General features: G+C 62.4%; 206 protein-coding genes, 1 pseudogene and 1 riboswitch (1 of these 208 only partly in view). Of the genes and pseudogenes, 105 read left to right on the top strand and 102 right to left on the bottom strand.

All coding sequences use genetic code 11. The features are described from left to right. Positions 1 to 308: 308 nt before the first annotated feature. Complete coding sequence (locus tag P9250_RS06520) at positions 309 to 839, bottom strand: hypothetical protein (protein ID WP_250469272.1); 531 nt, start codon at positions 837 to 839, stop codon at positions 309 to 311. 455 nt (positions 840 to 1,294) lie between these two features. Here P9250_RS06520 and P9250_RS06515 point away from each other — a divergent pair, with 455 nt between their 5' ends. Further along, complete coding sequence (locus tag P9250_RS06515) at positions 1,295 to 3,151, top strand: tannase/feruloyl esterase family alpha/beta hydrolase (RefSeq protein ID WP_409014817.1); 1,857 nt, start codon at positions 1,295 to 1,297, stop codon at positions 3,149 to 3,151. Positions 3,152 to 3,196: 45 nt separating this feature from the next. Here P9250_RS06515 and P9250_RS06510 read toward each other — a convergent pair whose 3' ends face one another. From P9250_RS06510 to P9250_RS06495, 4 genes are read right to left on the bottom strand one after another with little or no spacing between them, the layout of a single operon-like run. Next, a complete protein-coding gene (locus P9250_RS06510; RefSeq protein WP_284503942.1) occupies positions 3,197 to 4,102 on the bottom strand; it encodes an ABC transporter permease in 906 nt (301 codons plus the stop codon). A 1-nt stretch (position 4,103) separates the two neighbouring features. Next, positions 4,104 to 5,018: an ABC transporter permease gene (locus P9250_RS06505; RefSeq protein WP_244830873.1), complete on the bottom strand. Its 915-nt coding sequence runs from the start codon at positions 5,016 to 5,018 to the stop codon at positions 4,104 to 4,106. Between the two features lie 44 nt (positions 5,019 to 5,062). Then, positions 5,063 to 6,376 carry a PotD/PotF family extracellular solute-binding protein gene (locus P9250_RS06500; RefSeq protein WP_244830874.1) on the bottom strand — a complete coding sequence of 438 codons (1,314 nt, stop codon included), beginning with the start codon at positions 6,374 to 6,376 and terminating at the stop codon, positions 5,063 to 5,065. A 48-nt stretch (positions 6,377 to 6,424) separates the two neighbouring features. Further along, the gene (locus P9250_RS06495) at positions 6,425 to 7,480 is read right to left on the bottom strand and encodes an ABC transporter ATP-binding protein (protein WP_244830875.1); all 1,056 of its coding nucleotides are present in this window, start codon (positions 7,478 to 7,480) and stop codon (positions 6,425 to 6,427) included. A 251-nt stretch (positions 7,481 to 7,731) separates the two neighbouring features. On the opposite strand from P9250_RS06495, the gene P9250_RS06490 reads away from it, so the two are divergent. The 6 genes from P9250_RS06490 to P9250_RS06465 all read left to right on the top strand — a co-directional run bounded on the left by P9250_RS06490 (position 7,732) and on the right by P9250_RS06465 (position 12,752). Further along, on the top strand, positions 7,732 to 8,670 hold the full coding sequence (locus tag P9250_RS06490; protein WP_310391856.1) for a polysaccharide deacetylase family protein: 939 nt from the start codon (positions 7,732 to 7,734) through the stop codon (positions 8,668 to 8,670). Positions 8,671 to 8,681: 11 nt separating this feature from the next. Continuing rightward, positions 8,682 to 9,371, top strand: coding sequence for a GntR family transcriptional regulator (locus tag P9250_RS06485; protein WP_310391854.1), 690 nt, complete (start codon positions 8,682 to 8,684; stop codon positions 9,369 to 9,371). A 1-nt stretch (position 9,372) separates the two neighbouring features. Beyond that, complete coding sequence (locus P9250_RS06480; protein ID WP_244830878.1) at positions 9,373 to 9,960, top strand: flavin reductase family protein; 588 nt, start codon at positions 9,373 to 9,375, stop codon at positions 9,958 to 9,960. Positions 9,961 to 9,992: 32 nt separating this feature from the next. Next, the gene (locus tag P9250_RS06475; RefSeq protein WP_309846963.1) at positions 9,993 to 10,385 is read left to right on the top strand and encodes a hypothetical protein; all 393 of its coding nucleotides are present in this window, start codon (positions 9,993 to 9,995) and stop codon (positions 10,383 to 10,385) included. Between the two features lie 105 nt (positions 10,386 to 10,490). After that, positions 10,491 to 12,200 (top strand): ATP-binding protein, encoded by a 1,710-nt coding sequence (locus P9250_RS06470; protein ID WP_310391852.1) that lies wholly within the window; start codon positions 10,491 to 10,493, stop codon positions 12,198 to 12,200. Positions 12,201 to 12,473: 273 nt separating this feature from the next. Next, a complete protein-coding gene (locus P9250_RS06465; RefSeq protein ID WP_244830880.1) occupies positions 12,474 to 12,752 on the top strand; it encodes a hypothetical protein in 279 nt (92 codons plus the stop codon). A gap of 61 nt (positions 12,753 to 12,813) precedes the next feature. On the opposite strand, the gene P9250_RS06460 is transcribed toward P9250_RS06465, so the two are convergent. Both P9250_RS06460 and P9250_RS06455 read right to left on the bottom strand, forming a co-directional pair. Next, positions 12,814 to 13,431: a hypothetical protein gene (locus P9250_RS06460; RefSeq protein WP_310391848.1), complete on the bottom strand. Its 618-nt coding sequence runs from the start codon at positions 13,429 to 13,431 to the stop codon at positions 12,814 to 12,816. A 136-nt stretch (positions 13,432 to 13,567) separates the two neighbouring features. Further along, positions 13,568 to 14,704 carry a porin gene (locus P9250_RS06455; RefSeq protein WP_310391847.1) on the bottom strand — a complete coding sequence of 379 codons (1,137 nt, stop codon included), beginning with the start codon at positions 14,702 to 14,704 and terminating at the stop codon, positions 13,568 to 13,570. A 372-nt stretch (positions 14,705 to 15,076) separates the two neighbouring features. On the opposite strand from P9250_RS06455, the gene P9250_RS06450 reads away from it, so the two are divergent. After that, the gene (locus P9250_RS06450) at positions 15,077 to 17,095 is read left to right on the top strand and encodes a TonB-dependent receptor domain-containing protein (RefSeq protein ID WP_310392746.1); all 2,019 of its coding nucleotides are present in this window, start codon (positions 15,077 to 15,079) and stop codon (positions 17,093 to 17,095) included. Positions 17,096 to 17,123: 28 nt separating this feature from the next. Here P9250_RS06450 and P9250_RS06445 read toward each other — a convergent pair whose 3' ends face one another. The 3 genes from P9250_RS06445 to P9250_RS06435 are packed head-to-tail and all read right to left on the bottom strand — an operon-like array spanning position 17,124 to position 19,299. Continuing rightward, positions 17,124 to 17,408: a DUF3325 domain-containing protein gene (locus P9250_RS06445; RefSeq protein ID WP_250469261.1), complete on the bottom strand. Its 285-nt coding sequence runs from the start codon at positions 17,406 to 17,408 to the stop codon at positions 17,124 to 17,126. Then, positions 17,405 to 19,021 carry a PepSY-associated TM helix domain-containing protein gene (locus P9250_RS06440; RefSeq protein ID WP_310391844.1) on the bottom strand — a complete coding sequence of 539 codons (1,617 nt, stop codon included), beginning with the start codon at positions 19,019 to 19,021 and terminating at the stop codon, positions 17,405 to 17,407. Before P9250_RS06440 ends, P9250_RS06445 begins: the two co-directional genes overlap by 4 nt. Then, on the bottom strand, positions 19,018 to 19,299 hold the full coding sequence (locus tag P9250_RS06435; RefSeq protein WP_310391841.1) for a DUF3649 domain-containing protein: 282 nt from the start codon (positions 19,297 to 19,299) through the stop codon (positions 19,018 to 19,020). Before P9250_RS06435 ends, P9250_RS06440 begins: the two co-directional genes overlap by 4 nt. 307 nt (positions 19,300 to 19,606) lie before the next feature. Between P9250_RS06435 and P9250_RS06430 the strand changes: the two genes are divergently transcribed. Beyond that, positions 19,607 to 21,091, top strand: coding sequence for an MmgE/PrpD family protein (locus P9250_RS06430; protein WP_310391839.1), 1,485 nt, complete (start codon positions 19,607 to 19,609; stop codon positions 21,089 to 21,091). A gap of 360 nt (positions 21,092 to 21,451) precedes the next feature. Here the strand turns inward: P9250_RS06430 and P9250_RS06425 are convergent, their stop codons facing one another. After that, complete coding sequence (locus tag P9250_RS06425) at positions 21,452 to 22,648, bottom strand: L-dopachrome tautomerase-related protein (RefSeq protein ID WP_310391837.1); 1,197 nt, start codon at positions 22,646 to 22,648, stop codon at positions 21,452 to 21,454. Between the two features lie 213 nt (positions 22,649 to 22,861). On the opposite strand from P9250_RS06425, the gene P9250_RS06420 reads away from it, so the two are divergent. After that, a complete protein-coding gene (locus P9250_RS06420; protein ID WP_244830887.1) occupies positions 22,862 to 23,335 on the top strand; it encodes a hypothetical protein in 474 nt (157 codons plus the stop codon). Positions 23,336 to 23,352: 17 nt separating this feature from the next. On the opposite strand, the gene P9250_RS06415 is transcribed toward P9250_RS06420, so the two are convergent. Both P9250_RS06415 and P9250_RS06410 read right to left on the bottom strand, forming a co-directional pair. Then, positions 23,353 to 23,997: a DsbA family oxidoreductase gene (locus P9250_RS06415; protein WP_310391836.1), complete on the bottom strand. Its 645-nt coding sequence runs from the start codon at positions 23,995 to 23,997 to the stop codon at positions 23,353 to 23,355. A gap of 85 nt (positions 23,998 to 24,082) precedes the next feature. Next, complete coding sequence (locus tag P9250_RS06410) at positions 24,083 to 24,745, bottom strand: TetR/AcrR family transcriptional regulator (protein ID WP_310391833.1); 663 nt, start codon at positions 24,743 to 24,745, stop codon at positions 24,083 to 24,085. A 90-nt stretch (positions 24,746 to 24,835) separates the two neighbouring features. Between P9250_RS06410 and P9250_RS06405 the strand changes: the two genes are divergently transcribed. The 3 genes from P9250_RS06405 (at position 24,836) to P9250_RS06395 (ending at position 29,077) form a co-directional block, all read left to right on the top strand. After that, positions 24,836 to 25,711 carry an aldo/keto reductase family oxidoreductase gene (locus tag P9250_RS06405; protein ID WP_310391832.1) on the top strand — a complete coding sequence of 292 codons (876 nt, stop codon included), beginning with the start codon at positions 24,836 to 24,838 and terminating at the stop codon, positions 25,709 to 25,711. A 173-nt stretch (positions 25,712 to 25,884) separates the two neighbouring features. Continuing rightward, positions 25,885 to 27,567 carry a phospholipase C gene (locus P9250_RS06400; RefSeq protein WP_250469251.1) on the top strand — a complete coding sequence of 561 codons (1,683 nt, stop codon included), beginning with the start codon at positions 25,885 to 25,887 and terminating at the stop codon, positions 27,565 to 27,567. Between the two features lie 97 nt (positions 27,568 to 27,664). Further along, complete coding sequence (locus P9250_RS06395) at positions 27,665 to 29,077, top strand: cytochrome-c peroxidase (protein WP_409014860.1); 1,413 nt, start codon at positions 27,665 to 27,667, stop codon at positions 29,075 to 29,077. A gap of 107 nt (positions 29,078 to 29,184) precedes the next feature. On the opposite strand, the gene P9250_RS06390 is transcribed toward P9250_RS06395, so the two are convergent. The 5 genes from P9250_RS06390 to P9250_RS06370 are packed head-to-tail and all read right to left on the bottom strand — an operon-like array spanning position 29,185 to position 35,704. Then, positions 29,185 to 30,384 carry an acyl-CoA dehydrogenase family protein gene (locus tag P9250_RS06390; protein ID WP_244830892.1) on the bottom strand — a complete coding sequence of 400 codons (1,200 nt, stop codon included), beginning with the start codon at positions 30,382 to 30,384 and terminating at the stop codon, positions 29,185 to 29,187. Between the two features lie 29 nt (positions 30,385 to 30,413). Then, positions 30,414 to 32,102: an ABC transporter ATP-binding protein gene (locus P9250_RS06385; protein WP_310391829.1), complete on the bottom strand. Its 1,689-nt coding sequence runs from the start codon at positions 32,100 to 32,102 to the stop codon at positions 30,414 to 30,416. Between the two features lie 11 nt (positions 32,103 to 32,113). Continuing rightward, the gene (locus P9250_RS06380) at positions 32,114 to 33,064 is read right to left on the bottom strand and encodes an ABC transporter permease (RefSeq protein ID WP_310391827.1); all 951 of its coding nucleotides are present in this window, start codon (positions 33,062 to 33,064) and stop codon (positions 32,114 to 32,116) included. Positions 33,065 to 33,108: 44 nt separating this feature from the next. Further along, complete coding sequence (locus P9250_RS06375; RefSeq protein ID WP_244830895.1) at positions 33,109 to 34,089, bottom strand: ABC transporter permease; 981 nt, start codon at positions 34,087 to 34,089, stop codon at positions 33,109 to 33,111. A 10-nt stretch (positions 34,090 to 34,099) separates the two neighbouring features. Next, positions 34,100 to 35,704 carry an ABC transporter substrate-binding protein gene (locus P9250_RS06370; RefSeq protein ID WP_310391824.1) on the bottom strand — a complete coding sequence of 535 codons (1,605 nt, stop codon included), beginning with the start codon at positions 35,702 to 35,704 and terminating at the stop codon, positions 34,100 to 34,102. A gap of 472 nt (positions 35,705 to 36,176) precedes the next feature. On the opposite strand from P9250_RS06370, the gene P9250_RS06365 reads away from it, so the two are divergent. The 4 genes from P9250_RS06365 (at position 36,177) to P9250_RS06350 (ending at position 42,600) form a co-directional block, all read left to right on the top strand. Continuing rightward, complete coding sequence (locus tag P9250_RS06365) at positions 36,177 to 38,438, top strand: multicopper oxidase domain-containing protein (RefSeq protein WP_309846930.1); 2,262 nt, start codon at positions 36,177 to 36,179, stop codon at positions 38,436 to 38,438. A gap of 36 nt (positions 38,439 to 38,474) precedes the next feature. Further along, positions 38,475 to 39,677: a 2-methylaconitate cis-trans isomerase PrpF gene (gene prpF, locus P9250_RS06360; RefSeq protein ID WP_409014816.1), complete on the top strand. Its 1,203-nt coding sequence runs from the start codon at positions 38,475 to 38,477 to the stop codon at positions 39,675 to 39,677. 62 nt (positions 39,678 to 39,739) lie between these two features. After that, a complete protein-coding gene (locus P9250_RS06355) occupies positions 39,740 to 40,930 on the top strand; it encodes an AAA family ATPase (RefSeq protein WP_310391820.1) in 1,191 nt (396 codons plus the stop codon). Further along, on the top strand, positions 40,927 to 42,600 hold the full coding sequence (locus P9250_RS06350; RefSeq protein ID WP_310391818.1) for a cobaltochelatase CobT-related protein: 1,674 nt from the start codon (positions 40,927 to 40,929) through the stop codon (positions 42,598 to 42,600). Before P9250_RS06355 ends, P9250_RS06350 begins: the two co-directional genes overlap by 4 nt. Here the strand turns inward: P9250_RS06350 and P9250_RS06345 are convergent. Next, positions 42,597 to 43,379 carry a helix-turn-helix transcriptional regulator gene (locus tag P9250_RS06345; RefSeq protein ID WP_310391816.1) on the bottom strand — a complete coding sequence of 261 codons (783 nt, stop codon included), beginning with the start codon at positions 43,377 to 43,379 and terminating at the stop codon, positions 42,597 to 42,599. The genes P9250_RS06350 and P9250_RS06345 overlap by 4 nt on opposite strands. 87 nt (positions 43,380 to 43,466) lie before the next feature. Here P9250_RS06345 and P9250_RS06340 point away from each other — a divergent pair, with 87 nt between their 5' ends. After that, positions 43,467 to 44,423 carry a zinc-binding dehydrogenase gene (locus tag P9250_RS06340; RefSeq protein WP_310391814.1) on the top strand — a complete coding sequence of 319 codons (957 nt, stop codon included), beginning with the start codon at positions 43,467 to 43,469 and terminating at the stop codon, positions 44,421 to 44,423. A gap of 25 nt (positions 44,424 to 44,448) precedes the next feature. Here P9250_RS06340 and P9250_RS06335 read toward each other — a convergent pair whose 3' ends face one another. Beyond that, positions 44,449 to 45,414 carry a helix-turn-helix domain-containing protein gene (locus P9250_RS06335; protein WP_310391812.1) on the bottom strand — a complete coding sequence of 322 codons (966 nt, stop codon included), beginning with the start codon at positions 45,412 to 45,414 and terminating at the stop codon, positions 44,449 to 44,451. Between the two features lie 109 nt (positions 45,415 to 45,523). Here P9250_RS06335 and P9250_RS06330 point away from each other — a divergent pair, with 109 nt between their 5' ends. Next, entirely contained in the window at positions 45,524 to 45,817 is a 294-nt protein-coding gene (locus P9250_RS06330) for a hypothetical protein (RefSeq protein ID WP_250469237.1), read from the top strand. 70 nt (positions 45,818 to 45,887) lie between these two features. Here P9250_RS06330 and P9250_RS06325 read toward each other — a convergent pair whose 3' ends face one another. From P9250_RS06325 to P9250_RS06285, 9 genes are all read right to left on the bottom strand, one after another. Next, positions 45,888 to 46,910, bottom strand: coding sequence for an ABC transporter substrate-binding protein (locus P9250_RS06325; protein ID WP_244830904.1), 1,023 nt, complete (start codon positions 46,908 to 46,910; stop codon positions 45,888 to 45,890). Positions 46,911 to 46,936: 26 nt separating this feature from the next. After that, on the bottom strand, positions 46,937 to 47,845 hold the full coding sequence (locus tag P9250_RS06320) for an SMP-30/gluconolactonase/LRE family protein (protein WP_310391809.1): 909 nt from the start codon (positions 47,843 to 47,845) through the stop codon (positions 46,937 to 46,939). A gap of 26 nt (positions 47,846 to 47,871) precedes the next feature. After that, complete coding sequence (locus P9250_RS06315) at positions 47,872 to 48,843, bottom strand: ABC transporter permease (RefSeq protein WP_250469234.1); 972 nt, start codon at positions 48,841 to 48,843, stop codon at positions 47,872 to 47,874. Continuing rightward, positions 48,840 to 49,802: an ABC transporter permease gene (locus P9250_RS06310; protein ID WP_250469233.1), complete on the bottom strand. Its 963-nt coding sequence runs from the start codon at positions 49,800 to 49,802 to the stop codon at positions 48,840 to 48,842. The genes P9250_RS06315 and P9250_RS06310 overlap by 4 nt, the downstream gene beginning before the upstream one ends. Further along, the gene (locus P9250_RS06305; protein WP_310391807.1) at positions 49,799 to 51,295 is read right to left on the bottom strand and encodes a sugar ABC transporter ATP-binding protein; all 1,497 of its coding nucleotides are present in this window, start codon (positions 51,293 to 51,295) and stop codon (positions 49,799 to 49,801) included. Before P9250_RS06305 ends, P9250_RS06310 begins: the two co-directional genes overlap by 4 nt. Before the next feature lie 61 nt (positions 51,296 to 51,356). After that, a complete protein-coding gene (locus tag P9250_RS06300) occupies positions 51,357 to 52,385 on the bottom strand; it encodes an ABC transporter substrate-binding protein (RefSeq protein ID WP_244830909.1) in 1,029 nt (342 codons plus the stop codon). A gap of 416 nt (positions 52,386 to 52,801) precedes the next feature. Next, positions 52,802 to 53,569, bottom strand: a complete 768-nt coding sequence (locus P9250_RS06295; protein ID WP_250469230.1) for an amino acid ABC transporter permease — start codon at positions 53,567 to 53,569, stop codon at positions 52,802 to 52,804. Continuing rightward, positions 53,556 to 54,302, bottom strand: coding sequence for an ABC transporter permease subunit (locus P9250_RS06290; protein WP_310392740.1), 747 nt, complete (start codon positions 54,300 to 54,302; stop codon positions 53,556 to 53,558). The genes P9250_RS06295 and P9250_RS06290 overlap by 14 nt, the downstream gene beginning before the upstream one ends. After that, the gene (locus P9250_RS06285) at positions 54,299 to 55,159 is read right to left on the bottom strand and encodes a transporter substrate-binding domain-containing protein (RefSeq protein ID WP_309846906.1); all 861 of its coding nucleotides are present in this window, start codon (positions 55,157 to 55,159) and stop codon (positions 54,299 to 54,301) included. The genes P9250_RS06290 and P9250_RS06285 overlap by 4 nt, the downstream gene beginning before the upstream one ends. A gap of 234 nt (positions 55,160 to 55,393) precedes the next feature. Here P9250_RS06285 and P9250_RS06280 point away from each other — a divergent pair, with 234 nt between their 5' ends. Genes P9250_RS06280 through P9250_RS06265 form a run of 4 tightly spaced genes read left to right on the top strand, consistent with a single transcriptional unit; the run spans position 55,394 to position 59,672 of the window. Beyond that, the gene (locus tag P9250_RS06280; protein WP_284509448.1) at positions 55,394 to 56,239 is read left to right on the top strand and encodes an amino acid ABC transporter ATP-binding protein; all 846 of its coding nucleotides are present in this window, start codon (positions 55,394 to 55,396) and stop codon (positions 56,237 to 56,239) included. 23 nt (positions 56,240 to 56,262) lie between these two features. Next, positions 56,263 to 56,844 (top strand): cysteine dioxygenase, encoded by a 582-nt coding sequence (locus P9250_RS06275; protein WP_409014859.1) that lies wholly within the window; start codon positions 56,263 to 56,265, stop codon positions 56,842 to 56,844. Continuing rightward, positions 56,844 to 58,034 carry a cystathionine beta-lyase gene (gene metC / locus P9250_RS06270; RefSeq protein ID WP_250469229.1) on the top strand — a complete coding sequence of 397 codons (1,191 nt, stop codon included), beginning with the start codon at positions 56,844 to 56,846 and terminating at the stop codon, positions 58,032 to 58,034. The genes P9250_RS06275 and metC overlap by 1 nt, the downstream gene beginning before the upstream one ends. Before the next feature lie 6 nt (positions 58,035 to 58,040). Further along, positions 58,041 to 59,672 (top strand): rhodanese-like domain-containing protein, encoded by a 1,632-nt coding sequence (locus P9250_RS06265; RefSeq protein ID WP_310391803.1) that lies wholly within the window; start codon positions 58,041 to 58,043, stop codon positions 59,670 to 59,672. Positions 59,673 to 59,710: 38 nt separating this feature from the next. On the opposite strand, the gene P9250_RS06260 is transcribed toward P9250_RS06265, so the two are convergent. Further along, positions 59,711 to 61,156 (bottom strand): NAD(P)/FAD-dependent oxidoreductase, encoded by a 1,446-nt coding sequence (locus tag P9250_RS06260; protein WP_310391800.1) that lies wholly within the window; start codon positions 61,154 to 61,156, stop codon positions 59,711 to 59,713. Between the two features lie 194 nt (positions 61,157 to 61,350). Between P9250_RS06260 and P9250_RS06255 the strand changes: the two genes are divergently transcribed. Continuing rightward, a complete protein-coding gene (locus P9250_RS06255; RefSeq protein ID WP_310391798.1) occupies positions 61,351 to 62,958 on the top strand; it encodes a rhodanese-like domain-containing protein in 1,608 nt (535 codons plus the stop codon). A 217-nt stretch (positions 62,959 to 63,175) separates the two neighbouring features. Here P9250_RS06255 and P9250_RS06250 read toward each other — a convergent pair whose 3' ends face one another. The 6 genes from P9250_RS06250 to P9250_RS06225 form a co-directional block, all read right to left on the bottom strand. Continuing rightward, complete coding sequence (locus P9250_RS06250; protein WP_310391796.1) at positions 63,176 to 63,973, bottom strand: ATP-binding cassette domain-containing protein; 798 nt, start codon at positions 63,971 to 63,973, stop codon at positions 63,176 to 63,178. Further along, entirely contained in the window at positions 63,970 to 64,773 is an 804-nt protein-coding gene (ssuC, locus tag P9250_RS06245; RefSeq protein ID WP_310391794.1) for an aliphatic sulfonate ABC transporter permease SsuC, read from the bottom strand. The genes P9250_RS06250 and ssuC overlap by 4 nt, the downstream gene beginning before the upstream one ends. An 8-nt stretch (positions 64,774 to 64,781) precedes the next feature. After that, positions 64,782 to 65,930 carry an FMNH2-dependent alkanesulfonate monooxygenase gene (gene ssuD / locus P9250_RS06240; protein WP_244830918.1) on the bottom strand — a complete coding sequence of 383 codons (1,149 nt, stop codon included), beginning with the start codon at positions 65,928 to 65,930 and terminating at the stop codon, positions 64,782 to 64,784. Between the two features lie 161 nt (positions 65,931 to 66,091). Continuing rightward, positions 66,092 to 67,060, bottom strand: coding sequence for a sulfonate ABC transporter substrate-binding protein (locus P9250_RS06235; RefSeq protein ID WP_250469222.1), 969 nt, complete (start codon positions 67,058 to 67,060; stop codon positions 66,092 to 66,094). A gap of 206 nt (positions 67,061 to 67,266) precedes the next feature. Further along, on the bottom strand, positions 67,267 to 68,604 hold the full coding sequence (locus tag P9250_RS06230) for an LLM class flavin-dependent oxidoreductase (protein WP_310391791.1): 1,338 nt from the start codon (positions 68,602 to 68,604) through the stop codon (positions 67,267 to 67,269). Positions 68,605 to 68,720: 116 nt separating this feature from the next. Then, the gene (locus tag P9250_RS06225) at positions 68,721 to 68,981 is read right to left on the bottom strand and encodes a hypothetical protein (RefSeq protein WP_244830921.1); all 261 of its coding nucleotides are present in this window, start codon (positions 68,979 to 68,981) and stop codon (positions 68,721 to 68,723) included. Positions 68,982 to 69,208: 227 nt separating this feature from the next. Here P9250_RS06225 and P9250_RS06220 point away from each other — a divergent pair, with 227 nt between their 5' ends. Then, entirely contained in the window at positions 69,209 to 70,036 is an 828-nt protein-coding gene (locus tag P9250_RS06220) for a MetQ/NlpA family lipoprotein (protein ID WP_250469220.1), read from the top strand. Between the two features lie 69 nt (positions 70,037 to 70,105). Here the strand turns inward: P9250_RS06220 and P9250_RS06215 are convergent, their stop codons facing one another. After that, the gene (locus P9250_RS06215; protein ID WP_310391788.1) at positions 70,106 to 71,446 is read right to left on the bottom strand and encodes an LLM class flavin-dependent oxidoreductase; all 1,341 of its coding nucleotides are present in this window, start codon (positions 71,444 to 71,446) and stop codon (positions 70,106 to 70,108) included. Between the two features lie 113 nt (positions 71,447 to 71,559). After that, positions 71,560 to 72,918, bottom strand: a complete 1,359-nt coding sequence (locus P9250_RS06210; protein ID WP_310391786.1) for an LLM class flavin-dependent oxidoreductase — start codon at positions 72,916 to 72,918, stop codon at positions 71,560 to 71,562. A 429-nt stretch (positions 72,919 to 73,347) separates the two neighbouring features. Between P9250_RS06210 and P9250_RS06205 the strand changes: the two genes are divergently transcribed. The 6 genes from P9250_RS06205 to P9250_RS06180 all read left to right on the top strand — a co-directional run bounded on the left by P9250_RS06205 (position 73,348) and on the right by P9250_RS06180 (position 78,451). Further along, positions 73,348 to 74,739: a cytochrome ubiquinol oxidase subunit I gene (locus tag P9250_RS06205; protein ID WP_244830925.1), complete on the top strand. Its 1,392-nt coding sequence runs from the start codon at positions 73,348 to 73,350 to the stop codon at positions 74,737 to 74,739. 34 nt (positions 74,740 to 74,773) lie between these two features. Next, a complete protein-coding gene (cydB, locus tag P9250_RS06200) occupies positions 74,774 to 75,772 on the top strand; it encodes a cytochrome d ubiquinol oxidase subunit II (RefSeq protein ID WP_250527591.1) in 999 nt (332 codons plus the stop codon). Positions 75,773 to 75,794: 22 nt separating this feature from the next. Then, positions 75,795 to 75,920: a hypothetical protein gene (locus P9250_RS06195; RefSeq protein WP_255784860.1), complete on the top strand. Its 126-nt coding sequence runs from the start codon at positions 75,795 to 75,797 to the stop codon at positions 75,918 to 75,920. A 152-nt stretch (positions 75,921 to 76,072) separates the two neighbouring features. Beyond that, entirely contained in the window at positions 76,073 to 77,608 is a 1,536-nt protein-coding gene (locus P9250_RS06190; RefSeq protein WP_250469216.1) for a cryptochrome/photolyase family protein, read from the top strand. A gap of 67 nt (positions 77,609 to 77,675) precedes the next feature. Next, the gene (locus P9250_RS06185) at positions 77,676 to 77,981 is read left to right on the top strand and encodes a DUF4148 domain-containing protein (RefSeq protein ID WP_250527589.1); all 306 of its coding nucleotides are present in this window, start codon (positions 77,676 to 77,678) and stop codon (positions 77,979 to 77,981) included. 71 nt (positions 77,982 to 78,052) lie between these two features. Further along, a complete protein-coding gene (locus P9250_RS06180; protein WP_250510961.1) occupies positions 78,053 to 78,451 on the top strand; it encodes an FKBP-type peptidyl-prolyl cis-trans isomerase in 399 nt (132 codons plus the stop codon). A gap of 89 nt (positions 78,452 to 78,540) precedes the next feature. Here the strand turns inward: P9250_RS06180 and P9250_RS06175 are convergent, their stop codons facing one another. Further along, on the bottom strand, positions 78,541 to 79,083 hold the full coding sequence (locus P9250_RS06175; protein ID WP_309846868.1) for a carbonic anhydrase: 543 nt from the start codon (positions 79,081 to 79,083) through the stop codon (positions 78,541 to 78,543). Positions 79,084 to 79,351: 268 nt separating this feature from the next. On the opposite strand from P9250_RS06175, the gene P9250_RS06170 reads away from it, so the two are divergent. From P9250_RS06170 to P9250_RS06145, 6 genes are all read left to right on the top strand, one after another. Beyond that, complete coding sequence (locus P9250_RS06170; protein WP_309958169.1) at positions 79,352 to 80,299, top strand: GlxA family transcriptional regulator; 948 nt, start codon at positions 79,352 to 79,354, stop codon at positions 80,297 to 80,299. A gap of 234 nt (positions 80,300 to 80,533) precedes the next feature. Continuing rightward, the gene (locus P9250_RS06165; RefSeq protein ID WP_250469213.1) at positions 80,534 to 81,025 is read left to right on the top strand and encodes a polyhydroxyalkanoate granule-associated phasin; all 492 of its coding nucleotides are present in this window, start codon (positions 80,534 to 80,536) and stop codon (positions 81,023 to 81,025) included. Further along, complete coding sequence (locus tag P9250_RS06160) at positions 81,022 to 81,903, top strand: class I SAM-dependent methyltransferase (protein ID WP_310391778.1); 882 nt, start codon at positions 81,022 to 81,024, stop codon at positions 81,901 to 81,903. Before P9250_RS06165 ends, P9250_RS06160 begins: the two co-directional genes overlap by 4 nt. Positions 81,904 to 82,383: 480 nt before the next feature. Then, complete coding sequence (locus P9250_RS06155; protein WP_250469211.1) at positions 82,384 to 82,575, top strand: hypothetical protein; 192 nt, start codon at positions 82,384 to 82,386, stop codon at positions 82,573 to 82,575. A gap of 282 nt (positions 82,576 to 82,857) precedes the next feature. Continuing rightward, positions 82,858 to 84,459 carry a histidine kinase famiy protein gene (locus P9250_RS06150; protein ID WP_310391775.1) on the top strand — a complete coding sequence of 534 codons (1,602 nt, stop codon included), beginning with the start codon at positions 82,858 to 82,860 and terminating at the stop codon, positions 84,457 to 84,459. 107 nt (positions 84,460 to 84,566) lie between these two features. Beyond that, on the top strand, positions 84,567 to 86,864 hold the full coding sequence (locus P9250_RS06145) for an FdhF/YdeP family oxidoreductase (RefSeq protein WP_310391773.1): 2,298 nt from the start codon (positions 84,567 to 84,569) through the stop codon (positions 86,862 to 86,864). Here P9250_RS06145 and recD read toward each other — a convergent pair. Genes recD through recC form a run of 3 tightly spaced genes read right to left on the bottom strand, consistent with a single transcriptional unit; the run spans position 86,861 to position 96,254 of the window. Beyond that, positions 86,861 to 88,978, bottom strand: a complete 2,118-nt coding sequence (recD, locus tag P9250_RS06140) for an exodeoxyribonuclease V subunit alpha (RefSeq protein WP_310391771.1) — start codon at positions 88,976 to 88,978, stop codon at positions 86,861 to 86,863. The two genes, P9250_RS06145 and recD, sit on opposite strands and share 4 nt — an antisense overlap. Next, a complete protein-coding gene (gene recB / locus P9250_RS06135) occupies positions 88,975 to 92,697 on the bottom strand; it encodes an exodeoxyribonuclease V subunit beta (protein WP_310391769.1) in 3,723 nt (1,240 codons plus the stop codon). The genes recD and recB overlap by 4 nt, the downstream gene beginning before the upstream one ends. Then, on the bottom strand, positions 92,694 to 96,254 hold the full coding sequence (gene recC / locus P9250_RS06130) for an exodeoxyribonuclease V subunit gamma (RefSeq protein ID WP_310391766.1): 3,561 nt from the start codon (positions 96,252 to 96,254) through the stop codon (positions 92,694 to 92,696). The genes recB and recC overlap by 4 nt, the downstream gene beginning before the upstream one ends. Before the next feature lie 183 nt (positions 96,255 to 96,437). Between recC and P9250_RS06125 the strand changes: the two genes are divergently transcribed. From P9250_RS06125 to P9250_RS06110, 4 genes are all read left to right on the top strand, one after another. After that, positions 96,438 to 97,064 (top strand): glutathione S-transferase family protein, encoded by a 627-nt coding sequence (locus P9250_RS06125; protein WP_309846850.1) that lies wholly within the window; start codon positions 96,438 to 96,440, stop codon positions 97,062 to 97,064. Between the two features lie 27 nt (positions 97,065 to 97,091). Continuing rightward, positions 97,092 to 97,724 carry a glutathione S-transferase family protein gene (locus P9250_RS06120; RefSeq protein ID WP_250469204.1) on the top strand — a complete coding sequence of 211 codons (633 nt, stop codon included), beginning with the start codon at positions 97,092 to 97,094 and terminating at the stop codon, positions 97,722 to 97,724. 64 nt (positions 97,725 to 97,788) lie between these two features. Next, entirely contained in the window at positions 97,789 to 99,432 is a 1,644-nt protein-coding gene (locus P9250_RS06115; protein WP_310391764.1) for an acyl-CoA synthetase, read from the top strand. 13 nt (positions 99,433 to 99,445) lie between these two features. Continuing rightward, complete coding sequence (locus P9250_RS06110; protein ID WP_310391761.1) at positions 99,446 to 100,234, top strand: enoyl-CoA hydratase; 789 nt, start codon at positions 99,446 to 99,448, stop codon at positions 100,232 to 100,234. 3 nt (positions 100,235 to 100,237) lie between these two features. On the opposite strand, the gene P9250_RS06105 is transcribed toward P9250_RS06110, so the two are convergent. Together P9250_RS06105 and adh are read right to left on the bottom strand one after the other, a co-directional pair. Then, entirely contained in the window at positions 100,238 to 100,627 is a 390-nt protein-coding gene (locus P9250_RS06105; protein WP_244830944.1) for a DUF779 domain-containing protein, read from the bottom strand. A 68-nt stretch (positions 100,628 to 100,695) separates the two neighbouring features. Further along, complete coding sequence (adh, locus tag P9250_RS06100; RefSeq protein WP_310391759.1) at positions 100,696 to 102,216, bottom strand: aldehyde dehydrogenase; 1,521 nt, start codon at positions 102,214 to 102,216, stop codon at positions 100,696 to 100,698. Positions 102,217 to 102,599: 383 nt separating this feature from the next. Here adh and P9250_RS06095 point away from each other — a divergent pair, with 383 nt between their 5' ends. The 3 genes from P9250_RS06095 to P9250_RS06085 all read left to right on the top strand — a co-directional run bounded on the left by P9250_RS06095 (position 102,600) and on the right by P9250_RS06085 (position 104,897). Further along, positions 102,600 to 103,988, top strand: a complete 1,389-nt coding sequence (locus tag P9250_RS06095; RefSeq protein ID WP_310391757.1) for an OFA family MFS transporter — start codon at positions 102,600 to 102,602, stop codon at positions 103,986 to 103,988. 13 nt (positions 103,989 to 104,001) lie between these two features. After that, complete coding sequence (locus P9250_RS06090; RefSeq protein WP_244830947.1) at positions 104,002 to 104,130, top strand: oxalate:formate antiporter; 129 nt, start codon at positions 104,002 to 104,004, stop codon at positions 104,128 to 104,130. Positions 104,131 to 104,591: 461 nt separating this feature from the next. Next, complete coding sequence (locus P9250_RS06085) at positions 104,592 to 104,897, top strand: high-potential iron-sulfur protein (RefSeq protein ID WP_310391755.1); 306 nt, start codon at positions 104,592 to 104,594, stop codon at positions 104,895 to 104,897. Between the two features lie 13 nt (positions 104,898 to 104,910). Here P9250_RS06085 and P9250_RS06080 read toward each other — a convergent pair whose 3' ends face one another. Then, positions 104,911 to 105,411 (bottom strand): DUF4019 domain-containing protein, encoded by a 501-nt coding sequence (locus tag P9250_RS06080; RefSeq protein WP_250469199.1) that lies wholly within the window; start codon positions 105,409 to 105,411, stop codon positions 104,911 to 104,913. Positions 105,412 to 105,565: 154 nt separating this feature from the next. Further along, positions 105,566 to 106,189, bottom strand: coding sequence for a hypothetical protein (locus tag P9250_RS06075; RefSeq protein ID WP_310391752.1), 624 nt, complete (start codon positions 106,187 to 106,189; stop codon positions 105,566 to 105,568). A 400-nt stretch (positions 106,190 to 106,589) separates the two neighbouring features. Here P9250_RS06075 and P9250_RS06070 point away from each other — a divergent pair, with 400 nt between their 5' ends. From P9250_RS06070 to P9250_RS06040, 7 genes are all read left to right on the top strand, one after another. Then, positions 106,590 to 107,906, top strand: coding sequence for an MFS transporter (locus tag P9250_RS06070; RefSeq protein WP_244830951.1), 1,317 nt, complete (start codon positions 106,590 to 106,592; stop codon positions 107,904 to 107,906). Positions 107,907 to 108,691: 785 nt separating this feature from the next. Beyond that, a complete protein-coding gene (locus tag P9250_RS06065) occupies positions 108,692 to 109,321 on the top strand; it encodes a (2Fe-2S)-binding protein (RefSeq protein WP_409014814.1) in 630 nt (209 codons plus the stop codon). Between the two features lie 10 nt (positions 109,322 to 109,331). Beyond that, a complete protein-coding gene (locus P9250_RS06060; RefSeq protein ID WP_310391750.1) occupies positions 109,332 to 110,336 on the top strand; it encodes a xanthine dehydrogenase family protein subunit M in 1,005 nt (334 codons plus the stop codon). 21 nt (positions 110,337 to 110,357) lie between these two features. After that, positions 110,358 to 112,592 (top strand): xanthine dehydrogenase family protein molybdopterin-binding subunit, encoded by a 2,235-nt coding sequence (locus P9250_RS06055; protein ID WP_250527576.1) that lies wholly within the window; start codon positions 110,358 to 110,360, stop codon positions 112,590 to 112,592. A 132-nt stretch (positions 112,593 to 112,724) separates the two neighbouring features. Further along, positions 112,725 to 113,435 carry a UPF0149 family protein gene (locus P9250_RS06050; RefSeq protein WP_250469195.1) on the top strand — a complete coding sequence of 237 codons (711 nt, stop codon included), beginning with the start codon at positions 112,725 to 112,727 and terminating at the stop codon, positions 113,433 to 113,435. A gap of 171 nt (positions 113,436 to 113,606) precedes the next feature. Next, complete coding sequence (locus P9250_RS06045; RefSeq protein WP_250510945.1) at positions 113,607 to 115,781, top strand: malate synthase G; 2,175 nt, start codon at positions 113,607 to 113,609, stop codon at positions 115,779 to 115,781. 183 nt (positions 115,782 to 115,964) lie between these two features. Beyond that, entirely contained in the window at positions 115,965 to 116,213 is a 249-nt protein-coding gene (locus tag P9250_RS06040; RefSeq protein WP_250527574.1) for a hypothetical protein, read from the top strand. Between the two features lie 96 nt (positions 116,214 to 116,309). Here the strand turns inward: P9250_RS06040 and P9250_RS06035 are convergent, their stop codons facing one another. The 5 genes from P9250_RS06035 to P9250_RS06015 all read right to left on the bottom strand — a co-directional run bounded on the left by P9250_RS06035 (position 116,310) and on the right by P9250_RS06015 (position 119,813). Continuing rightward, positions 116,310 to 116,495: a 4-oxalocrotonate tautomerase gene (locus tag P9250_RS06035; RefSeq protein ID WP_016347879.1), complete on the bottom strand. Its 186-nt coding sequence runs from the start codon at positions 116,493 to 116,495 to the stop codon at positions 116,310 to 116,312. Positions 116,496 to 116,522: 27 nt separating this feature from the next. Beyond that, positions 116,523 to 117,299, bottom strand: a complete 777-nt coding sequence (locus P9250_RS06030) for a class II aldolase/adducin family protein (protein ID WP_310391746.1) — start codon at positions 117,297 to 117,299, stop codon at positions 116,523 to 116,525. Then, positions 117,277 to 118,227, bottom strand: coding sequence for an urea transporter (locus P9250_RS06025; protein ID WP_310391745.1), 951 nt, complete (start codon positions 118,225 to 118,227; stop codon positions 117,277 to 117,279). Before P9250_RS06025 ends, P9250_RS06030 begins: the two co-directional genes overlap by 23 nt. Positions 118,228 to 118,354: 127 nt before the next feature. Continuing rightward, on the bottom strand, positions 118,355 to 118,558 hold the full coding sequence (locus tag P9250_RS06020) for a hypothetical protein (RefSeq protein ID WP_244830959.1): 204 nt from the start codon (positions 118,556 to 118,558) through the stop codon (positions 118,355 to 118,357). 115 nt (positions 118,559 to 118,673) lie between these two features. Beyond that, positions 118,674 to 119,813 carry an iron-containing alcohol dehydrogenase gene (locus P9250_RS06015; RefSeq protein WP_310391742.1) on the bottom strand — a complete coding sequence of 380 codons (1,140 nt, stop codon included), beginning with the start codon at positions 119,811 to 119,813 and terminating at the stop codon, positions 118,674 to 118,676. 126 nt (positions 119,814 to 119,939) lie between these two features. On the opposite strand from P9250_RS06015, the gene P9250_RS06010 reads away from it, so the two are divergent. Further along, entirely contained in the window at positions 119,940 to 120,869 is a 930-nt protein-coding gene (locus tag P9250_RS06010) for a LysR family transcriptional regulator (protein WP_310391740.1), read from the top strand. A gap of 7 nt (positions 120,870 to 120,876) precedes the next feature. Here the strand turns inward: P9250_RS06010 and P9250_RS06005 are convergent, their stop codons facing one another. The 6 genes from P9250_RS06005 to P9250_RS05980 are packed head-to-tail and all read right to left on the bottom strand — an operon-like array spanning position 120,877 to position 127,407. Then, positions 120,877 to 121,896 carry a GntR family transcriptional regulator gene (locus P9250_RS06005; protein ID WP_244830962.1) on the bottom strand — a complete coding sequence of 340 codons (1,020 nt, stop codon included), beginning with the start codon at positions 121,894 to 121,896 and terminating at the stop codon, positions 120,877 to 120,879. Between the two features lie 56 nt (positions 121,897 to 121,952). After that, positions 121,953 to 122,948, bottom strand: coding sequence for an alpha/beta fold hydrolase (locus P9250_RS06000; protein WP_310391738.1), 996 nt, complete (start codon positions 122,946 to 122,948; stop codon positions 121,953 to 121,955). A 9-nt stretch (positions 122,949 to 122,957) separates the two neighbouring features. Further along, entirely contained in the window at positions 122,958 to 124,067 is a 1,110-nt protein-coding gene (locus tag P9250_RS05995; RefSeq protein WP_310391736.1) for a Zn-dependent alcohol dehydrogenase, read from the bottom strand. Between the two features lie 4 nt (positions 124,068 to 124,071). Continuing rightward, the gene (locus P9250_RS05990; protein WP_244830965.1) at positions 124,072 to 124,908 is read right to left on the bottom strand and encodes a phytanoyl-CoA dioxygenase family protein; all 837 of its coding nucleotides are present in this window, start codon (positions 124,906 to 124,908) and stop codon (positions 124,072 to 124,074) included. 26 nt (positions 124,909 to 124,934) lie between these two features. Then, positions 124,935 to 126,128, bottom strand: a complete 1,194-nt coding sequence (locus P9250_RS05985; RefSeq protein WP_244830966.1) for an alpha-hydroxy acid oxidase — start codon at positions 126,126 to 126,128, stop codon at positions 124,935 to 124,937. A 13-nt stretch (positions 126,129 to 126,141) separates the two neighbouring features. Continuing rightward, a complete protein-coding gene (locus P9250_RS05980) occupies positions 126,142 to 127,407 on the bottom strand; it encodes an MFS transporter (RefSeq protein ID WP_250494458.1) in 1,266 nt (421 codons plus the stop codon). 263 nt (positions 127,408 to 127,670) lie between these two features. On the opposite strand from P9250_RS05980, the gene P9250_RS05975 reads away from it, so the two are divergent. The 4 genes and pseudogenes from P9250_RS05975 (at position 127,671) to P9250_RS05960 (ending at position 133,352) form a co-directional block, all read left to right on the top strand. Then, on the top strand, positions 127,671 to 128,861 hold the full coding sequence (locus tag P9250_RS05975; protein WP_244830968.1) for a GGDEF domain-containing protein: 1,191 nt from the start codon (positions 127,671 to 127,673) through the stop codon (positions 128,859 to 128,861). Positions 128,862 to 129,284: 423 nt separating this feature from the next. Beyond that, positions 129,285 to 129,734, top strand: a pseudogene (locus tag P9250_RS05970) (GAF domain-containing protein); the annotation flags it as partial. Between the two features lie 190 nt (positions 129,735 to 129,924). Further along, positions 129,925 to 131,778 carry a PAS domain S-box protein gene (locus P9250_RS05965; protein WP_310391734.1) on the top strand — a complete coding sequence of 618 codons (1,854 nt, stop codon included), beginning with the start codon at positions 129,925 to 129,927 and terminating at the stop codon, positions 131,776 to 131,778. A 197-nt stretch (positions 131,779 to 131,975) separates the two neighbouring features. Then, positions 131,976 to 133,352 carry a CoA transferase gene (locus tag P9250_RS05960; RefSeq protein WP_310391732.1) on the top strand — a complete coding sequence of 459 codons (1,377 nt, stop codon included), beginning with the start codon at positions 131,976 to 131,978 and terminating at the stop codon, positions 133,350 to 133,352. 48 nt (positions 133,353 to 133,400) lie between these two features. Here the strand turns inward: P9250_RS05960 and mntP are convergent, their stop codons facing one another. Further along, entirely contained in the window at positions 133,401 to 133,970 is a 570-nt protein-coding gene (gene mntP, locus P9250_RS05955) for a manganese efflux pump MntP (RefSeq protein WP_250469181.1), read from the bottom strand. 15 nt (positions 133,971 to 133,985) lie between these two features. Next, positions 133,986 to 134,152: riboswitch (yybP-ykoY riboswitch) on the bottom strand. Between the two features lie 85 nt (positions 134,153 to 134,237). On the opposite strand from mntP, the gene P9250_RS05950 reads away from it, so the two are divergent. Then, positions 134,238 to 134,684 carry an ester cyclase gene (locus P9250_RS05950; protein WP_250494454.1) on the top strand — a complete coding sequence of 149 codons (447 nt, stop codon included), beginning with the start codon at positions 134,238 to 134,240 and terminating at the stop codon, positions 134,682 to 134,684. Between the two features lie 665 nt (positions 134,685 to 135,349). After that, positions 135,350 to 136,249 carry a lipopolysaccharide biosynthesis protein gene (locus P9250_RS05945; RefSeq protein WP_250494453.1) on the top strand — a complete coding sequence of 300 codons (900 nt, stop codon included), beginning with the start codon at positions 135,350 to 135,352 and terminating at the stop codon, positions 136,247 to 136,249. A gap of 6 nt (positions 136,250 to 136,255) precedes the next feature. Here the strand turns inward: P9250_RS05945 and P9250_RS05940 are convergent, their stop codons facing one another. Then, positions 136,256 to 137,758, bottom strand: coding sequence for a PQQ-binding-like beta-propeller repeat protein (locus tag P9250_RS05940; protein ID WP_250510936.1), 1,503 nt, complete (start codon positions 137,756 to 137,758; stop codon positions 136,256 to 136,258). A 554-nt stretch (positions 137,759 to 138,312) separates the two neighbouring features. On the opposite strand from P9250_RS05940, the gene P9250_RS05935 reads away from it, so the two are divergent. Beyond that, entirely contained in the window at positions 138,313 to 138,450 is a 138-nt protein-coding gene (locus tag P9250_RS05935) for a hypothetical protein (RefSeq protein ID WP_244830975.1), read from the top strand. Positions 138,451 to 138,548: 98 nt separating this feature from the next. Here P9250_RS05935 and P9250_RS05930 read toward each other — a convergent pair whose 3' ends face one another. From P9250_RS05930 to P9250_RS05920, 3 genes are all read right to left on the bottom strand, one after another. Then, entirely contained in the window at positions 138,549 to 141,131 is a 2,583-nt protein-coding gene (locus tag P9250_RS05930; protein WP_310391728.1) for a glucose/quinate/shikimate family membrane-bound PQQ-dependent dehydrogenase, read from the bottom strand. 117 nt (positions 141,132 to 141,248) lie between these two features. After that, positions 141,249 to 141,575 carry a hypothetical protein gene (locus P9250_RS05925; protein WP_310391726.1) on the bottom strand — a complete coding sequence of 109 codons (327 nt, stop codon included), beginning with the start codon at positions 141,573 to 141,575 and terminating at the stop codon, positions 141,249 to 141,251. Positions 141,576 to 141,625: 50 nt separating this feature from the next. Further along, positions 141,626 to 141,874 carry a hypothetical protein gene (locus P9250_RS05920; protein ID WP_244830978.1) on the bottom strand — a complete coding sequence of 83 codons (249 nt, stop codon included), beginning with the start codon at positions 141,872 to 141,874 and terminating at the stop codon, positions 141,626 to 141,628. Between the two features lie 117 nt (positions 141,875 to 141,991). Here P9250_RS05920 and P9250_RS05915 point away from each other — a divergent pair, with 117 nt between their 5' ends. Further along, complete coding sequence (locus tag P9250_RS05915; RefSeq protein ID WP_310391723.1) at positions 141,992 to 142,360, top strand: hypothetical protein; 369 nt, start codon at positions 141,992 to 141,994, stop codon at positions 142,358 to 142,360. Here P9250_RS05915 and P9250_RS05910 read toward each other — a convergent pair whose 3' ends face one another. Both P9250_RS05910 and P9250_RS05905 read right to left on the bottom strand, forming a co-directional pair. Beyond that, complete coding sequence (locus tag P9250_RS05910) at positions 142,361 to 143,557, bottom strand: amino acid aminotransferase (RefSeq protein ID WP_310391721.1); 1,197 nt, start codon at positions 143,555 to 143,557, stop codon at positions 142,361 to 142,363. Positions 143,558 to 143,588: 31 nt separating this feature from the next. Then, positions 143,589 to 145,001 carry an amino acid permease gene (locus tag P9250_RS05905; protein WP_310391719.1) on the bottom strand — a complete coding sequence of 471 codons (1,413 nt, stop codon included), beginning with the start codon at positions 144,999 to 145,001 and terminating at the stop codon, positions 143,589 to 143,591. Positions 145,002 to 145,309: 308 nt separating this feature from the next. Between P9250_RS05905 and P9250_RS05900 the strand changes: the two genes are divergently transcribed. Then, positions 145,310 to 145,549, top strand: a complete 240-nt coding sequence (locus P9250_RS05900) for a hypothetical protein (RefSeq protein WP_310391718.1) — start codon at positions 145,310 to 145,312, stop codon at positions 145,547 to 145,549. A gap of 88 nt (positions 145,550 to 145,637) precedes the next feature. Then, positions 145,638 to 145,799 carry a hypothetical protein gene (locus P9250_RS05895; RefSeq protein WP_250469165.1) on the top strand — a complete coding sequence of 54 codons (162 nt, stop codon included), beginning with the start codon at positions 145,638 to 145,640 and terminating at the stop codon, positions 145,797 to 145,799. A gap of 75 nt (positions 145,800 to 145,874) precedes the next feature. Here the strand turns inward: P9250_RS05895 and aroQ are convergent, their stop codons facing one another. Further along, a complete protein-coding gene (aroQ, locus tag P9250_RS05890) occupies positions 145,875 to 146,312 on the bottom strand; it encodes a type II 3-dehydroquinate dehydratase (protein WP_244830984.1) in 438 nt (145 codons plus the stop codon). Positions 146,313 to 146,528: 216 nt separating this feature from the next. Here aroQ and P9250_RS05885 point away from each other — a divergent pair, with 216 nt between their 5' ends. Then, on the top strand, positions 146,529 to 148,088 hold the full coding sequence (locus P9250_RS05885; protein ID WP_310391716.1) for a diguanylate cyclase domain-containing protein: 1,560 nt from the start codon (positions 146,529 to 146,531) through the stop codon (positions 148,086 to 148,088). 93 nt (positions 148,089 to 148,181) lie between these two features. Then, positions 148,182 to 149,396 (top strand): MFS transporter, encoded by a 1,215-nt coding sequence (locus P9250_RS05880; protein ID WP_250494445.1) that lies wholly within the window; start codon positions 148,182 to 148,184, stop codon positions 149,394 to 149,396. A 14-nt stretch (positions 149,397 to 149,410) separates the two neighbouring features. Here the strand turns inward: P9250_RS05880 and pssA are convergent, their stop codons facing one another. Further along, positions 149,411 to 150,040 carry a CDP-diacylglycerol--serine O-phosphatidyltransferase gene (gene pssA / locus P9250_RS05875; protein ID WP_244830987.1) on the bottom strand — a complete coding sequence of 210 codons (630 nt, stop codon included), beginning with the start codon at positions 150,038 to 150,040 and terminating at the stop codon, positions 149,411 to 149,413. A gap of 278 nt (positions 150,041 to 150,318) precedes the next feature. On the opposite strand from pssA, the gene P9250_RS05870 reads away from it, so the two are divergent. Continuing rightward, positions 150,319 to 150,834 (top strand): MerR family transcriptional regulator, encoded by a 516-nt coding sequence (locus P9250_RS05870; RefSeq protein ID WP_250469153.1) that lies wholly within the window; start codon positions 150,319 to 150,321, stop codon positions 150,832 to 150,834. Then, the gene (locus P9250_RS05865; RefSeq protein WP_350029532.1) at positions 150,831 to 152,396 is read left to right on the top strand and encodes an MFS transporter; all 1,566 of its coding nucleotides are present in this window, start codon (positions 150,831 to 150,833) and stop codon (positions 152,394 to 152,396) included. The genes P9250_RS05870 and P9250_RS05865 overlap by 4 nt, the downstream gene beginning before the upstream one ends. A 40-nt stretch (positions 152,397 to 152,436) precedes the next feature. Here P9250_RS05865 and P9250_RS05860 read toward each other — a convergent pair whose 3' ends face one another. The 3 genes from P9250_RS05860 to P9250_RS05850 form a co-directional block, all read right to left on the bottom strand. Continuing rightward, a complete protein-coding gene (locus P9250_RS05860) occupies positions 152,437 to 153,534 on the bottom strand; it encodes a catalase family protein (protein WP_310391715.1) in 1,098 nt (365 codons plus the stop codon). Positions 153,535 to 153,597: 63 nt separating this feature from the next. Then, complete coding sequence (locus P9250_RS05855) at positions 153,598 to 154,041, bottom strand: type II 3-dehydroquinate dehydratase (RefSeq protein WP_244830991.1); 444 nt, start codon at positions 154,039 to 154,041, stop codon at positions 153,598 to 153,600. 12 nt (positions 154,042 to 154,053) lie between these two features. After that, on the bottom strand, positions 154,054 to 155,421 hold the full coding sequence (locus tag P9250_RS05850) for an MFS transporter (RefSeq protein WP_310391713.1): 1,368 nt from the start codon (positions 155,419 to 155,421) through the stop codon (positions 154,054 to 154,056). Positions 155,422 to 155,605: 184 nt separating this feature from the next. Between P9250_RS05850 and P9250_RS05845 the strand changes: the two genes are divergently transcribed. From P9250_RS05845 to P9250_RS05830, 4 genes are all read left to right on the top strand, one after another. After that, positions 155,606 to 156,388, top strand: a complete 783-nt coding sequence (locus tag P9250_RS05845) for an IclR family transcriptional regulator (protein WP_310391710.1) — start codon at positions 155,606 to 155,608, stop codon at positions 156,386 to 156,388. A gap of 113 nt (positions 156,389 to 156,501) precedes the next feature. Next, entirely contained in the window at positions 156,502 to 157,206 is a 705-nt protein-coding gene (locus P9250_RS05840) for a GntR family transcriptional regulator (RefSeq protein ID WP_310391708.1), read from the top strand. A 63-nt stretch (positions 157,207 to 157,269) separates the two neighbouring features. Beyond that, entirely contained in the window at positions 157,270 to 158,661 is a 1,392-nt protein-coding gene (locus tag P9250_RS05835; protein ID WP_310391706.1) for an MFS transporter, read from the top strand. Positions 158,662 to 158,695: 34 nt separating this feature from the next. Beyond that, positions 158,696 to 159,574, top strand: coding sequence for an isocitrate lyase/PEP mutase family protein (locus P9250_RS05830; RefSeq protein ID WP_310391704.1), 879 nt, complete (start codon positions 158,696 to 158,698; stop codon positions 159,572 to 159,574). 31 nt (positions 159,575 to 159,605) lie between these two features. On the opposite strand, the gene P9250_RS05825 is transcribed toward P9250_RS05830, so the two are convergent. Continuing rightward, positions 159,606 to 160,430 carry an isocitrate lyase/phosphoenolpyruvate mutase family protein gene (locus P9250_RS05825; RefSeq protein ID WP_310391702.1) on the bottom strand — a complete coding sequence of 275 codons (825 nt, stop codon included), beginning with the start codon at positions 160,428 to 160,430 and terminating at the stop codon, positions 159,606 to 159,608. Between the two features lie 95 nt (positions 160,431 to 160,525). Then, positions 160,526 to 161,593 (bottom strand): AraC family transcriptional regulator, encoded by a 1,068-nt coding sequence (locus tag P9250_RS05820; RefSeq protein ID WP_310392737.1) that lies wholly within the window; start codon positions 161,591 to 161,593, stop codon positions 160,526 to 160,528. A gap of 162 nt (positions 161,594 to 161,755) precedes the next feature. Here P9250_RS05820 and P9250_RS05815 point away from each other — a divergent pair, with 162 nt between their 5' ends. From P9250_RS05815 to P9250_RS05805, 3 genes are all read left to right on the top strand, one after another. After that, on the top strand, positions 161,756 to 162,190 hold the full coding sequence (locus P9250_RS05815; protein ID WP_250469130.1) for a GFA family protein: 435 nt from the start codon (positions 161,756 to 161,758) through the stop codon (positions 162,188 to 162,190). A 115-nt stretch (positions 162,191 to 162,305) separates the two neighbouring features. Beyond that, on the top strand, positions 162,306 to 163,139 hold the full coding sequence (locus P9250_RS05810) for a class I SAM-dependent methyltransferase (RefSeq protein ID WP_250510928.1): 834 nt from the start codon (positions 162,306 to 162,308) through the stop codon (positions 163,137 to 163,139). Between the two features lie 275 nt (positions 163,140 to 163,414). Then, on the top strand, positions 163,415 to 163,963 hold the full coding sequence (locus tag P9250_RS05805) for a DUF4142 domain-containing protein (protein WP_250510927.1): 549 nt from the start codon (positions 163,415 to 163,417) through the stop codon (positions 163,961 to 163,963). 59 nt (positions 163,964 to 164,022) lie between these two features. Here P9250_RS05805 and katG read toward each other — a convergent pair whose 3' ends face one another. Beyond that, entirely contained in the window at positions 164,023 to 166,284 is a 2,262-nt protein-coding gene (gene katG, locus P9250_RS05800; RefSeq protein ID WP_310391698.1) for a catalase/peroxidase HPI, read from the bottom strand. A 414-nt stretch (positions 166,285 to 166,698) separates the two neighbouring features. On the opposite strand from katG, the gene P9250_RS05795 reads away from it, so the two are divergent. Both P9250_RS05795 and P9250_RS05790 read left to right on the top strand, forming a co-directional pair. Beyond that, positions 166,699 to 167,001 carry a DUF6516 family protein gene (locus tag P9250_RS05795; protein ID WP_250528091.1) on the top strand — a complete coding sequence of 101 codons (303 nt, stop codon included), beginning with the start codon at positions 166,699 to 166,701 and terminating at the stop codon, positions 166,999 to 167,001. After that, positions 166,998 to 167,507 (top strand): transcriptional regulator, encoded by a 510-nt coding sequence (locus tag P9250_RS05790; protein WP_250528090.1) that lies wholly within the window; start codon positions 166,998 to 167,000, stop codon positions 167,505 to 167,507. Before P9250_RS05795 ends, P9250_RS05790 begins: the two co-directional genes overlap by 4 nt. A 4-nt stretch (positions 167,508 to 167,511) precedes the next feature. Here the strand turns inward: P9250_RS05790 and fae (P9250_RS05785) are convergent, their stop codons facing one another. The 3 genes from fae (P9250_RS05785) to P9250_RS05775 all read right to left on the bottom strand — a co-directional run bounded on the left by fae (P9250_RS05785) (position 167,512) and on the right by P9250_RS05775 (position 169,747). Then, positions 167,512 to 168,045 (bottom strand): formaldehyde-activating enzyme, encoded by a 534-nt coding sequence (fae, locus tag P9250_RS05785; RefSeq protein ID WP_244829773.1) that lies wholly within the window; start codon positions 168,043 to 168,045, stop codon positions 167,512 to 167,514. Positions 168,046 to 168,219: 174 nt separating this feature from the next. Then, positions 168,220 to 168,600 carry a BON domain-containing protein gene (locus P9250_RS05780; RefSeq protein WP_310391695.1) on the bottom strand — a complete coding sequence of 127 codons (381 nt, stop codon included), beginning with the start codon at positions 168,598 to 168,600 and terminating at the stop codon, positions 168,220 to 168,222. Between the two features lie 31 nt (positions 168,601 to 168,631). Then, positions 168,632 to 169,747: a porin gene (locus tag P9250_RS05775; protein ID WP_250469118.1), complete on the bottom strand. Its 1,116-nt coding sequence runs from the start codon at positions 169,745 to 169,747 to the stop codon at positions 168,632 to 168,634. Between the two features lie 251 nt (positions 169,748 to 169,998). Here P9250_RS05775 and P9250_RS05770 point away from each other — a divergent pair, with 251 nt between their 5' ends. Together P9250_RS05770 and P9250_RS05765 are read left to right on the top strand one after the other, a co-directional pair. Next, positions 169,999 to 171,252, top strand: coding sequence for an aconitase X catalytic domain-containing protein (locus P9250_RS05770; protein ID WP_310391693.1), 1,254 nt, complete (start codon positions 169,999 to 170,001; stop codon positions 171,250 to 171,252). Next, the gene (locus tag P9250_RS05765; RefSeq protein ID WP_310391691.1) at positions 171,239 to 171,691 is read left to right on the top strand and encodes an aconitase X swivel domain-containing protein; all 453 of its coding nucleotides are present in this window, start codon (positions 171,239 to 171,241) and stop codon (positions 171,689 to 171,691) included. Before P9250_RS05770 ends, P9250_RS05765 begins: the two co-directional genes overlap by 14 nt. Here the strand turns inward: P9250_RS05765 and P9250_RS05760 are convergent. From P9250_RS05760 to P9250_RS05730, 7 genes are read right to left on the bottom strand one after another with little or no spacing between them, the layout of a single operon-like run. Next, positions 171,678 to 172,376: a GntR family transcriptional regulator gene (locus P9250_RS05760; protein ID WP_244831019.1), complete on the bottom strand. Its 699-nt coding sequence runs from the start codon at positions 172,374 to 172,376 to the stop codon at positions 171,678 to 171,680. The two genes, P9250_RS05765 and P9250_RS05760, sit on opposite strands and share 14 nt — an antisense overlap. A gap of 59 nt (positions 172,377 to 172,435) precedes the next feature. Continuing rightward, positions 172,436 to 173,671: an amidohydrolase family protein gene (locus tag P9250_RS05755; RefSeq protein WP_250469113.1), complete on the bottom strand. Its 1,236-nt coding sequence runs from the start codon at positions 173,669 to 173,671 to the stop codon at positions 172,436 to 172,438. A 16-nt stretch (positions 173,672 to 173,687) separates the two neighbouring features. Continuing rightward, on the bottom strand, positions 173,688 to 174,686 hold the full coding sequence (locus P9250_RS05750) for a 4-hydroxyproline epimerase (RefSeq protein WP_250469111.1): 999 nt from the start codon (positions 174,684 to 174,686) through the stop codon (positions 173,688 to 173,690). A 13-nt stretch (positions 174,687 to 174,699) separates the two neighbouring features. Further along, positions 174,700 to 175,602, bottom strand: a complete 903-nt coding sequence (locus P9250_RS05745) for a dihydrodipicolinate synthase family protein (RefSeq protein WP_309846737.1) — start codon at positions 175,600 to 175,602, stop codon at positions 174,700 to 174,702. A 21-nt stretch (positions 175,603 to 175,623) separates the two neighbouring features. After that, entirely contained in the window at positions 175,624 to 176,877 is a 1,254-nt protein-coding gene (locus P9250_RS05740; RefSeq protein ID WP_310391688.1) for an FAD-dependent oxidoreductase, read from the bottom strand. Next, positions 176,874 to 177,941, bottom strand: coding sequence for a proline racemase family protein (locus tag P9250_RS05735; protein ID WP_310391686.1), 1,068 nt, complete (start codon positions 177,939 to 177,941; stop codon positions 176,874 to 176,876). Before P9250_RS05735 ends, P9250_RS05740 begins: the two co-directional genes overlap by 4 nt. Before the next feature lie 10 nt (positions 177,942 to 177,951). Next, positions 177,952 to 179,265: an MFS transporter gene (locus P9250_RS05730; RefSeq protein ID WP_244829790.1), complete on the bottom strand. Its 1,314-nt coding sequence runs from the start codon at positions 179,263 to 179,265 to the stop codon at positions 177,952 to 177,954. Between the two features lie 278 nt (positions 179,266 to 179,543). On the opposite strand from P9250_RS05730, the gene P9250_RS05725 reads away from it, so the two are divergent. The 7 genes from P9250_RS05725 (at position 179,544) to P9250_RS05695 (ending at position 185,248) form a co-directional block, all read left to right on the top strand. Then, entirely contained in the window at positions 179,544 to 180,635 is a 1,092-nt protein-coding gene (locus tag P9250_RS05725) for a toxic anion resistance protein (protein ID WP_310391684.1), read from the top strand. 13 nt (positions 180,636 to 180,648) lie between these two features. Beyond that, entirely contained in the window at positions 180,649 to 181,410 is a 762-nt protein-coding gene (locus P9250_RS05720; RefSeq protein ID WP_309846728.1) for a VWA domain-containing protein, read from the top strand. Positions 181,411 to 181,447: 37 nt separating this feature from the next. Then, positions 181,448 to 182,473, top strand: a complete 1,026-nt coding sequence (locus tag P9250_RS05715; protein ID WP_310391682.1) for a DUF475 domain-containing protein — start codon at positions 181,448 to 181,450, stop codon at positions 182,471 to 182,473. A gap of 68 nt (positions 182,474 to 182,541) precedes the next feature. Beyond that, positions 182,542 to 183,207, top strand: coding sequence for a TerD family protein (locus P9250_RS05710; protein WP_250511101.1), 666 nt, complete (start codon positions 182,542 to 182,544; stop codon positions 183,205 to 183,207). A 45-nt stretch (positions 183,208 to 183,252) separates the two neighbouring features. Then, positions 183,253 to 184,122, top strand: coding sequence for a hypothetical protein (locus P9250_RS05705; RefSeq protein WP_310391678.1), 870 nt, complete (start codon positions 183,253 to 183,255; stop codon positions 184,120 to 184,122). A gap of 28 nt (positions 184,123 to 184,150) precedes the next feature. Further along, complete coding sequence (locus P9250_RS05700) at positions 184,151 to 184,795, top strand: HAD-IB family hydrolase (RefSeq protein ID WP_310391677.1); 645 nt, start codon at positions 184,151 to 184,153, stop codon at positions 184,793 to 184,795. A 111-nt stretch (positions 184,796 to 184,906) separates the two neighbouring features. Continuing rightward, positions 184,907 to 185,248 (top strand): zinc ribbon domain-containing protein YjdM, encoded by a 342-nt coding sequence (locus P9250_RS05695; RefSeq protein WP_310391675.1) that lies wholly within the window; start codon positions 184,907 to 184,909, stop codon positions 185,246 to 185,248. 27 nt (positions 185,249 to 185,275) lie between these two features. Here the strand turns inward: P9250_RS05695 and P9250_RS05690 are convergent, their stop codons facing one another. Next, positions 185,276 to 186,058, bottom strand: coding sequence for a phosphatase PAP2 family protein (locus P9250_RS05690; RefSeq protein WP_310391673.1), 783 nt, complete (start codon positions 186,056 to 186,058; stop codon positions 185,276 to 185,278). A 221-nt stretch (positions 186,059 to 186,279) separates the two neighbouring features. Here P9250_RS05690 and fae (P9250_RS05685) point away from each other — a divergent pair, with 221 nt between their 5' ends. The 4 genes from fae (P9250_RS05685) to P9250_RS05670 all read left to right on the top strand — a co-directional run bounded on the left by fae (P9250_RS05685) (position 186,280) and on the right by P9250_RS05670 (position 190,735). Continuing rightward, entirely contained in the window at positions 186,280 to 186,792 is a 513-nt protein-coding gene (gene fae, locus P9250_RS05685) for a formaldehyde-activating enzyme (RefSeq protein ID WP_244829806.1), read from the top strand. A 10-nt stretch (positions 186,793 to 186,802) separates the two neighbouring features. Further along, on the top strand, positions 186,803 to 187,840 hold the full coding sequence (locus tag P9250_RS05680; protein ID WP_244829807.1) for an aldo/keto reductase: 1,038 nt from the start codon (positions 186,803 to 186,805) through the stop codon (positions 187,838 to 187,840). Then, positions 187,837 to 189,276 carry an NAD-dependent succinate-semialdehyde dehydrogenase gene (locus tag P9250_RS05675; protein WP_310391668.1) on the top strand — a complete coding sequence of 480 codons (1,440 nt, stop codon included), beginning with the start codon at positions 187,837 to 187,839 and terminating at the stop codon, positions 189,274 to 189,276. The genes P9250_RS05680 and P9250_RS05675 overlap by 4 nt, the downstream gene beginning before the upstream one ends. Before the next feature lie 100 nt (positions 189,277 to 189,376). After that, positions 189,377 to 190,735 carry an MFS transporter gene (locus tag P9250_RS05670; protein WP_409014858.1) on the top strand — a complete coding sequence of 453 codons (1,359 nt, stop codon included), beginning with the start codon at positions 189,377 to 189,379 and terminating at the stop codon, positions 190,733 to 190,735. A gap of 6 nt (positions 190,736 to 190,741) precedes the next feature. Here P9250_RS05670 and P9250_RS05665 read toward each other — a convergent pair whose 3' ends face one another. The 6 genes from P9250_RS05665 to aldA form a co-directional block, all read right to left on the bottom strand. Beyond that, the gene (locus P9250_RS05665) at positions 190,742 to 191,632 is read right to left on the bottom strand and encodes a LysR substrate-binding domain-containing protein (protein ID WP_310391666.1); all 891 of its coding nucleotides are present in this window, start codon (positions 191,630 to 191,632) and stop codon (positions 190,742 to 190,744) included. Positions 191,633 to 191,942: 310 nt separating this feature from the next. Continuing rightward, positions 191,943 to 192,860, bottom strand: coding sequence for a LysR substrate-binding domain-containing protein (locus P9250_RS05660; RefSeq protein ID WP_244829810.1), 918 nt, complete (start codon positions 192,858 to 192,860; stop codon positions 191,943 to 191,945). Positions 192,861 to 193,016: 156 nt separating this feature from the next. After that, positions 193,017 to 194,675, bottom strand: a complete 1,659-nt coding sequence (locus P9250_RS05655; protein ID WP_250469083.1) for a GMC family oxidoreductase — start codon at positions 194,673 to 194,675, stop codon at positions 193,017 to 193,019. Positions 194,676 to 194,696: 21 nt separating this feature from the next. Then, the gene (locus tag P9250_RS05650; RefSeq protein WP_310391663.1) at positions 194,697 to 195,914 is read right to left on the bottom strand and encodes a mandelate racemase/muconate lactonizing enzyme family protein; all 1,218 of its coding nucleotides are present in this window, start codon (positions 195,912 to 195,914) and stop codon (positions 194,697 to 194,699) included. Further along, positions 195,911 to 197,236, bottom strand: a complete 1,326-nt coding sequence (locus P9250_RS05645; RefSeq protein ID WP_350029325.1) for an MFS transporter — start codon at positions 197,234 to 197,236, stop codon at positions 195,911 to 195,913. Before P9250_RS05645 ends, P9250_RS05650 begins: the two co-directional genes overlap by 4 nt. A gap of 93 nt (positions 197,237 to 197,329) precedes the next feature. Next, a complete protein-coding gene (aldA, locus tag P9250_RS05640; protein ID WP_310391660.1) occupies positions 197,330 to 198,754 on the bottom strand; it encodes an aldehyde dehydrogenase in 1,425 nt (474 codons plus the stop codon). 23 nt (positions 198,755 to 198,777) lie between these two features. Between aldA and P9250_RS05635 the strand changes: the two genes are divergently transcribed. Together P9250_RS05635 and P9250_RS05630 are read left to right on the top strand one after the other, a co-directional pair. Then, positions 198,778 to 198,987, top strand: coding sequence for a hypothetical protein (locus tag P9250_RS05635; protein WP_310391659.1), 210 nt, complete (start codon positions 198,778 to 198,780; stop codon positions 198,985 to 198,987). Positions 198,988 to 199,055: 68 nt separating this feature from the next. Beyond that, on the top strand, positions 199,056 to 200,201 hold the full coding sequence (locus tag P9250_RS05630; RefSeq protein WP_310391657.1) for a porin: 1,146 nt from the start codon (positions 199,056 to 199,058) through the stop codon (positions 200,199 to 200,201). Positions 200,202 to 200,270: 69 nt separating this feature from the next. Here P9250_RS05630 and P9250_RS05625 read toward each other — a convergent pair whose 3' ends face one another. Further along, the gene (locus P9250_RS05625; RefSeq protein WP_309846702.1) at positions 200,271 to 202,064 is read right to left on the bottom strand and encodes a ShlB/FhaC/HecB family hemolysin secretion/activation protein; all 1,794 of its coding nucleotides are present in this window, start codon (positions 202,062 to 202,064) and stop codon (positions 200,271 to 200,273) included. Between the two features lie 279 nt (positions 202,065 to 202,343). On the opposite strand from P9250_RS05625, the gene P9250_RS05620 reads away from it, so the two are divergent. Then, a complete protein-coding gene (locus tag P9250_RS05620) occupies positions 202,344 to 203,702 on the top strand; it encodes an MFS transporter (protein ID WP_244829817.1) in 1,359 nt (452 codons plus the stop codon). Positions 203,703 to 203,711: 9 nt separating this feature from the next. Here P9250_RS05620 and P9250_RS05615 read toward each other — a convergent pair whose 3' ends face one another. Continuing rightward, positions 203,712 to 204,458 (bottom strand): DUF4105 domain-containing protein, encoded by a 747-nt coding sequence (locus P9250_RS05615; protein WP_310391653.1) that lies wholly within the window; start codon positions 204,456 to 204,458, stop codon positions 203,712 to 203,714. A 398-nt stretch (positions 204,459 to 204,856) separates the two neighbouring features. Here P9250_RS05615 and P9250_RS05610 point away from each other — a divergent pair, with 398 nt between their 5' ends. Next, on the top strand, positions 204,857 to 207,247 hold the full coding sequence (locus P9250_RS05610) for an ATP-binding protein (RefSeq protein ID WP_250528072.1): 2,391 nt from the start codon (positions 204,857 to 204,859) through the stop codon (positions 207,245 to 207,247). Between the two features lie 93 nt (positions 207,248 to 207,340). Here the strand turns inward: P9250_RS05610 and P9250_RS05605 are convergent, their stop codons facing one another. From P9250_RS05605 to P9250_RS05595, 3 genes are all read right to left on the bottom strand, one after another. Further along, positions 207,341 to 208,495, bottom strand: a complete 1,155-nt coding sequence (locus P9250_RS05605) for a porin (RefSeq protein ID WP_310391651.1) — start codon at positions 208,493 to 208,495, stop codon at positions 207,341 to 207,343. A gap of 515 nt (positions 208,496 to 209,010) precedes the next feature. After that, entirely contained in the window at positions 209,011 to 210,807 is a 1,797-nt protein-coding gene (locus P9250_RS05600) for an ATP-dependent DNA helicase RecQ (RefSeq protein ID WP_244829821.1), read from the bottom strand. Positions 210,808 to 210,827: 20 nt separating this feature from the next. After that, positions 210,828 to 211,115, bottom strand: a complete 288-nt coding sequence (locus P9250_RS05595; RefSeq protein ID WP_244829822.1) for a hypothetical protein — start codon at positions 211,113 to 211,115, stop codon at positions 210,828 to 210,830. 332 nt (positions 211,116 to 211,447) lie between these two features. Between P9250_RS05595 and P9250_RS05590 the strand changes: the two genes are divergently transcribed. Then, positions 211,448 to 211,762 (top strand): hypothetical protein, encoded by a 315-nt coding sequence (locus tag P9250_RS05590; RefSeq protein WP_244829823.1) that lies wholly within the window; start codon positions 211,448 to 211,450, stop codon positions 211,760 to 211,762. 25 nt (positions 211,763 to 211,787) lie between these two features. Here the strand turns inward: P9250_RS05590 and P9250_RS05585 are convergent, their stop codons facing one another. Beyond that, positions 211,788 to 212,177 carry a hypothetical protein gene (locus P9250_RS05585; RefSeq protein ID WP_310391646.1) on the bottom strand — a complete coding sequence of 130 codons (390 nt, stop codon included), beginning with the start codon at positions 212,175 to 212,177 and terminating at the stop codon, positions 211,788 to 211,790. Positions 212,178 to 212,469: 292 nt separating this feature from the next. Here P9250_RS05585 and P9250_RS05580 point away from each other — a divergent pair, with 292 nt between their 5' ends. Next, entirely contained in the window at positions 212,470 to 213,486 is a 1,017-nt protein-coding gene (locus tag P9250_RS05580; protein ID WP_310391644.1) for an alpha/beta fold hydrolase, read from the top strand. 12 nt (positions 213,487 to 213,498) lie between these two features. Here the strand turns inward: P9250_RS05580 and P9250_RS05575 are convergent, their stop codons facing one another. After that, positions 213,499 to 213,789, bottom strand: coding sequence for a hypothetical protein (locus P9250_RS05575; protein WP_250469068.1), 291 nt, complete (start codon positions 213,787 to 213,789; stop codon positions 213,499 to 213,501). Between the two features lie 397 nt (positions 213,790 to 214,186). Here P9250_RS05575 and P9250_RS05570 point away from each other — a divergent pair, with 397 nt between their 5' ends. Continuing rightward, positions 214,187 to 214,630 (top strand): SET domain-containing protein, encoded by a 444-nt coding sequence (locus P9250_RS05570; RefSeq protein ID WP_250469065.1) that lies wholly within the window; start codon positions 214,187 to 214,189, stop codon positions 214,628 to 214,630. 23 nt (positions 214,631 to 214,653) lie between these two features. Here P9250_RS05570 and P9250_RS05565 read toward each other — a convergent pair whose 3' ends face one another. Next, positions 214,654 to 215,415, bottom strand: coding sequence for an SDR family NAD(P)-dependent oxidoreductase (locus P9250_RS05565; protein ID WP_244829828.1), 762 nt, complete (start codon positions 215,413 to 215,415; stop codon positions 214,654 to 214,656). 125 nt (positions 215,416 to 215,540) lie between these two features. On the opposite strand from P9250_RS05565, the gene P9250_RS05560 reads away from it, so the two are divergent. The 10 genes from P9250_RS05560 (at position 215,541) to P9250_RS05515 (ending at position 225,312) form a co-directional block, all read left to right on the top strand. After that, the gene (locus tag P9250_RS05560; RefSeq protein ID WP_250469053.1) at positions 215,541 to 216,449 is read left to right on the top strand and encodes a LysR family transcriptional regulator; all 909 of its coding nucleotides are present in this window, start codon (positions 215,541 to 215,543) and stop codon (positions 216,447 to 216,449) included. 188 nt (positions 216,450 to 216,637) lie between these two features. Then, positions 216,638 to 217,252: a sigma-70 family RNA polymerase sigma factor gene (locus P9250_RS05555; RefSeq protein WP_244829830.1), complete on the top strand. Its 615-nt coding sequence runs from the start codon at positions 216,638 to 216,640 to the stop codon at positions 217,250 to 217,252. Next, entirely contained in the window at positions 217,249 to 217,977 is a 729-nt protein-coding gene (locus P9250_RS05550) for an anti-sigma factor domain-containing protein (protein ID WP_244829831.1), read from the top strand. The genes P9250_RS05555 and P9250_RS05550 overlap by 4 nt, the downstream gene beginning before the upstream one ends. Before the next feature lie 232 nt (positions 217,978 to 218,209). Further along, positions 218,210 to 218,998 carry a DUF1295 domain-containing protein gene (locus P9250_RS05545; protein ID WP_310391640.1) on the top strand — a complete coding sequence of 263 codons (789 nt, stop codon included), beginning with the start codon at positions 218,210 to 218,212 and terminating at the stop codon, positions 218,996 to 218,998. Positions 218,999 to 219,014: 16 nt separating this feature from the next. Then, entirely contained in the window at positions 219,015 to 220,157 is a 1,143-nt protein-coding gene (locus P9250_RS05540) for a class I SAM-dependent methyltransferase (RefSeq protein WP_310391638.1), read from the top strand. Then, positions 220,154 to 220,753 carry a lipocalin family protein gene (locus tag P9250_RS05535; RefSeq protein WP_244829834.1) on the top strand — a complete coding sequence of 200 codons (600 nt, stop codon included), beginning with the start codon at positions 220,154 to 220,156 and terminating at the stop codon, positions 220,751 to 220,753. Before P9250_RS05540 ends, P9250_RS05535 begins: the two co-directional genes overlap by 4 nt. A 112-nt stretch (positions 220,754 to 220,865) precedes the next feature. Beyond that, a complete protein-coding gene (locus tag P9250_RS05530; RefSeq protein WP_244829835.1) occupies positions 220,866 to 222,167 on the top strand; it encodes an NAD(P)/FAD-dependent oxidoreductase in 1,302 nt (433 codons plus the stop codon). Continuing rightward, a complete protein-coding gene (locus P9250_RS05525) occupies positions 222,152 to 222,961 on the top strand; it encodes a DUF1365 domain-containing protein (RefSeq protein WP_309846675.1) in 810 nt (269 codons plus the stop codon). The genes P9250_RS05530 and P9250_RS05525 overlap by 16 nt, the downstream gene beginning before the upstream one ends. A gap of 18 nt (positions 222,962 to 222,979) precedes the next feature. Next, positions 222,980 to 224,182: a cyclopropane-fatty-acyl-phospholipid synthase family protein gene (locus tag P9250_RS05520; protein WP_310391634.1), complete on the top strand. Its 1,203-nt coding sequence runs from the start codon at positions 222,980 to 222,982 to the stop codon at positions 224,180 to 224,182. Between the two features lie 86 nt (positions 224,183 to 224,268). Then, positions 224,269 to 225,312 (top strand): sensor domain-containing diguanylate cyclase, encoded by a 1,044-nt coding sequence (locus tag P9250_RS05515; RefSeq protein WP_244829838.1) that lies wholly within the window; start codon positions 224,269 to 224,271, stop codon positions 225,310 to 225,312. 64 nt (positions 225,313 to 225,376) lie between these two features. On the opposite strand, the gene P9250_RS05510 is transcribed toward P9250_RS05515, so the two are convergent. The 5 genes from P9250_RS05510 to P9250_RS05490 form a co-directional block, all read right to left on the bottom strand. Beyond that, positions 225,377 to 226,978 carry a tetratricopeptide repeat protein gene (locus P9250_RS05510; RefSeq protein ID WP_310391632.1) on the bottom strand — a complete coding sequence of 534 codons (1,602 nt, stop codon included), beginning with the start codon at positions 226,976 to 226,978 and terminating at the stop codon, positions 225,377 to 225,379. A 245-nt stretch (positions 226,979 to 227,223) separates the two neighbouring features. Further along, positions 227,224 to 227,922 (bottom strand): SDR family oxidoreductase, encoded by a 699-nt coding sequence (locus tag P9250_RS05505; protein ID WP_310391630.1) that lies wholly within the window; start codon positions 227,920 to 227,922, stop codon positions 227,224 to 227,226. 48 nt (positions 227,923 to 227,970) lie between these two features. Then, positions 227,971 to 228,765 carry an amidohydrolase gene (locus P9250_RS05500; protein WP_244829840.1) on the bottom strand — a complete coding sequence of 265 codons (795 nt, stop codon included), beginning with the start codon at positions 228,763 to 228,765 and terminating at the stop codon, positions 227,971 to 227,973. Beyond that, on the bottom strand, positions 228,762 to 229,787 hold the full coding sequence (locus P9250_RS05495) for a hydroxyacid dehydrogenase (protein WP_310391628.1): 1,026 nt from the start codon (positions 229,785 to 229,787) through the stop codon (positions 228,762 to 228,764). Before P9250_RS05495 ends, P9250_RS05500 begins: the two co-directional genes overlap by 4 nt. Before the next feature lie 20 nt (positions 229,788 to 229,807). Continuing rightward, positions 229,808 to 230,686, bottom strand: the 3' portion of a protein-coding gene (locus tag P9250_RS05490; RefSeq protein WP_244829842.1) for a LacI family DNA-binding transcriptional regulator. The gene runs 174 nt beyond the window's last position; only the last 879 of its 1,053 coding nucleotides appear in the window; its start codon lies beyond the right edge, outside the window — the gene reads right to left on this strand; it ends in the stop codon at positions 229,808 to 229,810.

Here is a 230,686-nt window from a genome sequence, read left to right as displayed (position 1 = left end):
GACTTGATAAGGGATTACCCGGCAAGACAAAGGCATGGTTTTGCACGGAGTCAGGGTTTCGGAAACAAAAAGGAAACCGTTTACTCATTTTTTCGGCTACAAACCAATGTGGGCTTTCACCGCGAAGTGACAAGAAAGTCGACTTCTGCGCGAGATGAAAGAAACGCGGCATGCGTCTTCTGCCATGCCGTCTGCTTTCGCGCTGCAATAAGGGAATTTGAATCGGATAACAGCGAGACTCAATCCGCGAACGGCTCATGCGCCTCGAACGAGGCAAGCCGTTGCGGACCGATCGATAGGCTAAACGCCTAACGCACTTCCATCTTGCGCTTTACGATAAGCGCGAGCGGCACAGTGAAAAAGATATGCGACATGAATCCGCCGATGACGACAGCTGGATCATAGTAATTCGGATGATTGTCCGAAGCGATCATGATGGCGACATGCATCACTATCCACGCGAGCACGGCATAGAACAATGCGATGAACGTCGCCTCGTAGCCGCGTCGGCGAAAGTACGGCCAGACGAGTGCGAAGAGAATGCCCCAAGCAATGGCGAACACGAAGTGAATACCCGTGCCAATCACATACGCCCAAATGCCGCTCGCTTCCTGAAACGCTTTTCCGAAGACCAGCCCGGTCGCGTTACGCGGAATGCCCGCGAGGGGCATCAGATGCTGTACGCCTACCCAAATCAATGCTTCGTAGATCCAGATGACGACGGCGCCCGCCAGACCACCGGCTACACCGGCGCGTATGGCCGACGACGCGCTCGTGGGCTTGGGCGTTGCAATGCCGTTCGGAAACTGACTGCCGCTCGGATGCAGGTTGCTACTCATGGACGCTTCTCCGGAATGGTTATCAGGCGATGACGCAAGCTAGTCCCTGTGTTTGATCACGCAAAGGATGGGTTAACCATGCCCATGGGCCGGAAAATGCACTTCAGCGTGATTTGGCGCGGTATTGCGCAGCAAGACCATGCGGTGCCCGATAAACAGATTCGATGCCTTCGAAGCGTTTTCGCATGAGTGAGGCGAAGCGTCTCGGTGAAGCCGCGTACGGCATGAACGACGCTTTCCTTGCGTATCATTTGCCTGGCTATCTGTTTTGTTTATCGACCTTCAGAAGCGAGGTGTGTCCGCTTCGCCTTGGTGCAGCATGCGGGCGCCGCAAACGTTGACGCTTTAGAGCGCCGACGAAGCAGGATTGCCGGGTATACGCCCTCTCCCTATCGCGAAACTCTTTCGTCATCCTCCGTACTCGCTGGAAAGTGACCCGACGACCTCAGGAGACGATGATGCGATTACTCTGCAGCAACCCCGCCCTACTCAGACGATGCATCCGCACGGTTTATGCGTGGCTTGCTCTTTTGACGACATGCGTAATCATGGCGCCTCAAGCAATGGCGGCCAATTCAAGCGGTCTAGCCGACCTTCCCTCGATCCTTCCCGCGATGAACTGCGCGGCAGTCGCCACGCTCGATCTAAGCGGCTTCACCGATGGCACCGTCACCATCACCTCGGCCACGGTCCTTGCAAAAGGAACGGTCATCAGCAACCCCGGCATGCCTCCAGGCGCGACGGCTGGACCCGGACTGCCTTCCGAAGTGTGCGATATCAAGGGAACCATAGGCCCTGGCGCATCGCTCTTTGAATTGCGCTTGCCGACGCAGGGCTGGACGCAGCGCTATCTGCAAACGGGATGCGGCGGTCTATGCGGCAATCTCTCGATCAGCGCGCCGATGGCATCGACCTGCGTGCCGGTCACGAACGGCCAGATCGCCATCTCCGCCACCGACATGGGCCACGAAGGCGGCAACGATGGCGCATGGGCGCTGGATCCGAAAGCCAAGATCGATTTTGCTTATCGCGCGGAGCACGCCACGGCGCAGGTATCCAAGGCGATCATCAACAAGTTCTATGCGCGCGCTCCGAAGTACTCGTATTTCGACGGCTGCTCAGACGGCGGACGTGAGGCGCTGATGGAAGCGCAACGCTATCCCGACGACTTCGACGGCATCGTCGCGGGCGCGCCGGCCAACGATCTGATCGTGCAGAACACGTTCCACCACGGCTGGGCGGCGGCGGTCAACATCGACCAGAAGACGGGCAAGTACATTCTGCTCGCCGACAAGTTGCCGATGATTCACGCCGCCGTGCTGAAGTCGTGCGACGGTCAGGACGGCGTGACGGACGGCATCATCGACAATCCGCAGGCTTGTCATTTCGATCCCGCGAGTCTCGTGTGTGCGAAGGGACAGCCCGACGCCACGTGTCTCACGCCCGCGCAAGCCGCGGTGGTGCGCAAGATTCACGATGGCGCCACGGATCAGTATGGCCGTCATCTCGAACAGCCGATCGCGCGTGAATGGGGTTCGGAATTGCAATGGTCGCTCTTCGTGCCCGCGACGGACGCCGGACCTAGCGGCAGCATCAACTTCGTGATGCCGTTCCTAACATACCTCGACTACTTCAACGACTCGCGCCCGAACGCCGCGTTCAGCGATCTGAAGTTCACTGTCGAATCGTTCTGGAAGACCGTGCAGACGTCGAACTATCTCGCTGCAACCGATCCCGATCTGAGTGACTTTCATCGACGCGGCGGCAAGCTGATTCTCTGGCACGGCCTGGAAGACCAGCACATCTCGCCGCAATCGACGCTGCAGTACTACGCGAAGATGAAGGAATATATGGGCGACGAGCGCGTCGAGAAGTTCGCGAAGCTGTATCTGTTCCCGGGCGTTGCGCACTGCGGCGGCGGCGACGGTCCCAGCACCTTCGACATGCTGACGCCCGCCATGGCGTGGGTGGAAACGGGCGCAAAGCCGGGCAAGATCGTGGCATCGCTCGTCGATACGACCGGGCAGACCACGCGCACGCGTCCGGTGTTTCCGTATCCGCTGGCAGCGCGCTACACGGGCTCGGGCAGCACGGACGACGCAGCGAACTTCGTCGCGTACAACCCCGGCAACACCAACGTGAATCCGCATTGGGTCGGCGAGTTTCTTTATTCGCCGGGCTATGAAGCGTCATGCAGCGCGAACGGATCGCAACTCGTGTGCAAGGGCGGCAACCACTGGCGCGCCGCTCATACCGGTCATGACGACGACAACGGCTGGAACGACGGCCGCTGGGAGCACGATCATAGGTGATCGCACTTGATTGCATTTGATCGCACGTGAGGAAAGCGCCGGCGCCTACTTCGAAGTCCGGCGCCTGGTCACCGCCCTCACGATCAACAAGCCGCCGACCATGACCGCCAGCGACATCAGCGTGGTCATGGTCCCGAGCGCATAGATGACCGGCGTGGTCACCGATGTCGTCAGGCCCTGCAATTCGAGCGGCAACGTATTCTGCTCGCCGATAGCCTGCGACGTCCGCGCGATTTCATCCCATGACAGCGTGAAGCCGAACATTCCCACGCCAATGACAGATGGCCCGATGATCGGCAACACTACATTCCTGAAGCTCTGCCACGGCGATGCGCCCAGATCGTGCGCCGCTTCCTCGTAAGCCGGATTGAAGCGGTTGAAGACAGCGAACATCACGAGCAAACCGAACGGCAGCGTCCACGTCAGATGGGCGCCGAGCGCGGAGGTGAAGAGGCCCATCGACGTGGTCCACGAATCCGCGAAAGAAGTAAAGCCCCACTCGTTCGCCAGATACTTGATCACGTTGTCGAGCAGACGAAACGTGAGGCCGATACCGAGCGACACGATGATCGACGGCATGATGAGACTCGCCACCGACACGTAGAACACGGCCGTATCGCCACGAAAACGCCTTCTGAAGGCGAGACCCGCCGTGACCGAGAACAGCACGGTCAGCACCGTGACCGCGAGCGCGAGCTTCACGGAGCGGCCGAACGAAGCCCAGATATCGATATCGCCCACACCCTGACGCAACTGCTCGAACCAGTGCAGCGAGACGCCGCGCATGGGAAACGTCAGACCGCCTTCGGGACCTTGAAACGAGAGAATGAAAATGGTGATGACCGGTCCATACAGGAATAGCACGAACAAGCCGAACAGCAACGCGAGCCAGTAAAAGCTGGCGGGCCGGTGCTCCCGATGTTTCTTCAATCCCGCAATGCCGCTGGCCATGTCAAAGCTCCTTCCTGATATCGACCACACGCGTGAGCGCCCACACGATCATCAGCACGACGGCCAGCAAAATGATCGCGTTGGCCGCCGCGGCGGGAAATTGCAGATAGCCCGTCTGCACCTGAATGATCTTGCCCACCGACGCAATCTGCTGTCCACCCATTACGCCCACTGTGAGAAAGTCGCCCATCACGATGGTGATGACGAAGATCGAGCCAATGACGATTCCGGTCTTCGAGAGCGGCAACACGACATCGCGGATCACCTGCCAGCCGCTCGCCCCGCCATCGCGCGCGGCTTCCAAGAGCGACTTGTCGATACGCATCATCGCGTTGAAGATCGGCACGATCATGAAGAACGTGAACAGATGCACGAACGCGAGCACCACCGAAAAGTTCGAGTACAGCAGCCATTCCAGCGGTTGATCGATGAGATGCGCGTTGATCAGCGCCTGATTCACGAGCCCGTTACGGCCGAGCAGCGGAATCCACGAGATCATGCGGATGACGTTGGACGTCCAGAACGGAATCGTGCAGAGCAAAAAGAGAATGGTCTGCATGGCCGTGGTGCGCACGTGAAACGCGAGGAAGTACGCAATGGAGAAACCGAGCACGAGCGTCACGGCCCATACCATTGCGCAGAACTTGAGCGTCGACCAATATGTCTTGAAGGTCACGCAGACATCGGTGAAGGAGCTGCAACCGTCGAAGATCGCCACATAGTTCTTGAGCGTGAACGCCGGGATGATCTGATATTCGTTGAAATCCCAGAAGCTTACGATCAACGTGATCACGAGCGGCACGATGAAGAACAGCACGAAGGTGAGTGTGAGCGGCGTGGCCTGCAACCATGCGCTCACGCGCCGATGACGCTTCGGCGCTTCCTTCGCTTGCGACAGATACTCGACGGATGCCATCAGCAAATGCTCCTTGTGTGCATCATGCGAACCTCACGTGAACATCAGGCGGCGATGAACTCGTTCCACTTCTGCACCATGTAGATGTTCTCGTCCATCACCGCGTTCCAGCATGCAATGGCGCCCATGCGCTGGGTATAAGAGCCGCCGTCGCGCACCGCGCCGGTCTTTTCGAGCAATTGGCCATCGGGTGCCTTGATGTCCTGTGTCGCGGGCTTGCCTTCCATCCAGTAGTCCCACTCGTAAGCCTGCATGTGCGTCTTGGCCGTCTCCGTCACGCCGGGGTAATAGCCCTGACGCATCAGATAGGCGCCCGCCCAGCCGTCCTGGAACCAGTTGACGAATTCATAGGCCGCATCGAGTTTCTTACCTTGCAGCGAACGCGGAAAGCCGAAGCCCGACGCCCACGAGCGATAACCTTCCTTCAGCGGCTGAAACGTGCAGGCGATACCCATGGTGCGCACCTTCGTGACCGCGGGCGACCACATCGACTGAATGACCACTTCGCCCGATGCCATCAGGTTCACGCTTTCGTTGAAGTCGCGCCAGAAGGCGCGGAACTGACCTGCGCGCTTCGCTTCGATCAGCACCTTGATGGTCTGATCTATCTCGGCCTTGGTCATGTTGCCTTTGTCGCCGTACTTGACCTGACCCATTGCTTCGATGGCCATTGCCGCATCCATGATGCCGATAGCCGGAATGTTGAGCAGCGCCGCCTTGCCCTTGAATTGCGGATTCAACAAGTCGGCCCAAGTGTTGACGGGACGCTTGATGAGGTCCGGGCGAATGCCGAGCGTATCCGCGTTATACGTCGTGGGAATGAGCGTCATCCATTCGGTAGGCGTCGCGGAGAACTCCGTCGAGCGCGCGCCCTTCAAGAACATCACTTTCTTCGGGGCCGTGCCCTGATCGCCAATCTTCTTGCCATTCACTTCGCCCTTCGTGAGCACCGGCGTGATCTTGTCCGCGAGCTTGATGCGCTTCGCATCCATGCCGGCCAGCGTGCCCGCCGGAATCAGCTTCTTGAGCGAAAAGTATTCGGTATCGACGATATCGAACGAGTTGGGCTGCGTAATGATGCGCTTGGTGACGTCATCGGTCGTCACCGGAATGTATTGAATCTCGATGCCCGTGTCCTCCTTGAACTTCTTCGCAATGTCCGCGCTCTGGTTGACCGCCGTGCCGAGATAGCGCAAGGTGATCTTCTCTTGTGCATGCACGTAAGGGAACCCGGCAATGCCCGCCGCCGCCACGGCGCCCTTGATGAAAGTGCGGCGCGTGCGGCCGCGGCTTTCCAGTTCCTCTTTGGTCTCTTTGATTTCCTGAGTCGCTTGCGGACGTGCATTGTCATTGCTCATAGCCTTCCTCCTCGTTTCGGGTTTTGATGTGTTTGGCACAAGCGCGCATCACGCCGCGAGCGGATGCGCGTTGCGTTGATCCCACCAGACGGTCACGCGCGCATCGGGGCCGAGGCGCTCGGCGTCGTAGTCGGCATCGCTGACGATAGAAACGAGTTCGGGGGAACCGTCGAGCGGCACGAGCGTCATGCGCACATGCGTGCCTTGATACTCGGCCTCGCGCACCGTGCACGCGAGTCCGCCGATACGGCTCAGTCCTCCCTCGCCCGCACTCGTGCCGGGGGTCGTGCCCTGCGGCGCGATCCGCAGATGATCCGCACGCACCGTGAAAAGCCCGCCCTTCGAACCGAGCACGTTATGGCCGCCGAGAAAGCGCGCGACGAATTCGGTGCGCGGCCGGTTGAAGACTTCGAACGGCGTGCCGCTTTGTTCGATATGACCGTGACTCATCACGACGACGAGATCGGCGAGCGCCATTGCTTCTTCCTGCGAGTGCGTGACGTGCACGAAAGTGATGCCCAGTTCTTTCTGCCAGCGCTTGAGTTCGGCGCGCATCTGCACGCGCAGGAAAGGATCGAGCGCGGAGAGCGGTTCGTCGAGCAAAAGACAGCGTGGTTCATTGAGCAAGGCGCGCGCGAGTGCCACACGCTGCTGCTGCCCGCCGGAAAGCTGCGCGGGCTTGCGGTTCGCGTAGGGCGACATGGCGACGAGTTCGAGCAGTTCGCCCGCGCGCTTTCTGCGTGCTTCCTTCGCGACGCCGCGCATCTTGAGGCTGAAGGCGACGTTATCGAGCGCGGACAGATGCGGAAAGAGCGCGTAGCTTTGAAAGACCATCGCGGTGCCGCGTGCGGCCGGCTGTTCGCGCGTGACGTTGCGCCCGCCGATCAGCACATCGCCTTCGGAAATCCACTCGTGCCCCGCGATCATGCGCAAAGTCGATGTCTTGCCGCAGCCCGAAGGACCGAGCAGGCAACAGTACGCGCCGCCGGGAATGCGCAGGTCGATCGCATCGACGGCGACGGAATCCGCATAGCGCTTCGTCACGTGAACGAGTTCGATATCGGCGGCTGTCGCGTGAACCACGGTTGATGCCGGCTGAACCATGAAGGCTTGTCCTTATGAACGCGCTGACGGGAAATGGCTTGCAGCGCGAAGCCATTGCAAGACATATGCCATTTGCTGTCGTGGTTCGGCTTCATCGCATGCAACGCGTAGCGCAGCATGCGTGTCGACACGTTGGCTCGCATATTGCACACGATCGCAAACCTCGATCGTCGGCACGTCGCGACGCGAGGCGTGTACGTTCGCGGTGCGCAACAGGTCCGCCTTGGGGCACGACGTAACCAAACCGGTTCATGCATTCATCGACAATGAGCGACTTCAATCCCGATGTACTCCGATCGCACGGCCGTTTCGACTATCAAGCGATTCATCATGGCGAGCCGTATTGCTGGCCGAACGGCGCGCGTCTCGCGGTTTATCTCGGCTTCAACCTCGAACACTTTGCGTTCGGCGAAGGACTGGGGGCCGCGCTCGGACCACTATCGCCGCAACCGGATGTTCTCAACCATAGTTGGCGCGAGTACGGGAATCGCGTGGGCGCGTGGCGTTGCATTGAATTGTTCGATGCGCTCGACATGCCCGCGGGCACGCTCATCAACACGTCGCTCTACGATCATTGCCCCGAGCTGATCGAAGCATGTGTGGCGCGGGGCGATGAACTCATCGCGCACGGTCACACGAACGCCGAGCGTCAGAGCGATTTCGACGAAGCCGGCGAGCGCGCACTACTCGCGCACTGTCGCGAACGCATCCTTGCGGAGTCGGGCGTGATGCCGCAAGGATGGCTATCGCCGTGGATCTCGGAGACGCATCACACGCCGGACCTTCTTGCTGAAACGGGTTACGGCTACACGCTCAACTGGTGTCACGACGACCGGCCCGTGCGCATGAAAACACGTCACGGCGCGCTGTGGTCCGTGCCTTATCCGCAAGAGCTGAACGATCTGCCGATGATCATGGCGCGGCATCTCGACATGTGCGCGTTCACCGACATGATCGTCGACCAGTTCGATGAAATGCTCGAACAGACGCAACGCGCGAGCACGCCGCAGGGCCTCGTCATGGGAATTGCGCTGCATCCGTATATCGTCGGGCAACCGTATCGCTTGCGTCATTTACGGCGCGCGCTCGCGCATATCGCGGCGGCGCGCAACGACATCTGGCTCACCACGCCCGGCGCAATCGCGCGGCAGATGGAACTGGCGGCGAGCACGGCCGCGCGCGCCGCATGAGCTCGCCGCGCATGCGTGATAAAGCCGATGCCGCCGATATGCGCATCTATCGAAGCATCTTCGACGGTGTGCTGAGCCGGCGTCTCGCGCCCGGCACCAAGCTGCCCGAGCCGGAACTGTGCGAGCTCTTCGGCGTGGGCCGCGCAGTGGTCCGGCGCGCGCTCGAAAAGCTCGCGTACGACGGCATCGTGGTGTTGCGGCCCAACAAGGGCGCGGTGATCGCACAACCGACGCGCGAGGAAACGCGCGAGGTGTTCGAAGCACGCCGCTCGGTGGAACGCGCGCTCGTCGAACTCGCGGTGGAGCGCGCGAGCAGCGCGGACATTGCCGCCTTGCGCGAGCAACTCAACCAGGAACACGAAGCGATGCACCGCTTCGATCAACCGTCATGGGCGCGCCTCGCGAGCGAGTTTCATCTGCGTATCGCGGCGCTCGCGGGCAATGCCATCCTGCTGCAGTATCTGAACGAACTCGTCTCGCGCTGCTCGCTTATCGTTGGCGTCTATGAACCGGCGGGCAACGCGCCTTGCGAGCACGACGAGCACACCGCCATTCTCGATTGCCTCGAACGACGCGACGCAAAAGGCGCGGCGGCGCATATGAACGCGCATCTGCAGGGACTCGAAGCGCGTATAGAAACCACACGGATGCCGGGCACCAAAAGCCTTGCGCATCTGCTCGGCATTGAAAAGGTGCAATGACATGGAAATCGACTTCGAGGCCATCACCGAATACCAGCGCTACAAGCTGATGGCAAGCCTCATCGTGCCACGGCCCATTGCGCTCGTGACCACGCTCGGTGCGGATGGCACCGTGAATGCCGCGCCTTTCTCGATGTTCAACATGCTCGGCGAAGAACCACCCATCGTGATGATCAGCATCAACCGGCTCGCGGATGGCACGCTGAAAGACACAGCCGCGAACGTCCCGCGCGAGAAGGAATTCGTCGTGCATCTCGCCGATGAAGCCATCGCCGAGCAGATGCATCGCTGCGGCGAACGCTTCGCCGCCGATGTCAGCGAACTCGACGCGGTTGGTTTCACCGCGCTGCCGTCGCTGCGCGTGAAGCCGCCGCGCATCGCCGAGGCGCCCGTCGCGTTCGAATGCGTGCTGTGGGAAACGCTGGAAACCGCGAGCCGGCACATCTTCATCGGCAAGGTATTGATGCTGCACGCACGCGACGAACTCATCGACCTCGACACCTGGCGCGTGCGCTTACAGCATTACTTTCCGGTCGGGCGCTTCGGCGCAAGCGATTACGTGACGACCCGCGACCGCTTCGAGTTGTAACATGGAGACCGTCAAGGCTCGCGACCGCCATCATGCCCTCCACCGTCCGCAATTCGCTGCTATGGGTTTTCGAGCCGCTCGAGAGCGATGACACGTTCATTCAAAAGCGCATGTTCGGTTCCGACGCCGCGTATATCGATGGACTGATGTGTCTCGTGGCCGCCGACCGCGACAAGCCCTGGAATGGCGTGCTCGTATGCACCTCGCAAGAGCATCATGCAGCGCTCATCGAAGACATTCCGGCTTTGCAGCCACATCCCGTGCTCGGAAAATGGCTTTACGTGCCGCAGGAAGATCCGGCGTTCGAAGACACGGCGCGTCGGCTCGCGGAACTCGTACTCGCTCGCGATCCGCGCATCGGCGTCGTGCCGGGTGCGCGCAAACGGCGCAAACCAGCGAAGCGCAGCGCGCTTGCACGGACTTGAGCCTGTCCGATAACGCACGGCGAACCAGCGTACACTGAGCGACTGCGCACGATCAGGTTCCATGATCGGTCAGCGCCTTTCGCTACCCGTTCTGCCCTCGTACTCATGCCCAAATCAACGCACAGTGGCGCGGCCGTGCCCGCCACCGAAGCGGAACGTCTCTATACGCTGCGAAGCTTCGACGTACTCGATTCGTTGCCCGAACCCGCTTTCGACGACATCGCCACGCTGGCCGCGACGATCTGCCAGTCGCCTATCGCGCTCGTTTCGCTGATCGACCGCGACCGGCAATGGTTCAAGGCGTGCATCGGTCTCGGCGCACGCGAGACCCCGCGCGATCAGGCGTTCTGCGCGCATGCCGTTCTGGAACCCACCTCGCTGCTGGTGATCGAGGACGCGACGCTCGATCCGCGTTTCAGGGACAACCCGCTCGTGCTCGGAGAGCCGCATATCCGCTTTTATGCGGGCGCGCCTATCGTCACGGACGACGGTCACGCGCTCGGCACCGTCTGCGTGATCGACCGCGAGCCGCGTGCCTTGAGTCAGGAACAATGCACGGCGCTCGAATCGCTCGCGCGTCAGGCTGCCATCATGCTGAAGCTGCGGCGCATGGGCATTCAGCGCGGCGAGGAAAAACGCGAGCTGCAGCGCAAGATCACCGACGCACTCGCCGATGACGACGCCGCGCACGAAACGTTCAAGCAGAATCAGCGCGTGGGTTCGGTCGGGCAGTTGACGGGCGGCATCGCGCACGACTTCAACAATCTCCTGCAGACCATCAGCACGTGTCTGCAACTCGTCGAGCGTCGCGCGCACGATGCGGATCAGGTGCGCCGTTGGAGCGCCAACGGTCTGCAGGCGGTCACGCATGGCGCGGCGCTCATCAGGCAATTGCTGACGTTTTCCCGGCAGGAATCGGTCGAACTGGAGTCGCTGTGCGTCACGCGTTCGGTGCACGGCATGAAGGAACTGCTGGCGCGCGTGCTCGGGCCCGAAACCCAGCTTGCGTTTCAGCTTCGCTCCGAAGGCGTTCGCGTGCTGACCAACGCGACGCAACTCGAAGCGGCGCTGCTCAATCTCGTCATCAACGCACGGGACGCAATGCAAGGACGCGGGCGAATAGAAGTCGCCACACGTGTTTTCGAAGCCGAGGGCGACCCCGATCTCGCGAATGGCAATTACGTGGAGCTGCGCGTGTCGGATACCGGCCCCGGCATGCCGCCCGAAGTCGCCCGGCGCGCGTTCGAGCCTTTCTTCTCGACCAAGCCCGAAGGCAAGGGCACGGGGCTCGGGCTTTCGCAGGTGTATGGCGTGGCGCTCAAGGCGGGCGGGATCGCGCGTATCGGCACGGAACCGGGCGCGGGCACGACCGTCTCGCTGTATCTGCGAACGGCCGTTCAGGAAGCGGGCGATGCTGACGGCGAATGCGAATCGGCGAGCCCGGTCGCGCTGCGAAAGCGCGTGCGCATCATTCTGGTCGATGACGAAGCCAACGTGCGCGAAGCGTTATCCGAACTGCTGCGCGACGCGAACTACGATGTCGAAGCGGTGAGCGGCGGCATTGCGGCGCTGCAAGCGATCGATCGTTCGCCGCCCGATGTCGTTGTGACCGATCAGGCCATGCAGGGATTGAACGGCGGCTTGCTCGCGCGCATTCTCGCGGAAACGCATCCGCGTCTGCCGGTGATGTTCATGACCGGCTACGACGATATCGATGCCGTCAAGGCGACGCTGCCCGAGGACGCCATCGTATTGCGCAAGCCCGTCTTACTCGATGAATTCGCGCAGGGCGTGCAGACGTTGCTGGGCGACTAGCGCTGTGGCTCGTTGCGCGGCCAGCTGCAAGAAAACGACTGAGCGTTTCCGCAGTGCAGGGAAACAAGGTAAGGACTGATGGAGGGATAGTTCGCCGGTTTCCCAGTCGCTCGTCTATGGATTTTCCTGACGGTATCGATTGCAATCCACAGGTGGCTGCGCGCGCGAGCTTTCATCCAGTTTAACGAAATACCGCTAAACGTGCGCCGGAAGCGTGCAAATTCCGTGGCAGTCCCGCAAAAAACAACGCCATTGTTGTTTTAACGAGCGCTGATGTTTTCCCCAAGTTACACTCCGCTTCGCAGTCTCTACAGTGCTCACCGCGCATGCGGCGAAGGCCTCGCCGCCGCGCATTTCCAAGCCTTTCTTCTCTGCGAGTTCCTGATGAAAATGTCTCTCAAGAAAGCTGTTGCCCTGTTGGCGGTCGCCGCTATCTTCGCACCGAGCGTGTCGTTCGCCGAAGCGCAATATCCGAACAACAAGCCGCGGCCTGCTTACAAGAAGCACAGCCACAAGCATCACGCAAAGAAGGCCGCCGCAGCATCGCAGTAAGCAGGATCATGAATGCCGGGCGCGGCATTCATGCGGGCTTCATGCTCGCCGATTGCCGCGCTCAACCTGCATCGCCTGAACTGATCACCGTCTGCATGCTCTTCAGAAGCGTGCGCAGATATCGCAGTAACCCCACCGTATCGCCAAATTCCATGAAGCCTGGCCTTTCTCCGTCGCTGAAAAGCCGTGCGCCGTCGAGCGCTTCGTCGATGATGATTCCGCCATACGCCGCGTGCGGACGATAAACGCCCGTCTCGACATGCAAGGTATTGGCATTGACGGCGGCATCGCGGATACGCATCAGAAACTGCACTTCGGGCGTGCGCGAACCGGACAGGCGATGCGCATCGAAAAAATCGGCGACGGCGAGAATCGCGTTCGTCGACGGCACGCGAAGCGCGAAAGCCATGCGATCGGCGGGATCGTCGAGAGACGGAAGCGACGGCGGCGGATCGTCCGGCGCGCGCTTGGCAGGCATGCCGTCTTCACTATGCGTGTGCGCTTCGGGATGCGCGTGGCGCATCGTCAGGAGCCGCTCCACGCCGCTGAAATCGGGCGCAGGACCGCCGTTCTCGATCCATCCGCTCAATAGCGCCGCGTGGATATAGAGCGATTGCAACTGGGCGTCGATAAACGCGACACCCATGCGGCAGACATCGGGGGATTGATTCTCGGGCATGTCGTCTCCTGTGAGGGCAGTCAGCGCAAGCGCGCTGACTGCGGTCCTTCTTCGAATAGCACGAAAGATCGCAATATTCGCACCCGCAAGAGGCGACATCGACGGCGCGGTGCGAACGCGCCGTCATCGATAGCACTTAGAAAATATTGCGCAGCCCGATGGAAACGCCCGTTTGATTCGAGCGTCCCGGCAGTTCCACGAAGCCCGCGCCCGTTACCTTGTTGAAGTCCACCGTGCCGTAGACTTCGGTGCGCTTGGACAACGCATATTCCGCGACCGCCACGCCCGTATAGCGATTGCCGCTGCCGACTTCTCCACCGCCGATCGCCGCATTCTTCATGTGGTCGTAGTAGAACGCGCCGGTGAGCAAGAGCGCGGGCGTCACTTGATAGGTGATGCCGGTGAAGGGCCCATCGTCGCGACGACCCGAGCCTTTGAGGATATCCACGCCCGACACGAGATCGCGTTGCGACAGCGTGCTATCGACGAAACCGGTGTCATCCGTCGAATGCAGATAGCCGACGTAGAGCTTTGCCTGACCGATGGTATAGACCGCGTTGGCGCTCCAGATCTTCTGCTTGTTGCTGGCGTTGTCGCTGTTTTGCTGGTAGCCGCCGCCGATGGCAAGCGGCCCCACGGCATACGAAGCCGTGAAGCCGTACATGTTGCCCGCGCCCATGTGACCCGGCACCTGGCCCGAGAAGCCGCCCGCGCCCGTCGACGTGTAGTTGGTGCCGAACGAGTACATCGCCGCGACCGTCAGACCCGCGAACGTGCCGTTGTACTTCACCGCGTTATCCGCATAGAGACCGGCGCCGAGCGCGACCGGCAACCACGCATTCTCGAAGTAGTTGCCGACCGTGAGCGGGTCGTAGGTATCGCCCAGCATGTCGAAAAGCGGCGTCTTCTGGCGGCCGAGCGTGAGCGTGCCGTACTGGTTCGACAGACCGACATACGCCGCGCGATTGAACTCGCGCTGGCTATCCGAGTACTGGCCGTTCTGCAATTCCACGCCGCTTTCCAAACGGAAAATCGCCTTGAGACCGCCGCCGAGATCTTCGGTGCCTTTCAAGCCGATCCGGCTATTGGTGATTGCGCCGTTGGTCATGAACACCTTGCCGTCGTTGCTGGCATTGGCGTTGGTGAGATAGCGCACGCCGACGTCGGCGACGCCGTACAGCGTGACCGAACTTTGCGCGAATGCGGTGTGACAGGCGAGTGCAATGGCCGTGATGCCAAGGGCGGATACGGCACGCGATGTGATCGTCTTCATGGATGTCGTGAGCTGGATGCTTTGATCGATGTTGTATGTCGCGCTTTGCCGATGGCTCTCGTGAAGCCGATCGAAAAAAGCACGCGGACTTTTATCACATCGAATATCGCAGCGGACACGATGGGGCAAGTCATCGCAAAAAGGTGTGGTGTTTTGCGCAACTGACGCGCGTTGTTTAGTCGATCACGTGACACTGGCGTTTTTGTAAAGATACGTTATATCATCTCACCGCCTGCGGTGGATGCCGTTCCTTACGCCTCCGTACGCTCATCGGATGCAACGTTATATCATTTCGACAGGAGCAATAAAATCTTGCACCACACGCCTTTCGCTCATCCAGCGCCGCGCAGACAGCGCCTCTTGCCACTCGGCATGCTGCTGGTCACCGCCGTGGCACGCGGCCAGACGGCCGCCGGCAACGTAACGGACACCGCGCTCACGCCGGTATTCGTCACGGCGAATCCGCTTGGATCGAACCAGTTGATGTCGCCATCCAGCGCGCTCGACGGCGACGCCCTCGCTCTGCGACGCGGCGATTCGCTCGGCGAGACGCTCAACGGTCTGCCCGGCGTCTCCACGACGACTTACGGTCCGATGGTCGGCCGGCCGATCATCCGTGGCATGGACGGCGACCGCATCCGCATATTGCAAAACGGCGTCGCGGCCTTCGATGCATCGTCGCTCTCGTACGATCACGCCGTCCCGCAAGATCCGCTTTCAGTGGAGCGCGTCGAGATCGTGCGCGGACCGGCGGCGCTGCTATACGGCGGCAACGCGATAGGCGGCGTGGTGAACACCATCGACAACCGCATTCCGCGCGAGCCGATCAAAGGCGTCTCCGGTCAGGCCGATGCCAGCTATGGCGGCGCCAACGATGCGCGCGCGGGCGCGGCGCTCGTGGAAGGCGGCAACGGACAGTTCGCGTTTCACGTCGATGCCTTCGACCGCGAAACCAGCAAGGAGCGTGTCCCCGGCTTTACGCACTCGGATCGCCAGCGCGAGCTCGACGGACCGGACGCGCAAGAGCCCTACGGCAGCATCCCGAATAGCGACGGGCGCTGGCACGGCGGCGCGGTCGGCACGTCCTACACCTGGGCCGACGGATATGCGGGTGTGAGCTACAACGGCTACGAAGCGAACTACGGATCGGTCGCCGAAGACGATGTGCGTCTGCGCATGCATCAGGATCACGTGACGGCGGCATCGGAGATACGCAATCTGCAAGGACCGTTCAGCCAGCTCAAGTTCAACTTCGGCTATACCGATTACGAACACAAGGAGATCGACGACGGCGAAACCGGCACGACCTTTCGTAACCACGGATACGAGGCGCGCATCGAGGCGCGTCACAAGAAGATCGGTCCGTTCGATGGCGCCATCGGCGTGCAGTTGAGTCAAAACACGTTTTCCGCGCTCGGCGACGAAGCGCTCGTGCCGACATCGCAGACGACGAGCGCCGCGCTCTTCGGACTCGAGGAATGGGCCGTCAACGACGCGCTCACGCTCAGCGTCGGGGCACGCTACGAGCATGTGAAGATCGACCCGACGGCGGGCGGCAACGAGAAATTCGCATCGGCGATGTCGCGTGATTTCAACGCGGGAAGCGTGTCTGCGGGCGCGTTGTTCAAGCTGAATCCGATCTGGTCGGTGGTCGGCAATCTCGCCTACACGGAGCGCGCGCCGACTTACTACGAACTCTTCGCCAACGGTCCGCACGATGCCACCGGTCAGTACCTGATCGGCAATCAGGACGCGCAGAAGGAAAAGGCCGTGTCCACCGACTTGTCCTTGCGCTTCGCGAGCGGCCCCAACAAAGGCAGCGCGGGCGTGTTCTACAGCCGCTTTCGCAACTATCTGACCGAGTTCAACACGGGCCGTCTCGTCAACGACGACGACACGCCCGTGGCGCCGGGCACCGACGACGCGCTCGACGAAGCGGTTTATCGCGGCGTGCGCGCGGAGTTTTACGGCATCGAACTGGATGGCAAATGGCGCGTGCTCGATCAAGGCGCGCATCGGCTCGATGTGGAAGTCGTCGCCGATTACACGCATGCCCGTAATGTCGATACCGGCGAAGCCTTGCCGCGCATCTCGCCGTTGCGCACGACACTCGCGCTCGACTACGGCTACGGTCCGTACGGCGCGCGCGCGGAAATGGTTCACGCGTGGGCGCAGCATCGCGTGCCGGAGAACGATCTGCCGACGGGAAGCTACACGACGCTCGGGCTCACGCTCACGTACAAGTTCCGCGTCGGACCAACGGACTGGCTCGCTTACGTGCGCGGACAGAACCTGACGAATCAGGAAGTGCGTTACGCGAGTTCGGTCGTAAGGGACATCGCGCCTGAAGGCGGTCGTAGCGTGATGATCGGATTACGCACGGCGTTTTGATGGATGCGAGGCGTGGGCGATGCTTCATTCATCCACGAACCTCGCGTCGGTCAAGCAAGATGAGCGCGCCATATACGATGCCTGCGGCAAGACTCGTGCATCCGCTAAAGCTCACGAGTCCGAGCGCCCAGCCTTCGCCACCGACGAGGTATCGAAGCGCGAGCACGAGGCCGCACCATCCGGCGGTGCGAAACGCGCGCGACTGACCGCGTGACAGCTCGCGTCCGAAGAGGGTCTCTTGATGCCGCTCCATTGCCAGCGCAAGAAACGCGAATGACACGACGCAGACCAGCAAGGCGATTCCATGCGTCACGTGCTTTCCTCCTCGGTTTCCTTCATCGTCACCTTGCGCTCGTCGACGGTTCTCGCGGGCTTCACGCGCGGCGTGTGACGTGCTGTGCGTATCGCCAATGCGGCATGCAACGCGGCGAACGCCCACATCATCAGATCGAATCCGGCGAACACCCAATCGCCTTCCGGGACACTTCGCCAGAACGGCCTTTGCGTCGTGAAGGCATTGAGCACCGGCAAGAGCGCGAGCAAGGCAGCCGCAAGCCAAAGCAGTTCCATCCACGCGCGCTTCGCGGGCCGCGCGAACACCCACGGCAACGTTGCCGCCCAGATGGCGAAGAACAGGTTGATCTCCGCTTCGGCGCGGTCGTGCATCGACACGGGCAATAGTCGATTCGCCCACAGATATCCGGTCATGGCGATGGAAAGTCCCGCAATGCTCACGATATTCAGCCGCTCGACGAGCCAGAAGCCGAAGTACGGCCGCGTCGGATCGAGCAGCTTTTGACGGCGTTTGACCGTCCACATGACGAGGCCGGTGCCGACCATCGCCGTGCCCGCGAGACTGACGATGAAATACAGCCAGCGCAGTTGCAGACCGCTGAAGCGCCCGAGATGCAACGCATAGAGCACACCGCGCGTTTCGGCGGCTGCGCCCACGCTGTCCTTCACGTCGATGAGTTTGCCCGTCACGCCATCGAAGAGAAGATACTGCGGACTCATCGATACACGCACCGCATCGCCACGCGATACGGCCACGCGTGCCGCGCCGTCGCCCGGATTCGTGATCGTCACTCGTCCCGCGTTTTCCCGGCCCCAGCGCGCTTCGGCTTCGCGCACCATCGGAGCTATGGGCGCGAGCGGAACCTTCGTTCCATCGGGCTTGCCTGGTTGAATGAATGCGCTCAGTTGCGCCGTCATCTGCTGGCGTTCCGCGGGCGTCTTGAATGCGGCCGATGCGCCGAACGGCATGTACATCGCCATCAACGTAACGAGACCGGTGTAGGTGATCATCAAGTGGAACGGCAGGCCGAACACCGACAGCGCATTGTGCGCGTCGAGCCATGAGCGTTGTCCCTTGCCCCATCGAAACGTAAAGAAGTCGATGAAAATCTTTTTGTGCGTGATGACGCCGCTTACGATTGCGACCAGCATGAACATCGCGCAGAAGCCTGCAATCCAGCGTCCCCACAGCGCGGGCATGTAGTAAAACTGGAAATGAAAGCGATAGAAGAAGTCACCGCCGAGCGTCTCGCGCGTAGTCACTTTCTGACCGGTTGCAGGATCGAAGCTCGCTTCCGAAAACGTGCGCCGGCCCTGCGCCGCGCCCGGCGTGCGCCAGAACGATCCCATCACGCTGCTGCGATCGTTCGGCAAGTCGAAGCTCCATTGCGAGCTTCCCGCAGCGATGGTGCCGAGCGTCGCGGCGACGCGTTCGGCAGCGGATGCCGCGTCGGGCAAGACCTTTTGATGCGCGACTTCCGGGCGCATCCACTGCGAGATCTCGTCCTTGAAGTAACTGACCGTGCCGGTGAGAAACATGGCATAGAGAATCCATCCGACGAGCAGACCGGCCCATGTATGCAGGTCCGACATGCTCTGGCGAATGCCGCGCGGTTTGACGTCTGCCTTCATACCGACCACGCCGCGATCAGGAGCGGTATCGATAAGATAAGGCATCCGAACCATGCGCGCGTTGCGCTCCGCACCGCGAAGACCCAGATCACCGCGCATACGTAGACGACGAAACTTGCCAGCATGCCGGTGAGCACCGCTTGTGGCTTGCTCATCGGCAGCGCGAGCGCGGCGACGCTCGTCAGGGCGGCAAGCGCGTAACCGCCGAACACCGCGCAGACGATGCGCGATACGAGCGGCCCCACGCGGGCAATTCGGTTCGTAATCAAACCAGTCATTGGCTGGCGAATCCTTGAGTTCATAAGTGCGCTGTGTCCCGTCGCGGACACGCGCCGTGTGACCGACGCCGAAGGCATCAAAAAGATGGCCGAGCAGAAGTTGCAAGCGCGATGGTCACGCAAGCCAGCGGCGTGATCGATTCAGGCTAAATGATAACCATTATTAATAACAGTTGCTGAACGAGGCTGTCAAGGAAAGGTCCTATCACGCTGGAGGACCGTGAGTCTGATCCCTTCGGGAGCGAAACCTGCTCGCCGCGATACCGAGCCATCTTTCACGGCATGAGTACTCAAGGAGACAAAGAAAATGTCCGCATTCGACCGTCGTAATTTCCTCAAGACCAGCGCAGCGAGTGCCTTGGCATCGGCTACCGTCAGTCCGGCTGCGTTCGCTCAATCTAACGCGGCTTCGGCTTCAACACCTGCGCCCGCAAGCGCACCCAACGCCCGCCCGCCGAAAGTCACACGCATACTTGCGGAGTTCATCTGCAAGACGAGCTATCGGGACTTGCCCGCGCCAGCGCGCAAGGAAGGCGTGCGCACGCTCATGAACTGGGTCGGCGTCGCAGTGGGCGGCTCGCACGATGAAACCGTCAGTCGCGCCGTCGCCGCGCTCACGCCATTCTCGGGTCCGCCACAAGCCAATCTGCTGGGCCGCACCGAGCGCTTCGACATCATGAACGCGGCGTTTATCAATGGCGTCAGCAGTCATATCTTCGATTACGACGACACGCATCTCAAGACGATCATTCACCCAGCGGGTCCCGTGGCATCCGCGATCCTCGCGTTCTCGCAATACCAGCCTGTGTCGGGCAAGGACTTCCTCAACGCACTCGTGCTGGGTGTCGAAACCGAATTGCGCATTGGCAATGCCGTGTATCCCAATCACTACGATGTCGGCTGGCACATCACCGGAACATGCGGCGTATTCGGTTCGGCCGTCGCGACCGGCAAGCTCATGGGACTGAGCGTTCAGCAAATGGTATGGGCGCTGGGACTTGCAGCGTCGCAACCGGTAGGACTGCGCGAGTCATTCGGCTCGATGAACAAGAGCTTCAATCCGGGGCGTGCCGCCGCGAACGGCATCTTCGCGGCCTTGCTGGCGGCAAGGGATTACACGAGTTCTGACGGCATGATCGAAGCCAAGCGCGGATGGGCGAACACCATCAGCACGAAGCAGGATTACCGCGAGATTACCGAAGGTCTGGGATCGCATTACGAATCGACCTTGAATACGTACAAGCCGTTTGCATGCGGCATCGTCATTCATCCGGCAATAGACGCTGCAATTCAGCTTCGCAACGAAAACAAGCTGCAAGCGGATCAAATAGAACGTATCGATCTTCGCGTGCATCCTCTCGTCATTGAGTTGACGGGGAAGAAGACGCCGCAGATCGGGCTCGAAGGCAAGTTCAGCATCTATCATGCGGTAGCGATTGCGATCATCGACGGCGCGGCCGGTGAGAAGCAGTTCAGCGATGCGAAGGTGCGCGACCCGAACACCATCGCGTTGCGCGACAAGGTGAATGCGATCATCGATCCCGCGATAAAACCGGAACAGGTCGACATGACGATCGTGCTGAAGGACGGCCGCAAGCTGCACAAGTATATTCAGCACGCTATCGGCAGTACCGAAGTGCCGATGACTGATCAGCAATTGGAGAAGAAGTTCTCCGATCTCGCCGATGGGATTCTCTCGCCCGAGCAAACTCGCGCGTTGATGGATAAATGCTGGCAGGTCGAGCAATTAGGGAACGCGGGCGATATTGCGTTGGCGGCGCTTCCACGTTGAATCGTGCATACAGACTCTGCCAAGCAAGTGCTCCAAACCGATACCTCATCAACCGATCCGACCGACTGCCCTTCAGTCCACGCAGTTTCGAACTCTGTGCGTCGCATTGTCCCCGGATGGTTGCTGGCAATAGCGGCACCGCTTAACGAAGGCAAGGTGGTGCCAGCACGGAGTCGTCATGTAGCGAAGGGTTGTCACTGGTGTGGTCGAACATCGCTCGTCGAGTTTTTCGGAGCATGCGCGGCAGATCGCGCAATGGCTCATCGACGAAATGCGAAGCGAACTGGCAAGCGCGTGGCCCTTGCTTGACTCGCTTGGGCAATCCGTCGATGAGCCGCAGCATCAACCGCCAGGCTAAACTCAACCCGCCAACCCATGCGCCGGCTGCTTCGGCAAGCGCACCCGAAAGATCGCGAACTTGCCTTCGCGCGGGTAAGGATTGGAGAAGTTGTTCAACTCATGCAAATGCGAATCCGCGATATACAAGTAGCCGTTTTGAATAGCAAAGCCATCTGCCCATGAAAGCTGCGGATGCTTGCCTACCAGCGTCTTCTGCACGAGCCCGGGCTTGCCATTCTTCTCGACGACATCGAAGCCCACCACGGTCCGGTTCTCCAGATCGCCACCGTATAGCACGCCAGCTGGACTCATGATGAGACCGCCGGTCAACGCGCCGTCGCCGAGAAACTGCACCTTTTTCGATAGGGCGTCAGCAGAAAGCGACGTATCGATAAGCGCCTTGGTCGGCACTCGCCAATAGTGGTGATCCGTGAGCGGCCGGTAATAAAGCCATTCGCGATCGGGCGAAAGCGCAATGCCATCGGTCTGTAAGACGAGGACGCTGCCATCGCCCTTGCGCGCAATCTGATCGCGGAACATGAGATGCTGCTGCGGGTCCGACACGCTCGACTTGTCGCCCGCGAGCACGAGACGCGACTCGCCAGTTGCAAGGTTCGTCACTGCCACGCCGCCCTGATTTGCAGCATTGCTCAAAAACACGTAGCCGTGTTTCAGATCGACGCGAATATCGTTGAGCGAGTCCTTCGGCGTCACCACACTGCCATAGTCGAACCGACGCACGATCTTCTTCGTAGCCAGATCGAACTCGATCAGCTTCGGTGGCTGACGTGTCTGATCGACCGATGTCAGCGACGAGTCGAGCGCCCACAGATGGTCCTGTTCATCGACCCATAGCGCCTGCACCGAGATCCACTGATGCGAACCATCTTCATCCGGTTTGAAAACATTCCAGCTTTCGTCGGGAAACGGCGTGAGCGCGCCGGTCTTCGTATCGACTTCGACCATGCTGTAACGCGATCGCTTCGCCGAAGCCGGCGCCGTGGCGAACACACGCCCCTCCTTCGATACGCCGATTCCCACGAGACGAAAATCATCGTCGAAAGTTGCCACGGTTTCCAGACGAGGCGCGTTTTTTGCACCTGCAGCAAATGCCGTCTGCGTCGCTGCACCCACACTCATCGTGCCGAGCAAACCCGCGCCGATGGAAGCAAGCACGCGTCGCCGCATGTTCGATTGTCGTGATTCATCGTTGTGCATCAAGTCTCCTTCGCATGGCTTGGACTGTTTCCGTGGCGCGTTGAAAGCGAGTAACCCGTGTTCAACACATAAACCGATGCCGCAAGTTTGGAACCAGCCCGCAGCAGCGGTGTCGCACCAGTATTCAAGCGGTTCGCGTCGTTCGGCAATCCTGCACCATTCGAGGGACGCGCGCCGTTTCATCAATCGATACGCTCATCGAAAGGAGCCCGCATGTCACGTTTGACGATCGCTTTCGCTTTTCTTTTCACGTTGCTGACAGGATGTAGCGCCATTCGAACGCATGAAGCCCGCAACACCGACGGCGCGCTCATCGGCTCCAATGTGCTCGATCTGGTGCAGTCCGTCGGCATTCCCGACAAGACCATGAAGCTCGTGGATCGCAATAGCCCAAGCGACCGTATGGAAGTGCAGTGGAATTTTTCCAACTCCGATGCGGCGCTCGACTTGAACGCGCTCGTGCTGGATTTGAAGGTGGGTGGGGCTGGCAAGTGCAGCATGACCGCGACCGTCAATCGTTGGGGCGGTCAGGTCACGGGCGTGAACTTCCCACAAGCGCATAGCGACAGTGTCGGTTCGGATTACGGCGCATGCGAACCGCTCGTGGCTGAAGCGCTCACGCACAATCCGCACACGCCTATCGATCCGACCTGGGACGCTTTCTCGCTCGTCGGCGCGGCCAAGTAAGCGCGCCCTTCGATTGCTTACTGCGCCTCGGCGACGATCTTGCGAATGGCCTCTTCGAACGCTTCCACGGGCTGGCCACCGCTCACGAGATATTGTCGATCGAAGATGATCGCGGGCACCGAACTGATGCCGAGTTGCTGGAACTCGCGTTCCTCGTCTCGGACTTCGTTCGCATACGCGCCGCTCGTCAACACTTCACGCGCGGCGTCGCCGTCGAGTCCGACGGCCTTGGCGGCTTCGATCAATACATCTCGATTGCTCGGGTTTTTACCATCGGAATGATACGCACGCAGGAGTTCGAGCTTGAGCGGCACTTGCTTGCCTTCGATACGCGCCCAATGCAGCAACCGATGCGCATCGAATGTGTTGTACACCCAATCGCGCTGACCAAAGGTAAAGCCGGCGTTCGCGCCACGCTCGCGGATCATCGCTTGCGCTTCCTTTATTTGCTCGGGCGTGCGGCCGTACTTTCTGCCCAGGTAATCGACAATACGCTCGCCTTCCGGACCCATGTCCGGGTTCAGTTCGAACGGATGCAGCGTGATGGTGGCATCGACGGTATCGCCTAGGCGTTCCAGCGCGCGTTGCAATGATGAAAGACCAACGGCGCACCACGGGCACGCGATGTCGGAAACGAAGTCGATTTGCAAGGGACGAGACATGATTTTGCAGCCATGAGTTGAGTCGAGACATCAAGCCTAGCTCAAAACTCAAAGGCTGGCTAACTCCGCCCCATGCACGCCGTACTCACGAAGCGCCGGTGCGCTTCAACCGCGCTCGCGGCCTTGCCTCTCGCTCCAGATAGCCCAGACATAGCGACTCGAGCTGACGCGGCAGGGCCCGCAACATGGCGCGCGGTGCTCCGCCTTCGACCATCAAGCGCGTGGGTCCAACCATCGCCGCTGCGAGCATGAAGGCAGTGGTATTGAGATCGTCGAAGATGGCGTCCGACGCTGTCGCAAGCATGGCAACGAGCGTAGCGCGGCTTCGGCGTTCCGCGCCTTGCGCAAGCTCCCGCACATCGAGTTCGGCCGCAACCGCATACAGCGCGCGCGCTTCATCTATACGTGCGGTCTTTGCTCGTACGAATGCCTCCACGACTGTAGACACCATGGTCGCCAGCGACTCGCCATGCACCGACTCCGCCGCCTGTTGGAGCACGTCGCCTATTCTGCCGAGATGCCGCTCCAGCACCGCGAACAACAACGCCTGCTTGTGCGGAAAGTATTGATACAAGGTGCCGATGGACACACCCGCCCTCTCGGCCACGCGAATGGTGGTGAGCCGCTGCAAACCATCGGCCAGCAAAACCTGAATAGTGGCGTCGAAGATTGCATCGACGGTGGCCTGCGAACGCGCCTGGCGCGGCAGCTTGCGGGGCTTCAACGCGGTCTTGTTGTCGCTCGACATATGCGAATGCACAATCTGAAGGATTATTCGTATTATAGACGAGCAGTTTCAAGAATCCATTTCGCATCGACCGATGCAAGGAGCATTGCAATGACCGACGCAAACCGCGCTGGCCTCTATCAACTCGGCGAATCGTCCGTGACGCGCATGGGTTACGGCGCCATGCAACTCGCAGGGCCGCATGTGTTCGGCCCGCCCAAGGACCACGACGAAGCCATCGCCGTGCTGCGTGAAGCGATCGACAGCGGCATCACGAATCTCGACACGAGCGACTTTTACGGCCCGCACGTGACCAATCGACTGATTCGTGAAGCGCTCTATCCGTATCGCGACGATCTCGTGATCGTCACCAAGGTGGGGGCCAAACGCGGCGACGACGCATCGTGGAATCTCGCGCGGTCTCCCGCCGAACTCGAATCTGCCGTGCACGACAATCTGCGCAATCTCGGCCTCGACGTGCTGGACGTCGTGAACATGCGCGTCATGTTCGACATAGCCGGTCCCGCTGAAGGCGATATCGAGGAACAGGTTACGACGCTTGCGGAATTGCAGCGCAAGGGCCTCATCCGGCATATCGGCCTGAGCAACGTCACGGCGAAGCAACTCGCGCAAGGACAGAGCATCACGCCCATTGTCTGCGTGCAGAATCAGTACAACCTCGCGCATCGCGGCGACGACGCCATGATCGATCATCTTGCGCAGCAAGGCATAGCGTATGTGCCGTTTTTTCCGCTCGGCGGCTTCTCGCCCTTGCAATCCGACATTTTGAATCGCGTCGCGCAACAAGTGAACGCCACCACCATGCAAGTAGCGCTTGCATGGCTTCTGCAACGCTCGCAAAACATCCTGCTCATTCCGGGTACGTCATCACGCGCGCATTTGCGGCAGAACATCGAAAGTGCGGGCCTCGAATTGTCGCCGGAAGTGATCGAGGAACTGAACGGCATCGGGGCTGCCGCGAAATAAGCCTTACGGAGTCGGATCGGAAACACGCCGGAATACGCCGAATCGTCAATGTGAAGTAAGAGGTGCGAAAGCGCTTCGACTTCGACGCGCAACACGCGAGTGTTGTAATCCGCGTCGAGGAGAAGCCTTTGCGCCTCATCAAACAAAATCACATCGACCCCCGGAGTTCCTTCATGTTTCGTCGAGCCATCATGGTCGCAACATCGGCCGCGATCGCCGCCTTCGGCCTCTACGCCTGCGGCAGCGATCACGACAACAACGCTCAACAGAGCGCGCAAAACAAGCTCGTCACCGCCACGCCCATCAAGCACGTAGTCGTGATCTTCAACGAGAACGTCTCGTTCGATCACTACTTCGCAACCTACCCGAACGCCGCCAACCCCGCAGGCGAGCCCGCCTTCACGGCGGCCGCCGGCACGCCGACGGTCAATGGCCTCACTGGCACGCTGCTCACGGCCAACCCGAACTTCGTCAACACGCTGAACGGCGCGGCTGCCGCCAACCCGTTCCGCCTCGATCGCACGCAAGCCGCGACCGCCGACCAGAACCACGCTTACACCGCGGAACAACAAGCCTATAACAACGGTGCAGCCGATCTCTTCCCGAAATACACGGGTAAGGGTTCGAGCGGCGGCGCGGGTGCATTCGGCACGGCAGGCCAAGTCATGGGCTATTACGACGGCAACACGGTCGCCGCGTTGTGGAACTACGCGCAAAACTTCGCGATGAGCGACAACGCGTACACCGACACCTACGGCCCGTCCACGCCCGGCGCGCTCGAAGTCGTCTCTGGCCAGAACAACGGCATGCAGATCGTGAAGACGAGCAAGCCCGTGTTCAACCTGACGACGGCATCGGGCTCGTACTATGTCGCCGACGGTCAAGGCGGCTTCTCGATGATCAACGACGTCGATCCCGCCAACGACGTCTGTTCGAGCACGACGGATCAGGCGTTGATGACCTCGAAGAACATCGGCGACTTGCTCAATGCTAAGAGCATCACGTGGGGCGGCTTCATGGGCGGTTTCAATCTCGCCACCGTGAACAGCGACGGCTCGACCGGTTGCAAGCGCGCGACCTTCTCGAACGTGGTCAATGCATCCACGGCCGACTACGTTGCACATCACAACTGGTTCCAGTACTACGCGTCGACGGCGAATCCGCAGCATTTGCGTCCGAGTTCGACGGCGGCCATCGGTTCGTCGCTGGAGGCGGATGGCAAGACCGCCGAGCCCGCGAATCACGAATACGATAGCGACGACTTCTTCGCTGCGGTGAAGGCCGGCAACTACCCTTCGGTGAGCTTCATCAAGGCGCCCGCGTTCCAGGACGGTCACGCGGGTTATTCCGATCCGCTCGACGAGCAGGCTTTCACGTCGAAGATCGTGAACTTCCTGCAGCAACAACCCGACTGGAACACGACGGCCGTGATCGTTGCATGGGATGACTCGGATGGCTGGTACGACCACGCTTATGCGGTACCGACTTCATCGTCGTTCGATCCGCAAGCCGACCAGTTGAACGGTGCGGGCAAATGCGGCGCGGGCGCGGCGCCCGTCGGCGTGAACGGCGGCGCGGTGAATGGCCGCTGCGGTCCGGGCACGCGCATTCCGTTTCTCGTGATCTCGCCTTGGGCGAAGGTGAATTACGTCGATCACACGGCGATCTCGCAGGCTTCGGTGGTGCGCTTCATCGAAGACAACTGGCTTGGTTCGACGCGTCTCGGCAGCGGTTCGTTCGACGCCACGGCCGGCAGCATCATGGGCATGTTCGACTTCTCGGGCAAGGGCAACAACCCGAAGGTCTTCGTCGATCAGTCGCTCGGTTCGCCGGTCGCATCGGTGCCCGCAATCTGAAGGTGACGCATGGCGCGCGCATTCAATGCGCGCCATCGCCACTCGTATCGTGTCGCCGCTCGCCGGCGACATCGCGTTTTTCCGAACTCATCCGCACATGTCCGCTACTGTCGAACCCGCCTTCGGTCGTTCCCCTCACAAGCCGCCGCTCAGGCGTCATGCGTTACGCGGCGTTGCTGCCCTCGTGATCGCCGCAGGCGCGTTCGGTGCGTTTGCGTTGATGTATCCATCGCATGTGCCTGCGGCCGTCGGCGAGATCGTGGAAAACCTGACCGGCGCGAATCCCGCGCCGGTTGTCTTGCAGCGTCCGCCGGCCGTGCAACTGAGTGCGGTCGCGCAACTCGGCAAGAACATCTTCTTCGACAAGACGCTTTCCGCATCCGGCAAGCAGTCGTGCGCGTCATGCCATGACCCGGCCCATTCGTTCGGGCCATCCAACGATTTGTCCGTGCAGGAAGGCGGACCGCATTTGAGCTTGCAGGGTTATCGGCCGCCGCCTTCGCTCATGTATCTGTATCGGCAACCGAACTTCAGCATTGGTCCCGATGCAGGCGATGCCGACGCCCCGCCCGATCTCGCGCAACTCGCCGATCAGGCCAAAAGCACGCAACGCGCCACGAAGACCGCAGGCGTGGCGCCCGCCGCACCCGCGCTGGTTCCACAAGGCGGCCTGTTCTGGGACGGCCGCGCGGATACCTTGCAGGCACAGGCATCCGTTCCCATGCTGAACCCGGTCGAGATGGCGAACACGAGTCTCGACGAAGTGTCCGGCAAGCTAGCGCATACGGCCTACAAAGGCGAATTCGAAAAGCTCTTCGGCCCGCGCATCTTCGATACGCGCGGCCTGGCCGTGTCGGAAGCCATGTTCGCGGTGGCGCGTTATCAGGTTGAGGAACAGGCGTTTCATCCTTATACGAGCAAGTACGACTACTGGCTCGAAGGCAAGACGCGCCTTACGCAAGCGGAGTTGCACGGCCTGCACCTCTTCAACGATCCCGCCAAGGCCAATTGCGCGGGATGCCATTTGTCGAAGCCTGGCGGCGATGGCCTGCCGCCCATGTTCACGGATTATCAATACGAGTCGCTTGGCGTGCCGCGCAACGACAAGCTCGCGATCAATCACGATCCGAAGTTCTTCGACATGGGCGTATGCGGACCTTTCCGTGACGATCTGCGCGACCAGACGCAGTATTGCGGCATGTTCCTCACGCCAACGCTGCGCAACGTCGCTACGCGCCACGCGTTCTTTCACAACGGCATCTATCATTCGCTCGACGACGTGATGGCCTTCTACAACGAGCGCAATACCGCGCCGCAAAAGTTCTATTCGAAAGACGCGAAGGGCGCGGTGCGTAAGTACGACGATCTGCCGCCGCAGTATCACGCGAACATCGATGACAAGGACGCGCCGTTCGACCGCAAGTTCGGCGACAAGCCAGCGATGACGGACGCGGATATTCGCGACATCGTCGCGTTCCTGCAGACGTTGAACGACGGCTACAAGCCCTGAGCTTTGCGATGGCTTCATCGCCTCGTGATGAAGGCGATTTGCGCTGAAACCCACGCGAGCGCTGGACACTTCGCCGTGCCTCGTCCGGTGAACGGCTTCAATGCAGCTTAAAAAACCTTCCCTTCGGTCAAATGCGTGGTCACGCCGTTCAATTCGTAGTCACCGATCACGCGTGCCTTGTGCAGCAGCGGATTGTGGCTGAAGATGGTCCGCAGATTGCGCCAGTGCCGGTCGAAGTTATGCGCCCGGGAAGTCGCCGATGCACCGCCCGCCTCGAACATCCGCTCGCCTGCAAACAGCGCGAGCTTGCTGACCACGATCTGCGTGCGCGCCGTCGCAAGCGCGCCTTCGAGCACGAGCGCCTCGGCATTCGCAACGCCATTGCGAATGGCTTGTGCGGAACGCTCCAGCTCGCGCGCGTTTTCGCGCACCAGTGCATCGATGCTGTGACTATGCGCACTCAGTTCGCCGATCACCTGCTGAATGAACGCATCCTCGCGCGCGGTGGGCGCGGTGCTGTGCATCACCGGCCGGCCATGCTTCAGCACATAACGCTTTGCATCCGCGACGATATTGCGCACGATGCCCGCCGCCACCGTCACGAGATGCAACTGACGCAACGCGCCGCCATGACGTCCCGTGAGCGTCGATTGCACGCGCGGCGTGACTTCATCGGCATGCACGAGCAGATTGTCGAACTCGAGACTGCCGCTTGCCGTCATGCGCTGGCCCATGCCGTCCCAGTCGTCGATCACGCGAAAACCCTCACGTTGCACGGGTACGATGGCAACGGCCGCATCGCCGTTTTCGTCCTGCACGTTGAGGCGCGCGTAGTCCGAGAACGCCGTGCCCGTCGAGTAATATTTGCGGCCGCTCAGGCGAAAGTGTTCCCCGTCGCGCTGCAAACGGGTCGTGATCTCGCCGGGACGCGACGTGCCCGCTTCGGTCGAAGCTCCGCCGAAGATCGCGCCATCCACCACGCGCCTGATCTGCAATTCGTTGAACGGCGTGCGGGGCGAGAGCAACAGCGCTTCGGTCTGATCGAAGTGAATACGCAGCGCATGCGCGACATTGCTTTCATGCGCGGCAAGCGTGGCGATCACATGAAACACGTCTTCGAGCGACCCGCCGAGACCGCCCCATTCCACGGGCAAGCGCAGCTTGCCAAGACCCGACTGACGAAACAATGCGAAGCCCTCGAAGGGCAACTCGCGGCGCACCTCGCGTGCGGCTGCATCTTCGCCGATCGCCTCGGCGAGCGTGGGCAGCGCATCGAGCGCGGCCTGGCGCGGGTCCTGTTGTGACATACCTTCTTCCTTGTTTGAATGGTTCTGTGTCATGCGGCTTCCGCATCGAATTGCTTCACCGGAATGGCTTCGAGCAGCGTGCGCGTATAAGCATGCCGCGGCGCTCGCCATATCTCGCGATGATGTCCACTCTCTACGATGCGTCCGCCCTGCATCACATGCACGCGGTCCGCGATATAGCGCACCACCGAAAGATCGTGCGAGATGAAGAGATACGCAAGCCCGAGATCGCGCTTGAGTTCGACCAGCAGATTGAGAATCTGCGCCTGTATGGATACGTCGAGCGCGGACACGGGTTCATCGCAGATGAGAAGCGCGGGTTCGAGAATCAGCGCACGCGCAATGCCTATGCGCTGACGCTGACCGCCCGAAAATTCATGCGGATAGCGCCCGAGCGCGGCACTGGGCAAACCGACGCGATCGAGAATGGCCGCAGCGCGTGCACGCCGTGTCTTCCCATCGCCGATGCCATTTACTTCGAGCACCGCTTCGAGTATTTCACCCACGCTACGGCGCGGATTGAGCGACGCATACGGGTCCTGGAACACCATCTGCACCTGACGGCGCAGCGGGCGCAAGGCACGTTCGGAAAGCGGTGCGAGGTCGGTGCCGCGCAGTTGGATCGCGCCGGCAGCGGACGGCACGAGCCGCATGATCGCCTTCGATAGCGTGGACTTTCCGCAACCCGATTCGCCAACGAGACCGACCGTCTCACCGCGTGCGATGTCGAACGACACGCCATCGACCGCACGCAGCAAGTCCTTGCCATGACGATGCGCGTAATGCACCGATAAATCCCGCACTGAAAGCAAGGGCACATCGTCCGCCTGTGCGGTCGGCACGATCCGATGCGGCGCAAGCGGCGTAACGTCGAAGACGGGCTTACCGTCTTCGGTGACGGTGTGCCTTATCTCCGGCAGCTTCCACTCGCGATAATGCAACTCGCCGGACAGATTCAACGAGGCCCCGAGCAATCCCCGTGTATAGGCATGGCTGGGCGCGGTAAAAAGCTGCTCCACGCTCGCTTCCTCGACCTTCTCGCCCGCAAGCATCACCGCCACCCGGTCCGCATGGTTCGCGACGACGCCGAGGTCGTGCGTGATGAGCAACAACGACATCGAGAGTTCGCGCCGCAGCTCCGCGAGCAATTCGAGGATGCGCGCCTGAATGGTTACATCGAGCGCGGTGGTGGGTTCATCGGCGATGAGAAGACGCGGTCTGCACGCCACCGCCATGGCGATCATCACGCGCTGACGTTGCCCGCCCGAAAGCTCATGCGGATAGTCGGACACGCGCCGCTGCGGCTCGGGAATATGCACGAGGTCGAGCAATTCGATGGCACGTTTATGCGCGGCTTCCTTCGAGAGCGCCTCATGCTGCCGCAAGGTCTCGACGATCTGCGCGCCGATCGACAGCATCGGATTGAGCGATGTCATCGGCTCCTGGAAGATCATCGATATCTGTCGGCCGCGCATCGCACGCATTTCACGTGGGGCCAGCGCAAGCAGATCGCGTTCGTCGAAACGCACGCTGCCCGTCACGCAGCCGGGCTCCGGCACGAGACGCATGAGCGAAAGCGCGGTCGCGGACTTGCCGCAGCCCGATTCGCCGACGAGTGCCAGCGTCTCGCCTTCCGCGATATCGAGGTCGATGCCGCGCACCGCGTGGTGCGCGCCGAAGCTCACGCGCAGGTCGCGCACTTCAAGTAGATTGGCCACGTCGCGCCTCGTCATGGTCGTTCGCGCATGCGCGGGTTGAGTGCGTCGTTGAGCCCGTCGCCGAGCAGGTTCAATGCGAGCACGGCGAGCACGATGGCCGCGCCCGGTATCGCCGTCAGATACCACGCGGTACGCAGCGAATCGCGTCCCGCGCCGATCATGCCGCCCCACGTGACGACGTTCGGGTCGCCCATGCCGAGAAACGAAAGCGACGATTCGATCAGGATGGCGCTCGCCACCATCACGGATGCAGTGACGATCACCGGCGGCAACGCGTTCGGCAGAATCTCGCCGAAGATGATGCGCGCGTTGCTGAAGCCCTGGCTGCGCGCCGCAAGCACGAAGTCCGACTGACGCAAGGTGCGGAACTCGGCACGCACGATTCGCGCGACCGTGGGCCACGAAGCAATGCCGATGGCAAGCGCAATGATCGTCACGCTGGGCCGTCCTATAGCGACTATCACGATCACAAGCAGGAACGACGGCACGGTCTGAAAGAGTTCGGTGATACGCACGAGCAGATCATCGACGAGACCGCCGAAGAAGCCGCCGATAGCGCCCACGAGCGTGCCGATCAACAAGCCGATCGCAGCCGCCGATGCGCCGATCAGTAGCGACACGCGCGTGCCGTGGGCTACGCCCGCGGCGACATCTCGGCCAAGCGAATCGGTGCCGAGGCGATACATCGGATCGGCGCCAGGCCATTCGAATGGAAGCGCAACCATGTCGAGCGGATCGCCCGGAAAGAAGTGCGGCGCGCTCAACGCAAGCACAATGAACGCCGCGAGCAACACGAGTCCCGCAAGCGCCGAAGGGTTGCGCAATAACGCGTGCCATGCGCCACGCCGCGCGCGGGCCGTGGGTGCGCCTCCACCACGGCGGGTGCCGAACAACGCGCCCGCGAGCTGACGTCGCCAGGGCGAGGCATGGGATGAAGCGAGTTCGGGGGAATCGGAAGCCATGCGTCCTCGAATGAATGTCAGGCGTGTCGGGCGTGCCGGGCGTATCAGGCTATACGCGGATCGAGCCATGCCTGCAACAGATCGACCACCACGTTCGCCACGATCACGAGCAGCGACGAAAGCAGCAGCACGCCGAGCAGAACGCTGAAGTCGCGCGCCATGACGGCATCGAGCGCGAGGCGGCCAAGCCCTGGCCAACTGAACACCGTCTCGGTCACGGCCGCGCCGCCGAGCAAGGTACCGAAGTGAATGCCGACCATCGTCGTGAGCGGCATCAGCGCATTGCGCAGCACATGCCGCACGGTGACGCGCAACGGATGCAATCCTTTTGCATGCGCCGTGCGCACGAAGTCCTGCCGCTGCACTTCGAGCATGGCGGCGCGCGTGAGACGCGCGTAGATCGCGACGAAGAACGTGGCGAGCGTGACCGCGGGCAACAGCACGTGCTTGCCGATATCGGCCAGATAAGCGAAGCCATGCAGGTTCGCGCCAACCGTCACGTCGCCGCCGCTCGGCAGCCAGCCGAGATGCACCGAGAACAGCACGATGGCGAGAAGCCCGATCCAGAAGCCCGGCGTCGAATAGAGCAACAACGCAAGCACGGACAGCACACGGTCCGGCCACTTGCCGGCCCAATGCGCCATGACCGCGCCGAGTACGATGCCCGCCACGATTGCAATGCCAAGTGCCGCGCCCATCAGAATGAGTGTATTGGGCAACCGCGAAAGGATCAGCTGCATGACGGGCGCGTCGTAACGCGGCGAGAAACCAAGACTGCCGTGCGCGAGATGCGAGAGATACGACCACAACTGATGGAGCACCGTCTGATCGAGACCGAACTTCGCGCGCAATGCTTGCAAGCTCTCCGTCGTGGCCGAGCCGGACTCTCCCGCGATGACATCGGCGGCATCGCCCGGCATGAGCTTCAGCAGGAAGAAGTTGAGGATCACGATGGCAAGCATCGTCGGCACGGCTTGCCAGGCCGTGCGGCGAACGATGGCGGCGAGGCGCGTGCGTCGGCTCATGTGGATGCCTTCACGCGCTCAGCCAGACATCGGCGAGATTGCCTTCCAGACCTTGCGCCGACACCGTGTGGTTATGCACGCGCTTGTTGGCGACCGTGATCATGCGCGGCGCGATGAGGTTCAGAACAGGCAAGTCGCGATTCACGATCTGCTGGAACTGCTGATAAAGCGCGACCCGTTTGCCTTCATCCGTTTCCACGGATGCCGATTCGAGCAGCGTATCGACTTCCGCATTGCTGTAGTGCGGCGCATTGGAAAACGGCACGCCCGGACGAATATTCTTCGACCAATAAAGACGCTGCACGCCCACGCTCGGATCGAACAGCGTATTCACGCCTATGCTGGTGAAGTCGAACTGGCGGTCCGCATACACGCGCTTCAGGAACGAAGGCAAGTCCTGCGAGCGCACTGTCACGTCGATCCCCACGCGCGAGAGCGCCGACTTCACATAGTCCGCCTGACGCCGATGCATATCGCCATAAGGCAGGAAGTCATGCGTGAGACTGAAACGCGGCCCGCCGTTCTTGCGCGGATAACCCGCCGCATCGAGCAGCTTCTCGGCGCTCGCCGTATCGAACGCATAGGGCGTGATCTTGGCGTCGTGATAGGGCGATGCAGGCGTGATCGGTGTCGGCGAAATATCGGCGTAACCGTATGCAATCGTGCGCTGCACTATCTGCGGATTGATGGCGTGCGCAATGGCCTGACGCACGCGCAGATCCTTCAGGATCGGATGATTGAGATTGAAGTCGATCTCCGATTGCGGCTGAAGAAAACGATACCCGCGCGTTTCCGTGGCAAGCTGCGGCAGTTGCCCAAGACGCGGCAAGTCCGTGAGCGGCACCGGATTCTCGCCGCCGAGATCGAGCGCGCCGGTTTCGAACGCAGCGGAACGCGCCGCCGCATCGGGAATGACCTTGAACACGAGCGAATCGATATACGGCTTGCCCGCATCCCAGTAGTCCGGGTTGCGCTCATAGACGATATTCGCGCCGCGTGTCCACGACTTGAAGCGGAACGGTCCCGTGCCGACGGGTGCGTTGTTGTGCGGATTCGAGAGCGGGTCGCCCGTGGCGTAGAGATGCTTCGGGACCATCGGCGATTCGCCCGCCGACAACGCCTTCAACAGATACGGTGCGGGCTTCGACAATTCGATCACGGCGGTGCGCGCATCGGGAGTCGAGACCTTCACCACGTTGGCAAACGTGCTACGCCCGCGAGGATGGATCGACTTAAGCAAATCGATGGAAAACGCGACGTCGGCCGAGCTGAACGGCTGGCCGTCGTGCCATTTGACGTTCTCGCGCAGCGTGAACGTGTACTTGAGACCGTCCGGGCTTACGTTCCATGCGGTCGCCAATTGCGCTTTCGGTTTCAGATCGAAGTCGTAGGCGAGCAAGCCTTCCAGCACTTTCGAGCTGGCGACGAGCGCGGGTCCCGTCGTCTGAAAGATGGACACGAGCACGGGCGGCTCGGGATTGATCAGCATGTTGAGCGTGCCGCCGCGCTTCGGACTTCCGGCGTCGCCCTGAGCGAACGCCAGTGAGGACAGGCTTGCGGACGCGAGCGCCGCGCCCGATGAAATGAGAAATCCCCGTCGATCGATGCCTGCCATGTATTGCCGTTCCTTTGTTTCGTCTGTCGTCGATGATCTTGGCGGCGTTGCTGGGCTGCTGCCGCAGCGCACACGTTAAAACGCCGTCACGCGGACGCGAACGAATCGATTTGCATATGCAAAAGCACGAACGGGTGGAAAGCTTATGACGGGATTGGGAGTGCGCGGACGACTTCGCCCAATCGTCAGACATGAATCCGTGGCATTGATGCGATGAATTTCGTCGCATCTGAAGATTGTTTCGGGTTCCGATCTAATTCCATGCAAGCGATGACGCCGAGGCATCGCCCTTCGGTTTCCTTTCATATTCCCCTCTCAGGGATTTGAACGCCAACCGGCTTTTACCGTCTCGCTCGGGTCATCGTGTGGTGAAGCGAACAGATCGAAAAAGATTAGGGATACGACATTCTTCCAATCACCTAATGTCATCTTGCAGCGAGCCAACCGTGTTCGTCCATGCAAGGAGCGGATCATGAAATCCCTCGTTCGTCGTTTCAAAAGCGCTCTGCCGATCGTGCTTCTTGCTTGTGCATTCGCGCCCGCTATGAGCTTCGCGCAGAGCACGTCGAGCACGCTGACCACACGTTCGTTCGACGATCTCAGCGACGACTCCGACACCACGGCGGACAACACAGCGGTCGCAACGCCGGGCGGGCTTGCTTCGATACTTGCGCGGCTTCAGTGCTTGCAAGGGCTGAATCCATCGGGTAATTCGGCCTCGGTCACGCTGTCGGTGCAAAAGGGCAGCTACCGCATCTACAACCCCTCCACCAACGCCTTCGATACCGTGTCGATGCGTTCGTACAATGGCTGCCCATCCGGGCCGACCATCAGCATCAAGCCGGGCGCCACGCTCAGACTAAAGCTCAACAACAGGTTGCAGGTGAACGATCCCGTGGACGACTGCCCGGACAATCCGGATCACTCCACGCCGCATTGCTTCAATCACACGAACATCCATACGCACGGTCTGCATGTCTCGCCTTCCGGCAAGTCGGACAACGTGCTGCTGACGGTGCTGCCTCAGCAGTCGCAGCAATACGTCTACAACATTCCGTCGACGCATCCCTCCGGCACGTTCTGGTATCACGCGCATCTGCACGGCTCGACTGCCATCGATGTCGCGAGCGGCATGGCCGGCGTGCTGATCGTGCGCGGTTCACGTCAGGCGCGCCGTGGCGTCGTCGATGGCAGCGCCGATATCGACACCATCCTGCATCGCCGCTTCCTGCTGTTACCCTTGCCGATGCGCGAACACGTCATGCTGTTTCAGCAGATCGAATACGGCTGCTTCAGCGACGCGCAATCCACCGTGCCATTGGCCGACCCGACCACTTTCGAATGGATCTGCCCATCTGGCAAGATCGGCGAGATCCGCGGCTATACGAACCAGCTTTCCTTCGTTCAGGACCCGCGGCCCGGTCACACGGGCCAGTTCAATTCGACGTGGCAAATATCCGGCCGTTATACGCAGATCAACGGCGTGGTTCAGCCAGTCTTTCCGAGCGCCACGACCTTCGTACCCGCAGGCGAAGTGCGCCGTCTTCGCATGGTGCATGGCGGCAATCGCGACACCATCAATGTGAAGATCGTGCGTGCAAATCTCTCGGCCGTTGGCGTGGCGGATTCGCAGTCCTTGAGCGCGGCGCAGGTCAACACGGCGACGAGCGCGGCAGCCTCGGCGCTCGCGAAGGACAACACCAAGACGTCGCAGTCCCTGACGCTCGATCAACTCTGCAGCGGTGAAACCGTCAAGCAACTCGAGTTCGCCGAAGACGGCATCACCATGAACGCGATGGTCGAAAAGGACGTCAATTCGATGAACCCCGGCTACCGCAGCGACGTGCTCGTGGCCTTTCCATCGCCGGGCGTGTATTGCATACTCGACGAAGCCGCCTCGGCTTCCGCGACCATCAACTTCAGAACCAATTCATCGAAGGCGAAGGACCGGCGTCTGTTGTCGCTCGCGCGTGTCGGTCCCGGCGTCAACATTCCGAACACCACGGTCGGCAATCACTCGCGCTACTGGCAATACATTCGCAATCAACTGGTCGCGGCCAATCCCACGCTCGCGGAACCCGCGAAGACGGATCTCGCATCGCTTACGTTGCGAGCGTTCGCGCCCAGTGTGCCGGTCGATGGCAAGGTGGTCAACGTCGTGCCTGCCGTGTTCGACATCAAGCCGCCCGCATTCACCATCAACGGCAAGAGCTACGATCCGAGCGTCACTGCTTACACCGGCGTGCTCGGCAACATCGATCAATGGAACGTCTCCGCCACGGCCTTCGCCACACACGTGTTTCACATTCACACGAATCCGTTCAGGATCATCGACATCAAGAACGCAGCCGGCAACTCCATTTTCAATGGCTCGGGGGGTTGCACCGACGAAGAGCTTCAAACCGGCGACACGGAGTACTGCAACCTGCAAGGCGTGGAGCGCGATACGCTTTTCATCAAGGCCGGGTATCAGCTTTCCATGCGCACGATCTATCAGGACTTCACGGGCGAATTCGTCATGCATTGCCATATCCTCGATCACGAAGATCGCGGCATGATGGAGAACGTCAGTATCGTCTCGCCGATGACAGCCTATCTGCAACGCGTGACCGCGCCGTTCGCTACTGCATCGGCAAACGCGGGCAAGTGGCTCGCGCGTCTGCGCGGCGAGGATGAAACGCAAGTCGCGCTGGCAGCCTCGCTGTGTTCGGCGAAAGACTATGCCAGGCGTTGAGATGGTTTTGTAAGTTATCCGGGTCGGGACGTTTTGATGTTTAATGAAGACATCGAATGCGTGCACACCCGGAGAATCATCTTGGCTCAGTCGAAGTTTCAGGCCGTCTACATGCGCGGCGGCACCAGCAAAGGCGTATTTTTTCGCGACGACTGGCTACCCGCCGACGCTGCCGTGCGCGACGCCGTCCTGCTACGCGTGATCGGCAGCCCCGACCCTTATGGCCAGCATATCGACGGCTTGGGCGGCGCGACCTCCAGCACGAGCAAGGTCGTGATCATCGGTCCTTCCTCGCGTGAAGATTGCGACGTGGACTATCGCTTCGGTCAGGTCGCCATCGACCGGCCGGTGGTCGACTGGTCCGGCAATTGCGGCAACTTGACTGCGGCGGTCGGTCCGTTCGCCATCGCGCAGGGTCTCGTCGATGCCCCGCGTAACGGCACGGCCACCGTGCGCATCTGGCAGGCGAATATCGGCGCGAAGATCATCGCGCATGTGCCGATAAAAGACGGCGAAGTGGTCGAAGAAGGCGACTTCGAACTCGACGGCGTGACCTTCCCCGCAGCCGAGATCAAGATCGAATTCCTCGATCCAGCCGGCGATGCAAACGAGAGCATGTTTCCGACCGGCAACGCTATCGACGTGCTCGACGTGCCCGGCGTCGGCTCGGTCGAAATGACCATGATCAACGCGGGAAACCCGGCCATTTTCGTGGATGCGGCATCGCTCGACTTGAAAGGCAGTGAACTGCAGCGCGACGTGAACAGCGACAGCGCCTTGCTGCAACGAGCCGAAGCCATTCGCGCTCACGCCGCGGTGCGCATGGGTCTCGCCGCGTCAGCCGACGAAGCCACGCAATCGCGCCCGCATACCCCGAAGCTCGCCTTCGTCGCGAAGCCCGCGAGCTATGTCGCATCGAGCGGCAAGCATGTCGATGCGAGCGCGCTCGACATCAACGCGCGCATCTTTTCCATGGGCAAGCTGCATCACGCGATGACGGGCACGGGCGCCGTGGCTATCGCCGTCGCGGCGGCCATTCCGGGGACGGTCGTCAACCGGCTCGTCGCGAATGCGCACGCACCGGTGCGCTTCGGGCATCCTTCCGGCAGTCTCGAAGTGGGCGCGAAAGCCGAGCAACGCGACGGAAGCTGGACCGTGACGAAAGCCATCATGAGCCGCAGCGCGCGGCGTCTGATGGAAGGTTTCGTCTTCGTGCCGTCGTCGGTCACGATGAAGTAAGCTGGACGTGGCGTGACTTTTGGTGCACCCTCGCACAGGTCATCGCCCGTGCCTCGCCTTTCATGAACGCCTCTTTCGAATCTTCCACGCGCGACGCGTCTCACGTCGGCGTCTATGTTCATCCCGCCGATGCAAACGCCGGCCAATGGACCGTCAGTCACGCGGACCGGCCGCATCTGTATCGCATCCTGCATCGTCTGAATGCGGGCGAAGTCCGTGTCGATACAGTGGTCGATCTCGACAATCTCGAAGCCAAGCTGCAAAAGTGGCGGCGTGAAGGCTTCGTGAAGCATCGGGAAGATCAGGCGTCTTCGCCTAATCGTCATGCGTTCATGCAGGACTTGAAGTGCGCGGCCGTTGCAAGCGTGGGCGTCGTGAGCATGGTGGACAGCACGGTCATCGACTCCGTGCCCATGCCGACGGGTGCGGGCGGACCCTTCGTTCCCGCACGGAACCCGGCCTATCTCTTCGCGGCACGCTCACGCGACATCCTCTTGGACATCGTCGAGAACCGGCGCCTCTTGCTGATCGGGCATACGGGAACGGGCAAGACGAGCCTCATCGAACAAGTCGCCGCGCATACGAATCAGGGCGTGCTGCGCTCGAACATGAACGGCCAGACGACAGTCGGCGACTTCGTCGGCTTCTGGACCGTCAAGGGCGGCGAGACCATCTGGATCGACGGCGTATTGCCCACCGCCATGCGCGAAGGTCTCTGGCTGATCGTCGACGAAGTGGACTTCGCCGAACCCGCGATACTCGCCGTCCTCACCGCCGTGCTGGAACCCGGCGGACGTCTCCTGCTCAAGGAGAAGGGCAACGAGATCGTGACGCCGCATCCCTCGTTTAGATTGTTTGCGACAGCCAATGCAGTCGGCGCGATGAGTCAATATCGGCACTTGTATCAGGGCGCCAACGTGATGAACGAGGCGTTCCTCGACCGCTGGCGCGTGTATCAATTCGACTACCTTTCTCCCACCGATGAAGCCGAGGTGCTCGTGCGTACCTTCGGTGAGGGCGTGAGCGCATCCATGGCGACGACGCTTGCCTCCATCGCGGCGGACTGTCGCGCTGCCTTCGCGCGCGAAGATCTGTCGAGCGCGTTCTCCACGCGCAGGCTGCTCGACTGGACCGCGCTCATGCTGAGAAGCGGCGACCCGGAAGCCGCCGCGGGTCCGACGATCTACGCCAAGGTCAGCGCCGAGGACGCCGCGTTGATCCGCGATATCGTGCAGCATTACATCGCGAGATGAACGCATCGACGCCGATGGATGACGACAATCTCGCGAAGCTCGCGCGCACGCTGGCTCGTCGTGACGATCTGGAAATCGGCTTCTCACCGGACGGGCCTGTCGTGCGCGGCAAGCTGCTTTTGCTGCCGGATACGCTCGACCCGACGACGCAAAACGACACGGTTAAGGGCTATCTCGACTTGCTCGTCGCGCGGCATTGTCATTGCGATTCAGACGCACTCGACAAGACGGCAGCAGGTGCACGCGGTATCGCTCGCGCACTCGACGACAGACGCGCGTGCGCCCTTCTGCTCGATGCTTACCCCGGTGCCGAAGCGTTATTGCGTTCGTACCGCGAGCATCGGCAGGAACTCGTGCTTGGTGGCTGGCAGAAGCTCAGTTGGCGCGAGCAATTTGCTTGGCGCGTCGAACGCGCGCTCTGGAACGAGCAAGCGACGGCCGTGGAGGACACGCCATCGTTGGGCACGGCGCTTCATGTGATGGAAGATATCCTGCGCGAAGGGCGTGCGAGCGTATCGACGGAACAAAGCGTGCGTCTTGCAATGCGCACGCTCGAACGCATTGCAGCGCTATCGGCGGGCGACATCAACAACATGATGTTCATCGTGGACCACGAGTCGGCATCCGAGCCCGAATACGACGCAAGCAGCGAAGAGTCGACGCCCGCGCATTCCAGCGCGGCGCCACTCGACGATTCCTCGCCCGATTCTCAAGGCGATGCCATCGCGCCCGAACGCAATGCATCGCCGATCGAACGACCGACACGCTCCGTTCCCCTCACCACGGAATTCGATCGCGTGACCGATCTCACCGGCATGGGCGACCCCACCGCATGGCGCAAGCTGCGCACGCTGGCGCGCGCACAAACAGGGCCGTTGAAGGCACGTCTTGAACGCGCATTGAAGGCCGACGAACAAACGCACTGGCAGCGCGAACAGGAACGCGGCGAACTCGACCGGCCGTCGCTCGTGCGTCTTGCAACATCGCCTGGCTATCGCACGCCGTTTCGTGCGGCACGCGCGCGTCCCGGCCGCGATGCCGCCGTCACGCTGCTGATCGATCGAAGCGGCTCCATGGCTGGACGCAAGATCGAACTTGCACGGCTATGCGCGACCGCGCTGTGCGACGCGCTCGAACAACTCGGCTTCGCATGCGAAGTGCTGGGCTATAGCTCGATAGAAGACGCGGACATGCGCGCTTATTACGAGCGCTGGCTCTCTAGTGGACACACGCCGCCCGAAGGCTTCAATCGCTTTGTCGAAAGACTCGATTTGCAAGTCTTTAAGCGCTTCGATTCGGCCAATCTCAGCGGGCTTGCGCGCATAGCATGCGGCCACGAAAATCCCGATGGCGAAGCGCTGACCTGGGCCGCCGAACGATTGCTCGCGAGACGTGCGCGCCGTCGCATACTGATGGTTTTGTCGGACGGTTATCCGGCGACGGGAGAAGGTCATCCCGCGCTTTTGCGTAGCGATCTGCGCGAGCGTGTGCGCGAAGTGCTCGCGCGTAAAGTGGAACTCATCGGTATCGGAATACTCGATGACGCGGTCGAAGAGTTATATCCCGTATGCAGCGTCGTGAAAGAGCTTCAGCAGTTGCCCGCGGCGGCGTTCGAAGTGCTGGGGCAGACACTGCTCGGGCATCGGGAATGGATGTTGGAACACATCTAAACGCGCTTCATCGCCGTATAGCGGCCGGGCGTCGTGCCGAAGGTGCGGCGAAACACATCGATGAATGCGCTGATGTTTTCATAGCCGAGTTCCAGCGCGATGATCGTCACCGGCGCGCCATCCGCCACGCGTTCCAGCGAACGCAACATGCGTGCTTGCTGACGCCACTGCGCGAAGGTCAACCCCGTATCCGCGATGAAGCGACGGCTCAACGTCCGAGCCGACACGCCTGCCCACGCGGCCCATTCTTCCAGACGGCGATTGTCCGCGAGATCGCGGCCGAGCGCATCCGTTATCTTGACGAGCGCGGCATCGGCGGGACGCGGCAGATGAAGCGGCTCTTCGTGCGCAGCCGCGAGTTCGTCGATTATGACATCCGCGATACGCGCCTGCGATGCATCGAGCGGTTCGCCCGGCCATGTCGCCGCGCGATGCACGGCCTCGCGCATGAGCGCGCTTGCGCGGATGGCTCGCGGTTCCTTCGGCAAGGCCTCGCAGCGCGCTTCGGCAATGAACACGCTCCATCCCGCGAACGGCCCGAAAGAGCGCACCGAATGCGCGCGATGCGGCGGAATCCAGATCGCATGAATGGCGGGCACGACCCAGCGGTGAGATTCGAGACCTATCGACATCAGGCCGCTCAACGCGCCCATCAACTGTCCGCGCGCGTGACTGTGCAGGGACATTTCGCGCGGCGCGGCTTGCGTGAGTTCGGCGGCAGCGAGAAAAGGCCCGTCTGGCGAAGTGACGAGGTCGGGGCGAATGAGCGGTGTAGTCATGGCCGGTTTGCCGTATCGATTGGCTTTTATACCGGAGATTGGCCGCGCTCGCATGGCTAGACTGGATGCATTCGTCATGGAGGCACTATGAAAGCCGCAATTGTCAACGCAGCAGGACAACAACCGTTCTACGGCGACTTCGCCGAACCCGTCGCAACGCCGGAACACCACATCGTTCAGGTCAGTGCCGCCGCGCTCAGTCAGCTCGCCCGCGCCAAGGCGTCGGGACAGCATTACTCGTCGGGCAAGGTGTATCCGTTCGTCGCGGGCGTGGACGGCGTCGGGCGTCTGGATGACTGCACGCGCGTCTACTTTTTCAATCCGTCTGCGCCCTTCGGCGCGATGGCGGAACGCACGCTCGTGCCGCAATTACGTAGCGCGCCGCTGCCCAATGCAATCGACGATGTGACCGCCGCTGCCATCGCCATTCCCGGCATGTCGTCGTGGGCCGCGCTTACCGAGCGTGCACGCTTCGTCGCGGGCGAGACCGTGTGGATCAACGGTGCGACGGGCACGTCCGGACAACTCGCGGTGCAGATAGCGAAGCATCTCGGTGCGGGCAAGATCATCGCGACAGGGCGCAACGCGGCGGTGCTCGACGCGCTGCGCGAAGCCGGCGCCGATGTCACGATCGCCCTTGATGAAAACGAGGATGCGATGTCGCGTGCTTTCGAAGCGCAGTTCGCGGAAGGCGTCGATATCGTGCTCGACTATCTCTGGGGTCCTGGTGCGCGTGCCTTGTTGATCGCCGCCGCGAAAGCGTTGGACGATGGCCGTGTCTTGCGCTTCGTGCAGATCGGCTCGATTGGCGGCGCCGAGATCGGCTTGCCGGGCGCCGTGTTGCGCTCCACTGCAATCACGTTGATGGGCAGCGGGATCGGCAGCGTTGCACTGCCGCGCTTGCTCGAATGCGTGAAGGCGGTACTGAACGCGGCTGCATCGGGAGCATTACGTGTCGATGCAAAAGCGGTGCCGCTCTCGCAGTTGAGCGAGCACTGGGACGGCAACGACAGCAAACAGCGCACGGTGTTCGTCATGCGTTGAAGTTTAAAGTCCCGGCGCACCGCTCTCAGCGCAAGTCCGCGCGAAGGTCTCGCACACCGCGTCCCAGGCGTTGACGCAAGAGCGTGCGCAGGGTTGCGCCATCGACATAACCGACTTCGGCCGCGATAGCTTCGAGGTCGAGACCGCTGCCATGCAAAAGCGCCTGCGCGCGTTCCACCCGCAGATCCTGAAAGTACGCGAGCGGAGACTTGCCGAGCACGTCCTGACACCGGCGTTGCAGCGAACGCGTGCTCGTCGCGAGCGCGCTGGCGGCCTCCTGAAGCGAGAAGCCTGACTTGAGGTGCTCTCGCGACCATCGCTCGAAACGCAGAATGAGCGGATCGGCTTGCGCCAGATGATTGGGGATCATGTAAGGCGCTTGGGAGGAGCGAAGGTCCGCAAGCAGATAACGCGACACCAGATTCGAGAGTTCCGGGCTTGCCTTGCGGATCAGCCACAACGCCAGATCGAGATGTCCCAGTGCCGCGCCGGCCGTCACGCCCACATCGGTCGGCACGAGCATGCGCGATTCGTCGAGCAGCACATGCGGATAGCGCTGCCGGAAAAACGGACCGAGCCACCAGGTCGTCGTCGCTTCGCGATGATCGAGCAGCCCGGTTTCCGCCAGCAGAAACGTGCCGATGCACGACGCTGCGATAAGCGCGCCCTCGTCGTGCCATTGCAGCAGTTGCGCTTTGGCCTTTCTCACATCCGGCCGTTCGAGCGCGGGAACGAGCAACTCGGGCGTGCCGGTGCTCAATGCCGGCACGATCACCCAATCGGGCTTCAGGTCGGCTGCAACCGGCCGAACCGGAATGCCGAATCCCTGCGCCGAGCGGACCTTCTTGCGCACGCCGACCAGCGAAACATCGAACCGAGGCGCACCGCCCGTGGCCTGAGCGGAGAACTTGTTGGCGAGCGTGAACGCATCGAGTAGGACCGTGAGCCCGGTATCGAACAGGCCTTCCAAAGCGACGATTGAAATTCGCATGGCGTAAATGCCCTCAAAGTTGGCATTTGCGACGATACCGGTTTTTGCGCCCTAAGACTACAGTGAGCTCCGTTGTACATCGCAACGCAGTCAAGGAAGGAGTTCACCCATGAAGGTATTCGCAGTTGGATCGATCACCAATCCGCCCACACCGGAGCAGCAGCAAAGGATCATGCCGAAGGAGGTTCCGCATACCCTGCAACTTTATCTCGATGGCAAGATCGAGCAATTCTGGTTCCGTCAGGACCGTCCGGGCGTGATGTTTCTGATGGACGTCGAATCGGTCGACGCGGCCCGAGCGGAAGTCGGCGCGCTGCCGCTGACCGAAGGCGGTTTCATGACTTTCGACCTGATTCCCGTGGGTCCGCTCGCGCCGCTTGGGCGGTTGATTCAGAAGGGCTGATCAGGCGCGTCATGAAAGTCGAAGGGCGGCCATTCATCGGCCGCCCTTTGACACGCTACTTCGCAAACATCTACTTCTTTCCGTCGATCACCGCGACAACCTCATCCCGCGTGTATTCCTTGTTAGCCAGCGCGCCCGTTGGCGTCTTGGCCAACACCGCGTCCAGTTCTTCAGGCTTCACTTCGAGCACCGGCATGCGGATATCGTGCGGAATCTTCTTCCCGGCCAGCACCTGCTGCGTGACCCAGAACGCAAACGACGAAGCCCCCGGCGGAATGGTCACCGACATGGTCTCGTAGCCGGTCTTCTTCTGCTCCGCCCACCACGCCAGTTCTTCCTGCCGGTTGCCGAGGATGATGATAGGCGTCGGCCGGCCCGCCGCCTTGATGGCCTGCGCCGTACCGAAGCCATCGCCGCCTTGCGTGACCACGCCATCGATCTGCGGCAGGGTCGGCAAGATACCCGCAACCTGCTTCTGCGCCACGGTTTGCGTCCAGTCGCCATGCACCGAACCGACGATCTTCAGGCCCGGGTACTTCTTGAGCTGATCGACGATACCCTGATGAATCTCGTCATCCACGGAAACGCCCGCGAGCCCGCGAATTTCCAGCAAGTTGCCCTTGCCGTTCAGACGCTTCGCCAGATAATCCACCTGCATGCGCCCCATGCCCTGAAAATCCACGGCAATGCGATACGCGCACGGTTCGGTCGCGATGCCGTCGAACGACACGACCGTCACGCCCGCGCCGCACGCCTGCTTGATGACGCCATTGAGCGCGGAGGGTGAGACGGCATCGACGGCAATGGCCTTGAAGCCCTGCAAAATGAGATTCTGAATCTGCTGGACCTGTTCGGTCGCCTGACTCTCGGCGGTCGTAAAGGTGGGTGCGGCCGCGACGACCTTTTGCTTTACAGCCGGGTCCGCCACGTTCGCCCAGCTCTTCAACATCTGCTGACGCCAGCTATTGCCCGCGTAGTTGTTCGAAAGCGCGATCTTGAGCGATGAAGTATCGCCCGTCGCGACTTGCGCCGATGCGCTTGCCGACAACGCCACGAAGCAGGCGCCGGCAAGAAACGACAATACTGTTTTCACGTTGCTGTCTCCTTGTGGATGTGTCTTTATCGTCCGACGCCGCGCACGCTCACGGCCACGGAATAGAGTGAAGAAGTCGCCGCGATGAACAAGCGATCGCGATTCAACCCGCCGAAGGTCAAGTTCGCCACCACTTCGGGAATGAGTATCTTGCCGAGCAACGTGCCGTCCGGCGCATAACAGTGCACGCCGTCTTCCGCGCTCGTCCAGACATTGCCATGTTCGTCCAGACGCAAGCCATCCGGCACGCCGCTTGGCATGTCCACGAACACGCGGCTATTGCGCAGCGCGCCGTCCTTCGCGACGTCGAACACGCGGATATGACGCGGTGCGGTGTCGTCGTGCGATGCCGCCGAATCGGCGATATACAGCAATGACTCGTCCGGCGAGAACGCAAGACCGTTCGGCTTGACGAAGTCATCGCAAACCAGGCGCACGTGCGTGTCGTCGGGGGAGACGCAATACACGTTGCATCGGCCGATCTCGCTTGGCGCACGATGCCCTTCGTAATCGCTCATGATCCCGTAATCGGGGTCCGTGAACCAGATCGCGCCGTGTGAATCGACCACCACGTCGTTCGGCGAATTGAGCCGCTTGCCTTCGTATTCCGATGCAATCACGACGATGCTGCCATCGTGCTCCGTGCGTGTCACGCGGCGCGCGCCATGCTCGCAACTCACGAGCCGCCCTTCGCGGTCGCGCGTATTGCCGTTGCTGTAATTCGACGGCGCGCGAAACACGCCCACGCCCATGCCTGGCGCCCAGCGCAACATGCGGTTGTTGGGAATGTCGCTCCAAATGAGCGTGTCCGCCGCCGGAAAATACACCGGACCCTCGGCCCACAGACAATCGCCCGTGATCTTCTGCAGTGGCGCATTGCCCTGCATCAGCCACTTGAAACGCGCGTCGTGAATCTCGAACTCTCCTGACTTCATGTGTCTCCTCCTTTTTTGAATCCGTTTCAGCGCACCACCTTGCCGCCCGCGGCCACCGTCACCGCGATGATGAGCACGCCATACACGATGGAGCGCACGCCCGCATCCGCACCTACCGCGTTGAGCACGGCATTCGTGAGAAAGAGGAACATGGATGCGCCCCACACGCCCGTGATGGTCGGCTTGCCGCCTGTCACGAGCGTGCCGCCGATCACGACCACCGCAATCGATATGAGCATGTATTCCACGCCCATGTCGAGCGATGCGCCGCCCGATACCGAAGCGAGCAGCAAGGCCGTGAGCGCGGCGATCATCGAAGAAAGCACGTACGCGATGCAGCGCGTGCGATGCACGTTCACGCCCGCAAGCCATGCCGCGCGCGAGTTCTGACCGATAGCGGAAAGCTGGCGCCCATACACCGCGCGATGCAAGAGCACGCCCAGCACGAGGGATAGAACCAGCGCCACGAGCGCGATATACGGCACGTTGAGGAAGCGTCCCGTCGCAAAGGCTCCGAGCGCGGGAGGCGGCGGCGGCAGTTGCCGTCCTTGCGTGATGGCGACCGACTGAATGATGAAGCTCGACGACAGCGTGGCGATGATCGGCGGAATGCGCAGCAAGCGAATCAATGCGTAATTCACGAGGCCGATCACGATCCCAACGCCCAGCACCGCCGCAATGCCGAGTGCAATGCCGCCGTTCGTGCCGCCCATCACGTGCATGCCGACGACGCCCGCAAGCGCTATCGTCGATGGCACCGACAAGTCGATATTGCCCACGCCCGACGTGATGACGAGCATCTGCCCGAGCCCGACGAGCACCATGAAGACGCCGTAAGTGAGCGCGGTCTGCGCGACATTGCTCGCAATGCCGAAGCCGAAGATCACGACGATGGCGAACCACACCAGCACCGCGCCGACGAACGACCAGGCCCAGGGCGCCTGAATGCTCTTGAGGCGCGTCCAGGTGCTTCCATTCTTGTCCGCGAGTGTGTTCATCGGCGCTCTCCACGTTGCAGCAGCACGCGCAACGAAAGCACGACGATGAGAATCGCGCCTTGCATGCCGACCTGCCAGTCCGACGAAATGTTGAGGAACGCGAGGAACGATGCCGCGAGCGTCAGCGTGATCGCACCCAGCACCGCGCCGATCACCGACACGCGTCCACCGACGAATTCGCCGCCGCCGAGGATCACGGCCGCGATGGAAAGCAGCGTGTAACGCAGTGCAAGGTTGGCATCGGCGGAAGTGGTGAGACCGAGCAGCGACAGACCCGACAGCACGCCGAACACGCCCGCTATGCCATACAGTGTCGCCTTGCTGCGCACGAGCGACCAGCCGAAGCGGCGCATTGCGCGCGGATTGCCGCCCGCACCACGAATGCGCACGCCCGCCGACGAGCGCATGAGCAGCAAGTGACCGATGATCGCGATCAGCACCGACCACACGATAGGCGCGGCGATGAAGGGCGTCTGATAATTCATTGCGTTGCCGAGCCACGTGGGACTCGTCCCGCCAGGCGACGGCAAGAGCACGATTGCAAGGCCGCTCCACACGAACGAAAGCCCGAGCGTGACGACGATAGACGGTATCTGCCGCAACTCGATGAGCGCGCCGACAGCCGCATATGCAAGCACGCAACCGACGAGCGTCAACGCGCCGAGCCACGGCGTCTTCACGAGCAGCGTCGCGCCGATGCACGCGACGAGACTCACGAATGGTCCGATGGAAAGGTCGAGGTCGTTCACGGTGATGATCGCAAGCTGCGCAAGCGTGGCGAGCACGATCGGCACGGCGAGATTCAGCAGCAGGCTGGAACCGAAGTAACTCATCACCGTGGGCTGCATGACGAGAATCGGCACCAACACGGCGACGAGCGAGATGGCGGGAAGCAAGGCGCGCAAACGTGCTTGCGTATTCGATGCGTTGGCGCGGGTGTTACTACTGGCGGGCGTCATGCTGCTTGCTCCTCGAAACTCGCCGCGAGCAGCGCTTCTTCCGTGCATTCGTCCGCATGCAGCACACGCGTGACGTGACTCGAACGGAACACGTAAGTGCGGTCGCAGTGCGACAGTTCCTCGTTTTCGGTCGTGTACCAGATGAACGTGCGGCCTTTCGCGGCTTCCGCATGCACGAGCTGATAGATGTCGCGTTTCGTGCCGACATCGACGCCGCGTGTGGGATCGTCCATCAGGATGAGTTCTGCATTCGATGCAAGCGCGCGGGCAAACAGCACCTTCTGCTGATTGCCGCCCGAGAGCGACAGAATGCCCGCGTTCATCGACGCACCGCGTATGCCGATCTTCGCGCGCCATGCTTCGACCACTTCACGGGCCGCCGCGAGATCGACCAGACCACGCGCGCGTTTCATGCCGCCCGCAAGCCAGCGCAAGTCCAGATTCTGCGCAATCGACCACACCGGGAACACGCCGTCGCGAGCGCGATCGCCCGCCACGAAAGCGACTTTCGCATTATTCGTCGCGGCTTCGTAGATGGCGAGCAACGCTTCGGTCTGCCCTTGTCCCGCAAGTCCCGCAAAGCCGACGACTTCGCCACGCGCGGCATCGACGGATGTCTCGCGTTTGGCACCCAGCGTCCAGCGAAAATGCCGCTCGTCATTGCGCGCGTTCTGCTCGCGCACCGCGCCCGGCGTCTTGTCGGCTTCGAGATGCTGCCCCATTGCCTGGATGATCGATTCGCGCTTCGCATCGTCACGGCCCAGCACGCTGACGATACCGCCATCGCGCATGACCATCACGCGGTCCGCCACGCGCTCTATTTCGCCCAACATATGCGTAATGAGCAGACACGTAATGCCGCTTTGCGCCGCCTTGCGGACGAACGCAAGCAACTGGTCGGCGGTGTGAGCATCGAGCGAAGACGTCGGTTCGTCGAGAATCACGAGACGCACGGGCGCATCCGTCACCGTGAAGCCGCGCGCGATTTCCACCATCTGTTGCTGCGTGAGGGTGAGATCGGAAACGAGCTCATTGCCCTTCAATCCATTGCCGGGAAAAATCTCTTCGAGCTTCTCGCGCATCAACGCCGTGGCGCGACGCCGCCAGCCGCGTCCATGCAATTGCGGATGCACGACGCACATGTTCTCGGCAACCGTCAGGTTCGCGCATAGCGACAGTTCCTGGAACACGCAGCGAACGCCTGCATCGCGTGCGGAGTTGGCGTCGTAGCCTTCGGCATGCTTGCCGTCCACTTCGATAGTGCCCTGCGTCGGTTCGTACACGCCCGCGAGCACGGCCATCAGTGTGGACTTGCCTGCGCCGTTATGCCCGGCGATACCCACGCACTCGCCTTGCAGGAAGGTGAAATCGACATCGGCCAGCGCGCGCACGCGGCCGAACGTCTTGCCGATGCCTTCGAAGCGAATCAGCGCGGCGCGCTTACCGGCATGACCGGTGCCGCCGCTGTTACCGGTATCAAAAGTTGCACTCATTCACGTGCTCCATGTGTGGAGAAAGCGGCGCGGCCCTTTGAGGCATGCGCCGCCATGGAGATCACTTCTTGTCGAGCAGCGCGACGGTTTGCGGCAACGTGTAGGTGACATCGCTGATGCCGCCCGGCGGCGTCGCCGCGAGCTTCGCGGGCAATTCCTGTTGCGAGATTTCAAGGAGCGGCACGTTGATGGTCACTTCCTTCGGGATCTTCTTGCCTGCCAGCACTTGCTGCGCGACCCAGAAAGCAAAGCTCACCGCGCCCGGCGGATTCGACAGCGAACGCGACTGATAGCCGGTTTTCGTCTGCTCATTCCACCAGTTGAGTTCGGGATACGTGCTGCCGATAATCATCGGCGGCGTCGGGCGATTGGCTGCCTTGAACGCCTGCGCGATACCGAAGGACATTTCGCCTTCGGTCGCGACGCCATCCACTTGCGGCAGCGTCGGCAAGATACCCGCCACGGCCTTTTGCGCGACCGATTGCGTCCAGTCGCCATACACGGAGCCGACGAGCTTCATGCCCGGATGCTTCTTCATGCCTTCGAGCACGCCTTCATGCATGAGGTTGTCGACCGAGATGCCGGCCACGCCACGCACTTCGAGGATATTGCCCTTGCCGTTGAGACGCTGCGCCAGAAAATCGACGCCCTGTTCCGCCCAGCCCTTGAAATCGAAGTTGACGCGATACGCGCAGGGTTCATCGACGATGCCGTCGAACGACACCACGACCACGCCGGCCGCGCATGCCTTCTTGATGGTGCCGTTGAGCGCGGTGGGCGAGACGGCATCGATCACGATGGCGTTATAGCCTTGCAGGATGAGGTTCTGCACCTGTTGCGCCTGCTCCGTGACCTGATTCTCCGCCGTAGTGAACGCGGGCGCGGCGGCGACCTTCTTGTCCTTGACCGCCTGCTCCGACACGGCGTTCCAGCTCTTCAGCATCGACTGCCGCCAGGCGTTGCCGCCGAAGCTGTTGGACAACGCGATCTTCTTCTGCGAGGTATCGCCGGTTGCGACTTGCGCGTGCGCACCGGTTGCGATGAGGCATGAGGCCAGCGCGAGCGCGGCCGTCTTTCCATTGCGGAACATCCTTGTGTCTCCTTTCATGTCGCCTGCTATCGTTGATTGAATTAGCGTTTTGTCAGGCCGAATGCGTATGGACGATCAGGGCGCGTTCGGCCCTCCCTCTGTGTCGAGGGATAAAGAATGGCACGACTGTTCGAGAAAATTGCGGGCGTTGCGCGGGGCGAGGCCGAGGGTTTGAGACGACATCATGATCACACGCCTTTCGTAAGCGCACGGGCGCGAATGCCGGTGCGATGCTTGCCAGGAGTTGCCATTACCTTTGTCTGTCGCGGTCAGGCCAATTGCAGTGGTCAGGCCACTATACCGCCGAGGCAGTATAACGACTGCCTTTGGCTCGCGCAATTCGATTAACGGAACGGGTAAGGAGATGTCTCCGCGAGCGCGGAGCGCGGGCAACGCCGCGCCTGACGAAGATAGGCCTAGCGCGAACGCAAGCGCCGCTCGACCGCGCGGGTCGCAAGCGTCACCGGATAGCAATAAACGAAGAACAACGCGAGCGCGCTCATGTACATGAGCACGGTGAAGCTCGAATGCGCGACCGTCGTGCTGGCGATCTGCGCGGTATCGAGCACGTCGTGAATGCCGACGAGCGATGACAGCGCCGTGCCCATCGTGATGATCGCGTAGACGTTCATCCACGGCGGCAGCATGCGGCGCATGCATTGCGGCAGCACGATCAGCAAGAGAATCTGCCGGCGTGACATGGCGAGCGAACCGGCGGCATCCCATTGCGTGGAGGGAATGGACTGCACCGCGCCGCGAAATACCTCGGCGATATTCGCGCTCGCCGGCAGCGCGAGCGCCGCAACCACCTTGAGCCAGTCGGGAAACGGCACGATATGTCCGCCGAGATCGAACTCGAACGGAAACACATAGGTCGTGAAAAAAATCAGCACGAGCCACGGCGCATTGCGAAACGCCTGCACCCAAAGCCGCGCCGCCCGGCCGACGATACCGCGAGCCAGCGAGAGCGAACCGACGAACACACCCAGCACCGTGCCGAATGTCAACGCGCCGATGCTCACCGCGACATTGATTGCGAAGCCATGCAGCAACGCGGGCAGCCATCGAACGAAATCGGCAAGCAGTTGCGCGCCGGGAATATCGCGCGGCGCCATGAGCCATAGCACGAGCGCGGCCACGGCGATAGTCGCGCCCGCATAGGCGCCGGGTCTATCGCTGACCATAACCGGGCACCGCAAGCCGCCGCTCTATCCAGCGGCCCGACACGTTGACGAGCGCCGTGAGCGCGTAGAAGAACGCGAGTATCAGCAGCATCAACGCGAGTACGTTGTCACGCTGCGTCCAGATCATGATCGATTGATACGTGATGTCTCCTACCGCGATAGCCGATGCAATCGCCGACGCCTTGACCAGTTCCACCGCATTGTTGACGAGCGCGGGCAGCGCCGCGCGTAACGCCAGCGGCAACTCCACGCGCAAGAAGCGCGTCTTGCGCGAGAAGCCGAGCGAGTCCGCGCCTTCGAGCGTTTCGCGCGGCAAGGCATCGAAACCGGCGCGCAGCGCTTCGGCATGAAACGCGCCCTTGTTGATCGAAAGCACGATCACGACCCACAGAAAAGGTTTGAGCGGATTGTCCGCGCCATGCGCCTGCAGATGCTGCGTGATGAGCGTATTGAGCACGAGAAACGCGCAGTACAGTTGCACGATGGTCGGCGTATTGCGCGTGAGTTCGATCACGCCGCGCGCAATGCCTTCGAGCAACGCGCTGCTCGAACGCAACGCCACGAGCAAGACCACGCCGACGATTGCGCTGCCGAGCAGCGTCGCCGCAACGATGCCGATCGATAAGCCGATGCCGCCCACGAACGACGCGCGATCGTAGCTATCGAGCAGAAAGCGGTAGTCGAGTCCCGCGTGCTGCGCGCGTGCAACCAACTCGTGCGCGAACGATGTCATTTCGACGACACCTGCGTCGTGTGCCATTGCGCGAGCGCGGGCGATGGCGGGGTGAGACCGTTCTTCGCTTCGACATCGATCAGCCAGCCTGTGCGATGCCAGTCGCGCACGAAGCTATCGATACGTGCGGCCGTGTCCTTTTCGCCCTGCCGCACCCAGATCACCGAAGGCGCGGGCGCGAGTTCGGGCTGCAAGGTTCGATACGCGCGCCACTCGGGATCGCGCTGTTGCAGCGGATAGAGCAGCGGCGCGGCATCGTGAACCGCGGCCACGCAGTTGCCGCCCTTCAGTGCGAGCAAGGACTCGGCCGCGCCGGGAAACGCGCGCGGAATCGCGCCATACTTTTCGACCACGGGTTTGATGTAGCTGCTGCCCTGCGAGATGCAAACCGGTTTGCCGCGCAGATCTTCCCACCGCATGATGCCGCTCGTATTCGCCGTGATCGCCGTGCCGCCCACTTGATAGTAAGGCGTCGCGACATGATCGAGAATCTCGCCGCGCTGCTCGGTGAATTCCATATTGGCGACGAGTATGTCCACCTTGCCCTGCTGCAAGAACTGCACGCGCGTGGAAGGCTGCACTGAAACGAGTTGCGCGTTCACGTTCAGACGCTTCGCAATGTCCTGCGCCAGATCGACATTGAAGCCGCGCAGCTTTTGCGTGGCTGGATCGATGGAACCGAATGGACCGCCTGTGATCATCACGCCCACGACGATCTCATGACGCGAGTCGATGCGATCGAGCGTGGCATCCGCGTGCGCCGTTCCTGCGCTGACGCCTGCGAGAGTCAGCGCGGCGAGGGTCGCGCGCTTGAGCGTGAAAAGAAGAGAAGATTGAAGCGATACGGCAGAAGACATCGGAGCCTCGGCTTGCATGTTCGAATTGCGGGACACGCTAGCGTAGGCACAGCGCCGCGCGCTGCAAACGAATCTGATCTGCTAAGGAAAGCACGCGCCGAGAAAAGCGCCGTTACGCCGCATATAAGGTTGTGAAGATTGCTTCGTTCGGAAAGCATCGCGCCATTCCTACAATGGGCCTCTCACCCAAGAGGTAGCGCCGGAGCGCCGAATGATTCCCCTTCCTAGCCACGCATGATGTCTCTCGTCTACGGGCGCGCCGTCGCCAGACTCGATATGGAGCCGCCAGCGGGCCTCGTCACGATGCGCGACGTCCATCTGTCGTATGGGACTACGCCCGTGCTGCGCGGTATCGATCTGAGCGTGAAGCGCAATCAGGCCGTATCGATCATCGGGCCTTCGGGCTCGGGCAAGTCGACGATACTGCGTTGCATCAACGGCCTCATCACGCCCGAGCGTGGCGAAGTGCGCGTAAACGGTGTGGATGTCGCGGCCTTGACGCGCGACGAGCAGAAAATCGAATTGCGCAAGCGCATTGGCTTCGTGTTTCAGCAATACAACCTCTTTCCGCATCTCACCGCGCTCGAGAACCTCACCATCGCGCCCGTCCGCGTACTCGGCACGAGCCGCGCCGAAGCCGAACACACGGCGCGCGCATTGCTTGCCAAGGTGCGTCTCGCCGATAAAGCCCACGCGTATCCCGGCGAACTCTCGGGCGGACAGCAGCAACGCGTGGCCATTGCACGCGCGCTTGCCATGCGGCCCGAACTCATTCTCTTCGACGAAGTGACCTCCGCGCTCGATCCGCAAACGGTCGGCGAAGTGCTGAACGTAATCGGCGAACTCGTGGACGAAGGCCTTACGTGTGTGCTCGTCACGCACGAGATGCGCTTTGCCGAGGACATCAGCGACCGCGTGGTCTTCACCGAAGGCGGCGTGATCGTCGAGGAAGGCACACCCGCACAACTTTTTCATGCGCCGCGCGACGAACGCACGCAGCGCTTTCTCGACAGCGCGGGCACACGCGTGCGGCGCACGCGTTCGCGCTCATCCCTCACGCTAGCATCGAATCAATCGTGACGACACCCTCCATCGCCCCTCACATCACGCAGCGCGTCGATACGCTCGTCACTCAAACGCATGCCATTCTCGAACGCGATGGGCTCACGCGTAACGCGCTCGCCAACATCGCGGCCGCATTGCAGACACTTGCAGACCAGCCCGAGCTTTTCACCCGCGAAGCCTTTCCTCCGCCCGATCCGGCCAGTGGCGACACGTCGACGCGCTACCGTCTCAATCCGGGCAGCGATGGCATCGCGCTCTATTTGAACTCGCTGTTGCCCGGCAAGGCGACGATCCCGCATAACCACGACACGTGGGCCGTGATCGTCGCGGTGGAAGGCAGCGAGTTGAACCGCGTGTATCGCCGCACGGACGACCGCAACGACGAGGACCGCGCGAGCGTCGAGGTGGACCGCGAAGTGCTGGTCGAACCGGGCACGCCCATCGCTTTCCTGCCCGACGATATCCACAGCATCCACGTGACCGGCGAGCAGCCTACGCTGCACTTCCATCTCTACGGCAGGCCGCTCGAAACGCTCACGGGACGTCTCGGTTTCGAAAACGGCAAGATCGTTCGATACAACCAGACGCATCTGCACCATCAGACCCAGGCGGTCGGCTGATGACGGACGAGCGTACCGCGCTCGCCACGCGGCTCATGCACGCGGGTCTCGCTGGCTTCGAGAATGGCGCGGCGCCGGTGAACATGCCTGTGGTACGCACGAGCACCGTGCGCTTTGCCAGCAGCGCCGACTACGAGCGGTTGCACAAACAACGCCACGATGGCGAGGATGTCGCGACTTACGGCCGTCATGGCACGGCGACGCATCGAGCGCTCGAAGCGGTGATCGGCGAACTCGAAGGCGCGGCGCACGCGTTGCTCGCGCCATCGGGTGCATCCGCGATTACGCTGGTGTTCCTGGCGTTGTTGTCGCCGGGCGATCACGTCTTAATTCAGGACAGTGTGTATGGCCCGGTGCGCGAGCGCATCGAGCCTCTGCTTGCGCGGTTCGGCATCGCAGCCACTTACTTTGCCGCGCAAGACGGGCCGCCGCGCCATGCGTTGCGCGCGACGACGCGGCTCGTCTATGTCGAGTCGCCGAGTTCGTTTCTCTATGAGGTCGTCGATCTTCCCGCGTTCGGTGCGTTCGCCCGCGAGCACGGCCTCTTGCTCGCCGCGGACAACACGTATAGCGCCGGCGTTCTGCATCGACCGCTCGAACACGGCGCGCATATCTCCATTCAGGCGACGACGAAGTACATAGGCGGACACTCGGACATCATGCAGGGTGCGGTTGCAACGAACGACCGCGCGCTTGCACTGCGTCTGCGCGATACCCACGATGCTCTCGGCCTGGCTGTCGGCGCGGACGATGCCTATCTGGCGCTGCGTGGCGCGCGCACGCTCGGCGTGCGGCTTGCGCAACATGCGCGGCATGCGCTGGCCATCGCCGAATATTTGCAGACGGAGAGCGCGGTCGCGCGTGTCTATCATCCCGCGTTGCCGGACGATCCGTCACACGCGCTTTGGCGTCGTGATTTTCAAGGCGCGAACGGTCTCGTGTCGTTCGCATTCGCACGCGGCAAGACGCCCGATGCAGCCCGCGCCTTCGTCGATGCCCTGCGTCTTTTTTCTCAAGGCGCGTCGTGGGGCGGCTTCGAAAGCCTTGCGCTCATCGCCCCTGCATCGCGGCTTCGCGTGCATGGCTATTTCACTGAAGATGCACCGGTCGTGCGGCTGCACGCGGGTCTCGAAGACCCCGCCGATCTGATCGACGATCTTCGCCGCGCCTTCCGGCTCACCTGTACCTGATCTCCCATGCCTTCATCATTTGACGACGTGCGCTTTATCGACGCCGAAACGCTACGCCAGTGGCTCAACGACGGCCGCGAACTCGCGCTGCTCGATGTGCGCGAAGCGGGCCAGTTCGGCGAAGGCCATCCATTCTTCGCCGTACCGTTTCCCTTCAGCCGGCTCGAACTCGATGCGCCGCGCCTCCTGCCGCGCGCCGATGTGCGCATCGCGCTATGCGACGATGGCGCCAACGAAGACGCCGTGGCGCGTCGCGCGGCAGCCCGTCTGCAAGGGCTCGGCTACGGCGATATCGCGATCCTGCAAGGCGGCACGGCCGCATGGCGGCAAGCGGGCTATACGCTCTTTCGCGGCGTGAACGTGCCGTCGAAGACCTTCGGCGAACTCGTCGAACACGAATACGGCACGCCGCATGTCGGCGCCGCGCAACTGCAACGCTGGCGCGCCGAACGCGGCGGCTGTCCGATCTCGCTCATCGACTCACGCACGCGCGACGAACATCGCAAGATGGCGATTCCGGGCGCGGTGTGCGTGCCGAACGGCGAACTGGCGGCGCATATCGACGCCTTCGCGGGCTCGCCCGATACGACCATCGTCGTGCATTGCGCGGGGCGCACGCGCAGCATCATCGGCGCGCAGACCTTGCGCAATCTCGGCATCCGTCGCGATGTCTTCGCGCTGGAAAACGGTACGCAAGGATGGGCGCTCGCCGGTCTTGCGCTGGAACACGGCAGCACGCGCAGTTACGCGGACATCATCCCGAGCGCGGCAAGCGCGCACGACGAAGCCAAGGCACGCGAGCGTGCGCAAGCGCTTGCGCGACGCTTCGGCGTGATTGCGCTCGATGAGGCGAACGCGAACCAGTGGCGTCGCGATACCGCACGCACGACCTATCTGCTCGACGTCCGCACGCCGGAGGAATACGCGCGCGATGGTCTGCCCTTCGCCGCCCATGCGCCGGGCGGTCAGCTCGTGCAGGCGACGGATCAGAGCGTGGCGGTGCGTCATGCGCGTCTCTTGTTGATCGACTACGACGGCATCCGCGCGCCGGTCATCGCTCACTGGCTCGTGCAATTGGGCTACGAAGCGGTGACCGTCGACGTGGCCATCGTGTCGAAGTGGAATACGCATGCGCCCGCTGCCGCTGCGCTGGATCGAACCGATCTCCTCGAAGAAGCGCCATCCGCGAACGCAATCGTGCTCGACCTGCGGTCGAGCGCGGCGCATGAGAACGGCCGGCCGGTTGGCGCGCGCTGGACCGTTCGCCCGCGCGTCTTCGATACGTTGACCGCCTTGCATGCGCGTCTCGACACGCCGCTGGTTTTGTTTGCCGATGCAGCGTCGGAAGCATCGGCGCGTCTCGTCGCAGCCGATCTGCGCGAAGCAGGTTTCGCCAATATCGAACTCGCGGCGTTTGGGCTCGATGCGTGGGAGCAACGTGGCTTGCCCGTGGATCGCGATGCCGTGAAGTTGCCGCAAGAGACGCGCATCGACTATCTCTTCTTCGTGCATGACCGTCATGATGGCAACCTCGATTCCGCGCGCGCGTATCTCGCATGGGAGACGGGGCTGATTGCGCAATGCGAGCCGGACGAGCTCGCCGCGTTCAAGGTCGGCCGGGCGGCGGAACTCGTCTGACGCCGCTTCGCCTTACATGACGAAGCGGGTCGCGCGCGTCAGCTCGCCGGCTGTGCATCCGTTTTCTCATGGAGCCGATGCGCGTAGCGCGAGGCGTCGAAATCGGCGGGAACGTCGCCATGCATGCGCGCTTCGTGCACATCGAGGTCTTCGAGGAACAAATCTTCGCTGATGCGCCGGATCACGGCCGGTATGTCGCGCTTCATGCTCGGCACGTCGCCGACGGGCACGCCACGGCTCACGAATGCCGCCGGATTGAACACATGAATGTTCTTCAGAAACGGCGCGCTGCCCGGCGTTTTCTCGAGATATTCCAGTGCATCTCCAAGATACGGATGCGCGCCGAGGGCGTCGTCGCGTTCGTCGGCGGCAGCGTCGTATCGATCGCGCCAGAGCAGAACGTGATCGGCTATCCGCGCAAGCTCGGGCCGTGCATGCAGGTCCACCGCGTAACCCGTGCCGGCGATGACGAAATCGAACGAGAACGTTTCGTCGCCGACTTGCGCCTTCACTTGCTTGCCCGCGGCTTCGGCATGCTGCCAGGGCGCGCCGAGATACAAATGAAAATTGTCGAAGCGCGCGACGCGATCGATCGCATCGGCGGGCGCGGTCGAACCGGCGCGTCTGAAGCGCAGGGCGAGCTTCCAGCGCGTGGCATCGGGCAGAGCGGGGAAGTTGTCGTAGGCGCCGGGATATGCCTTTGCGCGGCTCACAGGCACCGAAGGCAGCGACGCACGCCGCACGAACAGATGCACGGTGGCCGCGCCGGATTCGAGCGCGGTCGCGGCGGCATCGAAGGCCGAAGCCGCCGAGCCGATCACCGCCACCGACTTGCCGCGCAACGCGTTGAAATCGATCGCGTCGGTGGTGTGAGCGACGTGCGTGGCGGGCAGACCGGCGAGCGGCGGCACGATATTCGGCCGGCCGTTGCCCGCGACGCCATTGCCTAAAATTACCTTGCGCGCGGTTTCTACGCGCGTCTGAGTGCCTTCGTCGGTCCGCACTGAAAGATGCAGCCGGAAATGCGTGCCCAACGGTTCGATCAGTGTCAGGGTCGTGCCGTATCGAATGGGAATGGCGAGAAAGTGCCGGTACCACGCGAGGTATTCGGCCCATTGCTCGCGTCCGATGCGCTCGATATCCGCATACGACGCTTCGCCATGCCGCGCCTCGTGCCACGCCTGAAAGCTCAAACCCGGCAAACCGGCCTCGGGTCCGGCGAGATTTTTCGGCGTGCGCAGGCGATTCATCCGCGCATAGGTTTGCCAGACGCCCGCGCGCGTATCGTCGGGCGCGGCATCGATCACGCTCACCCGGCCGATGCCCGCGCGCCGCAGCCCGAACGCGAATGCCGCGCCCGTCTGGCCGCCGCCGACGATCACGACGTTATGGTCGATGCCCTCGCGGCTCGCGACCCAGTCGTCCGGATCGGGACCAATGAGGCGCAGCGTTTCGCGTGCTTGCTGATCGAAGGCTTGGGTCATGGAACGGGGCATCCTGGGATTGTCGGGATACCGAGTATCGAGCCTCGGATTGGCGGTGCAAACGAAGGAATCGTGCTTTTCTAATGAGCACGCCGCGAACCGCGCCCATATCCTTATGCCAATCCGCTATTTCGTTTGCGCCTCGCGCGGTGATAGCCTCGAACGCCTGGAAAACCGAAGGAAGACCGCACGACATGAAGACCTATCCCGTTCGCACCTTCGAGGACGTGCGCGAGCGCTTGCTTGCCCGCCAGGAGATCGCGCTGCTCGACGTGCGTGAAGAAGATCCGCATGCGCAGAGCCATCCGCTTTTCGCAGCCAATTTTTCGTTGACGCGTCTCGAACTCGACGTGCATGCGCGTCTGCCGCGCCGCGATGTGCCGATCGTTCTCTTCGACGCCGGCGAAGGTCTCGCCGTGCGCGCCGCCGACAAGCTTGACGCGCTCGGCTACACAAACATCGCGCTGCTCGCAGGTGGTCTCGATGGCTGGATTCGCGCGGGCGGCGAAGTCTTTCGCGATGTCAACGTGCCGAGCAAGGCCTTCGGCGAGTTCGTCGAAGCGAAGCGTCACACGCCTTCGCTTTCCGCTGAAACGCTCGACGCGCTACAGAAGAACGGCGACGATCTCGTCGTGCTCGACGCACGCCGCTTCGACGAATATCAGACCATGAACATTCCGGGCAGCGTGAGCGTGCCCGGCGCGGAACTCGTGCTGCGCGCACGCGCGCTCGCGCCCGATCCGGCTACGCGTATCGTCGTGAATTGCGCGGGGCGCACGCGCAGCATCATAGGCGCGCAATCGCTCGTGAATGCAGGGCTGCCGAACAAGGTGGCGGCGCTGCGCAATGGGACCATCGGCTGGACGCTCGCGGGGCAGACGCTGGAACACGGCAGCAAGCGCCGTTTCGAGGATGACACGGGACGCGCGCCTCGCGATCTGCAAGCGTCACGGCAGGCCGCGTTTGCCCTTGCGCAACGTGCAGGCGTTCGACGCTCCTCGCTCGATGAAGCCGCGCGCTGGGCGCGCGATACGTCGCGCACGACGTATCGTTTCGATGTACGCACGCCAACCGAATACGAAGCCGCGCACGCGCCCGGTTTTCAGAGCGCGCCGGGCGGTCAGCTCGTGCAGGAAACGGAGATGTTCGCGCCGGTGCGCGGCGCGCGCGTCGTGCTCTTCGACGACGACGGCGTGCGCGCCAACATGACCGCCTCATGGCTCGCGCAGATGAACGTCGAAGCGTATGTCGTCGATGAAGCCGACCCCGATGCGTTGACCGAGAGCGGCCCGTGGCGTCCCGAACGGCCCGCGCCCGCTCCCGTGCCGACCATCGCGCCGAAGGAATTGTCGGCTTTACTCGACGATCCCGCGAGCGGCGTCGTGTTGCTCGACGTTGCACCGAGCGCAAACTACGTGAAGGCGCATATCGTCGGCGCGCACTGGATTCTGCGTTCGCGCATCACGCCCGCTCACGACGATCTGCGCGACCTTCCCGATGCGAAGCGCTACGTCGTCACATGCGGCACGAGCGCGCTTGCGCCCTACGCCGCAGCTGAAATCGCGGCGCTCACGAACAAACCCGTGCATGTGCTCGAAGGCGGCAACGCCGCGTGGGTGCGCGCCGGTTTGCAGACCGAAGGCGGGGAAGCACGGCTTGCGTCACCACGCATCGACCGGTATCGCCGTCCGTATGAAGGCGTGGGCAATGCGCGCGAAGCCATGCAGGCTTATCTCGACTGGGAATACGGCCTCGTTGCGCAACTGGAGCGCGATGGCACGCATGGGTTCTTCGTGGTGTGATGCCGGGAGAAAGGCGCGTGGTCGGTTCTCATGACGACGCGCCTTTGCGCAATGGCCGCGAGCGGCATTTAAATCAATGGTCGGGGTTCCAGGCTGCGTTGGGTTTTGAATCGGGGGCATGCTCGTGTTCGCTCGATGAACCCAAGCCGAGGTTGGCATGACATCGTCTCGTACGTTCTAATGCGGAAATACGCGAAAAACGTCCAAACCCCAGCCCTCACGACCGCCGCAGAACCCGCGACAAAACCGCCTCCTCCAACTCCGCAAACCCCTCCGCCGCACGCGAGCGCGGACGCGGCAGCGCCACTTTCGTATCCAGCGTGATACGCCCTTCCTCGATCAGCACCACGCGGTCGCCAAGCGACACCGCTTCCTGCACGTCGTGTGTGACAAGCAGTGCGGTGAATCGATGCTCCCGCCACAGCCGTTCGATCAACCCGTGCATTTCGATGCGCGTCAACGCATCGAGCGCACCGAGCGGTTCGTCGAGCAGCAGCAAGTCCGGCCGATGCACCAGCGCCCGCGCCAGCGCCACGCGTTGCCGCTGACCGCCCGACAACTGCGAAGGCCAGTCGCGTTCGCGCTCGGAAAGGCCCACTTCGGCAAGCGTCGCGCGGGCTTCGTCACGCGCCGAACGCGGCAGGCCGAGCATCACGTTGTCGAGCACGCTCTTCCACGGCAAAAGACGCGCGTCCTGAAACATGATGCGAACCTGCAACTCGGCATCCGGCGTAGCGGCCCGGCGTTGCAGCACGCCAGCCGTGGTCGCTTCGAGGCCGGCGATCAGCCGCAGCAGCGTGGACTTGCCGCAGCCGCTGCGTCCGACGATCGACACGAAACTGCCGCGCTCGATCGAAAAATCGAGCTTCGACAACACCGTGCGCTCGCCGAAACGCTTCTCCACGCCTTGCAGCGATACCGCGAGATCGCCCTCTGCCGCACGCGCGACCGAGCCTGGACGAGGCGCATGACGCGCGATAACGGCTCGTTCGAGAGTGGGATTCACCGTGCTCATGTGCGCGCCTTGGTCTGATAAGCCGGATGCCAGCGTAGCGTGACGCGCTCGATGGCCCTTGCCGCCATGTCGGCGAGCTTGCCGAGCAGCGCGTAGAGCAGAATGCCGACGAGCACCACGTCGGTCTGCAAAAATTCGCGGGCGTTCATCGTCATATAGCCGATGCCCGATTGCGCCGAAATGGTCTCGGCGACGATCAGCATTACCCACATCAGCCCGAATGCGAAGCGCACGCCGACGAGTATGGAAGGCAACGCGCCCGGCAAGATCACATGCCGATACAACGTCATGCCCGACAGCCCGTAGCTGCGCGCCATCTCGATGAGATCGCGATCCACCGAACGAATGCCGTGATACGTGTTCACGTAGATGGGAAAGAACACGCCGAGCGCAACCAGCACGAGTTTCGCTTCCTCGCCAATGCCGAACCACAGGATCAGCAACGGAATCATCGCGAGTGCAGGGATGTTGCGGATCATCTGCACAGTCGAATCGAGCGCAACTTCCGCAGGCTTGAAAAGCCCCGTGGCCAGGCCGAGCACGAAGCCGGTGGCGCCGCCCATCGCAAAGCCCGCGAGTGCACGCCACGCACTGACCTTCACGTTGGCCGACATGTCGCCGGACAAGATGAGCGCCCACGCCGCCTTGACCACGGCGAGCGGTTCGGGCAGCACGCGCGAAGAGAGACCGCCCGTGCGCGCCGCCGCTTCCCATGCGACGAGAATCAGCAGCGGCACGATCCAGGGCAGCGCCTTTGCACCGATGCCGCTCAAAGCCGTTCGAGCAGATTGATTAGCCATGACGATACTCAGCTTTGCGCGACCTTCGGCAGTTCGGACGTGCCGATCACTTCGCCGAACGGCCCCGAGAGCGGCCCGTTCGCCGCTTCCTTTTGCTGGCGCGGCAAGAGCGGGAACACGAGTTCGGCGAACCGATACGACTCTTCCAGATGCGGATAGCCCGAGAGAATGAAGGTATCGATACCGAGTTCCGCGTACTGCTTCATTAGACCGGCGACCTGTTCCGGATTGCCGACGAGCGCCGTGCCCGCGCCGCCGCGCACGAGGCCGACGCCCGCCCACAAATGCGGATACACCTCGAGCTTATCGCGATTGCCGCCATGCAACGCGGCCATGCGGCGCTGTCCTTCCGAATCCATTTTCGCGAACGATGCTTGCGCGCGCTGAATGGTTTCATCGTCGAGCTTGCTGATGAGGCGGTCCGCGTCGGCCCAGGCTTCCTTTTCGGTTTCACGCACGATCACATGAAGGCGAATGCCGAACTTGATGCTGCGGCCTTCGGCGGCAGCGCGCTTGCGGATGTCCGCAAGCTTCTTCTCGACTTCGGCGGGCGGCTCGCCCCACGTGAGATAAGTGTCGATATGCTTGGCTGCGATCTCGTGCGCAGCCGGCGACGACCCGCCGAACCATAGCGGCGGATGCGCCTTCTGCACCGGCGGATACAGCACCTTGCCGCCTTGCGAACGCAGATGCTTGCCGTCGAAATCGATACTGCCGCTGTCGTGAGACTTTTCGAGCAGACCGCGCCAGATGCTCAGGAACTCGTCGGTGATCTCGTAGCGCGTGTCGTGGCTTTCGAAGACGCCATCGCCCGCGAGTTCGGTCGGGTCGCCGCCCGTCACCACGTTGATGAGCAAGCGCCCGTTGGAAAGCCGGTCGAACGTCGATGCCATGCGCGCCGAGAGCCCCGGCGTACTCAAGCCCGGCCGGATCGCGACGAGAAACTTGAGGCGCTTGGTGGCGGGAATCAGGCTCGAAGCCACGACCCAGGCGTCCTCGCAAGAACGGCCCGTCGGCAAGAGTACGCCTTCGTAACCAAGCGTGTCGGCCGCGACCGCGATCTGGCGGAAGTAGTCGTAATTAGCGGCACGCGCGCCTTGCGACGTGCCGAGATAACGACTGTCGCCATGAGTTGGAATGAACCAGAAAACATTCATCAGGAGGTCTGCCTTTCGAATTCGTTGTGTCGTGAAGACGGGCATGCGGCTACGAGAAACAGCCCGGCGCTCGGGTCAGTCTAGCGACGCGGCGACGCTTGCCCAACCATCGATTCACGCTAAGAATGTGCGCGAAACTGCTAACCCGAATCTACTGAGAATTACGCGACGTCCCAGCGCGCTTCGGTGACGTCGAGCTTCTTCGGAATGAGCTTGAGGTTGCTGAAAACGTCGGCGATCTGCTGCTGATATTCGAGCGTTGCAGGCGCGACGCTCTGCACGCCGTAAGCCGTCCGTTTCAGCGCGACTTCGAGAATGCCCGCATCGAGACCGACGAGGGGCGCGAGTTGCGTGGCGACGGCAGGGATGTTGTCGCGCGCCCAGCGATCGACCAGATCCAGTTCTTCGAGCACGGCACGCACGAGTTGCGGTTGCGCGGTCGCGAACTTGCGCGTGGCGAGGTAGTACTGGATGTTGCGCACGAGGTTCGTGCCATCGGTGATTTGACGTGCGTTCGCCTGCTTCTCGGCGGCGGCGAGATACGGGTCCCAGATCGCCCATGCATCGACGCTGCCTTGCACGAAGGCGGCGCGCGCATCGGCGGGGGCGAGATAGATGGGCTGGATATCCGTGTAGGCCAAACCCGCTTTCTTGAGCGCTTCCACGAGCAGATAGTGAACGTTGGAGCCTTTGTTCAGCACGACTTTCTTGCCGCGCAGCTCGGCCACCGTTCGAATGGGCGAATCCTTCGGCACGACGATGGCTTCGGCGCGCGGCGCGGATGGCTCGTTGCCGACATAGACGAAATCGACGCCCGCGGCTTGCGCGAAGATCGGCGGCGTTTCACCGACGGTGCCGATATCCACCGCGCCCGCGTTGAGCCCTTCGAGCAATTGCGGACCAGCGGGAAATTCGAGCCATTGCACGGTGACGCCTTGCGCCGCAAGCCGCTTGTCGAGCGTGCCGCGTGCCTTCAACACCACGAAGTTGCCGTACTTCTGATAGCCGATGCGCAAGGTCTTGCCTGCATCGGCGGCAAAGAGGCGGCTCGACGCGAAGGCGCCTGCGCTGACGGCGGCCAGTTGCGCGAGCGCACGCCGGCGCGACAGCGAGAGAGAACGATCGGACATGCGGAGTTCCTTGGGATAGGGTCGTAAAGCCGAGGCAGACAGGCGCCAGAACGTCTTCAGAAAAGACGTCTATAGCCATCAATCCCTACTATGCGAGACGCGCGCCAAAAGCGGAACCAAGCAAATGTCATTTGCAAATGAATACGCCGTGACGCGGCTAAGCGCACGGCGCATATAAGGCGGTGGATGCGTGTGTGCGAATAAGCTTATGCGTTATTCGCGGGGAAAAAGCGATTGCCGGGTCTTGGCAAACCGAAGTGCTCGCGCAACGTGTTGCCTTCATACGCGCGCCGGAAAATGCCACGCCGCTGCAATTCCGGCACGACCTTGTCGACGAAATCGTCGAGACCCGCGGGCAGATACGGGAACATCACATTGAAGCCGTCGCTGCCTTCCTCGGCGAGCCACTGCTCCATTTCACCGGCGATATCGGTTGCCGTGCCGATCATCTGCAAGCCCGAAAAGCCGCCCGCGCGTTGCGCCAGTTGCCGGATGGTCAGCCCTTCCGTGCGCGCCATTTCGACCACGCGTTCGCGCGCGCTCTTGCTCGCATTGGTCTCGGGAATCTCGGGCAACGGACCATCGGGATCGAACGAGGAGACATCGTGGCCGAGCGCGATGGAAAGCGAAGCGATACCGCTTTCGTAATGCACGAAGGTATCGAGCAATGCGCGCTTCTCGCGTGCTTCCTCGCGCGAGTCGCCCACCACGACGAACGCGCCGGGAAGAATCTTCAGGTGCTCGCGCGGGCGGCCGAGTGCATCGAGCCGGCTCTTTACATCCGCAAAAAAGCGCTTGCCCGCGGCCAGATTCGGTTGCGATGTGAAGACCGCGTCGGCGGTTTCGGCCGCAAGCTGCTTGCCCGCTTCCGATGATCCGGCCTGCACGACGATCGGCCAACCCTGCACCGGCCGCGCGATATTCAACGGGCCGCGCACCGATAGATATTCGCCCTTGTGACCGAGCACGTGAAGTTTGGCGGGATCGAAGAAGAGGCCGCTCTCGGTGTCGCGCACGAACGCGTCGTCGGCCCAGCTGTCCCACAGGCCCGTGACGACATCGTAGAACTCGCGCGCGCGGCGATAGCGCTCGTCGTGCTCCATGTGATCCTCGCGGCCGAAGTTCAATGCGGCATCCGGGTTCGACGTGGTCACGAGGTTCCATCCGGCGCGTCCGTCGCTCAAGTGATCGAGCGAGGCAAAGCGCCGCGCGATGTGATACGGCTCGTCGAATGTCGTCGATGCCGTCGCGACCAGCCCGATCTTCTCCGTCACCGAAGCCAGCGCGGAAAGCAGCGTGAACGGCTCGAAGGATGTCGCGGTGTGGCTGCGTTTGAGCGCGTCCACGGGCATGTTGAGCACGGCGAGGTGATCGGCCATGAAGAATGCGTCGAAACAGGCGCTCTCAAGCTTTTGCACGAACTGCTTGAGGTGGCGGAAGTTGAAGTTCGCATCCGCATACGCGCCGGGAAAACGCCACGCGCCGGTATGCAGGCTCACCGGCCGCATGAATGCGCCGAGATGCAGTTGTCGGGAAAGGGTCATGTGAACATCGGTTCGAGTCCAGGTCAGCGCTTACGTTACTTCAGGCATGCAAACGTTGCTTGGATCGACGATAAACCGACGCGCCGGAATCGTGGCGCGTCGATGCGGATGCGGATTCAGTGCGGCGGAAGATCGGCGGGCGACTGAAATAGATCGACCGTATAGCCCATGTTGAAGTAGCCCGCGCGCGCATAGAGCGCGATGTGTTCGAGCCGGTCGGCGCGCGTGCTTTCGTCGTCGGGCAGCTCGATTACGCTCGTGGCATTGCAGCCGCATGCGGCGCGCGCACGTTCCAGCGACCGCAATTGCCAGCGCTCACGCATGCGTCCGGCGGGCGCGTAGATGGCTTGGAGATAGTGCGACAGGAACTGCGGCATGGCTCATCCCCTTCAAATGGTGAATGAATCAAATCTAGGCCGCCCGCAACGCTTTCACAAACAAGGTTTTCTGCAAAGCAATACACCGCCTGCATGCCTTATATAGCGCTCAAACCGCCCGTGACGGCAAACGAAAAGGCGCTATATCGATAGCGCTCGATATTATTTGTCGCGAGGCGCTGCCGCCTCTAGCATCACGTCTCTCCCAACTTATCAGCTTTTGCCCCATGAAAATAAAGTCGCCGATAAAAACCGCGCTGTTTTCCCTGCTGCTTGCATGCGGCGTGATGAGCGCCGCACCGTTGTTCGCGGCGAATCAGACGGTGCGCGTGGGCATCATGTCGGGCGAGGACGAGGATGTCTGGCGCACGGTAGCGGCCAACGCAGCCAAACAGGGCCTGACGGTGAAGGTCACCACTTTCGCGGATTACACCCAGCCGAACGAAGCGCTCGCGCAACACGATCTCGACGCCAACTCGTTCCAGCACAAGCCTTATCTCGATGCGCAGATTCAGGCGCGCCACTACGACATCGTGCCGGTCGGCTTCACTTACGTGCAGCCTATCGGGCTTTATTCGCGCAAGGTGAAGTCGGTCGCCGCGCTGCCGCAGAACGCAACCATAGCCGTGCCGAATGATCCGAGCAATGAAGGCCGTGCGCTCTTGCTGCTGCAGGCGAACGGCGTCATCAAGCTGCGCGACAACGTCGGGTTGCTGCCGACGGCGCGTGACATTGCCGACAATCCGAAGCATGTCCAGATCAAGGAACTCGATGCGGGCATCGTTGGCCGCGCGATCGGCGACGTGGACGCTGCCGTGGTGAACACTGACTGGGCCATCAAAGCGGGCATCCAGATTCCGCAGGAACGCATTGCGCAGGAGAAAGTGCCGGGCAATCCGTATCGCAACTTTCTGGCGGTGAACGCGAAAGATGCACAGGCGCCGTGGGTCAAGACGCTGCAGACGAGTTATCAGCAGGCCAACGTCGCCGCGACGATCCTGAAGGTGTATCACGGTGCGACCTTGCCGGCATGGGACGGCGCGCCGCAGAAGTAACGCGCGTGTGATGTAAGCGACGACGCCCGGCATGACCGGGCGTGATCGTCTGAGCGCTGTCTAACTCGCCTAAACCGCCTCTTCCACTCGATACCCCGCCGGCACATCGAGCCCGAAATGCCCGCGCAAGGTAGTCCCTTCGTAAGCGCGCCGGAAGATTCCGCGCTTTTGCAGAATGGGCACGACGCCATCGACGAAGGCTTCGAGCCCGCCCGGCAAGGCGTCGGGCATGAGGTTGAAGCCATCGGCGGCGCCGTCTTCGAACCAGTGCGCGATGTCCTCGGCAACCTGTTCGGGCGTGCCGACGATCACGCGATGCCCGCCGCCGCCCGCCAGCGCGCGGATGAGTTCGCGCACCGTATAGCCATGCGCGCGCGCCTGCGCGATGGTCGCGTGAAAGAACGTGTGATTACCGTTGCCGTTGTTGGGCAGCGTGAGATTCTCGGGAAGATGCTCGTCGAGCGAGAGCGAATCGGCGGGAATGCCGAGCGTGCCGGCAATCCGGTTCAGGCTGTAGCGCCATGGAATGAGATCGACGAGTTCATCGCGACGGCGGATGGCTTCGGCCTGCGTCGCGCCGATGATCGTCGTGAGACCTGCGAGCACTTTCACCGCATGCGGCCCGCGTCCGTAGCGCGCCGCACGCACGTTCAGATCCTCGCGATACGCCTTCGATTCGTCGAATGATTGCGACGCCGAGAACACCGCTTCCGCATGACGCGCCGCGAGATCACGCCCGTCGCCGGATGCGCCCGCCTGCACGAGCACCGGATGCCCTTGCTTCGAGCGCGGCAGATTGAGCGCGCCTTGCACCGCGAAGAAGCGTCCGCGATGCGCGGCGGGATGCAGCTTGCCGAGATCGACGAACTGGCCGGTCGCTTTGTCGGCAACGAGCGCATCGTCCTCCCAGCTATTCCATAACGTCTTCACGAGCGTGGCGAACTCTTCCGCGCGCGCATAGCGTTCGGCGTGATCCGGGACGGCTTCCAGCCCGAAGTTGCGTGCCGAAGGCAGATCGGCCGTCGTTACCATGTTCCAGCCCGCGCGGCCGCCGCTGATCAGATCGAGCGTGGCGAAGCGCCGCGCAAGGTTGAACGGCTCGTTGTAACTCGTGGATGCCGTCGCGATCAGCCCGATATGCTTTGTCGCGGCCGCGACGCTCGCGAGCAGCAGCGTGGGTTCGAGCGCCGTGATCGGGCGCATGTCGAGTTGGTCGGTGATCGCGGCGCTATCGGCGAGGAAGATCGCGTCGAGACAGCCACGCTCCGCGATCTGCGCGAGACGCACGTAATGATCGATATCGATGAAGGCGTGCGGATCGGCGTCGGCCAGACGCCATGCGGAAGGCACGAAGCCGGAATGAAGCGCATTGATGTTCAGATGCAACTGGCGCGGGGCTTCGCCGCTCATGGGTGACACTCCGGGAAAAGTCGGACCTTCGATTGTCCGATGCGAACCGGGTGCCGCGCCACGAACGATTTCGTGGATTCATATTCGCTGGGGCGCTAAGGGACTAGCGGCATTTATCGATAGCTCGCGCCGACGTGCGGCGCTTGCAGATAGGCGCCGTTGCCAAACAGCTTCTCGCGCAGGGTGCCTTCTGCATATTCGGTCTTGTACGCACCGCGCCTTTGCAATTCGGGCACGAGATATTGGACGATATCGTGGAACGTGCGCGGCGACTCTACCCACGCGAGATTGAAGCCGTCGATATCCGTTTCTTCCACGAGCGCCTGCAATTCGTCGGCAACCTGAGCCGCATCGCCGACCACGACCGCGCCGCGTCCGCCGATCGTCACGAACTCCACCGCATCGCGCACGGTCCACACGCGTTCCGGGTCCAGCTTGCTGAACGATGCAAGTGCGGACTGGCCGGCATCGGTATCGACGTAAGCGAGGGTATCGTCGGGCTTATAGCGCGAAAGATCGATGCCCGTCCAGCCGGATAACAACGCCAGGGCACCTTCGTTACTCGCGCGCGCCTGATACGCGGCATAGCGTGCCTGCGCCCGTTCGGCGGTTTCATCGACGATCACGGTCAGCATGGCGAACAGCAATGCGCTGTCCGGTGCGCGGCCCGCTTCCGTGAGTGCGGTGCGGATGGACTGCGCCGACTTGCGCAAGCCATTGCGCGTGGGCGCGCCGAGAAAGATGCATTCCGCATGCTTGGCCGCGAATGCCGTGCCGCGCGTCGATCCGCCCGCCTGGAACAGAAGCGGCGTGCGCTGCGGCGAAGGCTCGCACTGGAAAATACCCTCGCTTTCGAAGTAGCGGCCCTTGTGTGTGATCTTGCGCACGCGCGCGGGGTCGGCGTAGATGCCGCGTTCGGCATCGCGCAGCAATGCGCCTTCTTGCCAGCTTCCTTCCCAAAGTTTGTAGCAGACTTCGAGAAACTCATTGGCGCGATCGTAGCGTTCGTCATGGGCGCGCAGTTCCGTCTGCCCGAGACTCAACGCGCCGCTTTGCAGATACGACGTCACCACATTCCATGCGACGCGTCCCCGGCTCAACTGATCGAGCGTCGTGAAGCGCCGCGCCAGCAGATATGGCGCTTCATAAGCCACCGATACCGTCACGCCGAAGCCCAGGTGCTCGGTCGCGTGCGCCATCAAGGGAATCAGCGGCACGGGGTCGTTCATCGGCACCTGGGCGGCGGTGCGCAACGCGGCGGCCGGACTGTCGCCGTAGACATCGTAGATGCCGGTGACATCGCCGAGAAAGAGGCCGTCGAAACAGCCCTCTTCCAGCACCTTTGCAAGCTCGACCCAATAGCGGGTGTCGAGATAGCCGACTGAATCGTCTGCAGGCGCTGTCCACTGACCGGGCGCGAGATGCCCCACGCAATTCATCATGAAGGCATTGAACCGGATCTGGCGAGGCATAATCGACTTGGCTGGACGCGTGAAAACCCTCGAGTCTAGTCATTTGATCGCGCTTGGAGAAAGGCCGTATCGTCATGCGCTTATTACCGTCGGAAGAATATGCAAAGCGTGGATGCATCTATAAGCGGCATCCATGAGGCTGGCGCGCCGTCTTGCTCCGACGAACCCGCGCATTTCAGATTCGCACGCTATTTGTCTTCCCGCCCGCGCGCCAGCGGCATGTCGCCCTTTCGCTATACATACGTATAAATGCCGAAGGTGTTTGCAGAAGCCATGATGTCGTCAGATTGACACCGGCCCGTCAGGCGTTTCCAAGAAGCGAACGCCCCGGCCCGATGACGTGGCCCGTGATTCGCCATGCGCGGATCACGGTTCGATGAACCGCGCCAAGGTCCGCCGGGCTAGCGCGCAGCCTTGGTGGATGCTCCGATGAATCTCGACGCTCTCGACCTTTCGCGCCTTCAGTTCGCCTTCACGGTCTCGTTTCACATCATCTTCCCGGCATTGAGCATCGGGCTTGCGAGTTTCATCGCCGTGCTCGAAGGCTGCTATCTCAAGACCGGCAAGCCGCATTACAAGGTGCTTTGTCTCTACTGGTCGCGCATCTTCGCCGTGGGCTTCGGCATGGGCGTGGTGTCTGGCGTGGTCATGGCCTATGAGTTCGGCACCAACTGGTCGGGCTTCGCACGCTTTGCCGGACCTATCACCGGTCCCTTGCTCACCTATGAAGTCATGACCGCCTTCTTTCTCGAAGCGGGCTTTCTCGGCATCATGCTGTTCGGCTGGGAGAAGGTCGGCCCGAAAGCGCATTTCGGCGCGACGATCATGGTGGCGATCGGCACGCTGATCTCCACGTTCTGGATTCTCTCGTCCAATAGCTGGATGCAGACGCCGCAAGGCTTCAGGATCGAAAACGGACACGTGGTTCCGGTCGACTGGTTCGCCATCGTGTTCAACCCGTCGTTTCCCTATCGGCTCGCGCATATGACGCTTGCGGCGTTCATCGTCGCCGCGCTCGTGGTTCTGGCAACGGGCGCATGGCATCTGCTGCGCGGCAGGCGCGACGCGGAAACGCGAACCATGGTGTCGATGGCGCTCTGGCTGCTGCTCGTGCTCGCGCCGGTTCAGGCGCTCGTGGGCGACCAGCACGGTCTCAACACGCGGCGCTATCAGCCTGCGAAGATCGCGGCGATAGAAGGCCTTTGGCAAACCGAGAAAGGCGGCACGGCGCTCAATCTCATCGGCTTTCCCGATATGAACGCGGAAGTCACGCGTCATGCGATCCAGATCCCGCATCTCGGCAGCTTGATTCTCACGCATAGCTGGGATGGCGAGATTCGCGGGCTCAAGGACTTTCCCAAAGCGGACCGGCCGAATTCGTCGCTGATCTTCTGGACCTTCCGCGTGATGGCCGGTCTCGGCATGCTGATGATTCTCGTCGCCGTGACGGGTAATCTGCTCAGGCGCGGCGGACGCTTATTCGAAGCGCGCTGGTTCCAGTGGACCGCCGTCCTGATGGGCCCGACTGGTTTCATCTCGCTGCTCGCCGGATGGATCACGACGGAAGCGGGCCGCCAGCCCTGGGTGGTCTATGGCGTGTTGCGCACCTCCGATGCAGTCTCGCCCATCACACAGGCTTCCGCCGGGCTTTCCCTGCTGCTGTTCGTGCTGGTGTATTGCCTCGTCTTCGGCATCGGGCTCTACTACATCTTCCGCATGATCGGCCAGGGACCGCAAGGAACGCCGCCGCTGCCTGCCGACGCCACGCGCGATCCCACTGAAGCCACGGGCCGCCGCCCCTTCTCCGCCGTCTCGCGCTAACCGTGCGGCACGCCAAATCACGTGAGGTGACGACATGGATCTGACAATCGTTTGGGCGGCGATCATCGCCGCAGGCATCTTCATCTACGTGGCGCTCGATGGCTTCGACCTCGGCGTCGGCATGATCTTCCCGTTCTTTCCCGACGATGCCGAACGCGACCTGATGATGCACAGCATCGCGCCGATATGGGACGGCAACGAAACCTGGCTCGTGCTCGGCGGCGCCGCGTTGTTCGCGGCCTTTCCGCTTGCGTATTCGATCGCGCTGTCGGGGCTTTACCTGCCGATCATCTTCATGCTGGTGTGTCTAATCTTTCGGGGCGTGAGCTTCGAAGTGCGCGCCAAGGCAACGCGCACGAAAAATATCTGGAACCTGTTCTTCATCTGCGGCTCGGCTGGCGCGAGCTTTTTTCAGGGCGTGATTCTGGGTGCCTATCTGCACGGCATACCCGTGAGCCAGAACGCATTCTCGGGCGACCCGTTCTTCTGGATCGCACCTTTTCCGTTTCTCACAGGGCTTGGTCTCACATGCACTTATGCGCTGCTGGGCGCGGGTTATCTCGTCCTCAAGACGGATGGCGATCTGCAACGACGCATGCGCGCGCTCATCCTTCCGCTCACGGCCGTGCTGCTTGCGTTCATCGCGGTCGTATCCGTGTGGACGCCGCTCACCGATGCGCGCATCGCCGAACGCTGGTTTCATTCGTCGTTTCATCTTTGGCTGTATTTGGTGCCGGTCGCGGTGGTGCTGACGGCGGTCGCCATGTACTTCGCGATCAAACGCGAGTCAGAGGCCGGTCCGCTCGCTATCGCGCTGCTGCTCGTGTTCCTGGGCTATATCGGGCTGCTCTTGAGCGTGTGGCCTTATGCGTTGCCGGGCAGCGTGACCTTATGGGAGGCGGCATCGCCGGAAACGAGTCAGGCGTTCACGCTCGTGGGTGCGGTCATCATCATTCCGATCATTCTGGCTTATACGACGGTGGGCTACTGGGTGTTCCGGGGCAAAGTGAAGCCCGGCTCGGCTTATCACTAATCTCGCGCGGAGGATGACGCTTATGAAACCGAGCCCGGCACTCCGCCGCTTTCTCTGGTTCGTGCTGCTCTGGTGCGTGGGTGTGGCGGGTACCGCGCTCATTACTTACCCGTTCCACTATCTGGCCGTCAAGGCGATGGGACATTGACCGAGGCGACGTTCTCGCGCAAAGAGCATCGACAAAACGTCCACACGCAGGCGTATTCGCGTTGCCAAAGCGGCGATCCGGGTTGCGATGCACGGCGGGCGTCTGGATTGCTGGCATGAGGAGATTGCCGCCAAAATCTTCACGCCATCGCCATGACTACCTTGCGCCTGATTCTCGGCGATCAGTTGAACCCCGCGCATAGCTGGTTCGTCGAGCCCGACGCCACCGTGCATTACGTCATGATGGAGGTGCGTCAGGAGACGGATTACGTGCTGCATCACGCGCAGAAGATCATCGCCATCTTCGCGGCGATGCGCCGTTTCGCGGACGGTTTGCGTGAGGCTGGACATCGCGTTCACTATCTGAAGATCGACGATACGGCCAACGAGCACTCCGTTCCCGCGAATCTGGACGCGTTGATTGCGTCGCAGGGAATCGATCGCTTCGAGTATCAGGCACCCGACGAATGGCGGCTCGATCATCAGCTCGACGCGTATGCGAAGGCGCTGCCGATCGCCACGCAAATGGTCGACAGCGAACACTTCTTCACCGGGCGCCACGAAACGAAGCAGTTCTTCGACACCCACGGCAAGGGACAATGGCTGATGGAGCGGTTCTATCGGCATATGCGTACCCAGCATGGCGTGCTGATGGAAACGGAGCATCGGCCAGCAGGCGGCCAGTGGAATTACGATCACGACAATCGCCGCGCATGGCATGGCGAACCGCCGCCGCCCGAAGACCCTCGGCCGGTACATGACCATTCGAAGCTATGGCGCGATATCGTCGCCGCAGGCGTGAACAGCTTCGGCAATCCGCAGGCCGCGCGTATTCGCTGGCCGCTCGATCGTGCAGAAGCGCTCCAGCATCTCGCGCGCTTCATCGAGGAAGCCTTGCCGAACTTCGGCGCATGGCAGGACGCAATGAGCACGCACGAGCCGCGTCTCTTCCACTCGCAGCTTTCGTTCGCGCTCAACACGAAGATGCTCAACCCGCGCGAAGTGGTCGAAGCGGCTGAAGAGGCGTATCGCGCGCACCGTGCCGAATTGCCTTCGGTGGAAGGCTTCATTCGGCAGATTATCGGCTGGCGCGAATACATTCGCGGCGTGTACTGGGCGCAGATGCCGCGCTACGCAAGCAAGAACGTGTTCCGTCACAAGCGCGCGCTGCCGCAGTGGTTCTGGTCCGGCGACACTCGCATGCGTTGCCTGAAGCATGCGGTCGGCCAGTCGCTCGAAGAGGCGCACGCGCATCATATTCAACGGCTGATGATCATCGGCAATTTTGCGTTGCTCGCGGGTCTCTCCGTCCCCGAAGTCTGTGCGTGGTATCTCGGCGTTTATATCGATGCCTTCGAATGGGTCGAGTTACCCAACACGCTAGGCATGAGCCAGTTTGCCGACGGCGGCTTGATGGCGAGCAAACCTTATGTTTCGAGCGCCGCGTACATCGACCGCATGAGCGACTACTGTAAAGGCTGCGCATACGACAGAAAACGCCGCAACGGAGAAGACGCTTGTCCCTTCAACGCGCTCTACTGGGACTTTCTCGCGCGCAACGAGGCGACGCTCGGGCGTAATCATCGGCTTACGATGATCTACAAGCAGTTGAGCCGGATGCCCGATGAAGAACGCGCGGCCATAGCCACGAAAGCGCGTGCGCTGAAGGCGAATCTGGATTCGCTATGATGGCCCGCACGGTGTAACGTTGGCTGGCACGCAGCGCTTGAGAACTGGACTTCACTGGAGACATGACATGAAGCACTTGCCGAGATTCCGGCCTCTGATTTGCGCGACGGCCATCCTGCTCACCGGTTGCGCCACCAGCATGCAGAACGGCACGACGCATCTTAGCCCTGCACAGTGCCGCGATCTGACCGCGCTCAAGAACAATGCGCCGATCACATCCGAGCGTAATCGCAGCGAATTGGCGGCGCTGGAAACAGCGGGCTATCACCCGTCCATGTTTTTCGATCCGTATTACCCCGACGATCTGCAAGCGGCGCAACGTCAGGTGGATCGTTGGTATCAGGTGGAATGTCAGTCGATGCCGCCAAGCTGAAGCGCCGCGTGCCGACTCGGGACGAGGGAACGCGCCCGATATAATCAGGTTTTGACAAACGAGGATCTTGCATGAAATTCGTCATTGCTTTGCTTGCTGCTTCGACTCTTGCATCGACTGCATTCGCTGCAAACCCGGTCGACAAGTTGCCGTCGGGTGTCGTCGTCGAACACATCAAGCAAGGAACGGGACCGCAACCTACCGCCGACGACGTCGTGCGCGTGAACTATCGCGGCACGCTCGCGAACGGTACCGAATTCGACGCGTCGGACAAGCACGGCGGCCCGGCCAGCTTCCCGCTCGGTCGCGTGATTCCCTGCTGGACGCAAGGCGTGCAGAAGATGAAAGTCGGCGGCAAGGCCAAGCTGACGTGCCCGGCAGCGACCGCTTACGGCGAACGCGGTATAGGCTCGATTCCGCCGAACAGCGATCTCACGTTCGAGATCGATTTGCTTGGAATCGGAAAGTAAGCCGTTACCAAAATCGCTTAAAGACATGCTGCCTTGCCCGGAAGTTGTCCGGCAAGGCAGCATGCCAGGGCGCTCGCGGCACCGGTCAATCAGGCAGCCGCTTCACGCAACGGCGCCGGCGGAACAACCGTTTCGACACGACCGGTCTTTACGTCATAGACCAAACCCGACACCACTAGATCATCCGGCAACGTCGTATTGGCCTTGAGCGCCGCGACGTCCAGCGCGACTGCCTGGTAGGGCTCGGTAATGGCAAGGGCATCGAGCGCGGAAGGCTCGACGTCGAGATACTGCGCAAGCAGCGCAGGCGCATGCCGATGGCATCCGATGATTCCGCAATCCGTATGCTGAAGCAGCACGAGGTTGCGCCCGCCATTCGGGCGTCCGGCCGCACGCGCCACGACGCTCAGCACGGCCAGCGTTTCGAGCAATGATCGATTGAGACGCCCGCCCACGTTGCGGATTACCGCCGCTTCGCCTTGTTCCAGCCCAAGCACGGCGGCAGGATCGACACGCGGATCCACACAGCCAACGACAATCGTCCCCAGCGACGGCAGCATCTTCAGTTCAGGCTCGAACCGCGTTTGAACGAAGTGCGCGTTACGTTCCGCGATGAGTTGGTTGAAGTCCATGTCCTTTCTCCTGGCGATCAGGGCAAATAGCCCGATGGTTGTATTCGGTGCGCGGCGCCCGCTCGAGACATACTTTTAGACCAAGCCTTCGCGGCTTTAAGGGACCGCCACTATCTGCTCGGCTGCGGCCCGGGCGATTTGCGACGCAATGTTCGTCGTCTCACTCGATGCGAGCGGATGCGGAAATCGCTTGTACCTTAACGTTCCGCGCCGTTACGATCCATGTCGTAGTTGCCACCATTCAGGACATCACACGGCGGGACTAACCATGCATCGGATCGGTTTCATCGTGCCGCAAAGGTTTCAGATGATGAGTCTTGCGGCCTTGACGGCGTTCGAACTGGCGAACCTTCCGCCGACCGGCCCGTACTACGACATTCGTCTGTTGTCCGAACACGGTGGCTTGACCGAGTCGTCGGGTGGCATGGCGCTTTCGACGGAGGCTTTCGACGACCCGGCTTTCGATACTGTCATCGTCGGGTCGATCACCGAACTCAAAATGCCTTCATTCGATGCGAATCTGATCGCGTTCGTGCAAGCGGCGGCCAGGGCATCGAGACGGATTGCTTCCATTTGCAGCGGCGCTTTCGTGCTCGCCGAAGCGGGACTGTTGGACGGACGGCGCGCGACCATGCACTGGGCGCATGCACCCGAATTCAGGGCGCGTTTTCCGGACGTGACGACGGACGAGGACCGGATCTTCATCAACGATGGCCCGGTCTGGACCTCGGCCGGCATGACCGCCGGCATCGATCTCATTCTGGCGCTGATCGACAATGACCTCGGCCCGGATGCCGCGAAGCTCGTCGCCCGGCTTCTCGTGATGCATCAGCGGCGGCTCGGCGGGCAGAAGCAGCATTCCGCGTTGCTCGAGATGACGCCTAGGTCCGATCGTATCGAGTTGGTCGTCGCGCACATTCGCCGCAATCTGCGCAATCCACTCACGGTCGAGGAACTCGCGGCGGTGGCGAACCTTAGCCCGAGGCAATTCAGCCGAGCGTTCATGGCCGAAACGGGTCAGTCGCCGGCCAAGGCCGTTGAACAGATTCGGCTGGAAGCCGCGAGATTCATGATCGAGCAAGGGCGTCACACGATCAACGTGGTCGCCGATGAAACCGGCTTCGCCGACCGCGAACGCATGCGTCGCGCGTTCTTGCGGACCTTTGGCGTACCCGCCGATGTGCTGCGCAGGAACGCACGCAGCGAACTGCGTTGAAAACTAGCTGATCGTCGCTTGTGAATGACCGTTCTTTTCATGCAGGCATCGCATTGCTCGACTAATAGCAGCGACAGTTGCTTTTATGTTGCGTCGCAACATTTATCGGCCTATCATGGACCTGTGCATTGCTCGCGGTTCCACTAGCCGCGCTCGCATCGTCAAGTTGCAGTCGACAATCGACAATCGTCAGTAGGCCATCCGCCTAGTTTCCACTATCAAAGGAGCGCCTACATGGCCGCATCTACGTCCGCTTCCCCCCTTCGCGACCTCTCGACCAGCTGGCTCGAAACGCTCTCCGACGCAAGCGAGATGTTCCGCGCGACCTCGCAGGTGGTGGGACATCGCACGGTCCGCATGGCAATGGCGGGACCGTTGCCGAGCGAGCGCGATCAAACCGAATTCAGTTTGATGAGCACCGAAAAGAAAGAAGCCGCGACGGAAGCGTTGCAAGCGCTCGGCTCCGGCTGTCTCAGCCTCGCCATCACGCTCGCCGCCGACACGACGCGGCTCATCTGGGAAGCCTCTTCCGCGACTATCGCGCTGGCATCCAGCCAGACTGCGTCACAATGGCTGGAGCGGCAGGCCGTTTTGCTTGGCGTCGTCAACAATGCGCCGATCAATCCGCTGCGTCTGGCCAATTCGGCCACGCACGTGATCCAAGAAACGCTTGCTCCCATTCACGACCGCGCGACAGCCAATGCCAAACGGCTAGGTGCCTTGTGAGCACCGCGACTGTCCCGCTACGGCGCCGACGTGCCGCCGCGCGCCAGTCGAAAAGCGGCGAAGCGAAGGCAGATATCGTGGTGAACCTTCAGGGCGTATCGGAAACGATGCTGTGGACGCTGTATGACCGCGCGTGCGAGGCCAGACGGCCGAACCCCGTGCTGTCCGATCCCGAAAGTTCCAGAATCTGCGCTGCGATCGATTACGACTTCGCGGGACGCTTCGGTGTCCCGGACGGCTCGTTCGCGGCACGCGCCGCCGAAATCGATCATCTGGTCTTGCGCTGGCTCGAAGATCATCCGAATGGCGTTGTCGCTTCGCTGGGCGAAGGCCTTGAAACTCAGGCACACCGTGTCGATAATGGCCGCATGAAGTGGCTCACCATCGACCTTCCTGCTGCCATCGCGTTTCGAGAGAATTTTTTGCAGCCATCTAAGCGCTTTCGTCACATTGCGGCGAGCGCGCTCGATCCGCTGTGGGCAAAAGAGATCGATTCGGACGGCGATGTGCTGGTCGTCGCTCAAGGCTTGCTGATGTACCTCGACCCGGCGGCGGTGAAGCGCCTGTTCAACGATATCGCCGCGCGCTTTCCCAAAGCCCAGATGATCTTCGATGTCATACCGCAATGGTTTTCGTCGCTGACCATGTGGGGTGTGATGAAAACGCCGTACTATCGCTTACCGCCAATGCCGTGGGGCATCGATACCAACGACATCGAAGCTTGTCTGCGCGCGTGGTCACCGGGCATCGAATCGGTGAGCTTGCTCGAATACCGCGCGCCGCGTGGCTGGCCGAGGCTCGCGGACAACTTGATCCGCATGCATCCGGGCAGCGAAAAGTATCTGCCGTGTCTGGTGCATGTGACGCTGGGCCGGTAGGATTATTTCACTTTCGCTTTGCTTCTGCGTGCAAGTCGCGGGGCGCATGACTCGACACCTGAGTCGTTTGCCAGTTCCAAACGCCTTCCCAGGCAACCATCTTCCGTCTACCGATACTTCCTGTGCGCGTCTCCACGGGTGCTGTCGCAGTCCGTGCTGGCAATCGAACGAACCTCCCCCGCTCGTCTACCGCTTGGCCTGCAAGCCACGCAAGCCCTACCGCAAGTCCTACGCGTTCCCCATCGAAACCGCCTTTTTTGACATTCGGAACGATTCATGCTGATTGTTAAGGATCACCGAGGGTCGTGGTCAGGGGATGTCTCCTGACGCGGTGATTTCGCCGGGCAGAGAGTCGACAGACCCGCCATTGCGCGCCGCCCGTGGCAGGCCCGTCGCGGGTGCTTTTTGGCTTTTGCCGAATACCTCGGGCGCCTTGCCATTGCGCTTGAAACAGACCTTCAACTGGAATCAAGGGACGACATGAACTACAAACCCATGCCTTCGGGCAATGCAGAGCAGCACCCCGCCGATAAAACCGATTCGCTGACTGACGACGAAGTCCAGGAAAAACTGGATAACGGCGACAGTGAGAAGATCGACTCGGTGCTCGACGATCTGGATGTCACGGACAGCCCGGAGGACAAGGATCAGGCAGACAAGCCGGCTATCTAAAATACGACGTGGTAGAGCACGAGAGGCGCGCATTGAAACGCGGGCGCTCGATGTCGCGAATCGCGCGGCGCTTGAGCGTTGCCGAGGGTAAAGCACGGACCAAGCCGAAAATCGAGCGCAAACCGCTTGGCGGCAGCTTTGTCTTCGTGGCGGTGAGGCTTCGATGGCGTATCGAACCATCATTCGCCCCCGGTGCTCAACCAGCTCGTGCAAATAATCCCTCGCAGCCGGCGCAGAGCGCGCAAACTGCGTGTCTGCGGAAACGTTCTGCGAGCAGCGATCATGCACTCACCCATACATGGCCCACGACCTTTCGTCGAACAAAACCGGGGACTCGACCCGCGCCGGGACGATCTGTTCTTCGCGGCCGCCACCACCACGCGCACGCCCATGCTGGTGGCGGACGCACGCCTTCCCGACTACCCTATCATTTTTGCCAACGATGCCTTTCGCAAGCTCACGGGTTACACCGACGCCGAGATCTACGGCCGCAATTGCAGGTTTCTACAAGGTCCGGACACCGACCTGACGGCGCTTGCCGATCTCCGCGTCGCGCTGAAGGAAGGCAGAGAGTTTGCCGCCGAAGTCCTGAATTATCGAAAGGACAAGACGACATTCTGGAACGAGCTTTTCATTGCGCCCATCTTCACCGAAGAGAACGAACTCGTGTACTTCTTCGCGTCCCAGGTCGATGTGAGCCGCAGGCACGAGGCCGAAGAAGGTCTGCATCAGGCGCGGAAAATGGAAGCGCTCGGTCAACTGGCCGGCGGCGTGGCGCACGATTTCAATAACCTGCTGCAAGTCATGGTCGGTTATGTCGATCTGCTCGACCTCAGCGTCAAGACCGATGCACGCGACGAAACCATCCTGAAGAACATCGCCAAGATTCGCGGCGCGGTCAAAACGGCGTCGTCGCTCACGCAGCAAATGCTGTTGTTCGCGCGCAAGCAGGTGCTGGTCGGGCGCACGGTGAACCTGAACGGCATCTGCGACGACTTGCTGGAACTCGCGCGTCACACGCTCGGCGACACCATTTCAATCCGCACGGAATTTGCCAGTGACTTGCGCAATTGCCAACTGGACGTCGGGCAACTCGAAATGGCCATGCTCAATATCATCCTGAATGCGCGCGACGCATTGAGCGGCCAAACCGACGCGCAAGTGCTCCTGCGCACGGATAACTTCGAACTGACGAAGGCCAATTCAACAGGCCTCGTCGATCTACCCGAAGGACGCTACGTCACACTATCCATCACCGACAACGGCACAGGCATGACGCCGGAAGTCGCCGGCAAGGTGCTGACGCCGTTCTTTACCACCAAGGGCCGTGGCAAGGGCACGGGGCTTGGCTTGAGCATGGTGGCTTCGTTCGCGCGTCAGACAGGCGGCGCGCTCACCATATCGTCCGACTACGGCGTCGGCTCGACGCTCACGTTCTATTTCCCCTCGGTGGATGTGGCCGAGGAGGCGTCGCAAGACACCTCGCACGTGATCAGCCAAAGGGGAACCGAGAAAGTGCTGATCGTGGATGACCGGCGCGACGTGGGCGAAGTCGCGCAAGCCATGCTCGACGAAATGGGCTATTCGACGAAGCTCGCGCTCAACGCAGCGGACGCGCTGGCCATTCTCGCATCCGACGAAGCATTCGATTTGCTCTTCACGGACTTCGTGATGCCGGGTGCGTTGACCGGCGCGGGACTCGCGCGCGAAGCCAAGCGTCTGAAGCCCGAACTGCGTGTACTGGTGGCGACGGGCTACGCCGAAACCATCGAGGATATCGCCGATGCAAATGGCGTGCGCTTCAAGGTCATCCACAAGCCTTATCGTCAGGCCGATCTTGCACGCGAAGTACGCCTGGTGCTGGACGACCCGCGCTGGCGATAACGTCGCCGTGCCTATCCGCTAAAACCGTTCGATCCTGCACGACCTCCCCCGCTTCAGATGCGACGCTCACGTCATGGCAGCAACGCTATCAACGTCCGGGAGTCGTCATGGCAGATCATCGGAAAGTGCAAGGCATCGAGCTCTACGACAGCCCGGCAGGCGGCTGGGGGGCGCTCAACGCCACCGCGCGCGCCGTGCGGCAGCAAATGGACGCCTTCAAGGCGCCGCTCACGCTCTTGCGCACCAATCAGCCCGACGGCTTCGACTGCCCCGGCTGCGCGTGGCCGGATAAGGAGCATCGCTCGACATTCCAGTTCTGCGAGAACGGCGCCAAGGCCGTGACTTGGGAAGCCACCAAGAAGCGCGTCCCGCCTGAACTCTTCGCCAGACACACCGTCACGTCTTTGCTCGAATGGTCCGACTACGACCTCGAAAACGAAGGCCGCCTGACGCATCCGATGGCCTACAACAAGACCACGGACAAATACGAGGCCATCGAATGGGACGCCGCGTTCAAGCGCATCGGCGAAGTCATGCGTTCGCTCGCCTCGCCGGATGAAGCCGAGTTCTACACGTCGGGGCGCGCATCGAACGAAGCCGCCTTCCTGTACCAGCTTTTCGCACGCGAATACGGCAGCAACAACTTCCCCGACTGCTCGAACATGTGCCACGAAGCGACGAGCGTCGGCTTGCCGCAATCGATCGGCATCGGCAAGGGAACGGTCTCGCTCGAAGACTTCGATCATTGCGAACTGCTCATCGCGATGGGACACAATCCCGGCACGAACCATCCTCGCATGATGGGTACGCTGTGGGAAATGGCGCGGCGCGGCGTGCCCATCATCGTGTTCAATCCGTTGCGCGAGCGCGCGCTGGAACGTTTCGCCGATCCCCAAGACGCCGTCGAAATGGCCACCATGCGTTCGACGGACATCGCCTCTTCGTACTATCAGGTGAAAGTGGGCGGAGATGCGGCGGCGCTCAAGGGCATTCAGAAGGCAATCATCGCGCTCGACGACGCCGTCGATGCCGATGGCACCGTCATCGACCATGAGTTCATCCGAGGCCACACGAACGGCTACGAAGCCTTCGTCGCCGATCTGCACGCCACCGAATGGGCCGATATCGAGAAAGCCAGCGGCCTCTCGCGCGACGAACTCGAACTCGTCGCGCGCGCCTACGTGAAGTCGAACGCGACCATCGTCACGTATGGCATGGGAATTACGCAGCACAGCAAGGGCACGGCCAACGTGCATCAGATCGCCAATCTGCTGTTCATGCGCGGCAACTTCGGCAAGCCGGGCGCGGGCATCTGTCCGTTGCGCGGACATTCGAACGTGCAGGGCAATCGCACGGTCGGCATCACCGAAAAGCCGCCCGCCGACATGCTCACGCGCATGGAAGCGACTTACGGCTTCGTGCCGCCCAAGGCGCATGGGCACGACGCCGTGCGCGCCATTCAGGCCATTCTCGATGGCAAATCTAAGGCGCTGTTTTGTCTGGGCGGCAATTTCTCGGTCGCCCTGCCCGACTCGACCAAATGCTTCGCCGCCATGCGCAAGCTCGATCTTGCCGTGCACATCAACACCAAGCTCAATCGCAATCACCTTCTCACGGGCAAGGAATCGTTCATCTTCCCTTGTCTCGGGCGCACGGAGATGGACGAGCAGGCGAGCGGCGCGCAAGCCGTGACCGTCGAGGATTCGATGTCGATGGTGCATGCCTCGCGCGGCAAGCTGCCGCCCGCGTCGCCTTCGTTGCGCTCGGAGCCTGCGATCATCGCGGGCATTGCGCAGGCGACGCTCTTGCATAGCAAAGTGCGCTGGCTCGACATGATTGCCGACTACGACCGCATCCGCGATGGCATCGAAGCCGTATTCCCAGGCTTCGAGCGCTTCAACGAGCGGATTCGCATACCGGGCGGTTTCCGCCTGCCCTTGCCGCCGACCGAACGCGTGTGGACGACGCCATCGGGCAAAGCGGAGTTCATCACGTTTGGCGGACTGAACGAAGAGAACGCGCTCGAAGCCGACGACGTGCTCAAGCTCACGACCTTGCGCAGCCACGACCAATACAACACGACGATCTACGGACTCGACGACCGCTATCGCGGCGTGTTCGGCCGTCGCGATGTGATCTTCATGAACGAAGCGGACATGGCCGTGCAGCAACTCGAACATGGAGATGTCGTCGATGTCGAAACGGCCCTGCCTGGCCATGCCAACGATGGCACGCAGAAGCTCGCGGGCTTCACGGTCATCGCGTACAAGATCGCTCGCGGCTCCATCGGGGCTTATTATCCCGAGGCGAACGTGCTGGTGCCGCTCGACTACATCGACAAGGAAAGCGGCACACCATCGTACAAGTCGGTGCCTGTGCGCATAGCGAAAGCAGCGGCCGCCTAATCCGATGCCTGCGTCCCGAAGCCCGCCGACAAGCCGCTCGCCCGCAGCACGCGCGCCTGCACCGCGCGCTCGACGACACTCTTGCCGCCCGCGCTCGCGATCGTGAGAAAACGCCGCGCCCGAGTAATGCCGGTATAGACCAGCTCGCGCGTCAGCACGGGGCTCAAGCGCTCGGGCAGCACGAGCGCCGCATGCGTGAACTCGGAGCCTTGCGACTTGTGCACCGTGAGCGCGAAGACGGTCTCCACGGCTTGCAGACGGCTTGGCAGCACCCAGCGAATGCGTTCGCTGCCATCGCCCGCGGCGAAGGCTACGCGCAGGCTCCAGGTGCCATCGTGCACCGGCAAGGCGAGCGTGATGCCGATATCGCCGTTCATGAGCCCAAGCTCGTAATCGTTGCGCGTCACGAGCACCGGGCGGCCGAGATACCACTCCGCGTTCGCGGCAATCAATCCTTCCTCGTGGAGCATGCGTGCAATGCGCTTGTTCAGCCCTTCCACGCCCCACGCGCCGCGACGCAGCGCGCACAGCAACTGAAATGCGTCGTGAGCGTGAAGCACCGCGCGCGCCCACGTGTCGAAGGCGGCGGCGGCGGCGTCGTGGGCGGGCTGCCGCTCGCGCATCGTTTGCAGATAATGCCGATAACCCTGACGCTCCGATACTTCGCTGGCGTGCCCCACCGTGCCTTCCACGGCGAGCGCCTTCAGCACCGCGTCGCTATCCGGCGGACATTCGACGAAGGCGAGATCGTCGTGGCCATGCGACCAGACTTTCTGGACTTCGAGCGCATCGCCCTTGTTGACCGCATCGGCGAGTTGCCCGATACCGCTCGCCGCCGAGAAGCGATGACTCACCCGCAGCATCGCGATGGACTGGTCGAGCGCGCTGCCGTTCGCATCGATGTATTCGCCGTCTAAATGCTCGCCCGTCGCCGCTTCGATCCACGCTTGCGTTGCGGGCGTGTAATGCGCCTTCGATGCGCGTCTGCACAATTCGCCGAGTACCGCGCCCGCTTCGACGGACGCAAGCTGGTCCTTGTCGCCGAGCAGGATCAGGCGCGCGTCCGGCGGCAGCGCGGCGAGCACGGCGTTCATCATCTCCAGATCGACCATGGAGGCTTCGTCGATCACGAGGACATCGAGCGACAGCAAATTCTCCGCATGATGCCGAAAGCGCCGCGAATCCGGCACCGTTCCGAGCAAGCGATGCAACGTGGTCACGGCGACGGGAATCGCCGCGCGGATGTCGGCGCCGTTCGCGAAGGCATCGAGCGGCAGTCGCGCGACCGCGCCCGCGATCGATTCGTTCAGACGCGCGGCGGCCTTCCCCGTTGGTGCGGCGAGGCGAATGCGCAACGCGCGCGCGTCGCCGCCCGTGGCAAGCGCCTGTGCCTGCAATAACGCCAGTAGCTTGACGACGGTCGTGGTCTTGCCCGTGCCCGGCCCGCCCGTCACGATGCTGAAGGCGCTTTTGGCGGCGAGCGCGCAGGCGATCTTCTGCCAGTCGGTCGCCGCCGATGCGGAGGAAAACAGCGTGTCGAGCGCGGCGCGCAACGCGGCTGCATCGGGCGCGTTCGCGGAGGCATCGAGCCGTTTCCGAATGGCGCGGCACACGTCCTGTTCGTAGCGCCAGTAGCGCCGCAGATAAAGCCGCGTGCCGGTGAACACGAGCGGCGTCGCACCCGCGCCATGGCCGACGAGCGCGGCATGCGTCAGCGCTTCCTGCCAGCGCGCGAGTGTCACGCCTTCGAGCACTTTGGATGGCAGCAGGTCTTTTTCCTCGTCGTCGCTCGCGTCCGGGTCGAGATGGCCATCGGGCGGCAACGAGAGCACGAAGCCGGGATCGGCCAGCGTCGCGACGAGATCGAGGCAGGCGTGTCCGCGTCCGAGTTGATGGCTCGCCAAAGCCGCCGCGAGGATCAGCAGACCGTGCGCGTCGGCGGCTTCGCGGGCGAGGAAACGGGCGAATGCGGCATCGACTTCACGCAGCCATCCACGCTTTACCCAGGCATCGAGCAGATGCGCGGTGTCTTCGGTCGTATCGAAGACGGATTGCGTGGGTTCGCTTTCTTCGAAGGAAAATTCGGCTTGCGTGCCGGACGGCAAAAGGCTCATTCCCACTCCGTTTCTGCGATGACAGCGCGGGCCTCGCCCATGAACAACGCGTCGAGTTGCTCGATCAGCGCGCGTGGCGGACGTTCGGCGTAAAGACCTTGAGTCGGGGCGTCGAGGCCGCGCACGAAGAGATAAACCGCGCCGCCGATATGCTCGTCGTAGTCGTAATCCGGCTGACGCGCCTTGAGCAGCCGATGCAACGCAAGCGTGTAAAGCACGAACTGCAGGTCGTACCGCGAGCGCAGCATCTGCGCGCGAATGCGCTCGGTCGTGTAGGCCGAATCGTCCGAACCGAGCCAGTTCGACTTATAGTCCGCCACGTAATAGCGCCCTTCGTGCTCGAACACGAGGTCCATGAAGCCCTTCAGCATGCCGTTGAGTTGCGCGTGTTCGAGCGTGGGCCGCGCGGCGCCGCCGGCCGTATGCGCGCACACGAGCCGGTCGACGGCGGTCGTGTCGACGTGCCGCGCCTCGAACCAGAACTCCATTTCGGCGAGCGACGTGTCGAGGTCCGCCAGCGCAATGGCAGTCGCCCGCATGCCGTGCGCGGCTTTCACGACAAAACGCGTCGATACGATCTTCAGAATCCACGCGGTAAGCGGCGCGATCCAGCGCTCCCAGCCACGCACGACGCAGCGCCGCGCGACGAGTTCGCGTAACGCGGCGGGGTCGTCGGCGGTGTGTTGGAAGCCTTGTTGCGCGGCCCATTCCAGCAAGTCGTGCAAGAAGCTGCCTTGCTCCGAGCCACGCGGAAAGTCATGTAGCGTGCGTCCGGACGATGACACCGCGCGCGGTGCATCGGCGTCTTCTTCCTGCGACGCTTCGCTTTGCGCATCGCGCGTTTCGATAAAGACGTCTTCGACCGGCGTATCCGGCGCGGCATGCGTGCCGCCCGACGTCTTGAGACTCGAATAGCTCGCTATCCACCAGGCTTCGCGCACCACGCGCACCGACTTGCGGGCGTCGCTGGCGAGCGCGGTTTCGGCACGCGCGGCAAGGCGCTCGGCGCGAGCCTCGGGCGCGGGCAAAACCGCGATATTCGCCGATGCCCCGAACACATCGCTCAGCCGGTCGAATAATTCGGCCGGGACGACAGGCTCCCGCCCGCCCGTCAAATAACCGATGGCGCTGCGTTCGAGCGCTTCGAGCGGCGCCATGCCGATCCACGTCGCATAGCGCGCGCGCGTCAGCGCCACGTAGAACTTGCGCAGATCTTCCCCGAGGCGTTCGTCGTCGGCCTTGACGAGGATGTCTTCGTCGCCGTCGAGCGTAACGTTGAGCTCGCCGGTTTCATCGTGCCATTTCAAGGGCAGATCCTTCGGCGTCACCGCACGATGCGCGCACGCAAAAGGCAGAAACACGAGCGGATACTCCAGCCCCTTCGACTTGTGGATGGTCACCACCTTGACGAGATCGCCGTCGCTTTCCAGACGCATCTGGCGGGCATCGCCGCCGCTGCCTTCGAGCGCCGCCTCGTGTTCTTCCACCAGATGCCGGATCAACCCGTGCTCGCCTTCGATCAGCACGCTTGCCTGTTGCAGCAGTTCGGCCAGATGCAGCAGGTCGGTCAGCACGCGCTCGCCGTTGCCGGCTTGCAGTTCGAAAAGACGCGCGGGCACGTCGAAGTCGTTGAGAAGGCGCCGCAGCATCGGCAAGACGCCCTGACGCCGCCAGCTTTCGCGATAGCCGCGAAATTGCAGCACGCACGCTTCCCATTGCGTTTCGTTGCTGAAGAGCGCGTCGAGTTCGCCGAAGTCGAGTCCGAGCGTCGGCGTGGAAAGCGCGGCGCGCACGAGCCGTCCGTCTTCCGGTTCCGCGCAGGCGGCAAGCCAATGCACGAGTTCGCCCGCCTGGTCACTCGCGAATACCGAGTCCTTGTCCGACAGATACACCGAACGCACGCCGCGCGCGCGCAACTCCCGCCGGATGGCTTCGGCTTCGGTGCGGTTGTTGACGAGCACGGCGAGATCGGCGGGAGAGAGCGAACGGCGGCCACGCGATCCCTCGAAGCCCGCTTCGCCGCGCTGCCCAAGGTTGAGCAAACGCACGATTTCGCTTGCGCAGCCCGGCGCCATCCGCTGAATGTAGGCGGTCTTGCTCGTCGGCTTGCCGTCGTCGCTGGGCGGCAGGCACCAGACGGTGAGCGCGCGTGGCGTTTCGCCATCGATGACGAACGCATCGTCGCGGCCTTGCGCGCTCACGTTGATGAACGGCACCGGGTTGTCGTCGCCGCTGCGAAACAGGAACGCGCCTTCGCCATCCGCGCGCGCTTCGGCCATGTCGAAGCAATGGTTGGCGGCATCGACCATGGCGGCCGTCGAGCGGAAGTTCTTCGCGAGCGTAAAGAGTTGCGTGCCCGGCGCGCGGCGCGCGGCGAGATACGTGTAGATGTCCGCGCCGCGAAAAGCGTAGATGGCCTGCTTCGGGTCGCCGATCATGATGAGCGCCTGTCCCGCGTCTTGCGCGTGATAGACGGCATCGAAGATACGGTACTGGACGGGATCGGTATCCTGGAACTCGTCGATCAGCGCGACCGGAAACTGATGACGAATGACTTCGGCTAGACGCGCGCCGTTCGCGCCATGCAACGCGGCATCGAGCCGCGCGAGCAGATCGTCGAAGCCCATTTGCGCGCGCCGTGCCTGTTCGCCCTCAAAGCGTTCCGCGACCCAACGCGCCGCGTGCGTGAGAATCTCGGTGCGGCTCGCTTCGAGTGCGATGAGATCGGCCTGCAAGGTCAGCATGGCTTCGAAGGCTTCATGCGACGGCGGCTCGCCTTCGCAATGCTCCGCGAGCGCGGTGGGCGTCAGCCGCGACCACGCGGTGCTCGTCAGATCGGGCATGAGCGCGTGCGGGTCGTGCGCCCATTCGACGAGCGTCCTGAGCCAGCGGTCGCAATCGCTTTTGCCGTAACTGCGCGGCTTGAACCGCTTGGCAAGCCGCGCCTGATCGATCAACTCGCCCATGATCTCGGGCCACGTCTTCCACGGCTCCTTGATCTGCGCGAGACGCAAGGCGCGTGCATCGAGCACATCGGCGGGAGCTTGCGCATCGGGCAAACGCTCGGCTAGGTCGATGAGATTGCGCAGCGTCTTTTGCAACTCGCGCGGACCGGATACCCACGTGGCCACCGTTTCCGCGCGGCGTTCGTCGAGCGGCGCTAAAAACGTGCGCCAGTAATCTCGTACGACTTGCGCCAGCAGATCGCTTTGATCGGTTTCGAGCGTCTGGTCGAAGAGGCTGTCGCTATCGAACGCATGCTCGCGCAGCATGCGGTTGCACCACGCGTGAATGGTCGACACCGCCGCCTCGTCCATCCATTCGGCCGCGAGTTGGAGCCGGCGCGCGCAGGCAGGCCACGCTTCGGGCTCGTATTCTTCGCGCAATGCGTGCAGCAGGTCTTCGTCGCCAGGGTCGAGCGCTTCGATCTCGTTTGCTTCTTGCTGGAAGTAGCGCGCCGCTTCGGTCAGCCGCGCGCGGATACGGTCGCGCAGTTCCTTGGTCGCGGCATCGGTGAAGGTGACGACGAGGATCTCGGGCGGCGTGAGCGGGCGCGCCGCGTCGTTGCCGGGATCGTGGCCGAGCACGAGCCGCACATACAGCATGGCGATGGTGAAAGTCTTGCCCGTGCCCGCGCTCGCCTCGATCAGACTGCGCCCCGCAAGCGGAAAACGCAGTGGATCGAGCGGCTGGACGGTCTGCGAATCGAATGCGTTCATGCCTTGGCAGCCTTCTCTTTCTTGACCACGGTGGAGACGAGCGGGTCGAGCAGATGCTCCGCCAGTTCCACGAATTCGCCGCTTGCCGCGAGCGCGGCGAAGTGGGGATACGCACGCAGCAGCGAGGCATTTTTCTGCACTTCGCCCTTGTTGTAGTCGTCGCCTTCGTACTTGCGGCGCGCGGCGCCGTGCGCTTCGGCGGGCTCGATGCGATGTTTGAAAAGCCACTCGAGCGCGGATTCCAGCGCGAACGGCAGCGGCCGCGTCATGCCGCGCTCCCAGACCTGCAGAAGCGTGGTCATATGCCGCCGCGCCACGCTCGCTTCGAGCGGCGCGAATTCGACGACGCCCTTCTTGCTGACGATCACGGTCGTTACCTCGCGTCCGTCGAGATTCGCCGCGAGGTGTTCCACCCATGCGCCCGTGAGCCTTGCATACCGATACGCCTTGCCCGAAACGAGTTCGCGCGTTTCCATGATGAGGCGTGCCTCGCGGCCATCGGCGTCGGCGCGCCAGTTGCCGAGCCAATCCGCGAGCGCGAGCGTCTGCGTCGCGCCTTCGATCGTGAAGCGCACTTCGCGATCGCGCTCCATAGCCACCGGCCAGCGCTCGACCTCCTTGCGCCACGCTTCGAAGAGCTTGTCCATCGGTTCGAGCAGCTTGCCGCTCGCGATGTCGCCGAAGCCGCCCGTCGCCAGGTCGCCACGGCGGCGGATCATCGCCATGCGGGTTTCGCGGGCTTCTTCCAGCGCGCCTTCTTGCAACGCGCCCGTTTCGTTCAATATCGATGCCTGCGCGCGGATCAGTTCGTCCTGAAGCTTCCAGATGGCGAGCGCATCGAGCTCGAAAGGCTCGTCGTCCTCGCTCGCCATCTGCTCCACTTCGAACGACACGCGCAGACGTTGCCGGAAGAACTGGCGCACCGGATTCTTCAGAAAGTCGGCGAGTTCGCGCAGCGTGAGCGGCTCTTCGCGCACGAGCGGCGCGAGCGTTGCAAGCGGCGTGTCATCGGATTGGGCGTGCCCCGGTCGGCTCGACGCCCGCCATTCGGCCGCATAGGTAAAGAGCGGCGATGCCTCGTCGTCCGCGTTGAAGTAATCCGCGCTGAACGGTTGCAGGCGATGCTCCACGGTCAGCGCATTCACGAGCGATGCGTCTTCGTCGAAGAGACGCCAGCCTTGCGCCAGATGATCGCGCAGTTGCCCGATCAGCACCGAGGGCGGCCGCTCGCTGTTGTCGTTGATGCTGCGCCCGACCCACGAAACATACAGATGGTCGCGCGCCGACAACACCGCTTCGAGCAGCAGATAACGGTCGTCCTCGCGACGCGAGCGGTCGCCCGGCCGGTAGTAGCCGCGCATCAGGTCGAAGTCCATCGGCACGCGCGCGCGCGGATAGTCGCCGTCGTTCATGCCGAGCAGGCAGACGTGACGGAACGGAATGGCGCGCATCGGCATGAGGGTCGCGAAGGTCACCGCACCCGCGAAGAAGCGCTGCGACAGCGCGCCCTGGTCGAGTTGCGAAAGCCAGTAGTCGCCGACGACGGAAAGCGGCAATTCATCGTCGAGGCCCGCTTCGTTGCAGGTGTCGAGCCAGTCCTGCAGCACGTTGTCGAGACGCGCGAACGTGTAGGCGTCTTCGGCGTCGTCGCTCTCGAAGAACGCGACGCGCAGCGCGCGCAGGCGTTCACACCAGACAGGCACGGTGGCCGGCTCGCGCAGACTGCGCCAGGTGTGATCGAGCGCATCCAGAAGGCGCACGAGCGGCCCGAGCAACGCGGCATCAAGGCCGCCGACTTCGCCGAACGGTTCGATGTCGTTCCACGCTTGCGCATCGCTACCGACGGCGTAGCCGAGCAGCATGCGGCGCAACCCGAACGCCCACGTATGCGGCGCGGCGCTTGCCTGATCGCGCGGCAAGCCGAGACTCGCGCGCTGTTCGGCATGCAGACCCCAGCGCACGTTGGCGCCGCGAATCCACGAACGCAGACGCGGCAAATCGCTTTCCTCCATGCCGAACCGGCGGCGCAACGCGGGCACGTCGAGCAGATCGAGCAGATCGCTCACCGCGAAGCGCGATTGCGGCAGGCCGAGCAACGCCTCGAGCGCGCCGAGCAGCGGATCGGCGGCGCGCTGTCCGCGATCGGCCACGCTGAATGGAATGTAGCGCGGATCGCTGCGCTCGAAGAGACCGAATACCGCCTGAATATGCGGCGCGTAGGTTTCGATATCCGGCACCATCACGATGATGTCGCGCGGCCTCAATTGCGGGTCCGCATTGAACGCGGCGAGCAACTGATCGTGCAGGATCTCGACCTCGCGCTGCGGGCTATGCGCGATATGAAAGCGTATCGACGTATCGAACCCCGGGTCTACTTCGGGCCAGTGGTCGCGGCTTTCCCGCACCGGCCGAAGGTCGCGGATATCGTCCTGCAACTGCTGCAGCATGGTGTCGGCTTCGCGCTCTTCGAAGAGATCGATACGCTGCCCGATACTCGCGAATTGCGGGCTATAGCTCTCGCGCGCCTCGGCGCTGTCGAATTCGTCCAGCAAGCCGATGAAGTCGCGTCCCTGCTTGCCCCACGACGCAAGCAGCGGATGCGCATGCAGATGCAACTGTTCCGGCTGCAATTCGGCGGGCGCGCCTTCGCGACGCGTCTGCCGCGCGTGCGAGGCGCGCAGCAACTCCTTGTCGGGCACGATGTCGGCCCAGTAATGCGCGCACGGATTCGGCACGCACATGAGCACCTGCGACCAGCGCGACAACGCCGCCAGCGCTTCCAAGGACTGACGCGGCAGACTCGATATGCCGAACACCACGATGCGGCGCGGCAAGCCCGCCGGCCGCTTGCCTTCCGGCCAGCTCGCTGCGCGCTGCATGAAGGCCTCGTGGACCGCCGCGCGGCCGCCGAGCGACGAGATTTCGTTGGGATTGTCGTGCGGGCTCTGTTCGACATCGGCCAGCAGCGCGCGCCAGAGCGCCGCCTGCCAACGCTGTTCGGCGGGTAGCGCATGCGCCTGCCCGCGCGCGTCGATCACGACATCCTCGCCCGAGGCCCACTTCGCGAGCCAGTCCGCGCGATACATCTGATACTGATCGAACAGATCGGCAATGCGCTCGGCCAGTTGAAAGCGCTTGCGGCGATCGTCGTCATGACGGATGAAGCGCCGCAGCGGTTCGAATTCCTCGCGCCCGACGAGCGCGGGCACCACGCGCATGAGCCGCCAGACGACGCGCGCCTTGTCGAACGGCGAGACTTCCGCGACCGCGTCCGCGCCCAGCACCGCGCGATACGCTTGCCAAATGAAGCGCGAAGGCAGGCTGATATCGAGCGCGGCGGCGATACCGCAACCGCCCTCGCCGCTCGCGGCATCGACATGCGCGGCGAGCGCCAGCTTGAGCCACTGCGCGATACCGTTGCTTTGCACGAGGATGATCTCGTTTTCCAACGGGGCGAGCGGATAGCGCTTCATCCACTCGACGAGCAGATCGCGCAGCCGCTCGGAGCGGTTGCCGTGGATGAGCATGAGCCCCGGCGACAGCGAATTCGGCTTCAAAAAAGGCTCCGTGAAGAGTTCGACGGCGACAAGACATCGATTCTAAGCGACGCGGCCAGCGGCCCGCGCGCATGGGTAACCTCCAAACCGTCGTCACGCGGCTTGCGCCCGCACAGCGCGGGCGCGTCGCTTAACCGTTATGCTTGCAAAAAAGAACGCTGTGACAACGGAGGACGACATCTCATGCTGACAATCTGGGGCCGGGCCAACTCGGTCAATGTACACAAAGTGCTCTGGTGCTGCGACGAACTCGGGCTCGCTTACGAGCGCATCGACGCGGGGCTGCAATTCGGGCGCAACAACGAACCCGACTATCTCGCGATGAATCCGACCGGCCGCGTCCCCACGCTCGTCGACGACGACTTCGTGTTGTGGGAATCGAATTCCATCATTCGCTATCTCGCGATGCAGTACGGGCAGAATCAGGCGCTCTATCCGGCGGACCCGAAGGTGCGAGCGAGCGTGGACCGCTGGCTGGACTGGGCGCTTTCCACGCTGCAACCCGCCGAGCGGCCCGTGTTCTGGGGCTATGTGCGTACGCCCGCAGCCGAGCGCGACCCCGCCCAACTCGATACCGCCGCGCGCGAAGTCGAGAAACTCTGGCGCATGGTCGACGCGCATCTCGAAGGGCGCGAGTATTTCGAAGGCAGTACCTTCACACTCGCGGATATCGTCATCGCGGCGTATGCGCGGCGCTGGTTCGGAATCGCGGAACTTGCGCGTCCGACGCTGCCGGAGCTCGAACGCTGGTATGGACAACAGGCTTCGCGCGACGGCTTCCGGCGCCATGTCTCGGCGCCGCTGACCTAAACTTCCACCCGGCATTGAAGCATTGACATGACTATCGAACTGCATACCTGGAATACGCCCAACGGACGCAAGATCAGCGTCGCGCTGGAAGAAATGCAACTGCCCTACTCCGTGAAAACGGTGAACATCTCGAAGGGCGAGCAACACGCGCCGGCTTTTTTGCGCATCAGCCCGAACAACCGGATTCCGGCGATTATCGATCCCGACGGCCCGGACGGACAGCCGATCAGCGTGTTCGAATCGGGCGCGATTCTGCTTTATCTCGGCGAGAAGACGGGCCGGTTCTTGCCCGCGAGTCTGCGCGATCGCGTGCCGGTGCTCGAATGGCTCATGTGGCAAATGGGCGGCTTTGGACCCATGCCGGGACAAGTGCATCATTTTCGCGCCGTGGAAGCGGAAGCCGACCGGCGCTATGGCCTCAAACGCTATTCGGACGAAACGCGCCGGCTCTACGGCGTGCTCGACAGGCGGCTCGCGCAAGTAGAATTCGTCGCGGGCGCGTTGTCGGTGGCGGATTTCGCCATTCTTGGCTGGGCGTGGCGGCACGAGCGTCATCAGGTTTCCCTCGACGACTATCCGAACGTCAAGCGCTGGTACGACACGCTATTCGCGCGCGAAGGCGTGAAGCGCGGCTTCGAGATCAAGCTCGACGACAATTAAGGCACATGTAATATTGGGAGCCTCGAGCAGAATAAAACAGCACGCCGCCACGGAGGAGACGACCATGACAGCCGGCCACTACGACGAAGGGCTTCCCAAGACCGCCGCCAACTACGCGGTGCTCACGCCGCTGATGTTCATCGAGCGCGCCGCGACGGTGTATCCGACGCGGCCGGCCGTCGTGCATGGCGACGTGCGCCGCAACTGGAGCGAGACTTACGCGCGCACGCGGCGGCTTGCATCGGCGCTGAGTTCGCGTGGCATCGGCTTGGGCGATACGGTCGCCGCCATGCTGCCGAACACGCCCGAAATGGTCGAAGCGCACTTTGGCGTGCCAATGACGGGCGCCGTGCTCAACACGCTGAACACGCGGCTCGATGCAGCGACGCTTGCCTTCATGCTCACGCATGGCGAGGCAAAAGCAGTGATCGTCGATCGCGAGTTTTCCGGCGTGATGCGCGAGGCGCTGAAGAGCGTGCCGCAACCCGTGCTCGTCATCGACGTGAACGATCCGCAGTACACCGGCGCGGGAGAAAGCATCGGCGAGATCGATTACGAAAGCCTGCTGGCAAGCGGCGACCCCGCCTGCGAATGGTCGCCGCCATCGGACGAATGGAACGCCATCTGCCTGAATTACACCTCGGGCACGACGGGCAATCCGAAGGGTGTGGTCTATCACCATCGCGGCGCCTACACCAACGCGCTCAGCAATATCCTCGAATGGGACATGCCGAAGCACGCGGTGTACTTGTGGACGCTGCCCATGTTCCATTGCAACGGCTGGTGTTTTCCGTGGACGGTCGCGGCGCGCGCGGGCGTGAACGTGTGTCTGCGCCGTATCGATGCAAAGACAGTCTTCGATCTGATTCGCCGCGAAGGCGTCACGCATTATTGCGGCGCGCCGATCGTGCAGAACTTGCTCGTGAATGCGCCCGACGAACTGAAGACGGGCATCGCGCACAGGGTCCACGCCATGGTCGCGGGGGCCGCGCCGCCCGCCGCGATGCTCGAAGGCATGGAGCGCCTGGGCTTCGAACTCACGCATGTCTACGGGCTCACCGAAGTCTACGGTCCCGCGACCGTCTGCGCGCGGCAGGCTGAGTGGAGCGAACTCGACATCGGCGAGCGTGCGCGGCTCAATGCACGGCAAGGCGTGCGCTACCACTTGCAGGATGCGGTGAGCGTGCGCGACTCCCTCACCATGGAGCCCGTTCCCGCGGATGGCGAGACCATCGGCGAGATCATGTTTCGCGGCAACATCGCGATGAAGGGTTATCTGAAGAACGTGCCCGCCACCGAGGAAGCGTTTCGCGGCGGCTGGTTCCATACGGGCGATCTGGCGGTCGCTTATCCGGATGGCTACGTGCGTATCAAGGACCGCAGCAAGGACATCATCATCTCCGGCGGCGAGAACATATCGAGCATCGAAGTGGAAGACGTGTTGTACCGGCATCCGGCGGTGCTGGCGGTCGCCGTCGTTGCGAAGCCCGATGCGCGCTGGGGTGAAACGCCTTGCGCGTTCGTCGAATTGAAGGCGGGCGCCGAGGTCGGCGCGGAAGAACTGATCGCGCATTGCAGGACGCATCTGGCGGCCTTCAAGGTGCCGCGCGCCATCGAATTCTGCGAGTTGCCGAAGACATCGACCGGCAAGATACAGAAGTTCGAGTTGCGCAAGCGCGCGGGCTCGGTTGCGGCAATCGACGTTTGATGGAGACAACGCGATGAACGAAGCGCTCGTGACGTCCGAACCCGATGCCTACGGCGTCGAAGGCGCGGTCAGGCTCACGCTGAACCGGCCCGAAGCGTTCAACGCGCTTTCCGAAGCCATGCTCGATGCACTCGAACGCGCGTTGCAGGACATCGCGCGATCGCAGGCGCGCGTGGTCGTGCTGGGCGGCGCAGGCCGTGCGTTCTGCGCCGGGCACGACTTGAAGGAGATGCGCGCGGCGCCGTCGCTCGATTACTACCGAGCGCTCTTCGAGCGCTGCTCGCGCATGATGCTGACCATTCAGCAAATGCCGCAGCCGGTAATCGCGCGCGTGCACGGCATTGCAACGGCGGCGGGTTGTCAGCTCGTTGCAATGTGCGATCTCGCGGTGGCATCGGGCGAGGCGCGCTTCGCGGTATCGGGCGTGAATCTCGGGCTATTCTGCGCGACGCCGAGCGTGGCGTTGTCGCGCAACGTGTCGCGCAAGGAAGCGTTCGAAATGCTCGTGACGGGCGATTTCATCGACGCGCACACGGCTCTGGAACGCGGGCTCGTGAATCGGGTTGCCTCACCGGATGTGCTCGACGAAGCGGTAGGCGCGCTTGTAAAGAGCATCGCGACGAAGCCACGCGCGGCGGTTGCGGCGGGCAAGCGGCTGTTTTACCGGCAGATCGAGACGGGTATCGAAGACGCGTACGCGCTTGCATCCGAGACGATGGCCTGCAACATGATGGACGGCGACGCGCTCGAAGGCACGCAGGCGTTTATCGAAAAACGTCCGGCGCGTTGGAGCAACGAGTAATGCTCAGCCCGCGTGCTCCACGGGATGCTGTTCGAGCCACGCGTTTTCCGCATCGTCGTAAAGCCGGGAGCGCGTGAGAAAGCGCAGACCCGAAGGCCGTTCCAGCGAAAACATGCCGCCGTTGCCCGGCACGCAATCGATGATCAACTGGGTGTGCTGCCAGTACTCGAACTGCGATTCGCTCATGTAGAACGGCACGCCGCCAATCTCGCCGAGCTTTACGTCCGAGCCGCCGACCATGAACTCGTTGGTGGGAAAGCACATCGGTGCGCTGCCGTCGCAGCATCCGCCGGACTGATGAAACAGAATCTCGCCGTGTTCCGCCTTGAGCTTGCCGATCAGTTCGATGGCCGCGGGCGTCGCGATCACGCGCTCTATTACCTGTTCGCTCATGATGTCCCCGTTATTTGTTCGAAGCGGAACCGCCGCGTGAGCGGCGGCTCCGTTTTACAGCCGATGGATCAGAAGAAGCCGAGCGGCTTGTCGCTATAGCTGACGAGCAGGTTCTTCGTCTGCTGATAGTGATCGAGCATCATCTTGTGATTCTCGCGTCCGATACCCGATTGCTTGTAGCCGCCGAACGCCGCGTGCGCCGGATACGCGTGATAGCAGTTGGTCCACACGCGTCCCGCCTGAATGCCACGGCCAAAGCGATACGCACGCGTGCCATCGCGCGTCCACACGCCCGCGCCGAGACCGTACAGCGTGTCGTTGGCGATTTCGAGCGCTTCCTCTTCGTTCTTGAAAGTCGTCACCGAGACCACCGGCCCGAAGATTTCCTCCTGGAAGATGCGCATCTTGTTGTGACCACGGAACACGGTCGGCTTGATGTAGTAGCCTTTTTCGAGCTCGCCGCCCAGCGCGTTACGCTCGCCGCCAGTCAGGCATTCGGCGCCTTCCTGCTTGCCCAGATTGATATACGACAGAATCTTTTCGAGCTGTTCCTGCGATGCCTGCGCGCCGATCATCGTCTTGCTGTCGAGCGGATGGCCTTGCGTGATGGCTTCCACGCGCTTGAGGGCACGTTCGATGAAGCGGTCGTAGATCGATTCCTCGATCAACACGCGCGACGGGCACGTACACACTTCGCCCTGATTTAGCGCGAACATGGCGAAGCCTTCGAGCGCCTTGTCAAAGAAACTGTCGTCGGCGTTGAGGACATCGGCGAAGAAAATGTTCGGGCTCTTGCCGCCCAGTTCCAGCGTCACCGGAATCAGATTCTGACTCGCGTATTGCATGATGAGCCGGCCCGTGGTCGTCTCGCCCGTGAACGCAATCTTCGAGATGCGCTTGTTCGATGCGAGCGGCTTGCCCGCTTCCAGCCCGAAGCCGTTCACCACGTTGACGATGCCCGGCGGCAGCAGGTCTTCGATCAGTTCGAGCAGAACGAGGATAGATGCCGGCGTCTGCTCGGCGGGCTTGAGCACGACGCAATTGCCCGCTGCGAGCGCGGGAGCGAGCTTCCACACCGCCATCAGAATGGGGAAGTTCCACGGAATGATCTGCCCGACCACGCCTAGCGGCTCGTGGAAGTGATAGGCGACTGTGTCGTCGTCGATCTGCGAGATCGAGCCTTCCTGCGCGCGCACGGCGCTCGCGAAATAGCGGAAGTGATCGATGGCGAGCGGGATGTCGGCCGCCATGGTCTCACGCAACGGCTTGCCGTTATCGATGCTTTCCGCCACCGCGATACGCTGTAGATTCGCTTCCATGCGATCCGCGATCTTCAGGAGCAGGTTCGCGCGCTCGGTCGCCGAAGTCTTGCCCCATGCGGTCTTGGCGGCATGGGCAGCGTCGAGAGCTGCTTCGATATCGGCTTCGCGCGATCGGGGAATCGAGGTGAAGGCCTCACCCGTGATCGGCGAAATATTGTCGAAATACTCTCCCCCCGCGGGCGGCGTCCACTTGCCGCCGATGAAGTTTCCATACTGCTTCTTGTACGGGTAATCGGTACTCAGGAACTGCATCTCCGCATGGTTCATCTGTGTGCTCCTCGCATGTCGACATGGTTGGCCGGCGCAATGTCGATAGCTGTCGCCGGCGGCTTACATCTGCGAGTTCCGTGCCATTCGGGGTATACGCCTAACGACGCTTATGGCGCTTGATGAAGCGCGTGGCGGGTCGCGTGGCGCGTTGTCCATTTTCGGAACACTTGTTGTGCCCTGTAGCGATGCGGCACAGCCCGAGTCAGGACAAACGCTTATGGCACGGGGATTCATATTGCCAAGCGCATCGCTCTTGTCTAACGTCACGTCCATCCTTACTGAATGTTTCCATAAGGCTTGGAGCACATTTTGCGTGGGGTGAATTCAAGTAAAAGCAGAAGCGCGTACATGGCTTATCGATACGCGCAAAGGAGACCACAATGAACAGTACGATCAATCCAGGGCCTGCGCCGCACGGCCCACATGGTTTTTTTTCGAAGGAAGCGACCATCGCGCGGCCCGGCTTCTCACGCTGGATGGTGCCGCCCGCCGCGCTCGCGGTCCACTTGTGTATTGGCCAGGCTTACGCGTTCTCGGTGTTCAACGCGCCGCTCACGCGTGTGATCGGCATTACGCAGACCGCGCCCGATGACTGGTCGCTCACGACACTCGGCTGGATCTTTTCACTGGCCATCGTGTTCCTGGGACTGTCGGCGGCATTCGCGGGCAAGTGGCTCGAAAAGGTCGGCCCGCGCCGCACCATGTTCACAGCCGCTTGCTGCTTCGGCGGCGGCTTTCTCGTGTCGGCGCTCGGCGTGTCGCTGCATCAGATCTGGCTGCTGTATCTCGGCTATGGCGTGATCGGCGGAATCGGGCTGGGGTTGGGTTATGTATCGCCGGTATCGACGTTGATCCGCTGGTTTCCGGACCGGCGCGGCATGGCAACGGGCATGGCGATCATGGGCTTCGGCGGCGGCGCGATGATCGCGGCCCCCGGCTCGGTCGCCTTGATGAACCACTTCAAGAGCGCGACGAGCGTCGGCGTGACCGAGACCTTCGTCGTGCTCGGCGTGCTGTATTTCATCTCGATGACCATTGGCGCGCTCGCGATTCGCGTCCCGCCCGCCGACTGGAAACCGGCAGGCTGGACCCCGCCCGCGACGTCTAACAAGATGATCACGAAGAGCCACGTGCATATCGATCAAGCGCTCAAGACGCCGCAGTTTTATCTGCTGTGGCTCGTGCTGTTCCTGAACGTGATGGCGGGCATCGGCGTGCTCGGGCAGGCTTCGGTGATGATTCAGGAAAGCTTCAAGACATCGATCACGGCGGGAGCTGCGGCGGGCTTCGTCGGCTTGCTGTCGCTCTTCAACATGGGCGGGCGTTTCGTGTGGGCGTCGGCGTCGGACTGGCTCGGGCGCAAGAACACGTACTTCGTGTTCTTCGCGCTCGGCGCCGTGCTGTACTTTCTCGTGCCGCAGTTCGCGCAGTCAGGGAACATCGCGCTTTTCGTCGCGGCTTACGGCGTGATCCTGTCGATGTACGGCGGCGGATTCGCGACCATTCCGGCGTATCTGGCGGACATGTTCGGCACGGCCTTTGTCGGCGGCATTCACGGACGGCTCTTGACCGCGTGGGCGGCGGCGGGCATTGCGGGACCGGTGCTTGTCAACTACATCCGCGCGTACGAAGTGGCGCATGGTGTCGCGAAAGCAGATGCCTACACGATGACGCTGCACATCATGGCAGTGCTGCTCGTGATCGGCTTTATCTGCAACCTGCTCGTGAAGCGGGTGGATGAAAGCCATCACATGAGAACTGCTGGCTAAGAGGAGAGAGACGATGGATGATCGACAAGCAGGTGCGCCCGCGAACAAAGGCTTGATGCTCGTGTTCTGGCTGTATGTGCTGATTCCGCTCGCGTGGGGGGTGACGAACACGTTGACGCAGGCGGGGAAGTTGTTTCATTGATTGGATTGATTGAGGCGGCGCCGGACGCTTGGTTACGTCGGGCGCGTCGCCTTTTGTCGTGGCTTCGTTCCCTCAATGCCCCCGCGCCTCAAGCCGTTTCAAACCGCGCCGCGCCAGCGTGCTCATGAACAAGCTTCCGCAAACGAGTGCGGCAACGTAAAAACCGGCCATCATCCATTCAGCTTCACTCACAGTCGTTCTCCTTGCAAAAAGATCGCGGCGTTTGCAACCGCGCATTGATACGTTTGCGAACCCTTCTGGCCTGATTTACGGCACGAACGCGCAAAGGTTTAGCGTCGAGTGAATACCTGTCGTTGCGCTCGCGTTAAGAGAAAATGCAAAGAAAATGAGCCCGTGATCCGACCGGTCGTTCGAATTGCAGTCGCGTTGAAAGCTGTCTGCAACGCATTGGGCGTATCGTGCTGAAAATTCTTACGTGTGCCGCGTCCATCTCAAACAAAATGAAACTGACCCGCCGAAAATTCGTCGTGGTGAGCGCCGGAGCAAGCGCCTCTCTCTGGCTCATTCGCGCCGATGCCGCAGCCGCGCATCTAAACGAGACCGATCCCGCGGCCGCGGCAGTCGGCTACAGGGAAGACGCCGCGAAAGTGGATAGGACGAAGTACCCCAACTTCGCAGCCGAGCAGTCGTGCGGCAACTGCTCGCTCTTTCAAGGCAAATCCACCGATGCATGGGGCGGCTGCACACTCTTCGGCGACAAACTCGTGGCAGGCAAAGGCTGGTGCGCCTCCTACACGAATATGTGAGCCAGCCGCCCGGTCAACGTACCGAATACCCCGCGAAGCGCCAACTGTTGTCCGGATCGAGAATGAAAGTGACGATCTCGCGTGACGACTTCTGCGCCTGACTGAATTGCGTATCGAACGTGACGGTGATGTACGAGCCCGCAGGCATGTTGCCCGTGCCATCGAAACGAAGGTGCCTGACACCCATCGGCATACGCATGCCGGCCGCACCGAGCGCGGCGCGATCATTCGTGACCTTCTTCACGAAGTCGTCGCGCGTAATGACTTTCCGGGCCAGCGGCGAGGAAAGATCCCAGATATCGCCCGCCTTGTTTTCATCGACCATCTTCACGATAGTCGACGCCACTTGCGCGATATCCTGATCTTGCTTGTCGAGTTGCGCCTGCTGCTCGCGGGTAAGCGCGTGCGGCGCTTGAGCGGTCTGCGGTGCTTGTTGTGCCTGCTGCGCCTGGCACGCCCCGGCGAACGATATCAGCGAAACAACGAAGAGAAAAAGTTTGAAGCTTGCATTCATCGAGCGGGCCGTGGTGCGTGTTTCATGGAAGATATTGTATCGCGCGGTTTCGTCACGATAATAAGAGATACTGAGTTTCTAAATTTCAAACCCGCACGCAAACAAAAGGAGGGTGACTGAAACTCAAGTCACCCTGGATCTGCGACGACGCTGGTTACTTCACAATCTCTCCGTTGCGCGTCACGTCCACCGCGGTTGCGGCCATGTACGTGGCAAGCACGCTGTCGCCAACCTTGAGCTTGTCGAGCGAGACATCCGGCGATACCTTCATGGTCACCACCCGCTTCGGACCCGCAAGCGTGACTTCACGCGTCTGCGGATCGATCTTCTGCACCACGGCCACCACCTGCACGCCCGACGTCGATACCACCACGCCCTCCGATGCCGGCGATGTCTGGCTCGCGCTCACCCGCGAACGCACGCCTTTCGGGTCGACCTTGTCCGCGGACATCAACACCGCGCCGTGGTACTGGATGTGCAGCTCATCGCCTACCTTCAGCTTCTTCACATCCGCAATCGACGGATCGACAGCGATGACCTCTTTGTCACCTCGCGCGCCCTGAATCTCCACGCTGTTGGTATCGGCGAAAACATGTGTGATCTTGGCCGTTGCCTCGACGACAGCCGCATCGGCAATAGCCGGGCTTGCGTTCACTGCCGTAGCCGCGCCTGACTGAGCCTTGTCGTTGGCATGAGCGAAAGGCGCGCCAAGAAGAAGCGCGCTCATCGCGATGGATGTGGAAACGAGTCGAACGAAACAAGAACTGCGTTGTTGCATGCTTTGCTCCAGACAAAAATCCAGGCCACCATGACCCGAACAAAACCGTATCGTCGTTTCCGACAAAAGGCGCACGCGCTTCAATTGATCGCGCGACGTAATCGCATGCTTTGAATTTAAAGTCCTGAGGGTTGCTAAGCAAGCCGGAAACGCCTCATCTTTAAGCAGGTTTGAAACATTTGGTAGAAGTGCGTATGAAAAGAGATGGTCGATGGCTGCCGGACCGCAAACACATCACGCAAAATGAATTCGACGCGCCCCCTTCCTTTCTCAAAGCTTACGAAAACCCGTCGTAAATTATTTATTTTCTTAGTCCGTCAAGGCGTAATGTTCTGTTGTTGCAGAGGCGCGCAGGCGTTCTCCCGTGCGCACCCGAAGACCCACCATCGGAGCACACTCGATGAGTACCGCCTTTCCCGCTTCACATGCGGCCGAACAAAGCGCCACGTCCAATATGTCGGGCCGACGCGCCATCGTCGTCTCGACCATCGGCAATGCGCTCGAATGGTTCGACTTCATGGTCTACGGCTTTTTCGCCGTCATCATCGCGAAGTTGTATTTTCCGGCAACCAATCCGACCATCTCGCTGCTTGCCACTTGGGCGACGTTCGGCGTGGGTTTTCTTACGCGGCCGCTCGGCGGCATCGTGCTTGGCGCCGTCGCCGATCGCGTCGGGCGCAAGTCCGCGCTCACGCTGACCATTTCGTTGATGGCGGTCGGTATCGCGATCATCGCCTTCGCGCCGACTTATGCGGCAATCGGCGTGGCCGCGCCCCTGCTCATGCTGCTCGGCCGCCTGATACAAGGCTTTTCCGCCGGCGGCGAAGTCGGCTGCGCGACGGCGTTTCTCGTCGAATACGCGCCCTCGAACCGGCGCGGTTATTTCGGCAGTTTCCAGATGGTCGCGCAAGCGGCTGCGAGTCTGTGCGGTTCGCTCTTTGGCGCGGTGCTTACACGCACGCTTTCGCCGGAACATCTCACTAGCTGGGGTTGGCGCGTGCCGTTCGTGCTCGGACTGATGATCGTGCCCGTGGGGCTCTATTTACGCTCGAAGCTCGATGAATCGCCGGTGTTCGTCGAAAAAGCGCAAAAGAACGAGCTCTCGGCGCGGCCTATCCGCGATACCGCCACCAAGCACTGGATGCCCGTGCTCGCGGGCTTCGGGCTGACGGTTTTCGGCACCATCGGCACATACATCTTTCTGCTGTATCTGCCGACGCATGCAACGCGCGTACTGCATCTCGCGCTCACCGACGGTCTCATCAGTTCGAGCATCGGCGCGCTGGTGTATCTCGTCTGCTGCCCAATTTCCGGCAAGCTGTCCGACCGCGTGGGCCGCAAGAAGCTGATGACGGGCGCGCTCGTGCTGTCGCTCGTCACGGCGTATCCGATCTTCGCTGTGCTGACCGCGCATCCGAGCCTGCCGATGCTGATCGCCTGCCAGGCGGTGCTCATGATGTATCTCGGCATCTACCAGGGCTGCTATCCGGCGTTCATCTCGGAGTTGCTGCCATCGAGCGTGCGTTCGACGGGCATTTCGGTGAGCTACAACGTCGCGGTAATGATCTTCGGCGGCTTTGCACCCGCCATCGTGCAATGGCTGACGATGACCACCGGCGACGCGCTCTCCATCTGCTATTACGTGATGTTCGGCAGCGCGGTCGCGCTGGCGACCATCCTGCCGCTGCGCGACCGCTACAGCGACGCGCTGCGCTAAGTGCCGGTGCTTAGTGCCAAGCGCGGCCACGAACCCGACCAACGGCCGCTCATTTCGGGTATCTTCATGGCACGCCACGCGGACGCACTTGCCGGAGACGTCCACGCATGCGGATCGCAGCCAGACCGGCGCGCGCCTCAAGCCGCTCAAGGCCGCGCGAGGCTAGTAAAGCCGCTTAAGTCAGGCTTAAGAATGCGCCCCTAAGCTCTAATCTGACCGATCCACCCCTCCTTCTGGCCGCGTAAGCGGCCAATTTTTTTGGACCGACGCAATGCAATTGTTCGTGCGCCTGCTCGTGATCGTCGTACTGCTGGTTGTGTTTTGCACGGCCGGCGCATTCGGCCTCTCCGTGATCGCGCGTATCTTCATGCCTCATTGAAGCCGGCGCGCATCGAATCGGGCAATTCGATTCGAGCCAGTTCATCGCGTTTCGCTGTCGCCGACGCCAGCCAGCGCCGGGCCTCTCGCAGAATCGTTCAACCGAATAGCACGCGTGTGCCTTCGGGCACGCTTCGTGCGGCCAACGCTTTCGAAACTCAAGCGCGGCCGGCCTTCACGTACTCCTTCTGTAATGACCGGACCGCTGCCTATACTGGCTGAGTGTCGTCCTGGCGTCATCGTTCCTGCTTCGCCGCTCGCGTACGTGCTGTTCGAACGTCCTGCCGCATCGCGCAGACCCTCGCCGCGTCGCCATCTTGCGCCGCTTTCACGAGCGCGCATCGACACACTCTCGCCGCATCCCGTTGCACTTCCAGGCACTGCTGTCATACCCAGGAGAACGCTCGATGCAACATCCAGTCCCCCAATCCACGAACGAACGAGACAGGGCCAAGCGCGCCGCGACGCGCGTCCCTGGCGCCGACGTCGCCTCGCAGCCGCAAATGCAAATGCAGGCCGCGCAAGCCACCGCCGACGTGCTCGCGCCGCCGCCAGCAAGAACCGGCGACGCTAGCGTCAGCTTCAATCTCACCGTCAACGGCCAGAGCCACGCGCTTTCGCTCGATCCGCGCACGACGCTGCTCGATGCGTTGCGCGAACATCTGCATCTCACCGGCACGAAGAAGGGCTGCGATCACGGTCAGTGCGGCGCATGCACGGTGCATGTGAACGGCCGCCGCGTGAACGCGTGCTTGTGTCTTGCCGCCGCGCACGACGGCGACGCCGTGACGACCATCGAAGGCATCGGCGAAGTCGAGGACATGCATCCGTTGCAGGCCGCGTTCGTCGAATGCGACGGCTATCAGTGCGGCTACTGTACGGCCGGTCAACTCATGTCGGCGGTGGCGCTGCTCGACGAACCCGTCGGCACGAGCGACGACGACGTGCGCGAAGCGATGAGCGGCAACCTGTGCCGCTGCGGCGCGTATCAGAACATCGTCATGGCGATCCAGTCCGTGCGCGGCAACAAGGCTTAAGGAGAGCGCCATGGAAATGTTCACGCTTTCCCGCGCGCGCGACTTGCGCGACGCGATTGCGGCGGGCGCGTCGGCGCATACCGCGCAGCAAGGCGCCGAAGTGCGCTTTCTCGCGGGCGGCACGACGCTGCTCGACCTGATGAAGCTCAATGTCGAAAAGCCCTTACGGATCATCGATATCAGCCGTCTGCCGCTCGATCATATCGATGCCACCGATGACGGCGGCATGCGCATCGGCGCGACCGCGCGTAATTCGGACCTCGCGCACCATCCGCTCATCAAGGAGCGCTATCCGGTGTTGTCGCAGGCGGTGCTCGCGGGCGCGTCCGTCCAGTTGCGCAACATGGCGACGACGGCCGGCAATCTGCTGCAACGCACGCGCTGCGTCTATTTCCGCGATACGGCTTCGCCCTGCAACAAGCGCGAGCCGGGCAGCGGCTGTTCCGCGATTCATGGCTTCAATCGCACGCAGGCGATTCTCGGCACGAGCGACACGTGCATTGCGAGCAATCCGTCGGACATGAACGTGGCGCTCGCCGCGCTCGAAGCGACCATCCACGTCGAAGGCGCGAAGGGCCAGCGCGCGATTCCCATCGACGCGTTCTACGTCCTGCCCGGCGACACGCCCGAGCGCGAGAACGTGCTCGAAGCCGGCGATCTCGTCACGCACGTCAGCCTGCCCGCGCCGGTGGCAGGCGCGCGTTCGGTGTACCTGAAGTTGCGCGACCGGGCGTCGTATGAATTCGCGCTGGCGTCGGCGGCGATTGTCGTCGGTGTGAAGGACGGGCGTATCGCGCATGTGCGCGTGGGACTCGGCGGCGTGGCGACGAAACCGTGGCGCTCGCGCGAAGCCGAACAGGTTTTGCAAGACGCCACGCCCGACGAAGCGAGTTTTCGCCGCGCCGCCGATGCCGCCCTCGCCGATGCGAAACCGCAAAGCGAAAACGGCTTCAAGGTGGAACTGGCGAAGCGCTGCATCGTGCAGGCGTTGAGACTTGCCACCCAGGCATCCTGACACCGACCGAGGAACCCGCCCATGTCCACCGCACCTGACACCACGTCGTCCTTCATTGGACGACCCCAGTCGCGTATAGACGGACCGCTGAAGGTTTGCGGCCGCGCGACTTACACCTCAGACGTCGATCTGCCCGGCATGCTGGTTGCCGTGCCGGTTGGCAGCACCATCGCGAGCGGCAGGATCACATCGCTCGAATTCGCGGCCGCGCAGGCCATGCCCGGCGTGAAGCTGATTCTGCATCGCGGCAATATCGGCAAGTTGTATCGCATTCCCGGCAATTCGTTCGAAGACGGTTATACCGATGAACAACGTCCGCCCTTCGAAGACGACGTGATCCGCTATTACGGCCAGTATGTCGCGTGCGTGATTGCCGAAACCTTCGAAACGGCGAGCGCGGCGGCGGCCGCGATCAAGGTGAGCTACGACGTCACGCCGCACGACGTCAGCTCGGCCCTGACCGCCGCCGAAGAGCCGAAGGTCGCGAGCGAGCGCGGCGATGCCGCGAGTGCTTTCGACGAAGCGCCCGTGAAAATCGACGAGACCTACGTGACGCCCGTCGAAACGCACAATCCGATTGAACTGCATTCGACCATCGCGCACTGGAACGGCGACAGCTACACGTTCTACGAGACGAGCCAGGCGGTGTCGAACCATCGCGGCACGCTCGTGCAGATGCTCGGCGTGCCGAAAGAGAAAGTGCGCGTGATCTCGCGCTACCTCGGCTCGGGTTTCGGCGGCAAGTTATGGATGTGGCCGCATTCCTTGCTCGCGGCGGTCGCGACGAAGCAGACCGGGCATCCGGTCAAGCTCGTGCTGAGCCGCAAGATGATGTTTCAGAACGTGGGACATCGGCCGACGACGCAACAGCGCGTGCGGCTCGCGGCCACGCAAGACGGCAAGCTCGTGTCGCTGCGGCATGATTTTCTGAACCACGCCGCGCTCGCCGACGAATACGCCGAAGACTGCGGCGAAGCCACGCCGCAGATGTACAGCACGGCCAATCTGCGCGTAACGGGCGGCGTCGCGAAGCGCAACGTCGGTTCGCCCACGTCGATGCGCGGTCCAGGCGCGGTGCCCGGTCTCTACGCACTCGAATCGGCGATGGATGAACTCGCGGTCGCCTTGAAGATCGATCCGGTGGAATTGCGGCTGCGTAACGAACCCACCGTCGATGAAAGCAGCGGCTTGCCGTTCTCGTCACGGCATCTCGTCGAATGTCTCAAGACTGGCGCGGAGAAATTCGGCTGGGCGAAGCGCACGCCCGAGGTCGGGTCCATGAAGCGCGATGGCTTGACGCTCGGTTGGGGCGTCGGCGCATGCAGTTGGCCTGGCTTGCGCTTCTCGGCGGAAGCGGCGGTCGATCTGCGCGCGGACGGCACGGCGCGGGTTGCGTGCGGCACGCAGGATATCGGCACCGGCACGTACACGATCCTCGCGCAGCTGGTGGCCGAGCACACGGGCATTGCGCTACGCAAGATCGAAGTCGGTCTCGGCGATACGGCCTTGCCCATCGGTCCCATTTCCGGCGGCTCGGCGGCGACGGCATCCGTGATTCCGGCGGTGTCGGATGCCGTGCGCGCGGCGGTGAAGATCGTGCTCACACGTGCATCGCAGGCGGAAGGATCGCCGTTCGCGGGCGCGAAGCCGGACGATCTCGCGTTGAGTGGCGCACGCGTGCATCGCAAGAACGAATCGGCGGAAAGCGGCGTGCCTTATACGCGGATTCTCGAGTTGTCGAACATGCATGCGGCATCGGGGAGCGGCAGCGCAAAAGGCGGCTTCGACGACCCACTCAAGAAGAAGTGGTCGATTCACTCGTACGGCGCGCATTTCGCCGAAGTGACCTGGGACGCGGCGACGGCGCGCTTGCGCGTGAGCCGCGTGGTGACGGTGATCGACGGCGGCAAGATTCTCAATCCGCGCGCGGGACGCAATCAGGTGGAAGGCGCGGTGGTGATGGGCGTCGGCATGGCGCTCTTCGAGCATACGATCTACGACGAGCGCAGCGGCGCGCCGATCAACAGCAATTTCGCGGATTACGTCGTCGCCACCAACGCGGATACGCCGAAGCTCGACGTCACCTTCCTCGATCATCCGGACACCATCTTCAACGAACTCGGCGCACGCGGGATCGCGGAGATCGGGCTTGCCGGGATCGCGGCGGCGATCACGGGCGCGGTCTATCACGCAACCGGCGTGCGGGTGAGAAAGCTGCCGGTGATGATCGAGGACTTGCTGGAAGCGGCTGTGTGAGTCGATGCACGGTGAGGCCCGGTCTTTCGAGACCGGGCCTTTTCCTTGGCCTTCGATCGGAGGAAAACAAGCAGGCCGTACAATCGATGAAGTGACTCCTGCCCGAAAACTCTAAACGTCCAATCTTCAAACGTGCCCTCGATCCGCCCCGACAATCTCTCCGACGACGAACTCAACCAGCTCGACGACTTCCTCGCATCCGTTGGTCCGAACGCGATGAACGTCGAAATGGTCGATGGCTTCTTCGCTGCCTTGGCATGTTGCCCCGACCTCATCAAGTCTAGCGAATGGTTTCCTGAAATCTGGAACACCGATTTCGAGTTCGATAGCGAACGGCAGGCAACCGAGATCACCGGATTGCTGATACGCCACTGGAATGTCGTCGTGGGCGAACTGGCGCGCACGCTCGATAGTTCGCATCATTACGAGCCTGTGCTCGAAGAAGACGAGAGCGGCGTGGCGAACGCGAACGACTGGGCGCATGGCTTCATCCGTGGCGTCGGCATGCGTGCCGAAAGCTGGAGCAGCCTGCTCAGGGACGACACGCGCGCGCGTTTGCTGGCTCCCGTGCTGGCCCTGCATCACGAACACGACGACAACCGCACCTTGCAGTCGCTTTCCATCGAAAACGAAACGCGCGATGGACTGATCGGCCAGATGTGCGAGAACCTGAGCACGATCTATCGATTCTTCGAGCCGCAGCGAAAGGCGCGGGCAGCCGGTCTCTCTCCCATGCCATTAAAGCGGCTGGAGCCGAAAGTCGGACGCAACGACCCGTGCCCGTGCGGCAGCGGCCGAAAGTACAAGCAGTGCTGCGGCGGCAATCTTCCGACGCTGCATTGATGCGCGGGCCAATCGTCTTCCGGCGCCGTTGCGTACGCACCGGAAGGCGTTCCGTATGAAGCCCGCAGCGCCCACGCTTGCCGTTTCGAACAGCGACCCGCCGTCAATCCGCGCTACCATATTGCCCAGCCCGCCCAAAAACCCCTGAAGCATCGTTCAGCCGGAGTGCCCATGACCGACATGACCCAACAACACGGCCTCAAGGTCGCCACGAGTCTCGCCAAGTTCGTCGAAGAAGAAGCCATTCCCGGCACGGACGTCGATACTGCTTCCTTCTGGAAAGGCTTCGACGCCCTGGTGCACGATCTCGCACCGAAGAACCGCGCGTTGCTCGCCGAGCGCGACCGCCTGCAGACCGAACTCGACAACTGGCATCGCGGCAATCCTGGCCCGGTGCGCGACCTGCGCGCGTATCGCAAGTTTCTGGAAGAGATCGGCTATATCGTGCCCGCGCCTGCCAGCGTGCGCGCAACGACCGCCAATGTCGATCGCGAAATCGCCGAACAGGCCGGTCCGCAACTCGTCGTGCCGCTGTCGAATCTGCGCTATGCGCTCAACGCCGCGAACGCACGCTGGGGCAGTCTGTATGACGCGCTGTATGGCACCGATGCCATCGACGAAAGCGACGGCGCCGAGCGCACGGCCGAGTTCAATCCTAAGCGCGGCGCGAAAGTAATCGCGTATGCACGCGCCTTTCTCGACGACAATGCGCCCCTCGCGCACGGCTCCCATGCCGACGCCACGAAGTACAGCATCGAACAGGGCAAGCTCGTCGTCACGCTGAAGGACGACAAGAGCCGCCTCGCGAACCCGGAACAGTTCGCGGGCTTTCAGGGCGATGCCAGCGCGCCCCACGCCATCCTCCTCAAGCATAACGACCTGCATGTCGAGATTCAGATCGACGCCGATCATCCCATCGGCAAGACGGATGGCGCGCATGTCAAGGACCTGCTGATGGAAGCGGCGGTGAGCACGATCATCGATTGCGAAGATTCGGTGGCCGCCGTCGATGCCGCCGACAAGACCGCGCTCTATCGCAACTGGCTCGGTCTCATGCAGGGCAATCTCGCCGAGCAGGTGACGAAGAACGGCAAGAGCTTCACGCGCAGCCTGAACCCCGACCGCGAATACACCGCGCCCGACGGCTCGACGCTCAAGCTGCATGGCCGCTCGCTCCTCTTCATCCGCAACGTCGGGCATCTGATGACCAACCCCGCCGTGCTCGATCGCGACGGCAACGAGATTCCCGAAGGCATTCTCGACGCGGTGATGACCACGCTCGGCGCGCTGCACGACCTCAAGAACAAGATCAACTCGCGCACGGGCTCCATCTATATCGTCAAGCCGAAGATGCACGGCCCCGCCGAAGTGGCGTTTTCGGACGAGCTTTTCACGCGCGTCGAGGACCTGCTTGGCTTGCCGCGTCATACCATCAAGATGGGCATCATGGACGAGGAACGCCGCACCAGCGTGAACCTCAAGGCATGTATCGCGGCGGCGGGCGCGCGCGTCGCGTTCATCAACACGGGCTTTCTGGATCGCACCGGCGACGAGATGCATTCGTCGATGGAAGCCGGCCCGATGATGCGCAAGGGCGACATGAAGTCGTCCGCTTGGATTGGCGCATACGAGCGTAACAACGTGCTCGTCGGGCTGAACACCGGCTTGCGCGGCCGCGCTCAGATCGGCAAGGGCATGTGGGCGATGCCCGATCTCATGCACGCCATGCTGCAGCAGAAAATCGCGCACCCGAAGGCGGGCGCGAACACGGCGTGGGTGCCTTCGCCCACGGCGGCCACGCTGCATGCGCTGCATTACCATCAGGTCGATGTGCAGCACGTTCAGCAGGACATGGAGAGCATCGACTACGACGGCGTGAAGAACGAACTGCTGGATGGCCTGCTGACCATTCCGGTGGTCGACAAGCCGAGCTGGTCGGAAGACGACATCAAGAGCGAGATCGAGAACAACGCACAGGGCATTCTCGGTTATGTGGTGCGCTGGGTCGATCAGGGCGTGGGCTGTTCGAAGGTGCCTGACATTCACGATGTCGGCCTGATGGAAGACCGCGCCACCCTGCGCATTTCGAGCCAGCACATTGCGAATTGGCTGCGGCATGGCATCGTCACGGAAGAGCAGGTGAGACAAACGCTGGAACGCATGGCCGCCGTGGTGGACCAGCAGAACGAAGCAGACCCGCATTATCGTCCGATGGCGCCGGCATTCGACAGTTCGTATGCGTTCAAGGCGGCGTGCGCGCTGGTGTTCGAGGGTCGTACGCAGCCTAGCGGGTATACGGAACCGTTGTTGCATAAGTTTCGGCTGGCAGCCAAGCAGACGGCTTGAGTTGCATTGGATGAAGGGCCGCTTGGCGGTCCTTCGTCGATTAGTCACTTACGCACGAGAGTTCGGCTGAACGTACTTAGGTTGCATTCATCGGCGTCAGACCTTGTTCAAAAGCGGTCGATGTTATCGACGCATGGCGCCCCGAAGCGCTCGCCCGCGATTTCCCCTTAAGCCCATCCGATCATGATGAACTTGATGCATTGGCGTTTGCTGGTGGCCGTGGCGGATGCGCGATCTGTCTCGAAGGCCGCCGCACAGGTCGGCGACTTCGGTGTGGCGGACGCCTACCTATACACGATACTGTCGTGGCTGCCGCACTTCTCAATAGACATCGAGCGCTGGAAGTCGCTCGCACGCTTTGTGGACCGGATCGGCGCACGCCCTGCGGTGAAGGCCGCGCTTGCCGCTGAAGGGGCGTCGCCCGTCGTATGATGCGCGCATCGCGCTCGGATCCGGTGAAAGAATTGAGATCCGGCGATCCATCCAAAAGCGGCAGACAGCCGAAACGTCAGCCACATGAACGCACAACTACTGCTCCGACCAGAGCTTCCCTGCCGTCGCCCAATTCTCGCGCTTCACATCCGTCAGAATGATATCCACGGAGCCCGGCTCGCAGCCGAGCGTCTCGCAAGTCGTACGCGTGATCGCCTCGACGAACTTGCGCTTCTCTTCCGCCGTGCGGCCTTCGAACAGTTGAATGTTGAATGTCGGCATGCCGTCGATCTCCTTTGAGTTGAACCTTCATTCCCGATACGACGGGTCGATGCGCTCGAGCTTGCGCAGCAGCGCAGGCCATTCGAGCGCGCCTTCGATCGCATCGTCATCGTGCAATTGTGCGGCCGTGCGCGCGACGACATCCGGATTCGGCACGATCATCTTGCCTACGCCCGCCAGCGCGCGCAGCTGAATATCGCACGCCTTCACGAGCATATCCATCAGCACGTAAGCCTCGGCGATGGTGCGCCCAAGCGTAAGCGGCCCGTGATTGCGCAAGAGCATGGCGCGATGCGCGCCGAGACTCGCAACCAGCCGCTCGCCTTCCGCCGGCGAAAACGCGAGGCCTTCGTAATCGTGGTACGCCAGGTGCCCGTGAAAGCGCATGGCATGTTGCGAGCCGGGCAGCAAACCGTGCGGTTGCGCGGACACGGCGATCGCTTCGCGCACGTGAAGATGCATCACGCAAACGGCATCGGCACGGGCGGCGTGCACCGCGCCATGCAGCGCGAAGCCGGTCGCGTTCACGGGATGCGCGGTCGCGCCGATCACGTTGCCATCGATATCGATCTTGACGAGATTCGACGCCGTGACTTCGTCGAAGGAAAGCCCGAACGGGTTGATCAGAAAGCGGCCGGGCTCGCCGGGAACGCTTGCCGAGATGTGCGTATAGACGACATCGTCCCAGCCGTTGAGCGCAACGAGCCGATACGCCGCCGCCAGATCGGCGCGCGTCGCCGCTTCGGCCGCCGAACGCGGTCCGCTTTCCGCGATGCGGCGCTCAGGCGTGTGGGTGAACGACATGTGAGTCTCCTTTATCGACGAGAGCGGGCGCTGCCTGCATGCGATGCGACTTGTCCGTATGCGCCTCGAGACGGCGCGCCATGCAAAGCACCGTCCACGACGCCAGCACGAAAGGCGCGGTCAACGCGGCGACGCCCAGGCAATCGATCACGCGCTCGAACAACACCGATGCGACGATCGCCAGCAGCGTATAGCGGCCGCCGAGCGGCGCGGCGGCCAGCGCCGCGAGCGCCGCATTGAAACCGCATGCACCGGAGAGCGCGACGGCATCGCTTGCGCCGCCGAGTGCGTGCAGAAACGCGCCGAGTCCACTGCCCGCGAGCGCCCACGCCGCACGCGACGGCCCGGCGGCAAACAGCCCGATTGCGATGAGCGCACCGGCCAGCGCGCCGGTCGCGAAGACAATCGGCGCGAGGCCCGCGAAAGCCGCCTCCAGCATGGAAACGAAGCCCGTCGCGACGGGCGGAATCGCGCCTGTATCGCCGCGCCCGGCCAGAAACGGCAGCCAGCACCAGGTCACGATGATCGCCGGGCTGGAGAAGATCGGCAAGCCAAAGCGCATGAGTTTGCCGGCGAGCGTGGGGGCGATGAGCGTCGCGGCCATCGCCGCGACAATGGCCACAGCCGCCGCCTGCGATGCATCGCCGATAAACGTGAACGCCGCGAGCGCGGCCAATGCGCCGTTGAAACCGTAGAGATCGTCGCGCATGGCGGGTGAATCCGCGTCTTGCGTGATGACGGTAATGACGTTGCCCGTCAACGCGCCGATAAGCAGACCGCACGCGAGCCGGGGATTCGCGCACAGCAGCGCGACGAAGATGCAGACGCCCGTCGCGGCATTACGCTGCAGGACGATCTGCCCGATGCTGCGGGCAAAGCTCGTGATTTGATCGCCGAAACTGGCGTTGGTTTGGATGGCGGCGGACATGCGTGGCGGCGGAAACGGCTTGAGGAGCCGCCAGCATAAGACAAGGTGCGCGCGCCGTGCGACGGCGGGCCGTATAGCGGGTATGCGACTGCCGCGCTCGAAGAAGGCGAGCGCGGCGACGTGAAACTTAATTGAACGCCATGGGAACGAGCGGCGTGGCGTCGCCGCCGGGGTTCGCCAACGAGAGGTCTGAACTCATCTTGACGATTTCCGTAACGTTCTCACGGAAATTAGGGTGGCTTTCCCAGGTGATATAGCTCGCGTCCAGCACGGCGGACATGGTGAGAAGGGTAAAAGCGATCTTTTCTACGACAACGAAGCGGCGGCCCATGACAAGTTCCCCAAAATTTGCCAATCATTGTAACAGAACCTAGGGTTTTCCCGTAAGGGTCGTGTTGCAATGCCGCAAATAGGCCGCCGTCGCTTGTCTTGCCTTCCGGCCCGAATTACAGGGATGCCTCGAGAATAGCCGTGTAGTCTTCCGTCGATGCCTCGCGCGGATTCGTCTTATGACTGTGGTCCTTTAGCGCGCCCGCGATGATGCGCGGGAACAATTCGCGCGTCACGCCGAGATCGGACAAACCGCGCGGCAGTCCGAGCGTCGCGGTCATCGCGCGGATGGCCTCGCCCACCTCATCGCCGGATGCGAGGCCCATTGCCTGCGCAATGCGCGAAAGCTTGCCCTCTTCCTGCATGGTCGGCGCGCTGCTGTTGAACGCGATGACCGCCGGCAAGAAAATGGCGTTTAGCGTGCCGTGATGCAGCTTCGGGTTGATGCCGCCGAGCGAGTGCGACAGGCTGTGCACACAGCCGAGACCCTTCTGGAACGCAAGCGCGCCCTGCATCGACGCGCTCATCATGTTCCAGCGCGCCACGCGGTCGGCGGGATTGCGCGTCGCGCGTTCGATATGCCGCCACGCGCGCCACAAGCCGTCGAGCGCGATGCCGTCGGCGGGTGCGTTGAACACCGGCGCCATGAAGGTTTCGAGACAGTGCGCCACGGCGTCCATGCCGGTGGCGGCGGTCATCAGCGGCGGCAGGCCCAGCGTGAGTTCGGGGTCGCAGATGGCGACTTTTGGCACGACATAAGGCGAGATCACGCCGACCTTGCGGCCATCGTCGAGAATCAGGATCGCGCCGCGACCCACTTCGCTGCCGGTGCCCGCCGTCGTCGGAATGGCGATGACCGGCGCGGTCGCCGCCGTGATGCGCGCAAGGCCGCCTTCGATCACCGCGAAACTTTGCAGCGGACCTTCGTGGGTTGCGCAGACGGCCACGCCCTTCGCCAGATCGATGGACGAACCGCCGCCTGCCGCGATCACGCCGTCGCAATCGTTCTCGCGATACATCGCCACCGCCGCGCGCACGGCCGCTTCGTTCGGATTGGGCGGCGTCGCGTCGAATACCGGCGCGGGCGTTTGCGCGCCCAGCGCATCGACGACTTTATCGAGCAGACCGGCTGCGCGAATGCCTGCATCGGTCACGATCAGCGGGCGTTTGATGCCGAAGCGTTCGCACTCTCCCGCAAGCAGGCGCAACGCGCCGAAGTCGAACTGAATCTGCGTGATGTAGTTGATGAGGGACATGGTGACTGAGGAAAGGTTATATGGAGCGAAGCGCGCCGCGGTGGTGGTCGAGTATACGTCGGAGAACTTCGCGGCGATACTGACGACAATTGATACCGCTATAACTTTTACTCAACCCTCGCGGCCATGACGCCCAGCATCGACTCGATCATCTCCCGCCTGCATGTCAAACAGTTGCGGCTTCTCATCGCGCTCGAAGAACGCGGCTCGCTGGTCGGCGCGGCAAGGCAACTCGCGCTCACGCAACCGGGCGCGAGCAAGGCGCTCCATGAAATCGAAACCACCTTCGGCGCGCCGCTATTCGTGCGGACCAATCGCGGGCTCGAACCCAACGCGATCGGCCATTGCGTGATCCGCTATGCGCGGCTCATTCATACGGACCTGGCGCATTTGCGTGAAGAGATCGTCGGCATCATGCGTGGATACGGCGGGCGCGTGGCGGTAGGCGTCATCATGGGCGCGGTGCCGCTCGTGACCGATGCGATCACCGAAGTCGCCACGCGTCAGCCAGAGATGTCGGTGGAAATCGTGGAAGATACGAGCGCGACGTTGCTGAGTCTGATCGATGCCGGCCGGCTCGATCTCGCCGTGTGCCGCACGAGCGTGAGTCAAACGCCGTATCTCTACGACAGCGCGATCGTGCAGGACGAGACGCTCGCGGTCATCGCCAATACGGAGCATCCCTTGGCGAAGAGAAAGCGCGTGGCCTTGAAGGATCTGGCGAAGCACCGGTGGGTCGTGTATCGCGCGAACATGCCCATGCGCCTCTTGCTCGAACGCGAGTTTCACGATGCAGGCCTGCGTTTTCCCGCGCATCTGCTCGAAACCACATCGGCGTTCGCGACGCTTTCTCTGCTACAGAAAAACCCGTCGCTAGTGGCGCTGGTGTCCGTGGATGTCGCGCGCTTTTGCACGGCGCATGGCATCGTCTGCACCTTGCCGCTTGCATTGTCGTCGCGTAGCGAGCCTTACGAACTGGTCACGCGGCGCGACGCGCCTCTGTCTCCCGGCGTGCGTCTTTTGATGCAGGCGATCGAAGAAGCCGGCCGCGCGTGAACAGGAATCAGACGCTGCCGAGCGACGAAAGATACGGCGGAAGATCGGGCTGCCTCAAGCGCCGGATGATCTCGAAGCGCAGCATCCACCGTGTATCCGCTTCGCCGATGTGCTCCTGTAAGGTCTGCGCCGCGCGTTCGGGCTTGCCGGCGAGAATGTCGTCGATGATGCGCAGATGCTCCGTGAAGGCATCGCTGATGAGCTGATCGGGAATCTGCAGATACGGGTCGCTCAAATAGCGCGTCGGCACGAACAGCACATGCGTACGCTGCAGCGCAAACACGATCTCCTTATTCGGGCAATGCGCGAGCAGGTCGATATGCAGGTCTGTTTCCGCCATGTCCATTTCGGCGCCGCCGCGATGCGTGGCCTCGATCGCGCCGATGAGCCGCTCGCGCACGCCTTCGAGAAATTCGCGCGAAACAAGCGGCGCGGCATGCACCAGCGCGGTCGGTTCGAGCAAACGGCGCATTTCGAAGAGATGCCCAATACGCGCCTCGGTCACCTGTTCGGCAATCCAGTGTCCATTGCGGTCCTGCGACAGCGCGCCCACGCTATGCATGCGCGCCATGACGCCGCGCGCCACAGTGCGGCTCACGTCGAAGTACTGCGCCAGCGCTTCCTCGGTGATACGCACCGAGCCGAACAGCACGCGCGTACAAAGTTCGCGCTCCAGATCGGCATACATGCGCTGCCATTGCGGCTCGTTAGTGAGTTCGACCTTGTCGAGCACGGCCGCCTTGCCCGCGCGTTCCGCCGATGCCGTTCCCGCCACGCGATACCCGCGCCCCTCGCTCTCGACGATGATCTTGTCAGCGCACAACGCCGCAAGCGCAATACGCGCAGGCGAGCGGCTGATGCAAAAAGACTTCGCGACCTGCGCTTCGAGCAGCTTTTCTCCAGGCGCGATACGTCCGTCCTCGATCATCTCGCGCAACAGCCGGTAAGTGCGATGCTGGATGGAGCCGCCTGCATCAAGCGGCGGGGTATCGGCGGCATTCGTCGCGTAGGTGTTCAACTGGCTCATGTGTTCTTCGTGCAGATTCGATCGATGCTCAACCATACCCCAGCACGTATGCGCCGTCACCGCATGAATTCGGCGATGGCGTCGTTCAGCTGCGCCGCCGCCTGCGGGTCCGCTTCCGAGGCCATCATGTGCCCGCTCGTGCAGGGCAGCCGCAGCAAGGTCGCTTGCGGAATGTGCTCCGCGGCCCAGACGCCCGCTTCAACGGGATTGTAGAGATCGAGCGCGGGCACGCAGACGAGCGTGGGTGCCGCAATCGCGGCCAGCGCCTTTGCGGTGTCACCATCGAAGCCGGGGGTGGTGCCGACATCGTGGGTATCGTAGGCATGCGACTGCGCAATCCAGTCGAGCGGATCGGCGCGCTGCGTCGCCCACCATGCGGCGCGCGCATCGAGCCAGGCGTATGTGCCGCCCGCTTTCGCGGCGTCATCGGCGAAGCGTTCGGGCGTACGCATGGCGATGATCTGCATCACCGCGAGCCACGCGCTCCAGTCTCCGTTCGACTTAGAAAGCGCGCTGCGTCCCGCATGATTGATCGCCTGCGACCAGGGCGTGGTCTTCGCCATCGGCGTTAGCGCGACGAGCTTGCGCATGAAGCGCGGAAACGTCACGCCCCACTGCAACGCCTGCATGCCGCCCATCGACGCGCCGACCACGGCGGCCACTTCATCGATGCCGAGATGATCGAGCAGCGCCTTCTGGCTCTTCACCATGTCGCGGATGGTGAAGCGCGGAAAGCGCTCGCCGCCCTGGCTCAACGCATTGGAAGGCGAACTCGACAAGCCATTGCCGAGCGCATCCACGACGATGATGTTCACCCTTTGCGGGTCGAAGGCACGCGCCTCGCCGATCAGAAAGTCCAGCCGATGATGCGTGCTGCCGATCGCGCACAAGCCCAATACCACGGGCCGTGCGCGGTCGCCGATATCGCCGTGCACGACGTAGGACACGAGCAGATCGTCTATATGTTCGCCCGATTCCAGCGCGAAGCGCCCGAGCGTCGCGCTGCGATGCGGCGCGTCGATCCAGCCGGGTTGCATGTCGGGATGACGCATGACGTTCGCTCAGAATTCGATGACCGCGCGCAGCTCCGCGCCCGTGGCGAGCCTTTGCAAGCCGTCGTTGATATTGGCAAGCGCGATATGCGACGTCACGTACTCGTCGAGTTTCAGCGAGCCGTCGAGATACGCTTTGGCGAGCATCGGAAAGTCGCTGGCCGGGTTCGCGCCGCCGTAGCTCGAACGTACGATCTGTTTCTCGCCCATGAGGCTCGCCCAACGAAACGAGGCCTCTTCTTCCGCCGGCAGCTTGCCGAGCCACACGACATGCGCGCCGGGCCTTGCAAGCTCCACGCTTGTCCGCAGCGATGTGCGATTACCCGCAGCCTCGAATACGTAATCCGCGCCGCGTCCCTGGGTCAGATCGGCATGCGCGGCAGCGAGGTTGTCGTCGGCTGAAAGCGCGTGAGTGGCGCCGACCGCGCGCGCGAGATCGAGCTTGTCCGACGAGCGATCCACCGCGATGATGCGTGCCGCGCCCGCGAGCCGCGCGCCCTGCACCGCCGACAAGCCGACCGCGCCGCAGCCGATTACCGTCACGGTACTGCCCGGCTCGACCTTCGCGACATTCAGCGCCGCGCCCACGCCCGTCATCACGCCACAGCCGATGAGACACGCGCGGTCGAACGGCATCTCGTGGGGCACCTTCACCGCACACTCTTCCGACACCACGCACAACTCCGCGAAGCTGCCCGAATACATCAACTGATGCACGGGCGCGCCATCGTCGAGAAAGAGGCGAGGCGCGCCATCGAAATGGAACGACTGCGCCGCGTGATCGCGATACAGCTGGCAGAGAATCGAAAGCTTGCGCGCACAGTAAAAGCACGCGCCGCAATGAGGATTCCACGACGTGACGACATGGTCGCCCACCTTCACGCCGCGCACTGCGTTGCCCGCCCATTCGACGATACCCGCCGCTTCGTGCCCCGGCACGAACGGAAGCGGCGTGCGTAAGTCGCCGCGCACCGCTTCGAGATCGGTATGGCACAGGCTCGTCGCCTTCACGCGCACGATCACATCCGTGTCGGCCAGATTGCCGAGCGTGACGCGCCTGATCTGCAAGGGCTCGCCTTTACGCTCCAAGACCGCTGCTTCGAATTTCGTGTTCGTCATGCGTCTAGCGTCGTCCGGTTGCGGTTTGTCCCGCGCCCTTGTAGAGAATGTTCAGGTTGCGCTCGCCGATCTGCTGATGCAGCGCGACGAACGCCGGGTCCAGTTCCTCGGTCGGACGCGGCTCGTGCTCGAAGGTGTTGTACGTATCGATGCCGCGCACGAGCGTGGCGCTGTCCTCGCCTTCGAGCTGGCGCACATAAGTCGGGATATAGCGGATGGCATAGCCGATGCGCCGCTTGTCCGAATGGTTGGGCGGCGAGCCATGCACGATCCGCACATGATGAAGCGACATCTCGCCCGGCGCGAGTTCGATCGATACCGCCTGCGCTTCATCCACTTCCACCGCGACTTCCTGCCCGCGTGTGAGCAGATTGTGCTCGTTGAAGGTATCGCGATGCGGCATCTGATCGAGCAGATGCGTGCCCGGCACGACCTGCATCGCACCGTTCGAACGGTTGCTCTCCGAAAGCGCGACCCACGCGGTCACGACATCGGGCTTGGACAAACCCCAATACGTCGAGTCCTGATGCCACGACACGTAAGCCGGGTCGCGCGCGTTCTTGATGAAGAAGCTGCTTGCCCAGACCAGCAGATTCTCGCCGTAGAGATCGTCGATTGCATCGACTACCTTGTCGTTGCGCACGAGATCGTTGAGCCACGGAAACAGCAGATGGCTCTTTACGTTGAGCGCCTTCTTCGCGAACGAACTTTTCTCGTGCTCGAAGTCCTCCAGGCGCTTGCGCAGTTCGAGCGCGGTCTCTTCGGACATCACGCGAATGGGCGCGACATAGCCGTGTTGCTGGAAATGTTCAACCTGTTGCGGGGTCAATGCCTTCAGCATGATGCGAGTCTCCTTTTTTCCGTGATTCAAGCAACCTGCATGCGCACCGGTGTTTCCAGCGCGCCGCGCCCGCAGGTAAAGCCGCCTGAGCGCAATACGCGGCCGTCTATCGCGCGTGCATCAGTGACGCCTGCGAGGGCCATCGTCATATCGAGTTCATCGCGGATGATTTCGAGCGCACGTGTCACGCCCGCTTCACCTTCCGCGCCGAGTCCATACAGAAATGCGCGGCCTATGTACACGCCGCGCGCGCCGCAAGCGAGCGCTTTCAACACGTCTTGTCCCGAGCGGATGCCACCGTCCATGTGCAGTTCGATATCGCCATGCACGGCTTCTGCGATACGCGGCAGCATGGAAATGCTCGAAGGCGCGCCGTCCAGTTGACGCCCGCCATGATTCGAAACGATGAGCGCGTCCGCGCCGATATCGCGGGCAATGCGCGCGTCTTCCTCGTCGAGGATGCCCTTCAGGATGATCTTGCCGCCCCACTGCTTGCGCACCCAGTCGATGTCCTGCCACGTGAGCGTCGGGTCGAACTGCCGCGCGGCCCAGTCGGCCATTGACGCGATGCCCGTCACGCCCGGCGCATGTCCGACGATATTGCCGAAGGTGCGGCGCGGCGTGCCCAGCATGCCCGCACACCAGCGCGGATAGCGCGACAGATGCGCGAGGTTGCGCAGCGTGAGCTTTGGCGGCGCGGACAGACCGTTCCGTTTGTCCTTGTGGCGCTGGCCTTGAATCTGCAAGTCGAGCGTGAGGACGAGCGCGGAACACCCGGCAATTTTCGCGCGATAAATCAGGTCCGCAATGAAACCGCGGTCCTTCATCATGTAGAGCTGAAACCAAAAAGGCTTCTGCGTATGCGCGGCGACGTCCTCGATCGAGCAGATGCTGACCGTCGATAACGTGAACGGCACACCGAAGCGCGCGGCCGCGCGCGCCGCGAGAATCTCGCCATCCGCGCGTTGCATGCCGGCGATGCCGGTCGGTGCAATGGCGACCGGCATCGAAACGGGGATACCAGCCATCGTCGTCGTGAGATTGCGCTCGCTGAAATCCACGGCGACACGCTGCCGGAACTGCAGTTGCGCGAAGTCGTCACTGTTCGCGCGATACGTCGATTCGGTCCACGAACCGGCATCGACATAGTCGTAGAACATGCGCGGCACGCGCTTCCTGGCGGCGATGCGCAGTTCCTCGATGGTCGCGTAATGTCGCATGATTTTTTCGCCGTTACGCGAGTTCGGGTTGAAGCTGCAATTGAGGCTTGGGCGGTCTTACGAACACCGCGACGAAGATCGCGCCGAGCGCGGCGATCGCGCCGGTCAGCAAGAACGCGCTCTTGAAGTTGCCGGACCATTGCACGAGAAAACCCGTCAAGGCCGGCGCGACGATCCCCGCCAGATTGGCGATGAAGTGCACGAAACCGCCGACCGCGCCGACGCGCCGCTTTTCCACGGTATCGAGCACGATCGCGAAGTAGGTGTTGTACGACGCGTACATGAAGAAGACGGCGATGGCCATCAACGTGACCGCGCTCGTCAGGTCCGTCACCGTGCCTGTCACGCCGATGCACACCGCGCCCGCGCCCAGGCTCGTGATCAGCACGATCTTGCGCGCGAAGATGGCGCGGCCGGTCTTCTTGTAGATCCAGTCGCAGACCAGGCCGCCGACCACGAGGCCCGTCGCGCCGACCGCCCACGGAATCACGCTCACCACGGCCATCTTCTGGATGCTGAGGTGATGCGCCATCGTCAGATAGCTCGGGAACCACGACAGGAAGAAGTACAGGATGTAGGCGTAGCCGAAGAAGGCGAACGCGGTCGAAAGGATCGCTGGGCGCAGCAGGTAAGTGGACAGCGGCGCGGGGGAGCCATCGGCGGCGAGGGCCGCGTCGTCTTGCGCGAGGGCTTCGGCGGATTCCTCGATGGGCGTCGACGGCTTGTCCTTCGCCAGCAGCAACCACGCGAGCACCCAGAGCGTGCCGACCGCGCCGATGATCACGAACGACGTGCGCCAGCTCGTCGCCAGCGCGAGAAAGCCGACCACGGGCCCCGCGATCGCCGCGCCGACCGACTGTCCGGAATTCGCGATACCGATCATGCTCGCCTGCTGCCTGCGCGGAAACCAGTTCGACACGAGCTTGTTGATGTTGGCGCAGAGCGGCCCTTCACCCATGCCAAAGACAATGCGCACGAGCAACAGACTGACGATGCCGACCGCCGTTGCCGTCAATCCGCAAAAGAGCGACCAGACGAGCATGGAGACGGCGAGCACGGATTTCGGTCCCCATCGATCCGCCGAATAGCCGCCGACGAAACAGAAAATCGCGTAGCCCACGAAAAAACTGGAGAACACGATGCCGAGTTGCGCGGGATCGAGGTTGAGCTCGCGGGAAATGAGCGGCGCGGTGATCGATAACGCCGCCCGGTCGAGATAACTGATCGCTCCACCTACGAACAACAGACTTACGAGAGTCCAGCGCGCACGCGTCTCCATCGATGTCTCCTAATGAGGGCCTCGGTTTGCGCTGAAAACGTTCAGTGCATCCAATGTACATTCAGCGTAGTTGAGACAAGCGGGGCGTGTCAATGAAGGAGTTGCAGGGGTAAACCTTTACGGCTTCGATCGGTGGAGGCGGAACGCTTTGCGTCGAACGGCCGTCATCGGCGCCCTAAAGCTCCCCGCGCCCTCGCCGTTAACCGTTGTGATGGATGGCTTTTCGCCACTCCGGCCTTTGCCGATCCGCGCATCGCACCGACATGGACCAACTGACTGAGGTGTACACGCTGCCCCGCTTGCGGGCAGCCAAGTGGTTACTGCACGCGGGGCCGGACATCCCCCGCGCGATTCGCGTCGCCCTGGTCGGCAGTCTGTTCGGCACGCTGCCCATTTTCGCGGGCGGCGTGCTCAACACGATTCTCGTCGCCTGGGTGCTCACGCGCCGTCATCCGACCATCGCGTTTCATGTGTGGCTCGCGCTCGAAATCGCCGTGTGTTTCGTGCGGCTCGTCGTGCTCGTCCTTGCACGCCGCCGCGCGCGCGAACGGCGCGCCACGTTCACCGATCTCTACGTGCTGCTCGCGCCCATGTGGGGCGCGACGGTCGGCTACGGCGCCCTCGTCAGCGTGCTCTCCGGCGACTGGGTCGCGGCCACGCTCTCGTTTTTGTCGGCGGCCGCGATGGTCGGCGGCATCTGTTTTCGCAACTTCGGCGCGCCGCGTCTGGTCGCCGTGATGATCTTTCTGTCGCTCGGGCCGTGCTGCGTGGGCGCACTCCTGTCGGGCGAGCCGACGCTCTGGGTCACGTGCCTGCAGATTCCGTTTTATCTCTTCGCGATGAGCGCCGCCGCGTACCGCCTGAACGGCATGCTCGTCACGACGATGAAGGCCGAGCAGGAAAACGACCGTCGCGCGCGATACGACGAGCTCACCGGCCTGCTCAATCGCGCCGGTCTGTTCCGGGCGTTGCGCTCGCGCGTGCCAGGCAAGCGTTATCAGAACGATGAAAGCGCGTTGCTCTATCTCGATCTCGACGGCTTCAAGGCGATCAACGACGATCACGGCCACGAAATTGGCGACACGCTCCTCGCGCTCGTCGCGAAACGCTTGCGCCTGGTATCGGGCGAAGGCGCGCTGGTCGCGCGCCTGGGCGGCGACGAATTCGTGATCGTGACGCCGCCCGAAGCCGACCCGCCGGCACTCGCCGATACGCTCGTGCGCGAACTGTCGAAGCCATTCATGGCGAACGACGGGATGGCGCTTGGGATCGGCGTGAGTATCGGCATTGCGAAGTTCAGCGACGACGACCGCGAACTCGACGGCGTGTTGCGCGACGCCGACAACGCGCTCTACGAAGCCAAGCGCGCGGGCAAGAATCGTTGGGTGGCGGCAGAACGCTGGTTCAAGGCGGCGCGGCCATCAGGCATTCGTCCGGCGGCGCGGACTGCATGAGCCCGAAGCCCGAAGCCCGAAGCCCGAAGCCTGAAGCCCGAAGCCCGAAGCCCGAAGCCCGAAGCCCGAAGCCCGAAGCCCGAAGCCCGAAGCCCGAAGCCCGAAGCCAAAATTTACCGGCTTCTGACGAAGGCAAGTAAATCGGTATTCGAAGATCGCTGTTTTTACCGCTGAAGCTATAAAGAATATTGTTTTTCAATCGGTCCGGCGTTTAAAAGGCATGCATGACTTGCATCCGAAAGGCGGGTTTCGCCGTATCGACTCCTAATCGATTCAGCTACGCCTTACAAGCGGAGTCAAAATTTCCTCTCCTCGCAAACGTTTGCGCAGGATTTTGTGTTTCAATACCAAAATAAAATATCGGCTGCGCTTTTCGATATTTCCGCGATTACAATTCGCGATCCGTCGATTGGAACAAGAGCTATGCACTCGCAATTCGAGGCTTCGACTCCGAACATGAAATCAAAGGCGGAACATAACCGTCAGGCGCACTTTCAGCGCTGGTTCGCTATTTTTGCAAGTCTCGCCCATTCCCGGCTGCCGCTTCCCGCTTATCTGCAAAGAGTCACGGATACCTTGAGGGAAGTTGCCGGCGTGGCGTCCGCGGTTGTCGAGTGGATCGAAGGCGATCAGCTCGTCTATTGCGCGGCGAGCGGAGTCGCCGCGAAAAGCGTCGGCACGCGTCTGCCGACCGCGGGCAGTCTTTCGGGCTTGTGCATCACGCGGCAACAAGCGCTCATCAGCCGCAATACGGCGAATGATCATCGCGTGGATCGTGCTGCATGCGAAGCCGTCGGCGCTGTATCCATGGTGGTCGCGCCGGTCATTTACGAAGGCCGGTCGGTCGCGGTGCTGAAACTCATTTCAAGCGAAGCCGATTACTTCAGCCAAAGCGATATCTCCATTCTCAACGCGTTTTGCGCGTGCATTGCGGAAACCTTTGCACGCGAGGAAATCGCGCAGGAGAACCGCAAACTCCTGCAAGAGAATCAAAGCGTAAATGCGGACCTGACGGTCGAATTGTCGTTACGTATCGAATACGAAAAAAAAGCTTGCCGATGCCATGCGTCGTCGCCGCACCGTGCTCGACAACGCGCATATTGCGTTCGTCGCCATGGACGAAGCCGGCATGGTCGTGGACTGGAACGAGGCCGCAACCAGCCTCTTCGGCTGGCGCGCGCAAGAGGCGCTCGACCGCGAACTCGCGCAGCTCATCGTGCCGGAGCGTTATCGCGATGCGCATCGCGCCGGTCTCACGCGCTATCTCGCCACCGGCGAGGCGCGCATGATGAATACGCGCGTGGAACTGCATGCGCTGCGCCGCGACGGCAGCGAATTCGCCGCCGAGCTGACCATCAGCGAAGTGTGGTTCGACGGGCAGCGGCAGTTCGCGTGCTTCATTCACGACATCACGGATCGCCGCCGCGCGACGGAAGCGGACGAACGCCTGCGGCTCCTCATCCATTCGGTGAGCGACTACGCGATCTGCATGCTCGACCACGACGGCATCATCCGTTCGTGGAACGACGGCGCGCGCGCGCTCTACGGCTTCACCGCGCAAGAAGCGATCGGCCGGCATTTCGCGCTCTTCTATCTGTCGGACGAACAGGGCCGCGACCGTCCTGGCGACGACTTGCGTCTCGCGGCGGAACGCGGCCGCACGGAACACGAGGACTGGCGCACGCGCAAGGACGGCTCGGAGTTCTGGGCGCACGTCATTCTGAGCGCGCTGGCCGCCGCCGATGGCCGCGAAAAAGGCTTCGTCGCCATCACGCGCGACATGACCGCGCGCAGGCGTTTGGAAGAACTCGAGGCGTCGAGCCGCCGCATGAACGAGTTTCTCGCGTTGCTCGGCCATGAACTGCGCAATCCGCTCGCGCCCATTCGCAACGCGGTGAGCATTCTCAAACTGAAGGCTTCCGACGATGCCGATGTCATTCGCAGCCGCCATATCGTCGACCGGCAGCTCGCGCATCTGACCAAGCTGGTGGACGATCTGCTCGAAGCGGGCCGCGTGAGTTCCGGCAAGATCCGGCTCGCGACCGAGACCGTGGATATCGCCGATGTCGTGCACCTGAGCGTCGAAGCGAGTCAACCGCTTTTCGAGGCGCGCGGGCAGCGGCTCGACGTGGACGACAGCGGCCAGCGCCTCTTCGTCAATGGCGACCCGACGCGGCTCGTGCAAGCGCTCAATAACCTACTCAACAACGCGGCGAAATTCAGTCCGCCCGAGTCGACCATCCGGCTGGAAATCGGTCCACGCGGCGGCGCGGCGCTTCTGCGCGTGACGGATCAGGGTCGCGGCATTTCCGCCGATGCGCTCGCCTCCGTGTTCGATCTTTTCGTGCAGGAGCATGCGCCGGGCGCGCATCCGGATGAAGGCGGGCTTGGCATCGGCCTCACGCTGGTTCGAGCGATCGCCGAATTGCATGGCGGCCACGTCGAGGCCAAGAGCGGCGGCACTGGCAAGGGCAGCGCGTTCAGCTTGTGGCTGCCGCTCGCGCAACCGCCCACGCAGGGCATCATGCCGCCTTCCGCGCCGAATGCGGTGGCGAGCCGTCAGCTCGACGTGCTCGTCGTCGACGACAATCGCGACTCGGCCGACAGCATGACCTTGCTCGTCGATATGCTCGGTCACGCGGCGCGCGCGGCGTATGACGGCCCGGAAGCGCTGGCATCGTTCGGGACGACGCGTCCGCAAGTCGTGCTGCTCGATCTATCGATGCCGGGCATGACGGGCTTCGACGTCATTCGTCAGATGCGCGATGAAGGCAAGCGTGTGATCGTCGCCGCAATGACGGGTCTTGGTTCCGACGAAGACATGGCGCGCACGCGGGCGGCCGGGTTCGACGCACATTTGGTCAAGCCGGTGGATTTGCCTGAGCTGGAGCGCGTGTTGGCGATGGCGGGGAAGTGAAGGTGTGCGGGCGGTTGGCGTTGGGCATCCTGCGGGCCTATGCCAAGCGTTGAGCCGTCGGCGTCAAGTCGCGACCGCCTGCGCCGCCTCGCGGACCACTTTTTCCGCTGATCCACGCGCTTTAGACAAGCGCAACGTGCGCGCTCAACCAATCGGCGCGACAATGCGTCATCGCTGACCCGCGCGCACTCATCGCCATGACTTCTTTCGCAACGCTTACGAATCTCTGGCAACTCGCCGGCCTTCCCGACGATGCCCTCCACCTCGTCGATCTACCCGGACACGACCCGGTGTTCCCGTCATCCTTCGCCGTGGGCGAAGCGGCGCAATCGACCATCGCGGCGGCAGCGCTCGCGGCCTCCGAGTTGGCTCATGCGCGCGGCGTCGACCGCCAGCGCGCGAGCGTCGACATGACGCACGCGGCCGTCGAATGCACCGACTGGTTCACGGTCGATGGTGCCGAACCCGAGACCTGGGGTGAATTCTCGGGCCTCTACCGCACGGCCGATGGCTACGTGCGCATACACGCAAACTTCGAGCATCATCAGGATGGCGCGTTGCGCGTGCTGGGTCTCGACCCGCACAGCGCCACGCGCGCCGATGCCGAACGCGCGCTGCTCGAATGGCGCGCGAACGATTACGAAACCGCGTGCGCCGAACGCGGCCTCGTCGTGACGATGCTGCGCAGCTTCGAAGAATGGGATGCGACGCCGCAAGCCAAAGCCATCGCCGCGCAGCCGTTGCTGAAAATCACGCGTATCGGCGACGCCGCGCCTCTCGCGCTGCCCGCGCTCGACAATGACGCGCGCCCGCTGACCGATATCCGCGTGCTGGACGTCACGCGCATCCTTGCCGGTCCCACGGGCGGTCGAGCGCTCGCCTCGTTCGGCGCGGACGTGATGCTCGTGAATTCGCCGCATCTGCCGAACATTCCCGCTATCGCCGAGACGAGTCGCGGCAAGCGCTCCGCGCATCTCGACCTGCGCACGGAAGACGGTCGCGCGACGCTGTGGCGGCTGATCGATGAGGCGCATGTCTTCTCGCAAGGCTATCGGCCGGGCGGGATCGCCGAGCTTGGCTTCGGGCCCGAGGCGCTGGTGGCGCGGCAGCCGGGCATCGTGTACGTGTCCTTGTCGGCTTATGGCACGGAAGGTCCGTGGGCGGATCGGCGTGGCTTCGATTCGCTCGTGCAGACCGCGATAGGCTTCAACGCCGCCGAAGGCGAAGCGCAGGGCGATGGCAAACCGCGAGCGCTGCCCATGCAGATGCTCGACATGGCGAGCGGCTTTCTGATGGCATTCGGCGCGGCCGCCGCGCTATGGAAGCAACAAACGGAAGGCGGTAGCTGGCACGTGGAGGTTTCGCTCGCACAGACGGGACACTGGCTGCGCGGGCTTGGACGTATCGACGGAGGGTTGAAGACGGCGCGGCCGGACATCGCCGCATACACCGAGGAAAGCAAATCGGGTTTCGGCATGCTGCGCGCGGTCACGCCGAGCGCGCGCTTCGAGCGCACGCCGGCGGGTTACGCGAGGCCATCGGTGCCGCCGGGAACGGATGAGGCGAAGTGGTGAGTTCGTGGCTTGGGCGGCGCTTTCTAACGCGACACGCAGAACTTCGCATCAACTCAAGTAACCCAGATGCTCCGCAAGGATCACGCTGCCCACGCCGATGAGAATCAGCCCGCCCAAGATCTCCGCGCGCTTGCCGATAGTCGCGCCGACCAGCCGTCCGACCATCACGCCGATGGTCACCATGAGCATGGTTGCGAAGCCGATGGTCGCGGCGGTCGAGAAGATATCGACGTCGATGAACGCGAGGCCCGCGCCGACCGCCATCGCGTCGATGCTGGTGGCAAAGCCCGTGACGGCGAGCACCCAGAAGGAATGTGAATTGGGCTTCTCTTCTTCGTGAGCCGATTTGCTTAAGCCTTCGCGGATCATGCGCGCGCCGAGCACGAAAAGCAGGCCGAAAGCGATCCAGTGGTCCCACGCGGTGACGTATTGCGCGGCGGCGCGGCCGAGCGCCCACCCGACGAGCGGTGTGAGCGCCTCGATTACGCCGAAGATGACTCCCGCCTTGAGCGCCTCGCCGATGCGCGGTTTATGCAGGCTCGCGCCTTTGCCCACGGCGGCGGCGAAGGCGTCGGTGGACATGGCGAAAGCAAGGAATACGGTGGAAGCGAGGTTCATCGAGTAGCGCTCTGGTCTGGTCGGGCAAGCACAAGGACAGAAGGCGCGCCCGACCGGAAGCGCATTCTGTCGATGGTCTTGCCAACCTGTGACGGCTGCCCATGCCACGGTCGAAAGACCGAGCGTGTTGACATGGGCGCTTTCCCGGGCGGGAAAGCCGGCTACTCCCCAACGAAGAAATGCGAGCTTAACACGACAGATCACCCGATCCGGACCATTGGGTTAAAGTGGGTTGCAACGCCGCATCCCTAACGCTCAGGAGGCACCATGGAGGCAGAACACATCACCCAGTCAGAAGCCCGCGCGGCCGTCGAGCGTCTTTACGCCGCCTTCGCGCAAAAGGACGTGAACTTGCTGCGCCAAGCCGTGACGTCGGACTGGGAATATCTGCCTGAGCCGGCAGGCTTCAAAGCCGGTCCCGACCAGATGATCCCCATCTTCGCGGAGATGGCGGCTGCGCTGCCTGACATGCGCATCGAGATTCTAGACATGCTCACGCAGGACAATCGCGTCGGCGTGCGCGCGGAGGTGAGCGGTACGCAGTCCGGTCCGTTGATGGGCATCGCGGCGACATCGAAGCCGGTTCGGTTTGCCATTCACTCGTTCCATGAGATACGCGATGACCGTGTGTCGAAGACGTGGCATCTGGAAGACTGGTTGAGCGTGTTTCGGCAAATTGGCGAAGTGCCGCGCGATATTGGATCGGATGCGTAATTCGAGAACGCGCGAAGTCGATTGAAACGACAAAGGTCAGAAGCATACGTCGTTTATCATTCTCTCCAACACGTCGTGGGCGGCGCGTCGCGAATTTTCTATTTTCAAATGCGCCGCGCATTGCCCGCTGACTATTCAGCTTTAATTTTTCCGACCAAATAAATCTCGCAACGCGTTTCCTTCTGAAGCCTGAATCGCTGTCGCCATTAAGATTACATCCTCCGCTCTTCGATTATCTCGCAAAGATAAGCGCGGCTCGTGAAAGTGACGCGATTAAGTCTTGATTATCCCGTCTGTCACCGTCTATATTTCTCGACGCACCGCGCCATTTCCATCGGCAAAAGGCGCGGCCCCGCTTGCGCTTCGCGTTATCAGCATCGCGCTATTCACCTGTCTTCGCGTCCGCGAATGAATTTAATTTTCCGCGACATAGGCGAGCACACGTCATCGGCTTGTTTTGGATTATGCAAATCGCTCATCGCTTAATTCGTTTTTGCAGAAACACAAAACCGGTTTTGCCTGCGATCTTTTCAGCAAGTCTGTTATTAACCGCTTGCGGTGGTTCGGACAGCGCTAACGTGCCATCGAGCGTCGATAATTCACGCTATCGTCATCACGCCGCGTCCGCCGCCATAAATCCCGTCGCCAGCGATTTATTCTACGGAATGAACGGTCACAACAGTTATGGCGATGTCTATTATCTCGCTGGCGCCGCCAGACAATTAGCGCAGCTTCAGGATCTCGGCATCAAACTGTATCGCAACGAGGTGTATAGCAAATCAACCGCCATGCGTCTCGCCAATGTAGCCAACGCGCTGGCCGCCGGTGGGGTCACGGTGTACCCGGTGATCTTGATGGGAATCGATTTCGCCGATGAAGACTCCGCGTATCAATCGGCCTATGCGCTCGCGCGCGACGTCGTGAGTGTGCAGCGTTACGCCTACTACGAAGTGACCAACGAACTCGGCTCGGCAACGGTCGCCGGATGGGTGGACGGCGTGCGGCCCACGGACTTCGACAACCAAAAGTTCCAGATTGCGCGTGGCGTCATCCGAGGCATGATCGCCGGCATTAAGTCGATGGACCCGTCGGGCAAGATCGTCATGGGCGGCAATGCGTGGATGCAATACGGCTTCGTGACGATGCTCGCGAACGGCACACAGCCGGACGGTTCGGGCGGGCATCCCATCGTGACGTGGGATATCACGGCATGGCACTGGTACTCCGACCAGGGCAACATCGAGCACGCGTGCGGCGGCACGGGTTGCTACAACGTCATCGGCGCGCTTGCCCGGTTCGGCAAGCCGGTATGGATCAATGAAATGGGCGTGCGGCCCGACTTCGGCACCGATCAGCAAGCGGCCGCCTTCCTCGCCAACGACATGCTCGGCGGCCTGAGAGCGATCGCGGTGCGCTACGACATCGAATCCTTGCAGATCTACCAGCTCTACGACGATCCGCCAGGCGGCGAGGGACCTTACGGCGTGATCCTCGACGACGGCCAGACGCCCAAGCCCGCCTACGCCGCCGTAAAGCAATTCATCGCCACCAATCCGCGTCCATGACAGGCATCACCGCAAACCGAACACGCCCACGCCGTTGCGCGTCCCCACATAGACCTTGCCGTTCGCGATCATCGGCGTAATGAACTTGTTGCCCTGCCCGAACTGATCGCGCGCGCCCGCCGCCTGGTTGCTGTTGTAAAGCTCGCGCGCGAGATTGCTGGCGTCGTAGGCGTGCAGCACGGCGATGGTGCCATTCTCCACCGCCCACACGATGCCGTTCGCCGCGCCGTTCGCAGACACGCTCGGTGTGGCGCCCGGCGAGCCGAAACTGTTCGCGGTCTGGCTCGTCGGCGTCGTGGACAAGGCGGCGTTCGCGATGCCGAACGCCTTGATGCTGTCGCCAATCGAGCCGAAATAAACGGTGTTGTTGAAGTACGCGGGCATGGCGAACATCGGGCCGCGAATCTGCCCGACGATCTCCTGATAGATGTGATCCGCATTCGAATCGAACTTGCCCATCGCGTCGCGATTGACCACGTAGATCGTCGATGTCTTGCCCGCGCCGAGCGCGAGATGATGCGTCGTGCCGCCCGCATCGACGAGATCGGGCAATACGAGCGCGCCGCCCGAACCCAGATCTTCATCGGCTGCCGATTCGTTCACCGTGTTCGACGGCTGGAAATAATCAGTGACGGCGAGGGCGGGCGAAGTCCCGAGTTTCAGAAAGCCGTTGCCGAAATTGCCATGAATCGGCATGCCGTTGCCGTCGAGCGTGGCGTCGAAAGTGCCGTTGGCATCGAGGAAATAGATTGACGTGCCGTCCGACGCGAGGCCCGCGCCGCTCATCCAGATCGCGCCCATCTGGCCGTTCGGCGTGAGATTGAGCACGTTTGCCTGCTGCAGCGTGCTGGCGTTATAGCCGATCACCCAACCGGTGTACGGCATGATGTCGCAATGCGATGTCCACGCGGTATAGACCACGCCGTTTTGCAGCAACAGCGAAGCGCGCTCGGCGTACTGGCCGGGATCGAAGCTCACGCGGCCATTCGCGCTGCCCGCGCCCGTGCCGGGATACGACGCGGCAATTTCGGTCGGACCGTTGAAAAGTTCCGCGCCTGTCGTGATGTCGAGCGCGTGAATGCGCTGGTGATACTTGCCCGACGTGTCTTTCGACATGCCGACCACGTAGATCGCGCCATTCGGGCCGCGCGTGCGGTCGATGACCGGCGTCGCCGTAATGCCGATAGTCGGCGTGATCTGGCCGCAGCCATGGTCGTCGCTCGGTGTTTCGCCTGCGCCTAACGTCGACGATTTCCACAGAATCGCGCCGGTGTCGGCGTCGAACGCGTAGACACTGGCGTTTTCGGTGGCGACGTAGAGCACGTTGTGCGTGCCGCCCGCGATTGCCACGCTCGTCAAGAAGAGCGGTTCCGCGTCCACGGGTCCGTCCGCCGCAAGCACGTTGAGCTTGCCGAAGGTCGTCGAATTGACGTTCGCGGGCGTGAGCTTCGTTTCCGCGAGTTGCTGGCCCGTGCGGCCGATGTCGTTGTGATAGGTCGCAACGTCCATCGGATGGGCGACAGGGGTAACGACGGTGCCCCCGCCCGCTCCGCCCGAAGACCCCGAAGACCCCGAAGACCCCGAAGCGCCTGAAGCGCCTGAAGCGCCCGATGCGCCGGAAGGGCTCGATGCGCCCGCGGGACTCGACGCGCCTGACGGAGTCGACGCCGCCGACGGACTAGAAGCCGCTGACGGATTCGACGCCGGCGCGCTGCTGCCCGCCGCCGGAGTCGAACTGGACCCGCCTCCCCCGCTGCATCCGCCAATGATGGCCGACACGATTACTGCGCTACACAGCCACGGCAACGCGCCGGCACGGCTCGAGCGATCCCCTTTCATACATCCTCCCTTCTGGAAGAACGGCGTAATCAGTCGGTTTTGCCCTGCATTGGAGCAATTTGGATTCCACTTCCATCACATGCGGCCTGTGCCCTTTAGCTTGCACGCAAACCACACTTTTGGAAATATTGAAAGCAACTTGTTGCACTGCGTCACAACATGCTAATATAGGGTTATTACCTAGTTAGTTACCCTAGGTCGTTCATTTTTAAGGGAGTTTAGCCATGGCCGTCATCGCCGTTACCTCAAGTTCGTTTGTTTTCGCCATTGCCAAGACCGTGCGCGCCGCTTTTCTGGACGCGCTCAAGACACGCGCAAAAGTCAGCAAGCTGATGGCCGATGCCTATCGGCGCGCGGCTTGAGTCGCTCCACACGCGGCGGCGATCATGCTGTCGCGCAGGTTGAAAAAGGAACGGCGGGCAATTGCCCGCCGTTCCTTTTTTTTCGCTTACCGTTTGCGCTACTGCAGCGTGTAGGCAATCACGTAGTCGCCGGCTTTCGTGCCGAGCGAACCGTGGCCGCCAGCCGTGACCAGCACGTATTGCTTGCCGCTGGCATCGGCGTAACTCATCGGCGTCGCCTGGCCGCCCGCGGGCAGACGCGCTTCCCACAGTTTGTTGCCATCGCGCACGTCGTAGGCGCGCACGTACTGGTCGAGCGTACCGGTGAGGAACGCCACGCCGCCTGCCGTGACCATCGTTCCGCCGAGGCTTGGCACGCCGAGCGGCATCGGAATGGGCAGCGGCGCGCTATCGCGGATCGTGCCGTTCTTGTGCTGCCATGCAATCCCGCCCGTGCGCAGATCCACGCCCGCCACGTAACCCCACGGCGGCGCCTGACACGGAATGCCGAGCGGCGAAAGAAACGCGCTGATTTCATAGGCGAACGGCGTGCCGCGCGCCTGCTTGATACCGCTCGTCTCGCTGCCCTTCTTTTCTCCTTGCTGCGCGTCGAGCTTCTCGCGCGGAATCAGTTTCGACACGAACGCCATGTAGTCCGGATTCGCGATGAGGATCTGCCGCACCGGATCGACTGACACGCCGCCCCAGTCGAACACGCCGAAATTACCCGGAAACACGAGCGTGCCCTGCTCGGACGGCGGCGTGAACGGGCCTTCGTATCGCAGACTCTTGAACTTGATACGGCACCAGAGCTGATCGAACGGCGTCGTGCCCCACATGTCGGCCTCGCGCACGCGCGGCGGATTGAAGTTGAGCGCGGAAACCGCCTGCGTCGGCGCGGTGTGGTCGCCACGCGCAGCGCCTTGCGGCACCGGCGTCTCGGTAATGGGCACGATCGGCTTGCCGGTCTCGCGGTTCAGCACGTAAATGCTGCCCTGTTTCGTCGATGCGATCACCGCCGGTTGCGTGCCCTCCGCCGTCTGCAAATCGACGAGCGTCGGTTGACCGCCCACATCCATGTCCCACAGATCGTGGTGCGTGAACTGGTAGTTCCAGCGCAGCTTGCCCGTGAACGCATCCAGCGCGACCAGGCCTGCCGCGAAGCGCTCGGCTTGCGGCGTGCGCTGTCCGCCCCACTGATCGGGCGTTTGGTTGCCCATCGGCAGATAGATGAGCCCGCGCTTTTCGTCGACGCTGAACATCGACCACATGTTGGGCGAGTTGCGCACGTAGGTGCCGCCCGGCGCGATGGGTTCGGTGGCGTCCGGATTACCCGAGTCCCAGTTCCAGACCAGATGGCCGTCGTTCACGTCGAACGCGCGGATCACGCCAGAAGGTTCGTTGTTCGATTCGTTGTCCGTCACGTGACCGCCGACGATTACCAGATTGCGCACGACAGCGGGTGGCGAGGTGGAGTAATAGCCGCCAGGTGTGAACGGTCCGATGTTCAAACGCAGATCGATCGCGCCGTTCTTGCCGAGGTTCGTGCAGGGCTTGCCGGTATCGGCGTCGAGCGCAAAGAGCCGGGCGTCGGCGGTCGGCAGAAAGAGACGGCGCGAGCACTCGCCGGTGGCGGCGGTTTGAGCAACGGCTACGGGTGCGGCCGGTGCGGCCGGTGCGCCAGGCGCGGATGCTTCGGCGGGCGCGGATGCGCTGGCCGAAGCGGTGGCGTCGGAAGCCGTCGTATCCGTCGAAGCCGCGGGCGCGGATGCGCTCGCGTCGAGCGCTGGCGCGGAAGCGGAAGCGGAAGCAGCCGCATCGGCGGCGGAGGGCGGACCCACGTGCATTGCCGCATCGTAATAAGCGACGCCCCGGCAAGTCATGTGCTCCCAGTGTTTGAAGCCGATGGGACTTTGAATCTGCGGATCGAAGCGCCAGCGTTCCGCACCCGTCGCGGCATCGAGCGCGATCACCTTGCTATGCGGCGTGCACAGAAAAATGGTGTTGCCGACCTTGATCGGCGTGTTCTCGTCCGTCGTCTCCGTGGGATCGTCGGGGCCGGGCATGTCGCCGGTGCGAAACGTCCACGCCACTTTCAGCTGATGCGCGTTCTCGGGCGTGATCTGCGCGATCGGCGCATACCGTTGCGCCAGCGGCGAGCCGCCGTAATCGGTCCAGTCGCTTGCCGCGCGTCCAGTGCCGGCGTTCAGATCGGCCTGATTCGGATCGGCGGCTACGTTGACATCGATACGTCCCGGACGGTCATGGAAGTCCTGAAAGTACGTGCCTGCACCGAGCAACAGCGTGAGGATGACGGCAGCGGCCAGCGGCACGCGGGCGGCGCGTGCAGTCGAAGGCGGCCCGAACAGCGCGCCGCGATGCACGAACGGAATTAGCAGCCACAGTGCGAGCAGCAGCCAAATCCAGAGACGCGGCATGAGTTGCCAGAAATCGAACTTGACTTCGAAGACGGCCCAGATCGTCGAGGCAAACAGGAAAATTGCAAACAGCAAGAGCGCGGAGCGCCGCCGTATCAACAGCAAAAGGCCGGTCAGTACGATGGCCGCGCCCGCGATTACGTAGTACCACGATCCTTGCAAGGTCACGAGGTAAGCACCACCGGCCGCAAGCACCGCGCCGATGATGATGAACCCGACGGCCGTGACGAACGTGAGCGGATGAAGTCTTCCGGTGCCAGCCATACTGCTACCCTCCGTGATGATGAATGGCGGAACACAGCCGTCCTGCGGCCGTGGTTCGGACATGGTGAACCGGGGGAGGATAGCAATTCGCGTGCCGTGACGACACCTTGCAACGGCTCAAGCCAGAGCGCGCGGCCAGCGTCCGAGATGAACGTCGGCCATGGGGAGATCGGCGAGTAATGCAGCTTTCAGATCGCTTCGTTCGGAGAAGCGCGGCGCGTCGAGCCACGCGAGGAACTCGTCGCACCACACGCCCCACGCGTTCTGGTCGAAATCGAAGTCTTCGTCGATACGCCCGTTATCGCGCAGGTACGCGCCCATCACTTGCTTGCCGTTCCAGTAAGCCACGGCCACGTCGTTGAAATCAGCGGTCATGCCGCGCGGCAGGTCGCGCAACAACATGGCGACATGCGCTTTGAACGAGGCAAAATCGGTCGGTCTCATCGCGTGCTCCGCTTCAGGGATGTCATCGTGCCCGATATCGCGTGCCCGCCTCAGCCGAACACGCGCTTGTTCAGATCCTTCTCGAAGGCAACGGTCCAGTGGGAGCCATGCCCGATGCGATATTCGCGTTCCTTCGAAGTGGATCGCCGCACGATCGTTACATAGCCCTGCAATGGATAGACGTCGTCGACGACATCCGACGCGCCTGCTTCGGTCACGAGGAAATCGCCCTCGGTGAAACGGTGGCGCGCGAGAATCGCAAGAAACTCCGCTTTCTCGTCCGGTGCGATCACTGACATGGCGGCCCTCCGGGACTGAACGCTGCTTCATTCAAGGTAGCACACGCGCGCGGGAACGTCGGGCAAAACACGCGCGGAGTGTGGGGCGCAGCCCTTTATCGAACGAGGCCGATACTAATGAACATTCGTGTGATTTCGCTATGCGCGATGGCGTTGATGCTTCGCGCTGTCGCGGCTAGCAGCGCCGAAGCCGCGCCATGCGGCACACTCGAAGGCGCGGCGGGCAGCTCATTCGCGCTGCGCGAAGGCGAAAGCGTGAATCTGAAACGCGGCGACGAGACGATACACGGCGCGCTGCACGTCTATCGAGACGATGCGGTGTATCGCGTGTACTGGCAGCCCGATGGACGTCCCGAGCAGTACGTGCTCGCGAATGCGGGAGAGAACAGCGTGCGGCTCGTTGCGACGCCGCCGCGCGGTTCGAAGGTGGATGCGGGACCGGGCACGCTGCCTTCGCAGAGCGTGCTCTCGTGTCCCGCTTTATGACTAGCGCGCCAGCACCTTGCCGATGGAGTCCGCCACCACCTGCACGTTGCTGTCGTTCAGGCCCGCGACGCACATGCGGCCGGAGCGCAAGATATATACGCCGAACTCCTCGCGCAGACGGTCCACTTGCTCCGCCTGCAAGCCGGTGTACGTGAACATGCCGCGTTGCTTGATATAACGCGCAAGCGCCTCGCCGCGTACATGCTCGCGCAGGCCGTCGTGAATCGCGTGCCGCATACGCGCGATGCGCTGACACATCGCCGCCAGTTCCTCGCGCCACGATTGCGCGAGTTCCGGCGTGTTCAGCACCTTGGTCACGATCTTCGCGCCGTGCGTCGGCGGATTACTGTAGTTCGCGCGCACCGCGCTCGTCAATTGACCGAGCACGCGATCGGCTTCGACGGCATCGTCGCACACGACATGCAGGCCGCCACAGCGCTCGCCGTACAGCGAGAAATTCTTCGAGAACGAGTTGGCGACGAACGCCGGCACGCCGCGCCGCGCAATCTCGCGCACCGCGAAGGCGTCGGCGTCGAGCCCTGCGCCGAAGCCTTGATACGCCATGTCGACGAAGGGCAGCAAGTCGCGCTTTTGCAGTACGTCGATGACCTTCACCCACTGCGCTTCGTCCAGATCGACGCCTGTTGGGTTATGACAGCACGCATGCAGCAGCACGACGCTCTTTGCAGGCAGCTTGTCGATGGCGTCCAGCATGGCATCGAACAACAGCCCGCCGGTTGCTTCGTCGTAATAGGGATACGTGTTCACTTCGAAGCCCGCGCGCTCGAAGATGAAACGGTGGTTCTCCCAAGTCGGATCGCTTACCCACACCTTCGCGTCCGGGAAGTAACGCCGGATGAAATCCGCGCCCACTTTCAACGCGCCCGAACCACCGAGCGTCTGCACGCTCGCAATGCGTCCGTCGGCACGCGGTGCGCTCTCGGCGCCAAAAACGAGCGTCTGCACGGCATCGCGATAATGCGCGAACCCGGCCATCGGCAGATACGGCTTCGGGCCGAGTTCCTGCAAGAGCGAAAGCTCGGCTTCGCGCACGGCTTGCATCACGGGAAGGCGGCCGGCATCGTCGAAATAGATGCCGATACTCAGATTGACCTTGTCGGTGCGCGGGTCCTTCTGAAAGTTTTCGTTCAGCGTGAGAATCGGGTCGCCGGGGTAGGCATCGATATGTTCGAACATGGTGGTGGTTTCAGGACTTCGGGACGGGAGTTCAGCGAGTCGGCGCGCGGCGCGATTGGCCCGCGCTGCCGTTCCTTTTTCCGAGATAGTAGCCGATTCCGAGAACGGCCAGCCAGATCGGGATCAACCAGACGGAGAGCCGCAAGCCCGGCGTCTCGAACATCACCCAGACTATGCCCGCGACGAATGCAAGACACAGATAGTTCGTGAGCGGATAGCCGAGGCTCGGGAACGCCGTCACCGAGCCGCTCGCGCGCTTCCTAGCGCGGAACTTCAGATGGATGATGCTGATCATCGCCCAGTTGATGACGAGCGCGGATACCGCGAGACCCATCAGCAATTCGAAGGCGCGTCCCGGAATGAAGTAATTGATGAGCACGCAAGCCGCCGTGACGAGCGCCGACACGCCGAGTGCAACGAGCGGAATGCCGCGCGCGCTCACCCGCAACAGGGCGCGCGGCGCATTGCCTTGCTGCGCGAGACCGTAAAGCATGCGGCTGTTGGCATAGACGCCGCTGTTATAGACCGAAAGCGCGGCCGTCAGCACGATCACATTGAGCACGTTCGCGACGAGGCCGCTGTTCATCTCGCGGAAGATCAACACGAACGGACTGCCGCCCGTCACGACCTTGTCCCACGGATACAGCGAAAGCAGCACGCCAAGCGCGCCGATATAGAAGATGAGAATGCGATAGATGACCTGATTGGTCGCGCGCGGAATGCTGCGCGACGGGTCTTCCGCTTCCGCTGCCGTGATGCCGACGAGTTCGAGCCCGCCGAACGAAAACATGATGACGGCCATGGACATGACGAGCCCGCTCACGCCATAGGGAAAAAAGCCGCCGAGCTTCCACAGGTTGGTGACGCTCGCTTGCGGCCCCGCGTGACCCGAGATCAGCAGATACGCGCCAAACAGGATCATGCCGACGATGGCCGCGACCTTCACGATGGCGAACCAGAACTCCATCTCGCCATATGACTTCACGCTCGTCAGATTGATGGCGTTGACAAGCGCGAAGCACACGAGCGCCGACACCCACGCGGGCAGCATCGGCCACCAATACTGCATGTAGATGCCGATGGCCGACAGCTCCGCCATGCTCACGAGAATGTAGACCGCCCAATAGTTCCAGCCGGAGATGAAGCCCGCCGCGTTGCCCCAATAACGTGCAGCGAAATGGCTGAACGAGCCGGCCACTGGTTCATCGACAACCATCTCGCCCAACTGCCGCATGATGAAAAACGCCGCCAGCCCGGCGATGGCATAGCCGAGCAGCACGGACGGCCCCGCGAGCCGGATGGTCTGCGCGACACCCAAAAAGAGCCCGGTGCCAATTGCGCCGCCGAGCGCGATCAACTGGATATGCCGGCTCTTGAGTCCTCGCCGGAGTGCCGTCTGCGATGCCTGTACTGCCTGTTCTGTCTTTGAAGTGCCTGAAGCCATGTCGATGCCTGCCTGAACTGCGCGAAAACCCCTAGGGTTCTTTTGAGCCGCAAAGCGGCCCACTGTTGTTTTTTTGTCCGGATGACACGCAAACGTTGCTTTTATCGTTTTGGCCAGCGAAGCGGACGAAATGCGATTCTACCGCCTGGCCGCCGCAGAGCCTTATCGGGCGGACCTTGCTCGCCGTTCCCGGCAACTTTAGGCCTACCGCGCAAACGATTTGAGGCCGGAATCAGGGCTTGTTCGGAGGATTGATTCGGCACCCGCGACCGCAAAATTCATCTCATGCACTCAACGGGGAAGTCGACATGTTTCAGACGATGGAAGGCAACGCGGCACCGCATCGCGTAATCGGTTCGAAAGCGGATTCGGAAGCGGAACTCTTGAGCACGCTGCAGGCGGCGTCGGAAAACATCATGCGCCTCGCGGGCAAGCTGCTCGCCGGACGCGACGCCTCGGCGCAAGACGCGGTCTCCATCACCGAACAGAAAAAACTGGCGCAACTGACCATCGGCCGATTGCTCGCGCTACCGGCATCGAAAATTTAAGCACCAAAGAGAAGCGCGGCGGCTCCATGTGGAAGCCGTCCGCGATCAGGGAATTAGACGCGCAAGCCCAAAGAATCTGGAAGAGAACATGAACTACCTGACGATCATCGCAACTGTGTGGGCGATTTGCGCGATCTGCGCGGTGCTGTTCATCCGCGGCTCGGCGGCGCAGCAAATGAAGCCGGCGCGCGTGCGTCGTGACCAACGCACGCTTGCCGAGCGCATCAAGGATTTCAGCCACACGGCCTGAAGTAGCGCGGTCCCGAAGTACCGCGTCCGAATACGGCAGGCCGTTGTCGCCCGACAAACGGCCGCTGCCGATGAATTATTTGATTGCCGCCACCGCCGCGCGCAAGCCGAGCAGATAGCTGTCCACGCCGAAGCCGGAAATCTGCCCCTTCGCGACTTCCGCGAATACCGACTTGTGACGGAACTCCTCGCGTGCATGCACATGCGACATGTGCACTTCGACGATAGGCACGGTGAGAATGGCGAGTGCATCGCGAATACCGTAGCTGTAATGCGTCCACGCGCCCGCGTTGATGATGATCGCATCCACCTTGTCTTCGAACGCCTTGTGGATGCGCGCGCACATCTCCCCTTCGATATTGGTCTGGTAACTTTCCACCTCGACGCCCAGTTCCTTGCCGAGCGCTTGCAACTGTTCGTCGATCTGCGCGAGCGTGGCCGTGCCGTACTGCTTGGGGTCGCGCTTGCCGAACATGTTGAGATTGACGCCATGCAGCGTGAGGATCTTTGCCATAACGAATTCCTTTCGGTGGATGAATGAAGCGTGGAAAGCTCGAACCTCGCTTTCGACGATGCGCAGATTCTGCAACCCGCGGCGCGCACTGACAATAGCCATGCGTCGCGCGTTGCGCGCTAAAGCTCGTCACCGGGCAGCCGATAACGCGTATACCGGCGCTAACGGCGATTCATCCGCTCTCCCGCGCAACTACAACGTTTAGCCGGTCTCAGTATGTCAGCCACTTCGTCCTTGCGCGATTCCATTCTGGCCACGCCTTCGACCACGGACGGACCGATCACGGCGGCCATTCGCGCGTCGCTGCTATCCACCCTCGTCGAGGACATTCGGCCGCTTCTGCTCTCCGGTCTTTCCAGCGCTTTCGTCGCGACGATCGCGCTCTTGCGTCTGCATGCGCTCTGGACCGTGCTCTGGGTCGGCGCCGATGTGCTGTTGCTCGCGGCGCGCGTCGGTATCGTGTGCCGGTATCGCGCGTTGAGCCGCCCGGACGCGCCGCATCCCGAGCCCTGGGCCGCGCGCTATGCGCCCTTCGCGCTCCTTGCGTGTCTCGCGCTGGGACTCGGCGCCATGGCCTGCGTCATCTCCGGCGATACCGTGCTGGCCGCGCTCGCGATCATGGTGACGGCGGGATTGCTCGGCGGCATCGCATCGCGCAATGCGGGCACGCCGTATCTCGTCAGCGCGCAGATTTGCCTCGGCGCGGCGCCTATCGGTTTTGGCGCGCTGCTCGCGGGCGGAAGTTTCTGGATGCTCGTGCCGCCGCTTTTCCTGTATATCGGCGCGATGGGCTCGGTCGTGCGCCGCCACTATCGCACGCTCGTCGCGCTGATGATCGCGGAGCAGCGTCACGCCGAACTCGCCGCGCGCTTCGACGCCGCCCTCGCCCACATGCCGCACGGCCTTTGCACCGTCGATGCGGAAGGCAAGGTGATCATCGCCAATCGACGGGCGGCGGAACTGTTCGGCTCGACCGTCGAGATGTTGCGGCTGAACATATCGTTGCCGGATTTCATCGGCCATGCGGGACTCGCGAAGTTCGGCGAGACCTTGCGTGCGCAACTGGTCGAACGTTGCGCGCTGTGGCTGAAAGACGGGCAAGGCGCGCTCGAACTGAATCTCGCCGATGGCCGGCAACTCGAACTTTGCCGTAACGCGGTGCCGGACGGCAGCGCGGTGATCATCATCGAGGACGTGACGGAGCGGCGCCGCTCGGAAGCGCGGCTTCTGCACTGGGCGCATCACGATTCGCTCACGGGACTGCCCAACCGCCGCTATCTCGGCGATCACGCCGAACGGCTGATGGCGAACGGCGCGGGCCGCGAGAAGGTCATGGTGATGTATGTCGATCTCGACGGCTTCAAGCGCGTCAACGACACGCACGGCCACAACGCGGGCGACGAGCTGCTGACCCAGGCCGCCGACCGCCTGCGTAACGCGATGCGGCGCGGCGAGCTGGTCGCGCGGCTCGGCGGCGACGAGTTCGCCATCGTGGCGACTTACATTGCGCGAACGTCGGGTGCGGCATTCGCGCGGCGCATCATCGGCGATCTGTCGGCGCCTTACGAACTCGACGATGGCGGTATTGCGCGCGTGGGCGTGAGCGTCGGTATCGCGCTGGCGCGACGCGGCGAGCTGTTCGAGAGCGCCCTGAAACGCGCGGATGCGGCGCTCTACGAAGCGAAGCGCGAGCAACGCGGCACATACCGGTTTGCGGCAGGCGACGAGGATCTGTTTCAGGTCGATGCGCACGCGGAAGCGCATCGCGAAGGTTGATCGAATGCGCATCGGCATGCGCCTTTCAAAACGCCGCGCCCTGCAAGCCGCTTCGCGAACACGTATCCTTGCGGCTTCACACAGGGATCATCCATGTCGACACCAGCATCGTCCGGGCTCGATGGCGCGCGGCGCATCGAACTCACGCGCGGCCTGATCGCGCTTTTTGCGTTTTGCTGCGGCGCCATCGTCGCGAATCTGTATTACGCGCAGCCGATCACCGAACTCATCGCGCCCGATCTGCACATGAAAGGCGGCACCGCGAGTCTGATCGTCTCGTTGACGCAGATAGGCTATGCGCTCGGCCTCTTCTTCATCGTGCCGCTCGGCGATCTGCTCGAGAACCGAAGGCTCATGATCGTGACCGCGCTCGTTTCCATCGCGAGCTTGACGGCCGCCGCGTTCTCGCACGATCCCGTCTGGTTCCTCTGCATCTCGCTTCTCGTGGGGTTTTCATCCGTCGCGGTGCAGATCCTGATTCCGCTTGCCGCGCATCTCGCGCCCGACGAGTCGCGCGGCAAGGTCGTCGGCACGATCATGAGCGGCTTGCTGCTCGGCATCCTGCTTTCGCGGCCAATTTCCAGTGTGGTCGCGGGCCACTTCGGCTGGCGCGCCATGTTCGGCGCGGCCGCCGTGCTGATGGTCGTCGTGACCAGCGTGCTTGCCTTCACCATTCCGCGCCGTCAGCCGAGCCATCAGGCGACTTACTTCGAACTGATCGCCTCGCTCGGCCATCTCGTGCGCACGATGCCCGTGCTGCGTCATCGCTCGCTGTATCAAGGGCTGATGTTCGCTTCGTTCAGTCTCTTTTGGACCGCCATACCCGTCGAGCTCACGCGCGGCTTCGGGTTGACGCAGACGCAGATCGGCTTGTTCGCATTGATCGGCGCGATGGGCGCCACTTCCGCGCCGATCGCCGGCCGCCTCGCCGATGCCGGTCACACCGTGCGCGCCACCTTCATCGCGCTGGCGCTTGCGGCGCTCGCGTATCTTCCGGCGTTGATTCATCCGGCGTGGGGCGTGGGCGCGCTCGTCGTCACGGGCGTGGTGCTCGACTTCGCGGTGCAAATGAACATGGTGCTCGGCCAGCGCGAAATCTACGCGCTGCATGCGACGAGCCGGAACCGGCTGAATGCCGTGTATATGACGAGTATCTTCGTGGGCGGCGCGTGCGGCTCGGCCCTGGCGGGCCCGCTCTACGAGCACGGCGGCTGGACGCTGGTGGGATGGGTCGCCACGGCGTTCCCGCTCGTGGCGTTGGTGCATTACCTCGCGCTCGGCCGACACACCGCCGCGCGCGGTCACTGATCTGGGCTCGCCACTCAGGGCTTCGGAATGCGGATACGGCTGATCATCAACGAGCCGGAGACGGCATAAACGAGCGTCAAGGGATGCAGCGTGAAGCCCGCGAATTCCCACGCGCCGAACCAGAGATTCGCGCCGACCGCGTTGTACCAGCCCGCTATGCCGAGCATCAACACGATGGCAAACGACGTCGGAATGGGCGTGCCTTCGAAGTGCGTGACCTTGCCGCTGCCGGCCGACATTTCCTCGGTGGTCACGTTATAACGCGCGAGCCGCGAGACGCCGCACGCGACGAAATACGCGAGCATCACGCGGTCATAGAGGCCGCGCATGCCGCACGCATAACCGATGACCGCCGGCGCCACGCCGAACGAGATCACATCGGCGAGCGAGTCGAGCTCTTTCCCCAAGAGCGACGCCTTCTGGCGCCAGCGCGCGATACGGCCATCGAGTACGTCGAAGACGAGCGCGGCGAACACCAACGCGCACGCAAGATAGATATGGAGGACGTCGTTGTCGTCGAGATAGGACATTGACGAGAACAGCGCGCCCGTGCCGCAGACCGCGTTGCCCAGCGTGAACCAGTCGGCCAGATGAAACTCGCGGATCATCGAGAAACGTTTCTTGCCGGTGTTGTTGGTATTCATGGCGAACTCGTGAGGGCGCGACGTCCCTGATGGTTTTAAAAACTGCTCAAGTCTATCATTCAAAGAAGCCACGGCTTGCGCAGAAAGCGTCGGAAATCGAAAGATCTTCGCCGATTATTTCCACTTTGGCCGATTCACGAAATTTTTTACAGAAACGATTGAACTTCGCCCGAGGCTGGCTATGCTCGATAGCAAGACGCGCGGCCGCTTCAACCTGAACGTGAACGTACACGTTGCTTTATAATCCGGCTCGTTTACGTATCCGCGAGTGCATTCACATGACGACGAAGCCCGCGCTTCTGACTATTCGCGACGCCGCCGAGCGTCTTCAGGTCACGCCGCGCACGCTGAAGTATTACGAGGAGCGCGGTCTCGTCACGCCGGACCGCAGCGAGGGACGTTACCGGCTGTACAGCGAACAGGATCTGGAGAAGTTCGCGCGCGTTCTGCGGCTGCGTTCGCTTGGCTTTTCCTTGCAAGGCATTACCGAGATCCTCAAGCGCCCGCTGGAAACGCTCGGCGCGGGACGCACGGGTTTTTCGCCGGATTCGCTGCGCGAGATCGAACAGGCGTTGTCGCAACAAATCGATTCGCTCGATGCGCGGATTGCCAGCGTGCGTCGTGAACTCAAGGAAGCGCAAGCCGTGCGCGGCGAACTCAACGCGGACCTTGATTACCTGCGGCGAAGAATTGCCGGAGAAAGCAAGGAAGATTTGTTTCAGGAGCGCATGGCCGCGCAGAAAAAGACGAAGCGCGGCAACCAGCCAGGCAGTCAAGAGGTCGATGGCGAATGACCGCAGCACGCTTACCACGCTTACCCGCACCAAAGCTTGGCGCCGCCACGCTTCGCGACGTCATGTTTCCGTGGGCCATCGCGCTTGCCACCGGACTCGATTACTTCGACAACTCGATCTTCTCGTTCTTCACGAGCTATATCGCGGGCGGCATCAACTCATCGACCGACGAACTCGTGTGGGCGTCGAGTGCCTACGCGGTTGCGTCCGTGCTTGGCATCCTTCAACAGCAATGGTGGATCGAGCGGCTTGGCAACCGGCGGTATATCGGCGGAAGTCTCTTTCTGTTTGCCGCCGGCGCGATAGCCGCGACACTGTGCGAATCGTCGTTCGAACTGGCGCTCGCGCGCGGCTTTCAAGGCTACTTCATCGGCCCGATGATGAGCGCATGCCGCATCCTCATTCAGATGCGCTTCACGCCGCAGCAACGTCCGCGAGCGACGCGCGCGTTTCTCAACATGATCTTGCTCGGCAGCGCTCTTGCGCCGCTCATCGGCGGATATCTGGTCGCGTCGTTTGGCTGGCGTGCGCTATTCACGAGCACGGCGATAGCGGGAGCCGCGTGCGGCCTCTTCGTGCTGCTCGCCGTGCCGTCGAGCGGACGCGTGCAACCCGAAGCGCGCGGCGAGGCGCATTTCTGGCCGTACATCATGTTCGCGTTTGCGCAAGGCGCGTTGCAGATCGTCATGCAGCAAGTGCGCTTTCAACTCTTCAGCAGCTCGCCGCTGCTCATCATGCTCACGGCGGCGGGACTTTTTGCGCTCGGCTGGTTCGTGTGGCATCAGTGGCATCATCCGAGGCCGCTCATCCGCTTGCATGCGTTGCGCGAGAAGCCGTTTCGCGTGGGCATCATGTTGTATATCGCGTTCTATTACGTGAACACCACGCTCAGTTTTCTTGTCTCGCGTTTTCTCGAAGGCGGGCTGCACTATCCGGTGGAGAATGCGGGCAGGCTCACAGGCTGCACGTCGCTCGTCGCGCTTGCCGCGGCTTATTTGTACTTTCGCTACTCGGCGCGCGTCGCGCACAAGAAGTGGCTGATCGGCACGGGCTTTCTAATCTCCGCGTTCGTCAGCGTGTGGATGGTGAACATGCCGCCCGATGTCAGCATGCCATGGCTCATCGCACCGCTCACGCTGCGCGGCATGGTGCTGCTGTTCATCGCGCTGCCGGTGGCGAATATCACGTTCCGCATCTTCGCGATCGAGGAATTCAACCATGGTTATCGCTTCAAGAACATCGTCAAGCAACTGACGGTGTCGTTCTCCACGGCGACGGTGATCATCCTCGAACAGCATCGCGCGGCCGTGCATCAGACGCGGCTCGTGGAGCGGGTCAATCCATTCGATCCGGTGTTTCAGGAGACGTATGCACGGCTGATAGGCGGCTTCGAGGCCCTGGGACGAAACGCCGCCGATGCAAAAGGACTTGCGCTCGCGGAAATAGGCCGCGCGGTGACGCAGCAAGCGAGCTTTCTAAGTTCGCTGGACGGCTTCTGGTTCGTGATGGGTGTGGCGCTTTGCGGCGCCGCGCTGGCGTTCTGGCAAAAGCAGATCAATTGACGAAGCGCGCGACACTCGCCGCGCGCGTCAATCTCAGCCTTCATGCTTCAACCGATCCCTTCGGCTCATGCATCGGGCAGCCGTTGCGCTCACCACGAAAGCGCGACGACATCTCGTAAGCCGGCTTGCGCGAGCGCATCACGCCGCCCAACGGTCGATGCGCCTGCACCCCATGCCAAGGACTGAACGCCATGCCATCGTCGATAGCGGCCGCGCGGCTATCGCTCCACGAAGTCTGCGGCGCCACGCGAATCCGCGCCACAGTTACGTATGGACTTTCATCTTCCGGCCAGCGCTTCGATGCATCTTCGATCGGCATCTTCTCGATATCCGTTGCAAGCTGCACGCGCACTTCCCATTCGCCGCTATTGGCCGCGAAGAAATCGCTGACGGCTTCGCGCAGGCCGTTGGGTTTATCGTCGAGATCGACGGGCGCATCCGTCAAGGCGGTCAGTTCCGGCGATACCGGCGCCACGCTGATCTTCCCGAAGTACTGACCATAGAGGTGCGGCACGGCCGTATAGAACGTTTCGCCAAGAATATGCGTTTCGGGATGTCCGCCAAGACTCTTGATCGTGCCGCTCTCGCCGCCGAGTTTTTCGATCACCGCTTCCGTGCCGCGCAACACAGCCGAGAGCGCCTGCTTCGTGCCGGGCATTTTGTCGGTGGTCTTGGCGAGCAACTTCAGGTTGCCGAGGAAGGCTTTGGGCGTCGCCGCCGTGAACGCGGGTGCATTGATCATCACCAAGTCTTGCGTGACATCGCCTTCGCTCCCGGGCAAGCGCGCGCCTTCCACGCCGATCACCTTCAACGCGAGGCCGCGCGGTGTCGAGACTTTGTCATCGAGAATATCGCCGGGATTCGTCGATAAACGCAGCACCACCGGATACGTGCCGCCGTGCGCGAAGATGCCTTGTGCGAGCTCAGGCGCCAAGCCATCGACCACTTGCAGCTCTCCGGTTAGAAGCCCGTGACTCTTCGCGTGCACGCTGCGAATTGCGTGACCGCTATCGGCGTAAGTCTTCTCCGTGATGCTACGCATGGCTTCGGCGAGTTGCTGCGTGGTCTCGGCTTCGTCGTCGGGGATTTGTTCGAACGAGGGATCGAAAGGTAACGGTTGATAGGCGCGCGTATCCATTTGGACTCCGGGGACGTTGGTATGTTTGGCTACTCAGCAACGCCCGTACCAACGCGCTTTAGCTCACCCCTCGCGCAACATCTCGTCCACGGCGCGGATCGCCAGCACGTATCCTTGCACGCCCAGACCGCAGATCACGCCACGCGCCGCAAGCGAGATCAGCGAGTGCCGATACTGCTCGTCACGCCGATGAATATTCGTCACGTGAACCTCGACGAGCGGCTTCGAAATGAGCTTCACGGCGTCGAGCACGGGTATCGACGAGAATGAAAATCCGGCCGGGTTGATGACCACCGATGCGTCCTTCTCAAACGCTTCCTGCAGCCAGTCGACCATCACGCCTTCATGGTTGGTCTGACGAAAATCGCATTGCAGACCGAGTTCGTCGGCGAGCGCTTCGCAACGCGATTGCACTTGCGCGAGCGTCGTCGTGCCATACAAATGCGGCTCGCGCTTGCCAAGCAAGTTCAGATTGGAGCCGTTCAAAACATAGACGAGAGGTTTCATGTTGTCGATGAGTCAATGAGTGTTCGATTGCATCGGCGCCTGCGTCGTCGCGCCGATCACTTCAGCGGTGGAATCGGTACGGTTCAGGTCGATGCCGAGCGTTTCGGGCGCGGTGAGGATCATCGCGAGCGAGATGACGTTGAAGATCACGCACACCGCCACGACGCCCCACGGCGAACCGTTGCACAGCGCGAAGAGCCAGACCGCGACAACCGGCATCGGGCCGCCCGCGATCAGGTTCGCGCCGGTATAGGCGAGCGCCGAGCCAGAGTAGCGCACGTTGGTCGGAAACGCTTCGGCGAACGCGACCGGTTGTATGCCGCTCTGGAACTGCGTGAAGCCGAGGAAGAAGCCCATCGCGAGGAGCATCGGCAGGAAGCTTTTCGTGTCGAGAATTTGGAAGTAGACGAAAAGCATCAGCAAGGTCGCCGTCGAACCGATTGCCAGCGCCTTCCTTCTTCCGATGCGGTCACTCAGCATGCCGCCCGCCAGCGCGCCCACGATGGCGCAGACATTCGCGCCCATCAGCAGCAAAAAGCCGGTCTGCTTCGGCACGCCGAGCGTCTTCGTCACATAGCTCAGCGAGAACACGACGATCAGATAGAAAATCGCCGCCGGTCCGCAGAAGAAGAGCATCCAGCGCAGCACGGTGCGCCAGTGAAGACGCAGGGCGTCGCGCAAGGGACTGCCGACGTCCGCGACTTCGGTTTTCGACAAGGCGACGAACGCGGGCGTCTCCGCCACGCGCAAGCGGATATACACGCCGACCATCACGAGCACGAAGCTCAAGATGAAGGGAATGCGCCAGCCGTAGGCATCGAAGGATTCGGCCGACATGGCCGATGAAAGCGTAAGCAGCACGCCGTTCGCCATGATCTGCGAGAGCGGCGAGCACAGACCGAGCAGGCCCGAATATTTGCCACGCGCGCCGGGGCTCGCGTGCTCGATCGCCATCAATTGCGCGCCGGTCGATTCGCCGCCGAGCGCAAAGCCTTGCAGGATACGCAGGATCACGAGCAGCGTGGGCGCCCATACGCCGATGCTCGCGTAAGTCGGCAAGAAGCCCATCAGCATGGACGCGAGGCCCATCACGGTGACGGTGCCGAGCATGAGATTGCGGCGGCCGAGCTTGTCGCCGAGATGCCCGCAGATGATCGCGCCGAGCGGCCGCGCCGCGAGCCCGACGCCGAAGGTGGCAAGCGAGGCGAGCAGCGCGGAGGTCGAATCCATCGCGGGGAAAAAGAGCTTGGGCAGCACGGTCGCGGCAAGCGCGCCATACAGGGTGAAGTCGAACCATTCCAGCGCCGTGCCGATGGCGGCGGCCGTGACGGCTCGGGTGCGCATCGACTGGTGCGCGGTGTCTTCCATGTGCGATTGCATCTTGTCTCCTCTTCGGGCGTGTCTCTGTGTACGTTCATTCGCTTACCCGGGAATCGTCGTATCCCGATAAAACGATGTGGCGCACAGATTAACAGCGCCGGGTGGGATACCGTTCCAGCGTGGAATCTCTTCCCGCAATATGCAATCATGCGCGAGTCATCGACTCGAACGATAGGTAAAACCCATGCCCGGCGTCACCGAACGAACGCTTGCCGTCCTCGAATTCCTCGCGACGCAAATGGAAGGCACGCCGCTCGCGATGATCTCCGATCAACTCGAAATTCCACGTAGCGCGTGCCATCGGCTGCTAGTCGATCTCAAGCAGTGCGGCTACGTGCGGCAATTGCGCGAACACGGCGACTACGTGCTCACGACCAAGCTCGTCGGGCTCGGCCTCAGCTATCTTGCAACGTCGGGCATCGTCGATATCGCGCAGAGCATGCTCGACCGGCTCGCGGAAAGCTCGGGCGAACTGGTGCGGCTCGCAATCGTCGATGGCGACCGGCTGACGTGGGTCGCGAAGTCGCAAGGCGCGCTCAAGGGCCTGCGCTACGACCCGGACATGGGCATGGACACGGTCTTGTCTTGCAGCGCCACCGGCCACGCCTGGATGATGACCATGAGCGACGAACGCGCGCTCGAACTCGTGACGCGGCAAGGCTTCGGCGCGCCGAAGCAATACGGCCCGCGCGCGCCGACCACGGTGACGGGTTTGCTCGAATTCGTGCACGCCGCCCGCATGCGCGGCTACGCGACCATCTACGAAGTCTTCGCGCCCGGCATGACGGCCATGGCGGCGCCCGTGCAGCGGCGTGGTTATCCGGCTATCGGCGTCATCAGCGTCGCCGGGCCGGCCGTGCGGCTCACCGAGAAGCGCATGGCCGCGCTTGGCTCGACGCTGCTTGCTGCCGCCGGCGAACTGGCGGCTGCGAGTCTCGCGTCACCGCTTTTCGGGCGCGTTCGGTAACGTTCGGCCGCCTTCGGCCGCGTTCGGCCGCGTGATGCTGCGGGAAATCCCCACGTTTCATTTGCGGAACATTGCATACAATGAATCCCGTTCACTTCCCGGAGGGGGCCTCGATGGCTGTTATAAGCGCCGCTTTGCATACAATCACGCCTGATACGTCTCGTCCTGGCGATGACGTCTATCTCGCCATCAAGCGCGCGCTTGCCGGCAACGAGTATGGCGCGGGCCAATATCTGCGCGAGGAACAACTCGCCAAGAGTTTGGGCGTGAGCCGCACGCCGGTGCGCGAAGCGTTGCGAAGACTCGACGCCGAAGGCTGGGTCGAAACGCGCCCGAACTACGGTGTGCGCGTCAAGGCGTGGACCCTGCAGGACGCGCGCGAAATTTTCGAGTCGCGTCTCTTGATCGAGCCGTATCTCGCGGGGCGCGCCGCACTCAAGATCGAGCCTGCCGATATCGAGCGCCTTCGCACGCTGGCGGACGCCATGCTCGCCATTACGCATCGTCCGTCCACGGCCGAATCGTGCGAGGCATGGTTCACCGCGAACGGCGAATTCCACGCCATCGTCACCGCCGCCGCGAACAACGCGCGGCTCGACCGGTCGCTCAAGTCGATGAAGGAAACGCCGCTCATCAAATGGACCTTCGACGCCTACAGCGACGAAGACCGCGAACGCAGCGCGCGTCAGCACTTCGAGATCGTGCTCGCGCTCGAACAGCGCAATGCGGCGTGGGCGGAAGCCATCACGCGCTGTCACATCATGGCCGCCGAAAAGGCCGTGCTGGACCGCCACGAGCGGGAGCATCTCAGTCCGTAGCGTTGTTGCCCCTTGCACCGTCGATAAAAAACCGTCGCACACGAAAGACATCGGAGACACGACATGCAGCCAAGTACGGTGAACGCCGGTCCGCGTCTGGACCGCCTGCCCATTTCCGGGTTCCACAAGCGCGTGCTCTGGCTGATCGGCGCGGGCATGTTCCTCGATTCCTTCGATATCTATCTCGCGGGCGGCGTACTCGGCGCGCTCTCGAAGACCGGCTGGTCGTCCATGCATCTGAACGCGGCGTTTTTATCGTCGACGTTCATCGGCATGTTGCTCGGCGCGTTCACCGCGGGCGTGCTCGGCGACGCCAAGGGCCGCAAGTTCACGTATCAGTTCAATCTCGCGGTCTTCGGGCTCGCGTCGATTGCGGGCGCGTTTGCCCCGAACATGACCTGGCTCATCGTCTGCCGGTTCTTCATGGGCCTGGGACTTGGCGCGGAGATCGTCGTCGGTTATGGATCGGTCGGCGAATTCATGCCGCCCGCCGTGCGCGGCAAATGGTCGGCGTATCTGTCGCTCATCACCAATTCGGCGCTGTTCTTTTCGACCTTCCTCGGCTATTTGATCATTCCGACCGTCGGCTGGCGCGCCATGTTCGCTATCGTCGGCGTGGGCGCGATGATCGTCTGGGTCATCCGCAAGAAGATGCCCGAGTCGCCGCGCTGGCTCGAATCGAAAGGCCGTTACGACGAAGCCGAAGCGGTCCTGCGCGCCGCCGAGGAAGAGTCGGCGCGTGTGCGTCCCTTGCCGCCGATTGCCGACCTACCGCGCGCCATCACCAAGAAAACCACGCTCATCGAGCTGTTTTCGGGCGCACTGATTCGCCGCACGTTCGTTTCGATCGTCGTGCAGGTCGCGGTGAACATGGTGATCTACGGCTTCATCGTGTGGGTGCCCACGTTCCTGATGAAGCAAGGCATCGGCATGGCTTCGTCGCTCGGATACACCACGCTGATGTCGCTCGGCGGCCCGGCGGGCGCGCTCGTCGGCGTGCTGATCGCGGACAGGATCGGCCGCAAGAACGGTTTGATCGCGGTGGCCGCGCTCGCCGCGGTCATCGGCTGGTTGTACAGCCATTCGACCAGTGTCGAGATGGCGACGCTTCTCGGCTTCATCCTCTTCACGCTGACGTATCTCATGGTCGCGCTCGGCATTGCCACGTATATCCCAGAACTTTTCGCGACCGAAAATCGCATGCGCGCAAATGGCATAGCCGGATGCGCGGGCCGCATCACCGGCATTTTCGCGCCGCAGCTCGTCGTCGTGATGTACGCGACGGGCGGCATCAAGGACGTGTTGTCGATGATCATCGGCGCGTGCGTGGTGATGGCCGTCGTGCTCGCGGTCTTCGGCATCGAAACGAACAAGCGCTCGCTCGAAGAGATCGCGCCGACGCTCGATACGGACGCCGACGCCGCGCTGGCGTTATCGCGAGAATCGCATCATTGACTCTGCAACGTCGAACTTCACACAAGGACACGCTATGAACACCACCAGTCAGGCTAAACGGCAGGCATTGAAGGCACGTTTCGCGCAGAAGGAAATCGTGACGGCGCCCGGCATCTTCGACATGATCTCCGCGAAGATGGCCGATTCAATGGGCTTCGATTGTCTCTACATGACGGGCTTTGGCACGGTCGCGTCCTATCTGGGCTTGCCCGATGCGGGACTCGCGACCTATACGGACATGGTGAATCGCGTCGCGGCGTTTTGCGGCGGCACGAACACGCCGATGATCTGCGATGGCGACACCGGCTACGGCGGCTTGCTGAACGTCGCGCATACGGTGCGCGGTTACGAACAGGCGGGCGCGGCGGGCATTCAGCTCGAAGATCAGGAATTCCCGAAAAAGTGCGGCCACACGCCGGGACGCCGCGTGATTCCGCTCGAAGACATGGTGCGCAAGATCAAGGTGGCGGTCGAGAGCCGTACCGATGACGGGTTTCAGATCGTCGCGCGCACGGATGCGCGTACGTCGCTCGGACTCGACGAAGCGTTGCGCCGTGGCGAAGCCTATGCGAAGGCAGGCGCCGATGTATTGTTCATCGAGTCGCCGGAAAGCGTGGAGGAGCTGGAAAAGATCGGCCGCGCCTTCGATATGCCCTTGCTCGTGAACGTAGTCGAAGGCGGACGCACGCCGCAACTCGCGCCCGATGAATTGCAGAAGCTCGGCTTCTCGCTGGCGATTTATCCGGCGTCCGGCTTCCTCACGGTCGCGAAGGCTCTCAAGGATGTGTACGGTCAGATCCTCGCGAAGAAGAGCACCGAAGCCGCGAAGGACGCGATGTATCCGTTCTCGGACATGTGCGAGTTGATGGGCTTCGCGCAAGTGTGGGCGTTCGATCGCGAGCACGCGGATTGATTCGTCCGCGCACTCGAACGCGTCATGCGCCTCATGCGCGCGGCTTGAAGATGCCGTTGAGCTTGTCGCCGGGCGCGGCATCCGCGAAGCCGTCGAAGCGCCCTTCCACGAGGCCTTCCGCGGCGCGCATGACGCCGCCCCAGGCCGCGCGTGCCAGCGCGCCGCCGACGCTCACGCGCCGTACGCCCAGCGCGGCGACATCGGCAAGCGTGAAATCGGATGCCGAGCCAATCAGCAGATTGACGGGCTTCGGCGCGACGGCCGCAACCACCGCCGCAATCTGCTCGCGCGTCTTGATGCCGGGCGCGTAGAGGCAATCGGCGCCGGCTTCGGCGTAGGCCTTCAGACGCGCGATGGCATCGTCGAGGTCCGGTTTGCCCGCGAAAAAATTCTCGGCGCGGCCAATCAGCAACGTGTCGCCGCCGTTCTCGTCGATGGCGCGGCGTGCGGCCTTCATGCGCTCCGCCGCGACATCGATGGCGAACAAGGGCGCGGATTCATCGCCGGTGGAATCTTCGATCGATAGTCCCGCCACGCCGGTCGCTAACGCCAGCTTCACGCTCGCTGCAATCTCTTGCGGCGTCTTGCCAAAGCCGCTTTCGAAGTCCGCGTTGACGGGAAGGTCGGTGGCATCGACCAGTTCCTTCAGATGCGCGAGAACGGCGTCGAGCTCGACCGTATTGTCGGCGTGACCCTTGGACCAGGCAAAGCCGGAACTCGTCGTTGCGATCGCCTTGAAGCCCAGTGTTTCGAGGTATCGTGCGCTGCCGATGTCCCATGGATTGGGCAAGACGAAGCAGCCGGAATCATGAAGTGCGCGGAAGGCCGAGCGTTTTTCGGCGACGGTGCGAGGCATGAGCGTGTCTCCCTGGTTGGTCGCCCATGATCTTGCGGTTGGGGATGAAGCGCAAGGGCAAGGCCCAAGCAATGCACTCGCTTCTTGCGCAACCGCTACGCGATCTGGCCTTCGGCCGAACCGCCCGCAGCTCTGACGGCGAGCGCGTCGCCGACATCTTCCATATCGGCCAGCGAATCGCTCGCATCCGCCAGGCCGAGATTGCGTCGCCAACTCGCGGGCGGCGTGCCGAACTCGCGCTTGAACGCGCGATTGAACGCCGCCTCGGATTCATAACCCACTTGCTCGGCGACGGCCGCAAGCGAGCTGGTCCCGTTGCGCAATTCCTGCGCGGCAATCTGCAGACGCCAGCGCGCAAGATATTGCATAGGCGGCTGGCCGAGCAGTTGGGTGAAGCGCTGCGCCAGCGCGGAACGCGAGAGGCCTGCCTTGCGCGCGAGTTCATCGACGGTCCAGCCGTGTGCCGGCTGCGCGTGCAGCAACGCGAGCGCGCGTCCCACGAAACGATCGCTCACGCCCGCGAGCCAGCCTTTGCGATCGTCCGGCAATGCGTCGATGCAGCGCCGCACCGCTTCCACGAAAAGCAGTTCCGACAATCGCGCCAGCACGATCGCGCTGCCGACGCGACATTCGGCGGCCTCGACAGCCGCGAGTTTGAGCGATGTTTCGAGCCACGCCGATTGCGGGTCGTTGCGCATGTCGACTTTGAACAGGCGCGGCAGTGCCGCGAGCACGGGATTGGTCAGGGTATCGTCGCAAGCGAGAAAGCCGCAGATCAGGCGCGTGTGCGCGCCGCCTCCGCCATAACTCAGCTTCATCACTTCGCCCGGCGACGTTTCCAGATACTTCGAAAGCATGGCGCTTGCCGACGCGGGCGTGAGTTCGAGCGAACTGCCCATCAGATGCGCTTCGCCATGAGGCACGACAAGTAATTCACCCGCGCTCACGTGAATGGCGGAAGCGGGGTCGCCTGTAAGCGAGGCCCAGCAACTGCCTTCCGTGATGAGGTGATACGAGACGATGCGCTCGGTGCGCGGCAGAAACGTCGCGCACAAGTCGGGCGTGGCGTGGCCGAAGACGCACCAGGGCGCTGTGAATTCGCCATTTAGATAAACCGCCCCGCCGAGACGCACGAGGCGAAGCACGTCGGAAAGCGCATCCATGTAGGCGCCCATCAGTTTCGGCGTCCTGCGCAAAATATCTGGACGCGTGGTCATTCCATAAGCCGGCTCGCGTGCTGATACTAGCACTCATGCGACCTTGCAACAACGAACACGAAACGGTTCGTCGGACGAGACGCGCATCCACGAAATCAGGAGGACGGCATGAGTCAGGCAGAGGAATATCGCGGTCAATGTTTTTGCGGTGCAGTGCAATTCACGGTACATGGAAAACCAGAAGGCATGGGCTACTGCCATTGCGCGTCGTGCCGAAGCTGGTCGGCAAGCCCGCTCAATGCCTTTACGCTCTGGCAGCCCGAGGCATTGGAAGTGACGCGCGGCGCGGATGATATCGGCACTTACAACAAGACCGAGAACAGCTATCGCAAATGGTGCAGGAACTGCGGCGGTCATCTCTTCACGGAACATCCGGGGCTCGGGCTCGTCGATGTTTTCGCCGCCAACCTGACGGACTTTCCCTACGAAGCCGGTGTGCACGTCAATTACGCCGAAACGGTGTTGCGCATGAAAGACGGCTTGCCCAAACTGAAGGACTTCCCAGCCGAACTGGGCGGCTCGGGCGTGAGCGTGGCCGAATGATCGCCGGATTGCCCGTTGCCGCGCGGGCAGTCTCGATTGCGATATCGCGGCGCCATCGGAACAGCAGCACATCATGCATGTCGCATCGCTGCCCTTGCCTTTTTAGGAGTTCGTCATGACCGCAGCCGATCCCGCTTTCTCGCCCGCCGCCGACCTCGCCGCCGTCAAGGTTCGTCAACAAGCCGCCTGGTCGACGGGCAACTACGCCGTCGTCGGCACCACGCTGCAGATCGTCGGCGAGAATCTTTGCGAAGCGCTCGACTTGCGCGCGGGCAGCCGCGTGCTCGACGTCGCCGCCGGCAACGGCAACGCGACCCTCGCCGCCGCGCGCCGCTGGTGCGATGTCACGTCGACCGATTACGTCGCCGCGTTGCTCGATGCAGGCCGCGCCCGCGCCACGGCTGAAGGGCTCGCCGTGCAGTTTCAGGAAGCGGACGCGGAAGCGCTACCCTACGCCGACGCATCGTTCGATATCGTAATGTCCACTTTCGGCGTAATGTTCACGCCCGATCAAGCCAAGGCGGCCCGCGAACTTGCGCGCGTGTGCAAACCAGGCGGCAAGATCGGGCTCGCGAACTGGACGCCGGAGAGTTTCATCGGACAAGTGTTCAAGACGATCGGCAAATACATTGCGCCGCCAGCCGGCGTGATGTCGCCTGCGCTCTGGGGCACGAAGGCGCGGCTCGACGCGCTGTTCGACGGCAGCGCGCAGGAAATCGTCGCGACGAGTCGCGATTTCACGTTTCGGTATCGCTCGGCCGCGCATTTCATGGACGTGTTCCGCACGTATTACGGGCCGATGAACAAGGCTATCGGCGCACTCGAAGGCGAGCGTCAGGCGGCGTTTCTAGGTGAGATGATGGCGCTGATCGAGAGCCGCAATCGTTCGGGCGACGCGACGCTCGTGCTGCCAAGCGAGTATCTCGAAGTCGTGGTGACGCGGCTGTGAAAGGCTCGAAACGCCGCCGGCTTTTCGACTGCGGCTCGCGCTTGTGGTCGTCCGTCTGCCTGTTCGGCCTTCGATACGGCCCCGTGCTTCTGGCGCTGCCGCTCTGCTCGTCGGTATGTTTCTTCGGATGGCGGTTCGCGTTATCGACTTTAGGGCTGGGCGTTTAGACCTGTTTCGCCGCGCTCGCGTGCGCGGCGAAACAGGTGCGGTCATCGTGTGTTATTCCGTCAGGTGCTACCCTGCGAGGCGCGAATGCCGCAAAGGGCCCGATATCCATGAGACAGGCGATCACCATCAGAACCGTTGCGAGCGCGCTCTTGCTGCTGCTCGCTTCGCTTCACGCGTTCGCTCAATCCTCGCGTCCGTCCGATGCGCAGATGCTCGGCATTCTGCTCGTTGCGAATCAGGCCGAGATTGCGACCGGTCAGCTTGCGTTGCGCCGGACGCAATCGCGCAGCGTGCAGAGCTTCGCGAGCCGGATGGTCTCGGAACACGGACAGGTCTATCAGGAAGGCTTGGCGCTGTTGCAAAGACTCGGCGCAGAGGCGCAGCCAAGCGGCGTAAGCGACGACCTGACACGACAAACGCGCGATGACCTGCAAACCCTCGACAACGCCGATGCCCGCGATTTCGACCTTACATATCTGAACCGCGAAGTCTTCTTCCTGCAACAGCTCGTGAAGTCCGTGGATGGCTTCATCCGTTCGACTGCGAGCGCCGATCTCAAGACGTTGCTCGTGCGCTCGCGTCCGTCCTTCATTCTGCAACTGGATCAGGCGCACAGGCTGCAACTGGCGCTCGATCGTCCGGGCTTTTCGCATTGACAAAAAAACGCGGCGGCCCGGAAAGGCCACCGCGTTCGTCGAACAACGCTTTGCAGCGATTACTTCAGGTCGAAGCGGTCTGCATTCATCACCTTCGTCCACGCCGCCACGAAGTCGCGCACGAACTTCTCCTTGCCGTCTTCGCTTGCATAGACTTCGGCGAGCGCGCGCAGTTGCGCATGCGAACCGAAGATCAGGTCGACGCGCGTTCCCGTCCACTTCACCGCGCCGGTCTTGCGATCCGCGCCTTCGAACGCGTCACGCGCTTCCGTGATCGGCGTCCACTCCGTTTCCATATCGAGCAGGTTGCGGAAGAAGTCGTTGGTCAGCGTCTCCGGCTTGTCCGTGAACACGCCGTGCGTCTCGGTCCCGGCGTGCACGTTCAAGACGCGCAAGCCACCGACGAGCGCGGTCATTTCAGGCGCGGTCAGGTTCAGCAACTGCGCCTTGTCGATCAGCAACGCTTCCGCCGGCACGCCGTACTTCTGCTTGAGATAGTTGCGAAAGCCATCGGCGGCGGGTTCGAGCATGCCGACCGATTCCAGGTCCGTCTGATCCTGCGACGCATCCATGCGGCCCGGCTTGAACGGCACGCTCACCTTGTGCCCCGCCTTGTCCGCGGCCTGCTCGATACCCACGCCGCCCGCAAGCACGATCAGATCGGCAATCGACACTTTCTTGCCGCCCGACTGCGCGCCGTTGAACTCGCCCTGAATGCCTTCGAGCGCCTTCAGCACCTTCGCCAGTTGCGCCGGCTGATTGACTGCCCAGTCTTTTTGCGGCGCGAGACGAATACGCGCACCGTTCGCGCCGCCGCGCTTGTCCGAGCCACGGAACGTCGAAGCCGATGCCCACGCGGTCGTCACCAGTTCCCCGACCGATAACCCTGCCGACGCGATTTTCTGCTTCAACGCGGCCACATCCTGCTCGTCGATCACGGGATGATCGAGCGCGGGAATCGGGTCCTGCCAGACGAACTCTTCCTGCGGCACTTCCGGCCCGAGATAGCGCGCACGCGGTCCCATGTCGCGGTGCGTGAGCTTGAACCACGCCTGCGCGAAGGCATCGGCGAACTCTTGCGGGTTGTCTTTGAAGCGGCGCGAGATCTTCTCGTAAGCCGGATCGAAGCGCAGCGACAAGTCCGTGGTCAGCATGGTCGGCCGCAGCTTCTTCGACGCATCGTGCGCGTGCGGAATGGTCTCCGCCGAATCTTTGGCGATCCACTGATTCGCGCCCGCCGGGCTCTTGGTGAGTTCCCATTCGTGGCCGAAAAGGTTCTCGAAGAAGCCGTTGCCCCATTGCGTCGGCGTCGAGGTCCAGGTGACTTCGAGACCGCTCGTGATGGTGTCCGCGCCACGGCCCGTGCCGAACGTGCTGTTCCAGCCGAGGCCCATGGTTTCAAGTTCGGCGCCTTCCGGCTCCGCGCCCACGTTATCCGACGGACCCGCGCCGTGCGTCTTTCCGAAGGTGTGGCCACCCGCGATCAGCGCGACGGTTTCTTCGTCGTTCATGGCCATGCGGCCGAAGGTATCGCGAATATCGTGCGCTGCCGCAAGCGGATCGGGGTTGCCATCCGGGCCTTCCGGGTTGACGTAGATCAGGCCCATCTGCACCGCGCCAAGCGGATTTTCCAGATCGCGCCCGCCATCCGTGCGGCTTTGTTCGATGCCGTGCATTTGCGCATCGGCGGTGATCACGCCTTCATCGTCGTCCTTGCCGGCCGCGCCCTTGCCGTAGCGGACATCGCCGCCGAGCCAGGTTTTTTCATTGCCCCAGTAGACGTCCTGGTCCGGCTCCCACGTATCTTCGCGACCGCCCGCGAAACCGAGCGTCTTGAAGCCCATGGTTTCGAGCGCGACGTTGCCGGTGAGAATCAGCAGGTCAGCCCACGAGATTTTCTGACCGTATTTCTGCTTGATCGGCCAAAGAAGGCGTCGTGCCTTGTCGAGACTGACATTGTCCGGCCAGCTATTGAGCGGCGCGAAACGTTGCTGACCGCGCCCGCCGCCTCCGCGTCCATCGCCGGTGCGATACGTGCCCGCGCTATGCCATGCCATGCGGATGAAAAGCGGACCGTAGTGGCCGAAGTCGGCGGGCCACCACTCCTGCGAGTCGGTCATGAGCGCGGCGAGATCTTGCTTGACTGCCGCGAGATCGAGACTCTTGAAAGCTTCCGCGTAATTGAAGTTGCTGTCGAGCGGATTGGACTTGTTCGAATGCTGACTGAGCAGGTCCACGCGCAACTGTTTTGGCCACCAGTCACGGTTCGTCGTGCCACCGCCAGCGGTGTGATTGAACGGACACTTCGATTCGTTTGACATGCGTTACCTCCTTGGGGGACTTGCCTCTGCTTGCTTGTTTTACATGGCGCCGACGCGTGGTCCCGTGTGGACGAAGAAAGCGCCGGCTGTGTCGATGGGTCCGACCTTGGATTCAGGTTGCCGCCGATCATTCGTTGGCGTCACGCGTCTGACATGGTGCGTCGCACAAGCATCGTGTCGATGACAGCCGGCGGCATCCAACAATATATGTGAGAGCCGTCGGCAGATGAAATGCATTTGTGGCAATGCCGCCGATAGAACGCCCCTATAAGAATAGCGAGGCTCGCGAGAATTTGCAGGTGGAGTGTGAGCGACGGTCCGACGCCCTGGCGTTACGTCAAGTCGTCCATTCGGGAAATAGGCAGCAAGTCGGCGATGTTGGACCATTTGACAACACACTTAGGCGTTGTCAAAATGTCCAACACCAAAGCGGTTTTGATTGAGGATGAGCGGCTCGAATTCGCGGGATCGGGGTTCGCGGAAATCGTCTTGTGGCACGTTCCCGTGCGCGTGCAAGGGTGTACTCATTTCTATAAATATCGGTTCGCTTATGTGGCGGCAAGCACATGCGTTCTTCGCTATGACAACGAACGCGGCAAGGGCGATCATCGGCACTTTGCCGGCGTCGAGTCGCCCTATGAATTTTCTACGCCTCAGCAGTTGTATGCAGACTTCTGGGCCGATGTAGCAGTCTGGAACAGATGGAGGGCAAGATGAAGAAAACCGCAACTATCCGCATTTCTTCACTCGAAGAACTCACCGAGCGCTTCAATGCGGCAGTAGAGAATGGCAAACCCCTCCACGGCCGCAACTTCTCCTACGCCACGCCCGAGCTCCTCTTTCGCACCTTCACCACGCCGCGCTGGCGCATCATTCGCGTGATGACGGGCGCGGGGCCGATGTCCATCCGCGAGCTCGCCCGCCGGCTCGAGCGCGATGTGAAGGGCGTGCATCGCGATGTACAAGCGCTTTTGCAAGCCGGCCTCATGGAAAACGATGCGAACGGCGCGATTGTCTTTCCCTACGACACCGTGCACGTGAATTTCAAACTGAAGGCGGCCGACTTATCGCCGTTGGCGAGCGAGCGCGAGTCGGCAGCCGCGCCTGTTGTCGAAAACCGCGCGGCCTTGCCTCAACGTCCGCCACGTACGCCACGCACATCACCCGCACCACGCGTATCACGCAAGCGCGCCACAAGCGCACGACCGGCGGGCAATCGCTAGCCGGCTAACTCCAGTCGTCCATGTCGTGCTTGATGCTGTGCCGATTTGCAATGAGCGTCTCAACGCTGGGCTCGTTATTCATCGCACGCTGAATGGCGAGCTTGGTCGCTTCGTAGTTCGTGCGATACATGTCTTTCTTGTCGAGGTTCGCGTCGGTGGCGCAGCGCGGGTCGATCCACACGAGGCTGATGATGCACAGATCGTTGGCCTGATCCTTCGGCAAGATGCCTTCGATCAAGCAATCGACCACTGCGTCCGCCGTCGCGGATTGCACCACGCCGCCGAACAGGTCGATATTCGCCATGTCCTTGAGCGTGACCTTCGGGACGATGATCGTCGCGGGACGCACCAACTGGTTGCACGCGCGGATGGCGAACATGGCGGTATGCCCTTTCGACTGCGCCATCATGTTGGCGAAGGCGTGACCGACCGGCCCATCCACGCGGCCGATCAGGATTTCGGGCATTGCATCGGTGGCTTGTCCGGGGGCGGCAAAAACGGTGGCCTCGCCGGCGCGAAACGTCAGGTCCAGACTCATGGTGTCTCCTTGCAGGGCTCGAAGTGGTCTAAGGAGAACAGCCGATGCAAGGACGATGCCAGAATGGGTTCGGAGCCCGAGGCGCTTTATCGATCGACGATCACGCGCTGGCTGTACCAAAACAGTAACCGCTCAGCGTGACACTTTGTCCATCTCGCGACAAGCGCGACCTGCTCAGAACGTCGACAACGTCAACGTGTTCTGCACGGACTTCACGCCCGGCACGCCTTCCGCGATATGCGTCGCCAGGTCGACCTGCGACGTCTCCGGCACCCATCCTTCCAGCACTACGGCGCCGTTATTCGCTCGCACGGTGATGCCGCTCGCGCGCAAGCCTTTCGCTTTCTCGAGCGCATTAAGCACTCGCCGCACGAGCGCGCGGTCCGCAGCTTTCGACGATGACGCCGCCGCGCCCGTTACCGCCGATGCCATTGTCACGCTTGCGGGCGACGCAAATTTCGCGGCGCCGCCCTGCGCGAACGCACACACCGATGCCATGCCGACACATGCAAGCGCCGCTGCCGTCGCGCGCACTCCAATTCGAATCAGAACCATAACCACCTCTCATGTGAAAACCAGCGCTTACTCAGAACCGATGCGTCATGCCCGCCGCGACCAGCGTTTCCGTTGCATTGAGCCCGTTCGGCGAGATACCCGGCCAGCCCGCCGTCGACGTGCCGTTGTTCTTGAGAAAGCCCGCGCGCCCGTAGAACGCCGTGCGCTTCGAGATGCTGTGATCGAAGCCCGCTTGCACGAGCCACGCGTTGTCGTGTACGCCACGCGCAACGCGCTGCATGGCCGCGATCTCGATGGTGTCGGCGGGCGTTGCCTGGATCGTCGCGCCTGCTTCCATCGTGCTGAATGGATGCCCGGCGTTCAGACGCGCGGCAAGCGAACCCGCGGGCGTATCCTTCGGGCGGTGATAGGCGTAGTTGAACTGGAAGTTCACCGGCCCGACGCGATAGGCAAGCGCCCCCGTGAAGTGCTCCGTGCCGAGCGTCGGCAGCGTGGCGGGCAGGCCCGGCATGGTCTTCGAACCCGGATGCTGATTCTGGTAAGCGACGCCCGCGTAGAGGCCATGGCCCGTATAACTCGCGGCGATGTCGAGCATGTTGCCGGTAGTCAGCGGGTACGGCTGCGCGACACTCGCCGCGAGCGCGTACATGCCCCGCAGCTCGACACCTCCCATGTTCTGGGTCTTGTAGACGATGGCGTTGCTCGAACGCCCGCCAGCCGTTTGCGTGGCGAGCGTATTGCGATCGACAGTCGTCGAGGCGGCGGCGAGCGGCGAGAGCGCTTCGTTGGCACGGAACGGGTCCGACGGATAGAGCAGCCAGAAGGTCGGCTGGTACTGACGCCCGACTTGCAGCGAACCGTACTTTTCGTGCGTCAGGGCAACCCAGGCCTGTCGATAAAACATGGCGGACGAGTCCACCTGCGACGTGCCGTTGTTGACGTTGAAGCCGCCTTCGAGCGTGAATACCGCCTTCAATCCGCCGCCCAGATCTTCGCTGCCTTTGAAGCCGAGCAGCGAGGCGCTATTGCCGCCGCTTCTGAGCGACCACGACTGCTGCCCGCCATTGGCGAGGAACTGGAAAAACGTGTCCGCCACGCCATACAACGTGACGCTGGACTGCGCGGCCGCGCTTCCTGCTGTCAGCCCGAGTATGGCGGCGCATAGCCCTTTGCTGCTGAAGCGCATGCATGTCTCCTGGTTATATCCTGCCGATTCGCGGCGAAACATCGCGATCGGGCGATGACCGCCATTGCAGCCACGTCATCGCCCTTCGCAGCCAGTGTTGCAGCGGCGCGCGGCAAGGCGACCCCCCTTGCAGGGTGGGGGATGGGATAACCCCGATTATTCAGCATGTCTTATTATCGAGATGCATCGCGATTTGAGCACGACGCGCGATTCCGCTATCCTGTTGCAACCGATACCAAAACGCCCCGCCGATGCTCACCCTCGACTCCCGCGACACCGCCATGCTGCAGGGCGCTTTCGGCGCCGGCCCCGCGCTTGCCATGCGCATCGTCGCTGCGACGGCGCGTGTCATGGACGCCAGCGCGCTCATCGACGTCACCTGCGCGCATATCGACGGCTGTCTGTATCACGGCGCGGCAAGTCTCGACTTCGTGGAACGTTTCGTCGCGAGCGGCGCGAAGATCGCGGTGCCGACCACGCTCAATGTCGGCTCGCTCGATCTGATTCACCCGGAGCTGTATCGCGGAGATTCGGCAACGGCCAACGCGGCGAAGCGCCTGATGAACGCGCATCTCGAACTCGGCTGCGAGGCGAGCTTCACGTGCGCGCCGTATCAGTTGAAGCATCGGCCGCGGCTCGGCGATCAGATCGCGTGGGCGGAATCGAATGCCATCGTGTTCGCCAATTCCGTGCTCGGCGCGCGCACCAGCCGTTACGGCGACTTTCTGGATCTCGCGGCGGCCATTACCGGCCGCGTGCCGCATGCGGGCTTGCATGTCACAGAGAATCGCGCGGCGCGGGTGGTGATCGAAGCGCCGGACTTGAACGCGTCGTCACATCGCGACGCCGACTTCGCCGCGCTCGGTTTTCTGCTGGGCGGCGAAGCGGGCGCCACGGTCGCGGCCATCACCGGTTTGCCCGGCGACACCAGCGAAGACGAACTCAAGGCGCTCGGCGCGGCGGCGGCATCGAGCGGTTCGGTGGCGCTTTTCCATGCGGTCGGCATCACGCCCGAAGCGCCGACGCTCGATGCCGCGCTGCAAGGCCGCAGGCCCGAACGGACCATCCGCGTGAGCACCGCCGATCTCGCCGCCATCCGCCGCCGCTGGAATCAGGCCCGACCCGGCGCTCCGCTCGCCGCCGTGAGCCTCGGCACGCCGCATTTTTCCGTCGATGAATTCCGCGCGCTCTCGTCGCTCTTCGACCGCTACAAAGGTGCCATGCGTTGCGGCTTCTACGTGAATACGAGCCGCTACGTGCTCTGGCAACTGGAAGACGACGGCACGGCGGAGCGGCTGGCCGCGCGCGGCGTGCAGATCGTCGTGGACACCTGCACGTACATCACGCCGGTAATGAAGCAGATCACCGGTCTCGTCATGACCAATTCGGGCAAGTGGGCGCATTACGCGCCCGCGAATATCGGCGTGACGGTGGCCTTTGGCAGCATGAACGAATGCGTACGCTCGGCGTTCGAAGGAAAGGTGTGTATCGATGAAGCCTACTGATTCCTTGAGCGCCACCGTGCTCGTTCCGGGCCGGGCGCGTGGCCTTTCCATAGCCCTTGCGCCGCTCAGTTTCTGGGGCGGCTACGACGCAGAGCGCGGCGTCATCGTCGACAAGACGCATGCGGGTTGCGGCCGAAGTCTCGCCGCGCGCGTGCTGGTCATGCCGCGTGCGCGCGGGTCGAGTTCGAGCAGCAGCGTGCTTGCCGAGGCCTTGCGCAATGGCATGGGGCCGTGCGGCATCGTGCTTGGCGAGCGCGATCTGATTCTGTCCATCGGTGCGATCACGGCCAACGAGCTGTACGGGCTGAACGTGCCCGTCGTCATGGTCGATGAAACCGTGCTCGCCACGCTAGGCAAAGGCGAATTCATGCTCGAGATCGACGCACCGGATCACGAGGACCCAACGCGCGAGGCATGCATTCGCGTCACCGCGCCATGATCGCCTCGACCACCGCGACAATCTGCTGCGCCGCGATCTTCACATGCTGTTCGAGCAGCTTCGCGCCGAGTTTCGCATCGCGCTTGCGGCATGCGGCGACCATCGCCATGTGCTCGTCGTGCGACTGCTGACGGATCGGCACCTGCTTCACCTGAAACCGGAAATAGCGGTCGCTGCGGTCGTGCAGCACGCGCAACATCTGCAGCGTGATATCGCGGTGCGCAGGCACGTAGAGCGTTTCGTGGAAGCGCCAGTTGAGTTGCCCCCACATGCCGGATTCCGCGCCGTCCATCTCCGTGACGAGATTTTCGGCCCGGGCAATTTCGCCTTCGGTGATATGCGGAATGGCTTGCGAAAACAGCCACGGCTCCAGACGCAAGCGAATCTCGAACGTCTCCTGCACTTCCTCGATCGACAACTCCGCCACGTACGCGCCTTTGTGCGGCACGTTGGTCAAAAGGCCCTCACCCGTCAGACGCGTGATCGCTTCGCGAATCGGCACGCGGCTCACGCCGAGCTCATCCGCGAGCGCTTCCTGCCGCAGCGCTTCTCCGGGCGCGAGATCGCCGCTCAGAATACGCTGCCGGATAGCGGTCGTGACGAGTTCGACCGTGGTCGTGCGCACGATCTTGCGGGTGGCGTCGCTCGCGGCGGCTGGTCTTGATTTCGGCGCGGCCAATGGCATGGCGTGGGTCTTCTTGGTTTCTGCTGCGGACATTCGGCGCGGGAATCGTAGCACGCGGCCTAGAGCAGCTTCTCGCGCACCCACGCGCCGTTTTTCATCACGCCGGAGATGCGCTCGCCTTGCCCCGTCAAGACGCGAATGTCCTTGAGCGGATCGCCGTCGACGACGAGCAAGTCCGCATACGCGCCCGCCGCGATCACGCCGAGCTTGCCCTGCATGTTGAGGATGTCCGCGCCCACGGCAGTGGCCTGGCGAATGGCTTCGAACGAGCCGACGATATCCGCGCGTATCGACAGTTCGTCGCTCTGATACTCGTGCATCTCGCCCAACAGATCCGTGCCGAGGCCCATTTTCACGCCGCGCTCGTGCAGCAGTTCGAGCGCCTTCAACCCTTGCACGCGCACCGCTTCGTTCTTTTCGAGCGACAAGGCCGAAATGCCGATCTGCGCGCCGACGCGGTTCATCGCGTCATAGACGACGAGCGTCGGCACCGCGAACGCGCCGTGTTCGGCCATGACATCGGCGGCTTCTTCATCGATGAGATTGCCGTGCTCGATGGTCCGCACTCCGAGCTTCACCACGCGCGCGATGGCTTTCGGCGTGTACGCATGCGCCATCACGTAGGTCTGATGCGACGCGGCTTCCTCGACGGCGGCCTTCACTTCATCGACGGAGAATTGCAAATTGCCGATAGGGTCCGTCGGCGACGCCACGCCACCCGACGCCATGATCTTGATGTGATGCGCCCCGGCGCGCATCTCTTCGCGCACGGCCTTGCGCATGGCATCGACGCCATCGACCACGCGGCCGATCGCGCCCATGTTGCGGCTGCAGCCGCACGGGTCCGGGTCGGAGTTGTCGAAGCGCTCGCGGAAGTCTCCATGACCGCCGGTTTGCGACAGCGCCTTGCCCGCGACGAACAAGCGCGGTCCCGCGATCACGTCTTCCTCGATTGCGCGCGACAACGCGTAATCCGCGCCGCCCGCGTCGCGCACGGAGGTGAAGCCGCGATTCAACATGCCCGCGAGAATGGGCACGGCGCGCAGCACGGCGAACGTGTTCGGCAAACGGCTGTTGTTGCCGAGATGCGCGACCGATGCAATGACATGCACATGGCAATCGATCAGGCCGGGCATCACCGTCTTGCCGCCGACATCGATCACTTGCGCGCCGCTCGCCTCTACCGGCTCGCGCGTGACTTCGCGGATGGTGTCGCCATCGATCACGACGGAATAGCGGCCGTCGTCGCGTTCGTGCTCCGCGTCCAGCACGCGTGCGTTCTTCAGAATCAGCATGACGTTATGCTCCTTTTCACTTCAGCAGGAATCCGTGGGCCAGGGGATCGCGGTCATCGACGAAGAGAGTGTTGTGGCCCGTGATGCGCGCCCAGCCTTCGATGGTCGGCACGATCGCGTCGTACTCGCCGACTCGCGCGGCCGATACCGGCACGCCTTCGAACAGCGTCCCGATGATGCTTTCATGCACGAAACGCTCGCCTATCTTCAAGCGCCCTTTCGCGACGAGTTGCGCCATGCGCGCCGAGGTTCCGGTGCCGCACGGCGAACGGTCGATGGCCTTGTCGCCATAGAACACCGCGTTGCGCGCGCTCGCGCCTTCGACTGTCGGCGCACCGGTCCACATGACGTGGCTGAGGCCGCGAATCTGCTCGCTTTCCGGGTGCACGAAGCTGTACTTCTCGTTGGCCTTCTGCCGCAGCAGCGGGCTCAGGCGCTGAATGTCCGATGGCTTGAGCGCGTGCAGACCTTCGAAATTGCGCTGCGGCTCGACGATCGCATAAAAATTGCCGCCATAAGCGACATCGAAACGAATCTCGCCTAAGCCTTCCACTTCGACGGAGAGGTCCTGCGAATGCAGATACGAAGGCACGTTGACGAGTTGCACCGAATCCACGTGTTCGCCGTTGACCCGATAACGCGCGATGACCACGCCCGCTGGCGTATCGAGCCGCAAGACGCCCGGCTCGCGCGGCCGCACAAGACCGTTTTCGATCGCCGTCGTCACCGTGCCGATGGTGCCGTGTCCGCACATCGGCAGACAGCCGCTGACTTCGATGAAGAGAATCGCGAGATCGCAGTCGTCGCGCGTCGGCGGATAGAGAATGCTGCCGGACATGACTTCGTGGCCGCGCGGCTCGAACATGAGCGCGGTGCGAATCCAGTCGAACTCGCGCAGAAAATGCGCGCGCCGCTCGATCATGTTCGCGCCGGCAAGCGGCGGCGCGCCGCCCGCGACGACGCGCACGGGGTTGCCGCACGTATGACCGTCGATACAGAAGAACGTGGACTTCACATTAGTGCTCCGTTCATTGAGCGAGCGCACGCACGTTGGCGAGCGCCTTCTCGACGATCGCGATCGTGCGCTGCCGCTCCTCGCCTTCGAGCACGAGACGCGGCGCCTTCACGTATTCCGGATAACCCGCCGTGATGTTTTCGGCGAGCTTGATGTATTGCACGAGTTTCACGTGCGTGTCCAGATGGAACAGGTCGATCAATGCCCGATACAGCGCACGCGCCTTGTCGTATTCGCCATTCACGGCGAGCTTGAGCAGTTCGACGGATTCGCGCGGCACCGCGTTAGCCATGCCCGATACCCAGCCCTTGACGCCGAGCGCGACGGATTCCAGCACGAGATCGTCCACGCCGCAGAACACGGTGAAGCGGTCGCCGAAGCGCGCATAGAGATCGGTGACGCGAGTCGTATCGTAGGTTTCTTCCTTGATCGCGACGACGTTGGCTTCGTCCTTCAGTTGTTCGAGCAAGTCGGGCCGCATGTCCACGCCATAACCGCGCGGATTGTTGTAGATCATGAGGCCGAGCTTCGTCGAGCGCGCAATCGACCGATAGTATTCGACGGTTTCTCTATCGTCCGAGCGATAAGTGAGGCCCGGAAACACCATCAGCCCCTGCACGCCGATGGCTTCCGCATCCCTCGCGAACTGCATGGCGTTGGCCGTGTTCAGTTCGGCGAGACCGGAGATCACGGGCACGCGGCCGTTCACCGTTTCGACCGCGAGCTTGAGCACCGTGCGCTTTTCCTCGGGCGTGAGTTGCGCGTTCTCGCCGACCATGCCCATCATCACGACGCCGCCCACGCCGTTGTCGAGCAGACGATTCAGCCCGCTCACGATGGCGTCCTGATCGAGCGCGCCGGTAGCGGTGAGTTTGGTCGTGACCGCGGGGAAAACGCCTTGCCAGTTGACTTGCATCTCTTCTCTCCTGTCGTTTGGTCAGTGCTGAAAACGTGCGATGGAATAAGGTTCGAGGGGCACGCGCGGCATGCGCTCGCCGAGCACATCGGCGACGAGCGCCGCCGTGGTCGCCGATTGCGTCAGGCCGAGATGGCCGTGTCCGAACGCATAGACCACGGACGGCGCGCGTGGCGAGACGCCGATTACCGGCAGCGAATCCGGCGTGGACGGGCGATGCCCCATCCAGTTGACCGCATCCGTTTCGTCGATGTCGGGCAGAAAGCGCCGGCCGAGCGCGAGCAACGCCTCGCTGCGCCGATAGTTCGGCGGCGCGGCGAGCCCCGCGAATTCCGCCGCCCCGCCGATGCGCAAACCGATATCCAGGGGCGTCGCGACGAACTTGCGTTCCGCGAAGATCACTTCGCGCGACAACGCAATGCCGTGCCTGGGCAGCGTCGCGTTATAGCCGCGTTCGCTGTCGAGCAACACGCGGTCGCCGACAGACTTCGCAAGCGTCGCCGACCACGCGCCCGCCGCCACGACGATGCGGCGGCCGAAGACGCGGGCGCCGTCGTCGAGCAGAACGCCGTCGGCGGGTTCGAGCGCACGCGCGACGCCGGTCACGAAGCGCGCCCCCAACGCCATCACGCGTTCGCGCAGCAAGGTCACGAGCCGGCGCGGATCGCCGATATGCGACCAGTCGTCGAGAAACACGCCATGCCGGAACACCGGCGCAAGCGCTGGCTCGGCGGCGCGTACTTCGTCCTGATTCAGCGTATGCCAGCGCACGCCGAGTTCGCGCTTGAGCGCCCATTCGGGCTGATCGGCAGCGAAGGCCGCATCGGTCTCATAGACGGTAAGCGCGCCGCGTCGATACAGCATCGCGGTGGCGCCGATATCGTCGAACATCGGCAAGATGTCTTCGTATACGCGATTGTTGAGCCGCGAAAGCGCACGCGAGATGGCGTCGAACCGCGCGGGTTCCGCCGCGCGCCGAAACGCCATGAACCACGGCAGCGCGCTTGGCACGTGTTTCCAGTCGAGCGCGAGGGGCCCGAGCGGGTCCATCAGCCACTTGGCCGCTTGCGTGAACATGCCATGCACGGCAATCGGCGTGTTCTCCGACACGGCGATACCGCCCGCGTTGCCGTGCGACGTGCGGTCGCCTTCGAAGTCGCGATCGATCAACGTCACGCTCGCGCCTTCGCAGAGCAGCGCCCACGCGCACGACAAACCAACGACGCCCGCGCCGACCACGATTACATCCGCTATTTCCTGCCGCAGCTGGCTCATGGCTTCGCGCGCGATTTGATGAGCTTGTCGTCGACGGCTTCGAGCCACGTGTCCGACAACGTGAAGCCCGTCTGATAGCGGTCGGTCGGATCCACGCCCACTTGCGAGATCGCGCTGATCCACGCCTGTCCCGCGACCACGGGCACGACTGCGGGCACATCGCCGAGTTGCGTCAGCGAATCGATACGGCTTTCGAAGCGCGAGCCGATGATCGATTCATGCACGAAGCGCTCGCCCGCTTCGATCAGCCCTTTCGCGTGCATCACCGCGAGCCGCGCCGATGTGCCGGTGCCACGTGGCGAGCGGTCGCAGCGTCCGGGAGAGACGATCACGGTATTGCGCGAGGTCAGGACGCCGTTTTCGCGCCGCAAGGGCATGACGAATTCGGTCTGCGTGATGCCCTTGATGTTCGGGTTCAGCGGATGCGGCGACGGCAATTGCTCGGCCGCGGCGGCCTTGATCGTTTGCCCGAGCTCGCATAGTTGGCGCGCTTCGTCGGGCGTGATGGCAAAGCCGAGCTTTTGCGCATCGACGATGACATAGGTCATGCCGCCGTAGCCGACATCGACTGTCAGCGTGCCGACGCCTTCGACCTCGATCGTCTTGTCCAGATGGTTCGCGAAGGCCGGTTGATTGGTGAACTCGACTTGCGTCACCTTGCCGTTTTCGCAGCGGCAGCGCACGTGAATGAGACCGGCGGGCGCTTCGAGCACGAGTTCGGTGACGGGCTCGGTCATCGGCAGGATGCCGGTTTCGAGCAGCACGGTGGCCACGCAGATCGTGTTGGAACCGGACATCGCCGGATATTCGGTCGATTCCGCGATCACGTAGCCCATTTGCGCGCGCGGATCGGTCGGCGGCAATAGAAAGTTCACGCTCTGGTTGGCCGAACCGCGCGGCTCGAAGATGCAGATGCGGCGCAGGTCGTCGCGCACTTCTTCGAGATGCATCATCTTGTCGAACATGGTGGCACCGGGCACGTCGAAGACGCCGCCCGTCACCACGTTGCCCACTTCGCCTTCGGCGTGGCAATTGACTACCGTGAGAGTTCTGCTCCAGCGCATGCGAAAGTCCTCATTGCAACGGTTGATGCGCCGTTTCTCGGATCGTCGCGACCGTGATCGTCGAGAGCAGCGCCGCGAGCATCACGAAGTACGCAGGCGAGACGGGCGAACCGGTGGCCTTGATGAGCGAGATCGAAATGACCGGCGCGAAGCCGCCGAACACCGCATTGGCGATGCCGTAGCCGATCGACATCCATGTCGTGCGGATCTTCGTCGGAAAGAGTTCGGAGAGCACGGCGGGGCCGACGCCCGAGAAGATGCCGATCAACACGCCGCCCAGCACCTGCACGAGACCGACGACCAGCGCGGACTTGTATTCGAGCATCAAGTGAAAAATCGGATAAGGCAGGATCAGGAACGCGACGCAGCCGATAGCGTAGATCGGTTTGCGTCCGACGCGGTCCGACAACGCGCCCCAAAACGGAATGGATGCCGTCATCACGAAGAGCCCCGCCGTATTGAGCCAGAGCGCCGCCGACGAACTCATGCCCGCGTATTTCTGCGTGAACGACGGCAGATAGTTGAGCAACGTGTAGAGCGAGACCGTCCAAACGATCACGAGCCCGCAAGCCTGCAAGCCGAGCAGCGCGGGCGCGCGATGCGGCGGCGGCGCGACATCGCTTGCCTGCGCGAAAGCGGGCGTCTCTTCGCTGCGTTTGCGGATGATCCAGCCGATCGGCCCGATCACCACCGCGCCGATGATGAACGGCACGCGCCAGCCCCAGTCGAGCATGGCTTGCGAGGACAGCGTCGAGGTCATCAACGCGGCCGCGCCGGAGCCGAGCAGCGTACCGCCTAGCGTGCTGCATTGCTGGAAGCTGCCGTAGAAGCCGCGGCGGTTTTGCGGCGCCCATTCGACCAGAAACGCGACCGCGTTACCAAGCTCGCCGCCGACCGAAAGGCCTTGCAGCATGCGCGCGGCGATGAGCAGGATCGGCGCATAGATGCCGATCGACGCATACGAAGGGATCAGCGCCATGAAGAGCGTGGCGGCGGCCATGAGCGGCATGACGAAGGTGAGCGTCCACTTGCGGCCTTTTTTGTCGCCGAGCCATCCGAAGATGATCGCGCCGAGCGGACGCGCCGCGAAGCCGAGACCAAACGCGCCGAAGGTGCCGAGCATGGCGGCGAACTCGTCGCCGGCCGGAAACATGACCTTGGCGATGACGGTGGCGAGAAACGCGTACGTCCCGAAGTCGAACCATTCGAGCACGTTGCCGACGACCGCGGCGGTGACGGCGCGACTGGTTTGCGTTCTGGATGGTGCTCGGGCGGTGTCGCTTGTGGCGTATGCGCCGGCGACGGTCTGCGCTTGGTCGGTCATGGTGGCTCCCGGGGCGGTCGGTTCGAAGGCGAAACGGGATGCGGCTGAGGGGCATTCTGAACCAGAAAGTTTTATGAATCAAGGATTTTGGATCCAATATAAAAGAACGATCGATCCTTTAACGCCAGCGCGCTCGCCCATTCCACAGGCATATCTGATTCAAAGTGTTGCTGCGGCTTGCGGAACCTTTACTTCGCGCGTCCAATGCCCGGGGTTGCCGGGGGCGTTCATCGACAAACCATAGCTTGGCATTACTTAGAATAACGAGATAGAGAAAAATGAAACCCATTTTTGGGGATGGCAACGCGAAGCCTTTTCACCTCGCGACAGACGACACGCGCGGCGATGCATCGCCGTCATCGACGCCGGTCCTGCGTGACGCGGCCAAAACGGTTCGCGAAGCCTCGGCCGAACTACTCACGGACGATCAGATCGACCAGCTTGGCGCCACGGCCGGCGAGCGCGTCGCCAGCCTTTCGCAGCGTCTTCTGTCCGAGGCGCGTGCCTCCGACGCCGATCACTTTGGCGAGTTGCTCAACAACCTGACCGTGACCGCCAAGGGCCTCGACCCTGCTTCCATCCAAAAACGCGGCCTGGCCGGGAAACTATTGTCGATGTTCAGATCGACCCGGGAACAGTTGCTCGCCCAGTTCGATTCAGTGGAGAAGCGCATCGGTACGCTCGTCGTCGAACTGGAGGCCACGGCGAGCCGGCAGAACCGCGATATCGCGGAACTGGATCAGATGTACGCGGACAACTACGAAACGTTCCGCCAGTTCGAAGCGGCCAAGGCGCATGGCGAGGCTTCGCTCGAGTCGTACCGCGTGGCGCTTGCGCAAGAGCCTCAAGCCGGCGACGCGTTCGCCGCGCAACGCATGATGGACACGCGTCGCCGCGCAAACGCACTGGCGCAAAAAATCGACGACTTGAGCCGCGCCATGCTGATGGCCGAACAACTCGCGCCGCAGATCCGCATGGAGCAGGATCACAAGCGAACGCTCATCTCCAAGTTCGGCACGGCGAAAACCGTGTTGATTCCCGCGTGGACCAACGCGTTCTCGCTCTACATCAAGCAACTGAGTTCGAAGAAGGCGGCCGACCTCGCGAACGCCACGTTCGATGCCGCCGACATGGCGCTACGCGCGCAGGCCGACCAACTGCATGCCAACGCCGGCGCGGTGACGAGACTGGCGGAGCGTCCCGTCATCGCGACCGAAACCTTCGAATACACGCAGCAGAAGTTGTTCGCCGCGCTCGACGAAATGGCAAAGATCATCGACGAAGGCCAACGCAAACGCAAAGCCGACGAACCGCAGCTGCGCAAGCTCGAGCAGGATCTCATCGCCCGGTTCAACGACCGTAACCACTAAAAGAAAATCTCGCATGTCCATCATCAACCTCAATAAACCGGCCCTCGCTGCGCGCGCCGACAGCGTTGCGATCATCCTGAGCAAGCGTAGCCTGCCGCGTCCGCCCATCGTGCGAGTAGCGGCGGCGCTGGACATCTCGGGTTCAGCGAAGGGTCTGTACGAATCCGGGATCATCCAGGAAACGCATGACCGCATGCTTGGCATCGCCATGAAGTTCGATGACAACGGCGAAATCGATACCTGGACCTTCACTGACACCTTCGACCGCCTGCCCACGGCGACGCCCGAAAACTATGGCGCCTATATCACCGAAGAGGTGATGAAGAATGCGTCGGTGCGCAAGTGGGGCGCGACGGAATACGCGCCTGTGATGACGGATATCGTCAATTTCTTCTTCGCGGCGGCAGCGCCCGATGCGAACGACAAGCCTGGCTTTTTCCGCCGGCTTTTCGGCGCGCCGCAGAACGACGTCACCGTCGCCAATGCCGCACCCGCCAACAACATGCCCGTGTGGGTCCTGTTCGTGACGGATGGACAGAACCCTGCTTTCGACCGCGCGCGCGTCTGGAAGCTGCTGCGCGAGACGCAGAAGTTCCCGATCTACTGGTCGCTCATCGGCGTGGGTAATCCCGACGAATTCGCCTTCCTCGAAGAAGTCGCCGAGCAATTGCCGAATGCAGGCTTCCTGCATCTCGAATCGCTCGACATCTCCGATCAGGCGATCTACGAGCAACTCATTACCGAGGAATTCTGTGACTGGGTGCGCGGCAAGTAAGCGATTCATCCCGGCCATTTTTTCTCTCGAGCAATACATGATCAAGCAATTCAACATCCCGTTCGCGTTGACGTTCATCGCGCTCGTGCTCGCATTCCTGATCGGCGGCGTGAAGGACATGATCCTCGTGGCCGTGCTGTGCGTGCTCGAAGTCTCCCTCTCACTCGATAACGCCGTGGCCAACGCGGCCGTCCTGCGCAACTGGTCGGACAAGTGGCGCGACCGTTTCATGACGTTCGGCCTGCCGGTCGCCGTGATCGGCATGCGGCTGCTGTTTCCGCTGCTGATCGTCGCGGTGGCGGGCGGCATTGGCTTGTGGCAGGCCGCCAGGCTCGCGCTCGAAGCGCCGGATCAGTACGCCGCCATTCTGACTTCGGCGCATCACGAAGTCTCGGCATTCGGCGGCGCGTTTCTCTTGATGGTGTTCTTCGGCTTCATGTTCAACGCCGACAAGGAAGAACATTGGATCGAGGTCATCGAGAAGCCCTTCGCGCGACTGGGCCGCCTCTCTGCGATTGAAGTGGCGCTGACGCTCGGCATCATCGCGCTCGTTTCCACCCAGTTGCCGGACGGCGAGCGCGCATCGTTTCTGCTGGCGGGCGGCGGCGGCGTCATCGCCTTCATCGTCGCGCATGGCGTCGGCGATCTGGTCGGCGGCGACGCGACCGGCGAACGGATCGTGCGCGAAGGCGTCGCGGGTTTCATGTACCTCGAAGTACTCGATTCGTCGTTCAGCTTCGACGGCGTGATCGGCGCATTCGCCCTGACCAACAACATCTTCCTGATTGCGCTCGGACTCGGCGTGGGCGCGGCTTATATCCGTCAGATGACGCTGATCCTGCTCAAGAAAGGAACGCTCGCGCAATATCGCTTTCTGGAACACGGCGCGTTCTGGGCGATCGGCGCGCTTGCGGCAATCATGCTGTGCGTCAACGTCGACGTTCCGGAAGTAGTCACGGGGCTAATCGGCGCATGCACGATCGGCGTTGCGGTCGTCAGTTCGATCATCGTGCAACGTCGCGAAGTCACGCGCGACGCGACTTCCGACAACCCTGCTTCCTGATCCAGACGCGCCGCCCGGAATCGCGGCGCGATCCAAAACCTTCAAACGAGAGCAAGTAATCCATGTCAATGATCAATCTGTCCAAGGGCGGCCGGATCAATCTGTCGAAAGAAGCGCCGCATGCAAGCAAATTCCGCATCGGCCTGGGGTGGGACGCCAATGCCACCGATACCGGCGACAACTTCGACCTCGACGTCTCCGTGTTCCTGTGCAAATACGACGAACAGAGCAATCCGAAGCTCTTGTCGCAGAAGCACTTCATCTTCTACAACACGGAAATTCGCACGCTCGACCGCGAAACCACGTTTTTCCAGCCCGGCGACGAATGGCCACGAAAGGGCATGTCGTCGTCCGAGTGTCTCGGCGTCGTGCATAGCGGCGACAATCAAACCGGTAGCGGCGGTGGCGACGACGAAGTCATCTTCATCGACAGCAAGAAACTCGAGGCTGCGGTGGACGAAATTTCGGTCGTCGTGACGATCGATCGCGCAGCAGAGCGCAAGCAGAACTTCGGACAGGTTCGCAACAGCTACATCGAAATCTCCGAGGAAGATACCGGCAAGGTGCTCGCCCGTTATCCGCTCGAAGAAGATTTCTCGCTGGAAACCGCCGTGCAGGTGGGAAGCTTCTATCGTCGCGACGGACAGTTCATGTTCAAGGCCGTCGGCATGGGCTACAACCGTGGGCTCGCGGATTTCGTCGCCGCTTATGGCGGCCGCGTCGACCGCGCCTGAAACGGAGATTTGTCATGGCGTGGCGTTACCGGCAAGAGTATGCGAATGTCCAGTGAACCCGGACCGCTGAGCTTCCCGGACACACCGGGCACGTTGCAAGTCGACGATTCCCGAGCCGACCGCAGTTCCAATGCGCGCAGCAACGTCGTCCGTGAGCCATCCGTGCGCCCGCTTTTTGTGTCGCGCGAGGAGCGCGCCGCGAGCGCACCGCAAAGCTTGGGCGAGCCGGGAAAGACGCTCTTCGGAGAAGCTGGCCATCCGTTGCTGAACCAGTGTTTCGAGTGCGCGCGCCAACAGTTTCCCGGCCTGTATCCTCGACAGCAGGCACGTATCGAACGCGCGATTCGCCGGCTCGTACCGCCACGGCTCGAACACATCGTCGTCATGGCCGAAGCGCCGTTGCATGCATGCGGCGAGGCTGTCGAAACGTTCACCCGCATGATGCGCGACTTCGCCGAACTGGATGGCGCCGGCCTGATGCGCGACCTGCTCGAGCGTGCTGCACATAAACCCGGTCTGATCGACCGCCTGACAGGCCGATACCTGGGCACGGAAACGCCGGAACTGGATTTTCGCGGCCTCCTGACCACGCTCAAGACTTCGTTGCACTCGTTCCCGGCGCGCGTGAAGTCGTCGCGGCAACACATCGCGGAAGCGCACGACGGTCTGGCTATCGGTCTTGCTGCCTTGAGCGCCGTCGCCGATTTGCCGGAGCCCTCGGACAACGCGAGCGCCGCGCGCGCATTGCTCGATCGCCGCGCGATGGTGCGTCAGGCGTTTCAGCAACTCGAACTGTTGTCCCTGCAAGTCGATGCGTTCGAAACCGATGTTGTCGATCTGCTTGCGCGCGCCGATCAACTGATGAACGTGACCCTCCCCGCCGCCCTGGCTGCGCGGTCGCAGCCCAAGCGTTGAGAAACGAGCGTTTTACATGGAGCCTTCGATGTCCAAGCAACACCGCACCGTCGCCGCATTCGATTTCGACGGCACCATTACCACCGGCGACAGCCTCAAGGCTTTCGTGCTGCACACCGTCGGGCCGATTCGTTTCGCCACATCGGCCATATGGGCGGCGCCGGCGCTGACGGGCATGGCATTAGGCCGATGCGACCGCGGAACCGCGAAGGCCGAGTATTTGAAGTACGCTCTGAAACACGTCTCGCGCGATGCGCTACAACTCGCTGCCCAAAGCTTCTGTGCCACGCGCCTGCCGGCCATGATCCGGCCGGAGATGATCGAACGCGTGCGGCAACATCAGGCGCTTGGGCACGAGGTGGTGATCGTGAGCGCGTCGCCTTCTCTGTATCTTCGTCTCTGGGCGCAGACCATTGGAATCGGCACGGTGCTATCGACCGAACTGGAATTGACGGAATCGGGATACGCGGGCCGGTTCATCGGCGCCAATTGCTGGGGGCCGGAGAAAGTCGAGCGTCTGAAGGCATGGTGGGGCGCATATCGCCCAATGACCTTGTATGCCTATGGCGACAGCGCGGGCGACAAGGAGATGGCCGAAGCCGCCGACGTTCCATGGATTCGCGGATGCGGCGCCTTGCCGACCTTGCCAGCCCTGAGCGATACTCATTATTAAGACAGCGCGGGAGTCGGCAGGCGATCTTCGACCGCTATACTTCGTCCCGCTTATTCGTTCCGCTTTTTCGTTCCGCTTTCCGCACCACCTGTTCGCATCGAAGGACCCCGCATGACCGCCCTGCCCCCGTGCCCCCAATGCCATTCCGAATTCACCTACGAAGACGGCAAGCTCTTCATTTGCCCCGAATGCGCGCATGAATGGTCGGCCGATGAATCTCCCGCCGCCGAAGCCGAAACGAAGGTTTATCGCGATTCGGCGGGCAACATTCTGCAAGACGGCGACACCGTCGCCATCATCAAGGATCTCAAGCTGAAGGGCTCGTCCGGCGTACTCAAGATGGGTACGAAGGTCAAGAACATCCGCCTTGTCGATAGCGATCACGATATCGATTGCAAGATCGACGGCTTCGGCGCCATGAGTCTCAAGTCCGAATTCGTCAAGAAGATCTGAGCGCGCACGTCGTGGACGAGGTGCGCCTTACCTCGTCCGCATGCCGCTAGCCGGCACGCGGCGCGCCAACTCCGCCAGGCCGATACAAAACGCGAGCCACGCGCCGCCCGAGGCGAATCCGCCCGCGACATCCGTCAGAAAATGCACGCCGATCACCACGCGGCTCGTGCCGATCAGCAGCACTAGAAGACAGGTCGAAGCGACGATGAGGGCATCGCCGCCGCGCGAGGCGACGCGCATCAACACATAGGCGCACATGCCGTAGCAGACCATCGATCCGAACGAATGGCCGCTCGGAAACGAATAGCTCTCGGGCAACGGCACGAGCGCGCCGATGGGCCGCTCGCGATGCATCGACAGCTTGAGCACGCGATTGAGCAGACCGCCCAGGCTCGTCGTCGCGATCAGAAAGAGCGCCAGTCCGACGTGCCGCTTCCACGCCAGCGCCACGCAGACGAGCGCGCACAACAACGCCAGGAACAGCGGATCGCCAAGATGCGTCAAGCGCGCGAAGCTCTGCGCGGCCAGCGGCGGCACGCCTTTGCGAATGCTATCGAGCAGAAGCTGATCGGCGCTCGAAAACGCCTCGCCGCGCTCGACGCGCGTCGCGATTGCCGCGAACACCATTACGCCGCACGCAAGCGGAACCAGCGCCGCGAACACGACGAGCGTCCTCTGCGTGGGCGGTTCGCGCGTGTCGAGCACGCGCACGAACGCGCTCCAGGCGAGCGCCGCGCCAAGCGGCGCCGCCACGAGCACGAACGCGATGACCCACAACGCGTGAGCTTCTGCTAAGCCTGCATAGTCCATCGATCGACAACCTCCGTTTGATTCGACTCGGCTAGACGTTTCTACCATGCCTGCCGCCGATGGAAATTAGGACGGACTAAGTCGAGCTTCGGATTCGCCCTACGGGTACTCCCGGAGTTGATTGAATCTCACACCCACGCTGACAAATCGTCGATTCCTCATCGCGCGACGCCCGCCGCAAAATCGGTTCATCCTCAACGTAACGCAAAGGATTGGAGTCCATGCGAAAGAATCTGTATATCGGCGAAGGCTTCGAGGGACCGGGCGTGAATCTCGCCCATATCAACGTGCTGGTCGGTCCGCGCGACGGTCCCGCCGGTCAGGCCTTCGCCACCGCGCTCGCGACGCCATCGGCCGGGCACGCGCCCTTCGTCGTGATCGCACGGCCCGGCGTGCCGACCAAGCCGCTCACGCTCTACGTGAACAAGGCGCCGATCGACGGCGACTTCCACGGCAACGCGACCTGGGGCGCATCGCAGGCCGGCATAGCGAAAGCCGTGGCCGAAGCGCTCGAACAAGGCACGCTGCCGCCCGAGGCGGAGAACGAGTGGGTGGTCGTATCGGCGAACTGGGTGAATCCCAAGACCGACGATCTCGACGCCGTCTTCGAGAACAACTATCGCGCGTGCAGGAACGCAATCGTCGCGGCCATGGAAGGCTTGCCGTATCGACATGCCGTGTTCGAGGCGGCGCGCGATGTCTCGAATCCGTTCTACACGCCGAAGAAGCGCTGAGGAGACGACCATGGAATACGTACGTCTCGGCCAGTCCGGACTCAAGGTTTCGCGCTTGTGTCTCGGCACCATGAACATGGGCACGCCGCAATGGAAGCCCTGGATTTTCGATGAAGCGCAAAGCGAGCCGATCGTGCGCCATGCGCTCGATGCGGGCGTGAACTTCATCGATCTCGCCGATTTTTATTCGACCGGCGTCGGCGAGGAAGTGGTCGGCCGCATCCTGAAGCGGCTCGTGCGGCGCGAGGATATCGTCGTCACCACGAAGGTGGGCTACGACATGGCGAGCACGCCGAACGCGGGCGGCCATTCGCGCAAGCATGTGATGGACGGCATCGACGCGTCGCTCAAGCGTCTCGACATGGACTACGTCGACATTTACATGCTGCATTTTTTCGACGTGAACACGCCCGTCGAAGAAACCCTGGCCGCGCTCGACGATATCGTGCGCGCGGGCAAGGCGCGCTATATCGGCGTCTCGACGATGTACACCTGGCAGTTCGCCAAGATCGTGCAGGCGTGCGAACGCCACGGCTGGCACAAGCCGATCAACATGCAATTGCAGTTGAACGCCGCGTATCGCGAGGAAGAGCGCGAGATGATTCCGTATTGCATCGATCAGGGCGTCGGCGTGTCGGTGTTCAGTCCGCTCGCGCGCGGCCTGCTGACGAACGACGCCGGCTCGAATCGCAATCAGACGGACTTCTTCACCGCGCAAATGTATGGCGATGCCGCTTCGCGCAGCGTCGCGGCATCGGTGGCGCGAGTGGCGGCGCGACGCGGCGTGACGTCCGCGCAGATTGCCCAGGCATGGGTGCTGAACCGTCCGGGTGTGTCGAGCATGCTGGTTGGCGCGGATTCGGCCGCGCAGTTCGACAGCGCGCTCGCCGCGCTCGACACGCATCTCAGCGACGACGAAATGCACGAGCTCGACCGCAACTACACACCGTGCGATCTCATCAACGATTACACGGCGGGACGGCGTATCGCCCGCGAAGCGCGTGAGGCGCGCGGCGCATTCGACGAACTCATGGAGCGCGCGGCATGAGCGACCTTTTACGATCCGGCCATTACATCGACGGCGCGTGGCGAGAAAGCGCAAGCACGTATGCCGTGCGCAACCCAGCGACGGGCGAAGTCATCGCGAACGTGGCGCGCGGCGGCAGCGCGGAGACATCGCTTGCAATCGATGCCGCGAGCAACGCGCTGCCCGCGTGGCGCGCGCTCACGGCGAAGGAACGCGCCGCCCGCGTCAAGCGTTGGGGCGAACTCATGCTCGCCAACCGCGACGCGCTCGCCGCCCTGCTCACGCGCGAGCAAGGCAAACCGCTTGCCGAAGCGCTCGGCGAAGTGGCCTACGCCGCGAGCTTCCTCGAATGGTTCGCGGAAGAAGCGAAGCGCAGCTACGGCGACGTGATCCCGAGCCCGAAGCCGCATTCGCGGATCATCGTCACGCGCGAGCCAGTCGGCGTGGTCGCGGCCATCACGCCGTGGAACTTCCCGCTCGCGATGATCACGCGCAAAGCCGGCCCCGCCATTGCGGTCGGTTGCACGATGGTGCTGAAGCCATCGGAGGAGACGCCGTTATCGGCCTTCGCGCTGGCGGTGCTGGCGGAAGAGGCGGGCATTCCGGCCGGCGTGTTCAACATCGTATCGGGCGATGCGGTGGCTATCGGCGAGACGCTCACGGCGTCGCCGCACGTGCGCAAGCTCTCGTTCACCGGCTCGACGCGCGTCGGCAAACTGCTCTCGAAGCAATCCGCGGATACGCTCAAGAAGCTTTCGCTGGAACTCGGCGGCAACGCGCCCTTCATCGTGTTCGACGACGCCGATATCGACGCCGCCGTGCAAGGCGCGATGGCATCGAAGTTCCGCAACACGGGGCAGACGTGCGTGTGCGTGAATCGCTTCTACGTGCAGGACGGCGTCTACGATGCCTTCACGCAAGCCCTGACGCGCGCCGTGCACGCCTTGCGAGCGGGCAACGGTCTCGAAGGCGCGTTCGATCAAGGTCCGCTCATCAACGAGGCGGCGCTCGAGAAAGTGAAGACCCATGTCGCGGATGCCGTGCAAAAAGGCGCCAAGGTGCTGACAGGCGGCAAAGCGCATGCATTGGCCGGAACGTTCTACGAGCCGACCGTGCTCGCCGATGCCATACCTTCGATGCTGATCGCGGAGGAGGAAACCTTCGGCCCGGTCGCGGCGTGTTTCCGCTTCGCGACCGAGGAAGAAGTCGTCGCGCTCGCGAACGACACGCCCTACGGCCTGTCGGCCTACTTCTATACGCGCGATCTGGGCCGCGCGTGGCGTGTCGCTCAGGCGCTGGAAAGCGGCATGGTCGGCATCAACGAGGGAATCATCTCGACGGAAGTCGCGCCGTTCGGCGGCGTGAAGCAGTCGGGGCTCGGCCGTGAAGGTTCGAAGTACGGGCTCGATGAATACGTCGAACTCAAATACATGATGATGGCAGGGCTTGGCCGCTGAGTCATCTTCTGTCGGCGCCGCGCGCACGCCATAACCACAAGCACGCACCAGCACGCGCGCGGCAATTCATGCAGTGGAGGAGACACCCTTGGATACTCGAATCGTCATTCCCGATGCGCTCGATGCGCATCTCGCCTCGTCGCCTGGCGCCGGCCGCGTCACGCTCGACGACGTTCCGCTCAACCGCTTTCATATCAAGATCGCGGGGCTGACGTTCGGCGCGCATTTCACGGAAGGTTATGCGCTTGGCACCATCGGTTACGCGCTGGCGTCGATGAACCGGCAGGTTCCGCTCGATGCGTTCTGGATGGGCATGCTCGGCTCGTCAGCGCTGATCGGCATCTTCTTCGGCAGCCTCGTATTCGGCTGGCTGTCCGACCGGCTCGGGCGGCAGAAGATTTTTCTGCTGAGTTTCATCATCATCACGGCGGCGGCGTTCGCGCAGTTTTACGCGACCACGCCAGCGATGCTTGTTGCGTTGCGCGTGTTGATCGGCTTCGGCATGGGCGGCGACTTCGCGGTCGGTCACGCGATTCTCGCGGAGTTTTCGCCGCGCAAGCATCGCGGCACCCTGCTCGGCTCGTTCAGCGTGATCTGGACCATCGGCTACGTGATTGCGAACGTGCTCGGCATGCATTACGCCAATGCCTCGCCGGACGCCTGGCGCTGGCTGCTCGCCTCGGCCGGCATTCCGGCGTTTCTCGTACTCGTGTTGCGTATCGGCACGCCGGAGTCGCCGCGCTGGCTGCTCGGCCGCGGTCGTGGCGATGAAGCGCGGCGTATCGTGCGCAAGCACTTCGGCCCGAACGTGACGCTCGACGCCGACGCCGGCGAACACTTCGCTCCGCCCGGCGGCTTCGCGCGGCTCTTCAAGCCGGATCTGATCCACCGCACCATCTTCAATTGCGCGTTCTTCGTGTGCCTCGTGATCCCGTATTTCGCGATCTACACATTCCTGCCGAGCATCCTCAAGGCGATCGATCTGAACGAGGGCTCGGGCGCGGATCTGCTGCTCAACGGCGTGCTCGTGATAGGCGCGTTGCTCGGCATCTGGCTGACGATCAAGCTCTCGCGGCGCGCGTTCCTGATCGGCTCGTTCGCGGTGACGTGCGTGTCGCTGCTGGCGCTTGCGGTGCTGCCATCGTCGGCGTCGCTCTGGATGATCGCGGCGTTCGCGCTTTTCACACTGACCATGTCCGCGTTTTCAAACCTGGTCGGCGTGTTTCCGCCCGAGTGCTTTCCGACCGAGGCGCGCGCGTGCGGCGTCGGACTGGCGATTGCATGCAGCCGCCTTGGCTCGGCTATCGGCACGTTTCTGTTGCCACTGGGCATTGCGGGCGTCGGCGTCAAGGTAACGATGCTCGCGCTCGCCGCGGTACTGTTCATCGGGATGCTGGTTTCGATTGCATGGGCGCCGGAAACGAAGCATCTGACGTTGAACGAGGCGAGTGGCAACTGAACTGCTTCAAGGCTGCGCTGCGTTCGCGTTTGTCACCCCTTCGCCACGCAGCCACTCCGCGAACGCCTGCACATGATCCTGCGCGGCAGCCGACGGCCCGATGTCCAGCCAGTATCCATAAGGCCCCGTGGATTCCGCCGGCGACAGTTGCGCAAGCGTGCCGTCGTGCAACTCGTCCGCGATCATGTTGCGGTCCACCACCGCGAGGCCGGTTCCGGCTAGCGCGGCGCGAATCGCCTGATCGAGCGTCGAGAACTCGATGCCGTTTTCCGCGAAACCGCGCGACAGGCTCGCGGCATCGAGCCAGTTCGGCCAAAGCGTGAGGCGCGCGTCGTTGTGCAGAACGTGCAGCGCGGGCAGGCGTTCCAGCAGCGCCACGACGTCCTGGCCCGCATACTTCGACGCGCCGACGAGCACATGCCGCTCGATGAACAGCAACGCCGACCGATGATCCGCCCGCGCCTCGTGCCCGAAGCGGATCGTGCATTGAAACTCGCCCGTGGCGTCGGTGCGCACCGAGAGGTCGATGTCGGGCACCGCGTCCATCAGCGAACCGAGACGTGGCGACAGCCAGCGCGATGCGAACGTCGGCGGCGCGCTCACCGTGAGCCGCTTGCGTTCGCTCTTCGGAGAAATCGAGAGCTTGCGGGTCGTGCGTTCAATGGAATCGAACGCCTCGGAGACGCACGCGAGCAACTCCGTCCCTTGCGCGGTCAGGCGTATGCCTTTGTGATCGCGGTCGAAAAGCCGCGCGCCGAGCGCGTCTTCGAGCAGACGAATCTGGCGGCTGACCGCGCCTGGCGTCACGCACAACGCGGCGGCGGATTTGTTGAAGCTCATGTGGCGCGCGCTTTCTTCGAAGAAGCGTAGCGCGGTGAGTGAGGGCAGGCGGCGCATGGTGTCTCGCTAGATTGGTTTTTTTCCTATGGTAACGAGTCGACAGGCGGTTGCGTCCGGCCTTCGCGGCTCAAACCTAAAAGTCGCCGCAGCCTGAGCGCTACAAAAATCCGCATGAGCCTGTTTTGTAGCCTTCAGGCCGCGAGTCGTGCGCAACGCCGACCGCCACTCGAAGGGCATCGCGCTGTTCTGGTTCACATTCGGCGATGCGGCAATCACGCCCGCCTACGACATCTGACGATGCAGGCTTACAACCCGCCGGGGTTACCCGTGGACGGACGCAAGAGCTCGGCGCCCGGCAACTCGTGACTCATCTTGCCGCCCGCATCCGCGCAAAGCATCGCTGCTGCTCGTCGACCTGTCCGCGCAGCCACTCGCGAAACATCGCGACATGCGGCGCATCGTCCTGTCCAGCGCGCGTCACGAGCCAGTACGACTGATGCCCGTCCACTTCGACATCCAGTAGCGGCACGAGCGCGCCGCGCGCAAGCTCCGGCGCGATCATGTGACGATCCGCGATGGTGACGCCAATGCCATCCACCGCCGCATGGATCGAATGATCGAGCAGGTCGAATTCGTAGCCGTCGTGGGTATCGACATCGTCTATGCCCGCCGCGTTCAGCCAGTGTTGCCAGGTGAGATAGCGCTGATCGTTGCTTGCAAGCACATGCAGCAAGGTGAACGCATTCAGGTCCACCGAGGTCGTCGCGCGCTCGCCCAGCAATTCGGGCGAGCACACGGCGATATGCCGCTCGTTCATCAGCAATTGATTGTCGAGCCCGGCCCATTCGCCGTTGCCGAAGCGAATGGCGCAATCGAGCGCGCCGGATTCGACGAGCTCGTCGGTGCGGCGCGTGGTCAGGGTGACTTCGACTTCAGGCGCGGCGGCACGAAGGGATGGCAGGCGCGGCATGAGCCAGCGGCTCGCGAAGGTCGGCGGCACGTTGATGCGCAAGCGCTTGAGATGCGTCTTCTCCTGAATGCTGCGCACCGTCAGCTCGATGCGATCGAACGACATCTTGAGCGCCTGCAGTAGCAGGCGCCCCGTGGCCGACAACTCCAGATGATGATGACGGCGCAGCAGCAAGGCTTCGCCGAGTTGCGTTTCGAGTTGGCGAACCTGACGGCTCACCGCGCTTTGCGTGACGTGCAGCACTTCCGCCGCACGCGTGAAACTGCCGGTGTGGCCAGCCACTTCGAAAGCCCTGAGCGCGTTCAGGGCGGGCATCTTCCGCTTCAAAACTGTCTCCTGTCTCGTCTGACGTGCGCGCATTTAACACGCGCTTCACGCCAGTCGTGCCGCTCTTTGGCAGCATTTTACGAATCGAGTCAAATTATGCCGGTTATCCGACCGGCGGCGGCGCGCAACCTAGACCCGCTTCGTTCATGCGGCGACGGGAAGTTCGAGCGGCTTCAACGCCTCGACCACCCCACGACGCGAATCTTCGAGAATCATGTCCGCGCCCTTCTCGGCGACCATCATCGTCGGCGCGTTGAGGTTGCCGGAGGTGATGTTCGGGAACACCGACGCATCGACGATGCGCAAACCCTCGATGCCATGCACGCGCAGACGCTCGTCGACCACGGAGGTGCGCGCGTCCGGACCCATCGCGCAGGAACCGCACAGGTGATAGATCGAGCCGGACTGGTCGCGGAAATACGCGAGCATGTCTTCGTCGCTCTTCACGCCCGGTCCCGGCGAGATTTCCTCGGCCGTGACCTGGCGCAGCGCCTTCGTGCCCATGATGCGGCGAATGAGCTTGCTGCCCTGAATGACTTCGCGGATATCCTTCGCCGTCGTCAGCGCGTTGATGCGGATCTTCGCCGCATCCTCGACCTTCGCCGACGCAATTTCCACCGAACCGCGGCTCGTCGGACGGCACGGATTGAAGCACAGCAAAAAGCCCGAGTACGGTTCCGGTTCGAGTTGCGCCTTGCTGCTCTTCGGAATGCGGTACGACAGCGGGTTGAAGTAGAGCTGCAGGTTTGGCTCCAGCTCGTCGTCGGCGCCCTTGAAGAAGCCGCCCGCCTGGTTCACGCTCATGGCGAGCGGTCCCTTGCGCGTCATCAGATATTGCAGCGCCACCTTCGCCTTGCCGATGAGCGAACCCAACTGGTCGTTCAGCGTCTTTACCGTCGCGCGATAGTAAAAGCTCACGCACAGATGGTCCTGCAGATTCTTGCCGACCGCCGGCAGCTCATGCACGAGCGTCACGCCATGCTTCGCGAGCAACTCCGCTTCGCCGATACCGGAGAGTTGCATGAGCTTCGGCGTATCGACGGCACCCGCCGAGAGAATTACTTCGCGCTTCGCCCGGAACTGCAAGTCCTGGCCATTACGCGAGGCGAGCACGCCCATGGCGCGCGCGCCGTCGAACAACACGCGGCGCACCGTCACGTTGCGCTCGATCTTCAGATTGCCGCGCTCCATCACCGGATGCAGATACTCGAAGCTGCTCGACGAACGCTGACCGTCGCGCGTGTTGACATCGTAGATGCCCGCGCCTTCGTACTTCGGGCCGTTGAAGTCGTCGGTGCGCGGAAAGCCCGCTTCTTCCGCGGCTTGCAGAAAGTCCTGGCAGATCGGATGCGCGTCGTCCTTCATCGGCGAAACGCGGATCTTGCCGTTCGCGCCGTGATACTCCGTGTTGCCAAGCGGATGCGATTCCACGCGACGGAAATACGGCAGCACGTCCTTGAAGCTCCAGCCGCGATTGCCCGCTTTCGCCCAGTCGTCGAAATCGTGCGGCTGGCCGCGCACGTAGATCATCGCGTTGATGGAGCCGGAGCCGCCCTGCACCTTGCCGCGCGGGCAATACAGCTTGCGGTCGTTCAGCTGCGCTTCCGGCTCGCTGTAGTACATCCAGTTGTATTCGGGGTTGTAGTAGGTCTTGGTGAAGCCGACCGGGACCTTGAACCAGAACGACGCGTCCTCGCCGCCCGCTTCGAGCAGCAGGACCGAATACTGTCCCGACTCCGTCAGACGGTTGGCGAGAATGCAGCCCGCCGAACCCGCGCCCACGATGATGTAATCGAATTCCATGCTTGAGTATTCCGGTGAGTGTCAGCCTTTGGCAGGCGCGAGGTCTTTCACGTCGAAAGGCCGGGGTGTCATCTGCAGATGCAGACGGTCGCCGGTATAAGGCGTATGCGCGCGCACCACGTCCATGTTCAGTTCGACGCCAAGACCCGGCTCGTTCGACGGAACGATGTAGCCGTCTTCCCAGCGAATCGGCGTCTTCAGCACTTCGGCGTGAAAACCGTCCCACGTGCCGATGCTTTCCTGAATCAGGAAGTTCGGCGAGCACGCCGCGATCTGCACGCTGGCCGCCGCGCCGACAGGCCCGTTGTACAGATGCGGCGCGATCTGCGCGTAATGCACTTCGGCGAGACTCGCGATCTTTTTCGCTTCGAGTAGCCCGCCCACGCGTCCGACGTTGAATTGCAGAATCGATGCGGCGCGCGCTTCGAGCAGCTTGAAGAACTCGTACTTCGTGGTCAGACGCTCGCCCGCCGCAATCGGAATGCTCGTCTTCGCGGCGACTTGCGCCATCGCGTCTTCCTGTCCCGGCGGAACGGGCTCCTCGAACCACAGCGGATCGAACTTTTCGAGGCGTTGCGCGAGGCGGATCGCCGACGATGGCACCATCTGGCCGTGCGTGCCGAACAGCAGATCGGCCTTGCTGCCAACCGCTTCACGCACCTTGCGGCAGAAGGTTTCGCAGCGGTCCATGACTTCGAGCGAAATCTGGTGGCCGGAATACGCCGTATAGGGGCCTGCCGGATCGAACTTCACCGCCGTGAAACCGAGTTCGACGTTGTGCGCGGCACATTCCGCCGCGAGGTCCGGGTCGTCGTAGTCGTATTCGCCACGACTGTTCTTCGGATAAAGATAAGTGTAGGAACGCAGACGCTCGTGCACGCGGCCGCCGAGCAGTTCGTACACGGGCTTGCCCGCCGCCTTGCCGATGATGTCCCAGCACGCCATTTCGAGGCCGCTTACGACGCCCATCATGGTGAGGTCGGGGCGTTGCGTAAAGCCGCTCGAAAAGGCTTCGCGATAGAAGCGCTCGACATGATGCGGATCGTGGCCGAGCAGATAGCGTTCGAACACGTCTTCGATGATCGGCGTCATCGCCTTCGGATGAAACGTGGCCGAGTAAATCTCGCCGACGCCCTCGATGCCGCAATCCGTGCGCAGCTTCACGAAGATCCAGTACATGCCACCGACATGCGGCGGCGGCACGGCGACGATATGAGTTTCCAGCGCGGCGATTTTCATTGCTGCGATTCCTTGCGTTCCATGCGTTTGAGCCGATGCTTGAAGACGAGCGCGGCGACACCGCCGAGCGCGGCCATCACGGCGACATAGCCGAAGTACATTTGATAGCCGAGCACGCCGGGATAGTTCTGCGTCAGATGCCCGTTGACGAGCGGCAGGAATGCGTCCGGCGAGTAGCCAATCACCGAGATGAGGCCGATAGCGAGGCCGCTCGTCTCGGCCGGCACCTTGCAGTCGTCGAGCAGGGACCAGTAGAGACCGCGAATGGCATAGGTCATCACGCCGATGAACAGCACGACCACGGCGATCAGCACGTGACTCGAAATGCCCGGCGCGACGATCAGCACGACAAGCGAGAGCGCGGCTGCGAAGAGGGCGAACACGAGCACGGAAGACTTCGAGAAGCGGTCGCCGAGAAAGCCGCCGCCGATGCCGCCGATAGGACGCATCCACAGCTTGAGCGTGGTGATGAAACCCGCCGCGACCACGGAAAGGCCAATCTCCTTCTCATGCAGATACGCCGAGAAGCTGTACGTCGCCCAGAACACCTGATAGCCGCAGAACACGATGGCCGCGAGCAGCCACAACTGCGGATTCTTCAGCAGCACGGCGAGATCGCGCAGCACGTTGCTCTTGCGCTTCGCCACGGCGGTGGCGCCCGCGTCGGGATCGCGAACCAGCCCGAGCACCACGCCAAGCAGGATGCACAGGAACGCGTACATATAGACCACGAGCTTGAAACCCGCCGCGGTGGAGTCGCCGCGCGTGTGCGTCACGTAGGCGAAGACCGAAATCGCGATGGTCGCGAGCAGCGCTTCGATCAAGCCGCGACCGCCATCGAGAAAGCCGAAGAAGCGGCCTTGCTCGTCGGCGGCGGCGATCATCTGCACGCGCTTGATGATGGCGGCCCAGAACGTGAGGCCGGTCGTCAAACCCCAGCAGCCGAAGATCACGATCAGCGAGGCGAACGAAGGCGCCGTCGAATACCACAGCCCGAGCGCGCCGGTCGCGATCAGCGAAAAACAGATGAGCACGCGCGGCGCGACGCGGTCCGCAAGCCAGCCGCTTGGCAAATAGCAGATCAGGAAGATCGTGCCGAGCGCGGAGTAGAGATAGCCGAGTTGCTCTTCGGTGATGCGGAAGACTTCGAGCATCGTCGGCTGATAAACCTGCCGCAGATACAGAATCGGATAGATCGCGCCGGCGGCGACCACGAGCAGCGCGAGTTGCAGATAGCGGTCGGCGCGCGCGCTTTTGAGCGGCAGCGCAGCCGCGCCCTGGCTGGTTTGAGCGGGATTCGATGACACGGGAGGCTCCTCGATGAACCGCGGGCGCAAAGCCCGCAGCCTTCGTATATTTTTGTGTGAGTTGGAAAAGGAAAACGGCGGCGTCCTCGCGAGAAGACACGGCCTGGGTCAGTACTTCATGACGACGAGACGCGTCTGCGTGAATTCGAGCATGCCGTGCTTGCCGTCGTCACCGCCGATGCCGGAGCGTTTCCAGCCCGCGTGGAAGCCTTGATACGGATCAGCCGGCGTGCGGTTGATATAAAGCTCGCCCGCTTCGATGGAGTTGGCGACCTTCATCGCCGTGCGATAGTTTTCGGTGTAAAGCACGGACGAAAGACCGAATTGATGATCGTTCGCCATCGCGATGGCTTCATCGAGCGTGCCGTAGCGCACGACGGCGAGCACCGGCCCGAAGGTTTCTTCCTGCACGATCTCCATGTCCTGACGGCAGTTGGACAAAAGCGTCGGCGGATAGAAAAAGCCCTTGCGCTTCGGCACTTCGCCGCCGGTTTCGAGCACAGCGCCTGCCTCGACCGCGCGCATCACCATGGCGTGAATGCCTTTGCGCGATGCCTCGTTGACGAGCGGCCCCATGAAGCTCGCGTCTTCGAAACGGTCGCCGATCTGCTTGGCCAGCATCTGCTCCTTGAGCAGGCGAACGAATTCATCATGGATGCTCGCGTGCGCATAAACGCGCTCGATGGCCGTGCAAAGCTGACCGCTATGCGTGAGCTTCGAGGCGACGAGTTCGCGCGCGGCCTTCTGCAAGTCGGCATCCGGCTCGATGATCGCGGGCGTCTTGCCGCCCAGTTCCAGCGAAGGCTTCGCAATATTCGCCTTGCAGTAATCGAGCACCTTGCGGCCTGCGGAAACGCTGCCCGTTAGCGTGATCATGCCGACTGCCGGATGCGTGCAGACGGCTTCGGCGGTGGCGTGATCCATCGCCAGGATATTGACGACGCCCGGCGGCAATGCAGCGCGTTCGACGGCGCGCGCCAATTCGAACGCGGACAGCGGCGTGTTGTTGCTCGGGCGCACGACCACCGTATTGCCCGCGATCAACGCCGGCGCAACCTTGCGCAGCAGCGTGTAGATGGGGAAATTGAAGGGAATCAGGCAGGCGACGACGCCTATCGGCTCGCGATGCAGCACGAGGTTTTCGTCGGGCGTATCGCTCGGAATGACTTCGCCTTCGATGCGCCGCGCCCATTCGCTGTGATAGCGCGTGATCTGCGCGGCGTAGATGGCTTCGTTGGTGGCGTCGGTCAGGCTCTTGCCCGACTCGGAGGCGAGCGCCGCGCCGATATCGGCGGAGGCTTCGACGATGGCGTCCGCGAGACGCTGCATGTGCACCGCGCGCTCGGCGGCGGGCATCACGCGCCAGCGCTTTTGCGCGGTGGCGGCGAATTCAACGGCTTGCAGCGCCTCTTCGCGCGTTGCGTTGTGCACGTGGCCGAGCACTTCTTCGGTAGCCGGATTGACGACGGCGGTGCGTTGATCGCTTGCGGGCGCGATGAAACATCCGTTCACGAAATTGCGTTCTGACTTCATGTTTCTCGATGATTCCTGGTTCGATGACGGGCGACGGCGGCCGCAGCGGAAAAACCAGCGCCGCTGATGTCGCGGCTGCCTCTTACGACTTTCAGCCCATTTTTCCGCGCTTCGCGCTGCAGCGACAAGCGAAGAATTTGCTGGCAGAACATTCAAAAAACTCACGTTCGATGTTCGGCGAAATCCCTTTGCAAGCGCGCGTCGATCACGCACAATCCGTCGCTCATCGTTAGCCATCCTTGGCGTTTTCGCGTGAGCGATGCCGACGTCATCGGATAAAACAAGAAAACTTGAGACTTTCATGAGAATTAAAGCCATTCTGTTCGCAGCAGTCTGCTGCCTGTCTTCCTCCGTCTTTGCAGCGAGCAGCGTCACGCTGTATGGCGTGCTCGACGAAGGCCTCGACTACACGAGCAACGTCGGCGGAAATCACGCCTACGAATTGACGAGCGGTTATGCGTCGGGCAGCCGCTGGGGCTTGCGCGGGGTCGAAGATCTCGGCGGCGCGACTCAGGCCGTGTATCAACTGGAAAGCGGTTTGAACCTGAGCAACGGCGCGGCGGGTCAGGGTGGCCGCATGTTCGGCCGTCAGGCTTTCGTGGGCGTGCAGAACGAACGCTTCGGTTCGGTGACGCTTGGGCGTCAGTACGATTCCGTCGTCGATTACCTTGCGCCGACCACCGCCAACGGCAACTTCGCGGGCTACCTGTTCGCGCATCCGTTCGACAACGACAACACGGACAACTCGTTTCGCGTGAACAACGCGGTGAAGTATGCGAGTCCGTCTTTCGGCGGCTTCAAGTTCGGCGGCTTGTATGGCTTCAGCAACAGCACGGGTTTCGCGGACAACCGCTTGTATAGCGTCGGCGCTTCGTATGCGAATGGCGGCTTGCTGGCCGGCGCGGCATATATGCGCGCGGACGGCGTCGGCGCGGGTGGCATCGGCGCCATCGCGGCCAACGATGCGAGCTTCGTCGCGAGACGCATGCAGGTCTACGGCGCGGGCGTGAACTACTCGTTCGGCCCCGCAACGGCAGGCTTCGCCTATACGAATTCGAGTTATCGCGATCCGTCGACCAATGGCTATATAGGCGGCACGCTCGTGGCAGCAGGCAACACGCTCAACGCCGTCAAGTATCAGAACTTCGAAGTAAACGGCAAGTACCAGTTCACGCCGGCGTTCTTCATCGGCGCGCAGTATGTGTATTCCATCGAGACGTACGACGCGGCTTCAGGCACGGTCAAGCCGAAGATTCACTCGTTCGGCTTGATGGCGGATTACTTCCTGTCCAAGCGCACGGACGTCTATGTGCAAGGCGCCTATCAGAAAATCCACGGGCCTTCGACGGATTCGGTGCTGGACAACGCGTATATTCCGGGCGCGCAGCAAGTGTCGTCGAATTCGAATCAGTTCGTCGCGCGAGTGGCTTTGCGGCACGCGTTCTGATCTAGCTGACATTGAGTTCGTGGTGCGGAAGGCCGGACGCTCGTTCGGCCTTTTTCTTGGGCGTGACGCTCAACTCCCGATCACCACCGATATCTCCCCCAACGGCGCCTTCGAGCCATTCGGCACGACTGCCCTGAGCGGAAACCCAAGCGTTCCCCTGAACGTGACGAAGCGGCTCATCTGAAAACGCACACCGCCGCCGATGCTCGCAAGCGATGCATTGTTTACCTCGCCCGCTTCGGGGATGCGGTTCCACACATGCCCTGCATCGAAAAACACAAACGGCTGCATCGCCGCGAAGCCGAACGTGATGGCCGGCGAGCGCAACTCCGTCTGCACGTTCCAGCCGCGATCGCCTTGCGCCGCGTACGGGTCGTAGCCGCGCACGGTCGAGTCGCCGCCAATCCCGAGTTCCTCGCTCGGCAAAAGCGTGTTGTTGGTCCACTGCACGAGCCCGCGCGCGGATACCGAAAAGCCCGTCGCACCCAGCGGCGTATCGCGTTGCGCGGACAGTTGCAGATACTGATAGCGCGGCTTCGCGCCGAGACGCGCGGTATCGAAGGCGTCGCTGTTGTTGCTGCCGTCGAGATAGCCGGGGCTCGCGTAGAGCGATGCATTCAGATGCGTGTCGCCGGATGCGTCGCTCTTCGTCAGATCGTAGGCAAGCACGAACTGATGGACGTGCGTATTGGCATTGAACACCTGAAAGCCGCCGAATTCGAGGTCGTTGTTCGAGCGCTTGAAGTCGTAGCCGAGTTGCAGTTGCTGCTGCCACGCACCCGCCTTGTCGAGCGGCGGAAGGCGCCAGTCGTAGCGAAAACTGAGCTGCGCGCTCGTGCCCGTCTGTCCGTAACTGTCCGGCAAGCGTGGCGTACTTTGCGCATACACCCCGAACAGTTCGATACGGTCGAGCCACGGCAGCGGCGCAATCAGGTTGAACGAATGCGCGACGAAGCGCGCCCGGTTGGGCCGCCCTTCGATATCCGGATTACCCGAAATGAGGTCGTTGCTCGCCGTCGCCTGATAGCCGATGCGCGCATCCGTGCCGAACAGATTGCCATAGTCGAAACCCGCAAGCAGGCGGTCGCGGCCCAGGTCCGGCACGCCGTCGTTGTTGTAGCCGCCGTAGACGCGCAACGGCAGCCGGTCTTCGGTCTGCAGGACGACATCGGTGGTATTCGCGGCAGCGCCCGGCGCATAGATCACGTCGACACGGCGATACGGGTTCGAATTCAGGAGCGCGAGGCCCGCGGCGACATCGGCTTCGCGGATCGGCTCGCCGGTGGGCAGCGGCATCTCGCGGGCGAGGAGCGCATCGGAGAAATAGCGATTGCCTTGAGGGAGCACGCGCCCCGCGCGAAACTCGGCAATCGCAATGCGCACCACGCCGTCGCTCACATCCTGCTCGGGCACGTAGACATCGACGAGCGGCAGGCCCGCCTCGCGATAACGCTGCACGACGGCGCGGCGAATTTCGGCCAGACGCGCGAAGGTGAGCGGATGGGCGAGATCGGCCGCAAAGGTATCGAGGAAGTTGGAATCGAGCAGCGGCGCGCCACTGGCCGTGATCGCAGCGCTCTGCGTGCCTTGCGTGCTGGCGGAACCGGCCGCGCCGTCCGAGCGCACGAAAGCGATGCCGCGTAAATCCGCGATCGCTACGGCCTGCGACGCATCGCCGGATTCGGCGGGCGGCTGCGGTGCACGCGGACGCTCGGCGGCGGGCGGGACAATCGGCGCGACGTCTTTATATGATTGCGCGTGCGCTGCATCGGTATAAGCGGCGGCATAAACAGCGGCATGAGCGGCGGCAATGCAGCACGCGAGCCGCGTGAACCGCACGCTCCCCTTCGATGCCCGCGTCATGCGCTACCGGCGCGCCGATGCGCGGGCCAACCACGGCGAATATCGAACGTCTGTCGCAAAGGCGCTCCTCGTCTCAATGTCCGCATCGTCACGCGGCGGCCTGACATCGTACTCGCTAATGGCATGACCGTGAGCGCGCGAGGCGAAGCTCGAAAGCGCCACGATGTCGGTGTCGATCACGAATTGGTCGCACACGTGCTCAGGCGCCGTTCCGGTTTCAGGTAGCATCGGGTGCGAACGCGCCTCGACCAAGGGCCGTTCCGAACGCAAACGAGTGTCATGACAAAAATAGCAGACGAAACGCCGCAGTTTTCCGATCAGACACAGAGCGAGACAACGCCGGAGTCCTCATCCATCGCACGGACCGGACCGCTCACCGAAGCCAAGCTCTTCGGCCGTCAGACACCGCCTTCGGGCGGCGACCCGCTTCCGCCGCCACCGCCCGGCGGCGCGGGCAGCAGTTATCGCGCGCTCGCGGGCCTGTTGTGCGGCTATGCGCTGCTCGTCGCGGGAAACGGACTCTTCCAGACGCTGATACCGCTGCGCATCCTGCAGGCGGGTTATCCGACGCTCGTGATCGGCCTCATTCAGTCGTGTTATTACCTGGGCTTCATTCTCGGCGCGGTGGTGAACCGGCGGCTCATCGACCGGATCGGGCAGCATCGGACATTCGTGGCTTTTTCAGCGGCCGCGTCGATTCTCGCGCTGGCGTTCGGCGCGAGCGAGTCGCCGTGGCTCCTCGCGCTCGTGCGTATTCTCACGGGCGTCGCGTTCATGGGGCTTTATACGTCCATCGAGAGCTGGCTCAACGGCACGGTGGAGAACGAGCGGCGCGGCCAGGTCTTCGGCTCGTATGCAGCCATCAACTATCTCGCGGTCGGCACCGGGCAGTTCTTGCTGAATGTCGGCGCGGGCACGGGTGCGCAGCAATTCTCCATCGCCGCCGCGCTGTTCGCCGCCGCCGTGCTGCCCGTGACCTTGCTGGAAGGCTGGCCCGTCAAGGTCGCCGATGAAAACCTCGACCGCGTGCCCGCCCGAACCTGGCGCGAGAGCCTGCGCGAGATGATGGCCGCGACGCCGCTCGCGGTTCCGGGCTGCATTCTCGCGGGCTTTCTCTACAGCGCGTTCTATTCGATGACGCCGGTCTATCTTCAACGCTCCGGCTTTTCGACGAGCGAACTCGCGACCTTCATGGGCGTGGCGCTGATCGGCGCACTCCTGCCGCAATGGCCGATGGGCCGTCTCTCCGACAAGGTGGACAGGCGGCGTCTCGTGTTCTACACGGCATCGATTTCGGCGACCTTGAGCTTCGTGCTGCTGTGCTTCGATTTTCGCGCGGTGGTGTGGTGCGGCACGCTGGCGTATGTCGCGGTGACGTTCACGCAATACGGGCTCATCGTTTCGCACGTGCATGATAGAACGGAGGCGCATTTGCGCGTCGCCATCTCGGCGACCTTGCTCGTGCTGTTCTCGCTCGGCGGCATGACCGGTCCGGCGCTGGCTTCGCTATTGATGACCGTCTTCGGTCCGCGCGGACTCTTTCTCTTCAACGGGCTGTCGTGCGTGTTGCTCGCGCTTTGCGCACGCCGGGCGCTTCATGCCGGTTCCGGCAGCGTCGCCGCGAGAACGGCCGGCTGACCCAAGCACTCAATGAGCGCGCCGGATCGCCGCCGAAAAGTCTTCGTCGATCCGCGCGCCTTCCGGCCGCACGATGAGACTGCGCCGCTTGAGTTCATCGAACGTCGAGGTGTTGTCGAGCAGGCCCATGCGATAGGTGTAGTCGTCGGCGTGGCCGCTTAGCAGCACCTTCCAGCTATAACGAAGATGCGGCGCGACCGTTCGCGCGTGATGCAGGATATTGCTCGTGCAGTTGTTGAAGAGCGTGTGATAGAACTCGGGGCGTTCGTTCAGGTCGTTCACGCGCCGCATGTAGTCTTTGAACAGCGCGCGCACGGTGGCGGCTGTGACCTGCGCGCGATACAGCGACACGCGTTCGCGCCGTATATCGGTACGCACGCCGATCAGATCGCGCTCGTCGGCCACGACATAGATCAGATCGTAATGCTTGAAGAAGCCGCGCCACGTCGAATAATGCTGCCCTTGCCGACGGCGCGTTTCGATTGAGATGGAGAGATAACGGCCATCGTCGAAACCGAAGCTTACGAACACATGTGCAATGGATTCATGCGTCCAGCGCGACACCACGAGATCGACCGTCTGTAGTCGCGAGATCTCATAGATGGCGTCGAAATAGGCGGGCGTGGCTTCGTCCCGCGTTCGGTAGACAAAGTTGCGGACATTGCGAATACGCACTTGGTCGCCGCACCACATGGCGGACGCGGTCCGTGCATATTCCTCCACCCAAGGCGCGCTCTTTTCAGTGCCGGATTTCACGGTCGGACTCCATGAAAGGCTCGTGACCAACTGCCACTGTACCGCGAGACTTCGTGCGACTCGAAGCGCGGAACGATTCATGCGAAAGCGCCGGTATGCCCGAATATCCGCATGAATGCGCCGGTCTGAAAACAAGGATTGCGATGCCCGCTTACAATTGCTTCATCAGCCAGGATGCGCCGCCCGGAGTAGAAATGACCGGCCGTGCCGCATCGACATGCAGACAAAAATCCGGCTCGAAGACCGGCGTGCGAACCGTAAATCGTCTTCGACCGTCGTGTCAGGGCCGCACGAAGCCCGCGACCCGATCGTCGTCTTAATGCGTCTGCTGCCTGAAAGCTTGCGGCCATTGGACAAACCGGCGCGCCTTTGCGCCGCCGAAACGCCTTATCGAGACAATGACGGACAACTCCTCCACCGCACACAGCAGTGAATTCAATGCGCCCGATGCATCGGCGTATGCCGAATGCGCGCGCGAGCCCATTCACGTTCCTGGCGGCATCCAGCCGCACGGTCTTCTCTTGAGCATCGACGCACAAGGCACGATCTTGCAAGTGAGTGGCAATGTCGCGCAACTCACGTCGATCGCGCCCGAGCGTTGCCTCGGCGAGCCGCTGTCGTTCGTCATCGGCGATGAAGCCAGCCGCCGCGCCGTCGCCGAATTGGGAAGGCTTACGCGCGATGGCGCGACGATCCACACGGGCAATGTCGTCATCGATCATTGGAGCCAAAGCGGCCCGTTCGCGCTCGTCGTGCATCGGCATGAAGGCTTGCTTTTCGTTGAACTGGAACCCGCGCAACATACCGCCGAAGTGTTTTCGAGCATGTATCCGCTCGTGCGCTCCTTCGTCACCGAAGTGCAGTCCATGCGCACGGTCGAGCAGCTTTGCCAGTTCGCGGCGACGGAAATTGCGCGCATTACCGGTTTCGGGCGCACGCTCGTCTATCAATTCGACGAAGCCGGCAACGGCCACGTGCTCGCCGAAGCCATCGAGCCGGGCTATCAGTCATACCTGAACCAGTATTTCCCCGCGTCCGATATTCCCGCCCAGGCGCGCGAACTCTACAAGCGCAATCGCATCCGCCTGATTTCGAACGCCGATTACGAAGCCGCGCCGCTCGTGCCCGCGCTGCATCCGCAGACTGGCCGGCCGACCGATCTCACCTACGCGTCCTTGCGCAGCGTTTCGCCCGTGCATCTGCAATATATGCGCAACATGGGCACGCTTGCCTCGATGTCGATGTCCATCGTCGTCGACGACACGCTCTGGGGATTGATCTCCTGTCATCACGCGACGCCGCGCCTGCCGCCCTTCGAAGTACGCACGGCTTGCGAGCATGTCGCGCAGATCGTCTCGCTGCAGATCGAGGCGCGTGAAACACAAAACGAAGCGCATTACCGGCTCGAACTGCGCCGCATGCTTTCGAAGCTGCTTTCGTCGATGGCCAATACCGACAGCTTCGTCGAAGCCCTGGTCAACGACTCGAACGACCTGCTCGGCTTGACGCGGGCATCGGGCGCGGCGGTGATCTTCGAGGGGCGCACGTCGCTCATCGGCGTGACGCCGAGCGAGCACGACGTGACAGCGCTTGTCGACTGGCTCGATCAGCAAAGCGAGGACGTGGTGCTGTCGGATCGCGCATCGGCGGATTGTCCCGTACTGCCAGATTCGCCGAATGTCGCGGGTTTTCTCGCGGTATCGATCTCGAAGATCTATCGCAATTACGTGATCTGGTTTCGCCGCGAGGTCGTGCAGACCATCGAATGGGCAGGCGATCCGCGCGCGAAGCTAACGGGGCTTTCTTCTTCGCTCTCGCCGCGCGTGAGCTTCGAAACGTGGACCGACGAGGTGCGCAATCGCTCCTTGCCGTGGCGCACCGCCGAGCGCGAGATTGCGCTGGAGTTCCGCGCGGCCGTGCTCGGCATCGTGCTGCGGCGTGCGGAAGAGATCGCGCAACTGGCGACCGAACTCGGCCGCGCAAATCACGAACTGGAAGGCTTTTCGTACACGGTGTCGCACGATCTGCGAGCGCCGTTGCGGCATATCGTGGGCTTTGCGGATCTGCTCAAGCAAATGGACGGCCAGAAACTGTCGGAGCGTGGGCGCGGCTATCTGGAGCGTATCGTGACATCGGCACGCTTCGGCGGGCGTCTCGTCGACGACCTGCTTTCCTTCGCGCAACTCGGCCGCGCGGCGTTGCGGCCGCATAAGGTCGATATGCATGCGCTCGTGCATACGGTCATCCAGACCGACATCGACGAGGAAACGTCAGCGCGTGTGCACTGGAAGGTGGATGCGCTGCCGCCCACCGAAGCGGATCACGTCTTTTTGCATGTGGCGTTGAATAACATCATCGCCAATGCGGTCAAGTTCAGCGGCGCGCGCGAGCAACCGGTCATCGAAATCGGCTCGCGGGAAGGCACGGGCGAACTCGCGGGCTACACGGTGTACTTCGTGCGCGACAACGGCGTGGGCTTCGACATGCGCTACGTGGACAAGCTCTTCGGCGTGTTCCAGCGGCTGCACGTCGATGAAAAATTCGATGGCACGGGAATCGGACTTGCGAACGTGCGGCGGATCATCGAGCGTCATGGGGGCAAGGTCTGGGGCGAAGGCCAGCCGGATCACGGCGCGACGTTCTTCATTGCGTTGCCTAAGCAGTATCGGCCGGAAAGCGGCGTGCGGCGCGATACGGCGGCTTCGGCGCTGGCGCGGCTGGCAGCGGGAACGGGCGGCGCGGCGCAGGATTTCGAACAACTCGTCAAGCGCTCGGAAGAGAAGAAATAAGCGCTTCGTTATTTGAGCAAAAGGGGCTGCAATCATGAGATCGCAGCCCCTTTTTTATCGCGTGATGCTAGGGCAACAACGAAGCACGCACGCTTAGAAGCGGTGACGCAAGCCGACCGCCGCCGCCACCTGATTCTGCGTCGTCGAAGGCGACAACGTGTTGATCATCGCGACATTGGCGCCTGCATTGCCAAGCTGGCCCGAAGCATGCTGATACACGCCTTCGACGTACACATCCGTGCGACGCGAGAGCGAGTAATCCGCCTTGAGCGACACCGTATGCCACTTCGGATCGCCCGAGCCGTTTGCGCCGTTGATCTTGCCGTCGGTGTACGCGTAGGACGCGTCGAGATCGAGCGCAGGCGTCAACGCATAGCGGCCGTTCAGTTCGAAGTTGTTCATATGCAGGTTCGTGCCGCCCGGCAGCGCGAACGTGGAGCCGCCTTGCGACGCCGCGATCAGGTTATCGTAATGCGTATTCGTCCACACGAAGCCGACGGTCGCCGGGCCATAAGCGTAATTCAAGCCTGCGCCGAAGGTGCGTTGCTGATCGGCGGTCAGATTGTTGTTGCTGCCTTGACCCGCCGCTACCGCGCCGCCCGTATTGCCCGTGCGCGAGTTATTGATTTGCAGGTAAGACGCCGCAAAGTTCAACGGACCCGTGCTGTACGAAGCACCCGCACTCCATGCGCGATTGTTCGAGAATTGGCCGGCGTCATTGCTGAAGCCATACAAGCCGCCGAACTTGAAGCCGCCGTAGTTGGCGCTTTGATACTTCACTGCATTCTTGATCGAAAACGAGTTGTCGAGGTTGTCGTTATCGAACGGATGCGCCGTCAGGTTATTGCCATAGCCGCCGCCCGGTTCCGACAAGGGCGCGAGGTAATCGACCATGGAGTCGTATTGGCGACCGAGCGTGATCGTGCCGTACTGGTCATGTTGCAAGCCGACATACGCCTGACGACTGAACATGGAGTTGCTTTCGCTATAGCTGCCGTTGTTGAGGTTGAAGCCGCTTTCTAATTTGAAAAGCGCGTGCATTCCGCCACCCAGATCTTCAGACCCGCGCAAACCGAAATACGTGTCCGATACCGAACCACTGCCTTGCTGCCAGTTACTGTGTCCCGCGGAGTTGTTGGTGTAGACGAGGCCCGCGTCGAGCGTGCCGTACAAGGTGACGCTGCTTTGCGCCTGAGCCGTTGCGGCGAATGTGCCAAGAACGCCTGCGATGAGAAGAGTTTTTTTCATGGTTCTCTAAGTGCCCTGCTAAGTGTTCATGTTCAAGACCAGGCTTCTTCAAGATCAGGCTACCGCGCAAGCAGAAGCGCGCTCCTCAAGAAACTTGAGGGACACTATATGTGAGCACTTCGTTTATTCCGCTGCGGTCGCCAGGAAACAATATTTTGCTAAAACCGCACTAAGCTAAGTGGACGCTTCATATCCCTTTAAGCTCAGACGCTTAGGTCTCTTGGCGAGTAATACAGACGAGGTTTCGTGTTGTGCATGAACGACGGCATTCCACCGATCCACGCAAGAGCCATTTGCGAGCCATGCGGTTTGTTGTTGGCGATCGGGTTGTTACGCTTCGTCATGTCCTGAAGAACTCCGAATTGCAGTCCAGGGACAGGGGCGGCTTCGCGAGAGGAAGCCGCCCTTTTACGCTTCGATTGCGCTTGATTTTCAAGCGTCGCTTAACGCGCTTTCATGACTTAAGGCCCTTAATCCGCGCGCTTGGGAAATGCTAAGAAAACGCTAACGAAAACTTAAGAAGCGCGCTTGACGAATTGCGCGACGAACGTGCGCGTCGAGTCATCGGCGAAGCGGACGGCAACGCTTTCACCGCTCATCATTTCCACGGTGCCCACGCCATAGCGACGCACGCGAACACGATCGCCCGCTTCGAAAGTCTTTAGTTTGCCCAGCGGCTTCGACGCTTCATCGACGCGTGCGTGCTCACGTTCTTCACGCGCGCTTATGCTGATCTCCGGCGGATGCAGGCAATTATCGCAAGCGCCGCATGTCTTGCCGCCGAGCTCGTCCTCCGGCGATCGATAATTCATCTCCGCCTGACGCAGAAGCTCATGCGACTTTGCATCGTCGATATCGGCGGCGAAATAGTCGAGCACGATGCGCCAGCGGCATTGCGCGCTCTGCACGTACGTGATCATTCGTTCCAGCACCGCACGGTCACGCTCCGCTCTCGCGGTGTACGCGCCCGCTGCTTGATCGAGATGCGCGAAGGCCGCGCCATCGTCGATGAGTTTCATGCCGCCGCGCTGCGTGCGCCGCGTCATGCCGAGTTCGTTCAACAATGTTGCCGCCACGCGCAATTTGTTCGCACCGATATTCGGCATCGCTTCCTGCAAGCGTTCAAGCGGCTTCTGCAGCGTGTGGCCAGCGTCTTCCTTGGCGAGCTTGCATACGGTTTCGGCCACGAGTCGAATAGTCTCCGCACTCGGATAGCGGCCACCGAGAAAGAACTGCTGAACCTGCTTGTCCTTCATCTCGAAGAGCAGAATGCAATCCGCAGGCTCGCCATCACGGCCCGCGCGGCCTGCTTCCTGATAGTACGCATCGAGGCTGCCGGGCATCTGCGCATGCAGCACGAAGCGAATGTCCGGCTTGTCGATCCCCATGCCGAATGCATTGGTCGCCACCATCACGCGCACGCGATCTTCCATGAAAGCGTCCTGCGCTTCCGAACGTACACTCGCCGCAAGCTTGCCGTGATAACGCTCGGCCTCGACGCCGGCATCGACGAGCGCGGCATGCAGCGCCTCGCACTCGGCCACCGTCGAGCAATACACAATGCCGCTGCCTTGCATTGCGCTCACGCGTTCGATTGCACGCGCGCGTTTTTCCTCGGGATTCGTCAACTGCTCGACGGAGAAATGCAGGTTCTCGCGATACACGCCCGTATGGATCACGTTTGCGTGGCGCATCTGCAATTCACGCACGATGTCCGTGACGACTGCGGGCGTCGCGGTTGCCGTCAGCGCGAGCACGGGCGGTCGGCCCAGCGTCTTGACCGCATGAATGAGTTCGACGTACGCGGGACGGAAGTCGTGTCCCCACTGCGAGATGCAATGCGCTTCGTCGATCACCACGAGCGGAACTTCGGGCATGCCATCGGCAAGAAGTGTTGCGTTGAACTCGGCATCGACGAGACGCTCGGGCGTGACGAACAGTATGCGAACCGCATGATCGGCGATGGCCTGCATGGCTTCGCGCGCTTCGCTTGCCTTGAGCGTGCTATTCAGAACCCTCGTCGCCACGCCCGCTTCCGCGAGCTTGGCAGCCTGATCGCGCATCAACGATATGAGCGGCGATACCACGATCGTCATGCCCTCGAATTGCAGCGCCGGCAGTTGATAGCAAAGCGATTTGCCGGCGCCTGTCGGCATGACGGCGAGCGTATCGGCGCCGTCGAGCACGCTTCGAATGACCTCTTCCTGACCCGGCCGCAGATGCGGAAATCCGAATACCTTGAGTAGTGCCTTTTCCAGTTCGGCGTCGAGCGGTCGCGACGAACGGCTCTTGCGTGTGCGGCTATCGTTCATAAGTCGGAGATGGCGAGGGCTTAGTCTTTCCAGTCTTTTCTTTTCGAATCGGCCTTGCCAGAGCCACTGCTCTTGGCGTTCTTCTGTTTCACGCGTTCCTCTTCGGTACGCGCGAGCGTCGTGGGATCGGTGCCCGCCTTGCCTGCGGCGCCCGCGCCGCCTGCGGTACCAGCCGACTTGCCGGATGCGCCAGTGCCCGATTGCGTGTTGCCCGGCACGGTGCTCTCTTCAGCGTGCGCCGCGATGGAGCCGATGAGTCCGGTCAACGCAACGGCGCAGCACAGGATGGAAGACGCTGTCTTTTTCATTGTCGATACCTCGATGGAGGCTAGCGCTTATGCAGGAGTTGCCGCGCTGCCTTCGAACAGCATCAAAGCAATCAGCAGACCCAGCACTACTTGCTTGAAGAAAGCGCCAAGGCAATGAAGAAATGTCCCGTCGATTCTTCCGTGCTTTGCATGCGTTCCATGCCTCGAACGGTCGTTCGGAGAAAAATCAGCCAAAAGGTGCGGAAACGAGACCAGGTAAGCCTCACCGCAAGCTGGTTTTCAATTGGAAACAATTTCGAAGAAGGTAAAGCGAACCATCGGAACGTCAATTGCTCAGATGTTTACTTTACGAATCGAGCAGGAAAAGGACTATGAAGAAAGGCATCGATGCCGCCATCCCCGAGTTTCGACAGCGCCGAACCGCGCAACTCGCGGAAAGCGAACTCAGACATCTGGAATTGATTCTCGCAAGCTATGCCGGGCCGCCCGACGTGGCGCCGGGACGTTTTCCGACCGGATATTGGGACAAACGCATCGCCCAGCTCGATGCCGACTACGATCTCGTCCCGTCGCAGTGCCATCGCGTCGCCTCGCTGCAACGCAAGCTTGCTCTTTTGGATAACGCGCTCGACTCTGCGTACCCCGAGTCGCATGAGGACGCTCAGAACCGGCGTGCAGCCGCCTGAGTTAGGTCCGTTCCAGGCCCAAAGACTACTTCGCTCGCCGGATGGCCATACGCGCCACATCCGCAGCAAGATCCGCGCAAAGTTCGGCCCACTTGCCGAGCAGCGATGAATCATTAGTCAGGAAGTACGGCGAGCCGGCCCAGACCGGGCCGTTTTCATCGTCGTAAGCCACTTCGAAGATTCGCAGGTCTTCGTCATCGCCTTTGCCCATTGCGACGAGTTCGGCAAACGAGTGAACGTGTTTGAGCGCGACATCGTACACGCCGATGCCGCGCAAGACCGCCATCACCGTCTTGCCGATTCGCCATGCCGCTTCGCGGCTGTCCGCCATGACGAAGGCCACGCCTTCTGCCGGCGTTTCAAGTGTGATCCGGAAAAGCCGGGTCCTGCATTCGTTGCTGAGTTGGGTATTCATGGTCCGCAAGCTGGCGCGCTTTGGCTCGGCTCCAATCGAAAAAAGAGCCGCCGCGAGGCACGCGTGTGTCGTGGACGCGATCGGCGCCTAAGGCACTGTCGCGTGTTTGTCGACCCCTTAGAGCCCCACAATAAGCCGTTGTTCCCGAGCGAAAGCCATTCGTCTGCGCGTAGTGTGCACCACGCGCCGGGGGACCGCGTGAAGCGGTTTGTAATTGCGCCGGTGCGCGTCGTGGAAGCATCTAGAATGAGGAACGATCCATCCCGCGTGCCCACCGAAAAAGGCGCCATCCATGACCGATCATCCCCACGCAGCCGACACACAGCGCCAGTTGCAAACCTGCATCTCGGTACGCGACATCGGCAGCTTCTTCGTCGGCGGCGAGATGCTTACGCTAAGCGGCATGCCGCATCGCGACCGCGTCAGCACGAACCACGGCGCGGTGCATCCTGTCGATCAGAATGGCGAGATCATCGCGGGACAGATGTACGTGCAATACATCAGGCTCGAACGTCCCACCGGACGATGGCCGCTCTTGCTCTGGCATGGCGGCGGCATGAGCGGCGTCAACTGGGAGACCACGCCCGACGGCCGTCCCGGCTGGCAGATGTTCTTCCTGCGCTCGGGTCTGGATGTGTATGTCTCCGATGCGGTCGAACGCGGACGCGCGTCGTGGGCGCCGTATCCCGAGGTATATGCCGAAGCGCCCTACTTTCGCACGGCGCGCGAGGCGTGGGAAGAAACCTTCCGCTTCGGGCCGGCGGCCTCGTGGCATCCGGATGAAGCGGCAAGACGCTCGCACGAAGGCGTGCGCTTTCCTGTCGGGCGGATGGAAACCTTCATGCATCAGTTCGTGCCGCGCTGGGCGACCAACAATGCCCGCACGCAACATGCTTACGACGCGCTCATCGCGAGCCTCGACACCAGCATCATCCTCACGCATAGTCAGGGCGGCAACTTCGGGCTGACGGCCGCGCTCAATGCGCCGGAACGCGTGAAGGCGGTGATCTCGCTGGAGCCATCCGGCGCGCCGTCCCCTGACGATCACGACGCCGCTCTTCTGCGCGATGTGCCGCATCTCTTCCTTTGGGGCGACTATCTCGATCAGCATTCGTTTTGGGTCGATTCGGTGCCGAACGTCCGGCGCTGGCATGACGCGCTGGCCGCGGCGGGCACGGATGTCGAATGGATCGATTTGCCCGCGCGCGGCATTACCGGCAACTCTCACGCGCTCATGGCCGACGACAACAGCGACGCCATCGCTGCGATCGTGCTCGATTGGCTGCGCAAGCACAGCCTCGCGGCCTGAGCACATGCGTCCTTACGATCCCGTTATGCCGTTCGCCGGGTTCGCATGTCCCATGATCGCCGCGATATTGCCGATGGCCGGTTGCACATAAACGGGCGGCGGTGCATCGAGCGGCAGCGGCGCGGGGCCGGAGTACATTGCGTGCGGGTAGACCGGCAGCGGCGGCGCGCTCTGCGCATTGGAAGCCACGGGAAACACGGGCCCGCCCACGATACCCACGCCAATGAACGGATGTGCCTCTGCCGCCGTCATGCAAGCGGCGCTCAAGGCCAGTGCCAGCGTGATGTTTCTGATCGTCTTCATGTTCGTCTCCTGTTGTTTCCGGTTCGTCGATGAAGCCATTCTGCGAGCCGAAAATGAGAGAAGAATGAGGACGTAGTGCAAGTCAGAAGAGTTCGGTATCCATCGGCAGCAGGTTGATCCACTTGACGGCGGTGCGCCGCTCGACGCCATCGTCGTGAATGGAGCGAATCATGACGCGTTCGCCGCGAGCCTCTCCCAACACTTCGACGATACGGTTACGATAGCGCGCGAGCGTGCCTCTGAGTGGCTTGCGTCTCTTGCGCCTGCGGGTTAAAACAGCGTGCATGGGCGTGACAGCGATTTATGACGGCATCATCATAACCATCGCCGCGCACAGGCTCAAACAAATCTCCCGTCTTCGCGCGAATTCAAGCAAACCCAAGCGAGCCGCCACACCATGCGACGAATCACAGTACGAACTTCTCCCGTCCATGGCCGGGGCGTTTTCGCCCTCGCCGATCTACCCACCGGCGCGCTGCTGCTCGAATACAAGGGGCAGCGGCTGACGTGGAAGCAGGCGCAACGCAGCCATGAACGCTCGACCGCCGAGGACGGTCACACCTTCTTCTTCGGTCTCGACGATGGCAGCGTGATCGACGGCGCACGCGGCGGCAACTCCGCACGCTGGCTCAATCACAGTTGCGCGCCGAACTGCGAAGCCGAGCAGGACGGCGAGCGCGTCTTCATCTTCGCCATCCAGCCCATTCGAAAGGGCGATGAGCTCTTCATCGATTACCGCCTGACGGTGGAAGGACGGCGCACGGCGGCAATGAAGCGGCTTTATGCATGCCGATGTCAGGCATCGGGCTGTCGGGGAACGATGTTGTCGGCGGGGAGGTAGTGCCTTGCGGACAACATCGACGCTTAGATTTGCGCCATCCCTCCATCGACGAACAACTCGGCCCCGTTCACGAAGCTTGCGTCAGCGGATGCAAGAAACACCACCGCGCGTCCGATCTCACGCGGCTCGCCCAGTCGCGCGAGCGGCACCGACGAAGCCAGATGCGCATACAACCCTTCCTGCTGACCTTCGGGCACGATGCCCGCAAGCCCCGGCGTGCGCACCGGGCCCGGGCTCACCACGTTCACGCGAATGCCGCGATCCTTCAAATCCAGAATCCATGAGCGCGCGAAGTTACGCACCGCCGCCTTGCTCGCGCTGTAGACGCTGAAATTTTCCGTGCCTTGAATTCCAGTGGTCGAGGCCATCAGGACGACCGAGCCGCCATCCACGAGCAAGGGCAAGCTCTTCTGCACCGTGAACACGAGCCCCTTCACGTTGGTTCCGAAAATGCGGTCGAAGTGCTCCTCGTCGATCTGCGAAAGCGGCACCATGTCGCCACCGCCTGCATTCGCCACGACGATATCGAGCCGCCCCGCACGCTCGCGAATTTCGCTGAAGACGCGGTCGAGATCGTCGAGCTTCGATACATCCGCGCGAATGCCCGTCGCGCCCGCGCCGATGGCCGCGACCGCCGCATCCAGTTCCGCCTGACGACGGCCTGTGATGAACACCGTCGCACCTTCCGCCGCCAGTTCCTGCGCCGACGCAAGACCAATGCCGCTCGATCCGCCCGTCACCAGTGCAATCTTGTTTGCCAGCTTACCTTGCGTTTCTTGAGTCATGATGTTCTCCGATTCGATCAGTTAAGCCGGCGTCGTCGCCAGCGCATGAACGTCACTGTACAAACAATGGATTGTTGAATAAAGTCGTCGAACGCGATTACTTTATCCACCTGCGTAGATAATCAATGGACCAGATTCTTGCCATCCGGGTGTTCGCGCGCGTCGTCGAAACCGGATCGTTCACGCGCGCCGCCGGCTCGCTCGACATGCCGCTTGCAACCGTGAGCAAGCTCGTCGGTTCGCTCGAAAAGCATCTCGGCATGAAGCTGCTGCAGCGTACGACGCGTCAAGTCTCCGTTACGCCGGAAGGCAATGCGTACTATGAACGCACCACGCGCCTTCTGCACGAACTCGAAGATATCGACGCCAGCTTCAGCGCCGCGCAGAAGCGGCCACGCGGACGGTTGCGGATCGACATCGGTTCGTCCACGGCGAGTTGCGTGCTCATTCCAGCGCTGCCCGAATTTACCGCGCAATATCCGGAGATCAACATCGGGCTCGGCGTGAGCGACCGTCAGGTCGACCTGATCGGCGACAACGTCGACTGTGTGATTCGCGGCGGCCGGGCAGACGAACCATCGCTCGTTGCCCGGCCGCTCGGACGCGCGCGCTTCGTCACGTGCGCCACGCCCGGCTACATCGAACGATACGGCAAGCCGCGGCATCCGTCCGATCTGGAGAAAGGGCATCGCGTGGTGAACTACATGTCGGCACGATCGGGCCGCGTCGTGCCCATGCGCTTCGAAAAGGGTGCGACGAAGATCGTCGTGGACGGCGTGCAGAACCGCTACATGGGCGTGAACGAAAGTACGGCGCACTTCGCGGCGGGGCTGGCGGGACTCGGCGTCATTCAGACGTTCGCCTATGCGGCCAATGCCGCGATCGCGCGCGGCGAACTCGTGCCGCTGCTGCAAGGCTGGCAGCCGGCGCCTTATCCGTTCTTTCTCGTCTATCCGCCCGACCGGCATATGAGCCAGCGGTTGCGCGTGTTTATCGACTGGGCGATGGCGCGCTTTTCCGAGGCGTTCGAATAGCCGCGGCTTGCATCCCGTGCGCGTTGTGATCCGTATCTTCCCTGAGAATACGAACGGGATGCCGGAAGGACACGGACATGACGAGGCTTCTTTATAGCGCCCTGGCGACAGATTGCTTGCAGCGCGCCGGCACGGTGATATATTTCGGCAGGACCTCACCCCCGAGCGCGGCTCGACCCATTCTGCCCATGACGGACACTACCTCCGGCAGCACCGGCAATTACTCCGACCGAAACGACGGCAGCGACACCGACGCCGGCCTGTTGCGGCGCGAGCGCCTGAACGACATGCTCGTGCGCGTCGCGAAGGGAGACCAGAAAGCGTTCGCGGAGTTATACCGCGTGACCTCGTCGCGCGTTTTCGGCGTGATCTTGCGGATGATGCACGACCGAGGCGAAGCCGAGGACATCCTGCAAGAGGTCTACGCCGCCGCCTGGCGTCGCGCCGATTCCTTCGATCCCGAACGCGGCAGCGCCATCACCTGGCTCATTACGCTCGGGCGCAATCGCACCATCGACCGCATGCGTCAGCGCCGCGAGGAATTGCTCGGCGACGACGAAACCCCCGAAATCGCCGACGATGCCCCGACGCCCGCCGCCGCGGCCGAATCGAGCGAAGAGCGGCGGCGGCTCGAACAATGTCTCGACCGTCTGGAGCCGCAGCAAGGCCGCGCGGTGCGCGAAGCGTTCTTCACGGGCGCGACGTATAACGAGCTGGCGCAACGTCTGGCAGTGCCGCTCGGCACCATGAAGAGCTGGATTCGCCGAAGCCTCATGCAACTCAGGACGTGCCTCGAACAATGAACACGCCCGCCCAAAACGAAGACGATCTGCGCTGCGCCGAGTACGCGCTCGGCGTGCTCGACCTGCAGGAGCGCCGCGCGCTGGAAACGGACGTGACGCGCAATCCCGGTCTGCAACGCACGCTGGATGACTGGCACGAGCGGCTCGCTCCGCTCGCGCAGGACATCGCGCCGGTGACACCGCCCGCACGCATCTGGACGCGAATCCAGCGCGATCTCGGCTTCCTGCCGGAAGGCTCGGTGGCCAAGAAGAGCGGCTGGTGGAACAGCCTCGATCTGTGGCGCTGGCTAGCCGTCGGCGCGAGCGCCGTCGCGCTGGTGCTGGTCGCGGTGAATCTCACGCGCGCGCCGCAAGCGCCGCCGCAGCCAACCGTCGCTCAGGCGCCGCAATACATGGTGGCGACCATCGCGCAGAAGGACGGCGTCGCGCACTGGACCGCAACCGTCGATGTCTCGCGTTCGCGCATGGTGGTCGTACCGGCGGTGCAATCGGTCATCGCGGCGGATCGCGCGACCGAGCTCTGGCTGATCCCGCCGGACGCGAAGCCGATCGCGCTAGGCGTATTCCCGTCGAACACGCCTGCGACCATGAACCTTCCGCCCGAGATCATGGCGCTCCTGAGCAACAAGGCGGTGCTGGCGGTGTCGGTGGAACCGCCGGGCGGATCGCCGACCGGTGCGCCGACCGGTCCCGTGATCGGCACGGGCGAGATTCGCGGCACGTAACGCGCTACGTTACATAGGCGGTGCGCTTGCATTCTTTGCAGCGCACCGCTTGGTTTCGCGATCGAAAGTAGTCGTCGCGCCGCTTAACAAGCCTGCTTCATCGGTATCCGACGAACCAACGCCCACGCCGACGTCGAGTTTTCGTTCGCCGTCAACAAGACGCGCTCTAACTGCATCCATCCCAAACCGGCATCCGTATTGCTCTATCGAACGCATGTTCGTGGAGCTTCGCATGCCCGTTGTCGTCTCCTTCCTGATTGCCTTCGTCGGCCTCGTGCTGCTCTTCAGCGCCGTATGGCTCTGGCAATTGCGCTCGAAAAACGCCGGCATGATCGATCCGATCTGGGCGGCATCGCTCGCACTCGTCGCGCTATTTATCGCGGTGGCCGGGACTGGCGCGTCCATCAATCGTCTATGCGTCGCGGCTGGCGGATGCGTCTGGGGCGCGCGCCTTGCCTTGCATCTGTGGCGGCGCAATCACGGCAAACCCGAAGACCCGCGTTATCACGCGTTTCGTGAACGCTGGGGCGCGGCAGCGGCGCGCAACATGTTCTGGTTCTTCCAGTTGCAGGTGCTCATCTCCATCTTGCTCGCGCTCGCGTTCTTCGTGCCCGCATATTCGGTCGAGCCCGCGCATCCGGTGGCTATCGCGGCGGCGGTCGTGGTGTGGATCATCGCCGTGGCAGGCGAAGCGCTGGCCGACCGTCAGTTGAAGCGCTTTGCCGCCGACCCATCGCATCACGGCAAGGTGTGCCGCGACGGCCTCTGGCGTTACTCGCGTCATCCCAACTATTTCTTCGAGTGCGTGCACTGGGTTGCCTACGCGGTGCTCTCGATCGGCCTGCCGTGGAGCTGGCTCACCATCGCGCCGCCGCTGTTGATGGCGTGGCTCCTTATCAAGGTGTCGGGCATTCCGCTGCTCGAAGCGCGGCTTGCCGAAACGCGCGACGGTTATCGCGACTACATGCGCACGACCAGCGTGCTGGTGCCGTGGCCGCCGAAGCCGCCCGTGCATTCATAACCCGAGGATTTTGCCGATGAACGCATCGACACGACAGGCCAGCCCGCTCGACAATTCGAATCCCCCGTTGGACGAAAGCTGGATGATCCGCCTCTGCGAACGCGGCTGGCTTCCCGACACGCTGGTGCGCGCCGGCATGCGCGCTTTCATCCGCCAGCGTCTGCGCGACGAACACGCGGGCGACGGCGAGCGCCGCACGCAAGCGCTCGATACGCTGCTGGCCGATTTGCGCACGAGCCCCATTGCCATCGAAACGCAAGCTGCCAACACACAGCATTACGAGTTGCCGGGCGCGTTCTTCGAAGCTCATCTCGGGCCGCGCCTCAAATATTCGTGTGGCTATTTTCCGAGCGGCCAGGAAACGCTCGCACAAAGCGAGATCGCGATGCTCGAAAGCTATGCCGAACGCGCGCAACTCGCCGATGGCCAGCGCATTCTCGATCTCGGCTGCGGCTGGGGCTCGCTCGCGTTGTGGCTTGCCGAGCGTTACCCGAATGCGCGCATCGTCGCGTTGTCGAATTCGCATGGGCAGCGCGCGTTCATCGAGGCTCGCGCGGCCCAGCGCGGTCTCACGAACCTGCTGGTCACGACCGGCAATATCGTCGATTTCGACTTCCCCGCCGATGGCGACGCCGTCGCGTTCGACCGCATCCTGTCGGTCGAAATGTTCGAGCACATGAAGAATTACGGCCTGCTGCTCGAAAAGATTGCGCGCTGGCTCGCCGACGACGGCAAGCTCTTCGTGCATATCTTCGCGCATCGCACGCTCGCTTATCACTTCTCCTCGCGCGACAGTTCGGACTGGATGTCGCGCTATTTCTTCACCGGCGGAACCATGCCGTCCGCCGCGCTGCTGCTCAACTTCCAGGACGATTTGCGCGTGACGCGCCAATGGTGGGTCAACGGCTCGCACTACGCGCGCACGGCCGATCTCTGGCTCGCCGCGCTCGACGCGGCGCGCGCTCGCGTCATGCCGATGCTTCAGAACACTTATGGCGACGACGCCGCACTCTGGCTGCAACGCTGGCGCATGTTTTATATGGCAGTGTCCGAACTGTTCGGCTATGCGTCCGGTAGTGAGTGGGGCGTCGCGCACTACCTGTTCGAGAAGCGACTGAACACTCGGCCGAACACTCTTCAGTCAAAGGTCATCTCATGAAACGCGCACTCATTGCCGCGCTCGCTGGCGCGGGCATCATCCTGCTGGTTGCAAGCTGCTCGAATGGTCCGCCGAATCCGAACCCGCGCGCCGAACAGCCTTTGCAAAGCGTGCCTGTCGATCTGCCGCGCTATATGGGACGCTGGTTCGTGATCGCGAATATCCCCTACTTCGCCGAACGCGATTTCGTCGCGAGCCATGTCATGTGGACCTTGCGCGACGACGGCAAGATCGTCGACGAGTTCTTCGGCCGCAAGAAGGGCTTCGACGCGCCCGAAACGCATCATCAGTTTCTCGATTCGGTGAAGCCCGGCAGCGGCGGCGGCGAATGGAGCGTACGCATCTTCTGGCCGATCCACGTGACGCAGATGACGCTTTATGTCGATCCGGATTATCGCTACACCATTCTCGGCTATCCCAACAAGAAGCTCGGCTGGATCTTCTCGCGCGAGCCGACCATGAACGACGAGACGTATCGCTCGCTCCTCGCGCGTCTGGACGCAATGGGATACGACACGACGCAGTTCCGGCGCGTGCCGCAAAGCCCCGAGCAGATCGGACAGCCAGGCTTTCAGAGTCCCGGACAGGGCGACTGAAAACCTTTGCATGCCATTTGCATCCGGCGGGCGCGCCGCATCGTATTGATTTGCGACGACACGTTTGACCGCTGCCCGCAATGGCCCACTCGGCGCGAGGAGACCTCTCGACATGAACCGAAGAGCACCAGGACAAGGTCAGCGCATCGCCGTGGTCGGCGCGGGAATCGCCGGACTGGCGAGCGCGTGGCTGCTCGCGCGCAAGCATCGCGTGACGTTGTTCGAATCCGCGGATTATCTCGGCGGCCATACCAACACCGTGGACGTGGAACTGGATGGTAAACGGCATCCCGTGGATACCGGCTTTCTCGTCTTCAACGAGCGCACGTATCCGAACCTGATCGCGATGCTCGCCGAACTCGGCGTGGCGACGCATCAAAGCGACATGTCGTTTTCCGTGTCGCTCGATGGCGGGCGGCTCGAATGGGCAGGCACGAGTCTGAACACGGTCTTCGCGCAGCGGCGCAATCTGTTTTCGCCCGCGTTCATCGGCATGTTGCGCGACATTCTGCGCTTCAATGCAGCGGCGCAGCAGCATTTGGAGCGTGCAACGCTCAACCGGTGTTCGGTCGGCGAGTTGCTGCTCGAAGGCGGTTATGGCGCGCCGTTTCAGCGTCACTATCTTCTGCCGATGGCCGCCGCGATCTGGTCGAGCGCCGCCAGCGACATCTTGCGTTTTCCCGCCGCGACCTTTCTGCGCTTCTGTCTCAATCACGCGCTCTTGCAGGTCAACAATCGGCCGCGGTGGCGCACCGTGACGGGCGGCGGACGCGAGTATGTGCGGCGTATCGCGGCAACGCTCGACGATGTGCGCATCGGCACGCCCGTGCGCGGTATCCGTCGCGATGACGAAGGCGTCGTCGTCATGACCGATGACGCCGGACCCGAGCGTTTCGATGCTCTCGTCCTCGCCACCCACGCGCCAACGAGCCTGCATCTGCTCGACGACGCTTCGGCCAGCGAGCGCACATTGCTTTCTGCCGTGCGCTATCAGCGCAATCTCGCCGTGCTGCATACGGATCGCGCGTTGCTGCCGCGCCGCCGCCGCGTGTGGTCGGCGTGGAACTATCTCGGCGCGCGCGCGTGGGCGGGCCACGGTGAGGCCGAACCGGTGTGCGTGAGCTATCTGCTCAATCAGCTTCAGCCGCTGCCGTTCGAGACACCGGTGATCGTGACGCTCAATCCCGTCGATGAACCCGCGCCAGGCAGCGAACTCGGCCGCTACGAATACGAGCATCCGCTGCTCGATCTCGCCGCCGTGGATGCGCAGCAGCGCCTGCCCGAGATACAGGGCGTGCACAACACCTGGTTCGCGGGTGCGTGGACCGGATACGGCTTTCACGAGGACGGCCTGAAGTCGGCGTTGAGGATAGCGCGGGACTTCGGCGTGGAACCGGAATGGGCGCGCTTGTGAAGGTCGCGCGCGGCCACGGCGAGGCAGCACGTTTGCTCACGGGCCGCGTGATGCACGAGCGCCTGCGGCCGGTGCATCATCGCTTCGAGTATCCGGTTTGTTATGTCTCTTGCGACCTCGCGCGCCTTGGCGAAGTGAAGCGTGCGTGGTTCGGCATCGACCAGGTTCGGCCGTTCGCGTTTTTCCAGCGCGACTTCGGTCCGCGCGATGGCAGCGATCTGCAAACCTGGATGCGCGCCCGCCTCGCCGATGCCGCGATTCCCGCCGATGGCGAAATCCGGTTGCTCTCCATTCCGCGCGTCTTCGGCCATGCTTTCAATCCCGTGAGCTTCTGGTTCTGCCATGACCGCGCGGGCAACTTGCGCGCGCTGTACGCGGACGTGCGCAACACCTTCGGCGGGCATCGCGGCTATCTCTTGAGCGCGCCGGACCACGCGCCTATCGTCGATGACACCGAGCTCGCCTGCCGCAAGACGCTGCACGTATCCCCTTTCTGCGACGTCGATGGCGACTATGCCTTTCGCGTGCGGCGGCATGGCGACCGGCTGTCGGTCGCGATCGACTATCGCGACCGCGACGGGCTATTGATTCGCACGGCAATCGGCCTGAAGGCGCGGCCGCTAACCGGCCCGCTTGCCTTGCGCACGCTATTGAGCCAGCCGCTGCTGGCTGTCGCCGTCGTCGCGCGCATTTACTGGCAGGCGCTTCGGCTCTGGATCAAGCGCGTGCCGTTCCACGGCAGACATCCGCCATCGGCCGAGGACCCGAACGCGATGAAAGAACGGACCGAATAACAAAACACAAGGCTAGACATGAATCTTTTGCGGACGATTTCCGCGCAGGCGGGCATGCCGCTTTCGGCGCGGCTTTTCATGGGCCTCCTCAAACGCATACGCGTGGGTCATCTCGTGCTCGTCACGCCCGACGGCGACCGCTGTGTATTCGGCGATGCCCTGCAGCAGCCCGCGGCCACGCTGCACCTACACGACTGGCGCGCGTGCCGGGCCATTCTCCGTTCGGGCGATATCGGCTTTGCGCAGGCGTATCGCGATCACTGGCTCGATACGCCCGATCCCGCCGCGGTATTGCGGCTCGCGATGCGCAATCAGAAGGTCGTCGAGCGTACCGTGAACGGTGGCTGGATCGCGCAGTGCGTGCATAACGTCAGGCATCGGCTGCGGCCCAACACGCGCGCCGGCAGCCGTCGTAATATCCACGCGCATTACGACATCGGCAACGACTTTTACGCGCTCTGGCTCGACCCCACGTGGACCTATTCGAGCGCGTGGTTCGACGGCGACGCGAGCCTCTCGCTCGAAGCGGCGCAGGAACGCAAGTACCGGCGCATCGTCGAGACACTCGGCTTGCGCGCGGGCATGCGCGTGCTCGAGATTGGCTGCGGCTGGGGCGGTTTCGCGCGGCATGCGGCGCGCGAGGGCATTCGCGTGCATGGCGTGACGATATCGGCGGCGCAGCATGCGTTCGCGCGCGAGCGCATGGAACGCGAGGGTTTGAGCGCACTCGTCGATATCGAGCTACGCGATTATCGCGATCTGCGTGAGCAATACGACGCCATCGTGTCGATCGAAATGTTCGAGGCGGTTGGCGAGCGCTTCTGGGCCACGTACTTCCGCACGCTGCGCCGCTGTCTCGCGCCGGGCGCGCTGGCGCTGGTGCAGTCGATCACGATCGAGGATGCGCGTTTTCTGGCGTATCGCGCGTCGAGCGATTTCATCCGCGAGCAGATTTTCCCTGGCGGCATGTTGCCGAGTCCCGAGCGCTTCGTGCAGGCGGCGCAGAAAGCGGGGATGAACGCGGCGCCGTCGCTTGCGTTCGGCGCGGACTATGCGCGCACGCTGCATCACTGGCGCGCCGCTTTCGAAGCGCGGCTCGACGCAGTGCGTGCGCTTGGTTTCGACGATGCGTTCATTCGCACGTGGCGGCTGTATCTGGCTTTTTGCGAGGCGGGCTTTGGTGAAGGGCGGATCGATGTGATGCATTTCGTGGTGCGGTAAGGCTTCGGGACAGGGCGGAACCAATGCGTTAAAGACGTGCGCTTAACGGCCGTAAACACGCGCAACGAACCATTCCGACCGACACGATGAGCCAAGACCCATTTGAAAGCCCGCTCAAGGCTGAATTCCTGCGCCACGAAGACACGCTCGCGCCAGCCGAACGCGCGCTCGGCGAAGACGATCACGCGGTCTATCGAACGCTGCTCGAATCGACCAAGGCGATTCCGTGGAAGATCGATTGGGCCACCATGCAGTTCGCGTATATCGGACCGCAGATCGAGGCGTTGCTGGGCTGGGCGCCATCGTCGTGGAAGGACGTCAACGACTGGGCCGCGCGCATGCATCCCGACGATCGCGAGGCGGTCGTGAACTTCTGCGTGGCGCAGTCGCAGGCGGGCACGGATCACGAAGCGGACTATCGCGCGTTGACCAAGGATGGCGGCTATGTCTGGCTGCGCGATGTCGTGCATGTGGTGCGCAACGAGGCAGGCGGCGTGGATTCGCTCATTGGCTTCATGTTCGACATCAGCGAACGCAAGCGCACCGAGGAAGAACTCGCGCGCCTGCATAAGGAACTGGAACATCTGTCGCTGAGCGACGGCCTCACGGGCGTCGGCAATCGCCGCATGTTCGACAACGTGATGCAGCGCGAATGGCAGGCCGCGAAGGAGTCGGGCAAACCGTTGTCGCTCGTGATGGTGGATATCGACTTCTTCAAGTCCTTCAACGATTACTACGGCCATCTGCAAGGCGACGAATGCCTGAAGCGCGTTGCCCGCGTGCTCGCCGAGGCGGCCGGGCCACGGCATTTTCTCGGCCGTTTCGGCGGTGAGGAGTTCGTGCTCGTGCTCGCGGATACCGACGCAGAAGCGGTCATGCGTATTGCCGAGCGCTGCCGGGAATTGATCGCGGATGAAGACATCGCGCATCTGCGCTCGCCGCATAATCAGCGCGTGACGGCGAGTTTCGGCGTGGGCACCGTCGTGCCGACCGATGGCATCGATCCGACGACGTTCATCAATCTGACCGATGCACAGCTTTATCAGGCGAAGGAACACGGGCGCAATCGCATCGCGTCCGTGGATCGGGCGGGGATTCGTGGGGAGGCGTTCAGGTTGCAGTCGCGATGAGGTGTAGCACTGCCTCTCGACACAGTAAAGGCTTTCGAACGCCTCGACGCGGAGTTGGAAACCCTTACCCGCTCAAGCCACTGCAAAGTGCTGTCAGCCGCTCCTTTACTCCAGCGATCACCTCATCCCAGTCGCCGCGTGTCTTTTGCGTGAAAACGCGCGCGGAGGCGTACCACGGCGAGTCTTCGCGATCGAGCAGCCAACGCCAGTCGCCGTCGAATCGCGACAGTATCCACACCGGCTTGCCGAGCGCGCCAGCCAAGTGCGCAACCGAGGTATCCACGGTGATGACGAGATCCAGATTCTCGATGATCGCGGCCGTGTCGAGAAAATCGGTAACATTGCTCATAAGGTCGAGAGGTCGAACGGCTTCGGGAATCTCGGCGAGCTGTCTTTCTTCTCCGCCTTTCTGGAGACTGAAAAACGTACACTGCGAAATACGAAGAAGAGGAAGAAGTTGTTGGAGGCGCACGGAACGGCGAATGTTGTCGCGTAACTCGGGCGGAAGCACCGACGAAGGGTTGCCAAGATCGTTTGAACCGCTCCAAGCAAGCCCGATCTTGTATCTGCCATTCGTTAATGACGCGTTGATCCGCTGTTTCCAAAACTGCACATTCTCTTCAGGGACGTCGATGTAGCGTCCGTTCGAATGCAGCATGTCCAGTGTGATGCCGAGCCTATGAGGCAGACTCATCATGTAGCACCAGAAATCGCATCCGGACAGTTCTTGCGGATGACTGACATCGCTCACGGCATCCACGCCATCGACGAGAGAAAACAGGCGCATGAGCGCGGCGTCGCACACCACGGTCAGTTTGGAGACTCCAAGCCGTCGAAGTAACGGCACGAAGCGAATGCACTGGATTGCATCGCCTAACCCTTGCTCAGGCGCGATGACGAGCGACTTGCCCTCAAGTGATTCCCCTCGCCACATCGCAATCGGAATCCTCGACGCCTGTACGTAGGGAGATACCGCGCCAGCCGCTTCCCACTCCGGCGACTCCTCATAACGAGACTCGAAATTCATCAGTCCGTCTTTATATTTTCCGTCCTTCAGCAACGTCAGGCCGAGCATCAAGCGGGCACGCACGCTGCCCGGGCGCAACGCGAGCGACTGTCTGGCGGCAGCTTCAGCCTCAGGCAGGCGATTGAGCGCATACAGTACGAGTCCGAGCGAGATGTTCGCCTCAAAAGAGGCCGGGTTCAACGACAACGCTTGACGCAGTTCGGCCTCGGCTTCATCGCATCTTCCTAACAAACGGAGCACGTCTCCAAGCGACTCGTGAGCATTGACCGAGTGAGGAAGCCCGGCGATAGCCACCCGCAGAAGCGCTTCGCTCTCCACGACACGACCCGAACTCTTGGTCAAAGCACCTAACACGAGGCTTGCTTCGGCATAGCCCGGTCGAAGTTCGAGCGCGCGACGAAATGCCGACTCTGCTTCTTCGTTGCGCTTTTCGTCGAGTAGTACAAGGCCCAAATTAAACGCTATATCCGGCGAATTTGGATTCAGGGCTGAAGCTTTTCGAAGCAGCGCTTCGGATTCCGATGTTTGGCCCAATCGGCGAAGCACTAGGGCAAGGTTGTTATGGGCGGCTGGCGAGTTCGGAGCTTGGTTAAGCTTCTGACGGAGTAGTTCTGCTTGCTTTTGAAGATCGTCCATCATTGCGTGTTGCGTCATTCTCAGGTAGTTCAGTTGCTAAAACTGTCGCTGCACCGGCCCTTGGGTTTCAAAAACGGGCGGCTTGGCGAATATTGGTTCGCCGTGGTTGCGTAGCTTCGGACACTCGACGCAGAAAGGATAGGGCAGCGACAAAATTCTTCAAGCGGTTGTCGAGAGGAGGCGATTGATGAAGCGCACATGCGCCAGATCATTGGCTGCAGAGTACAGAGCCGGACGATTGAGCGTGCTCAAACCCGCCCCGCCACCGGAATCGCCGCGCCCGTGATCGAGCGTGCATCGTCCGACAAGAGAAACGCGATCACCGCGCCGAGTTCCTCCGGCTGCACCCAGCGCGAGAAATCCGCCGATGGCATATCGGCGCGATTCTGTGCGGAATCGATAATCGAAGGCAGGATCGCGTTCACGGTAATGGCTCGATCCTTGAGCTCTTCGGCAAGCGCTTCGGTCAGACGCAGAAGCGCCGCCTTCGAAGCCGCATAAGCGCCCATCCCCGCTCCCGCTTTCAACGCCGCCAGCGCGCCCACGTTGACGATTCGCCCGCCGCCCTCGCGCATGAGCCCGAGGGCCGCCTTCGATGCGTTGAGCGCCGTCTTCACGTTCACATCGAACATGAGGTTCCATGTGTCCACGCTGCCATCCGCAATGGTTTCCCAGCGAAACGCGCCCGCCACGTTCACCAGCGCCTGCACGCCGCCGAGCTTTTGCGCAATCGCGTCGAACGCGGCTTGCGCGGCTTTTGCATCCGACAAATCGGCGCCCGTGACGATGAACGCATCCGCAAGCGGCGCGGGCAACGGGTCGTGCCGCGCGTCCTTGCCGATGAGCGCGATTCGTGCCCCGCGCTCGGCCAGCACGCGCGCGGTCGCAAGCCCCAGACTGCCGAAGCCGCCAGTGATGACAACGGTCTTTCCTTCGAGTGTGTTCATCGCGTGCTCCTTGAGCCGTGGCTGTTCAAGCATAGGATGGAACAGGCTTCAGAATTCGTAAAGCTCGGCGGGGTTATCGACGAGGATTTTGCCGCGCGTGGCTTCATCGGGCATGCAATGAGAAAACCAGTCGAGCAGGCTCGCGTTATCCGGAACCGGCTGCACGTTCGGATGCGGCCAGTTCGACGCCCACACGCCGCGCTGCGGATAGCGCGCGGCCAGTGTGCGCACGATCGGTGCGATGTCGTCGTATTCCGGCGCACCGCTGCGTGAACTCTCGTAAGGCGCCGAGAGCTTGATCCAGCAGCGCGGTCCGTCGAGCAGGCGGCATAGGGACGCGAAGCCATCGCTTGCAGGCGTGACCGGCCCCTGAAACTTGCCGATATGATCGATCACGAGCTTCGACGGCAAACGCGCGAGCAGCGCCTCAAATTGCGGCAGCGTGTGTCCGTCGAGCTGAAGATCGATGTTCCAGCCAAGCGGCGCGATACGTGCCGACATCGCCTCGATGCTGTCCCACGCAAGCAGCCCGCCAGGAAACATCATGTAGCGCACGCCGCGTATGCCGGCTTCGTGCAGACGTTGCAATTCGGCATCGTCGACGTCGGGCGGAACGACCGCGATGCCGCGTGCGCCCTTGCCCAGTTGTTCGATGGCCGCGAGCGTGCAGCGATTGTCGAAGCCGTAGCCGGTCGGCTGCACGACGATCGCACGCGACAAGCCCAACGCGCGCTGTACTTCGCGATAAGCCGATGCAGGCGCCGATGGCGGCCGGAACGTTGCGCTCGGTGCAAGCGGGTAAGCGTCGTCGTAGACGTGGAGGTGGCAATCGCAGGCGTTCATCGCGCGTCGCTCGAAATGGCGTCGACTTTCGGCGCTTCACGCTGCGCGAGCCTGAACGCATGCCGTGGATTGACCGCGCCCATCGGCATGCGCCCTTGAAACAGCGCTTCGGTTTGCGCGACGGTTTCCATCGACTGATGCTCGATCGCAGCCGGCGTGAGGCCGCCGACATGCGGCGTCGCGATGACACGTTCGTGCGCGCAAAGCGCCGGCGAAGGCATCTGGTCCGGCGCACGCCCCACGTCGAGCGCCGCGCCCGCAAGACGGCCGCTTTGCAGCGCGGCCAGCAAGGCATTGTCGTCGACGAGTTCGCCGCGCGCCGCATTGATGAAATACGCCTCCGGCTTCATCGTCGCGAAGGCTTGCGCGTTCATCAGATTGCGCGTCGCATCGTTCGCGGGCGCGAGGCACACCACGAAGTCGGCGGCGGCGAGCAAGGCCGGAAGATCGCTCTGACTCAGGCGATCATCGTCGATATTCGCGTGCGGATCGGACACGACCACGCGCATGCCGAACGCCAGCGCAAGCTCGCACAGATAGCGCGAGATCTGCCCGTAGCCGATCACGCCGAGCGTGCTGCCGCGCAACTCGCGACCCATCTTCGGCGCCAGCATCTCTCCGCGATGGTATGCCGACGCATAAGCCGTGGTGGCGCGGCCCAGATCGATCATCGCGCCGATTACCCATTCCGATACCGCCGGCACGAAGCCCGCGCTCGCCTGCGTGACGAGCACGCCATGATCGCTGGCGGCATCGACATCGACGGTACGGATATCCACCGCGCAGCGCACGAACGCGGCAAGCCGCGGCAAGGCTGCGAACAGTTCGCGTGGCGCGGGGGTCTGCCGGTAGCCGATGATCACGTCGGCATCGCGCGCGGCCGCGATGAGTTCGGCGGTCGTGAGTTCGCGGTCTTCCGTGTTGTAGGTCGCATCGGCGATGGCGTCGAGCGCCGCGCTCGCGCGTGCGCCGAAATAGTGTTCCAGCATGTGCCGGGGATGACTCACGAAAACCTTGTTCATGTCTCGGTCCTGAAGGGCTTCTACGTTGCTTTTGCGGCAGGCGGCGCCACGGATTCGCGCTCGACGAGCGTGATGTCGGTGAATAGCGCCTGCGCGGAATCGATTACAGCGTCGTCTTGCTGACGCATCACGCGCTCGACCATGGCCGCGGCCATCGCAGGAACGGGCAGTTGCACGGTCGTGAGCGCGGGGTTCGAGATAGCGGCGAGAAAGTGCCCGTCCATGCCGACCACGGACATATCGTCCGGTACGCGCAAGCCCGATTCGCGCAGACCCGCCATCAGACCGAGCGCCATCAGGTCGTTGACCGCGACGATTCCGGTCGGCCGCGCGGCGTCTTCCGAGAGTTGGCGTGCGAGCGCGCGACCGTTTTCCGCGATCATCGAGTCGCCGTATTCGTTCACCGGGCCGCTGTCGAGCACGCGCGCGCCGTGGCCGAGGCCCGCTTCCTCGGCGGCGGCGAGAAAGCCGCGAATCTTGTCGCGCCGGCTCAGCGTCATGCCGGCGAGCGTCGCATAACCGAGCCGTGTGTGACCATGCGCGATGAGATGCCGCGTCGCGAGCCGCGCCGCCTCGAAATTATCCGGCGTGACGTGATCGATGCGCGTGGTCTCGCCTTCGGTCGCGCGCCGGTCGTAGCTCACGACGACCATGCCGCGCTCGGCCGCGGTTTCCAGATGGCGCTCATCCGCGAGCGATGAGATCACGATTACGCGCCGCACGCCGTGCGAGAGCAAATCTTCGAAGAACGACGCTTCCTTCGCCGGGTCGCGATACGTATTGCCGATCAGCACGCGATAACCGTAGCGCTCTTGCGCGTAAGTCTCGACCTCGCGAGCGATATAGCCGTACATCGGATTGGCGATGGACGGCACGAGCAAGCCGACGAGCGGCGTCTG

This window comes from Caballeronia sp. LP006, assembly GCF_031450995.1.
GTDB lineage: Bacteria > Pseudomonadota > Gammaproteobacteria > Burkholderiales > Burkholderiaceae > Caballeronia.
Note: the sequence above shows the minus strand (reverse complement) of the source record. Positions and strands in the feature narration are given on the sequence as shown.

Coding starts and splice junctions, on each gene's coding strand:
- P9250_RS06520 (WP_250469272.1), bottom strand. CDS start 839: ATGAGTAGCAACCTGCATCCGAGCGGCAGTCAGTTTCCGAACGGCATT.
- P9250_RS06515 (WP_409014817.1), top strand. CDS start 1,295: ATGATGCGATTACTCTGCAGCAACCCCGCCCTACTCAGACGATGCATC.
- P9250_RS06510 (WP_284503942.1), bottom strand. CDS start 4,102: ATGGCCAGCGGCATTGCGGGATTGAAGAAACATCGGGAGCACCGGCCC.
- P9250_RS06505 (WP_244830873.1), bottom strand. CDS start 5,018: ATGGCATCCGTCGAGTATCTGTCGCAAGCGAAGGAAGCGCCGAAGCGT.
- P9250_RS06500 (WP_244830874.1), bottom strand. CDS start 6,376: ATGAGCAATGACAATGCACGTCCGCAAGCGACTCAGGAAATCAAAGAG.
- P9250_RS06495 (WP_244830875.1), bottom strand. CDS start 7,480: ATGGTTCAGCCGGCATCAACCGTGGTTCACGCGACAGCCGCCGATATC.
- P9250_RS06490 (WP_310391856.1), top strand. CDS start 7,732: ATGCATTCATCGACAATGAGCGACTTCAATCCCGATGTACTCCGATCG.
- P9250_RS06485 (WP_310391854.1), top strand. CDS start 8,682: ATGCGTGATAAAGCCGATGCCGCCGATATGCGCATCTATCGAAGCATC.
- P9250_RS06480 (WP_244830878.1), top strand. CDS start 9,373: ATGGAAATCGACTTCGAGGCCATCACCGAATACCAGCGCTACAAGCTG.
- P9250_RS06475 (WP_309846963.1), top strand. CDS start 9,993: ATGCCCTCCACCGTCCGCAATTCGCTGCTATGGGTTTTCGAGCCGCTC.
- P9250_RS06470 (WP_310391852.1), top strand. CDS start 10,491: ATGCCCAAATCAACGCACAGTGGCGCGGCCGTGCCCGCCACCGAAGCG.
- P9250_RS06465 (WP_244830880.1), top strand. CDS start 12,474: ATGTTTTCCCCAAGTTACACTCCGCTTCGCAGTCTCTACAGTGCTCAC.
- P9250_RS06460 (WP_310391848.1), bottom strand. CDS start 13,431: ATGCCCGAGAATCAATCCCCCGATGTCTGCCGCATGGGTGTCGCGTTT.
- P9250_RS06455 (WP_310391847.1), bottom strand. CDS start 14,704: ATGAAGACGATCACATCGCGTGCCGTATCCGCCCTTGGCATCACGGCC.
- P9250_RS06450 (WP_310392746.1), top strand. CDS start 15,077: ATGCTGCTGGTCACCGCCGTGGCACGCGGCCAGACGGCCGCCGGCAAC.
- P9250_RS06440 (WP_310391844.1), bottom strand. CDS start 19,021: ATGAAGGCAGACGTCAAACCGCGCGGCATTCGCCAGAGCATGTCGGAC.
- P9250_RS06435 (WP_310391841.1), bottom strand. CDS start 19,299: ATGACTGGTTTGATTACGAACCGAATTGCCCGCGTGGGGCCGCTCGTA.
- P9250_RS06430 (WP_310391839.1), top strand. CDS start 19,607: ATGTCCGCATTCGACCGTCGTAATTTCCTCAAGACCAGCGCAGCGAGT.
- P9250_RS06425 (WP_310391837.1), bottom strand. CDS start 22,648: ATGCACAACGATGAATCACGACAATCGAACATGCGGCGACGCGTGCTT.
- P9250_RS06420 (WP_244830887.1), top strand. CDS start 22,862: ATGTCACGTTTGACGATCGCTTTCGCTTTTCTTTTCACGTTGCTGACA.
- P9250_RS06415 (WP_310391836.1), bottom strand. CDS start 23,997: ATGTCTCGTCCCTTGCAAATCGACTTCGTTTCCGACATCGCGTGCCCG.
- P9250_RS06410 (WP_310391833.1), bottom strand. CDS start 24,745: ATGTCGAGCGACAACAAGACCGCGTTGAAGCCCCGCAAGCTGCCGCGC.
- P9250_RS06405 (WP_310391832.1), top strand. CDS start 24,836: ATGACCGACGCAAACCGCGCTGGCCTCTATCAACTCGGCGAATCGTCC.
- P9250_RS06400 (WP_250469251.1), top strand. CDS start 25,885: ATGTTTCGTCGAGCCATCATGGTCGCAACATCGGCCGCGATCGCCGCC.
- P9250_RS06395 (WP_409014860.1), top strand. CDS start 27,665: ATGTCCGCTACTGTCGAACCCGCCTTCGGTCGTTCCCCTCACAAGCCG.
- P9250_RS06390 (WP_244830892.1), bottom strand. CDS start 30,384: ATGTCACAACAGGACCCGCGCCAGGCCGCGCTCGATGCGCTGCCCACG.
- P9250_RS06380 (WP_310391827.1), bottom strand. CDS start 33,064: ATGGCTTCCGATTCCCCCGAACTCGCTTCATCCCATGCCTCGCCCTGG.
- P9250_RS06375 (WP_244830895.1), bottom strand. CDS start 34,089: ATGAGCCGACGCACGCGCCTCGCCGCCATCGTTCGCCGCACGGCCTGG.
- P9250_RS06370 (WP_310391824.1), bottom strand. CDS start 35,704: ATGGCAGGCATCGATCGACGGGGATTTCTCATTTCATCGGGCGCGGCG.
- P9250_RS06365 (WP_309846930.1), top strand. CDS start 36,177: ATGAAATCCCTCGTTCGTCGTTTCAAAAGCGCTCTGCCGATCGTGCTT.
- prpF (WP_409014816.1), top strand. CDS start 38,475: ATGTTTAATGAAGACATCGAATGCGTGCACACCCGGAGAATCATCTTG.
- P9250_RS06355 (WP_310391820.1), top strand. CDS start 39,740: ATGAACGCCTCTTTCGAATCTTCCACGCGCGACGCGTCTCACGTCGGC.
- P9250_RS06350 (WP_310391818.1), top strand. CDS start 40,927: ATGAACGCATCGACGCCGATGGATGACGACAATCTCGCGAAGCTCGCG.
- P9250_RS06345 (WP_310391816.1), bottom strand. CDS start 43,379: ATGACTACACCGCTCATTCGCCCCGACCTCGTCACTTCGCCAGACGGG.
- P9250_RS06340 (WP_310391814.1), top strand. CDS start 43,467: ATGAAAGCCGCAATTGTCAACGCAGCAGGACAACAACCGTTCTACGGC.
- P9250_RS06335 (WP_310391812.1), bottom strand. CDS start 45,414: ATGCGAATTTCAATCGTCGCTTTGGAAGGCCTGTTCGATACCGGGCTC.
- P9250_RS06330 (WP_250469237.1), top strand. CDS start 45,524: ATGAAGGTATTCGCAGTTGGATCGATCACCAATCCGCCCACACCGGAG.
- P9250_RS06320 (WP_310391809.1), bottom strand. CDS start 47,845: ATGAAGTCAGGAGAGTTCGAGATTCACGACGCGCGTTTCAAGTGGCTG.
- P9250_RS06315 (WP_250469234.1), bottom strand. CDS start 48,843: ATGAACACACTCGCGGACAAGAATGGAAGCACCTGGACGCGCCTCAAG.
- P9250_RS06310 (WP_250469233.1), bottom strand. CDS start 49,802: ATGACGCCCGCCAGTAGTAACACCCGCGCCAACGCATCGAATACGCAA.
- P9250_RS06305 (WP_310391807.1), bottom strand. CDS start 51,295: ATGAGTGCAACTTTTGATACCGGTAACAGCGGCGGCACCGGTCATGCC.
- P9250_RS06300 (WP_244830909.1), bottom strand. CDS start 52,385: ATGTTCCGCAATGGAAAGACGGCCGCGCTCGCGCTGGCCTCATGCCTC.
- P9250_RS06295 (WP_250469230.1), bottom strand. CDS start 53,569: ATGGTCAGCGATAGACCCGGCGCCTATGCGGGCGCGACTATCGCCGTG.
- P9250_RS06290 (WP_310392740.1), bottom strand. CDS start 54,302: ATGACATCGTTCGCGCACGAGTTGGTTGCACGCGCGCAGCACGCGGGA.
- P9250_RS06285 (WP_309846906.1), bottom strand. CDS start 55,159: ATGTCTTCTGCCGTATCGCTTCAATCTTCTCTTCTTTTCACGCTCAAG.
- P9250_RS06280 (WP_284509448.1), top strand. CDS start 55,394: ATGATGTCTCTCGTCTACGGGCGCGCCGTCGCCAGACTCGATATGGAG.
- metC (WP_250469229.1), top strand. CDS start 56,844: ATGACGGACGAGCGTACCGCGCTCGCCACGCGGCTCATGCACGCGGGT.
- P9250_RS06265 (WP_310391803.1), top strand. CDS start 58,041: ATGCCTTCATCATTTGACGACGTGCGCTTTATCGACGCCGAAACGCTA.
- P9250_RS06260 (WP_310391800.1), bottom strand. CDS start 61,156: ATGACCCAAGCCTTCGATCAGCAAGCACGCGAAACGCTGCGCCTCATT.
- P9250_RS06255 (WP_310391798.1), top strand. CDS start 61,351: ATGAAGACCTATCCCGTTCGCACCTTCGAGGACGTGCGCGAGCGCTTG.
- P9250_RS06250 (WP_310391796.1), bottom strand. CDS start 63,973: ATGAGCACGGTGAATCCCACTCTCGAACGAGCCGTTATCGCGCGTCAT.
- ssuC (WP_310391794.1), bottom strand. CDS start 64,773: ATGGCTAATCAATCTGCTCGAACGGCTTTGAGCGGCATCGGTGCAAAG.
- ssuD (WP_244830918.1), bottom strand. CDS start 65,930: ATGAATGTTTTCTGGTTCATTCCAACTCATGGCGACAGTCGTTATCTC.
- P9250_RS06235 (WP_250469222.1), bottom strand. CDS start 67,060: ATGTCCGATCGTTCTCTCTCGCTGTCGCGCCGGCGTGCGCTCGCGCAA.
- P9250_RS06230 (WP_310391791.1), bottom strand. CDS start 68,604: ATGACCCTTTCCCGACAACTGCATCTCGGCGCATTCATGCGGCCGGTG.
- P9250_RS06225 (WP_244830921.1), bottom strand. CDS start 68,981: ATGCCGCAGTTCCTGTCGCACTATCTCCAAGCCATCTACGCGCCCGCC.
- P9250_RS06220 (WP_250469220.1), top strand. CDS start 69,209: ATGAAAATAAAGTCGCCGATAAAAACCGCGCTGTTTTCCCTGCTGCTT.
- P9250_RS06215 (WP_310391788.1), bottom strand. CDS start 71,446: ATGAGCGGCGAAGCCCCGCGCCAGTTGCATCTGAACATCAATGCGCTT.
- P9250_RS06210 (WP_310391786.1), bottom strand. CDS start 72,918: ATGCCTCGCCAGATCCGGTTCAATGCCTTCATGATGAATTGCGTGGGG.
- P9250_RS06205 (WP_244830925.1), top strand. CDS start 73,348: ATGAATCTCGACGCTCTCGACCTTTCGCGCCTTCAGTTCGCCTTCACG.
- cydB (WP_250527591.1), top strand. CDS start 74,774: ATGGATCTGACAATCGTTTGGGCGGCGATCATCGCCGCAGGCATCTTC.
- P9250_RS06195 (WP_255784860.1), top strand. CDS start 75,795: ATGAAACCGAGCCCGGCACTCCGCCGCTTTCTCTGGTTCGTGCTGCTC.
- P9250_RS06190 (WP_250469216.1), top strand. CDS start 76,073: ATGACTACCTTGCGCCTGATTCTCGGCGATCAGTTGAACCCCGCGCAT.
- P9250_RS06185 (WP_250527589.1), top strand. CDS start 77,676: ATGAAGCACTTGCCGAGATTCCGGCCTCTGATTTGCGCGACGGCCATC.
- P9250_RS06180 (WP_250510961.1), top strand. CDS start 78,053: ATGAAATTCGTCATTGCTTTGCTTGCTGCTTCGACTCTTGCATCGACT.
- P9250_RS06175 (WP_309846868.1), bottom strand. CDS start 79,083: ATGGACTTCAACCAACTCATCGCGGAACGTAACGCGCACTTCGTTCAA.
- P9250_RS06170 (WP_309958169.1), top strand. CDS start 79,352: ATGCATCGGATCGGTTTCATCGTGCCGCAAAGGTTTCAGATGATGAGT.
- P9250_RS06165 (WP_250469213.1), top strand. CDS start 80,534: ATGGCCGCATCTACGTCCGCTTCCCCCCTTCGCGACCTCTCGACCAGC.
- P9250_RS06155 (WP_250469211.1), top strand. CDS start 82,384: ATGAACTACAAACCCATGCCTTCGGGCAATGCAGAGCAGCACCCCGCC.
- P9250_RS06150 (WP_310391775.1), top strand. CDS start 82,858: ATGCACTCACCCATACATGGCCCACGACCTTTCGTCGAACAAAACCGG.
- P9250_RS06145 (WP_310391773.1), top strand. CDS start 84,567: ATGGCAGATCATCGGAAAGTGCAAGGCATCGAGCTCTACGACAGCCCG.
- recD (WP_310391771.1), bottom strand. CDS start 88,978: ATGAGCCTTTTGCCGTCCGGCACGCAAGCCGAATTTTCCTTCGAAGAA.
- recB (WP_310391769.1), bottom strand. CDS start 92,697: ATGAACGCATTCGATTCGCAGACCGTCCAGCCGCTCGATCCACTGCGT.
- P9250_RS06125 (WP_309846850.1), top strand. CDS start 96,438: ATGCTGACAATCTGGGGCCGGGCCAACTCGGTCAATGTACACAAAGTG.
- P9250_RS06120 (WP_250469204.1), top strand. CDS start 97,092: ATGACTATCGAACTGCATACCTGGAATACGCCCAACGGACGCAAGATC.
- P9250_RS06115 (WP_310391764.1), top strand. CDS start 97,789: ATGACAGCCGGCCACTACGACGAAGGGCTTCCCAAGACCGCCGCCAAC.
- P9250_RS06110 (WP_310391761.1), top strand. CDS start 99,446: ATGAACGAAGCGCTCGTGACGTCCGAACCCGATGCCTACGGCGTCGAA.
- P9250_RS06105 (WP_244830944.1), bottom strand. CDS start 100,627: ATGAGCGAACAGGTAATAGAGCGCGTGATCGCGACGCCCGCGGCCATC.
- adh (WP_310391759.1), bottom strand. CDS start 102,216: ATGAACCATGCGGAGATGCAGTTCCTGAGTACCGATTACCCGTACAAG.
- P9250_RS06095 (WP_310391757.1), top strand. CDS start 102,600: ATGAACAGTACGATCAATCCAGGGCCTGCGCCGCACGGCCCACATGGT.
- P9250_RS06090 (WP_244830947.1), top strand. CDS start 104,002: ATGGATGATCGACAAGCAGGTGCGCCCGCGAACAAAGGCTTGATGCTC.
- P9250_RS06085 (WP_310391755.1), top strand. CDS start 104,592: ATGAAACTGACCCGCCGAAAATTCGTCGTGGTGAGCGCCGGAGCAAGC.
- P9250_RS06080 (WP_250469199.1), bottom strand. CDS start 105,411: ATGAATGCAAGCTTCAAACTTTTTCTCTTCGTTGTTTCGCTGATATCG.
- P9250_RS06075 (WP_310391752.1), bottom strand. CDS start 106,189: ATGCAACAACGCAGTTCTTGTTTCGTTCGACTCGTTTCCACATCCATC.
- P9250_RS06070 (WP_244830951.1), top strand. CDS start 106,590: ATGAGTACCGCCTTTCCCGCTTCACATGCGGCCGAACAAAGCGCCACG.
- P9250_RS06065 (WP_409014814.1), top strand. CDS start 108,692: ATGCAACATCCAGTCCCCCAATCCACGAACGAACGAGACAGGGCCAAG.
- P9250_RS06060 (WP_310391750.1), top strand. CDS start 109,332: ATGGAAATGTTCACGCTTTCCCGCGCGCGCGACTTGCGCGACGCGATT.
- P9250_RS06055 (WP_250527576.1), top strand. CDS start 110,358: ATGTCCACCGCACCTGACACCACGTCGTCCTTCATTGGACGACCCCAG.
- P9250_RS06045 (WP_250510945.1), top strand. CDS start 113,607: ATGACCGACATGACCCAACAACACGGCCTCAAGGTCGCCACGAGTCTC.
- P9250_RS06040 (WP_250527574.1), top strand. CDS start 115,965: ATGATGAACTTGATGCATTGGCGTTTGCTGGTGGCCGTGGCGGATGCG.
- P9250_RS06035 (WP_016347879.1), bottom strand. CDS start 116,495: ATGCCGACATTCAACATTCAACTGTTCGAAGGCCGCACGGCGGAAGAG.
- P9250_RS06030 (WP_310391746.1), bottom strand. CDS start 117,299: ATGTCGTTCACCCACACGCCTGAGCGCCGCATCGCGGAAAGCGGACCG.
- P9250_RS06025 (WP_310391745.1), bottom strand. CDS start 118,227: ATGTCCGCCGCCATCCAAACCAACGCCAGTTTCGGCGATCAAATCACG.
- P9250_RS06020 (WP_244830959.1), bottom strand. CDS start 118,558: ATGGGCCGCCGCTTCGTTGTCGTAGAAAAGATCGCTTTTACCCTTCTC.
- P9250_RS06015 (WP_310391742.1), bottom strand. CDS start 119,813: ATGTCCCTCATCAACTACATCACGCAGATTCAGTTCGACTTCGGCGCG.
- P9250_RS06010 (WP_310391740.1), top strand. CDS start 119,940: ATGACGCCCAGCATCGACTCGATCATCTCCCGCCTGCATGTCAAACAG.
- P9250_RS06005 (WP_244830962.1), bottom strand. CDS start 121,896: ATGAGCCAGTTGAACACCTACGCGACGAATGCCGCCGATACCCCGCCG.
- P9250_RS06000 (WP_310391738.1), bottom strand. CDS start 122,948: ATGCGTCATCCCGACATGCAACCCGGCTGGATCGACGCGCCGCATCGC.
- P9250_RS05995 (WP_310391736.1), bottom strand. CDS start 124,067: ATGACGAACACGAAATTCGAAGCAGCGGTCTTGGAGCGTAAAGGCGAG.
- P9250_RS05990 (WP_244830965.1), bottom strand. CDS start 124,908: ATGCTGAAGGCATTGACCCCGCAACAGGTTGAACATTTCCAGCAACAC.
- P9250_RS05985 (WP_244830966.1), bottom strand. CDS start 126,128: ATGCGACATTACGCGACCATCGAGGAACTGCGCATCGCCGCCAGGAAG.
- P9250_RS05980 (WP_250494458.1), bottom strand. CDS start 127,407: ATGGAGACGCGTGCGCGCTGGACTCTCGTAAGTCTGTTGTTCGTAGGT.
- P9250_RS05975 (WP_244830968.1), top strand. CDS start 127,671: ATGGACCAACTGACTGAGGTGTACACGCTGCCCCGCTTGCGGGCAGCC.
- P9250_RS05965 (WP_310391734.1), top strand. CDS start 129,925: ATGCGTCGTCGCCGCACCGTGCTCGACAACGCGCATATTGCGTTCGTC.
- P9250_RS05960 (WP_310391732.1), top strand. CDS start 131,976: ATGACTTCTTTCGCAACGCTTACGAATCTCTGGCAACTCGCCGGCCTT.
- mntP (WP_250469181.1), bottom strand. CDS start 133,970: ATGAACCTCGCTTCCACCGTATTCCTTGCTTTCGCCATGTCCACCGAC.
- P9250_RS05950 (WP_250494454.1), top strand. CDS start 134,238: ATGGAGGCAGAACACATCACCCAGTCAGAAGCCCGCGCGGCCGTCGAG.
- P9250_RS05945 (WP_250494453.1), top strand. CDS start 135,350: ATGAACGGTCACAACAGTTATGGCGATGTCTATTATCTCGCTGGCGCC.
- P9250_RS05940 (WP_250510936.1), bottom strand. CDS start 137,758: ATGGACGTTGCGACCTATCACAACGACATCGGCCGCACGGGCCAGCAA.
- P9250_RS05935 (WP_244830975.1), top strand. CDS start 138,313: ATGGCCGTCATCGCCGTTACCTCAAGTTCGTTTGTTTTCGCCATTGCC.
- P9250_RS05930 (WP_310391728.1), bottom strand. CDS start 141,131: ATGGCTGGCACCGGAAGACTTCATCCGCTCACGTTCGTCACGGCCGTC.
- P9250_RS05925 (WP_310391726.1), bottom strand. CDS start 141,575: ATGAGACCGACCGATTTTGCCTCGTTCAAAGCGCATGTCGCCATGTTG.
- P9250_RS05920 (WP_244830978.1), bottom strand. CDS start 141,874: ATGTCAGTGATCGCACCGGACGAGAAAGCGGAGTTTCTTGCGATTCTC.
- P9250_RS05915 (WP_310391723.1), top strand. CDS start 141,992: ATGAACATTCGTGTGATTTCGCTATGCGCGATGGCGTTGATGCTTCGC.
- P9250_RS05910 (WP_310391721.1), bottom strand. CDS start 143,557: ATGTTCGAACATATCGATGCCTACCCCGGCGACCCGATTCTCACGCTG.
- P9250_RS05905 (WP_310391719.1), bottom strand. CDS start 145,001: ATGGCTTCAGGCACTTCAAAGACAGAACAGGCAGTACAGGCATCGCAG.
- P9250_RS05900 (WP_310391718.1), top strand. CDS start 145,310: ATGTTTCAGACGATGGAAGGCAACGCGGCACCGCATCGCGTAATCGGT.
- P9250_RS05895 (WP_250469165.1), top strand. CDS start 145,638: ATGAACTACCTGACGATCATCGCAACTGTGTGGGCGATTTGCGCGATC.
- aroQ (WP_244830984.1), bottom strand. CDS start 146,312: ATGGCAAAGATCCTCACGCTGCATGGCGTCAATCTCAACATGTTCGGC.
- P9250_RS05885 (WP_310391716.1), top strand. CDS start 146,529: ATGTCAGCCACTTCGTCCTTGCGCGATTCCATTCTGGCCACGCCTTCG.
- P9250_RS05880 (WP_250494445.1), top strand. CDS start 148,182: ATGTCGACACCAGCATCGTCCGGGCTCGATGGCGCGCGGCGCATCGAA.
- pssA (WP_244830987.1), bottom strand. CDS start 150,040: ATGAATACCAACAACACCGGCAAGAAACGTTTCTCGATGATCCGCGAG.
- P9250_RS05870 (WP_250469153.1), top strand. CDS start 150,319: ATGACGACGAAGCCCGCGCTTCTGACTATTCGCGACGCCGCCGAGCGT.
- P9250_RS05865 (WP_350029532.1), top strand. CDS start 150,831: ATGACCGCAGCACGCTTACCACGCTTACCCGCACCAAAGCTTGGCGCC.
- P9250_RS05860 (WP_310391715.1), bottom strand. CDS start 153,534: ATGGATACGCGCGCCTATCAACCGTTACCTTTCGATCCCTCGTTCGAA.
- P9250_RS05855 (WP_244830991.1), bottom strand. CDS start 154,041: ATGAAACCTCTCGTCTATGTTTTGAACGGCTCCAATCTGAACTTGCTT.
- P9250_RS05850 (WP_310391713.1), bottom strand. CDS start 155,421: ATGCAATCGCACATGGAAGACACCGCGCACCAGTCGATGCGCACCCGA.
- P9250_RS05845 (WP_310391710.1), top strand. CDS start 155,606: ATGCCCGGCGTCACCGAACGAACGCTTGCCGTCCTCGAATTCCTCGCG.
- P9250_RS05840 (WP_310391708.1), top strand. CDS start 156,502: ATGGCTGTTATAAGCGCCGCTTTGCATACAATCACGCCTGATACGTCT.
- P9250_RS05835 (WP_310391706.1), top strand. CDS start 157,270: ATGCAGCCAAGTACGGTGAACGCCGGTCCGCGTCTGGACCGCCTGCCC.
- P9250_RS05830 (WP_310391704.1), top strand. CDS start 158,696: ATGAACACCACCAGTCAGGCTAAACGGCAGGCATTGAAGGCACGTTTC.
- P9250_RS05825 (WP_310391702.1), bottom strand. CDS start 160,430: ATGCCTCGCACCGTCGCCGAAAAACGCTCGGCCTTCCGCGCACTTCAT.
- P9250_RS05820 (WP_310392737.1), bottom strand. CDS start 161,593: ATGGATGCGCTTTCCGACGTGCTTCGCCTCGTGCGTCTCGGCGGGGCG.
- P9250_RS05815 (WP_250469130.1), top strand. CDS start 161,756: ATGAGTCAGGCAGAGGAATATCGCGGTCAATGTTTTTGCGGTGCAGTG.
- P9250_RS05810 (WP_250510928.1), top strand. CDS start 162,306: ATGACCGCAGCCGATCCCGCTTTCTCGCCCGCCGCCGACCTCGCCGCC.
- P9250_RS05805 (WP_250510927.1), top strand. CDS start 163,415: ATGAGACAGGCGATCACCATCAGAACCGTTGCGAGCGCGCTCTTGCTG.
- katG (WP_310391698.1), bottom strand. CDS start 166,284: ATGTCAAACGAATCGAAGTGTCCGTTCAATCACACCGCTGGCGGTGGC.
- P9250_RS05795 (WP_250528091.1), top strand. CDS start 166,699: ATGTCCAACACCAAAGCGGTTTTGATTGAGGATGAGCGGCTCGAATTC.
- P9250_RS05790 (WP_250528090.1), top strand. CDS start 166,998: ATGAAGAAAACCGCAACTATCCGCATTTCTTCACTCGAAGAACTCACC.
- fae (WP_244829773.1), bottom strand. CDS start 168,045: ATGAGTCTGGACCTGACGTTTCGCGCCGGCGAGGCCACCGTTTTTGCC.
- P9250_RS05780 (WP_310391695.1), bottom strand. CDS start 168,600: ATGGTTCTGATTCGAATTGGAGTGCGCGCGACGGCAGCGGCGCTTGCA.
- P9250_RS05775 (WP_250469118.1), bottom strand. CDS start 169,747: ATGCGCTTCAGCAGCAAAGGGCTATGCGCCGCCATACTCGGGCTGACA.
- P9250_RS05770 (WP_310391693.1), top strand. CDS start 169,999: ATGCTCACCCTCGACTCCCGCGACACCGCCATGCTGCAGGGCGCTTTC.
- P9250_RS05765 (WP_310391691.1), top strand. CDS start 171,239: ATGAAGCCTACTGATTCCTTGAGCGCCACCGTGCTCGTTCCGGGCCGG.
- P9250_RS05760 (WP_244831019.1), bottom strand. CDS start 172,376: ATGCCATTGGCCGCGCCGAAATCAAGACCAGCCGCCGCGAGCGACGCC.
- P9250_RS05755 (WP_250469113.1), bottom strand. CDS start 173,671: ATGCTGATTCTGAAGAACGCACGCGTGCTGGACGCGGAGCACGAACGC.
- P9250_RS05745 (WP_309846737.1), bottom strand. CDS start 175,602: ATGCAAGTCAACTGGCAAGGCGTTTTCCCCGCGGTCACGACCAAACTC.
- P9250_RS05740 (WP_310391688.1), bottom strand. CDS start 176,877: ATGAGCCAGCTGCGGCAGGAAATAGCGGATGTAATCGTGGTCGGCGCG.
- P9250_RS05735 (WP_310391686.1), bottom strand. CDS start 177,941: ATGCGCTGGAGCAGAACTCTCACGGTAGTCAATTGCCACGCCGAAGGC.
- P9250_RS05730 (WP_244829790.1), bottom strand. CDS start 179,265: ATGACCGACCAAGCGCAGACCGTCGCCGGCGCATACGCCACAAGCGAC.
- P9250_RS05725 (WP_310391684.1), top strand. CDS start 179,544: ATGAAACCCATTTTTGGGGATGGCAACGCGAAGCCTTTTCACCTCGCG.
- P9250_RS05720 (WP_309846728.1), top strand. CDS start 180,649: ATGTCCATCATCAACCTCAATAAACCGGCCCTCGCTGCGCGCGCCGAC.
- P9250_RS05715 (WP_310391682.1), top strand. CDS start 181,448: ATGATCAAGCAATTCAACATCCCGTTCGCGTTGACGTTCATCGCGCTC.
- P9250_RS05710 (WP_250511101.1), top strand. CDS start 182,542: ATGATCAATCTGTCCAAGGGCGGCCGGATCAATCTGTCGAAAGAAGCG.
- P9250_RS05705 (WP_310391678.1), top strand. CDS start 183,253: ATGTCCAGTGAACCCGGACCGCTGAGCTTCCCGGACACACCGGGCACG.
- P9250_RS05700 (WP_310391677.1), top strand. CDS start 184,151: ATGTCCAAGCAACACCGCACCGTCGCCGCATTCGATTTCGACGGCACC.
- P9250_RS05695 (WP_310391675.1), top strand. CDS start 184,907: ATGACCGCCCTGCCCCCGTGCCCCCAATGCCATTCCGAATTCACCTAC.
- P9250_RS05690 (WP_310391673.1), bottom strand. CDS start 186,058: ATGGACTATGCAGGCTTAGCAGAAGCTCACGCGTTGTGGGTCATCGCG.
- fae (WP_244829806.1), top strand. CDS start 186,280: ATGCGAAAGAATCTGTATATCGGCGAAGGCTTCGAGGGACCGGGCGTG.
- P9250_RS05680 (WP_244829807.1), top strand. CDS start 186,803: ATGGAATACGTACGTCTCGGCCAGTCCGGACTCAAGGTTTCGCGCTTG.
- P9250_RS05675 (WP_310391668.1), top strand. CDS start 187,837: ATGAGCGACCTTTTACGATCCGGCCATTACATCGACGGCGCGTGGCGA.
- P9250_RS05665 (WP_310391666.1), bottom strand. CDS start 191,632: ATGCGCCGCCTGCCCTCACTCACCGCGCTACGCTTCTTCGAAGAAAGC.
- P9250_RS05660 (WP_244829810.1), bottom strand. CDS start 192,860: ATGCCCGCCCTGAACGCGCTCAGGGCTTTCGAAGTGGCTGGCCACACC.
- P9250_RS05655 (WP_250469083.1), bottom strand. CDS start 194,675: ATGGAATTCGATTACATCATCGTGGGCGCGGGTTCGGCGGGCTGCATT.
- P9250_RS05650 (WP_310391663.1), bottom strand. CDS start 195,914: ATGAAAATCGCCGCGCTGGAAACTCATATCGTCGCCGTGCCGCCGCCG.
- aldA (WP_310391660.1), bottom strand. CDS start 198,754: ATGAAGTCAGAACGCAATTTCGTGAACGGATGTTTCATCGCGCCCGCA.
- P9250_RS05635 (WP_310391659.1), top strand. CDS start 198,778: ATGACGGGCGACGGCGGCCGCAGCGGAAAAACCAGCGCCGCTGATGTC.
- P9250_RS05630 (WP_310391657.1), top strand. CDS start 199,056: ATGAGAATTAAAGCCATTCTGTTCGCAGCAGTCTGCTGCCTGTCTTCC.
- P9250_RS05625 (WP_309846702.1), bottom strand. CDS start 202,064: ATGACGCGGGCATCGAAGGGGAGCGTGCGGTTCACGCGGCTCGCGTGC.
- P9250_RS05620 (WP_244829817.1), top strand. CDS start 202,344: ATGACAAAAATAGCAGACGAAACGCCGCAGTTTTCCGATCAGACACAG.
- P9250_RS05610 (WP_250528072.1), top strand. CDS start 204,857: ATGACGGACAACTCCTCCACCGCACACAGCAGTGAATTCAATGCGCCC.
- P9250_RS05605 (WP_310391651.1), bottom strand. CDS start 208,495: ATGAAAAAAACTCTTCTCATCGCAGGCGTTCTTGGCACATTCGCCGCA.
- P9250_RS05600 (WP_244829821.1), bottom strand. CDS start 210,807: ATGAACGATAGCCGCACACGCAAGAGCCGTTCGTCGCGACCGCTCGAC.
- P9250_RS05595 (WP_244829822.1), bottom strand. CDS start 211,115: ATGAAAAAGACAGCGTCTTCCATCCTGTGCTGCGCCGTTGCGTTGACC.
- P9250_RS05590 (WP_244829823.1), top strand. CDS start 211,448: ATGAAGAAAGGCATCGATGCCGCCATCCCCGAGTTTCGACAGCGCCGA.
- P9250_RS05585 (WP_310391646.1), bottom strand. CDS start 212,177: ATGAATACCCAACTCAGCAACGAATGCAGGACCCGGCTTTTCCGGATC.
- P9250_RS05580 (WP_310391644.1), top strand. CDS start 212,470: ATGACCGATCATCCCCACGCAGCCGACACACAGCGCCAGTTGCAAACC.
- P9250_RS05575 (WP_250469068.1), bottom strand. CDS start 213,789: ATGAAGACGATCAGAAACATCACGCTGGCACTGGCCTTGAGCGCCGCT.
- P9250_RS05570 (WP_250469065.1), top strand. CDS start 214,187: ATGCGACGAATCACAGTACGAACTTCTCCCGTCCATGGCCGGGGCGTT.
- P9250_RS05565 (WP_244829828.1), bottom strand. CDS start 215,415: ATGACTCAAGAAACGCAAGGTAAGCTGGCAAACAAGATTGCACTGGTG.
- P9250_RS05560 (WP_250469053.1), top strand. CDS start 215,541: ATGGACCAGATTCTTGCCATCCGGGTGTTCGCGCGCGTCGTCGAAACC.
- P9250_RS05555 (WP_244829830.1), top strand. CDS start 216,638: ATGACGGACACTACCTCCGGCAGCACCGGCAATTACTCCGACCGAAAC.
- P9250_RS05550 (WP_244829831.1), top strand. CDS start 217,249: ATGAACACGCCCGCCCAAAACGAAGACGATCTGCGCTGCGCCGAGTAC.
- P9250_RS05545 (WP_310391640.1), top strand. CDS start 218,210: ATGCCCGTTGTCGTCTCCTTCCTGATTGCCTTCGTCGGCCTCGTGCTG.
- P9250_RS05540 (WP_310391638.1), top strand. CDS start 219,015: ATGAACGCATCGACACGACAGGCCAGCCCGCTCGACAATTCGAATCCC.
- P9250_RS05535 (WP_244829834.1), top strand. CDS start 220,154: ATGAAACGCGCACTCATTGCCGCGCTCGCTGGCGCGGGCATCATCCTG.
- P9250_RS05530 (WP_244829835.1), top strand. CDS start 220,866: ATGAACCGAAGAGCACCAGGACAAGGTCAGCGCATCGCCGTGGTCGGC.
- P9250_RS05525 (WP_309846675.1), top strand. CDS start 222,152: ATGGGCGCGCTTGTGAAGGTCGCGCGCGGCCACGGCGAGGCAGCACGT.
- P9250_RS05520 (WP_310391634.1), top strand. CDS start 222,980: ATGAATCTTTTGCGGACGATTTCCGCGCAGGCGGGCATGCCGCTTTCG.
- P9250_RS05515 (WP_244829838.1), top strand. CDS start 224,269: ATGAGCCAAGACCCATTTGAAAGCCCGCTCAAGGCTGAATTCCTGCGC.
- P9250_RS05510 (WP_310391632.1), bottom strand. CDS start 226,978: ATGATGGACGATCTTCAAAAGCAAGCAGAACTACTCCGTCAGAAGCTT.
- P9250_RS05505 (WP_310391630.1), bottom strand. CDS start 227,922: ATGAACACACTCGAAGGAAAGACCGTTGTCATCACTGGCGGCTTCGGC.
- P9250_RS05500 (WP_244829840.1), bottom strand. CDS start 228,765: ATGAACGCCTGCGATTGCCACCTCCACGTCTACGACGACGCTTACCCG.
- P9250_RS05495 (WP_310391628.1), bottom strand. CDS start 229,787: ATGAACAAGGTTTTCGTGAGTCATCCCCGGCACATGCTGGAACACTAT.